The organism is Salinibacterium xinjiangense (genome assembly GCF_014645015.1).
Lineage (GTDB): Bacteria > Actinomycetota > Actinomycetes > Actinomycetales > Microbacteriaceae > Rhodoglobus > Rhodoglobus xinjiangensis.
On the sequence record NZ_BMLC01000004.1, the window covers coordinates 57,672 to 285,626 of the forward strand.

Annotated in this window: 219 protein-coding genes, 5 tRNA genes and 2 pseudogenes (1 of these 226 cut by a window edge); 127 read left to right on the plus strand and 99 right to left on the minus strand. The window is 63.6% G+C overall.

The window, feature by feature from the left end; all coding sequences use genetic code 11:
* Nucleotides 1-47: 47 nt before the first annotated feature.
* The 13 genes and pseudogenes from IEW81_RS12110 to rpsF all read right to left on the minus strand — a co-directional run.
* On the minus strand, nt 48-308 hold the full coding sequence (locus tag IEW81_RS12110; RefSeq protein WP_097061559.1) for a hypothetical protein: 261 nt from the start codon (nt 306-308) through the stop codon (nt 48-50).
* Nucleotides 305-925 (minus strand): DUF308 domain-containing protein, encoded by a 621-nt coding sequence (locus IEW81_RS12115; protein WP_097061560.1) that lies wholly within the window; start codon nt 923-925, stop codon nt 305-307. Before IEW81_RS12115 ends, IEW81_RS12110 begins: the two co-directional genes overlap by 4 nt.
* Nucleotides 926-1,056: 131 nt before the next feature.
* The gene (locus tag IEW81_RS12120; protein ID WP_229671393.1) at nt 1,057-1,878 is read right to left on the minus strand and encodes a DeoR/GlpR family DNA-binding transcription regulator; all 822 of its coding nucleotides are present in this window, start codon (nt 1,876-1,878) and stop codon (nt 1,057-1,059) included.
* A gap of 14 nt (nt 1,879-1,892) precedes the next feature.
* Nucleotides 1,893-2,684 carry a triose-phosphate isomerase family protein gene (locus tag IEW81_RS12125; RefSeq protein WP_097061561.1) on the minus strand — a complete coding sequence of 264 codons (792 nt, stop codon included), beginning with the start codon at nt 2,682-2,684 and terminating at the stop codon, nt 1,893-1,895.
* On the minus strand, nt 2,684-3,157 hold the full coding sequence (locus tag IEW81_RS12130; protein ID WP_097061562.1) for a ribose-5-phosphate isomerase: 474 nt from the start codon (nt 3,155-3,157) through the stop codon (nt 2,684-2,686). Before IEW81_RS12130 ends, IEW81_RS12125 begins: the two co-directional genes overlap by 1 nt.
* Nucleotides 3,154-4,902 carry a dihydroxyacetone kinase family protein gene (locus IEW81_RS12135; RefSeq protein WP_097061563.1) on the minus strand — a complete coding sequence of 583 codons (1,749 nt, stop codon included), beginning with the start codon at nt 4,900-4,902 and terminating at the stop codon, nt 3,154-3,156. Before IEW81_RS12135 ends, IEW81_RS12130 begins: the two co-directional genes overlap by 4 nt.
* Before the next feature lie 98 nt (nt 4,903-5,000).
* Complete coding sequence (locus IEW81_RS12140; RefSeq protein ID WP_097061564.1) at nt 5,001-5,282, minus strand: hypothetical protein; 282 nt, start codon at nt 5,280-5,282, stop codon at nt 5,001-5,003.
* 187 nt (nt 5,283-5,469) lie between these two features.
* Nucleotides 5,470-6,501 (minus strand): zinc-dependent alcohol dehydrogenase family protein, encoded by a 1,032-nt coding sequence (locus IEW81_RS12145; protein ID WP_097061769.1) that lies wholly within the window; start codon nt 6,499-6,501, stop codon nt 5,470-5,472.
* Between the two features lie 841 nt (nt 6,502-7,342).
* Nucleotides 7,343-8,761, minus strand: coding sequence for a replicative DNA helicase (gene dnaB, locus IEW81_RS12150; RefSeq protein ID WP_097061565.1), 1,419 nt, complete (start codon nt 8,759-8,761; stop codon nt 7,343-7,345).
* Between the two features lie 443 nt (nt 8,762-9,204).
* Nucleotides 9,205-9,657, minus strand: coding sequence for a 50S ribosomal protein L9 (rplI, locus tag IEW81_RS12155; RefSeq protein WP_097061566.1), 453 nt, complete (start codon nt 9,655-9,657; stop codon nt 9,205-9,207).
* Between the two features lie 11 nt (nt 9,658-9,668).
* Complete coding sequence (gene rpsR, locus IEW81_RS12160; protein WP_097061567.1) at nt 9,669-9,932, minus strand: 30S ribosomal protein S18; 264 nt, start codon at nt 9,930-9,932, stop codon at nt 9,669-9,671.
* 35 nt (nt 9,933-9,967) lie between these two features.
* Nucleotides 9,968-10,495: a single-stranded DNA-binding protein gene (locus IEW81_RS12165; RefSeq protein WP_097061568.1), complete on the minus strand. Its 528-nt coding sequence runs from the start codon at nt 10,493-10,495 to the stop codon at nt 9,968-9,970.
* Nucleotides 10,496-10,672: 177 nt separating this feature from the next.
* Nucleotides 10,673-11,017, minus strand: a pseudogene (gene rpsF, locus IEW81_RS12170) (30S ribosomal protein S6); the annotation flags it as partial.
* A 152-nt stretch (nt 11,018-11,169) separates the two neighbouring features.
* On the opposite strand from rpsF, the gene IEW81_RS12175 reads away from it, so the two are divergent.
* Nucleotides 11,170-12,240, plus strand: coding sequence for an inositol-3-phosphate synthase (locus IEW81_RS12175; protein WP_097061570.1), 1,071 nt, complete (start codon nt 11,170-11,172; stop codon nt 12,238-12,240).
* Nucleotides 12,241-12,253: 13 nt separating this feature from the next.
* On the opposite strand, the gene IEW81_RS12180 is transcribed toward IEW81_RS12175, so the two are convergent.
* The gene (locus IEW81_RS12180) at nt 12,254-13,681 is read right to left on the minus strand and encodes a CCA tRNA nucleotidyltransferase (protein WP_097061571.1); all 1,428 of its coding nucleotides are present in this window, start codon (nt 13,679-13,681) and stop codon (nt 12,254-12,256) included.
* Between the two features lie 111 nt (nt 13,682-13,792).
* Here IEW81_RS12180 and IEW81_RS12185 point away from each other — a divergent pair, with 111 nt between their 5' ends.
* The 6 genes from IEW81_RS12185 to IEW81_RS12210 all read left to right on the plus strand — a co-directional run bounded on the left by IEW81_RS12185 (nt 13,793) and on the right by IEW81_RS12210 (nt 20,957).
* Nucleotides 13,793-15,469 (plus strand): DUF6049 family protein, encoded by a 1,677-nt coding sequence (locus IEW81_RS12185; RefSeq protein WP_143544725.1) that lies wholly within the window; start codon nt 13,793-13,795, stop codon nt 15,467-15,469.
* Nucleotides 15,466-17,172 carry a murein biosynthesis integral membrane protein MurJ gene (gene murJ / locus IEW81_RS12190; protein WP_097061573.1) on the plus strand — a complete coding sequence of 569 codons (1,707 nt, stop codon included), beginning with the start codon at nt 15,466-15,468 and terminating at the stop codon, nt 17,170-17,172. Before IEW81_RS12185 ends, murJ begins: the two co-directional genes overlap by 4 nt.
* 55 nt (nt 17,173-17,227) lie before the next feature.
* On the plus strand, nt 17,228-18,193 hold the full coding sequence (trxB, locus tag IEW81_RS12195; RefSeq protein WP_097061770.1) for a thioredoxin-disulfide reductase: 966 nt from the start codon (nt 17,228-17,230) through the stop codon (nt 18,191-18,193).
* Between the two features lie 18 nt (nt 18,194-18,211).
* A complete protein-coding gene (trxA, locus tag IEW81_RS12200) occupies nt 18,212-18,538 on the plus strand; it encodes a thioredoxin (RefSeq protein WP_097061574.1) in 327 nt (108 codons plus the stop codon).
* Nucleotides 18,539-18,684: 146 nt separating this feature from the next.
* A complete protein-coding gene (locus IEW81_RS12205) occupies nt 18,685-20,004 on the plus strand; it encodes an aminotransferase-like domain-containing protein (protein WP_097061575.1) in 1,320 nt (439 codons plus the stop codon).
* The gene (locus tag IEW81_RS12210; RefSeq protein ID WP_097061576.1) at nt 20,004-20,957 is read left to right on the plus strand and encodes a D-alanine--D-alanine ligase family protein; all 954 of its coding nucleotides are present in this window, start codon (nt 20,004-20,006) and stop codon (nt 20,955-20,957) included. The genes IEW81_RS12205 and IEW81_RS12210 overlap by 1 nt, the downstream gene beginning before the upstream one ends.
* Nucleotides 20,958-20,966: 9 nt before the next feature.
* On the opposite strand, the gene IEW81_RS12215 is transcribed toward IEW81_RS12210, so the two are convergent.
* From IEW81_RS12215 to rpmH, 8 genes are all read right to left on the minus strand, one after another.
* Nucleotides 20,967-21,917 (minus strand): ParB/RepB/Spo0J family partition protein, encoded by a 951-nt coding sequence (locus IEW81_RS12215; protein ID WP_097061577.1) that lies wholly within the window; start codon nt 21,915-21,917, stop codon nt 20,967-20,969.
* Nucleotides 21,917-22,834, minus strand: a complete 918-nt coding sequence (locus IEW81_RS12220; RefSeq protein ID WP_097061578.1) for a ParA family protein — start codon at nt 22,832-22,834, stop codon at nt 21,917-21,919. Before IEW81_RS12220 ends, IEW81_RS12215 begins: the two co-directional genes overlap by 1 nt.
* A gap of 49 nt (nt 22,835-22,883) precedes the next feature.
* Nucleotides 22,884-23,471 carry a 16S rRNA (guanine(527)-N(7))-methyltransferase RsmG gene (gene rsmG / locus IEW81_RS12225; protein ID WP_097061771.1) on the minus strand — a complete coding sequence of 196 codons (588 nt, stop codon included), beginning with the start codon at nt 23,469-23,471 and terminating at the stop codon, nt 22,884-22,886.
* Between the two features lie 229 nt (nt 23,472-23,700).
* Nucleotides 23,701-24,237 (minus strand): Jag family protein, encoded by a 537-nt coding sequence (locus tag IEW81_RS12230; RefSeq protein ID WP_097061579.1) that lies wholly within the window; start codon nt 24,235-24,237, stop codon nt 23,701-23,703.
* Nucleotides 24,234-25,220, minus strand: a complete 987-nt coding sequence (yidC, locus tag IEW81_RS12235; protein WP_097061580.1) for a membrane protein insertase YidC — start codon at nt 25,218-25,220, stop codon at nt 24,234-24,236. The genes IEW81_RS12230 and yidC overlap by 4 nt, the downstream gene beginning before the upstream one ends.
* Nucleotides 25,221-25,228: 8 nt before the next feature.
* Nucleotides 25,229-25,573 (minus strand): membrane protein insertion efficiency factor YidD, encoded by a 345-nt coding sequence (gene yidD / locus IEW81_RS12240; protein ID WP_097061581.1) that lies wholly within the window; start codon nt 25,571-25,573, stop codon nt 25,229-25,231.
* Nucleotides 25,570-25,974: a ribonuclease P protein component gene (rnpA, locus tag IEW81_RS12245; RefSeq protein WP_308421918.1), complete on the minus strand. Its 405-nt coding sequence runs from the start codon at nt 25,972-25,974 to the stop codon at nt 25,570-25,572. The genes yidD and rnpA overlap by 4 nt, the downstream gene beginning before the upstream one ends.
* Nucleotides 25,934-26,071: a 50S ribosomal protein L34 gene (rpmH, locus tag IEW81_RS12250; RefSeq protein WP_010204566.1), complete on the minus strand. Its 138-nt coding sequence runs from the start codon at nt 26,069-26,071 to the stop codon at nt 25,934-25,936. Before rpmH ends, rnpA begins: the two co-directional genes overlap by 41 nt.
* 300 nt (nt 26,072-26,371) lie before the next feature.
* Between rpmH and dnaA the strand changes: the two genes are divergently transcribed.
* The 11 genes from dnaA to IEW81_RS12305 all read left to right on the plus strand — a co-directional run bounded on the left by dnaA (nt 26,372) and on the right by IEW81_RS12305 (nt 37,920).
* Nucleotides 26,372-27,778 (plus strand): chromosomal replication initiator protein DnaA, encoded by a 1,407-nt coding sequence (gene dnaA, locus IEW81_RS12255; protein WP_097061583.1) that lies wholly within the window; start codon nt 26,372-26,374, stop codon nt 27,776-27,778.
* A 350-nt stretch (nt 27,779-28,128) separates the two neighbouring features.
* Nucleotides 28,129-29,274 carry a DNA polymerase III subunit beta gene (dnaN, locus tag IEW81_RS12260; RefSeq protein ID WP_097061584.1) on the plus strand — a complete coding sequence of 382 codons (1,146 nt, stop codon included), beginning with the start codon at nt 28,129-28,131 and terminating at the stop codon, nt 29,272-29,274.
* Between the two features lie 27 nt (nt 29,275-29,301).
* Entirely contained in the window at nt 29,302-30,186 is an 885-nt protein-coding gene (gene gnd, locus IEW81_RS12265; protein WP_097061585.1) for a phosphogluconate dehydrogenase (NAD(+)-dependent, decarboxylating), read from the plus strand.
* Between the two features lie 13 nt (nt 30,187-30,199).
* Entirely contained in the window at nt 30,200-31,360 is a 1,161-nt protein-coding gene (gene recF, locus IEW81_RS12270; protein WP_097061586.1) for a DNA replication/repair protein RecF, read from the plus strand.
* A complete protein-coding gene (locus IEW81_RS12275) occupies nt 31,350-31,892 on the plus strand; it encodes a DciA family protein (protein WP_097061772.1) in 543 nt (180 codons plus the stop codon). The genes recF and IEW81_RS12275 overlap by 11 nt, the downstream gene beginning before the upstream one ends.
* Nucleotides 31,893-32,058: 166 nt before the next feature.
* Nucleotides 32,059-34,089, plus strand: a complete 2,031-nt coding sequence (gyrB, locus tag IEW81_RS12280; protein ID WP_229671394.1) for a DNA topoisomerase (ATP-hydrolyzing) subunit B — start codon at nt 32,059-32,061, stop codon at nt 34,087-34,089.
* Between the two features lie 42 nt (nt 34,090-34,131).
* Nucleotides 34,132-36,711: a DNA gyrase subunit A gene (gene gyrA / locus IEW81_RS12285; protein ID WP_097061587.1), complete on the plus strand. Its 2,580-nt coding sequence runs from the start codon at nt 34,132-34,134 to the stop codon at nt 36,709-36,711.
* Nucleotides 36,704-37,111 (plus strand): DUF3566 domain-containing protein, encoded by a 408-nt coding sequence (locus IEW81_RS12290; RefSeq protein WP_097061588.1) that lies wholly within the window; start codon nt 36,704-36,706, stop codon nt 37,109-37,111. The genes gyrA and IEW81_RS12290 overlap by 8 nt, the downstream gene beginning before the upstream one ends.
* 48 nt (nt 37,112-37,159) lie before the next feature.
* Nucleotides 37,160-37,233 (plus strand) — tRNA-Ile (locus IEW81_RS12295).
* Nucleotides 37,234-37,350: 117 nt separating this feature from the next.
* Nucleotides 37,351-37,423 (plus strand) — tRNA-Ala (locus tag IEW81_RS12300).
* A 74-nt stretch (nt 37,424-37,497) separates the two neighbouring features.
* The gene (locus tag IEW81_RS12305; RefSeq protein WP_097061589.1) at nt 37,498-37,920 is read left to right on the plus strand and encodes an NUDIX hydrolase; all 423 of its coding nucleotides are present in this window, start codon (nt 37,498-37,500) and stop codon (nt 37,918-37,920) included.
* 70 nt (nt 37,921-37,990) lie between these two features.
* Here the strand turns inward: IEW81_RS12305 and IEW81_RS12310 are convergent, their stop codons facing one another.
* Nucleotides 37,991-38,572 carry a hypothetical protein gene (locus IEW81_RS12310; protein WP_097061590.1) on the minus strand — a complete coding sequence of 194 codons (582 nt, stop codon included), beginning with the start codon at nt 38,570-38,572 and terminating at the stop codon, nt 37,991-37,993.
* Between the two features lie 156 nt (nt 38,573-38,728).
* Here IEW81_RS12310 and IEW81_RS12315 point away from each other — a divergent pair, with 156 nt between their 5' ends.
* Both IEW81_RS12315 and IEW81_RS12320 read left to right on the plus strand, forming a co-directional pair.
* Complete coding sequence (locus IEW81_RS12315; RefSeq protein WP_229671395.1) at nt 38,729-39,241, plus strand: peptidylprolyl isomerase; 513 nt, start codon at nt 38,729-38,731, stop codon at nt 39,239-39,241.
* A gap of 132 nt (nt 39,242-39,373) precedes the next feature.
* Nucleotides 39,374-40,087, plus strand: a complete 714-nt coding sequence (locus IEW81_RS12320) for a rhomboid family intramembrane serine protease (RefSeq protein ID WP_308421912.1) — start codon at nt 39,374-39,376, stop codon at nt 40,085-40,087.
* A gap of 162 nt (nt 40,088-40,249) precedes the next feature.
* Here the strand turns inward: IEW81_RS12320 and IEW81_RS12325 are convergent, their stop codons facing one another.
* Nucleotides 40,250-40,495: a cell division protein CrgA gene (locus IEW81_RS12325; RefSeq protein ID WP_097061593.1), complete on the minus strand. Its 246-nt coding sequence runs from the start codon at nt 40,493-40,495 to the stop codon at nt 40,250-40,252.
* A 93-nt stretch (nt 40,496-40,588) separates the two neighbouring features.
* Between IEW81_RS12325 and IEW81_RS12330 the strand changes: the two genes are divergently transcribed.
* Genes IEW81_RS12330 through IEW81_RS12340 form a run of 3 tightly spaced genes read left to right on the plus strand, consistent with a single transcriptional unit; the run spans nt 40,589 to nt 42,164 of the window.
* On the plus strand, nt 40,589-41,371 hold the full coding sequence (locus IEW81_RS12330) for a class E sortase (protein WP_097061594.1): 783 nt from the start codon (nt 40,589-40,591) through the stop codon (nt 41,369-41,371).
* Complete coding sequence (locus IEW81_RS12335; protein ID WP_179691901.1) at nt 41,371-41,532, plus strand: hypothetical protein; 162 nt, start codon at nt 41,371-41,373, stop codon at nt 41,530-41,532. Before IEW81_RS12330 ends, IEW81_RS12335 begins: the two co-directional genes overlap by 1 nt.
* Entirely contained in the window at nt 41,529-42,164 is a 636-nt protein-coding gene (locus IEW81_RS12340; RefSeq protein ID WP_097061595.1) for an anthranilate synthase component II, read from the plus strand. Before IEW81_RS12335 ends, IEW81_RS12340 begins: the two co-directional genes overlap by 4 nt.
* Nucleotides 42,165-42,182: 18 nt before the next feature.
* Here the strand turns inward: IEW81_RS12340 and pknB are convergent, their stop codons facing one another.
* The 7 genes from pknB to IEW81_RS12375 all read right to left on the minus strand — a co-directional run bounded on the left by pknB (nt 42,183) and on the right by IEW81_RS12375 (nt 51,038).
* Nucleotides 42,183-43,904 (minus strand): Stk1 family PASTA domain-containing Ser/Thr kinase, encoded by a 1,722-nt coding sequence (gene pknB / locus IEW81_RS12345; protein ID WP_179691902.1) that lies wholly within the window; start codon nt 43,902-43,904, stop codon nt 42,183-42,185.
* A gap of 97 nt (nt 43,905-44,001) precedes the next feature.
* Nucleotides 44,002-45,681, minus strand: coding sequence for a protein kinase domain-containing protein (locus IEW81_RS12350; RefSeq protein ID WP_097061596.1), 1,680 nt, complete (start codon nt 45,679-45,681; stop codon nt 44,002-44,004).
* Complete coding sequence (locus tag IEW81_RS12355) at nt 45,678-47,132, minus strand: peptidoglycan D,D-transpeptidase FtsI family protein (RefSeq protein WP_097061597.1); 1,455 nt, start codon at nt 47,130-47,132, stop codon at nt 45,678-45,680. Before IEW81_RS12355 ends, IEW81_RS12350 begins: the two co-directional genes overlap by 4 nt.
* Complete coding sequence (locus tag IEW81_RS12360) at nt 47,129-48,556, minus strand: FtsW/RodA/SpoVE family cell cycle protein (RefSeq protein ID WP_229671407.1); 1,428 nt, start codon at nt 48,554-48,556, stop codon at nt 47,129-47,131. Before IEW81_RS12360 ends, IEW81_RS12355 begins: the two co-directional genes overlap by 4 nt.
* Before the next feature lies 1 nt (nt 48,557).
* Nucleotides 48,558-49,802, minus strand: coding sequence for a PP2C family protein-serine/threonine phosphatase (locus IEW81_RS12365; RefSeq protein WP_097061599.1), 1,245 nt, complete (start codon nt 49,800-49,802; stop codon nt 48,558-48,560).
* A gap of 4 nt (nt 49,803-49,806) precedes the next feature.
* Nucleotides 49,807-50,331: an FHA domain-containing protein FhaB/FipA gene (locus IEW81_RS12370; protein WP_097061600.1), complete on the minus strand. Its 525-nt coding sequence runs from the start codon at nt 50,329-50,331 to the stop codon at nt 49,807-49,809.
* Nucleotides 50,331-51,038, minus strand: a complete 708-nt coding sequence (locus tag IEW81_RS12375) for an FHA domain-containing protein (protein ID WP_097061601.1) — start codon at nt 51,036-51,038, stop codon at nt 50,331-50,333. Before IEW81_RS12375 ends, IEW81_RS12370 begins: the two co-directional genes overlap by 1 nt.
* A 199-nt stretch (nt 51,039-51,237) precedes the next feature.
* Here IEW81_RS12375 and IEW81_RS12380 point away from each other — a divergent pair.
* The 5 genes from IEW81_RS12380 (at nt 51,238) to IEW81_RS12400 (ending at nt 54,856) form a co-directional block, all read left to right on the plus strand.
* Nucleotides 51,238-51,321: transfer RNA gene (locus IEW81_RS12380), tRNA-Leu, on the plus strand.
* Nucleotides 51,322-51,416: 95 nt separating this feature from the next.
* A complete protein-coding gene (locus tag IEW81_RS12385; RefSeq protein ID WP_097061602.1) occupies nt 51,417-52,232 on the plus strand; it encodes a DNA/RNA non-specific endonuclease in 816 nt (271 codons plus the stop codon).
* Nucleotides 52,233-52,272: 40 nt separating this feature from the next.
* Nucleotides 52,273-53,325 carry a type III polyketide synthase gene (locus IEW81_RS12390; protein ID WP_097061603.1) on the plus strand — a complete coding sequence of 351 codons (1,053 nt, stop codon included), beginning with the start codon at nt 52,273-52,275 and terminating at the stop codon, nt 53,323-53,325.
* A complete protein-coding gene (locus IEW81_RS12395) occupies nt 53,322-53,846 on the plus strand; it encodes an isoprenylcysteine carboxyl methyltransferase family protein (protein WP_097061604.1) in 525 nt (174 codons plus the stop codon). The genes IEW81_RS12390 and IEW81_RS12395 overlap by 4 nt, the downstream gene beginning before the upstream one ends.
* Complete coding sequence (locus IEW81_RS12400) at nt 53,843-54,856, plus strand: NAD(P)/FAD-dependent oxidoreductase (protein WP_097061605.1); 1,014 nt, start codon at nt 53,843-53,845, stop codon at nt 54,854-54,856. Before IEW81_RS12395 ends, IEW81_RS12400 begins: the two co-directional genes overlap by 4 nt.
* 316 nt (nt 54,857-55,172) lie before the next feature.
* Here IEW81_RS12400 and IEW81_RS12405 read toward each other — a convergent pair whose 3' ends face one another.
* The 5 genes from IEW81_RS12405 to IEW81_RS12425 form a co-directional block, all read right to left on the minus strand.
* Nucleotides 55,173-55,667 carry a MarR family winged helix-turn-helix transcriptional regulator gene (locus tag IEW81_RS12405; RefSeq protein WP_097061606.1) on the minus strand — a complete coding sequence of 165 codons (495 nt, stop codon included), beginning with the start codon at nt 55,665-55,667 and terminating at the stop codon, nt 55,173-55,175.
* A 244-nt stretch (nt 55,668-55,911) separates the two neighbouring features.
* Nucleotides 55,912-56,568 carry an HAD hydrolase-like protein gene (locus tag IEW81_RS12410; RefSeq protein WP_097061607.1) on the minus strand — a complete coding sequence of 219 codons (657 nt, stop codon included), beginning with the start codon at nt 56,566-56,568 and terminating at the stop codon, nt 55,912-55,914.
* Between the two features lie 19 nt (nt 56,569-56,587).
* Nucleotides 56,588-57,283: an endonuclease NucS gene (nucS, locus tag IEW81_RS12415; RefSeq protein ID WP_097061608.1), complete on the minus strand. Its 696-nt coding sequence runs from the start codon at nt 57,281-57,283 to the stop codon at nt 56,588-56,590.
* Nucleotides 57,284-57,286: 3 nt separating this feature from the next.
* On the minus strand, nt 57,287-58,078 hold the full coding sequence (locus IEW81_RS12420) for an SseB family protein (protein ID WP_097061609.1): 792 nt from the start codon (nt 58,076-58,078) through the stop codon (nt 57,287-57,289).
* 9 nt (nt 58,079-58,087) lie between these two features.
* Nucleotides 58,088-59,326, minus strand: coding sequence for an MFS transporter (locus IEW81_RS12425; RefSeq protein ID WP_097061610.1), 1,239 nt, complete (start codon nt 59,324-59,326; stop codon nt 58,088-58,090).
* Between the two features lie 86 nt (nt 59,327-59,412).
* On the opposite strand from IEW81_RS12425, the gene IEW81_RS12430 reads away from it, so the two are divergent.
* From IEW81_RS12430 to IEW81_RS12450, 5 genes are all read left to right on the plus strand, one after another.
* Nucleotides 59,413-60,477: a LacI family DNA-binding transcriptional regulator gene (locus IEW81_RS12430; protein ID WP_097061611.1), complete on the plus strand. Its 1,065-nt coding sequence runs from the start codon at nt 59,413-59,415 to the stop codon at nt 60,475-60,477.
* 28 nt (nt 60,478-60,505) lie between these two features.
* Nucleotides 60,506-62,488 (plus strand): M13 family metallopeptidase, encoded by a 1,983-nt coding sequence (locus IEW81_RS12435; protein ID WP_097061612.1) that lies wholly within the window; start codon nt 60,506-60,508, stop codon nt 62,486-62,488.
* Nucleotides 62,482-63,423: a serine hydrolase gene (locus IEW81_RS12440; RefSeq protein WP_097061613.1), complete on the plus strand. Its 942-nt coding sequence runs from the start codon at nt 62,482-62,484 to the stop codon at nt 63,421-63,423. Before IEW81_RS12435 ends, IEW81_RS12440 begins: the two co-directional genes overlap by 7 nt.
* Nucleotides 63,424-63,604: 181 nt before the next feature.
* Complete coding sequence (locus tag IEW81_RS12445) at nt 63,605-65,143, plus strand: hypothetical protein (protein ID WP_188732727.1); 1,539 nt, start codon at nt 63,605-63,607, stop codon at nt 65,141-65,143.
* Between the two features lie 242 nt (nt 65,144-65,385).
* On the plus strand, nt 65,386-65,592 hold the full coding sequence (locus tag IEW81_RS12450; protein WP_097061615.1) for a hypothetical protein: 207 nt from the start codon (nt 65,386-65,388) through the stop codon (nt 65,590-65,592).
* A 39-nt stretch (nt 65,593-65,631) separates the two neighbouring features.
* Here IEW81_RS12450 and IEW81_RS12455 read toward each other — a convergent pair whose 3' ends face one another.
* Nucleotides 65,632-66,870 carry a glutamyl-tRNA reductase gene (locus tag IEW81_RS12455; protein WP_097061616.1) on the minus strand — a complete coding sequence of 413 codons (1,239 nt, stop codon included), beginning with the start codon at nt 66,868-66,870 and terminating at the stop codon, nt 65,632-65,634.
* 17 nt (nt 66,871-66,887) lie between these two features.
* Between IEW81_RS12455 and hemE the strand changes: the two genes are divergently transcribed.
* The 11 genes from hemE (at nt 66,888) to IEW81_RS12510 (ending at nt 76,285) form a co-directional block, all read left to right on the plus strand.
* Entirely contained in the window at nt 66,888-67,943 is a 1,056-nt protein-coding gene (gene hemE, locus IEW81_RS12460; RefSeq protein WP_097061617.1) for a uroporphyrinogen decarboxylase, read from the plus strand.
* On the plus strand, nt 67,936-69,141 hold the full coding sequence (locus IEW81_RS12465; protein ID WP_229671396.1) for a protoporphyrinogen/coproporphyrinogen oxidase: 1,206 nt from the start codon (nt 67,936-67,938) through the stop codon (nt 69,139-69,141). Before hemE ends, IEW81_RS12465 begins: the two co-directional genes overlap by 8 nt.
* Nucleotides 69,142-69,219: 78 nt before the next feature.
* Complete coding sequence (gene hemQ / locus IEW81_RS12470; RefSeq protein ID WP_097061619.1) at nt 69,220-69,903, plus strand: hydrogen peroxide-dependent heme synthase; 684 nt, start codon at nt 69,220-69,222, stop codon at nt 69,901-69,903.
* Entirely contained in the window at nt 69,900-71,126 is a 1,227-nt protein-coding gene (locus IEW81_RS12475; RefSeq protein WP_097061620.1) for a ferrochelatase, read from the plus strand. Before hemQ ends, IEW81_RS12475 begins: the two co-directional genes overlap by 4 nt.
* 44 nt (nt 71,127-71,170) lie before the next feature.
* Nucleotides 71,171-72,040 carry a hydroxymethylbilane synthase gene (gene hemC / locus IEW81_RS12480; RefSeq protein ID WP_097061775.1) on the plus strand — a complete coding sequence of 290 codons (870 nt, stop codon included), beginning with the start codon at nt 71,171-71,173 and terminating at the stop codon, nt 72,038-72,040.
* Complete coding sequence (hemB, locus tag IEW81_RS12485) at nt 72,037-72,999, plus strand: porphobilinogen synthase (protein WP_097061621.1); 963 nt, start codon at nt 72,037-72,039, stop codon at nt 72,997-72,999. Before hemC ends, hemB begins: the two co-directional genes overlap by 4 nt.
* A gap of 21 nt (nt 73,000-73,020) precedes the next feature.
* Nucleotides 73,021-74,316 carry a glutamate-1-semialdehyde 2,1-aminomutase gene (gene hemL / locus IEW81_RS12490; protein ID WP_097061622.1) on the plus strand — a complete coding sequence of 432 codons (1,296 nt, stop codon included), beginning with the start codon at nt 73,021-73,023 and terminating at the stop codon, nt 74,314-74,316.
* Nucleotides 74,317-74,482: 166 nt separating this feature from the next.
* Nucleotides 74,483-74,761 carry a hypothetical protein gene (locus tag IEW81_RS12495; RefSeq protein ID WP_097061623.1) on the plus strand — a complete coding sequence of 93 codons (279 nt, stop codon included), beginning with the start codon at nt 74,483-74,485 and terminating at the stop codon, nt 74,759-74,761.
* 7 nt (nt 74,762-74,768) lie between these two features.
* Complete coding sequence (locus IEW81_RS12500; RefSeq protein WP_097061624.1) at nt 74,769-75,185, plus strand: phage holin family protein; 417 nt, start codon at nt 74,769-74,771, stop codon at nt 75,183-75,185.
* Nucleotides 75,182-75,406: a DUF3618 domain-containing protein gene (locus IEW81_RS12505; RefSeq protein ID WP_097061625.1), complete on the plus strand. Its 225-nt coding sequence runs from the start codon at nt 75,182-75,184 to the stop codon at nt 75,404-75,406. Before IEW81_RS12500 ends, IEW81_RS12505 begins: the two co-directional genes overlap by 4 nt.
* Before the next feature lie 90 nt (nt 75,407-75,496).
* On the plus strand, nt 75,497-76,285 hold the full coding sequence (locus IEW81_RS12510) for a uroporphyrinogen-III synthase (protein ID WP_097061626.1): 789 nt from the start codon (nt 75,497-75,499) through the stop codon (nt 76,283-76,285).
* A 50-nt stretch (nt 76,286-76,335) separates the two neighbouring features.
* Here the strand turns inward: IEW81_RS12510 and IEW81_RS12515 are convergent, their stop codons facing one another.
* A complete protein-coding gene (locus IEW81_RS12515; protein ID WP_097061776.1) occupies nt 76,336-77,361 on the minus strand; it encodes a 6-phosphofructokinase in 1,026 nt (341 codons plus the stop codon).
* A 134-nt stretch (nt 77,362-77,495) separates the two neighbouring features.
* Between IEW81_RS12515 and IEW81_RS12520 the strand changes: the two genes are divergently transcribed.
* The 3 genes from IEW81_RS12520 to IEW81_RS12530 all read left to right on the plus strand — a co-directional run bounded on the left by IEW81_RS12520 (nt 77,496) and on the right by IEW81_RS12530 (nt 79,724).
* The gene (locus IEW81_RS12520; RefSeq protein ID WP_097061627.1) at nt 77,496-77,852 is read left to right on the plus strand and encodes a DUF4190 domain-containing protein; all 357 of its coding nucleotides are present in this window, start codon (nt 77,496-77,498) and stop codon (nt 77,850-77,852) included.
* A 335-nt stretch (nt 77,853-78,187) separates the two neighbouring features.
* Complete coding sequence (locus IEW81_RS12525) at nt 78,188-79,123, plus strand: DNA-3-methyladenine glycosylase family protein (protein WP_097061777.1); 936 nt, start codon at nt 78,188-78,190, stop codon at nt 79,121-79,123.
* Nucleotides 79,124-79,181: 58 nt separating this feature from the next.
* Nucleotides 79,182-79,724: an acyl-CoA thioesterase gene (locus tag IEW81_RS12530; RefSeq protein WP_229671397.1), complete on the plus strand. Its 543-nt coding sequence runs from the start codon at nt 79,182-79,184 to the stop codon at nt 79,722-79,724.
* Nucleotides 79,725-79,731: 7 nt separating this feature from the next.
* On the opposite strand, the gene IEW81_RS12535 is transcribed toward IEW81_RS12530, so the two are convergent.
* Together IEW81_RS12535 and IEW81_RS12540 are read right to left on the minus strand one after the other, a co-directional pair.
* Nucleotides 79,732-81,270 carry a phytoene desaturase family protein gene (locus tag IEW81_RS12535; RefSeq protein WP_097061629.1) on the minus strand — a complete coding sequence of 513 codons (1,539 nt, stop codon included), beginning with the start codon at nt 81,268-81,270 and terminating at the stop codon, nt 79,732-79,734.
* A 7-nt stretch (nt 81,271-81,277) separates the two neighbouring features.
* Nucleotides 81,278-81,442, minus strand: a complete 165-nt coding sequence (locus tag IEW81_RS12540; protein ID WP_179691904.1) for a hypothetical protein — start codon at nt 81,440-81,442, stop codon at nt 81,278-81,280.
* A gap of 79 nt (nt 81,443-81,521) precedes the next feature.
* On the opposite strand from IEW81_RS12540, the gene IEW81_RS12545 reads away from it, so the two are divergent.
* Nucleotides 81,522-81,848, plus strand: coding sequence for an antibiotic biosynthesis monooxygenase family protein (locus tag IEW81_RS12545; protein ID WP_097061631.1), 327 nt, complete (start codon nt 81,522-81,524; stop codon nt 81,846-81,848).
* 32 nt (nt 81,849-81,880) lie between these two features.
* Here IEW81_RS12545 and IEW81_RS12550 read toward each other — a convergent pair whose 3' ends face one another.
* The gene (locus IEW81_RS12550) at nt 81,881-82,765 is read right to left on the minus strand and encodes a LysR substrate-binding domain-containing protein (RefSeq protein ID WP_097061632.1); all 885 of its coding nucleotides are present in this window, start codon (nt 82,763-82,765) and stop codon (nt 81,881-81,883) included.
* A 120-nt stretch (nt 82,766-82,885) separates the two neighbouring features.
* On the opposite strand from IEW81_RS12550, the gene IEW81_RS12555 reads away from it, so the two are divergent.
* The 3 genes from IEW81_RS12555 to IEW81_RS12565 all read left to right on the plus strand — a co-directional run bounded on the left by IEW81_RS12555 (nt 82,886) and on the right by IEW81_RS12565 (nt 88,504).
* Complete coding sequence (locus IEW81_RS12555) at nt 82,886-86,359, plus strand: proline dehydrogenase family protein (protein ID WP_097061633.1); 3,474 nt, start codon at nt 82,886-82,888, stop codon at nt 86,357-86,359.
* Nucleotides 86,360-86,505: 146 nt separating this feature from the next.
* Nucleotides 86,506-87,063 carry an isochorismatase family protein gene (locus tag IEW81_RS12560; RefSeq protein ID WP_097061778.1) on the plus strand — a complete coding sequence of 186 codons (558 nt, stop codon included), beginning with the start codon at nt 86,506-86,508 and terminating at the stop codon, nt 87,061-87,063.
* A gap of 10 nt (nt 87,064-87,073) precedes the next feature.
* The gene (locus tag IEW81_RS12565; protein WP_229671398.1) at nt 87,074-88,504 is read left to right on the plus strand and encodes a dihydrolipoyl dehydrogenase family protein; all 1,431 of its coding nucleotides are present in this window, start codon (nt 87,074-87,076) and stop codon (nt 88,502-88,504) included.
* 91 nt (nt 88,505-88,595) lie between these two features.
* Here IEW81_RS12565 and IEW81_RS12570 read toward each other — a convergent pair whose 3' ends face one another.
* Entirely contained in the window at nt 88,596-88,946 is a 351-nt protein-coding gene (locus tag IEW81_RS12570) for a GntR family transcriptional regulator (protein ID WP_179691905.1), read from the minus strand.
* 44 nt (nt 88,947-88,990) lie between these two features.
* Between IEW81_RS12570 and IEW81_RS12575 the strand changes: the two genes are divergently transcribed.
* Entirely contained in the window at nt 88,991-90,445 is a 1,455-nt protein-coding gene (locus IEW81_RS12575) for a phytoene desaturase family protein (RefSeq protein ID WP_097061635.1), read from the plus strand.
* 290 nt (nt 90,446-90,735) lie between these two features.
* Here the strand turns inward: IEW81_RS12575 and IEW81_RS12580 are convergent, their stop codons facing one another.
* A complete protein-coding gene (locus IEW81_RS12580) occupies nt 90,736-91,446 on the minus strand; it encodes a FadR/GntR family transcriptional regulator (protein WP_097061636.1) in 711 nt (236 codons plus the stop codon).
* 144 nt (nt 91,447-91,590) lie between these two features.
* Between IEW81_RS12580 and IEW81_RS12585 the strand changes: the two genes are divergently transcribed.
* The 3 genes from IEW81_RS12585 to IEW81_RS12595 are packed head-to-tail and all read left to right on the plus strand — an operon-like array spanning nt 91,591 to nt 95,648.
* Nucleotides 91,591-92,955, plus strand: coding sequence for an SLC13 family permease (locus IEW81_RS12585; RefSeq protein ID WP_097061637.1), 1,365 nt, complete (start codon nt 91,591-91,593; stop codon nt 92,953-92,955).
* Nucleotides 92,946-94,139, plus strand: coding sequence for a CaiB/BaiF CoA transferase family protein (locus tag IEW81_RS12590; protein WP_373285399.1), 1,194 nt, complete (start codon nt 92,946-92,948; stop codon nt 94,137-94,139). Before IEW81_RS12585 ends, IEW81_RS12590 begins: the two co-directional genes overlap by 10 nt.
* Before the next feature lie 9 nt (nt 94,140-94,148).
* The gene (locus IEW81_RS12595) at nt 94,149-95,648 is read left to right on the plus strand and encodes a carboxyl transferase domain-containing protein (RefSeq protein WP_097061639.1); all 1,500 of its coding nucleotides are present in this window, start codon (nt 94,149-94,151) and stop codon (nt 95,646-95,648) included.
* Between the two features lie 124 nt (nt 95,649-95,772).
* On the opposite strand, the gene IEW81_RS12600 is transcribed toward IEW81_RS12595, so the two are convergent.
* Together IEW81_RS12600 and IEW81_RS12605 are read right to left on the minus strand one after the other, a co-directional pair.
* A complete protein-coding gene (locus tag IEW81_RS12600; RefSeq protein WP_097061640.1) occupies nt 95,773-96,999 on the minus strand; it encodes an alpha/beta fold hydrolase in 1,227 nt (408 codons plus the stop codon).
* A gap of 184 nt (nt 97,000-97,183) precedes the next feature.
* On the minus strand, nt 97,184-97,738 hold the full coding sequence (locus IEW81_RS12605) for a hypothetical protein (protein ID WP_143544726.1): 555 nt from the start codon (nt 97,736-97,738) through the stop codon (nt 97,184-97,186).
* 426 nt (nt 97,739-98,164) lie between these two features.
* Between IEW81_RS12605 and IEW81_RS14790 the strand changes: the two genes are divergently transcribed.
* The 3 genes from IEW81_RS14790 (at nt 98,165) to IEW81_RS12620 (ending at nt 100,122) form a co-directional block, all read left to right on the plus strand.
* Nucleotides 98,165-98,278 carry a CatA-like O-acetyltransferase gene (locus tag IEW81_RS14790; RefSeq protein WP_143544727.1) on the plus strand — a complete coding sequence of 38 codons (114 nt, stop codon included), beginning with the start codon at nt 98,165-98,167 and terminating at the stop codon, nt 98,276-98,278.
* A 194-nt stretch (nt 98,279-98,472) separates the two neighbouring features.
* Entirely contained in the window at nt 98,473-98,874 is a 402-nt protein-coding gene (locus tag IEW81_RS12615; protein ID WP_179691906.1) for a GNAT family N-acetyltransferase, read from the plus strand.
* A 459-nt stretch (nt 98,875-99,333) separates the two neighbouring features.
* Nucleotides 99,334-100,122 (plus strand): GAF and ANTAR domain-containing protein, encoded by a 789-nt coding sequence (locus tag IEW81_RS12620; protein ID WP_097061780.1) that lies wholly within the window; start codon nt 99,334-99,336, stop codon nt 100,120-100,122.
* A gap of 568 nt (nt 100,123-100,690) precedes the next feature.
* Here IEW81_RS12620 and IEW81_RS12625 read toward each other — a convergent pair.
* From IEW81_RS12625 to IEW81_RS12635, 3 genes are all read right to left on the minus strand, one after another.
* Nucleotides 100,691-101,761: a TerC family protein gene (locus tag IEW81_RS12625; protein WP_097061645.1), complete on the minus strand. Its 1,071-nt coding sequence runs from the start codon at nt 101,759-101,761 to the stop codon at nt 100,691-100,693.
* A gap of 345 nt (nt 101,762-102,106) precedes the next feature.
* Nucleotides 102,107-102,589: a hypothetical protein gene (locus IEW81_RS12630; protein ID WP_097061646.1), complete on the minus strand. Its 483-nt coding sequence runs from the start codon at nt 102,587-102,589 to the stop codon at nt 102,107-102,109.
* A 79-nt stretch (nt 102,590-102,668) separates the two neighbouring features.
* Entirely contained in the window at nt 102,669-103,106 is a 438-nt protein-coding gene (locus IEW81_RS12635; RefSeq protein WP_097061647.1) for an Lrp/AsnC family transcriptional regulator, read from the minus strand.
* A 103-nt stretch (nt 103,107-103,209) separates the two neighbouring features.
* Between IEW81_RS12635 and ddaH the strand changes: the two genes are divergently transcribed.
* The gene (ddaH, locus tag IEW81_RS12640; RefSeq protein WP_097061648.1) at nt 103,210-104,058 is read left to right on the plus strand and encodes a dimethylargininase; all 849 of its coding nucleotides are present in this window, start codon (nt 103,210-103,212) and stop codon (nt 104,056-104,058) included.
* A 10-nt stretch (nt 104,059-104,068) separates the two neighbouring features.
* Here ddaH and IEW81_RS12645 read toward each other — a convergent pair whose 3' ends face one another.
* Nucleotides 104,069-106,621 (minus strand): glycoside hydrolase family 65 protein, encoded by a 2,553-nt coding sequence (locus IEW81_RS12645; protein ID WP_097061649.1) that lies wholly within the window; start codon nt 106,619-106,621, stop codon nt 104,069-104,071.
* Nucleotides 106,618-107,388: an HAD family hydrolase gene (locus IEW81_RS12650; protein WP_268236667.1), complete on the minus strand. Its 771-nt coding sequence runs from the start codon at nt 107,386-107,388 to the stop codon at nt 106,618-106,620. The genes IEW81_RS12645 and IEW81_RS12650 overlap by 4 nt, the downstream gene beginning before the upstream one ends.
* A 136-nt stretch (nt 107,389-107,524) precedes the next feature.
* On the opposite strand from IEW81_RS12650, the gene IEW81_RS12655 reads away from it, so the two are divergent.
* The gene (locus IEW81_RS12655; RefSeq protein ID WP_097061650.1) at nt 107,525-108,565 is read left to right on the plus strand and encodes a Gfo/Idh/MocA family protein; all 1,041 of its coding nucleotides are present in this window, start codon (nt 107,525-107,527) and stop codon (nt 108,563-108,565) included.
* Nucleotides 108,565-109,659 carry an acyl-CoA dehydrogenase family protein gene (locus tag IEW81_RS12660; RefSeq protein ID WP_097061651.1) on the plus strand — a complete coding sequence of 365 codons (1,095 nt, stop codon included), beginning with the start codon at nt 108,565-108,567 and terminating at the stop codon, nt 109,657-109,659. Before IEW81_RS12655 ends, IEW81_RS12660 begins: the two co-directional genes overlap by 1 nt.
* 80 nt (nt 109,660-109,739) lie before the next feature.
* Here the strand turns inward: IEW81_RS12660 and cydC are convergent, their stop codons facing one another.
* From cydC to IEW81_RS12675, 3 genes are read right to left on the minus strand one after another with little or no spacing between them, the layout of a single operon-like run.
* A complete protein-coding gene (cydC, locus tag IEW81_RS12665; protein WP_097061652.1) occupies nt 109,740-112,976 on the minus strand; it encodes a thiol reductant ABC exporter subunit CydC in 3,237 nt (1,078 codons plus the stop codon).
* Entirely contained in the window at nt 112,973-114,004 is a 1,032-nt protein-coding gene (gene cydB, locus IEW81_RS12670) for a cytochrome d ubiquinol oxidase subunit II (protein ID WP_097061653.1), read from the minus strand. The genes cydC and cydB overlap by 4 nt, the downstream gene beginning before the upstream one ends.
* Before the next feature lie 9 nt (nt 114,005-114,013).
* On the minus strand, nt 114,014-115,600 hold the full coding sequence (locus IEW81_RS12675; protein ID WP_097061654.1) for a cytochrome ubiquinol oxidase subunit I: 1,587 nt from the start codon (nt 115,598-115,600) through the stop codon (nt 114,014-114,016).
* Between the two features lie 179 nt (nt 115,601-115,779).
* Between IEW81_RS12675 and IEW81_RS12680 the strand changes: the two genes are divergently transcribed.
* Together IEW81_RS12680 and IEW81_RS12685 are read left to right on the plus strand one after the other, a co-directional pair.
* Complete coding sequence (locus IEW81_RS12680) at nt 115,780-116,142, plus strand: BlaI/MecI/CopY family transcriptional regulator (protein ID WP_097061655.1); 363 nt, start codon at nt 115,780-115,782, stop codon at nt 116,140-116,142.
* 5 nt (nt 116,143-116,147) lie between these two features.
* A complete protein-coding gene (locus IEW81_RS12685; protein WP_097061656.1) occupies nt 116,148-117,071 on the plus strand; it encodes a M56 family metallopeptidase in 924 nt (307 codons plus the stop codon).
* A 327-nt stretch (nt 117,072-117,398) separates the two neighbouring features.
* Here the strand turns inward: IEW81_RS12685 and IEW81_RS12690 are convergent, their stop codons facing one another.
* From IEW81_RS12690 to IEW81_RS12715, 6 genes are all read right to left on the minus strand, one after another.
* Nucleotides 117,399-118,727 carry an alpha-hydroxy acid oxidase gene (locus IEW81_RS12690; RefSeq protein WP_218840053.1) on the minus strand — a complete coding sequence of 443 codons (1,329 nt, stop codon included), beginning with the start codon at nt 118,725-118,727 and terminating at the stop codon, nt 117,399-117,401.
* Nucleotides 118,720-119,361: a GntR family transcriptional regulator gene (locus IEW81_RS12695; protein ID WP_097061657.1), complete on the minus strand. Its 642-nt coding sequence runs from the start codon at nt 119,359-119,361 to the stop codon at nt 118,720-118,722. Before IEW81_RS12695 ends, IEW81_RS12690 begins: the two co-directional genes overlap by 8 nt.
* A 66-nt stretch (nt 119,362-119,427) precedes the next feature.
* Nucleotides 119,428-120,816, minus strand: coding sequence for a rhamnulokinase (locus tag IEW81_RS12700; RefSeq protein WP_097061658.1), 1,389 nt, complete (start codon nt 120,814-120,816; stop codon nt 119,428-119,430).
* Nucleotides 120,816-122,870, minus strand: a complete 2,055-nt coding sequence (locus IEW81_RS12705; RefSeq protein WP_229671399.1) for a bifunctional aldolase/short-chain dehydrogenase — start codon at nt 122,868-122,870, stop codon at nt 120,816-120,818. Before IEW81_RS12705 ends, IEW81_RS12700 begins: the two co-directional genes overlap by 1 nt.
* Entirely contained in the window at nt 122,867-124,033 is a 1,167-nt protein-coding gene (gene rhaI, locus IEW81_RS12710) for an L-rhamnose isomerase (protein ID WP_097061660.1), read from the minus strand. The genes IEW81_RS12705 and rhaI overlap by 4 nt, the downstream gene beginning before the upstream one ends.
* A 94-nt stretch (nt 124,034-124,127) precedes the next feature.
* A complete protein-coding gene (locus IEW81_RS12715; protein WP_097061661.1) occupies nt 124,128-124,889 on the minus strand; it encodes a DeoR/GlpR family DNA-binding transcription regulator in 762 nt (253 codons plus the stop codon).
* 223 nt (nt 124,890-125,112) lie between these two features.
* On the opposite strand from IEW81_RS12715, the gene IEW81_RS12720 reads away from it, so the two are divergent.
* The gene (locus IEW81_RS12720) at nt 125,113-126,357 is read left to right on the plus strand and encodes a cupin domain-containing protein (protein WP_097061662.1); all 1,245 of its coding nucleotides are present in this window, start codon (nt 125,113-125,115) and stop codon (nt 126,355-126,357) included.
* 37 nt (nt 126,358-126,394) lie between these two features.
* On the opposite strand, the gene IEW81_RS12725 is transcribed toward IEW81_RS12720, so the two are convergent.
* Entirely contained in the window at nt 126,395-127,375 is a 981-nt protein-coding gene (locus IEW81_RS12725; protein WP_097061663.1) for an SDR family oxidoreductase, read from the minus strand.
* Between the two features lie 95 nt (nt 127,376-127,470).
* On the opposite strand from IEW81_RS12725, the gene IEW81_RS12730 reads away from it, so the two are divergent.
* From IEW81_RS12730 to IEW81_RS12745, 4 genes are all read left to right on the plus strand, one after another.
* Nucleotides 127,471-127,911, plus strand: a complete 441-nt coding sequence (locus IEW81_RS12730) for a nitroreductase family deazaflavin-dependent oxidoreductase (protein WP_097061664.1) — start codon at nt 127,471-127,473, stop codon at nt 127,909-127,911.
* A gap of 144 nt (nt 127,912-128,055) precedes the next feature.
* On the plus strand, nt 128,056-129,705 hold the full coding sequence (locus tag IEW81_RS12735; protein WP_097061665.1) for a circularly permuted type 2 ATP-grasp protein: 1,650 nt from the start codon (nt 128,056-128,058) through the stop codon (nt 129,703-129,705).
* Entirely contained in the window at nt 129,699-130,628 is a 930-nt protein-coding gene (locus tag IEW81_RS12740; protein WP_097061666.1) for an alpha-E domain-containing protein, read from the plus strand. The genes IEW81_RS12735 and IEW81_RS12740 overlap by 7 nt, the downstream gene beginning before the upstream one ends.
* Nucleotides 130,625-131,473, plus strand: coding sequence for a transglutaminase family protein (locus IEW81_RS12745; RefSeq protein WP_097061667.1), 849 nt, complete (start codon nt 130,625-130,627; stop codon nt 131,471-131,473). Before IEW81_RS12740 ends, IEW81_RS12745 begins: the two co-directional genes overlap by 4 nt.
* Nucleotides 131,474-131,487: 14 nt before the next feature.
* Here IEW81_RS12745 and IEW81_RS12750 read toward each other — a convergent pair whose 3' ends face one another.
* The 3 genes from IEW81_RS12750 to IEW81_RS12760 form a co-directional block, all read right to left on the minus strand.
* Nucleotides 131,488-132,813 carry an MFS transporter gene (locus IEW81_RS12750; protein WP_097061668.1) on the minus strand — a complete coding sequence of 442 codons (1,326 nt, stop codon included), beginning with the start codon at nt 132,811-132,813 and terminating at the stop codon, nt 131,488-131,490.
* Nucleotides 132,810-133,226, minus strand: a complete 417-nt coding sequence (locus IEW81_RS12755) for a MarR family winged helix-turn-helix transcriptional regulator (RefSeq protein ID WP_097061669.1) — start codon at nt 133,224-133,226, stop codon at nt 132,810-132,812. The genes IEW81_RS12750 and IEW81_RS12755 overlap by 4 nt, the downstream gene beginning before the upstream one ends.
* 71 nt (nt 133,227-133,297) lie before the next feature.
* Nucleotides 133,298-134,170, minus strand: coding sequence for a N5-glutamine methyltransferase family protein (locus IEW81_RS12760; protein WP_097061670.1), 873 nt, complete (start codon nt 134,168-134,170; stop codon nt 133,298-133,300).
* 119 nt (nt 134,171-134,289) lie between these two features.
* Here IEW81_RS12760 and IEW81_RS12765 point away from each other — a divergent pair, with 119 nt between their 5' ends.
* Both IEW81_RS12765 and lplAB read left to right on the plus strand, forming a co-directional pair.
* Nucleotides 134,290-135,159, plus strand: a complete 870-nt coding sequence (locus tag IEW81_RS12765) for an alpha/beta hydrolase (RefSeq protein WP_097061671.1) — start codon at nt 134,290-134,292, stop codon at nt 135,157-135,159.
* Nucleotides 135,160-135,387: 228 nt separating this feature from the next.
* Complete coding sequence (gene lplAB, locus IEW81_RS12770) at nt 135,388-136,437, plus strand: lipoate-protein ligase LplAB (RefSeq protein ID WP_097061672.1); 1,050 nt, start codon at nt 135,388-135,390, stop codon at nt 136,435-136,437.
* Nucleotides 136,438-136,493: 56 nt separating this feature from the next.
* Here lplAB and IEW81_RS12775 read toward each other — a convergent pair whose 3' ends face one another.
* Together IEW81_RS12775 and IEW81_RS12780 are read right to left on the minus strand one after the other, a co-directional pair.
* A complete protein-coding gene (locus IEW81_RS12775) occupies nt 136,494-137,501 on the minus strand; it encodes an NADP-dependent oxidoreductase (protein ID WP_097061673.1) in 1,008 nt (335 codons plus the stop codon).
* Nucleotides 137,502-137,526: 25 nt separating this feature from the next.
* Nucleotides 137,527-138,231, minus strand: coding sequence for a type 1 glutamine amidotransferase domain-containing protein (locus tag IEW81_RS12780; RefSeq protein ID WP_097061782.1), 705 nt, complete (start codon nt 138,229-138,231; stop codon nt 137,527-137,529).
* Nucleotides 138,232-138,320: 89 nt separating this feature from the next.
* Between IEW81_RS12780 and IEW81_RS12785 the strand changes: the two genes are divergently transcribed.
* From IEW81_RS12785 to IEW81_RS12795, 3 genes are all read left to right on the plus strand, one after another.
* Nucleotides 138,321-138,959: a TetR/AcrR family transcriptional regulator gene (locus tag IEW81_RS12785; RefSeq protein WP_097061674.1), complete on the plus strand. Its 639-nt coding sequence runs from the start codon at nt 138,321-138,323 to the stop codon at nt 138,957-138,959.
* Between the two features lie 92 nt (nt 138,960-139,051).
* Nucleotides 139,052-139,357 (plus strand): hypothetical protein, encoded by a 306-nt coding sequence (locus IEW81_RS12790; RefSeq protein ID WP_097061675.1) that lies wholly within the window; start codon nt 139,052-139,054, stop codon nt 139,355-139,357.
* A 72-nt stretch (nt 139,358-139,429) separates the two neighbouring features.
* Nucleotides 139,430-139,678, plus strand: a complete 249-nt coding sequence (locus IEW81_RS12795) for a DUF3072 domain-containing protein (RefSeq protein WP_097061783.1) — start codon at nt 139,430-139,432, stop codon at nt 139,676-139,678.
* Between the two features lie 33 nt (nt 139,679-139,711).
* On the opposite strand, the gene IEW81_RS12800 is transcribed toward IEW81_RS12795, so the two are convergent.
* From IEW81_RS12800 to IEW81_RS12830, 7 genes are all read right to left on the minus strand, one after another.
* Entirely contained in the window at nt 139,712-139,996 is a 285-nt protein-coding gene (locus IEW81_RS12800; protein WP_097061676.1) for a GNAT family N-acetyltransferase, read from the minus strand.
* A gap of 9 nt (nt 139,997-140,005) precedes the next feature.
* Nucleotides 140,006-141,031: a LacI family DNA-binding transcriptional regulator gene (locus tag IEW81_RS12805; protein WP_097061677.1), complete on the minus strand. Its 1,026-nt coding sequence runs from the start codon at nt 141,029-141,031 to the stop codon at nt 140,006-140,008.
* A gap of 14 nt (nt 141,032-141,045) precedes the next feature.
* Entirely contained in the window at nt 141,046-142,503 is a 1,458-nt protein-coding gene (locus IEW81_RS12810; RefSeq protein ID WP_097061678.1) for a GH1 family beta-glucosidase, read from the minus strand.
* Between the two features lie 7 nt (nt 142,504-142,510).
* Nucleotides 142,511-143,434 carry a carbohydrate ABC transporter permease gene (locus IEW81_RS12815; protein WP_097061679.1) on the minus strand — a complete coding sequence of 308 codons (924 nt, stop codon included), beginning with the start codon at nt 143,432-143,434 and terminating at the stop codon, nt 142,511-142,513.
* Nucleotides 143,431-144,435, minus strand: coding sequence for a carbohydrate ABC transporter permease (locus tag IEW81_RS12820; protein ID WP_097061680.1), 1,005 nt, complete (start codon nt 144,433-144,435; stop codon nt 143,431-143,433). The genes IEW81_RS12815 and IEW81_RS12820 overlap by 4 nt, the downstream gene beginning before the upstream one ends.
* An 87-nt stretch (nt 144,436-144,522) precedes the next feature.
* Complete coding sequence (locus IEW81_RS12825) at nt 144,523-145,806, minus strand: ABC transporter substrate-binding protein (RefSeq protein ID WP_373285400.1); 1,284 nt, start codon at nt 145,804-145,806, stop codon at nt 144,523-144,525.
* Nucleotides 145,807-146,131: 325 nt separating this feature from the next.
* The gene (locus IEW81_RS12830; protein WP_097061784.1) at nt 146,132-147,892 is read right to left on the minus strand and encodes an MDR family MFS transporter; all 1,761 of its coding nucleotides are present in this window, start codon (nt 147,890-147,892) and stop codon (nt 146,132-146,134) included.
* A 323-nt stretch (nt 147,893-148,215) separates the two neighbouring features.
* Between IEW81_RS12830 and IEW81_RS12835 the strand changes: the two genes are divergently transcribed.
* Nucleotides 148,216-149,070: a M15 family metallopeptidase gene (locus IEW81_RS12835; RefSeq protein ID WP_229671400.1), complete on the plus strand. Its 855-nt coding sequence runs from the start codon at nt 148,216-148,218 to the stop codon at nt 149,068-149,070.
* Here IEW81_RS12835 and IEW81_RS12840 read toward each other — a convergent pair.
* The gene (locus IEW81_RS12840; RefSeq protein ID WP_097061684.1) at nt 149,058-149,645 is read right to left on the minus strand and encodes a hypothetical protein; all 588 of its coding nucleotides are present in this window, start codon (nt 149,643-149,645) and stop codon (nt 149,058-149,060) included. The two genes, IEW81_RS12835 and IEW81_RS12840, sit on opposite strands and share 13 nt — an antisense overlap.
* Nucleotides 149,642-151,318, minus strand: coding sequence for a phosphoglucomutase (alpha-D-glucose-1,6-bisphosphate-dependent) (pgm, locus tag IEW81_RS12845; RefSeq protein WP_097061685.1), 1,677 nt, complete (start codon nt 151,316-151,318; stop codon nt 149,642-149,644). Before pgm ends, IEW81_RS12840 begins: the two co-directional genes overlap by 4 nt.
* Nucleotides 151,319-151,362: 44 nt before the next feature.
* Here pgm and pheA point away from each other — a divergent pair, with 44 nt between their 5' ends.
* Nucleotides 151,363-152,340 (plus strand): prephenate dehydratase, encoded by a 978-nt coding sequence (gene pheA / locus IEW81_RS12850; protein WP_097061686.1) that lies wholly within the window; start codon nt 151,363-151,365, stop codon nt 152,338-152,340.
* On the opposite strand, the gene IEW81_RS12855 is transcribed toward pheA, so the two are convergent.
* A complete protein-coding gene (locus IEW81_RS12855; RefSeq protein ID WP_097061687.1) occupies nt 152,337-153,323 on the minus strand; it encodes a diacylglycerol/lipid kinase family protein in 987 nt (328 codons plus the stop codon). The two genes, pheA and IEW81_RS12855, sit on opposite strands and share 4 nt — an antisense overlap.
* Before the next feature lie 39 nt (nt 153,324-153,362).
* Here IEW81_RS12855 and serS point away from each other — a divergent pair, with 39 nt between their 5' ends.
* From serS to IEW81_RS12870, 3 genes are all read left to right on the plus strand, one after another.
* Nucleotides 153,363-154,628, plus strand: a complete 1,266-nt coding sequence (gene serS, locus IEW81_RS12860) for a serine--tRNA ligase (RefSeq protein ID WP_097061688.1) — start codon at nt 153,363-153,365, stop codon at nt 154,626-154,628.
* A complete protein-coding gene (locus tag IEW81_RS12865; RefSeq protein WP_097061689.1) occupies nt 154,625-155,434 on the plus strand; it encodes an HAD family hydrolase in 810 nt (269 codons plus the stop codon). Before serS ends, IEW81_RS12865 begins: the two co-directional genes overlap by 4 nt.
* Nucleotides 155,435-155,498: 64 nt before the next feature.
* Nucleotides 155,499-155,583 (plus strand) — tRNA-Ser (locus IEW81_RS12870).
* Nucleotides 155,584-155,748: 165 nt separating this feature from the next.
* Here IEW81_RS12870 and IEW81_RS12875 read toward each other — a convergent pair.
* Nucleotides 155,749-156,396, minus strand: coding sequence for a peroxiredoxin-like family protein (locus IEW81_RS12875; RefSeq protein ID WP_097061785.1), 648 nt, complete (start codon nt 156,394-156,396; stop codon nt 155,749-155,751).
* A 332-nt stretch (nt 156,397-156,728) separates the two neighbouring features.
* Between IEW81_RS12875 and IEW81_RS12880 the strand changes: the two genes are divergently transcribed.
* The 5 genes from IEW81_RS12880 to IEW81_RS12900 all read left to right on the plus strand — a co-directional run bounded on the left by IEW81_RS12880 (nt 156,729) and on the right by IEW81_RS12900 (nt 163,126).
* Nucleotides 156,729-157,049, plus strand: coding sequence for a hypothetical protein (locus tag IEW81_RS12880; RefSeq protein ID WP_143544728.1), 321 nt, complete (start codon nt 156,729-156,731; stop codon nt 157,047-157,049).
* A 457-nt stretch (nt 157,050-157,506) separates the two neighbouring features.
* Nucleotides 157,507-158,775, plus strand: a complete 1,269-nt coding sequence (locus IEW81_RS12885; RefSeq protein WP_097061691.1) for an LCP family protein — start codon at nt 157,507-157,509, stop codon at nt 158,773-158,775.
* 49 nt (nt 158,776-158,824) lie between these two features.
* A tRNA-Ser gene (locus IEW81_RS12890) sits at nt 158,825-158,913 on the plus strand.
* A 1,084-nt stretch (nt 158,914-159,997) separates the two neighbouring features.
* Nucleotides 159,998-161,056 carry a BTAD domain-containing putative transcriptional regulator gene (locus tag IEW81_RS12895; RefSeq protein WP_097061693.1) on the plus strand — a complete coding sequence of 353 codons (1,059 nt, stop codon included), beginning with the start codon at nt 159,998-160,000 and terminating at the stop codon, nt 161,054-161,056.
* A 132-nt stretch (nt 161,057-161,188) separates the two neighbouring features.
* Nucleotides 161,189-163,126 carry a right-handed parallel beta-helix repeat-containing protein gene (locus tag IEW81_RS12900; protein WP_097061694.1) on the plus strand — a complete coding sequence of 646 codons (1,938 nt, stop codon included), beginning with the start codon at nt 161,189-161,191 and terminating at the stop codon, nt 163,124-163,126.
* Nucleotides 163,127-163,142: 16 nt separating this feature from the next.
* Here the strand turns inward: IEW81_RS12900 and IEW81_RS12905 are convergent, their stop codons facing one another.
* The 4 genes from IEW81_RS12905 to IEW81_RS12920 form a co-directional block, all read right to left on the minus strand.
* Nucleotides 163,143-164,513, minus strand: a complete 1,371-nt coding sequence (locus tag IEW81_RS12905) for a UDP-glucose dehydrogenase family protein (protein WP_097061695.1) — start codon at nt 164,511-164,513, stop codon at nt 163,143-163,145.
* 89 nt (nt 164,514-164,602) lie between these two features.
* Nucleotides 164,603-165,622, minus strand: a complete 1,020-nt coding sequence (locus tag IEW81_RS12910) for a right-handed parallel beta-helix repeat-containing protein (RefSeq protein ID WP_097061696.1) — start codon at nt 165,620-165,622, stop codon at nt 164,603-164,605.
* On the minus strand, nt 165,619-167,475 hold the full coding sequence (locus IEW81_RS12915) for a right-handed parallel beta-helix repeat-containing protein (protein ID WP_097061697.1): 1,857 nt from the start codon (nt 167,473-167,475) through the stop codon (nt 165,619-165,621). Before IEW81_RS12915 ends, IEW81_RS12910 begins: the two co-directional genes overlap by 4 nt.
* A complete protein-coding gene (locus IEW81_RS12920; protein WP_097061698.1) occupies nt 167,472-168,749 on the minus strand; it encodes a glycosyltransferase in 1,278 nt (425 codons plus the stop codon). Before IEW81_RS12920 ends, IEW81_RS12915 begins: the two co-directional genes overlap by 4 nt.
* Nucleotides 168,750-170,069: 1,320 nt before the next feature.
* Here IEW81_RS12920 and IEW81_RS12925 point away from each other — a divergent pair.
* On the plus strand, nt 170,070-170,327 hold the full coding sequence (locus IEW81_RS12925) for a hypothetical protein (RefSeq protein ID WP_143544729.1): 258 nt from the start codon (nt 170,070-170,072) through the stop codon (nt 170,325-170,327).
* 195 nt (nt 170,328-170,522) lie between these two features.
* On the opposite strand, the gene IEW81_RS12930 is transcribed toward IEW81_RS12925, so the two are convergent.
* Nucleotides 170,523-170,858: a DUF7882 family protein gene (locus IEW81_RS12930; RefSeq protein ID WP_097061700.1), complete on the minus strand. Its 336-nt coding sequence runs from the start codon at nt 170,856-170,858 to the stop codon at nt 170,523-170,525.
* Nucleotides 170,859-171,610: 752 nt separating this feature from the next.
* Here IEW81_RS12930 and IEW81_RS12935 point away from each other — a divergent pair.
* Nucleotides 171,611-172,330 (plus strand): ANTAR domain-containing protein, encoded by a 720-nt coding sequence (locus IEW81_RS12935; RefSeq protein ID WP_143544730.1) that lies wholly within the window; start codon nt 171,611-171,613, stop codon nt 172,328-172,330.
* Nucleotides 172,331-172,342: 12 nt separating this feature from the next.
* Entirely contained in the window at nt 172,343-173,074 is a 732-nt protein-coding gene (locus IEW81_RS12940; RefSeq protein WP_097061786.1) for a GAF and ANTAR domain-containing protein, read from the plus strand.
* 309 nt (nt 173,075-173,383) lie between these two features.
* On the opposite strand, the gene IEW81_RS12945 is transcribed toward IEW81_RS12940, so the two are convergent.
* Nucleotides 173,384-173,887, minus strand: coding sequence for a hypothetical protein (locus tag IEW81_RS12945; protein ID WP_097061703.1), 504 nt, complete (start codon nt 173,885-173,887; stop codon nt 173,384-173,386).
* A gap of 285 nt (nt 173,888-174,172) precedes the next feature.
* On the opposite strand from IEW81_RS12945, the gene IEW81_RS12950 reads away from it, so the two are divergent.
* Nucleotides 174,173-174,529 (plus strand): pseudouridine-5'-phosphate glycosidase, encoded by a 357-nt coding sequence (locus tag IEW81_RS12950; RefSeq protein WP_097061704.1) that lies wholly within the window; start codon nt 174,173-174,175, stop codon nt 174,527-174,529.
* On the plus strand, nt 174,522-175,403 hold the full coding sequence (locus IEW81_RS12955) for a carbohydrate kinase family protein (RefSeq protein ID WP_179691907.1): 882 nt from the start codon (nt 174,522-174,524) through the stop codon (nt 175,401-175,403). The genes IEW81_RS12950 and IEW81_RS12955 overlap by 8 nt, the downstream gene beginning before the upstream one ends.
* Here IEW81_RS12955 and IEW81_RS12960 read toward each other — a convergent pair.
* From IEW81_RS12960 to IEW81_RS12975, 4 genes are all read right to left on the minus strand, one after another.
* Entirely contained in the window at nt 175,400-176,743 is a 1,344-nt protein-coding gene (locus tag IEW81_RS12960; protein WP_097061706.1) for a cryptochrome/photolyase family protein, read from the minus strand. The two genes, IEW81_RS12955 and IEW81_RS12960, sit on opposite strands and share 4 nt — an antisense overlap.
* Entirely contained in the window at nt 176,740-177,183 is a 444-nt protein-coding gene (locus tag IEW81_RS12965) for a MarR family winged helix-turn-helix transcriptional regulator (RefSeq protein ID WP_097061707.1), read from the minus strand. Before IEW81_RS12965 ends, IEW81_RS12960 begins: the two co-directional genes overlap by 4 nt.
* Before the next feature lie 576 nt (nt 177,184-177,759).
* Nucleotides 177,760-178,647 (minus strand): alanyl-tRNA editing protein, encoded by an 888-nt coding sequence (locus IEW81_RS12970; RefSeq protein WP_097061708.1) that lies wholly within the window; start codon nt 178,645-178,647, stop codon nt 177,760-177,762.
* Complete coding sequence (locus tag IEW81_RS12975; protein WP_097061709.1) at nt 178,644-179,609, minus strand: DMT family transporter; 966 nt, start codon at nt 179,607-179,609, stop codon at nt 178,644-178,646. The genes IEW81_RS12970 and IEW81_RS12975 overlap by 4 nt, the downstream gene beginning before the upstream one ends.
* A gap of 31 nt (nt 179,610-179,640) precedes the next feature.
* Here IEW81_RS12975 and IEW81_RS12980 point away from each other — a divergent pair, with 31 nt between their 5' ends.
* Together IEW81_RS12980 and IEW81_RS12985 are read left to right on the plus strand one after the other, a co-directional pair.
* Nucleotides 179,641-180,192, plus strand: coding sequence for a helix-turn-helix domain-containing protein (locus IEW81_RS12980; RefSeq protein WP_097061710.1), 552 nt, complete (start codon nt 179,641-179,643; stop codon nt 180,190-180,192).
* Nucleotides 180,193-180,439: 247 nt separating this feature from the next.
* A complete protein-coding gene (locus IEW81_RS12985; protein ID WP_097061711.1) occupies nt 180,440-180,811 on the plus strand; it encodes a hypothetical protein in 372 nt (123 codons plus the stop codon).
* Nucleotides 180,812-181,734: 923 nt separating this feature from the next.
* Here IEW81_RS12985 and IEW81_RS12990 read toward each other — a convergent pair.
* Nucleotides 181,735-182,421 carry a winged helix-turn-helix domain-containing protein gene (locus tag IEW81_RS12990; RefSeq protein WP_097061712.1) on the minus strand — a complete coding sequence of 229 codons (687 nt, stop codon included), beginning with the start codon at nt 182,419-182,421 and terminating at the stop codon, nt 181,735-181,737.
* Between the two features lie 302 nt (nt 182,422-182,723).
* Nucleotides 182,724-183,356: a uracil phosphoribosyltransferase gene (gene upp, locus IEW81_RS12995; RefSeq protein WP_097061713.1), complete on the minus strand. Its 633-nt coding sequence runs from the start codon at nt 183,354-183,356 to the stop codon at nt 182,724-182,726.
* Nucleotides 183,357-183,391: 35 nt separating this feature from the next.
* Here upp and tadA point away from each other — a divergent pair, with 35 nt between their 5' ends.
* Nucleotides 183,392-183,841 carry a tRNA adenosine(34) deaminase TadA gene (tadA, locus tag IEW81_RS13000; protein ID WP_097061714.1) on the plus strand — a complete coding sequence of 150 codons (450 nt, stop codon included), beginning with the start codon at nt 183,392-183,394 and terminating at the stop codon, nt 183,839-183,841.
* Here the strand turns inward: tadA and IEW81_RS13005 are convergent.
* Nucleotides 183,838-184,800 carry a cation diffusion facilitator family transporter gene (locus tag IEW81_RS13005; protein WP_097061715.1) on the minus strand — a complete coding sequence of 321 codons (963 nt, stop codon included), beginning with the start codon at nt 184,798-184,800 and terminating at the stop codon, nt 183,838-183,840. The two genes, tadA and IEW81_RS13005, sit on opposite strands and share 4 nt — an antisense overlap.
* 23 nt (nt 184,801-184,823) lie before the next feature.
* On the opposite strand from IEW81_RS13005, the gene proC reads away from it, so the two are divergent.
* Entirely contained in the window at nt 184,824-185,651 is an 828-nt protein-coding gene (gene proC / locus IEW81_RS13010; RefSeq protein WP_097061716.1) for a pyrroline-5-carboxylate reductase, read from the plus strand.
* Nucleotides 185,652-185,687: 36 nt separating this feature from the next.
* Here the strand turns inward: proC and IEW81_RS13015 are convergent, their stop codons facing one another.
* Complete coding sequence (locus tag IEW81_RS13015; protein ID WP_097061787.1) at nt 185,688-186,359, minus strand: potassium channel family protein; 672 nt, start codon at nt 186,357-186,359, stop codon at nt 185,688-185,690.
* 100 nt (nt 186,360-186,459) lie between these two features.
* On the opposite strand from IEW81_RS13015, the gene IEW81_RS13020 reads away from it, so the two are divergent.
* The 3 genes from IEW81_RS13020 (at nt 186,460) to IEW81_RS13030 (ending at nt 187,462) form a co-directional block, all read left to right on the plus strand.
* Complete coding sequence (locus IEW81_RS13020) at nt 186,460-186,957, plus strand: ArsR/SmtB family transcription factor (RefSeq protein ID WP_097061717.1); 498 nt, start codon at nt 186,460-186,462, stop codon at nt 186,955-186,957.
* A gap of 117 nt (nt 186,958-187,074) precedes the next feature.
* Nucleotides 187,075-187,269, plus strand: coding sequence for a helix-turn-helix domain-containing protein (locus IEW81_RS13025; RefSeq protein WP_097061718.1), 195 nt, complete (start codon nt 187,075-187,077; stop codon nt 187,267-187,269).
* Nucleotides 187,270-187,363: 94 nt separating this feature from the next.
* Entirely contained in the window at nt 187,364-187,462 is a 99-nt protein-coding gene (locus tag IEW81_RS13030; protein ID WP_003792170.1) for a 30S ribosomal protein bS22, read from the plus strand.
* 30 nt (nt 187,463-187,492) lie between these two features.
* Here IEW81_RS13030 and IEW81_RS13035 read toward each other — a convergent pair whose 3' ends face one another.
* Complete coding sequence (locus tag IEW81_RS13035) at nt 187,493-188,257, minus strand: HAD family hydrolase (protein WP_097061719.1); 765 nt, start codon at nt 188,255-188,257, stop codon at nt 187,493-187,495.
* A gap of 39 nt (nt 188,258-188,296) precedes the next feature.
* Here IEW81_RS13035 and IEW81_RS13040 point away from each other — a divergent pair, with 39 nt between their 5' ends.
* Nucleotides 188,297-188,560, plus strand: coding sequence for a glutaredoxin family protein (locus tag IEW81_RS13040; protein ID WP_097061720.1), 264 nt, complete (start codon nt 188,297-188,299; stop codon nt 188,558-188,560).
* Nucleotides 188,557-188,856, plus strand: coding sequence for a Dabb family protein (locus IEW81_RS13045; protein WP_097061721.1), 300 nt, complete (start codon nt 188,557-188,559; stop codon nt 188,854-188,856). The genes IEW81_RS13040 and IEW81_RS13045 overlap by 4 nt, the downstream gene beginning before the upstream one ends.
* Before the next feature lie 12 nt (nt 188,857-188,868).
* Here the strand turns inward: IEW81_RS13045 and IEW81_RS13050 are convergent, their stop codons facing one another.
* Both IEW81_RS13050 and IEW81_RS13055 read right to left on the minus strand, forming a co-directional pair.
* Nucleotides 188,869-189,162: a hypothetical protein gene (locus tag IEW81_RS13050; protein ID WP_097061788.1), complete on the minus strand. Its 294-nt coding sequence runs from the start codon at nt 189,160-189,162 to the stop codon at nt 188,869-188,871.
* A 179-nt stretch (nt 189,163-189,341) separates the two neighbouring features.
* On the minus strand, nt 189,342-190,187 hold the full coding sequence (locus IEW81_RS13055; RefSeq protein ID WP_097061722.1) for an NAD-dependent epimerase/dehydratase family protein: 846 nt from the start codon (nt 190,185-190,187) through the stop codon (nt 189,342-189,344).
* A gap of 140 nt (nt 190,188-190,327) precedes the next feature.
* Between IEW81_RS13055 and IEW81_RS13060 the strand changes: the two genes are divergently transcribed.
* Together IEW81_RS13060 and IEW81_RS13065 are read left to right on the plus strand one after the other, a co-directional pair.
* Nucleotides 190,328-192,268 carry a rhamnan synthesis F family protein gene (locus IEW81_RS13060; RefSeq protein ID WP_097061723.1) on the plus strand — a complete coding sequence of 647 codons (1,941 nt, stop codon included), beginning with the start codon at nt 190,328-190,330 and terminating at the stop codon, nt 192,266-192,268.
* Nucleotides 192,265-194,397, plus strand: a complete 2,133-nt coding sequence (locus IEW81_RS13065; RefSeq protein ID WP_179691908.1) for an acyltransferase family protein — start codon at nt 192,265-192,267, stop codon at nt 194,395-194,397. The genes IEW81_RS13060 and IEW81_RS13065 overlap by 4 nt, the downstream gene beginning before the upstream one ends.
* Before the next feature lie 9 nt (nt 194,398-194,406).
* Here the strand turns inward: IEW81_RS13065 and aspS are convergent, their stop codons facing one another.
* Nucleotides 194,407-195,735, minus strand: coding sequence for an aspartate--tRNA(Asn) ligase (gene aspS / locus IEW81_RS13070; RefSeq protein ID WP_097061725.1), 1,329 nt, complete (start codon nt 195,733-195,735; stop codon nt 194,407-194,409).
* 69 nt (nt 195,736-195,804) lie between these two features.
* Here aspS and IEW81_RS13075 point away from each other — a divergent pair, with 69 nt between their 5' ends.
* The 5 genes from IEW81_RS13075 to ccsB are packed head-to-tail and all read left to right on the plus strand — an operon-like array spanning nt 195,805 to nt 200,332.
* Nucleotides 195,805-196,440 (plus strand): histidine phosphatase family protein, encoded by a 636-nt coding sequence (locus IEW81_RS13075; protein ID WP_097061726.1) that lies wholly within the window; start codon nt 195,805-195,807, stop codon nt 196,438-196,440.
* The gene (locus IEW81_RS13080) at nt 196,437-197,027 is read left to right on the plus strand and encodes a TlpA family protein disulfide reductase (protein WP_097061727.1); all 591 of its coding nucleotides are present in this window, start codon (nt 196,437-196,439) and stop codon (nt 197,025-197,027) included. Before IEW81_RS13075 ends, IEW81_RS13080 begins: the two co-directional genes overlap by 4 nt.
* A gap of 2 nt (nt 197,028-197,029) precedes the next feature.
* Nucleotides 197,030-197,767, plus strand: a complete 738-nt coding sequence (locus IEW81_RS13085) for a cytochrome c biogenesis CcdA family protein (RefSeq protein ID WP_097061728.1) — start codon at nt 197,030-197,032, stop codon at nt 197,765-197,767.
* The gene (resB, locus tag IEW81_RS13090; protein WP_097061729.1) at nt 197,742-199,364 is read left to right on the plus strand and encodes a cytochrome c biogenesis protein ResB; all 1,623 of its coding nucleotides are present in this window, start codon (nt 197,742-197,744) and stop codon (nt 199,362-199,364) included. Before IEW81_RS13085 ends, resB begins: the two co-directional genes overlap by 26 nt.
* Nucleotides 199,361-200,332, plus strand: coding sequence for a c-type cytochrome biogenesis protein CcsB (ccsB, locus tag IEW81_RS13095; protein WP_229671401.1), 972 nt, complete (start codon nt 199,361-199,363; stop codon nt 200,330-200,332). Before resB ends, ccsB begins: the two co-directional genes overlap by 4 nt.
* An 8-nt stretch (nt 200,333-200,340) precedes the next feature.
* On the opposite strand, the pseudogene IEW81_RS14560 reads toward ccsB, so the two are convergent.
* Nucleotides 200,341-200,544, minus strand: a pseudogene (locus tag IEW81_RS14560) (IS481 family transposase); the annotation flags it as partial.
* 777 nt (nt 200,545-201,321) lie between these two features.
* Here IEW81_RS14560 and IEW81_RS13100 point away from each other — a divergent pair.
* The 4 genes from IEW81_RS13100 (at nt 201,322) to IEW81_RS13115 (ending at nt 205,886) form a co-directional block, all read left to right on the plus strand.
* Entirely contained in the window at nt 201,322-202,629 is a 1,308-nt protein-coding gene (locus IEW81_RS13100) for an ABC transporter substrate-binding protein (protein ID WP_143544731.1), read from the plus strand.
* Nucleotides 202,629-203,570: a carbohydrate ABC transporter permease gene (locus IEW81_RS13105; protein WP_097061731.1), complete on the plus strand. Its 942-nt coding sequence runs from the start codon at nt 202,629-202,631 to the stop codon at nt 203,568-203,570. The genes IEW81_RS13100 and IEW81_RS13105 overlap by 1 nt, the downstream gene beginning before the upstream one ends.
* Before the next feature lie 36 nt (nt 203,571-203,606).
* A complete protein-coding gene (locus tag IEW81_RS13110; protein WP_229671402.1) occupies nt 203,607-204,518 on the plus strand; it encodes a carbohydrate ABC transporter permease in 912 nt (303 codons plus the stop codon).
* Nucleotides 204,519-204,818: 300 nt separating this feature from the next.
* Nucleotides 204,819-205,886 (plus strand): aminoglycoside phosphotransferase family protein, encoded by a 1,068-nt coding sequence (locus IEW81_RS13115; RefSeq protein WP_097061733.1) that lies wholly within the window; start codon nt 204,819-204,821, stop codon nt 205,884-205,886.
* A gap of 282 nt (nt 205,887-206,168) precedes the next feature.
* Here IEW81_RS13115 and IEW81_RS13120 read toward each other — a convergent pair whose 3' ends face one another.
* On the minus strand, nt 206,169-207,146 hold the full coding sequence (locus IEW81_RS13120; RefSeq protein WP_179691917.1) for an o-succinylbenzoate synthase: 978 nt from the start codon (nt 207,144-207,146) through the stop codon (nt 206,169-206,171).
* A 76-nt stretch (nt 207,147-207,222) separates the two neighbouring features.
* Between IEW81_RS13120 and IEW81_RS13125 the strand changes: the two genes are divergently transcribed.
* From IEW81_RS13125 to IEW81_RS13135, 3 genes are read left to right on the plus strand one after another with little or no spacing between them, the layout of a single operon-like run.
* A complete protein-coding gene (locus IEW81_RS13125; RefSeq protein ID WP_143544732.1) occupies nt 207,223-207,636 on the plus strand; it encodes a hypothetical protein in 414 nt (137 codons plus the stop codon).
* A 1-nt stretch (nt 207,637) separates the two neighbouring features.
* Nucleotides 207,638-208,738, plus strand: coding sequence for an AMP-binding protein (locus IEW81_RS13130; RefSeq protein ID WP_097061735.1), 1,101 nt, complete (start codon nt 207,638-207,640; stop codon nt 208,736-208,738).
* Nucleotides 208,739-208,789: 51 nt separating this feature from the next.
* A complete protein-coding gene (locus tag IEW81_RS13135) occupies nt 208,790-209,791 on the plus strand; it encodes a 1,4-dihydroxy-2-naphthoate polyprenyltransferase (RefSeq protein ID WP_097061736.1) in 1,002 nt (333 codons plus the stop codon).
* A 306-nt stretch (nt 209,792-210,097) separates the two neighbouring features.
* Here IEW81_RS13135 and IEW81_RS13140 read toward each other — a convergent pair whose 3' ends face one another.
* Nucleotides 210,098-210,331, minus strand: a complete 234-nt coding sequence (locus IEW81_RS13140) for a DUF4229 domain-containing protein (protein WP_097061791.1) — start codon at nt 210,329-210,331, stop codon at nt 210,098-210,100.
* A 54-nt stretch (nt 210,332-210,385) separates the two neighbouring features.
* On the opposite strand from IEW81_RS13140, the gene IEW81_RS13145 reads away from it, so the two are divergent.
* From IEW81_RS13145 to IEW81_RS13155, 3 genes are read left to right on the plus strand one after another with little or no spacing between them, the layout of a single operon-like run.
* A complete protein-coding gene (locus IEW81_RS13145) occupies nt 210,386-210,721 on the plus strand; it encodes a PLD nuclease N-terminal domain-containing protein (protein ID WP_097061737.1) in 336 nt (111 codons plus the stop codon).
* Complete coding sequence (gene menD / locus IEW81_RS13150) at nt 210,702-212,360, plus strand: 2-succinyl-5-enolpyruvyl-6-hydroxy-3-cyclohexene-1-carboxylic-acid synthase (protein WP_097061738.1); 1,659 nt, start codon at nt 210,702-210,704, stop codon at nt 212,358-212,360. The genes IEW81_RS13145 and menD overlap by 20 nt, the downstream gene beginning before the upstream one ends.
* A 24-nt stretch (nt 212,361-212,384) precedes the next feature.
* Nucleotides 212,385-213,209 carry a PPK2 family polyphosphate kinase gene (locus IEW81_RS13155; protein ID WP_097061739.1) on the plus strand — a complete coding sequence of 275 codons (825 nt, stop codon included), beginning with the start codon at nt 212,385-212,387 and terminating at the stop codon, nt 213,207-213,209.
* A 12-nt stretch (nt 213,210-213,221) separates the two neighbouring features.
* Here IEW81_RS13155 and IEW81_RS13160 read toward each other — a convergent pair whose 3' ends face one another.
* Nucleotides 213,222-214,466, minus strand: coding sequence for an isochorismate synthase (locus IEW81_RS13160; RefSeq protein WP_229671403.1), 1,245 nt, complete (start codon nt 214,464-214,466; stop codon nt 213,222-213,224).
* A gap of 76 nt (nt 214,467-214,542) precedes the next feature.
* Between IEW81_RS13160 and ubiE the strand changes: the two genes are divergently transcribed.
* Genes ubiE through IEW81_RS13175 form a run of 3 tightly spaced genes read left to right on the plus strand, consistent with a single transcriptional unit; the run spans nt 214,543 to nt 217,808 of the window.
* Nucleotides 214,543-215,319: a bifunctional demethylmenaquinone methyltransferase/2-methoxy-6-polyprenyl-1,4-benzoquinol methylase UbiE gene (gene ubiE / locus IEW81_RS13165; protein ID WP_097061740.1), complete on the plus strand. Its 777-nt coding sequence runs from the start codon at nt 214,543-214,545 to the stop codon at nt 215,317-215,319.
* A 28-nt stretch (nt 215,320-215,347) separates the two neighbouring features.
* Nucleotides 215,348-216,424, plus strand: a complete 1,077-nt coding sequence (locus IEW81_RS13170) for a polyprenyl synthetase family protein (RefSeq protein ID WP_097061741.1) — start codon at nt 215,348-215,350, stop codon at nt 216,422-216,424.
* Nucleotides 216,425-216,470: 46 nt separating this feature from the next.
* Nucleotides 216,471-217,808, plus strand: coding sequence for an FAD-dependent oxidoreductase (locus IEW81_RS13175; RefSeq protein ID WP_097061742.1), 1,338 nt, complete (start codon nt 216,471-216,473; stop codon nt 217,806-217,808).
* On the opposite strand, the gene IEW81_RS13180 is transcribed toward IEW81_RS13175, so the two are convergent.
* Nucleotides 217,805-218,725, minus strand: coding sequence for an IclR family transcriptional regulator (locus IEW81_RS13180; RefSeq protein ID WP_097061743.1), 921 nt, complete (start codon nt 218,723-218,725; stop codon nt 217,805-217,807). The genes IEW81_RS13175 and IEW81_RS13180 overlap by 4 nt on opposite strands.
* Before the next feature lie 122 nt (nt 218,726-218,847).
* Here IEW81_RS13180 and IEW81_RS13185 point away from each other — a divergent pair, with 122 nt between their 5' ends.
* The 10 genes from IEW81_RS13185 to IEW81_RS13230 form a co-directional block, all read left to right on the plus strand.
* Nucleotides 218,848-219,513: an ABC transporter permease gene (locus tag IEW81_RS13185; protein WP_097061744.1), complete on the plus strand. Its 666-nt coding sequence runs from the start codon at nt 218,848-218,850 to the stop codon at nt 219,511-219,513.
* A 19-nt stretch (nt 219,514-219,532) separates the two neighbouring features.
* Entirely contained in the window at nt 219,533-220,549 is a 1,017-nt protein-coding gene (locus IEW81_RS13190) for an ABC transporter ATP-binding protein (protein WP_097061793.1), read from the plus strand.
* 1 nt (nt 220,550) lies between these two features.
* The gene (locus IEW81_RS13195; RefSeq protein ID WP_097061745.1) at nt 220,551-221,348 is read left to right on the plus strand and encodes an ABC transporter permease; all 798 of its coding nucleotides are present in this window, start codon (nt 220,551-220,553) and stop codon (nt 221,346-221,348) included.
* A gap of 62 nt (nt 221,349-221,410) precedes the next feature.
* On the plus strand, nt 221,411-222,355 hold the full coding sequence (locus IEW81_RS13200; protein WP_097061746.1) for a glycine betaine ABC transporter substrate-binding protein: 945 nt from the start codon (nt 221,411-221,413) through the stop codon (nt 222,353-222,355).
* Nucleotides 222,355-222,909: a formaldehyde-activating enzyme gene (fae, locus tag IEW81_RS13205; RefSeq protein WP_097061747.1), complete on the plus strand. Its 555-nt coding sequence runs from the start codon at nt 222,355-222,357 to the stop codon at nt 222,907-222,909. Before IEW81_RS13200 ends, fae begins: the two co-directional genes overlap by 1 nt.
* Nucleotides 222,910-222,914: 5 nt before the next feature.
* Nucleotides 222,915-223,826: an NAD(P)-dependent oxidoreductase gene (locus tag IEW81_RS13210; RefSeq protein ID WP_097061748.1), complete on the plus strand. Its 912-nt coding sequence runs from the start codon at nt 222,915-222,917 to the stop codon at nt 223,824-223,826.
* Between the two features lie 48 nt (nt 223,827-223,874).
* Complete coding sequence (locus tag IEW81_RS13215) at nt 223,875-225,365, plus strand: NAD-dependent succinate-semialdehyde dehydrogenase (RefSeq protein ID WP_179691912.1); 1,491 nt, start codon at nt 223,875-223,877, stop codon at nt 225,363-225,365.
* Between the two features lie 18 nt (nt 225,366-225,383).
* Entirely contained in the window at nt 225,384-226,160 is a 777-nt protein-coding gene (locus tag IEW81_RS13220; protein WP_097061750.1) for an SDR family oxidoreductase, read from the plus strand.
* Between the two features lie 68 nt (nt 226,161-226,228).
* Nucleotides 226,229-227,692: an FAD-binding oxidoreductase gene (locus tag IEW81_RS13225; RefSeq protein WP_097061751.1), complete on the plus strand. Its 1,464-nt coding sequence runs from the start codon at nt 226,229-226,231 to the stop codon at nt 227,690-227,692.
* Nucleotides 227,689-227,955 carry the 5' end (the start) of an FGGY-family carbohydrate kinase gene (locus tag IEW81_RS13230; protein WP_179691913.1) on the plus strand. 1,179 nt of this gene lie beyond the right edge of the window, so 267 of the gene's 1,446 nt are visible here — the first part of the coding sequence; its start codon is at nt 227,689-227,691; its stop codon lies beyond the right edge, outside the window. The genes IEW81_RS13225 and IEW81_RS13230 overlap by 4 nt, the downstream gene beginning before the upstream one ends.

A 227,955-nucleotide genomic window follows, 5' to 3' on the forward strand; every position in this document is an offset into this window, starting at 1 on the left:
GGCCCGGACCTTCGACCGGTTGCCAACCGAGTACCTGACGCCCGGTTTCAGTGGCCCAGTGGCCGATTGCCCTGTTCGTCATCCTGTTCGGCGAGATCGATCTTCTCGTCGCCCGTGGGCTGCACCGCGAGCGAGAGCATCGCCAGCACGACCAGCGACACAATAAAGGCGATGCCCGTGAATATCAGCGCCACTACCAACTCGCGCGTCGACATCAGTACGACAAGACCGGCGAACACGCCCAGGATGCCTGACAGCACAAGCAGCTCGAGCGGGCGTGTGCGGTCGTTGCGGCGCGGCTTCCTCATCGTGACCCCGCCTCGGTCATCACAGCAGAACCGGCGCCCTCGGAAGGCGCCCATTTGAGGGAGAGCCCGGCAATCGACAGGTAGACCCCGAAGATTGCCCAGTATGCGCCAAGCGTGCCGACGATGATGATGGATGCCGTCAGCTCGCGTACGACCCCATCCGGGCCGGTGAACGCCTGCTGGAAGCCCGGCGGTACCAGCAGCACGGCCAATGCGAGCAGTGCAGTGAGAGCTCCGACGAATATCCGATCCCGAGCGCAGCGGTCTCGTCCTCGACTGCGCAGGCCCAGATAGAGCTCAAGGAGTCCGGTGATTGCGGCGAACGCGGTGAGGAGGAATACGAAAAACGGCAGCCCGCCACCGGGAAGCGCCAGCGCCAGTACTCCGGCAAGCACAGTGATGAGCCCCTGGGACAGCGTGACGGTTCGCGTGATGCCGCGCACCCCGAGCCGCAGGGCCGATGCCACCAGGATTGCACCAGCGCTCACGGAAAATATACCGAACGTCAGGTAGCCAAGCGGGGCCGAGTGATCGGCCGTGAAGGTGATGACCAATGCAAGCGCCAGCGCAGGTACAGCTCGCCCCACGGGCACGTACCAGGGCGTTGAAAGTTCCACATTTCCAGTGTAGACCGCGTCGGATGTGCATCGGCCCCACCGGGTCGCCGCACGTTTGACGCCGGATTCGAAGCCGTCAGCGACGCACGCAACCCTGGTGTCTCAGTCGATAGCAGCGCTAGATTCCGGTGTCATCTGGTGGACGGTGGGCGACGCGCAACCACGACCGTGACCCCTTTGGCGCGCAATCGTGCAATGTGGGTCGGGTCGGTCTCTCCGTCGACCACGACAGCGTCGAAATCAGTCAACGGCATGAGAGCGTGCAGAGCCCGCTTGCCAAATTTCGTGTGATCCGCAAGGAGGATGCGGCGTGTGGATGATTCGAACATCGCCTGTTTGACGTCGACGGTATCCAGCGTCTGGTGAAACACCATGTCATCGGTGATGGCCGCGGTGGACATAATCAGAAGGTCAGCACGCATGGCCTTGATCGCGGTGGTGGTGATGTGACCCATGAAGGCACTGCACCAGTTGTGGTACTGGCCACCAAGCCCGAGGAGGGTGACACCGTTGGTTCCGCGAAGTTGCTCCATGACGGTGAGGGTGTTGGTGATCACGGTAAGGGGCCGCTTCGTCCGAAGGTGCGGCACAAGGTGCGCGGTTGTGGTGGAGTCGTCCAGCATGATGGCCTGGCCGGGCTCGATGAATTCCAGCGCGGCGTGGGCGATGGATTCTTTCTCGCCTAGCTGACGACTCGAACGATATAGGTCGCTGGATTCGACAAGCGCCGTAGACATCGCCGTAGCCATACCCCGGCTCTTTCGGATGACCCCGCGCCCATCCAGCTCGTCGAGGTCGCGATGTACCGTCATGATGCTGATGTCAAAGCGTGCGGCGAGTTGTTCAATGCGGATGGAGCCTTCGGCCATGACCGCTACCGTGATGGCGCGCTGGCGCTCGGACCGGCGGTTCTGGGGCACGTTGCCGGCATTCTCAAGGTCAGTTGTGACCAAAAATCCACCTGTGCTCACCGGAGTCCGGCCGCCTCGTCGAGAATGTGCTCGAGTTCACCAGGCTGGTGTGCGAAGCGACCAAGGAAGAGGCCGTCGATATTGTTACCGAGCGACGTCAGGGTGCCGCGCTGCGCGCTGCCGCCATAGATTACCGTCGACGATCCCAACCAGGACTCGCCACTGAGCCGGTCACGCAAAGCCTGCGCGACAACGCCCACAGAGTCAGGCGATGCTGGCATCTCTGCGCCGATCGCCCACTCCGGCTCGTAAGCGACAACAATCTCCGGGCTCGAATCTGTCCGCACCACCGTCGCAAGCGCGGAATCCAACTGGGCAATACAGGCACTGGCCGCGTCCGCGGCTGACATCTTTTCTCTCTCGCCGACGCAGAGCACCGGCGTGAGCCCGTTGCGGAAGGCTGCCTCAAGCTTCAGCTTCACCACGTCATCGCCCTCCCCGAACACGTTGCGTCGCTCCGCATGACCGACCTCGACGAAGCTGCACCCTATCTCGCGCAGGTCAGCACCACTTGTTGCGCCTGTGAAGGCGCCACGATCCTCCCAATGGAGGTCCTGCGCACCCCAACGAATGTGCGTTCCTTCGAGAGCGTCACTGACAGCGGGGACCGCAGGCAGCGACGGGAGTACAAAAAGCTTTACCGTCCCGCTTTTTATCGCGGGGTGGCCGTTGGCAATGGTCGCGACATCACGTGCCCACTGCGCACTCTGAGCGATGTTCATATAGAGCTTGAGGCTGACTCCGAGCACCACCGGGCGTGTGGCGGCGTTGTCAGGCACGCGGATCATCACCCACAGCTACCTGTCTGCTCGTATTCGTCAAGAGTGGCAACTTTTTCGGCGGACGGCGACGAGTCGTCGAATTCGTACCCAAGCCATTCCCTTGCGAGGCGCCGAGCCAACTCGAGACCGACGACGCGCTGACCGAAAGTCAGAACCTGTGCGTTATTGCTGAGCACACTGCGCTCCACGCTGTAGCTGTCATGCGCGGTGACGGCCCTGATTCCTGGCACCTTATTGGCGGCTATCGCAACGCCCAGCCCCGTGCCACACACTAAAAGGGCTCGATCGGCCGATCCGTCTCGAATAATCTCGGCGGCAGCAATCGCTACGCGGGGGTAGGAGGTGTGCCCGTCAGCATCAACGCCGACATCGATGACCGATGACACACGAGGGTCTTTCTCGAGGTCTGCTTTTAGTGCCTCCTTATAGTCGAACCCCGCATCGTCGGATCCGATTACTACTCGCCAGGTGCGGCTCATGACTCTTCCTTTCGTAATGAAGCCTCCGTGAAGACTGCGGCTGCAGCCGTCATCGCAAGTGCGAGGGAGATTGCTCCCGGGTCCGGACTTCCGAGGCTCTTCTCCATATGTGGCCGCGCTCTGCCGACGCGGGGGAGCAGGTCGGCGGTCGCGACGGCTGCTGCTGTGGCATCTTCTGCCGCTCTGCTCCAGGCAACGGCCAGGGTCTCGCCGTTGTCGATACGCGCGGTGAGGCCCAGCGTGAACGGCACCAGGGCGTCGACAAGCGTCTTGTCTCCGACCGATGCTCCGCCCATGCTCTGCACGATATCCCTCGCCGCGTCGACCGCCGCCGCGACGACATCCGCTCCGGGGCGTAACTGGTCACCGATTCGTTCACCTGCGGCGCGCAATCCGGCGCCCCACAGGGCACCCGACGTTCCGCCCGCTTTATTGGCCCAGGCGTCCCCTGCCCGACACAGGACCGTTCCGGCACCCGCACCCGCGGAGACAGCTGCCGATGCTTCATCGGCGGCCGCACGAGATCCTCGCTGCATACCGATGCCATGATCACCGTCACCCGCGACCGAATCGAGCCGACCCAATTCGAGTACCTGGCCATGGATGACGACTCGGATCGCTTCAATCACATCGCGCGCAGTACTCCCGGCCGCGGCGGAAGCCTCAGAACCAGCCACCTCGACGGAGTAGGTCTGATCGATGACCTGATCTGCCACCGCCGGTGTGTTGCTTTCTGCAACCGCTCCTTTACGGTACGCGGCAGAATACGCCGGCGACGTCCACGCAGCCTCCAGATCATCATCGAGCCAGATTAGGGTCAACGAAACCCCTGCCATCTCGAAGCTCGTAGCGAACTCCCCGACCTCGGGATCCACAACCGTGACCCCCGCCAGGTCGAGCTCGGCCACAATCGTTGCGAAGATGACGAAGAGTTCTTCGGACTTGACCGAGCCGAGCCCGTTGAGAATGACGCCCACGCGAGCTCCTCTGGCGTTCATCACGCCATCGAAGAGTTCGTTCAAAAGCCCCTCGACGAACAGTCCGCCAAGCTCGCGTGCCGAGGGCATCGGTCGCATGGCGATGCCGGGCTCTCCATGTATGCCCATTCCTACGGCCATCTGCCCCACGGGCACTGTGAACAGCGGTTCGGTCGCACCCGGAAGCGTGCAACCCGAGAAGGCAACGCCGAACGAGCGGGTGCGCTGGTTCGCCCGACGGGCCAGGTCAACGACGGCGTCGAGATCCATACCCTGCTCGGAGGCCCACGCGGCGACACGGAATACCGCGAGGTCTCCGGCAATCCCACGACGCTTATCCCGTTCTTCAGGGGGTGCACTGAAAATATCGTCCGTGACTCTCACGGTCCGGCACGGGATACCCTCTGCCCGTAATCGCTGCTCCGCCAGGTCGAAATTGAGGACATCGCCTGCGTAATTGCCATAGCTGAGGAGCACCCCAGCGTCAGTCGCGACCGATTTAGCAACTGTGTAGATTTGCTGCGCGCTCGGCGAGGCGAAGACATTACCCAGGGCCGCCGCGTGCGCGAGCCCAGCGCCAACGAGGCCCGCGAACGCCGGATAGTGCCCGGATCCGCCGCCGATGACGACCGCGACCTGGTTTTCAGGCGTTGCGCTGGCTCGTGCCACCCCTCCGGGCACGCGCCTAACCAGGCGGCGATGGGCCGCGAGAAACCCGTCGACAGACTCCTCGGCAAAAGTGGCGGGATCGTTCAGAAGATAGCTCATGGTGTCTCTCGTCGATGGGATGGTTCAGGGGACAGATTCGTGACGCCGTCCATCCCTGCGCGGTCGCGCGTGATGGCGTCGTCAGATATTTCTCCGGATCAGCCAGAGCCAATGAACGGCGCCGTCATCCTGGCAGCGTCGCCCTTTCTCATCGGGAGGCGGTTGAACCACTGCATCTCAGTCTTCGCCACCTTTCCGCTGTGCTTGAAAATATCCGCGAGCGTGGCGGCCACCGTCGAGACCACCACCATGGGCTGGCGCGCCGTGTAGGCAAGCGCCCCCAGGGACAAGAGCATGATGGATCCACCAATCCCGACGCTGATTACGTCGACGAGGGCTCTCGTGTCGACCGCACGATCTGTGACGGTTTTGCTCGCCATGGGAAAACTTCCAGCACCTGCTGCGGCTGGCCCGGATGCGCCCCGCGTGGAGGGGTCATCCGTTGGCCTCGCCCTCATGCCGACAGTGATCCCGGGCACGTTGAACGGCGGAGCCCGCCCGAATGCGGAGTCGTACACGCATGGAGGATTCCCTGCCGCCGCCTTCCCAGCCTCATGGAGAGGCTGGTCACCGCAAGACCCGCGATTCGCTGTCGTGAGGCCGGATCTGGAGTTTGCGCCCCTCACCGCGGCGAAACATCTCGAGGGCGACTGCGTAGTCGTCGAGCGTGAATGAGTGACTGATCATCGCGGTTGCGTTTATTGCCCCAGCCTCGAAAAGTTCGACCGCGCGACCGAACGAGTTCAAAACGGCCATGGTGCCGACGATCGAGATCTCATCGCGGTAGACACGAAATGGGGAGAACTGGGCTGTGCGATCGGCTGGAGCTACGCCGAAGTCCTGGAAGAATCCGGCCGGCTTGACACGGGTGAGCCCATCTTCGATAGCACCGATGTTGCCAGTGCAGTCGATCACGACATCCCATTTATCGCGTTCGGCGTCGTCCGGTGTCGTATAGCGAAACTCGACCCCGCACTCTTTAGCGGTCTCCAGCCGCAGTTCGTTTACATCCACGATGGTCACCGTCGAAGCGCCCGCCTTTCTGGCCAGCTGCGCCATCAGGAGGCCCATCGTCCCCGCGCCGTACACGAGTACGTGATCTCCCAATCGACGGGGCAATACATCCCACCCACGTATGGCGCAGGCCAACGGCTCGATGAGGGCAGCCTCGTACAAATCGGTGTCAGGCTTGAGCTTGTAGACGTTACCCGCCGGCGCGACGAAGTACTCCTGCGAAGCACCGTCTGATGCGACCACGCCCAGCCCATTCCAGAATCGGCAGAGGTTTTGGTGCCCGTTGAGGCAAAATTCGCACTCGCCGCATGTCGTGCTCGGATTGATGGCGACGTGTTCACCGACCTTGAAGTCAAAAACCCGACCATTGACGCCCTCACCCAGGGCGACGATGACTCCCGTGGCCTCGTGACCCGGCACGAGGGGGAAAACGGTCCCCTCGAACTCACCATCGAAGACATGCGCGTCTGTTCCACAGATTCCCACCGCGGCTGTTTTGATGAGGATCTCCTTGTAGCCCGGAGTCGGAGTTTCCCGCTCTTCCAGTGCCAGTGTGCCCTCTGAGGTGAAAACGACTGCGCGCATCTTTGCTCCCGTCATTGCATTTAGCGCCGTTCGCCGACGCTGGCGTGATTCCATCGGGAATCGGCATGTGCCGACTTCCGGATAATGCTGAACCGTGCGACCGAAATATCCCGTGACAATTCCTGTGATCTTGCCGGCAAAATTTCGTTATATCTACCATAGAAAGTTCACATCGTCGTGTCAACGTGTCCGGCCTTCGCTAACGTGCCGAGCTTTCGTTGGGAGGACGACGCAGGTGCACAATCTTCGGGCCAGCACCCATCCAACCGCCGTGCTGTCCATGAAATGGGCCATGAAATGGGCTGGAGATCTCTCGCCCATCCAGCCAGTATCAGGTGGCGTGTCGATCGTGTCGGAGGCCAGGGCCAAAGAGCGTCCCGACTGTTGCTTCATCCGGACGGGGAGCCTGCGCGGGCCACGGCCCCAAGGTCGCGCGGACCATGGCGGTGAGGCCTGTGGGTAGGGCCTACGGCCTCAGGGGAGGGCCATCTGAGGCCTGGGTGGTCGCCGTCTGCCGCGCGCGGCGCAAATCAGAAGGATCACGCTCACGATTGGGATAAACAGTTGGGGTAACGGTCAGTCGATCTGCATGGCTGCACGAACGTACCCGGATTCGATTCTGCCAGACCACTACGCCGCACCAGCGCGCCCGACCACCACGCCGGGACTACATTTTCCGCTCCCACCCTCCCCGGCACTGCAACTACCGAGGACCCGACGGAACCCATTCGCCCGGATTCCTCATAGCTCCCCCACTGGCCGTCATCTCAACCGCCATCGCCTGGAGGAACCTCGTCATCAGGCTGGCCGAAACTCCGCGGCGCGACCGTGCCGCGCCCTCCTATGATCCGGGCGGAAGGTCGACAAACCGCGAGAAATGCCCATGGAAGCCGACCGTCACCGTACGTGTTGGCCCATTTCGATGCTTGGCTACGATCAGGTCGGCCTCGCCAGCGCGGGTGTTCTCAGCCTCGTACGCGCTTTCGCGGTGAAGCAGGATCACCATGTCCGCATCCTGCTCGATCGATCCGGACTCTCGCAGGTCTGACAAGGCCGGTTTCTTGTCTGCTCGCTGCTCGGGCCCGCGGTTGAGCTGGGAGATCGCGATGACGGGCACGCGGAGTTCTTTGGCCAGCAGCTTCAGCGCTCGGGAGAACTCGCTGACCTCCTGCTGCCGCGATTCGACCTTTTTGCCGCTTGTCATGAGCTGCAGGTAGTCGATGATGACCATTTTGAGCCCGACCTTTTGCTTGAGCCTGCGGCACTTGGCGCGAATCTCAACCAGCGTCATGTTGGGGCTGTCGTCAATGTAGAGGGGAGCGTCGTTGATGCGACCGCGGGTCTGGGCAATGGTCGTCCAGTCGTTGGCGTGCACGGTTCCCTTGCGCATGTGCTGCAGAGGAACGGATGACTCGGCCGACAGCAGCCTCATCGCAATCTCGCTGCGACCCATCTCGAGAGAGAATACGATCGTGGCGAGGTCGTGCTTGATCGCGGCCGCTCTCGCGATGTCGAGGCCCAGCGTGGACTTACCGATCGCGGGTCGCGCGGCGATGATGATGAGCTGGCCGGGGTGCAGCCCATTCGTGAGCTCGTCCAGTTCCGCGAATCCCGTAGGGACACCGACCATCTGGCCATCACGCCCTCGTGCAGCCTCAATCTCGTCGATGGCCGTCGTGACCGCCTCGGTGAGCGGGACATAGTCTTCACTCTCGACGCCACCGGTCACGCCGTAGATCTCGGCCTGCGCATTGTTGACGAGGTCGACGACTTCGCCCTCGCTGGCGTAGCCCATCTGCACGATGCGTGTACCTGCTTCGACCAGGCGACGCAACACCGCCTTCTCGGCGACGATCGTGGAGTAGAAACCGGCGTTGGCCGCGGTCGGCACAAGTGCGGTGAGTGTGTGGAGATACTCGGCACCGCCCGCCCGGCTCAGCTCCCCGGTTTTTGTCAGCTCGTCGGTCACCGCGATGACATCGGTCGGCTCACCGTGCGAGTAGAGCGACATGACCGCGTTGAAGATCGTTTCGTGCTTCGGAATATAGAAGTCGAGTCCGCGTACAGTCTCGATGACGTCAGCCACCGCGTCCTTGCTGAGCAGCATGCCGCCGATGGAGCTCTGCTCCGCAAGCAGATCGTGAGGAGGAACCCTGTCTCCGCGTGAATCTGGCCTTGAGTCTCCGCCCCGACCCCGCTCCCCCTGGCTTCGGTCGCCGCTTCGCTGTTCGCCAGCAAGCCCTAGGTGCGCGATTGACATTCGACCCTCCGATTGATGACGCTATGCCTCAGTTGTAGCCGCGTCTGCCGACAATCGCGGTTCTCACGAAATCGACTGGCTTTCGCCCGAGCCCAACCACATCGGGAGGGCTGCCCCACAGTAGGGACGCGCAGGATGCCACGACAACCGACCCTGTGGATGACGCTGTGTACAACCAGGCAGAAACGCCGGAACTGGTGTGGGGAACCTGTGCAATCAACTGTGGATAGATTGACTTTTTTTGGGAGAAAACTGTTTCTCACCAGCTTTTTTTATTTCCTACATGCGTGTGTACAAACATGCCTACACTGCAGCTTGAGGGTTGGTGAGATGTATCTACTCCTGTGTACAACCATGTCGAAACTCTCCGGATGATTGTGCTTAAAGTAAAGACGGCGGCGAAAATAATTTTCGCCGCCGTCTACCCCCATTGGGGGGCAGTACTACTTCGCTGCGACAACCTGCAGCGTGATCGTGGCAACAAGATCATCGCGGAGACGAACTGAAGCCTCGTGCTCACCTGTGGCCTTGATGGGCGAGGTGATCTCGATCTTGCGCTTGTCGACGGTGCCCAGTCCGGCTGCAGCCACGGCGTCTGCGACATCCGACGTCTTGACCGAACCGAAGAGGCGACCACCCTCGCCCGCCTTGACGGTGAGCTTGACGATGGTGGCCTGCAGGCGAGCCTTCAGGTCCTGTGCCTCTTCGAGAGTGGCGTGCTCGCGCGCGGCGCGACCAGCCTTGATGGACTCGATCTGCTTTTCGCCACCGCGAGTCCACGCCACGGCAAAGCCCTGGGGGATGAGGTAGTTACGAGCGAAACCGTTTTTGACGTCTACGACGTCGCCGGGGGCACCGAGACCGGTGACCTCATGCGTGAGGATCAACTTCGACATATGGGTGCTCCCTAACGGCCCGAGCCTGCATACGGCAGCAGTGCCATCTCACGGGCGTTCTTGACGGCCGTGGCGATGAGGCGCTGCTCCTGTACGGAGACACCGGTGATACGGCGAGCGCGGATCTTTCCACGCTCTGAGATGAACTTGCGAAGCGTCGCGACATCTTTGTAGTCGATGACGCCCACGCGGATCGCTTTGGCGGGGGCGGCGTTCTTGCCGTCCTTGCCCTTGCGGATGGGCTTGCGGCGATCGCCGCTGCTCTTTCCAGCCATGAGTTTCTGTTTCCTTTAAGTGATCTGGTCGGCGCCTAGAAGGGCGTCTCGTCCGAGTAATTGCCTGGCGTGTTCCATACATCGCCGCCTGAGGCGCTAGGGGCACTTGCTGCCCACGGCTCCTCCTGCGGCTGGCCTCCGCCAACCTGATTGCCGCCGCCGGCGCGCGGAGCGGAATTATTTCCACCCTCACGTGATGATGCGGCGCGGGTGACCTGCGCAGTCGCGTAACGAAGGCTGGGGCCGATTTCGTCGACCTCGAGCTCGAGGCTTGTGCGCTTCTCGCCTTCCTTCGTCTGATAATCGCGCTGTCTCAGGCGACCGGTCGCGATGACGCGGCTGCCCTTTGTCATCGAGCCAGCAACATGTTCGGCGAACTCGCGCCATACGCTCGCGCGCAGGAAGAGAGTGTCGCCGTCTTTGAACTCGTTGCTCGCACGATCGAAAGTGCGCGGTGTCGAGGCGATGGTGAAGTTGGCAACCGCGAGCCCGTTCTGCGTGTACCGCAGCTCGGGGTCACCCGTGAGATTTCCCACGACTGTAATGACGGTTTCGCCGGCCATGCGCTACTCCGAGACCTTCGTGTCAGCATCCTTCGTGTCGGCATCCTTCGTGTCGGCCGGAGCCTCGACTCCGGCCTTGGCTGCGGGCTTTGCTGCCGCAGGCCTGGATGTGACTGGCTTGGACGCTGCGGCTGCGGGAGCTGCGGCAGCAGGAGCTGCAGCTTCTGCCGGAGCTGCCGCCTTCGGCGCGGCAGCAGCCTTGCGGGCAGCCTTTGCGTCTGACAGGACCTTCGCAGCTGCGACCTGGGCGATGCCCTCCTCGGCGCGCAGCACCTTGGTGCGCATGACCGCTTCGCTGAGCTTGAGCTGGCGGTCGAGCTCAACAGTCGCTGACGAATTAGCCGTCAGCTGCACGACGGCGTAGATGCCCTCGGTCTTTTTGTTGATCTCGTAGGCCAGGCGACGCCGTCCCCAGATGTCGACATTGTCGATGGTTCCACCATCGGCGCGAATGACATTGAGGAATTTGTCTAGGCTAGGTGCCACGGTGCGCTCATCGATCTCTGGATCGAGGATCACCATGAGTTCGTACTGGTGCGTCACAAACCCACCTCCTTCGGACTTGAACGGTTGCAGACGATCTGCAACAGGAGGGTGTTGACGGTTGTCGCAGCTCCATTTGGAACCAGACAACCTGCCCAGTGTAGTCATTTCTCGCAAGGAGCACCATTTTCATGACCGTCAAGGTCGCTATCGCGGGCGTAGGAAACTGCGCCAATTCACTCATTCAGGGCGTCACCTTCTACGCGGATGCCACGCCAGGCGACGTCATCCCCGGTCTCATGCACAATCGATTCGGCCCTTATGCGGTGTCTGACATCGAGTTCGTTGCAGCATTCGACGTCGATGCTCTCAAGGTTGGTATCGATCTCGCGGATGCGATGTGGGCCAGCGAAAACGGCACCTACCGGTTTGCCGAGGTCGCTGCGACCGGTGTGACCGTGCAGCGCGGGCCCACTCTCGACGGGCTCGGCAGCTACTACCGCGAGATGATCGACGAGTCGGATGCTGCGGCGGTCGATGTGGCCCAGGCGCTCCGGGACAGCGGCGCGAACGTGCTCGTGTGCTACCTCCCCGTTGGCTCCGAGCAGGCCGCGAAGCACTACGCCCAGGCCGCACTCGACGCCGGAGTCGCGTTCGTCAACGCTCTGCCCGTTTTCATCGCCAGCGACCCCGTGTGGGCCGCGAAATTCACTGATGCGGGCATCCCGATCGTCGGCGATGACATCAAGAGCCAGCTCGGCGCCACTATCACCCACAGAGTGTTGGCGCGCCTTTTCGAGGAACGCGGGCTCGTGCTCGACCGCACCTACCAGCTCAACGTCGGTGGAAATATGGACTTCAAGAACATGCTGGAGCGCACGAGGCTCGAATCCAAGAAGGTCTCCAAGACCCAGTCTGTGACGAGCAACGTCGAGGCCCAGTTGAACTCCCGTGACGTGCACATCGGCCCAAGCGACCATGTGCCGTGGCTTGAAGACCGCAAGATGGCCTTCGTCAGGCTCGAAGGCCACGGTTTCGGCAACGCGCCGACCAGCCTCGAGTACAAGCTCGAGGTATGGGATTCGCCCAACTCGGCTGGTGTGGTCATCGATGCGGTTCGTGCGGCGAAAATGGCGCTGGATGCGGGGCTAGGCGGCCCGATCGAGGCGGTGTCTGCCTACCTGATGAAGTCGCCGCCCGTGCAGCTGCCTGATCCCGTCGCCCGCCAGCAGCTCGACGAATGGATCGCAGACCTGACCTGACCCGCAGAACTGCCTAGCGCGCCGCGTGCCACTCGCGAAGGCGCTCTTCGGCGGCCTCGGGATCGAGCGGTCCTTCGTCGAGGCGCAGTTCGAGCAGGAATCGGTAGGCCTCCCCCACCTCTCGGCCTGGCCGGATTCCCAGGATCTCCATGATCTGCTCGCCGTCGAGGTCGGGGCGCACTGCGGCGATCCCCTCGGCCTCGGCGATGGCGGCTACGCGCTCCTCGAGATCGTCGTAGGCGAATGACAGCCTGTCGGCCTTGCGCACGTTTCGCGTGGTCACATCCGCCCTCGTCAGGATGTGCAGTCGCTCCAACTGGTCCCCGGCATCGCGCACGTAGCGACGAACAGCGGAGTCGGTCCAGGCGGCATCGGTATATCCGAAGAATCGCAGGTGCAGTTCGATCAGCCGCGAGGCAGCGGCAATGGTGTCATTGTCGAAGTGCAGTGTCTTCAGTCGCCGGCCAGCGAGTTTTGCTCCGACCACATCATGGTGGTGGAATGTCACGACCCCACCGCCCTCTATACGACGCGTCGAAGGCTTTCCGATGTCGTGCAACAGGGCAGCGATCCGCAGCACCAGGTCGGGCGCGGCACCATCGGCCGCGCGCGATTTCTCCAGGGAGATCGCCTGCTGCAGCACGGTGAGGCTGTGCTCGTAGACGTCTTTATGGTGAGCGTGTTCGTCGACCTCGAGTCGCAGGGCTGGCACCTCGGGAAGCACGAGTTGCGCGATCCCCGTCTCCACCAGCAACCGGATGCCCGGCACGGGGTCGTCTGTCTTCAAGAGTTTCGACAGCTCGTCGGCCACGCGCTCGACGCTGATCTTCCCGATGCGAGACGCCATCGCGGCCATGGCGGCCACCGTGGCCGGCGCGACGGTGAAGTCGAGCTGGGACGTGAAACGGGCGGCGCGCATCATCCGGAGCGGATCATCGCCGAACGACACCTCCGGTGCGCCCGGAGTGGCGATACGCCGGGCCACGAGATCTTCGACGCCACCCCATGGGTCGACAAGTACCCGTTCCGGCAGGCGGAGCGCCATCGCATTGATGGTGAAATCGCGACGCTGGAGGTCGTCTTCGAGGCTGTCACCGAACGCCACGACCGGTTTACGCGATTCACCATCGTAGGAGTCGGCGCGATAGGTCGTGATCTCGACGGTCTGTCCGGCGATACGCGCGGCGATGGTACCGAATTCGCGCCCGATGTCCCATTGGGCGCTCGAGATCGGCGTGACAAGCGCGATGATCTCCTCCGGCCGGGCGTTCGTCGTGAAATCCAGGTCGGTGACGGCGCGACCCAGGAATGCGTCCCGCACCGGGCCACCCACGAGCGCCAGTTCCCGCCCCGCCTGGGAGAACGCGGCTGCGAGGGCCGCAACGGGCCTGGATTCGGCGAGCGCGCCGAGACTGACGATGGCCCTGGCGACACTCTCCATGATCGAACCAGCATGACACAGCGGCGCCGCACCGGTTGAGGTCGGCAACTCTCAGCCTCGGGTGAATAGACTCATCCTCATGCTGGCCATGCCTTTTTTCGGGGCCAGCCCATGTCTTTGAGAGTGCTCAGCGTCGCGCTGGCCTTCGGGATCGGGCTGGTCGGCATTGGCGTCGGTGCTCCCCGCGCGGCCGCCGTCGACCCGGCCGCTCCGGTGCAGGTGGCGATTGCGGTCCCCATCATCGTGCCCGAGAGCGCAGGCGGGCTGATCTCCGCGGATGCCCTCACGCAGTACACCTCACCGCTGGGCACACTCACCCGCCAGCTGGATTCCATCGAGGGTCGACCTGTCGTGCTCGGGATCGATCCGAGAATCATCGTGTCGATTCGAATCCTGGGCACTGCCGCGCCAGCGAGCGCGAGCGCGTGGCTGGCCCGGCTGGAGGCGGCCCCTAACGAGTCGTTCCCGCTGACCTATGCGGATTCCGACATCACGCTGGCCAGTCAGGCTGGCAGCACCGTTGTCCTTCAGCCCACAGGATTCGACTTCGCCATCGATCCCGCGCTGTTCACGGCTCCCCTGACAACCATCCCTCCGACACCGACCGGCACGCCGACACCGACGGCCGCAGCCACACCGACAGCTCCCGTCGTTCCACCGCTGCCCAGCAGCCAGGACCTCGAGTCGTGGCAATACTCGTTGACCGGAATCGCGTGGCCCGTGGAGTCGACAGTCACCGCCTCGGATCTGCCCATCATCTCCAGCAGCGGCTTCTCGACGATGATCCTCTCGTCGGCCAACCTCGATCGAACCCCCGGATCCGGCGCCGTGGCTGACGTAACCGGAACCCGGTCGCTTGTCGCTGACGCCACGGCATCGGCGTCGTTTCGATCGGCGGTCCAATCATTCACCGTCGCAGACTGGCAGGCGAATACCGCAGCGATGTCGTCAGCGATCAGCACTGCCGGACAAGACCAGTCCGGTTCGACGGCGACAGTGGTCATCACCCTCGACCGCAACGCTCTGGATAGCGGCAACCGGCTGGCCGACACCATCACGGCGGTGCAGGGAAACCCGCGAGTTCGAATCGTCGGATTTACCGAGCTGCTGGGAGTCGATGCCTCTCCTGCCACCGTGATCGACCAGCCCCATTCGCCCGATCAGCTGGCGCTGATGCGCCAGCTGCTGGAGGCCCAGACTGCAGAGGCCCAATTCGCGGCGATCGCGGAAGATCCCCTCGCCATCACCTCGGCACGCCGTCTCGACCTCCTGGCACTGCAATCCAGCGGATGGAGGAGCAACCCCGCCGGCTGGCCTGTCATCGTGACAAGCGACCTCGTCGTATCCACAGAGTTGCGGTCAGCGGTGCAGGTCGCATCCACTGGCGACTTCAACTTCCTCGCCGCCGCCGCCCCGCTGCCGATCGCGGTGGCGAACAACCTCGACCAGCCTGTGACCGTCTATGTCACTGTCCGTCCAGACACCGGGCTCCTGACGGTTGGCGACACCAGAATCGAACTCGAGATCGAACCGAACTCGCAGGCAAGCGCGATGATTCCAGCCCAGGCTGTATCGAACGGCGTGGTGGGAGTGACGGTATCGCTCTCGAGCGCATCCGGCGTTCCCATAGGCGAATCCTCCAGGGCGCGAATCAACGTACAGGCCGGCTGGGAGACCCCCATCGTGATCGTCATTGCGAGCCTGGTCGTCGCTGTGTTCGGTGGCGGCCTCGTGCGTAATATCCTCAGACTGCGCAAGGCGGCAGCGGCGAAAGGTTCCGGCGCATGACCGAACCAGTCAGCGAAGGCTCCGACGCGGCATCCATCATCGATGTACCTGAACCAGCACGACCAGCGTCGTCCATCGGACGTTCGAGTGCGCTCCTGGCCTCGGGCACCCTCGTGTCCAGGGTGCTCGGGCTCGTCAGCATCATCGTGTTGTCCGTGGCCATCGGGGTCAACAGTTCCGCGGGAGACACGTTCGCGCTGGCCAACCAGTTGCCGAACAATATCTACTCCCTGGTGGCCGGTGGCCTGCTGAGTGCCGTGATCGTGCCGCAGATCGTAAAGTCGAGCCTCAACGATGACGGTGGTGCTGGCTTCATCAACAAACTTCTCACGATCGGCTTCGTGGCGGTCTTCATTGTCACTGTGATCGCGACCGCGTGCGCCCCGCTGCTCGTCTCGCTGTACGGGGGCGGATTCCGCGATACGAATATCGGCCTCGCGACGGCTCTCGCATACTGGTGTCTGCCACAGATTATGTTCTACGGCCTTTACAGCCTGCTGGGCGAGACGTTGAACGCCCGCGGAGTATTCGGTCCGTTCTCCTGGGCCCCCGTGCTGAACAATGTCGTTGCGATCGGAGGCCTCCTGACCTTCATCGCAGTCTTCGGTGGCGCGATGGAGTACAAGGATCCCTCGCAGTGGACTATCGCTGAAATCGCGCTGCTGGCCGGTAGTGCGACTTTGGGAATAGCCGCCCAGGCTTTCTCGCTCTTCTTCTTCCTCGGCCGAGCGGGAATCAAGTTCCGGCCGGACTTCGGCTGGCGGGGAGTCGGGCTCGGTAACACCGGCCGGGCCGCGTCCTGGGTGTTCGGGATCTTTCTGGTGAGTCAGATCTCCGGAGTAGTAGAACTCAACGTATCGTCCAGCGCCAGCGGCGGCGGGAACGCTTCGGTCAATGCCATGAAGATCGGCTGGCTGATGTACATGCTGCCGCACTCGATCGTGACCGTGTCGATCGTCACCGCCTATTTCACGAGGATGAGCACCCACGTCCGGGACGGGCGTTTCGACGAGCTGCGCAACGATATCTCGTCGGCGATCCGCTCCATCCTGCTCATCATGATCTTCGCCGCCGTCGGCCTCGGCGTGCTCTCCCTCCCTTTCAGCGCGGTCTTCGGAAACGACTACGGCGAGGTTCTCTCTCTGGCTGGCGTATACCTCGGATTCCTGACGGGACTGGTGCCATTCACGGTCTTCTTCGTGCTGCTGCGCGTCTACTACGCACTGGGCAAGACACGCTGGGCCTTTTTCATCCAGGTGATCCAGACCAGCGTCTATGTCGTGCTCGCCCTGCTCGTAGGGGCTCTCGCGCCCCATGAGTGGACGGCCGTGGGCCTCACCCTCGCGCTGACCACGGCGGTCACAGTACAGGCAGTGCTCTCGGCCCTCGTGCTGCGCCGGCATCTCGGCCAACTGGATGTGGGCGGCGTGGTCATGCAGGCCCTGTGGTTCCTCGCCGCAGCGATCCCTGCCGGCGCCGTCGGCTGGGGCATCCTGCAACTTCTCGGTGGGGTCGGCCCTGACGGCTTCCCCGTCTCCAACCGGCTCGATGCCATCCTGTCGATGGCCGCCGCTGGTACTGCGATGGCCGTTGTTTACTTCGGGGTGCTGTGGTTAACGCGCAATCCCGAGCTCCGAGCCTTCGGGGAGCCCCTTATCGATAAGCTGCGGCGAAAAAACCGCACGGTCGACTCCCGGGAATAGCACGTATCGTGACACTGTTGTGCCGGATAGTAAAACCCTGAAGGAGGCACTCATCGTGCGCGAGATCATCATCATAGGTTCCGGCCCAGCCGGCTACACCGCAGCGATTTATGCTGCGCGCGCCAACCTGAGGCCTCTGCTCATCGCCAGCTCAGTTGAGGCGGGTGGAGAGCTTATGAAAACCACCGAGGTCGAGAACTACCCAGGATTCGCCGACGGTATCCAGGGCCCTGATCTCATGATGGCCATGCAGGCCCAGGCCGAACGTTTCGGCACCGAGATCGTGCTTGACGATGTGACGAAACTTGAACTGGATGGCGAAGTCAAACGCGTCACTCTCGGCAATGGGGACGTTTACGAGGCCCTGGCCGTGATTTTTGCCACCGGATCCGCCTATCGCAAGCTCGGTATCGACGATGAGGATCGCATGAGCGGTCACGGGGTGTCGTGGTGCGCCACCTGCGATGGCTTCTTCTTCCGACAGAAGACGATCGCTGTTGTCGGCGGTGGAGATTCCGCGATGGAGGAGGCCACCTTCCTGACCCGATTTGCGGAGAAGGTCTACGTCATCCACCGCAAAGACTCGCTGCGGGCATCCAAGACCATGCAGGATCGCGCGTTCAATGATCCGAAGATCGAGTTCCTGTGGAACAAGGAAGTTGTGCACATTTATGGCGATGAGTTGGTGACCGGTATCGGTGTCATGGACACGGTGGATGGCACGGAGTCGACGATCGACCTGTCCGGCCTGTTCATCGCCATCGGCGCAGACCCGCGCACGCACCTCGTGCACGGACAACTGGACCTCAACCCCGACGGCACGATCGCTGTCGCCGGACGATCCTCGCGCACCAACATCACTGGCGTCTTCGCTGCCGGTGATGTCATCGACCCGACCTACCGTCAGGCCGTCACCGCGGCCGGATCCGGCACCGTGGCTGCCCTCGACGCCGAGCATTATCTTGCAGGTCTCCCGAAAGAACTCCTGGCCAAGGCTGAATCCCAGTCGGTCACCGTCTGAAAAAGTTAGGAAAACACAATGTCAACAGCACAAGATGTTACTGACGCCACATTCGCCGACATGGTCCTCAACTCGAGTGACACCATCATGGTCGACTTCTGGGCCGAATGGTGCGGCCCCTGTCGCGCCGTCTCGCCGATCCTCGATGCGATCGCCGCAGAGCACGCCGACAAGATCAAGATCGTCAAGCTCAACGTGGACGACAACCCCCAGATGGCCATGAAGTACCAGATCACGTCGATCCCGGCGATGAAGGTTTTCCGTGGCGGAGAGGTCGTCAAGACTGTCATCGGCGCCAAGCCGAAGCCCGCAATCGAAGCGGACCTGGCCGAGTTCCTCGTCTAACCTGATCCCCGTCTAGTCAGGTCCCGCGGCATTCACAGCTGACTAGTGGCCAATTGCGCATGAGTGGTCCCGTCCCCGTCCTGGGACGGGGCTTTTCTCATAGCCACAGTTATCCTTGAGACTTCGCGACTGAAATGGGCCAGCGCATGACCACAGCACACATCCCGGGTTCGGGCAATAATCTCGACCAGTGGTACGGCCATTACGCCGCCCGCACGGCTGGCCTTGCGGCCTCAGAGGTGCGCGCCTTGTTTGCGGTCGCATCCCGTCCCGAAGTCGTCTCTCTCGCGGGCGGAATGCCGTTCGTCTCCGCCCTGCCAAAAGAGCTGATCAGCGGGGCAATCGAGAGGGTGATGGCGACCAGGGGCGCTGTCGCGCTGCAGTACGGCTCAGGGCAGGGAATGCCCGCTCTGCGTGAACAGATCCTGGAGGTCATGGCCCTCGAGGGCATCCGCGCCGGCGTGGACGATCTGGTCGTGACCACGGGATCCCAGCACGCGCTCGAACTCGTTACCAAGCTGTTTATCAACCCCGGGGACGTGGTGCTCGCAGAAGGGCCGAGCTACGTGACCGCCATCACTGTCTTCAAGTCGTTCCAGGCCGACATCAAGCACGTTGCCATGGATGAGTTCGGCCTGATCCCCGAGGCCCTCCGCGAGAGCATCACGCAGATCAAGGCTGCCGGCAAAACGATCAAATTCCTGTATACGGTACCGACATTCAGCAATCCCACGGGCATCACCCTCACCTGGGAGCGCAGGCTCGAAGTGCTCGAGATTTGCCGCAGCAACGGCATCCTGGTGCTCGAAGACAACCCGTACGGGCTGCTCTACTTCGAGGGCCAGCCCCCACATGCAATGCGCTCGGTCGAGGAAGATGGGGTCGTCTATCTCGGTACATTCTCCAAGACCCTCGCGCCCGGTTTCCGCGTGGGATGGGCCCTGGCGCCACACGCCATCCGCGAGAAACTCATCCTCGCCAACGAGGCTGCTGTACTCTCCCCCAGCTCCTTCACCCAGCATGTCATCAGTGAATACCTGGATTCGGCAGACTGGAAGGGCCAGATCGAGACATTCCGCGGCGTCTACCGTGAAAGGCGTGACGCAATGCTGGCCGCCCTCGGCGACTACCTGCCCGACCTGAGCTGGACCACGCCGGCAGGCGGGTTCTACGTCTGGGTCACCCTGCCCGACAACATCGACGCCAAGTCGATGCTGCCGAGGGCTGTGAAGGAGCTCGTGGCCTACACTCCCGGCACCGCGTTCTACGCCGACGGCAGTGGTCGGAACAAGCTCAGGCTTGCGTTCTGCTATCCGACTCCTGACTTCATCCGAGAGGGCATCAGACGCCTCTCCACCGTGATCAATGGCGAACGTGAGCTACTGAACACCTTCTCCCAGACAACCGCATTACCTGTCATGCGCCCTGAAACGTCGATGAGCAACCCTCCTGCGAACCTCGGCTGATGGCATCCACCAGGGTCCTCGTCCTTGCCGGGGGAATCTCGCACGAACGCGATGTCTCGTTGCGATCGGGCCGGAGGGTCGCCGACAGCCTTGCCGCGCACGGTCTCCAGGTTGAATTGCGCGATCCGGATGCTACATTGCTCGCCTATCTGCGTGAAAACCGACCTGACGTGGTCTGGCCTGCCCTCCACGGCGCCAGCGGAGAGGACGGCGCCCTCCGCGGGCTGCTCGATTTCATGGGCGTGCCTTACGTTGGCTCCAGGGCCGACGCATCCCGGCTCGCGTGGGATAAACCGACCGCCAAGACCATCGTCGGGCGCGCCGGAGTCGCGACACCGACCTCGATCGCTCTCCCCCGCGATGCATTTCGGGAGCTTGGCGCCAACAGCATCCTCGACGAGATCGCCGACGAGTTCTCCGGGCCTCTCGTGGTCAAGCCAGCGCAGGGTGGATCAGCACAGGGTGTCACGATTGTCGATGACCGTTCACTGCTCCCCCGGGCCATGGTCGATGCCTATACCTACTGGGACGTCGCGCTCATCGAACAGAAGATCGCCGGCACCGAGATCTCGATCGGCATCATCGACAGCGGTGACGGCGCTGTTGCGTTACCCGCTGTCGAGATCGAACCCCTCTCTGGCGTCTACAGTTTCGAAGCCCGGTATAACGCCGGCGAAACACGTTTTTACATTCCGGCACGCATCAACGAGGATATTGCGGCCCGCGCAGCGGAAACCGCTCTGACTGCCCACCGCGCGCTCGGCTTGCGTCACCTATCCCGCGTCGACGTCATTATCGACGGCGCAGGAACTCCGTGGTTCCTGGAGGCCAATGTTCTTCCCGGGCTCACTGAGACATCGGTGCTGCCACAGGCTCTGGAAGCCGAGGGCCACGACCTCGGATGGGTGTACGCGGCGCTAGCCGAGGCGGCTATCGCAGAATCCCGCGTCTGACCAGCTCTATTATCGGCTGAATCCCGGCTCGCCCAGCTCCCCGAGGATGCGGTTGAGATCGCCCACGGTCGCAAAGTCGATGACAATCTGGCCCTTGCTCGCACCAAGACTCACCTTCACCCTAGTGTTCAGCCTGTCACCCAGTCGCTCCGCGATCTCGTCGAGCTGCCCCTGGCGCCGACCTGCTGACGGCTTCGACCTTGCGGGCTTCGGAGACAGTTGACCGGCAGCGGCTTCCGCCGCTCGCACGGAGAGGTCTTCATTGACGATCTTGTCGGCAAGCCGCTCCATCGACGCGTCATCCCCCGCAGCAAGGATGGCCCTGGCGTGTCCGGCGCTCAGCACACCCGACGCCACTCGGTTCTGCACTGCCGTCGGAAGACGAAGCAACCGGAGCGTATTCGTGATCTGGGGCCGGGAACGCCCGATACGGTTCGCGAGCTGCTCCTGCGTAATCCCGAAATCAGCAAGCAACTGCTGGTAGGCGGATGCCTCCTCCAGCGCGTTGAGGTTCGCCCGATGGAGGTTCTCGAGCAGGGCATCCCGAAGCATGTCTTCATCGGCGGTGCTCTTGATGACCGCTGGAATTGTCGCCAGACCGAGCTGCTTCGTTGCGCGTAGACGACGCTCCCCCATGATCAGCTCGTACTGCGGCTCCCCCGCGGCGGCACCCGTCCGAGGGCGCACGACGATGGGCTGCAGAACTCCGATCTCCCTGATCGACACCACGAGTTCGTTGAGTTCATCTTCCTTGAACTCAGTCCGGGGTTGCTTAGCATTGGGAACAATGTCATCGGGTGAAAGATTCGCGAGCCGTGCCCCGGGTACGGCCAGAAGACCCTGGGGCGCTGCTCCTCCCGTGGGAAAGAACACGTCGACCGGGCGCTGTGTCGATTCGTCATTCGCCGGTATGAGCGAGCCGATCCCACGACCAAGCCCCGTACGCTTCGGTGCGGCCATTATTCGGGGGCCCCACGGTGCGCGATCTCGCCCGCAGCCTCGAGATACGAGAGTGACCCCGGTGAATTTGCGTCGTAGCTGATCACTGTCTGTCCATAACTTGGTGCCTCTGAGATTCGAACTGAACGGGGAATAAGAGTCCGGAGAACCTGTTCAGGAAAGTGGTCGCGCACGTCCTTCACAACCTGATTCGCCAGGTTTGTACGGGCGTCGTACATCGTCAGCAGGATCGTCGACACTGCAAGGTCTGGATTCAGGTGGCGCTCGATGAGCTGGATGTTGCTCAGCAACTGGCTGAGGCCCTCAAGAGCGTAGTACTCACACTGGATCGGTATCAGCACCTCCTTCGCCGCAACGAACGCATTGATCGTCAGTAACCCCAGGGAAGGAGGGCAGTCGATAAATACATAGTGGAACTGGTCTGGGAACGTATCGAGGAAGGTGTCGAGTGCCGTTCGCAGGCGCTGTTCCCTCGCGACCAGCGAGACCAGCTCGATCTCGGCGCCCGCGAGGTGGATGGTGGCGGGCAGGCAGTACAGCTGCTCAGACTCAGGACTCTTCTGCACCACCTCGATCATGGGAACGTCATTAATGATCACGTCATAGACACTGGGGGTATCTGCCCTGTGCTCCACTCCCAACGCGGTTGAGGCGTTTCCCTGCGGATCCAGGTCAATAACGAGAACGCGCGCGCCTTCCCGCGCCAGAGCTGCTGCGAGATTCACCGTAGTCGTGGTTTTCCCAACGCCGCCTTTTTGATTCGCCACCGTGAAGATGCGGGGCTCTGGAGGCAACGGAAGCGACTGCGCTGCGATCGCACGGCGGCGGCGCGTGTTCTCCGCTATTTCCCGGGCCAGCGGCGTCGTGCCATCGAAGCTCCTCGTCGAATCGGCGAGATTTCCTTCGGGATGTTTCACGTGAAACCTTCTGCTGGCTTGAGCTGTGAGCTCGCTTGGTCGTTCGTGGTCAGTCCACTGTAGCCCGAAAAACCCGCGTCAACTCCGTCGTCAGGCCCTCGCCGAGCACGAGCACCTCCACATTCGTGAGATGGTGTTTCCGGATGGTGTTCTTCGCCACAAGCACCTCATCTGAGATCCTTGCGCCCTTCATGAACACCATCTCGCCGCCGTGCCTCAGTAGCCGAACAGTAGCGGGAATCAGCTTCGTGAGCGCGGTCACTGCGCGGGCTGTGACCTGGTCCAGCGGTGCATCCAGCCTGGCGTCCTCCGCCCTCGCACGCACCACCACCACATTAGTCAGACCCAATTCCCGCGCCTCGCTTTCGAGCCAGGCAACCCTGCGCTCCATTGGCTCGATGAGAACGAAATCGCAATCCGGACGCGCCATGGCAAGCACCAACCCAGGAAGCCCTGCGCCACTACCGACATCGCCCACCCTGCCCGGCCGCAGAAGTGGAGCAATAAGCCCGCAGTTGATAATGTGACGCGTCCACAGCCTGGGCGACTCGAGTGGTCCGATCAGACCCAGTTCCTCGCCGCGCCGGCCCAGATCGTCCGTGTACTGCCGCACGAGACCAACGCGGTCACCGAACATCTCCTGCGCAAAGGCCGGTTCGAGCTCTAGGGCATCTCGATAAGAGACTTTGGGACCTGGGGCCTCCGCCCCTTCCGTGCCTGTCGTTTCGGCATCCGTAGGACCGACCCTTGCTGGTCCGACATCCGCTAGGTCACCCAGAGGTACACCACCGAAGGGAACGTCACTCATGCGCCAGTGGCCTTTCATGGGAGCTCGCCGGGACGAGCTCGCGATGTTTCACGTGAAACTATGAGCGGGTGATCACCGTGTGGCGATCGCGCCCCTCGCCCTCGGACTGTGACGTGAACCCACGCTCTGCGACGACGTCATGAATAAGTTTGCGCTCGTACGAGGTCATAGCCGGGAGGGCCGCCGACTCAGCGCCCGCCTCGATGCGCTCCACTGCCTTGTCGACCAGTAGTGCCAGTTCAGCCTCGCGTGTCTGGCGTGAACCCCCGACGTCGAGAATGAGGCGCGAGAAAGCCCCGGTCTTCGTCTGGACAGCAATCCTCGTCAGTTCCTGCAATGCGTTTACCGTATCCGGGCGGGAAAGAAGACGCAGGTTGGTCTGCTCGCTCGATGTCACCGAAAGGTATGCCCGACCGCCACGCGCATCGATCTCGATATCGCCATCGAGGTCCGTGATGTCCAGGAGCTCCTCGATGTAATCCGCGGCGATGTCGCCCTCCTCCTCAAGCTGATCCGGGGTCGATACCGTAACCGGCTCGATTGCGTGGTCCGCCGCGGCGATCTCGGGCTCATTGGTCTCGGTGACGTCGCTCATCGCTTGTTGCTTCCACTCTTCTTCTTGGCACGGTTCTTGCTGACAGGCTGCTGGCGCTGCACGTTCTTGATCTCTTCTACCTCTGTGACACCCGCTTCGTCCTCGATGATGACGATGCCCCTGCGCTGCTGACGCTTCGCCAGTCTCGTTTCACGAGCCAGCGCCGCTTCGCTACCGGGGGTGGGCAGATTGCGGATCACCAGGAACTGCTGCCCCATTGTCCAGAAGTTCGAGACGAGCCAATAGAACATCACGCCGAGTGGGAAGGTAAAACCAGAGAAAGCGAACACGAGAGGGAGTAAATACAGCAGGATGCGCTGCTGCTTGTACATCGGGCTGGCCTTCATCTCAGCGGACTGGTTCTTCGACATGATCTGCAGTTGCGTGATGAACTGTGACCCTGTCATCAGGATGACCATCACGACCGCAATGATGATCACCGCGGTGTTGCCATTCGCTGTGCTGATCGCCAGGTGCAGCGGCGCGATGCCGAACAGCGACGAGGTTCCGAAAGACTCAGAGAGAGCTGGGTTGAGGAGGCCGACACCCGGAGTCCGGGAACCGTCGGCGTTAACATGCTGCGCATTGTTCAGCACCGAGAACAGTGCAAAAAATATCGGCATCTGTAGAAGGAGCGGCAGGCATGAACTCAGGGGGTTCGTCCCGGTCTTCTTGTACATCGCCATGGTTTCGCGAGACATGGCCTCGCGGGAGAACTGGTCTTTCTTGCCCTTGTACTTGTCCTGGATCTTCTTGATCTGAGGGGCAACCTCGAGCATGCGCCGCTGGCTCTTGATCTGCTTCACAAAAACGGGGATCAGGGCCGCACGAATTACCAGGACGAGCCCAACGATGGACAACACCCAGGTGAGCCCGGCATTCCCATCGAGCCCGGCCCCCTCCAGCATCGTGTGGAACAGTACGAGGATCGCCTCGACGACCCATTTGATGGGCCAAAGTATGGTGTTGATGATGTCAGGCATGCTTAAGGTCAGACCTTTCCGTCGCTCGAAGCAAAGCTGGTGGCGGATACCGCACAGGAATTCGGAACGGCGAAGCCGAACCTGTTGATTGCCACGCGCCCGTGTAAAGGAGAAGGGATGTCGTCGACACCGCCCTCTGCCCACGGGTGGCAACGAGTGAGCCGTCGTGAACCGAGCCACACACCCCGAACCACGCCGTGATGCTGTATCGCCTGCATCGCGTAGTGAGAGCATGACGGGTAGTAGCGACACACGTCGCCGTATAACGGCGATATCACTGCGCGATACACCTTGAGGGTTGCAACCAGGATGTTACGTGGAGCGAGAAGAACCCATGCCACTGCGAGCCTCATCGCGTCATCACACCCTTCCTGATCGATCCGACGATCTCCGCATGAAGGGTAACCCAGTCAACCTCATGAGCGCCTGGCAAGGCTCTAATGACGATGTCATTGCCGGACCCGAGCTCCCCCAGAAGATCACGGCCCACAGCTCTCAAGCGCCGGCGGATCCTGTTTCGGACCACGGCATTGCCCACAGCCTTGCTGACAATAAAGCCAAACCTCGTGGGGCCGGCGATGCCGTGATCGATGACGTGTACGACCGCAACTCGGGATGCAACCCGACGACCGCGACGAACCGCCGTACGAAAATCGGCCGGCTGTACTACTCGGTTCGCTCGGGCAAGCACCGTCTGAGGCTGAACTGCCGCTTTACGCGGAAAGTTCAGTGCGGCCCTTGCGACGGCGGGCACCAAGGATGGCGCGTCCGGCGCGGGTGCGCATGCGAAGACGGAACCCGTGCACCTTGGCGCGACGGCGGTTGTTCGGCTGGAATGTTCTCTTGCTCATAGTGATATCTCCAAAGCCCAGCTCTGAAGGCCGGAAAGATGTAAGCAGCCATCACTGGTTGTAGCAGACGGCTGGAAGTCAACTGATTAAAAGTACGTTGTTAATCAGCGCGGGTCAAACTTTACAGGTCGATCCTGCATTATCCACATGCGGGTAACTGGGGTTGGTACCGACATGCTGTGGACAACTAAGGTGAAGGCCTGCCGAAATATGGGCGGTTTAGGGCTTTCCGACCGCGGACGGGTCGACCGGGGCAGTGGATAACCCTGTTAGTAGAACACTAAAGAGGATGTGGCATCAATGTCGGAATCACCCGACCCGACCCGAAATATCTGGCAATCGGTTCTATCGCGGCTGACGGCTGATGACCGCATCACACCGCAACTCGTCGGGTTCATCAACCTCATCGAGCCCAAGGGCGTGATGGCTGGAACGCTATACCTCGAGGTACCAAACGAACTAACCCGCAGCATGCTCGAACAACGCATCCGCCTGCCGCTACTGAATGCCATCGCCGGTTTGAGTGATGACGAGGACGTGTCGAACTTCGCGATCGTCGTGAATCCGGATATCCAGCAGGATATTCTCGAGCAATCAGCAGACCCGACAGAACAGCTCTATATAGAGCCAATCGTGGTGACCCCGATCGACCAACCTCGCCGCTCGGACTCTCGCCTCAATCCCAAATACAGTTTCGATAATTTCGTTATCGGTGGGTCGAACCGCTTCGCCCACGCTGCGGCCGTAGCCGTGGCCGAAGCACCCGCCAAGGCCTACAACCCTCTCTTCATCTATGGCGGATCAGGGCTGGGAAAAACCCACCTACTGCACGCCATCGGCCACTACGCGGAAAGTCTGTATCCGGGCATCCGAGTTCGGTATGTCAGCTCCGAAGAGTTCACCAACGACTTCATCAACTCCATCGCCAATAACAGGGCCTCAGTCTTCCAATCCCGTTATCGCGAGATCGACATCCTCCTGATCGACGACATCCAGTTCCTCCAGGGTAAAGACTCGACCCAGGAGGCCTTCTTCCACACCTTCAATACGCTGCACGACCACAACAAGCAGCTCGTAATCACCAGCGACCTACCCCCGAAGCATCTCACCGGGTTCGAGGACAGGATGCGGTCCCGATTCGAATGGGGCCTCATCACCGACGTGCAGGCTCCAGACCTCGAGACACGCATCGCCATCCTTCGTAAGAAGGCCCAGAGCGAGAAGCTCCAGATCGGGAATGACATCCTGGAATACATGGCGACGAAGGTGTCGTCGAATATCCGCGAGCTCGAGGGCACTCTCATCAGGGTCACGGCCTTCGCGAGCCTAAACAAACAGTCCGTCGACCTTGCTCTCGTCCAGACAGTCCTCAAAGACCTCATCACCCTCGACGAAGACAATGTCATCGCGCCGGTAGACATCATCAATCACACTGCCGAGTACTTCAAATTGACCATCGATGATCTCTACGGATCCTCGCGCTCCCAGGCCGTCGCCACCGCCAGACAGATTGCCATGTATCTCTGCCGAGAGATGACCAACCTCTCGCTCCCCAAAATCGGCCAGCTGTTCGGCAACCGTGACCACACCACTGTCATGTACGCGAACAAGAAGATCACCGAACTGATGAAGGAGCGCCGCTCTATCTACAACCAGGTCACTGAACTCACGAGCCGCATCAAGCAGAACCATCGCTTCAAGCCCTAGCCCCGTCCCGCTGGCTAGTTTCCACACCGTGTGAAACCCCTGTGGATAACTAGCCCGACTCGCCGTCCATCCTGTTGATACAAAAAAAGACCCTGTGGACTCCGCGCTGGCATGAGCGCTTCACGGCCTGCGACTTCCGTAGTTAATCCGAGCCGTACTACACAACTCACACGCATGTAGTTTCCAGTGGATGCATCGAAGTGAGAGGGTTATCCACAGTCTCCACAACGGTTAAGAATGTTGTTCTTTATAAAGAAGATTTTGCTCGAGAATCAACCCATGGTCCGGGCGCGGGCCGCCTGTGCCAGTATTAACCGGCCAGTCCACACAACGCGTTAGGGGTGAACTAAGTGAAGTTCCAGGTAAATCGCGATGTGTTCAGTGAAGCCGTCTCATTCGCCGTCAAGCTGCTTCCACAGCGCACGACGCTGCCGATCCTGAGTGGCATCCTGATTGAAACAACCAAAGACGGACTCATACTCTCGTCATTTGACTATGAAGTGTCGGCTCGTACCGAGATCAGCGCAACCGTTGAAGAGCCCGGCCGCGTGCTGGTCTCTGGTCGCCTCCTCGCCGATATCGCGAGCCGGCTCCCCAACGCGCCGGTTACTTTCTCCACTGATGAGGGGCGAATCACCGTCGCATGTGGAGCTGGCCACTTCACGCTTCTCAGCATGCCGGTCGAAGAGTATCCAACCCTCCCCCAGGTGTCGGAAAAAGCAGGCATACTTCGCGCTGAGGACTTCGCTGCAGCAATCGCGCAAGTCGCGGTCGCCGCGTCCCGGGATGACGTGACGCCGGTCATCACGGGCGTCCAGCTCGAAGTTTCTGAGAACAGCGTCTCCCTCGTAGCGACAGATCGCTATCGTGTCGCAATCCGTCAGATCGAATGGGACGCGGGTAACTCGGGAGTCGAAACAGCAACAGCGCTCGTTCCAGCGAGGACACTTGTCGAGATCGGCAAGACCTTTGGGCACAGCGGCAATATATCGGTGGCAATCACAAGCACCGATGATCGCGAGTTAATTGCCTTCCGGGCCGACAAGAAGACGGTCACCTCGCTGCTGATCAAGGGCAACTTCCCCCCGGTACGACGTCTGTTTCCAGACACCGTCGACAACTATGCAGTCATCAACACCGCTGAACTCATCGAAGCCGTACGGCGGGTGTCCCTCGTGCTGGAGCGAGAGGCGGCTCTTCGATTCACCTTCACCATCGAGGGAGTAACCCTTGAGGCCATCGGCTCGGAGCAAGCCCAGGCATCCGAATCAATCGACGCGTTCCTCACTGGCGTTGACACCGTCGTTTCACTCAAACCCCAGTTCCTGCTCGATGGCCTCAGTTCCGTCCATTCCGAGTTTGTCCGCATCTCTTTCACGAAGACCGACAATCCCAATAAGCCGGGACCGGTGCTGATCACGAGCCAGTCTTCGAAAGATCAGCCCGGGGCGGACAATTACAAATATCTACTCCAGCCCAACCTGCTGTTGCGCTAACCACCCCTACTCCTGAGGAGTTTTTCGATGCACATCGGCATCATCGGCCTGGGAAAAATGGGCAATAACATGCGTGCGCGTTTGCGCACACAGGGGCTCACCGTCACGGGGTACGACCCGGATCCGGCAGTGACCGATGTTGCGAGTCTCGAAGACCTTGCGCTGGCGCTCCCCGCCCCCAGGATCGTTTGGGTCATGGTCCCCTCGGGCAAGATCACCGATGACGTCATTCACAGCGTGGCGAATGTACTGAGTGCCGGTGATCTTGTGATTGATGGTGGAAACTCGCGGTACACCGACGATGCAGTGCACGGGGATTTCCTCGCAACGAAAGAGATCAGATTCCTGGATGTCGGCGTTTCCGGCGGAGTTTGGGGGCTGGAGAACGGTTACGGGCTTATGGCCGGCGGGGACGCAGCCGATATAGAGCGCGCCATGCCGATTTTTGATGCGCTGCGACCCGCGGGTCCGCGGAATGAGGGGTTCGTGCATGCCGGCCCGATCGGTGCGGGGCACTACGTCAAGATGGTGCACAACGGCATCGAGTACGCGCTGATGCAGGCGTGGGCTGAGGGTTATGAGTTGCTGGATAGTCGTAAAGATCTGGTCACCGACGTGACGGGTTCTTTTAAGGCATGGCAGCGCGGGACTGTTGTTAGGTCATGGCTGCTCGAGCTTCTCGTTAAGGCGCTCGAGGAAGATCCAGAATTTACAGAAATCAGTGGTTATGTCGAAGATTCGGGCGAGGGTCGGTGGACCGTCCACGAGGCATTGGATCGCGCGGTACCCGTGCCCACCATCAGTGCCGCGATCTTTGCGAGATTCGTCTCACGCCAGAAGGATTCGCCATCGATGAAGGCCGTCGCGGCTCTCCGTAACCAGTTTGGTGGCCACGCCGCTCGTAAGAGTTGAACGACGTGACCCAGTGATCGTCTCTCATCTCACCCTCACCGACTTCAGGAATTACGAGACCCTCGACGTCGCGCTGAATCCCGGAGCCAACCTCTTCGTCGGTAGCAATGGCCAGGGGAAGACGAACCTCGTGGAGTCGCTCGGTTACCTGAGCACCCTCGGTTCCCACCGCGTCTCCACTGACCATGCCATGATCCGCCAGGGGCAGGATTCGGCAATCGTCAGGGCCCGCCTCGTGCACGGCGAACGCGAGATCCTGGCTGAGGTGCAACTCAATCGTGCGGGTGCCAATCGGGCGCAGATCAACCGTTCCGCAATCAAGACCCGGGAACTTCCGCGTTACTTCTCCAGCGTCCTGTTCGCACCAGAAGACCTCGCACTCGTGCGCGGTGATCCATCCGGGCGGCGCCGCTTCCTGGATGAGCTCCTGGTGCTGCGCACTCCGCGCATGAGCGGGGTGATCGCCGACTACGAGAGGGTTCTTCGTCAGCGCAATACCCTGTTGAAGACGGCCCGAAATGCGCGGAGCGACCTGTCTACCCTCGATATCTGGGACGAGCGGCTCGTATCGTTCGGCTCAGAGATCATCGTCGCGAGGAGTTCACTACTCGCTGAACTCAGCCCCGAGGTCGCACGGGCATACCGGAGCATCGCGGGAGCTGACCATGCGGCAAAGGTGTCCAGCTACCTCAGCATTTTTGCGAGCAGCGCTGATGATGACACAGTGGATTCCTCGGCGACAAGGTCGGGTCCGCTTGAGAATGTCATGGTCACCGAGGGTTTCCGCGCGTCTCTCTCGCGTCTCAGGCGCTCGGAGATGGAGCGGGGAATCACGCTGGGTGGGCCTCACCGGGATGACGTGATCCTCGAGCTGAATGGGATGCCCGCCCGCGGGTACGCCAGCCACGGGGAGTCCTGGTCATTCGCCCTGGCATTGAAACTCGCCTCGGCTGAAGTGCTTCGGCGCGAGTCGTCATCCGGCGACCCGGTCGTGATCCTCGATGACGTCTTCGCAGAACTCGATGAGTCACGACGCGGTCGACTCGCGACGGCTGTCGGCGACTTCGAGCAGGTCCTGATCACGGCGGCAGTGTTCGGTGATGTGCCTGAGCAGCTTGCGGGAACCGTCGTGCGCATCAAAGGTGGGAAGGTGGTGTCCGATGATGAGCGATGACAGCGAACAGGACGAAAGCGATGATGACGACCTCGCCATCGACAGCGGTCGCGATGAGCATGTCGCTGTCTACCTGAGGTTCCGAAAGGTCTTCGGAGACGCGAGCACGAGGTCGGCGACAGCCAGGAAGCGGAAAAAAAATAAGAAGGAGGGTGCGAGCGTCCCGTTTGCGGAGGGCCGGGACCCGCATGGGCTCGCTGACGTCATCGACGGGCTCACCTCGAAGATGGGCTGGACCTCTCCGTTAGCCCGCTCTGCCCTGCTCACCTCCTGGCCCGCGATCGTCGGTGTCGACACTGCTGAACACTCGTCGCCTCAGGGAATCGAGGATGGTGTGTTGACGATTTCGTGCGACTCCACCGCATGGGCGACTCAGCTCCGGTTGATGCGTTCCCAGATCACCACCACGATCGCCCAGCGCTTCCCGGATGCGGGAATCGAGTCCGTTCGCTTTGAGGGCCCGAACGCCCCCTCCTGGAAACGAGGGCTTAGATCAATTCCAGGCCGCGGCCCACGCGATACGTACGGCTAGCAGGGCAAATCTGGTCACCCGTTACGGGAACAGTCCCCAGATGGCCGAATCAGCCCCTTGCTGAGGTGCTTTTTGGTAGACTTGTCGAGGCCGTCGGGCGCCCCTCCCTGTGTGGAGATTTCTGCCCCGGATGGCGAGTACCGAATCGGCAGGAGCCTAATTCAAAATGACAGACAGCGCGCGCGGCGATAGCGAAGCACAAGCCCTCCCCCGTATCCCCGACGACTCGAGCGCCCACGGAACCCTCTCCAACGGACACGTTGCTGCTGACAGCTACGGCGCCGACCAGATCCAGATCCTCGAAGGATTGGAAGCTGTTCGAAAGCGGCCGGGAATGTACATCGGCTCAACCGGTCCGCGGGGTCTTCATCACCTCGTCTACGAAGTCGTCGACAACTCGGTGGATGAAGCTCTCGCCGGATACTGCGACACGATCGACGTGTGGATCCGGGCCAACGGTTCGGTGCGCGTGCGCGACAACGGTCGCGGCATCCCTGTCGACCTGAATCAGCAGGAGCAGAAGTCGACGGTCGAGGTCGTCATGACGATCCTGCACGCTGGTGGAAAGTTCGGCGGCGGCGGTTACGCGGTGTCGGGTGGACTGCACGGCGTCGGTATCTCGGTGGTCAATGCGCTGTCGAGCGAGGTCGACACCGAGGTTCGGCGACAGGGCGCCGTCTGGCGTATGAGCTTCAAGGATGGCGTGCCCACCGGGCCCCTCCAGAAGGGCGAATCGTCAGACGAAACAGGCACCCAGCAGACCTTCTGGCCGAGCAGGGAGACGTTCGAGACCGTCGAGTTCGACTACGAGACCCTCCGTGCCAGGTTCCAGCAGATGGCATTCCTGAACAAGGGACTGCGCATCACCATCACGGATGAGCGCGGCGACGAAGAAGTCTCCGAGAGCTACATGTACGAGCGCGGACTGGTCGACTACGTCGAGTACCTGAACAAGGCGAAAAAGAACGACCTCATCCACCCCGATGTGATCGCGTTCGAGTGGGAGGACTTCGATAAGAAGATCTCGCTCGAAGTAGCGATGCAGTGGACTAATGGATACACCGAGAGCGTGCACACCTATGCCAACACGATCAACACCCACGAGGGTGGCACCCATGAAGAAGGCTTCAGGGCCGCGCTGACGACTCTCGTCAACCGCTATGCGCGTGAGAAGAACATCATCAAGGAAAAGGACGAGAATCTCTCCGGTGACGACGTCCGCGAAGGTCTCACCGCTGTAATCTCCGTCAAGCTAGCCGAACCGCAGTTCGAAGGCCAGACCAAAACCAAGCTGGGCAACACCGAAGCGAAAGCATTCGTGCAGAAGCTGGCCGGCCAGCAGCTTGGCGACTGGTTCGACCGTAACCCCACCCAGGCGCGCGACGTGATCCGCAAAGCCATCCAGGCCTCCCAGGCGCGAATCGCTGCGAGGAAGGCGCGTGAGCAGACCCGCCGTAAGGGGCTTCTGGAATCCAGCGGGATGCCCGGAAAGCTGCGCGACTGCTCGAGCAAAGACCCTGCGCTGTCCGAGATCTTCATGGTCGAGGGTGACTCGGCCGGGGGCTCGGCCGTGCAGGGCAGGAACCCTGAGTTCCAGGCGATCCTCCCTCTGCGCGGCAAGATCCTGAACGTTGAGAAGGCGCGACTCGATCGCGCTCTCGGAAACGCCGAAGTGCAGGCGATGATCACCGCGTTCGGCGCCGGTGTCGGGGAGGACTTCGACCCCACCAAGGCCAGGTACCACAAGATCGTACTGATGGCAGATGCCGACGTCGACGGCCAGCACATCACGACACTGCTGCTCACACTGCTCTTTCGCTACATGCGACCGCTCATCGACCTGGGCTACGTGTACCTCGCGCAGCCACCGCTGTACAGGTTGAAGTGGAGCAACGCCCAGCACGAGTATGTCTACAGCGACCGGGAGCGGGATGCGCTGATGGAGCTCGGGCTCGCCTCGGGGAAGCGTGTACCGCGAGACAACGGCATCCAGCGCTATAAGGGGCTCGGCGAGATGGACTACAAGGAGCTGTGGGAGACCACGATGGATCCAGCGACTCGCACCCTCTTGCAGGTCACCCTGGATGATGCGGCCGCCGCTGACGAGATCTTCTCCACGCTCATGGGCGAAGACGTCGAATCACGACGCAACTTCATCCAGCGCAACGCCAAAGATGTCCGCTTCCTGGATATCTAGAACTCACCACTTTCGCGGCGTAACGACTTTTAGGGCACACCAATGGCTGACGTAACAGAACCAGAAGAATCGATATTCAGCGACAAGATCGTTGATCATACGCACGACAAGATCACGCAGGTCGACCTCCAGCTCGAAATGCAGCGGTCGTACCTCGACTACGCCATGAGTGTCATCGTCGGTCGCGCGCTACCCGAGGTGCGCGACGGATTGAAGCCCGTGCACCGCCGTGTGATCTATGCGATGTACGACGGTGGCTACCGCCCGGACAAGGGGTTTTCGAAGTGCACCCGCGTCATCGGCGACGTGATGGGCCAGTTCCACCCGCACGGTGACTCCTCGGTCTACGACGCCCTCGTTCGGCTGGTGCAGCCGTGGAGCCTAAGGTATCCCCTTGCTCTCGGGCAGGGCAACTTCGGATCCCCCGGAAACGATGGCGCAGCGGCCCACCGTTACACCGAGACCAAGATGGCTCCTCTGGCCATGGAGATGGTCCGCGACATGGAAGAAGACACCGTCGACTTCCAGGACAACTACGACGGTCGTACGCAGGAGCCGACGGTACTACCGAGTCGCTTCCCCAACCTTCTCGTCAACGGTTCCGTCGGAATCGCGGTCGGCATGGCCACGAATATTCCGCCGCACAACCTTCGCGAAGTGGGTGAGGGCGCCCTCTGGCACCTGGCCAACCCCGACGCGACCAGGGAAGAGTTGATCGAGGCGCTGATCCAGCGTGTCAAGGGACCTGACTTCCCGACCGGAGCCCAAATTCTGGGAATCAAGGGGATCCAGGACGCGTACCGCACGGGGCGTGGCTCCATCACCATGCGCGCAGTCGTCACTGTCGAAGAGCTTCAGGGTCGCACCTGCCTCGTCGTGACCGAATTGCCCTACCAGGTCAACCCAGACAACCTGGCACTGAAGATCGCCGACCTCGTGAAGGACGGAAAACTCGCCGGCATCGCCGACATCAGGGACGAGACATCCGGTCGCACGGGCCAGCGACTCATCGTCGTGCTCAAGCGCGATGCTGTCGCCAAGGTCGTGCTGAACAACCTCTATAAGCACACACAGCTGCAGGAGAACTTCGGCGCGAATATGCTCGCGATCGTCGACGGGATCCCGCGCACGCTCTCGATCGACGGGTTCATCACGGCGTGGGCCACCCATCAGATCGACGTCATCGTCAGGCGCACGGCCTACCGGCTCCGCAAGGCTGAGGAACGCGCACACATCCTCCGGGGATACGTGAAAGCGCTGGATGCTCTCGATGAGGTCATCGCCCTGATCCGCCGTTCGCCCACAGTGGAAGAGGCGCGCGAGGGTCTCATCACCCTGCTGGCGGTCGACGAGCTTCAGGCCAGGGCGATTCTCGATCTCCAGTTGCGCCGTCTTGCGGCACTCGAACGCCAGAAGATCATGGAAGATCTCGCGGCGATCGAAGTCGAGATCGCTGGGTTCAAAGTGATCCTCGCCAGCCCCCAGCTTCAGCGCGACATTGTGAGTGAAGAACTCACCGAGCTCGTAGCGAAGTATGGCGATGAGCGTCGCACCGAGATCATGTTCGGCTTCGACGGCGATATGAGCATAGAAGACCTCATCCCCGAAGAAGAGATGGTGGTGACCGTCACTCGAGGTGGCTACATCAAGCGCACGCGGAGCGACAACTACCGCAGCCAGCACCGCGGTGGTCGTGGCGTCAAGGGCGCGCAGCTGAGGGCGGATGACGTGGTTGACCACTTCTTCGTCACAACCACCCACCACTGGCTGTTGTTCTTCACGAACACTGGCCGGGTCTACCGTGCCAAAACCTACGAGTTGCAGGAAGCGGGGCGTGACGCCAAAGGCCAGCACGTCGCCAACCTGCTCGCCATGCAGGCAGGGGAAGAGATCGCACAGATCCTCGATATCCCGGATTACGCTGCCGCCAAATATCTCGTACTCACCACCCGTGGGGGCCTGGTCAAGAAGACGGCGCTTACCGAATACGACACAAACCGCACCGGCGGCATCATCGCGATCAACCTGCGGGAGGGCGATGAGGTCGTCTCGGCGATGCTCGTCGAAGAGGATTCAGACGTGCTGCTGGTCTCGCGCAAGGGGATGTCGATTCGATTCACTGCGTCCGATGCAGCAATGCGGCCCATGGGTCGGTCAACATCCGGTGTCATCGGCATGCACTTCCGCAATGAAGACCAGTTGCTGTCGGCAAGCGTTGTCACCGACAGTGGGTATGTCTTCGTTGTCACCGAGGGTGGATATGCCAAGCGCACCTCCGTCGACCAGTATCGAGTGCAGAACAGGGGTGGCCTCGGCATCAAGGTTGCGAAACTCGCCGAAGCAAGGGGTGACCTCGCCGGCGCGCTCATCGTCGACGACGAAGACGAAGTGCTCGTGGTTCTTGCCAGCGGCAAGGTGGTACGCTCGTCTGTCGCCGAGGTTCCAGCGAAGGGTCGTGACACCATGGGAGTGGTCTTCGCCAGATTTGCGGAGGACGACCGGATCATCGCCATCGCTCGCAACAGCGAACGAAATCTAGAAAACCAGGAACCCGACGTTCCGGTCGAGCCCGGCCATAATGTTGTGGAATCCTCTGGGAAGGACGAGTCGATAGATGAGTAGTGTCGCCGAGAAGCTGCAGCGAAAGTCTCAACGCCAGGTAGCCACCAAGCAGGTTCGTCTCAAGCTGGTTTACATCGACTTCTGGTCTGCTGTGAAGTTCTCGTTCCTGATTACCGTGTCGCTCGGAATCGTGCTCGTGGTCGCAGTGGTGCTGATCTGGGTAGTGCTGAACTCGACGGGCATCTTTGGAGACCTGGACGCGATCCTGAAAGACGTCCTCGGTGAGCCTACCTTCAGCGTGACGACGAGTGTCTCGCTTAGTCAGGTCGCGTTGTTCGCCATCGTCATCGCCGTGCTCAATGTGGTCGTGGGTACTGCCCTCGGCGCGATCGCCAGCATGCTGTACAACTTCAGCGTGAGGATTACCGGCGGGCTGCTGGTCGGGTTCACCAACAACTGACCGATTACGTGAATCTGGTCTGGATAAGGTAAGTTCTTATCTGGTCTGGGGGATATAGCTCAGGCGGTTAGAGCGCTTCGCTGATAACGAAGAGGTCCGAGGTTCAAGTCCTCGTATCCCCACCGAAAGACCCAGAATCACCGGCTACATCAGGGTGGTTTTCACAGGAGACCAGTCTCTGTGAGATCACTCAAACAGCACAACCGAGAGTTACGGATCCGCAGGGAGTCGTGGTGCACGGGGCCTTAGCTCAATTGGTAGAGCGCCTGCTTTGCAAGCAGGAGGTCAGGGGTTCGATTCCCCTAGGCTCCACAGGTTGGATAAGCGCCGCCCGGCCAGGGTGGCGCTTTTTCGTTGCATCAGACTTCCGGCCCTAAGCTTTCGTCATGGATATCCGCGTCGGCGCATACGGTGTGATCGTCGTCGATGGGGCCATCCTCCTCACCTACTGGCACGAGGGCGGAAAATGGTCACTGCCTGGTGGAGGGATCGAGGAGGGCGAACAGCCGATGGATGCCGCGATCCGCGAGATCCGCGAGGAAACCGGGTTCACTGCCTCGCTGGAACGCCTACTCAACGCAGACTCCATCGTGATCCCAGGGCACGCGCGGCTCGGCTTGGCCGGTGTGTCGCTGCACTCGTTTCGGATCGTCTACGAGGCGCGAATCATCGCTGGTGAACTCACCCACGAGGTTGACGGCTCGAGCAACGAGGCGCGCTGGTTCGCGTTGGCCGAAGTGCAGGATCTTCCGCGGGTGAGCCTGGTCGATGTCGGCCTGAAAGCCTTCCGGGAAGGCCAGCCCTCGTAGCCGACCGGCAACCGCGGTTAACAGAGAAACGGCCAGCACCGCGATGCTGGCCGTTTCGATGGAGGCTGGATCAGCTCTCGTTTGCGAGCGGAGTCTCGATGGCGGTCTCCTCGACCCACAGGTCGTCGTCGGCGCGAAGCGTCTGCCACGCTGCATAGGCCACGACGGCGAAAGCGACAACGCCGAAGCCGATAAGGATGTACTTGCCCGGTCCTACCGACGGCTTCGGCTTGACGATGCCGACCCGTGTTCCAACGTCGTTGCCGAACTTCGCGGCACGATTCATCGCATCCTGCACCTGGTGATTCTTCGCTACCTCGATCGCGGCGAGTGCGGCGCCGAGTGCTGATGTAACTCCGGGGATGACGTCGTCGGAGATACGGTGGCGAGTGTGGCTTGCCGCTGAACGGGCAGTGGAGAGGCCAGTTTCGGCAGCTGCCCGCGCGGTGTCGACCACGGGACGCAGGGTGTCGTCGTACTTGTCGCGGATGCGAGGAGAGACTTCTTCGCGTGCGTAGTGGGAAGCCTGGCGGCGAGCTTCGCGAGCGACACGGTTCGCGTGCTCAAGCAGTTCCCTCTGGTCGTCCCACAGGTCTCCGGCCTGGCCCTTCAACTTTTTGAGCTCTTTACGGCGCTTGCGTGATAGTGCCATGAGGGAAAACCTCCAGTGGGGATCGAAACGTCTCACCATACTGTCATGTCGCATGGATGAGAGGTAATACGTTGCCTGTGAGGCGACTGGGTGATGCGGGGTACGCGCACAGGGTGCCTATGCAAGACTTAGCCCATGCATACAGCGGTCGCAACCATGAATACTTCACTCGGAACCATCAAGCTCAACCTCTTCGGCAACCACGCCGTGAAGACTGTGGCGAACTTCTCAGGCCTTGCTTCTGGCACCATCGAGTGGAAGCACCCCGCGACCGGCAAGGTGTCGACAGACAAGTTGTACGACGGCATCGTCTTCCACCGCATCATCAAGCAGTTCATGCTTCAGGGTGGTGACCCGTTGGGCCAGGGCACAGGTGGCCCCGGATTCGAGTTCGACGACGAGATCCACCCCGACCTCAACTTCTCGCAGCCCTACGTGCTGGCAATGGCCAACGCGGGAACCCGCGGAGGCAAGGGCACCAACGGGTCGCAGTTCTTCATCACAACGGTGCCCACCCCCTGGTTGCAGGGCAAGCACACCATCTTCGGTGTCGTTGCTGACGAGGATTCAAAGCGCGTCGTCGATGCGATCGAAGCCGTCGACACCGATGGCCGCGACAAGCCGCTCACCGATGTCGTCATCGAGAGCGTCACCATCGACGAGGTCTGAACCTCGGTGTCAAGCGCGCCGAGCAACTCGGCTAGTCATTGCTACCGGCACCCCGACCGCCAGAGCTACATCCTGTGCCAGCGCTGCGGACGAACCATCTGCCCGCAGTGCCAGACACAGGCGGCCGTCGGTGTGCACTGCCCCGAATGCATCAGGGAGGCGCAGGCCACCGCGCCCAAGCGCAAGCCCGCGATTCTCAGCTCACTGCGGCGCACCAGGGATGCTCCGGTCGTCACGTTCAGCATTATCGGTGTCACCGCGCTGGTCTATGTGCTCCAGGTACTTCCAGGGAGCCCCGTCACCAGTGCGCTGGCATTTTATGGTCCACTCACGGCAACGGAACCGTGGAGGTTGCTGACGGCCCTGTTCGTGCACTCGCAGGGTTCATTGCTGCACATCCTCTTCAACATGTTCTCCCTGTTCATCTTCGGGCCGCTGCTCGAGGGAATGGTGGGACGGCTGAGATTCCTGGCCCTGTACCTGATCGCCGGGCTGGGCGGATCGGTGGCCGTGCTGCTGCTAGCGCCGTACACGCCGGTGGTGGGGGCATCCGGTGCGATCTTCGGCCTGCTCGGGGCCTACTTCGTCATCCAGCGGAAGCTGGGCGGCAATAACGTGCAGCTGTTGCTCGTGATCGGGTTGAACCTGGTCATCGGCTTCCTGCCCGGCACGAACATCGCCTGGCAGGCGCACCTCGGTGGCCTCATCGTGGGAAGCGCGGTCGCGCTTGTCTACCTGCGGACCCGTCGCCGCGATCAACGCTCGACCCAGGTCGCCCTCGTGGCGGGCATCGTGGCTACGGTTCTCGGACTGACTGTCGTGGGGATCCAGCTTTACAGCTTTTGATCGGCACAGCCCCTCATTGCCGTGAGCTGGGACCGGTTGGGCGGAATCAACCCGGCCGGAAAGTTATCCACAGGCTTTCCACAATGGGTATAACTACACCCGTGTAGTTATCGGGCCTCCAGCCGCGAAGTGCTGGTCAGGCCGCCACAGCGTCGAGTGGGCCTAGCGCCAGCGAGTGGTCATCAGGAAGCCGACGAACATGATTCCGAAACCGATCAGGATGTTGCCTGCACCGATGTCAGGAATCGGAAGGGTGTTGTTGCTCACGTAGAACACGATGATCCAGATGAGCCCGAGAAGCATGAAGCCGAACATGACGGGCTTGAACCACACGGCGTTCGGCGCTTGCTCACCAGTGCGGTTTTCGGCGGGACGGTCGGTCTTCGAGCGTGATGTCGTACGAGCCATGGAGAAGATCCTAGCCTGATAGCTGCTGGACCATACTGGGCACCCAGCAATCACGGGGGTTCGACACGGTCTCGGCGGTTTAGAATCGACACTATGGCCACAGTGGAGGGGCGCCGCCTGAACCGTGGCCACGAGAAGCAGGCTTTGAGGTTGCGCCGTCGCCTGAGCGTGGTGGGCGTGCTGGGTGAACTACTCATCACTGCTGGAGTGGTGGTGCTGCTTTTTCTGGGCTGGCAGGTCTGGTTGGGAAACCTTCTCAGCAGCAACGCCCAATCAGTTCAAGCGCAGGCCCTCAGTCAGTCCTGGAGCAAGGGTGACCCGCCGACGCCAGAGGAACCCGCCGGGCGCCCCGATCCCGGACCCCCCGTCATTGTGGCCGCCCCCAAAAACGCGGTGCAATTTGCCAACCTCATCGTGCCGCGACTGGGTGCGGACTATACAAAGCCTGTCGCAGAGGGAATTGATGCCGATGTTCTCCGAAACGGGATAGGGCACTACCCGGGGACGCAGATACCCGGGGACGTGGGCAACGCTGCATTTGCTGCGCATCGCACGGGCAATGGTTCACCCTTCTTCGATATCGAGAAGCTTCAGGTCGGTGACTCCATCTACTTCGAGATGGAGGCGGGCTGGTATCGCTACGTCGTCCGCAGCCTCGAGTATGTGCCGGCAACAGGTGTCGGTGTGCTCGAGCCGGTTCCGCAATCACCCGACATTGCGGCTACCGATCGAATACTCACGCTGACGAGTTGCAACCCGGTCTTCACTGCCGACGAACGCATCATCGTGTACTCGTTATTCGACACCTGGTTCCCCCGATCTGGCGGGGCACCCGCCGAGATCGCCGAGCTGAGCCAAGCCAACGGAGGCGGCTGATGTACGGCATGCTCTGGCGCATACTGCCCGGCCCATGGTGGACGAGGTTGTTGTTGCTTATCCTTCTTATAGCGGCCGTGCTCGCCGCCCTCGTGCTCTGGGTGTTCCCCTGGGCCGATCACTTCGTCACACCACAGGAGGTCACGGTGGAGCAACCATGACGCGCGTACTCGTCATCGACAATTACGACAGTTTCGTCTACACGCTGAACGGGTACCTGATCCAGCTCGGCGCCGAAACGGAGGTGCTTCGAAATGACGCCTTCTCGGTGGATGCGGTGGCAGAGGTCATCAGCAGGTACGACGCCGTGCTGCTATCGCCCGGCCCCGGAACTCCGGCGGACGCCGGTGTGAGCATCCCCATCGTTCATGCCGCACTCGCCGCTGGCCAGCCGCTTCTGGGAGTGTGTCTCGGGCACCAGGCGATCGCTGAGGCGATGGGTGCGACAGTGACCCATGCGGACGAGCTCATGCACGGCAAGACGTCGATGATCGATCACGACGGCAGCGGGTTCTACGACGGTGTGCCTCATCCCTTCCGTGCCACGAGGTACCACTCACTCGCAGTCGTCGATTCCACGGTTCCTGATGGCCTCGTGGTGACGTCGCGAACGGAGGGGGGAGTGATCATGGGTGTTAGGCATGAGAGCCAGCCCATTTTCGGTGTGCAGTTTCACCCGGAGTCTGTGCTCACCGAGGGTGGATACCGGATGCTCGGTAACTGGCTCGCGGTAGCCGGCCTCCCCGCCGCAGCTGAGACGGCTCGCGGGCTCAACCCGCTCGTGAAGCTGTAACGGGCTGGTGGCCGAACCTCAGGCGCTGCAGACTCGCAGTGTCACTGCGGTCTTCTGGGCCTGTTCGCCGACCACGGACTGACCGGACACGGTTCCGCCGGAACAACCCCGATCCGCCGTCACACTCACGGGCAGTTGCAGGGCACTGAGAGCATCATTCGCGTTCTTCAGTGAGCTTCCTGCAAGATCCGGCACATTCACGAGGCCATTGGAGACGATGAGATCGACCGTGTCACCCTCCCGGATGTTCTCCCCGCTCACGACAGTCGCGCCGGCAGCAGGATCGGACCGGATGACAGCTCCGTTCGGCAGGTCGGGAGAATAGTCCCTGGCCGTGGTTCCGTACACGAGCTTCCGAGCTTCCAGTCCGGCTATCGCATCGGCCTCGGTCAACCGGGAGACATCGGGAACGGCAACGGTCACCTCGCCGGACGAAACGAAAACCTTGATAGCTGTGCCCGGCGACACCGGGATCCCGGAGACCGGATCCGTACGGATGATGACGTTCTCAGGTATGTCGGCGCTGGACTCCGTGAGTTTTCGGGGGACGAGGTCGCTGCCTTCGAGGGTGGCCGCCCCCGCTTCGTAGCTCTGTCCCACGACGCTCGGCACATCTCTCGACAGGTTTGGCGCGAGGTTGGCGGGGGTGAGGTTGAAAGTCCAGAAGATCACGGCCACGATCACGGCCACCATAGTGACGATTCCCGCCCAGATCCAGGCCACGGGCGGGCGGTTCTGGGTGCGCGCGACGCGGTCATCACGATCGACCGTCAGTTGCCGGATGGCGGCCTCGGATCCGGCGGTGGACGTCGGATTCACTCCGAAAAGGGTGCTGTTGAAGTCGTTCGTCGCTACCTGTTTGCGCACGGGCACAGAACCGGCCGCGGCCGTCTCGACATCCGCCCGGAAATCGCTCGCGCTCTGATACCGGCCGAAGCGGTCTTTCGCCAGCGAGCGGAGCACCACGGCGTCCAGTGCCGGAGACACTCTCGGGTTCAACGAACTCGGTGCTGCAGCATCGGAGTTGACGTGCTGGTATGCGACCGCGACTGGGTTCTCGCCCCTGAACGGTGTGCGCCCGGTAAGGAGTTCGAACAACATGATGCCGGTCGAGTAAAGGTCTGTCCGGGCATCGACGGTCTCGCCGCGAGCCTGCTCAGGCGAGAAGTAGGCAGCGGTTCCGACGATCGCGCTGGTTTCCGCGATCGTCGCCGACGAATCGGAGATGGCCCTCGCTATACCGAAGTCCATCACCTTGACCTGGCCGCCCGTGGTGATCATGATGTTGCCCGGCTTGATGTCGCGGTGCACGACTCCGGCGCGGTGCGAGTATTCGAGAGCGGTCAGCACCTGGCCAGTGATGCGGCAGGCTTCTGCGGGTTCGAGAGGCCCGCGGGCAACGATATCTTTGAGCAACTGGCCATCCACGTATTCCATGACGATGTACGGCACGAGAACTTCAGCGCCGCGGTCGTCCCTGACCGACTCCTCGCCTGCGTCGAAGATCCTGACGATGGTGGGATGGGCCATCTTGGCCGCATCCTGTGCCTCGCGACGGAAGCGGGTGCGAAAGGCTGGATCCTGGGCCAGGGACGGCTTCAACAGTTTGATCGCGACACGTCGGCCGAGTCGGTTGTCTGTACCCACGTGTACATCGGCCATGCCGCCGTGCCCGAGGAGATCGCCGACCTGGTAGCGCCCGGCGAGTTCACGCACACCCTGTGCCACGCCTTCGATCACGGTCTATCTCCTGGTCGTCACGGGTACACCTGCGGAATCAATGCTCTCGACAGTGTAACCGCTGGGCCGACACGAACTCTGGCGCCCACTGCGACCGTTAGGGTCCCGTTACGACCGTGACGGAGGTGGCGTCAGACAGTGGTGACTCGAAATCGGTACATACCGCGGTGTAGGTCACCGAGGTCGTGGTTCCCACCGTGCTCGAGATCGTAATGTCGACGGATGTCGCGCTAGCGGGCTGGCTGGAATTCTGCGGGGTTCCGTTCATCGCCTGTACGTTGAAGCCGCTCAGCACGTGCTCCGCCGGGCAGCCCGAGTAGGCAGGCCACGTGAATGTGACGACCGCGCCGGGGAGGTACGGACCGGCCGAAGCCACCGACGGTGCGGGTTTCGTAGCGGTGGGCGGCTGCTCCGGAATGGCCGAATAGAACGAAACGGTGATGGTCTCGCCTACACGCACGTTGCCAGAGGGCGTGGCGCTGTAGGCCAGCCCCTCCTGCTCAGGGGTAGGGGCGACGGTGCCATCCCTGCCGTTGAGCAGGAGGCGGAGCTCGGTCAGTCGGGCCTCAACGACATCCCTGGTTCGACCCACGAGTTCCGTCGGGTCGAGAGCCACTCTGTCGCTCGTGGGCGGCGGAGGGGACGCGGGCGGTGCCGAACTCGTCTCTGCACGGGTGGGGGGTGCTGACGTCGGTGCCTCCTGGTTTTCGATCGGGTTGACGATGAGGGCAATGATCGTGCCAACCAGCACCAGGGCCAGTAGTGAGATCAGGATAACCAGCGGCCACGTCCACGGGTTGCGCGTCCGGGTCTCGATCGGCGCCGTCGAGGTAGGGACCGGCCCCTGGGTGCTCATGACCCTGGTGGCTTGGGTGTTTTGCCCATAGTTGGGCCCGACGGTGGCTGCGAGAGTGCCGTCGCCGAGAACGCCGGGCACCGCAGCGGCGGCGGCTGCGACATCTCCACGTCTCAGGGCCTGCGCTGCACGGGCGAGGTGGGACGTGGAGGCCGGCCGGTCTGCAGGGTTCTTGGCCAGACAGGCGTAGACAAGATTGCGCACCGGGTCGGCAACCGTGGCCGGCAGTTCGGGCGGTGTCTCGTTGATCTGGGCCATGGCGATGGCGACCTGCGATTCGCCCGTGAAGGGGCGTCGGCCAGCCAATGATTCGTACGCGACGATGCCGAGCGAATAGATGTCTGTGCTCGGTGAGGCCGAATGACCGCTCGCCTGTTCAGGTGACAGGTACTGCACGGTGCCCATGACCTGGCCCGTCGCGGTGAGCGGGACCTGGTCGGCGATGCGAGCGATGCCGAAGTCGGTGATCTTCACGCGGCCGTCGGGCGTGATCAACAGGTTTCCCGGCTTGATATCGCGATGTACCAGCCCGGCGGCGTGGGCGGCCTGCAGTGCTGCAGCGGTCTGGGCGACGATATCGAGGACGCGGTCGGTCGAGAGCACACGCTCGCGCTCGAGGATCGCACTCAGCGCCTCCCCGGGCACGAGCTCCATGACGAGGTAGGCGCTACCGTCTTCTTCTCCGTAGTCGAAGACGTTGGCGATGCCCTCGTGATTGACAAGAGCCGCGTGGCGCGCCTCGGCACGGAAACGCTCGAGGAACCCGGGGTCACCGAGGTACTCGTCCTTCAGGATTTTGATGGCGACGGTGCGACCGATGACCAGGTCTGTTGCCTGCCACACTTCACCCATGCCACCGATGGCGATGCGACTGGAGAGCTGGTAGCGGCCACCGAAGGTGAGTCCACTCGATGGTCTCATCTGTTCAACACCGCCTCTAATACCTGCTTGCCAATGGGGGCTGAGATTCTGCTGGACAGGCCATCCTGGCCCAGCCCGCCACCATCCTGTACGACGACGGCGACAACAACCTCGGGGTCCTGTGCCGGCGCGAAACCGGTGAACCACAGGGTGTAGGGATCACCCGCGCCGTTCTCTGCCGTACCGGTCTTTCCCGCCACATCGACCCCATCTATTGTGGCAGTATTCGCAGCACCGTTGGCGACAGATGCGACCATGAGCCCCTTCATCGTCGCGGCAGTCTGTTCGCTCATCGCCCGCCTGAATTCCGTGGGGGTGAACTGCTCGATCGAGTTCAGGTTCGATGACAGGATGCTCTCCACCAGGTTCGGTTTCATGATCGTTCCTCCATTGGCTATTGCCATCGACACCATCGCCATCTGGAGTGGGGATGCCCGGACCTCGCTCTGACCGAACGCCGAGAGCATCGTGCTCGGCTCGTCCAGCACTCGCGGGTACACGCTCGCGGTTGAGGTGAGTGGAACGTCGATGCTCTCGTTGAATCCGAACTTATTGGCCTGCTCGAGGATGGCGCGGTATCCGAGCTGCTGGCCTAGCTCGGCCATCGGGATGTTGCACGACAGCCTGACCGCGGTGGCGATGGTCGCGGTGTCCCCCGGTCCGCAGGGTGCTTCGTCCGAGTTGCTGATCTGGAAGCTCGACTGCGGCAGCGTCAGGGTAGCGGGGTTGGGGAAGGCGCTGTCTGCCGTGAAGCTCCCACTGTCAATGGCGGCTGACGCTACGACGAGCTTGAAAGTGGAACCGGGCGGGTCGAGGGCACCGGCGAGCGTGCGGTTGAACAGCGGCCCGGATGGGTCATTGAGTAACTGGTCGTAGGTCGCGATGACCTGCGCGGAATCGTGGACGGCGAACAGGTTCGGGTCGAAGGTCGGCTTTGACACCATGGCGATGATCTCGCCGGTCTTGGGCCGGATCGCGATGACGGCACCTTTGTAGTCGCCGAGCGCATCCCAGGCAGCCTGTTGAACGATCGGATCGATCGTGAGTTCCACCGAGGCGCCCTTCGGCTTCTGGCCGGTGACGATCGCGTTGACCTGGTCGAAGAACTGGTTGTTCGACGTGCCGCTGAGGTAGTCGTTGAGCGAATCCTCGAGCCCGGTGTTGCCCTGGTTCAGGGTGAGGTATCCGGTCACGGGCGCGTACAGCGGCCCGTTCGTGTACACCCGCTGGAACTTGAACTCGTCGTCACTCGGCTGGGACAGCGCGATGGGCTGACCGTCGACGAGGATCGGTCCGCGCTCGGCCGAGTAACTGGCGTAGAGGGTGCGTGAGTTGCGGCCGTCTGCCTTCAGGTTGTCGACGGCGACCACCTGGATGATCGACGTGGAGATGAAGAGCGCAACGAACATCAGCAGCACGACCGTGCTGACGCGTTTCAGTTCCTTATTCACTTGTTCACCACCAGACGGCTGTCAGGGATGGGGTCGACGACGAGTAGCGGCTGGTTCCTGACGCTATCCGACAACCTCAGCAGCAGTGCGGCGATGATCCAGTTGGCCACGAGGGACGAACCTCCCGCCGCGAGAAACGGGGTCGTGAGACCGGTCAGCGGGATGACCCTTGTCACGCCGCCGATGACCACGAAGACCTGCAACGCGATGACGAAAGAGAGCCCGACGCCGAGGAGGCGACCGAAGTCATCCTGTCCAGCGAATCCGATGCGGAAACCGCGGGAGACGAAGAGCAGATAAAGCCCCAGGATGGCGAAGACGCCGATCAGCCCGAGCTCTTCACCGAGCGCGGAGATGATGTAGTCGCTTTCGGCCAGTGGCGTGATCTCGGGACTCCCCTGCCCCAGGCCGGTGCCGATCAGGCCGCCATCGGCGAGACCGAACATCCCCTGCACGAGCTGGTAGCTGCCGCCGGTAGCGTCATAGATCTCAGGGTTGAACGCGTCGAGCCAGGCATCCACTCGACCGCCCACGTAACCGAGAGTCTGGCTCGCCACAAACGCGCCGAGGAGGAACAGCCCGAGACCCAGCACGATCCAGCTCGAGCGACCGGTCGCGACATAGAGCATGACCAGGAACAGCCCGAAATACAGCAGGGCGGTTCCGAGGTCACGTTGCACCACCAGCACGAGCATGGATGCCGCGAACACGACGAGCACCGGACCGAGATCGCGGGCCCGCGGGAATTGCATCCCGAGGATCTTCCGCCCGACCATCGAGAGCGAATCCCGGGCGGTTACGAGGTAACCCGCGAAAAATATTGCCAGGGCGACCTTGCCCAGCTCGCCGGGCTGGAACGAGAAGGGCCCGATCTTAATCCACAACTGTGCGCTGGTTCCCAGGTCACTGCCGATCAGCGGCAGCATCGGCAGGATGAGCAGCAGGATGCCACTGGCCATCGCGATATAGGTATAGCGCTGCAGCACGCGATGGTTGCGCACGACGAGGAGCACGGCGATCGCTATGACTATCGAGAGCACCGTCCAGGCGACCTGGCGCACTCCCCCGTTATCCCAGCCCGCCATCCCGTAGGCCAGGTCGACGCGGTAGATCATGGCGATGCCGAGGCCGTTGAGAACCGTGGCGATGGGCAGGATCAGCGGATCGGCGTCGCGGGCGACGACCCGCAGCACGACATGCAGCACGAGAACCAGCACCCCGAGCATCCCGACCTGAACCAGCATGCTCGATTCGAGCTGGCCGAGCGCACCGAGCTGCACGAGTGCGATGGCGCCCACATCGATGCCGATCGCGACGATGAGCAGCGCGAGCTCGAGGTTACGCAGCCTTGCGGGGACTTTCAGGCGCAATCGGATCGTCGACGTGAGCGTCGACAGGGTTCCGGTGTCAGTTGAGGCGGCGATGTCAGGGCGTCCCGACACTCTTGAGCTGTTCGATGATGCGTTCGGCATCCTCGATGCTGTCTGCATTGATGGTCGCCTCGACAGTGTCGCGCTGGTAGAGCGGCAGGTCGTCGAGTTGCAGGGTGGTGCTGCGGTAGACGTGTGACAGCGAGATGGGGCCGAGATCCTGTTGCACACCCTGGAAGATGGTGACCCGACCGTTCTCGGCGCCGACGAAGTAGTGGCGCTGTGTGAACTCGTACCCGATCGCGCAGGCGGCCACGATGAGTCCGGCGACGATCACGATGAACGCCAGCCAGCCGATCTGACGACGGACCTCGCGGCGCCGATCCTCCTGGATCAGCGCCGTCAGGTAGTCGTCTGATTCCGGTTCGAAGTGGCTGTCTTCGGGTGGGGAGGCCTTCAGCGGATGCAGAAGAAGGCTCGGCAACCGCAGGGGCCGTCGCACGACATCGTTCTCGAAGACGAGCGGCACGGCGGCGGAACCGACGGTGACCGGCGGCAGGTGGGAGGAATCCGCCGAATCATCGATATCGACGATGATCACGGTCACGTTGTCGGGCGCACCCTGATCGAGGCTGTCTCTCACCAGCCGCTCGGCGGCCGACTGGGCGGCCGGAATCGTCGACAGGGCGAGGTGCATCTTGTCGTCGGTGACATAGCTGCTGAGGCCATCGGAGCACAGTAGCCAGCGATCACCCGACCTGGTGTCGAGCACGGCGGTGTCGATCTCCGGAGACGCGTCGACGTCGCCGAGCACGCGCATGAGCACGGAGCGGCGCGGGTGCACTGCAGCCTCTTCGGCCGTGATGCGACCGCTGTCGACGAGGCGTTGCACGAAGGTGTGGTCAGCGGTGACCTGCGTCAGGACGTTGCCACGCAGGAGGTAGATGCGGGAGTCGCCGATGTGCGCGAGTGCGATCTGGTTGTTGACACGCAGGATGCCGCTCACCGTCGTACCCATCCCGGTGAGTTCGGCGTGCTCGAACACGGTCTCAGCGAGCAGGGAGTTCGCGGCGAGCAGGGCGGTGCGGAGCGCGAACTCGGCGTCGTGTGGAGAGGAGTATGCCCGATCGGTCTCGGTGATCCGCTTGACGGCGATAGCCGAGGCGACGTCGCCACCGGCGTGGCCACCCATACCGTCTGCGACGACGAACAGGTACTGGCCGGCGTATCCGCTGTCCTGGTTATTGCTGCGGACTTTGCCCACGTGCGAAACTGCCGCACTCTTCCCCGTGGTGGTCATCCAGTTACCGCCGCAGTTCAAAGCTCGTCGTGCCGATTTTGACCGGCGTGTTCAACGGCACCTGCGTCGGAACCAGCACGCGGGTTCCATTCAGGAAGGTGCCGTTGGTCGAATCCAGGTCCTGGATAACCCAGCCATCGGCCCACAGCAGCAGTCGAGCATGATGGGTCGATGTGTAGTCGTCGCGGATCACCAGCGCGGATTCGTTGGAACGCCCGATGGTCATCGCTTCGGCGGGAAGGTCCATCTCGAGCCCCGATTTCGCTCCACCGGTGATGACCAGGCGGCGGGCATCCAACGAGGTTGGTGGTGAAGATGCAGCCTGGCGCGGTGCGGACAACTGCTCAGTCATGGGTTCAGGCGCCCTGTACTGGGGCTGTGCTGTCGGTTGCGCCGCCGCTGCGGCGGGAAGCCGGCGTACCTTCTGGCCGAACAGGTCAGACCTGAGGGCATAGACGATCGCGAAGACGAAGCCCCAGAGCACCACGAGGAAGGCGATCCTCAGGATGAGGAGGGTCAGTTCACTCATCAGCTAATGCCATCCCGCCGGCCGGAGAGCTCCGAAGAACCGGCAGACTGCGCCAGCACCCTGAACACGATCCTGGTCCTGCCGATGTCGATGACGGAGTCTGGCGGAAGGGGCGCGCGGTTGACCTTATTGCCGTTCAGGAGGGAGCCGTTCGTTGAACCGAGGTCGTTGACCTCCGCTTTCGTCCCGTCCCACAGGATCTCGACGTGCTTGCGGGAGATGCCGGTGTCGTCGACGGTGATGGTCGCATCGCTTCCGCGACCGACGATGGTGCGGGAATGGGTGATCGGGTGTCGCGTGCCATTGATCTCGAGCACGGGAGTCCACGCAACAGTGCCCTTCACATTCACGGACTGGATCTCGATCATGCCCTGGCTGAGCGTGGAATCCTCGGCCAGCGTGATAGAGATGCCGCCGGCGAACGAGTAGTGCTGTGCCGCGGCATGCTGTTGCACGAGCCCGGTCAACTCGTCGATGAGGGTTTGGCCGAAGCCGGTCATCCTGTCGTAATCGACGCGGTTGAGGTGCACGGTGAATTTATTGGGAACGAGGATGCGGTCGCGCGAGACGACCGCCGCCCTCGTGTCGAGCTCACGGCGAAGGGCACTGGTGATCTCCACCGGCTGGAGTCCACTTTTGAAGGTCTTGGCGAACGCACCGTTGACGGCGCGCTCGAGACCTTTCTCAAAGCTGTCCAGAAGACCCAAAACACTCCTTGTTATTGCCCTTACTGGATACCGATGTTAGCTGCTGGCTGCTGCGACGGCCGCCTCGCCACCACAAAAGCAGCCTATTCACACGTGAGCGACCGCGTTGGAGGCAGTGATTCATGGGGATCGGGCGCATCCGCAACCCCCTCGTACTGTGATAATCTCGCTCAGTCGGTGGCGTGCTGCCGGCAGGTGAGCGCGAGTGGCGAAATTGGCAGACGCGCACGGTTCAGGTCCGTGTGCCCGAAAGGGCATGGGGGTTCAAGTCCCCCCTCGCGCACCGCACCGCATGAAAGCGTCCCTCATTTCGGGGGGCGCTTTCGTGCGTTTAACCTGCGGTCGCTACGCTCGTGTCATGAGTCAAAACGAGGCCATATGAGCGGATACGAGTCGGGCTTCCTGGACGTGCTGCTGGAGTTGCCGGGTGCGCAGCAGCCCGTCATCCAACTCGACTACACCCACTTCACGGTGTTGCTCGACCCGGAGCGCAGGCTTGCCGCTGCGACAGCGGTGAATATCGCCGGCGCCGAACTCGTCGATGTGAAGCGCGGCAATACCTGGCGGCTCGACAAACGAGTCTCGGAAGACGAGCAGGCCGGCCCGGCGCTGTACGCGAAGAACGATCTCGATCGCGGGCACCTCGTGCGCCGAAGGGATCCGGTGTGGGGCGATGAAGCGAAACAGGCCAACGTCGACACCTTCAACTATACGAATGCCGCACCGCAGGCCGCGGCCTTCAACCAGGGCAAGGAGCTGTGGGTCGGGCTCGAAGACCACGTGCTTGAGTACGCCGGAGCCAACCAGCTGCGGCTGAGCGTGTTCACCGGTCCGGTCTTCAGGGCGGACGACGGCCTGTACCGGGGCGTGCGAATCCCGGGAATGTTCTGGAAGATCGCCGCCTGGGCTGCACTGGCAGATGGCACCGCATCGCTGAGGGCCGCCGGTTTCGTGCTCGACCAGTCGCCCCTGCTTGCCGACATCGACCTGCGCGAACTGACCAGCGGCAACCCGCCGCCGCTCGGCCCGTTCCGCACGTTCCAGCTGCCCGTTGGGCGCATCGCCGAGCTCACCGGGCTCGCCATCGAACAGTTGGTGGATGCCGACCGCTACCAGCCGACACCGGCAGCACAACCCATGGGAACCCGCGGAGACTGGCGCGAACTGGCCTCGGGCGACGAGATCGAGCTCTGACACTGACAACGGTTTCACCACGGCGTGTTAGGTTCGGAAAATGACCCGCATAGCAGCGGTCGCCCCCGTGCTTCCTCTCCACGAATACACCCAGTCCGAGATCACCTCCGAGCTGGCTCCACTCATCACCTCAGCCCCTGGTCGGCGCGCCGTGCTCGAAAGAATGCACGCGGCATCCGGCATCGGAACGCGCTTCACGGCCCTGCCGATCGAGCGTTACCGCAGCCTCGGATCATTCAGGGAGACCAACGACATCTTCATCGAGGTCGCGACAGACCTGGCCGAGAGGGCCCTGCGTACGGCGCTCGCCGCCTGCGGTCTCGAGGCTCCCGATGTCGACTTCGTCATGTTCACCTCGGTGACCGGCATCTCCGCACCATCCATCGACGCGCTCCTCATGCAGAGGTTGGGGTTGCGCCCTGACGTGAAACGGCTTCCGTCGTTCGGCCTCGGGTGCGTGGCAGGAGCCGCCGGGCTTGCCCGCGTCAACGACTACCTGGTCGGGCATCCGGGTGATGTCGGTGTGCTGTTGAGCGTGGAACTTTGTTCGCTCACCCTGCAGCGCGAGGATGAATCGATGGGTAATTTCGTGGCGACCGGGCTGTTCGGCGACGGGGCGACCGCGGTCGTGCTCGTCGGGGATGACCGGCCCGAGCCGGGCCCACGCATCATCGACACCCGCAGCTCGTTCTACCCCGACACGACGGATGTGATCGGCTGGAATGTCGGTGGGAGCGGATTCGAGATCGTGCTCACCGCAGGCGTCGCCGACGTGATCACCCGTCACTTCCCCGTGGAGGCTTCAGCATTCCTGGCCGACAACGGGCTCGGCATCGCGGATGTCACGACCTGGGTCGCGCATCCGGGTGGGCCGCGCGTGCTCGAAGCTTTCGCCGAGGCGCTCCAGGTACCCGCGTCGGCATTCGAGCTCTCGTGGGCCTCGCTGGACCGGGTGGGGAACCTGTCATCGTCCGCCGTACTCCACGTGCTCGCCGACACGATCGACGCCGGAGTCGCGCCCGGCTCGAAAGGCCTGCTGTTCGCGCTCGGCCCTGGGGTGAGCGCCGAGTTCGTATTGCTGGAGTGGCCGTGAGTGTCATTCTCTATGTCGTGCTAATCCTCGCGACCGGTAGCGAGCGCTTATTCGAGCTCGCGGTCTCCAGACGTAATGCCGCTGCTGCATTCGCGCGGGGTGGCACGGAATATGGCCAGCGCCACTTTCCGTGGATGGTAGCGCTGCACACAGGCCTGTTACTGGCGTGCATCACCGAGGTCCTGCTCGCGCAACGCCCATTCCTCCCGGCTCTCGGCTGGCCGATGCTCGTGATCGCGCTGCTGTGCCAGGCCGGTCGGTACTGGATCATCAGCTCCCTGGGAGCCCAGTGGAACACCCGTGTGATCGTCGTGCCTGGGGCCGGGCGCGTTGCCAGGGGGCCGTATCGCTGGGAGTGGCTGCCGCATCCGAACTACCTGCTCGTGGTCGTGGAGGGCATCGCACTGCCGCTCGTGCACACAGCGTGGGTGACGGCGATCGCCTTCACCGTTCTGAACGCTGCGCTATTGCTCGGGTTCCGGATCCCGACCGAAGACAGGGCGCTGAGGCAGCTGGCATGAGCGTCGACGTCGTGGTGGTTGGTGGCGGACCCGTCGGGCTGGCATCTGCGATCGAGGCGCGGTTGGCGGGGCTGACGGTCACGCTGATCGAGCCTCGCGAGAGTTCCATCGACAAGGCGTGCGGCGAGGGACTGATGCCCGGAGCATTGCCGTTGCTGGAACGGCTCGGCATCGATCCCCCCGGAATGCCATTGCGAGGCGTGAGCTACCTGGCGCCCGGTCGACGGGCCGAGTATCGCTTCGCGCGCGGGACAGGGCGCGGGGTTCGCCGTGTGGCACTCCACGATGCGCTCTCGGCACGGGCGGATCAGCTCGGCGTGGAGCGAGTCGTCGGTCGCGTCGACGGGTTTACGCAGGATTCCACAGGGGTCACGGTCAACGGCATCCGAGCGGGGTGGATGTTCGCTGCCGATGGCCTGCACTCCACGGTACGTGTCGCGGCGGGGCTCGACAGGCCGCGCGGCGGCGCTCGTCGCTATGGACTGCGTCAGCACTTCTTCGTGGCGCCGTGGAGCGAACTGATTGAGGTGCACTGGGCCGCGCACGCGGAGGTCTACGTGACGCCCGTCGCCGAAGACACGGTCGGGGTCGCCATCCTGGGGCCGCAGCGCACGGATTTCGCCGAGACCGTGCGTGGAATCCCGGAGCTCTCGTCGAAACTCGAGGGGGCGGCTCCTGCCAGCTCCCTGCGCGGGGCCGGGCCGTTTCGGCAGCGCTCGCGCCGGCCGTCGGCTGGCCGACTGCTGCTTGTCGGCGACGCCTCGGGTTACGTGGATGCGATCACTGGCGAAGGTCTGCGTCTCGGCCTCGACCAGGCGCGGCTGGCCGTGCAGCATGTCACTGATGGCCTCGACTACGACAGGGCCTGGGCGCGGTCGACCCGGGACTTCCGCCGGTTGACTTCGGGGCTGGTGTGGGCGGCGACGGGGCCATTGCGGAGCGCGATCGTGCCTGCCGCTGCTGCCCTGCCTCGCGTCTACGGCGCCGTCGTGGAGCGGCTCGCGCGCTAGGTTGCCGCGACACAGGTGTTCATGCCGGCCGAGCGCCGCGGGTCGGCGCCCCTGCTCACGGAGAGGCGCGTGGCATCCACGCCGCTGTTCGTATCCACCGCTCCCTTCAACCGCGCCCCCCAACCGCGCCCTGCTCCACTGCCTTCCACTGCCAAATGAAGGAGATATCGCGTCTTTTGATGGGTTTGCCTGGCGAACGCGGGCTTGAGGGTGAAATCTCCTTCATTTGGTAGGGGCAGCAGGTGCAGGTGCAGGTGCAGCGGGTGCAGGGGCAGGAGGAGGAGGGGCAGCTTCGGTGGCGGTGGTTGCCGCGAGCTTAGGCGCGCTGGCTTGCGGTGAGCAGCATCGTGAGCCCGTCGCGGATCCGTTCGAGTTCGGCCACGTTCATCCCGAGCCTGTCGAAGATCTGCCCGGGAACCTGCTCGGCCTGCTGCCTGAGTGCACGGCCGGCCGCGGTCAGTTCGACATTGAGGGCGCGCTCATCGTCGGGGTTGCGCTTGCGGGTCAACAGCCCTGCGCTTTCGAGGCGCCTGAGCAGTGGCGATAGGGTAGCGGGCTCGAGTCGCAGCGCCTGGCCGATGTCGCGCACGGTACGGGGGCTCCTCTCCCACAGGGCGAGCATCACCAGGTACTGCGGATGCGTGAGCCCGAGCGGTTCGAGCACGGGCCGATACAGGCCGATGACGCTTCTGGATGCCGCGGCCAGCGCGAAACAGACCTGGCGGTCGAGCGCCAGTGGATCCTGCGGCTGTGGGTCGGGCAGCCGTAGGTCGAGCGCGACTGGATCCTGCGGCTGTGGCTTCTCGCTCATTTAGTTAGTATACTAATTATTTGTGGGCAAAGAAAAGAAGGAACCATGGTGGGACCGGCTGAATCGACGACTGTTCCCCTACATCGGGCCGCCACCGCTCGGCCCGTATAACGAGGCACCGTTGCCTCCGACCGCTCAGGAAGCCTGCCCATTGTGCGGACAAGAGATGAGCATTCACACCTTCGTTCGCACGCAGGATCACTCGTCGACGCGCATGAGTTGCCCGCGCCCGGTTGTTCGCGAGTCAGGAGAGCAGTAGCGGAAGCAGCTGCTCCGCCGAGTCGACGACGGCGATCGAGCCGACTTCTTCGGCCGGCGAACCGTAGCCCCAGCGGACGAAGATCGTCGGTACGTCGTGCGCCGCCGCACCGTGCACATCGTGGGATCGATCCCCCACCATGACGGTGCGCGTTACATCCGCGCCGATCGACACCAGTCGGCGCAGGGCTTCCTCCACGACATCGGCTTTTGCGCTGCGCACCTCGTCGTCTGATGCGCCGGTGATCACGTCGAAGTATTTCACCAGGTCATAGTGCTCCAGGATCAGCTTCGCGGGAGTCTCCGGTTTCGACGTGGCGAGCCCCAACGGCACGTCGCTGGCGTGAATCGCCTTCAGCACATCCTCCACCCCCGGATACACGGTCGCGTTGAACGCGCCATGCCGTAGGTACTCGGGGCGGTAGATCTCAAGCGCTTGTTGCGACTGCTCGGGGGTGAATCCCGCAAGGTCCCGGAACGAATCGAGGATGGGTGGCCCCACGTAGGCGACCAGCTCGGCCGGCGAGGGGATGGGGAGGCCAAGTTGTTCGAACGTGAAGGCCAGGGTGGCCGTGATACCCGGGGCTGAGTCGACGATTGTGCCGTCGAGGTCGAACAGGATGCAGCTGAACTCGGGTCTCATAATTCCAAATCCTAGGCGGCTAGAAGAGACGGTGATCGCTGTCGTCCATGCCGCGCATCGCGTCATAGTCGAGCAGCAGGCACCGGATGCCGCGATCCTGGGCCAGCGTGCGCGCCTGCGGCTTGATTTCCTGGGCGGCGAAGACTCCCGTGACAGGCGCCAGGTGCGGATCGCGATTCATCAGCTCGAGGTAGCGCGTCAGCTGTTCGACGCCGTCGATGTCGCCGCGCCGCTTGATCTCGACCGCGACACTGCCGCCCGCGGCATCCGTCGCCAGCAGGTCGACAGGGCCGATCGCCGTCATGTATTCCCGCCGAACCAGCCTGTACCCGTCGCCCAATAGCTCGATCTGTTCAGCGAGCAGCTTCTGGAGGTGGTGCTCTGCGCCATCTTTTTGCAATCCCGGATCGTGGCCGAGCTCATGGGCGCTCTCGTGCAGGATTTCGTGGATCGAGATGACCAGCAGGTCTGCGGTTTTCGCTTGGGCGACCCGCCAGATCTGGATGACCCCGGCGTCAGCCTGGTCGGCATCCGGCTCCATCGCCGCGAGAGTGCATGGTGGGCTCATCCAGTTCAGTGGTTTATACGACAGCGAATCGGAGTGCACGAGAACACTGCCGTCAGACTTGACAAGCAGCAGTCGTGTCGCCAGTGGAAGGTGCGCGCTGAGGCGACCGGCGTAGTCCACCGAACATCGGGCGATAACGAGTCGCACGGGCTATGTGCTCGGCAACTCGAGTCGAGACTGTACCCGCAGCAGGTCGTCGCGGCCGAGTTCGACCCAGGGACCGGATGGGTTGATCACGAGCCCGGAGAAGTTCTCGCCGAGGGCGTCTGAGACGATGCGACCGACGTCGATGGCGGTCCAGGAATCCGTCGTGCTCCGGACCACGACCTCCGCGGCAGAGGTGAAGGCGAGCGCGACACCCTGACCTGCGGGGTTCGTAGAGGTGCGCACCTGCACGCCCTCTGGTGACTCGCTCACGGCGTACAGCAACTGTCCACCGAGCGAGAGGGCGTCGATGACGGCGTTCTTCATCCAGGTCGATCCGGCGGTGTCGATGGCCGCCTTGACGGTGTCGTTCCTGACGGACGTGAGTAAAAACTCCACATCGGCCAGTCGCACACCGCAGGTCGGTCCGGCGGGATCGAGGTAGAGCCAGCCGTAACCGTGCTCCTTCGCGAATTCGAGGCTGGACGCCGCGGGCCGCGCGAGGGTCTGCACGGTCGCCGGGGCATCCTCATGCATGCGCAGCACCTCTTCCTGGCGCGTGAACGCGAAGAGGGCGCGCTCGCCGTCAGGCGCCGTGCCCTCCCTGAAGGCGAAGGTCGAACCCTTGGCGACGGATGACCCGTCTTCCGTCATCGAGATCTCAGAGCCAGTCGTGTCAAAGAGCAGGCTGCCGTGCATGAGGTTGCGCACGACCTCGAGGAAGTTGGATTGCTCGCTCTTCTCCGCGAAGTCGGCGATTGCGCGCCGGAGGGGGACGTTGTCTACGAGATCAGCCATACGAACAGCCTACGAGAGTGGTGTGCCTGTCTTTGGCTCGCGAGCGGCGCTCGAGACGAACGAGCCGACCGCAGCGAGCACCAGGACGATGAGGAGTGCCTGCAGCACTCCGATCTGTTCTCCGAGCAGGCCGATGACGGGAGGGCCCACGAGGAACGCGAAGTAGCCGATGGTGGCCACGGCACTGACCCTGGCCGCTGCGGTCTTCGGGTCATCTGCCGCTGCCGACATGCCGATGGGGAATCCGAGGGCGGATCCGAGCCCCCACAATACGACACCGATCACGGCGATCGGAATGACGGGCACGAAGATGAAGATGAGCAGGCCGATGACGGCGAGCAGGAAGGATCCTCGCAGCACGGCGACGCGTCCGAACCGATCGAGCAGGAACACTCCGGCCAGTCGCCCGACCGTCATCGCTGTGACGAAGACGCCGAAGATCAGGGCACCGGTCTCGTTGTTCACCGAGTGGCCGTCGACGGAGGCGATGGCGAGCCAGTCATTAGCCGATCCCTCAGCGAAGGCGGCCGCAAGCACGACCAGGCCGATCAGCAGCGTGCGCGGATCCTGCCAGATGCTGAGCCTGCCGCGCCAACTCTTCGAGTGGTCGTTATCGGAGACCGGCTGGCCGTCCTCCTCGATGACATGCTCGGACTGGATGAACCGCCTCACCAGCATGATGGCCACGACAATCACGGCCCCGGTCAGGCCGAAATGCAGCGCGATAGGTACTCCGGTGAGCTCGGCGAGGGCTCCGAGCCCGGCCCCGATCATCGTGCCGAAGCTGAAGAACGCATGGAAGATCGGCATGATGGAGCGCCCGAGCGCCCGCTCGTTTGCGGCCCCCGAGACGTTCATCGCGACATCCGTGATGCCGGTCGAGGCGCCGAAGACCATGAGCCCCACGAAGGCCATCCCGAAGCTGGGGCCGAGAGTCACGGCGAGACCGGCGATGAGGATTCCGGTTGCGTTGCCGATGAGCCCCCAGGTGATGGTTGTGACCGCGCCGAACCTCGCGACGATGTGGCTGGATGCGAGCAGTCCGACGATCGATCCGATCGAGATTCCGGTGATCAGCAGCCCTACTTGAGCCGGGCTGGCGTCGAGCAGGTCGCGCGCCGCCGGCAGTCGCGACACCCAGCTGGCTATCGCAAGCCCGGGGAGCGCGAACACCACGAAGATCGCGTTGCGCCAGGCCACGATCTGGCGGCGGTCGAGGCCGGTGGCGACGGCTGGAATGTCTGTCATGGGATCCCTGTGATGGCGGTGGCTGCGGGCTAAATCAGAACGGATCGAATCGATTCGATCGAGCGATTCGACTAAGCTACCAACCCATGGACGGTGAGGCAAGCGCGGTAACGCAGAGGCCGACCCTCGCGGCCGTCGCGGCACTCGCGGGGGTGTCTGGTTCGACAGCATCCCTCGCCTTCAGCGGCGCCGGCCCGGTGTCGGAGGCAACCCGCATGAAGGTGCTCGCCGCTGCAGAAGCCCTCGGGTATGCCGGTCCCGATCCGCGGGCCCAGTCCCTGCGTCGCGGACGATCCGGCATCATCGGCATTGTCGTCGAAGACGCGTTGCAGGATGCGTTCCGCGACCCGATGTCCCTCGCCATGCTCGACGGTGTCGCCGCGGAGACGGGAAACGCCGGAGCCGGGCTGCTACTGCTCTCCGACGCCGGTGGCCCGCAGATCGACATCCGCTCAGCCCCGATGGATGCCGTGATCCTCGTCGGCTGCTCCACTCGGCTCGACGAATCTGTTGCAGTTCTCCGCAAGCGGGGTATGCCGGTCGTCGCCATCGAAGCAGACGACATGCCGGGTGTGCTGTCGATCAGCCTCGATAATCGGGATGCCACGGCCCGGCTCGCACGGCACCTGCTGCACCTCGGACACGAGAACGTGTCTGTCGTGTCCCTGCCGATCGACGGCTCGAAGATCCAGTCCCCGTTGCCGGCGGACTGGGATGCGCTGGCGACATCGCACACCACCCGTGATCGCCTGCGGGGCCTGCGCGACGTGTATCCAGAGTTCGGTGGCATCGTTGCCGTTCGCAGCTCGATCGAAGCGGGCCGGGCTGCCGGGCTTGCGTTGCTCGAGGGTGCGATGCGTCCGACGGCCGTGGTCGCCCAGAGTGACCTGCTCGCGATAGGGGTGATCCGGGCCGCGGAAAGCCTTGGCATCCGGGTTCCGCAAGAGTTGAGCGTGGTGGGCTTCGACGGGGTGCAGATCGACGAACTCGGGGAGCGCGACCTCACCACGGTCATCCAGCCCGCACAGGACAAGGGCAGGGCAGCGGGCCGGGCAGCCGTCGAACTCATTGCGGGCGGCACGCCACAATCGACGGCGTTCACGAGCGTGTTGCACATCGGCTCGACGACCGCCGCCAAGAGTCAGCCGTAGCGCTGGCACCCTCGTTAGGCTTGCCCTTATGAGTTCAGAGACTTCCCCTACAACTGGAATCGGCGCATCTGGAATCGACATCGGGGAGCTTGACTCCTCGGTGCGTCCCCAGGATGACCTGTTCCGCCACGTCAACGGCAAGTGGATCGCCAGCACCGAGATCCCCAGCGATAAGGCCCGCTACGGTTCGTTCTACGTTCTCGCGGAAGAAGCTGAACGAGCTGTCCGCGACATCATCATCGAGTCGCAGGGTGCCGAAACCGGCACGGAAGCCCGAAAGGTCGGCGACCTGTATGCAAGCTTCCTCGACGAAGCGCGCGTGCAGGAACTGGGTGCCTCGCCCATCGCGGAGCTGCTCGCCGAAGCCGCCGCCGTCACATCCATCGACAGCCTGCTCTCGACCCTCGGAAAGCTCGAACGCGGCGGATCGTCAGGATTCGCGCAGGTCTTCGTCGACAACGACCCCGGGCAGCCGGAGCGCTATCTCGTCTTCATCGAGCAGGGTGGGCTCGGCCTCCCCGACGAGTCGTACTATCGCGAGGAGAAGTCGGCGGCGATTCGCACCAAGTACGTCGAATATCTCGAGCACATGATCTCGCTCGCCGGCCTCGACGATGCCGCGACCAGGGCTGCGCGCGTCTTCGAGCTTGAAACCGAGCTCGCCACCCACCACTGGGACAATGTCGCCACCCGCGACAGCGAGAAGTCGTACAACCTCATGTCGTGGGAGAGTGCCAACGGGCTGCTCGGCCCGGTCGACCTGAACCTGTGGCTCGATGCCATGGGCGTGCCTGAGCATTCCTTCGATGAGGTCGTCGTTCGCCAGCCGAGCTTTCTGGAGGGCCTGTCGACGGCGCTCGTCATCGACAACCTCGGCAAATGGCGCGACTGGCTGTCGTGGCAGGTCATCCGCTCGAATGCCGCATACCTCTCCGATGATTTCGTCGCCGCCAATTTCGACTTCTACGGCAGGACGCTGACCGGTACCCCGGAGATGCGCGCCCGCTGGAAGCGCGCGGTCTCTCTCGTCGAGGGCGCCCTGGGTGAAGCGGTTGGCCGCATCTATGTCGAGCGGCACTTCCCCGAGTCCGCGAAGACCGCCATGGATGTGCTGGTCACCAACCTCGTCGAGGCGTACCGCCAGAGCATCACCTCGCTGGAGTGGATGGGTGAAGACACCAGAGCCCGCGCCATCGACAAGCTGGAGAAGTTCACCCCCAAGATCGGTTATCCCGTGAAGTGGCGGGACTATTCGAGCCTGCAGATGGATGCCGCGGACCTCATCGGCAACATCCGCGCCACCAGCGAGTTCGAGTTCCAGCGTGAGCTCGGCAAGATCGGGCAGCCGCTCGACCGTGACGAATGGTTCATGACGCCGCAGACGATCAACGCGTACTACAACCCGGGATTCAACGAGATCGTGTTCCCCGCGGCCATCCTGCAGGCACCATTCTTCGATGAATCATGGGATGCCGCGGCCAACTATGGTGCTATCGGCGCCGTCATCGGCCACGAGATCGGCCACGGATTCGACGACCAGGGCTCGAAGTACGACGGCGACGGGCGGCTGACCGACTGGTGGACGCCAGCCGACCGTGCCGCATTCGAGGAGCGCACAGGCGCACTCATCGCACAGTACGACGCACTCGCTCCGGCCCAGGTACCAGACCATCACGTCAGTGGGGCCTTGACCGTCGGCGAGAACATTGGTGACCTCGGAGGTCTCGCGATCGCGTGGCGTGCGTACCTGATCTCCCTCGGCGGCGAGCGGTCCCCTGTGATCGACGGGCTGACCGGCGCCGAACGTTTCTTCCTGTCGTGGGCGCAGGCGTGGCAACTGAAGGCTCGTGATGAAGAGGTCATCAGGCTGCTGTCGATCGATCCGCACTCGCCCAACGAATTCAGGTGCAACCAGATCGTCCGCAATATCGACGAGTTCTATGAGACATTTGGCGTAACCGACATCGACTCACTATGGCTCGACCCGAAAGACCGTGTGACTATTTGGTAGAAACTGCGCGCGCCCGGGAGCGCTGGGAGCGCATCCGCGCTCCTCGCGTTCCCAGGCATTCTGCATCCGAGGGAGCCGAGAACTTCAGCGGCTCCTTCAGGGCGCTCGGAAAGATCGCCTACTCGGGCTCGCGCGTATCGGCCAGTGTGGTCGATCTCAACTCGGGTAAGACGCTCGTGGCAATCGACGACCGCATCGTGCTTCCGACGGCGAGCATCGGCAAAGTCCTCCTGCTCATCGAGGTCTCTGCCCGGATGACAGCGAGGGATGTCTCGGGTTTCGGCATCCTCGATAAGACGGCCGAGGATGTCGTCGTCGGTGCCGGCCTGTGGCAGCAGTTGCAGGTGCCGACCCTGCCTGTCGCCGATCTTGCCGCGCTCGTGGGTGCTACGAGTGACAATCTCGCCACCAACATCCTGCTCAGGCATGTAGGCCTCCACGCCGTTCGGGCGAGGACCGAATCCCTGGGCCTCGTGCGTACGGCGCTTCTCGATCTCGTCCGCGACCGCCGGGGCCCGGATGAGGCACCCCAGCTCTCCGTCGGCTCTACGGCCGAGCTCAGCTGGTTGTTCGGAGCCCTCGCCCGAAACGAGATCGTCGACCCGGTCACCAGCCAGCGAGTCCTGGGCTGGCTATCGCAGAATAGCGACCTCTCTCTGGTGGCGAGCGCCTTCGGTCTCGATCCGCTCTCCCACCGTGGGTTCGACCATGAGACGCTGCTCATCAACAAGACCGGCATCGATTCGGGTGTGCGTTCGGAGGCTGGGGCGCTTCGCGGCAGCGGCCGGGCCGTCGCCTATGCGGTTTCCGTCCAGTTCAATGATGAGAACCTGGGCTCAAGGATGCGCGTGCTGGAGGCACTGCGCATGGTCGGAGTGGACCTGCTCGAATACGTGCACCAGCCGCGTCGGGAAAGCGTTCCGCGACACCCCTGAATTTGTACCCTTGCCCCCTCAAGGGGGGTCGGGTAGTCTTCAAGAGCGCTGCACTGCATCGGACCCGAAACCCGATGCAGTACCCCGACACAGTGCATTCGAGTCTTACCCGCTCTCAGCCCGCATCCCCCGTGCGCGCCCTAACGTGCTGGGCTCGAACTCCCCCCCCAGGAGCTCGAACGTGTTCAAGAAAATTGTGGCGAGTCTGGCCGTCGTGCTACTCACGGTCGGAATGTCTGTCGTTGGTATAGCAGCCCCCGCAGGTGCAGCCCCTCCCGGCGGTGGCACATATCCGCCGACTGACGCTGCGGCGAATGACCCAGGCAACTGGGAGGTGCTGCCCGGCGAGGCGTGTTACAAAATCGAGCCCGTCAACCCGGTGCCGTACCTGTTGCCCTCCCCCGGTGCCGGTCAGCAATTCTCCAAAGTCATCGTCAAGGCGGGTTCAGGAGATGGTTCGAACCTCGTCCTCACCGACGGCCTTGCTGAGGGCACGCCGGTGCAGCACAACCTGAAAGACAGCATCAGCCACCTGATCCTGTGCACCGTTCCCACGCCGGTCGACCCGATTCTCACGGACGCCAGCGTCACGGTCACTACCACCCCCGCAACGTGCGAGGCAGCCGAGGGTGATCTCATGGTGGCGGCCGTCAATGCGACCTTCGTCACCAGCTACCCCACCGAAACGACCTACAGGGTCGTGGCGACCGCCGACGACAACCATCTCTTCTCTAATGGAGAGCCGACGTTGGTGATTGAGGATGAGTTCGCGCCGAAGCTGGCTGAGGGTTGCGAGCTTCCGCCGCTGGCTTTGGTGACGCCGACGTACTCGAGCACGCAGCCCACGTGCACCACAGCGGGTTCTTACACGCTCGGTTCGGACGGCGGCGACGTCGTGTGGACTGTCGACGGAGAGACGGGCGTTGCCAGTGGAACCTACTCGGCGCCGTCCGACTACTCGGACGTGACCATCTCGGCGACTCCTGCGGTGGCTGGCGACGGTCTGGATCCGGACTGGGTCAACCCGAAGGTCTTGACGTTCACGGCACCGACCGGTTGCGGCGAGACGCCTCCAACTTCTGGTGCTGCCTCTGCCTCTGTCACCACGACCCCCGCAACGTGCGAGGCAGCCGAGGGTGATGTCGTTGTAACGGTCACCAACGCGACCTTCGCGTTGACTTACCCGACCGAAACGACCTACAGGGTCGTGGCGACCGCCGACGACAACCATCTCTTCTCGAATGGAGAGCCGACGTTGGTGATTGAGGATGAGTTCGCGCCGAAGCTGGTTGAGGGTTGCGAGCTTCCGTCGTTCGCTTTGGTGACGCCAACGTACTCGAGCACCCAGCCCACCTGCACCGCGGGAGGCTCGTACACCCTCGGATCGATCGTGGGTGAGCTCGTCTGGACCGTCAACGGAGAGACGGGCGTTGCCAGTGGAACCTACTCGGCGCCGTCCGACTACTCAGACGTGACCATCACAGCAGCACCCGCCGTCGCGGGCGATGGACTCGACCCTGACTGGGTGAACCCCATCGTGCTGAGGTTCGCCGCTCCTGCCGGTGTTTGCTCGTTCAATCCGCCGACGCTGGCGTTCAATCCGCCGACCCTGGCCTTTACGGGTCTCACGATCGGCGCAGGCATGAGCCTCGCAGGCGGACTTCTCTTCGTCGGCCTCGCCGGACTCTTCGTAGCCCGCCACCGCAGGCTGCACGGCTAGAACGACCGCACATTACAGCCCGGAAACGGGGGGTGCCTTCGCACCCCCCGTTTTGGGGTGGAGTTCGACCCTTGTCCTCCTAAGTGAGGACACAATATCCTGAAGCCATGCCAGTCTGAATCACATCCCTGAAATGTGATCCAGTTCCCGAATGGCGCTCGACCACCCGGCTTCTCGCACACCTATCCCGATATGTGAGCGAGAAGCCGTGGTCGTAACCTCCCACCCCGGGGGTACTTCTTGTGCACCAGAAATTGCTCGTCACCATCAGCACCCGCGCGCTTGCCGGAAGCCTGTCAGCGGTAGCTGTCGCGGGATCAGCGTTCGTCGGACACCTCGCGTTCGCCTGTGTTGCCGCGACGAGTGCCTTCAACCTCGCGGGGGCCTTCATGTTCCTCGGGACCACCGGGCCGCTGTATGGGGCACGGCGAGGCACCGCGCGGTCCTGAGCACGCGCCAAGGCCGCAGCCGGGTCTGGCGGCTAAGCCCTAAGCCGATTGTGCATCGTCGGCCTGTCCCGCAGCATCCTGCGCCGACGGCGCTGGTGTGATGCCATAGACAGCGTCGAGACCGGCCCTGAACTCATTGGCGCGACCGTCGAGAGCGAACTCGCGGGCGCGGGCCGACGGGCCATGCAACAGCACACCGGCCAGGTGACGGAGCGCCGATTCGGTTTCGTCACCGGCACCACGGGCCCTGGCTCTGGCGATCTCAGCGTCGAGCAGGTCGAAAACGTGGGTTCGGAGCGCGACGACAGCCGGCTCGATGTCGCGCTCGGCGATGAACTCGGCTGCGGCAGAGCGGACGATCGCCGTGGCATCGTCGTGGGCAGAGAGGGCGTCCAAGGGAGCGTGCAGTCGCACTGTCTCCAGATCGAGCAGCTCGACGCCCTGGATTGCGGCGACAGCGGGCTCGATGTTGCGGGGGAGGCCCAGGTCGATCACCAGTCGTCGCGACGTGCCGGGGAACGAGTCGGGGCCGAGCACCGTGTTCGCCGTGCACGCGATGACGACGTCCACCTCGAAATCCGTGCTGTTGGTGATGCGGTGCTTAGCTGCGAAGGCTGGCCCGCGACCCGTGCGGCTGAAAACACGGATGTCTTCGGCCCCCTTGTCTCGGAGAGCCGCCACCGTTGTTGCGGCGTACTGGCCGGTTCCGACGATCAACACGGAGGCCGCTGACCAGTCGGCTATGCGACTGGAGGCGAGTTCCAGCGCAAGCCTGACCAGTGATCGATCCCGGCCGCCGATCGAGGTGAGGTTCTTCACCCCGCGGCTCGTGCGCGTGGCGCGCTGGAACAGCTGCTCGAGCTCACGTGTCGTCGTCTTACCGATGCGAGCCCGATCCAGTGCGCGACCGACCTGACCGGCGATCTCGTCTTCTCCGACCACGACAGACTCAAGCCCGGAGGTGACGGAGAAGAGATGCGCGGCGACATCCGCGTCCTCATGCACGGTGATCGACGCGCGCAGGGTCTCGGCGCTGAGCCCACTGGCTTCGCTCAGCGCTGCGAGAGTGGATGCCACGGCGATTCCCGCGGGTGCACCCGCGGCTTCATCGATGTCGAGGTATGCCTCGAAGCGGTTGCAGGTCGCCAGCACAACAGCTCCGGTGACGACGGCGCTCGAACTCAACAGTGCGTCGGTGGCTCCGGGAGCGGCGAGGGAGAGGCTTTCGAGTAGCTCGAAGCTCGCGTTGCGATGATTTGAGCTGAGGCACAGGAGCACGTCCTAATGTTAACCCCGTGCCACTGTCAAGCGATCATCCACTTCTCGACGGCCGAACTGGCCAGTCAGCGCTCGTTCGGGCGTATCGCGGCGAACGACCGGAAGTGACCCCGGTCTGGTTCATGCGCCAGGCGGGTCGATCTTTGCCGGAATACCGGGAGATCCGGGTCGGAAACGCGATGCTCGACGCCTGCCTCACACCAGAACTCGCGAGCGAGATCACGCTCCAGCCTGTGCGACGCCACAGGGTCGACGCCGCGATCTTCTTCAGCGACATCGTGATTCCCGTGAAACTCGCAGGAATCGATGTCGAAATAGTGCCCGGTCGCGGGCCCGTGATCGCAAATCCGATCCGGAGCGCCTCTGATGTGGCGGCACTCCGGCCGATCGACCCTGCTGCCCTCGACCCAATCCGTAAGGCCGTGGCGCTGACCGTGGCACAGCTTGGCACCACCCCGCTGATCGGCTTCGCCGGAGCCCCATTTACGCTCGCCTCGTACCTCGTCGAGGGCGGACCGTCGAAAGACCAGCAGCGTGCCCGCACGATGATGTACTCGGACCCGCAGAGCTGGGCAATGCTGCTCAACTGGTGCGCAGACGTGTCAGGCGAGTTCCTGAAAGCCCAGGTCGAGGCCGGCGCCTCCGCAGCGCAACTCTTCGACTCGTGGGTCGGTTCACTCAGCGAACAACAGTACGTGCGCCGGGTGGCCCCGCACTCCAAGCGTGCCCTGTCACACCTTCGCGGTCTCGACGTGCCGAAGGTGCACTTCGGGGTCGGAAGCGGGGAGGTGCTCAAGGCCATGCACGACATCGGCGCCGACGTCATGGGGGTGGATTGGCGCATCCCGCTCGATGAGGCCTCTCGGCGGCTCGGGGGGGACGTCCCCCTGCAGGGGAACATCGACCCTGCCCTGCTCGGCGCGCCCCGGCACATTCTCGAAGCCCACGTTCGGGACGTCATGGATCGTGGCCTCTCCGCCCCCTCCCATGTCGTCAACCTCGGCCACGGCGTGCCCCCGGACACCGATCCCGATGTGCTCAGCCACATCGTCGGTCTCGTGCACGGTGACTGACGTCACGGTCGTCGGCGGAGGCGTCGCCGGCATGGTGGTGGCGCGACGCCTGGCGATGGCCGGCCGATCGGTGACCCTGATTGAGGCTTCGGACCACCTCGGTGGCACTGTGAGCAGGCACACCGTCGGAGATATCGACCTCGACGCCGGTGCCGAGAGTTTCGCGAACCGCGGTGGGACAGTCGCGGCGCTCGCAGCAGAGATCGGGCTCGGGGATGAGGTGGTGAGCCCCTCGGCCGCTGGCGCCTGGCTCCAGCCGGTCTCCGGACCGGCCGTGCCCATGCCGGCCACCAACCTGCTCGGAATTCCCGGCACACCCCTCGCCGCCGATGTGATCGCCGTGATCGGCCAGCGAGCCGCCATCCGCGCGGAGCTCGACGCGATCATCCCCTCCCTCTGGGCGAGTAAATCGCTTACCCTCGGAACTTTGGTCAGGCGCAGAATGGGCTCTGGCGTGCTCGAAAAACTCGTCGCGCCTATCGTGCACGGGGTGCACTCGCTGCATCCGGACGACATTCAGCTCGACCGCGCCGCCCCTGGCCTGCGCGCCGCATTCGCGCGCGAAGGCTCATTGGCCGCTGCCGTGAGGTTCATGCGCGATGCCGCTCCCGCCGGATCCAGCATCGCGGGAATCCGGGGAGGGATGCACCGCCTGGCCACCGAGCTCGCCGCCGACCTTCAGACATACGGCGTGGATGTGCAGCTCGGGCGCACCGCACAGCCGGGCTCGATCGGCGGCACCGTCGTCATGGCAGCTCCGACCGACCCCACCGCCGGCCGCAGGATCGTGCTCGCCACCCTGGTCGTGAATGCGCCAGAACTCGACTCGGCCCCCAGGGGCACGGGGTTGCTCGTTGCGGCAGGAGCCGCCGGGATCAGCGCGCGGGCCCTGACCCACTCCACTGCCAAGTGGGAGTGGCTTCGTGAGCGTGCCGGCGGACGGCACGTGCTGCGGTTGTCCTATGACGTGGAACCGGAGCAATTGCAGGCCACAGCGCTGCAGGATGCCTCGACGCTGCTGGGGGTGCGCCTCGGTGACTCGAGCGTGGTCGACTTTGCGCGAGTCGAATGGCTTCGGCCGGCGGCATCCAGCGCAGGAGACAAAATCATCCAGGTCGGCGAGAGCGTCGCAGGGTCGGGGCTCGCCGGGGTTATCCGCCAGGCCGAGGCCGCGGCGGCAGAGCTGCTCGCCGGGTAGTTCTCCCGCGCGCGAATTCACAGCGCCCTATGAGCGTGAGGATTCGCTAACCGGCTGGGCAAAAGGGAGGATAGAGGTATGACTGAGAGTGCTGCCCCGCCTGTCGCAAAATCCGATTCCGAACCCCTCGGCTACACGCTGTGGGCGGTGCTGCGCCGCGATCCGTCGCGCGAGACCGGAGTCGTCGATCTGGCCCCGGCCGTCGCATCAGTCGAGAGCGCCGGGGTGACCGTGCGTGGCTTCTACGACGTCTCGTCGATGAGGGCGGATGCCGACCTGATGATCTGGCTGCACGGAGCCGAGCCCGAGAAACTGCAGTGGGCGCTGCGAGAGTTGCGCCGCGCCCTGCCGACCCTGCTGCCCACCTGGAACGCGATGGGCGTGCATCGCGATGCCGAGTTCTCATCGAGCCACCTCCCGGCGTTCATGCTCGGCAAGGAGCCGGAGTCGTGGCTGACTGTGTACCCCTTCGTGCGCAGCTACGAGTGGTACCTGCTGCCGGATGACGAGCGCAGGGCCATGCTCGGAGACCACGGCCGCAAGGGCAGTGAGTACCGGCAGGTGCTCGCGAACACGGTCGCCAGTTTCGCCCTCGGAGACTACGAGTGGATTCTCGCCCTCGAGGCACCGGAACTCGTTGACCTCGTTGACCTCATGCGCCGCTTGCGGCAGACCGATGCGCGCATGCATGTGCGCGAGGAGGTTCCGTTCTACACGGGCCGTCGCATCACCCTTTCAGAAGTTTCGGAGATCCTGTCATGACGATTACCAACGGCCAGCCCAGTGCCGACCCGCAGTCCGGTGCCGACGCACAGTCCGGTGCCACCACGGCCGCACCGCTGGTGCGAAACGCCACCCCCGCAGCCCAGAGCGGTCTGGCGCATGTCGAAGAGGCTGTCGCGTACGACGCCATCCTGCTGGCCAGCTTCGGTGGGCCCGAGGGGCAGGATGACGTCATCCCGTTCCTCAGGAACGTGACCCGCGGGCGCGGAATCCCCGAGGAGCGGCTGGAGGAGGTCGCGCACCACTACCGTGCGTTCGGCGGAGTGAGCCCGATCAACGACCAGAACCGCGAACTGAAGGCGGCCCTCGAGGCAGAGCTCGCGAGCCGCGGGATCGATCTTCCCGTGCTGTGGGGCAACCGCAACTGGGACCCGTACCTGCGCGACGCCCTCACCGAGGCGAACGAGCGCGGGTTCACCAAGCTGATCGCGATCGGCACGAGTGCCTACAGTTCCTACTCCAGCTGCCGCCAGTACCGGGAGGACTACGCGATAGCGCTCGAGCAGACCGGTCTCGGCGATGTGCTGCAGATCGATAAGATCCGCCAGTTCTTCGACCACCCCGGCTTCGTCGAACCCTTCATCCAGGGCGTGAGGCAGGGGCTCGCGGATGTCGCGGCACAGGGCATCGCGCCCGAGCAGACCCACATCCTCTTCTCCACCCACTCCATCCCCTCCAGTGACGCCGACCGCTCGGGCCCCCCCGAGCGCGGATTCGGACCGGATGGCGCATACGCGGCCCAGCACCTCGCCGTGGCCGAGGTCGTCATCGCGGCGCAGGACCACGCCGTCAACTGGGATCTCGTCTACCAGTCCCGCTCGGGCCCGCCCACCCAGCCGTGGTTGGAGCCCGATGTGAATGACAGGATCGCGCAGCTCGGTGCCCAGGGCATCACGGGCGTCGTCATCGTGCCGCTCGGGTTCATCTCCGACCACATGGAGGTCAAATGGGATCTCGATACTGAGGCCATGGAGAGCGCACAAGAGAACGGGATCTTCGCCGTTCGCGTGCCCACTCCCGGCGTCCACGCCGCCTTCGTGACCGGGCTCGTCGATCTCGTGCTGGAGCGCCGCGACGGCATCCCGACCGCTGACCGTCCCGCACTCACCGAACTCGGCCCGTGGTATGACGTCTGCCGCACGGGTTGCTGCGAGAACGTGCGCCTGGGCTTCAAGCCGGCGGTCGCCGGTCTGGCTCCCTAGTGGCGACGACCCTGCGCGTCGGCACCAGGGGCAGCGCGCTCGCGATGGCACAGTCGACTTCGATGGCGAGCGCGATCTCGGCGAAGACGGGTGTCGAGTGCGAACTCGTGCCGATCAGCACCGAGGGTGACACCTCCACCGAGTCCCTGTCGAGCCTCGGCGGCACCGGCGTCTTCGCCAGTGCTCTTCGTGAGGCCCTCCGCGACGGCCGCTGCGACGTCGTGGTGCACTCGCTGAAAGACCTTCCGACTGCGCCGGAGCCCGGGCTCGTCATCGCTGCGGTGCCCAAGCGGGTGGATGCCCGCGACGCCCTCTGCGCGCGTGACGAGTTGACCCTCGACACCCTCCCCGAGGGTGCCCGGGTCGGCACGGGTTCGCCCCGCCGTGTCGCCCAGTTGCGCGCTCGCAGGCCGGACCTCACGGTCGTCGATATCCGGGGCAACGTCGACACACGGCTGCGCAGGGTCGCCGACGGCGACCTCGACGCCGTGGTGCTCGCCGCGGCGGGGCTCCAGAGGCTCGGCCGGCTCGACGCGATCACCGAGTACCTCGGCATCGACGGCTGGCCGACAGCGCCCGGCCAGGGTGCGCTCGCCCTCGAGGTGCGTGCCGGCGACGAGAAGCTCGTGAAATCGCTCGAGCACGCGACATCCAGAATCATCGTCGATGCCGAGCGGCAGGTGCTCTCGATCCTCGAGGCGGGATGTTCCGCTCCGCTCGGTGCGCACGGTGACGTCGATGACGGCATGCTCTTCCTGTCGGCTCGCGTCTACTCGGCTGACGGCTCCGAGCGCCTCACGAGTTCGCACGCGCTCTACGTCTCAGACTCGAAGGATCCAGCTGGGGACCTGGCGGCCAGGGTGGCGAAGGAGCTGTTCGACCAGGGTGCCGCGGCACTGATGGGTGCATCATGATCATCCGTCCGCGGCGCCTGCGGGTGACTCCGGCGATGCGCCGGCTGGTCGCCGAGACCAGGGTGCATCCGTCACAGCTGATCCTGCCGATGTTCGTGCGTGAGGGCCTGACGGAGCCGATCCCGATCTCGTCGATGCCAGGGGTCGTGCAGCATTCGCTCGACTCGATGCGCCGCGCGATCTCCGAGGCGGCCGAGCTGGGCGTCGGGGGAGTGATGCTGTTCGGCGTCCCAGAGCATAAGGATGCGGTGGGCAGCGGAGCCACCGACCCGAACGGCATTCTGAATGTGGCGACGCGCGCAGCCGTTGCCGAGGCTGGCGATGCGCTCGTCGTGCAGACCGATCTCTGCCTCGATGAGTTCACCGATCACGGCCATTGTGGCGTGCTGGATGCCCGCGGCAGGGTCGACAACGACGCCTCTCTTGTGCGCTACAGGGACATGGGAGTTGCGCAGGCTGAGGCCGGATCGCAGCTCCTGGGCCTGAGCGGGATGATGGATGGCCAAGTTGCGGCGGTTCGAGATGCCCTTGATTCCGCGGATTTTGCCCAAACCCCCATACTCGGTTACGCGGCCAAGTACGCGTCAGCCTTCTACGGCCCCTTCCGCGAAGCCGTGCAGTCGACCCTGCAGGGAGACCGCCGCTCGTACCAACTCGACGCGGGCAACCGACGCGAGGGCGCACGCGAAGTGCTGCTCGATGTTGAGGAGGGAGCAGACGTCGTGATGGTCAAGCCCGCCATGAGCTACCTCGACGTGCTCGCCGATGCCGCAGCGATCAGCCCCGTGCCCGTCTGGGCGTACCAGGTGTCTGGTGAATACGCGATGATCGAGGCTGCTGCGGCCAATGGATGGATCGACCGCGAGCGAGCCGTCGCCGAATCGGTGACCAGCATCGTGCGCGCGGGAGCCGACGCCGTTCTCACCTACTACGCGAGCGAACTCGCGCGAAACTTATAGCCGGTCCGGGAGGGACAACAGATGACTACCAACGAAGAAGCCTTCGCCCGCGCCAAGGCCGTGCTGCCCGGCGGGGTGAACTCCCCGGTTCGCGCCTATGGTTCGGTCGGTGGCGTACCGCGCTCGGTGGTCTCGGCTCGCGGAGCGTACGTGACAGACATCGAGGGTCGCGAATACGTCGATCTCATCACCTCGTGGGGCCCGGCGATCCTCGGCCACGCGCATCCTTCGGTGATCGAGGCCGTGCAGGCGGCGGCCGCCCGCGGGCTGAGCTTCGGGGCATCCACGTCGGGTGAAGCAGAACTCGCGGAACTCGTCATCGGCAGGGTCGGGTCGCTGGTGGAGCGCCTTCGTCTTGTGTCGACGGGGACCGAGGCCACCATGACGGCGATCCGCCTCGCGCGCGGGGCGACCGGTCGTGACCTGCTCGTGAAGTTCGCTGGCCACTACCACGGCCACTCTGACGGACTGCTCGCCGAGGCGGGATCGGGGCTGGCGACGCTGTCGATCCCGGGGTCGGCCGGAGTGCCGGCCGCGATCGCCGCGCAGACGATCGTGATCCCCTATAACGACATCGCGGCAGTAGAGGCGCTGTTCGCCGAGCGAGGCAGCGAGATCGCGGCCGTGATCACCGAAGCGGCGGCGGCGAATATGGGTGTCGTCGCACCTCAGCCCGGATTCAACCAGGAGCTGACCCGCATCGCCCACGAGCACGGCGCCCTCGTCATCATCGATGAGGTGCTCACCGGATTCCGGGTCGGCCCCGGCGGATGGTGGGGACTCGACAGGTCGTACCAGCCCGACCTGGTCGCCTATGGAAAGGTGATCGGCGGAGGACTGCCACTTGCCGCACTCGGCGGTCGAGCCGACGTGATGAACCTGCTCGCACCGCTCGGCCCGGTCTACCAGGCAGGCACACTCAGCGGCAACCCGGTGGCCGTCGCCGCGGGCATCGCGACGCTCAGGGCTGCGGATGCCGCGGTCTACAGCCACATCGACGCGACGGCATCCATCATCTCGACGGCAGTCTCGGCAGCCCTGGCGGCGGAGGGCGTCGCCCACAGCATCCAGCACGCCGGAAACCTGTTCTCGGTGGCCTTCCGCGACAGCGCTCCAGTGAACTACGCCGACGTGAAGGCGCAGGATTCGTTCCGCTTCCCGCCGTTCTTCCACGCGATGCTGGCAGCGGGCGTCTCACTACCGCCGAGCGTATTCGAGGCGTGGTTCGTCTCGGCCGCGCACGACGACACGGCCGTGTCGCGCATCCTTGATGGCCTGCCAGCGGCGGCGAAGGCCGCAGCCGCAGCTACCGCATAGGACGGGCGCATACCGCCACGGGCATGCGAACCTTAGCGCCAGAGCACCAATGAGGGAACCCCGGCGCCTCCCACAGGCGGGCTCCCGGCTCCGGGGCTATGTTTGGAATAGACACCGATAGTGGGCGTTCCAGGTTTCGTACCGCCAACAGGAATGGAGAGTACGCATGAAAGGCAAGATTTTGCTTCTCACAGGGATAGGTATCGGATACGTGTTGGGAGCCCGCGCTGGGCGCGAGAGCTACGACAGGATCGCCAAGGCCGCAGACAAGTTCTGGAGCAGCCCGCGCGTACAGAAGCAGGTCGACACCGCCGAAGACTTCGTCAAAGACAGGGCTCCGGATGTCGCGGACTTCTTCGCCGACGGTGCGAAGCGTGTAGTGCGCCAGGTTGCAGGCAACAAGACCACCACGAAGTCGACTCGCTCGTCGACGTCGTCGAAGTAGGAGCGCTATGACTGGCGAACGCGGCGACACTTCCAGGCGCTCGCTCTTCACCCTCATCGGGTCGATTCCGACGCTGTTGATCGATCTCGTGCGCAGTGAGATCGAATCCCTCAAGGACGAGATCGCTGGCAAGCTCAAGAGTGCTGGAATCGGAATCGGCCTGCTGGCAGGTGCTGTCTTCTTCGCGCTCTTCGCGGTCATGGTGCTGATCGCCACCGCGATTCTCGGCCTCGCGACGGTCCTGCCCGCTTGGCTGGCTGCCCTTATCGTCGGTGTGGTGATTCTTCTGGTCGCGGCGATCCTCGCGATCGTGGGCATCCGCTCCCTCAAAAAGGGCGTCCCGCCAGCGCCCACCCACACCATCGAGAGCATCAAGAAAGATGTCCGCACCATCAAGGGCACCGAAAGGGTAGTGAGCTCATGAGCGACGTCGACAGCCGCATCGCAGCATCCAGGGCCGAACTGGAGGCAACCCTCGATGCCATCGAAGACAAACTGAACGTTCCCAAGCGCATGGGCGAACTGTCGAAAAACGCCCGAACGTCATATGAGTCGAACCCGATGCCATGGATTATCGGTGGATTGTCCGCCGCTGCCGTCGTGATCGGTGTCGTCGCCTGGGCGATCCTCAGCAACGACGACTGACCAGACGCGACTGACCAGAAGCGACGACTGGCCTGCAGCGGCCAGTCGCCTCGATTAGCATGTGCCTTCGAGGTCGTGGAAGATAGTGTCATGACAGCCAAGCCGCTCGGCGGTTGGCGTGTGCTCGTTCCCCGAGGCGGAAAATGGGGCGATGGAGTCGCGGCGACACTACGAACCCTCGGTGCGATCCCGGTCGTTGCCCCCATGATCAATTTCGCGTGCGCCGACGACGGGCCAGCGCTCGCTAACGCCATGCACGAACTGTCTGACGGACAGTTCGACTGGGTCGTCATCACCAGTGCAACGACGGTGGATGTTCTCGTCGGCCAGGGAGCGAAAATCCCGGTCAACACGCGGATTGCCGCAGTGGGGGAGACCACGGCGGCGGCTCTCGCGCTTGCCGGCTACCAGGCAGATTTCGTACCTGCGGTCGACAATTCGGCTCGCGGTCTTGTCAAGGAGTGGCCGAAGGCCGCGGTGAGCGGCCGCGTGCTCGTGCCGCAGTCCGACATCGCCGAGCCCAACCTCGTGAGCGGGCTCGGCGCGCTCGGCCTCGACGTGAAGTTCGTGGCGGCGTACCGCACAGTCGGGGTTCCCGTGTCCGACGCGGTACGTGCCGACGTGGCATCCGGTCGGATCAGGGCACTGCTGGTCAGCTCCGGATCTGTGGCGCGACAGATCGCCAGCCAGCTGACACCGCTGCCCGAAGGTACCGTGGTCGCCTGCATCGGCCCACGCACGGCGTTCGATGCGCGTGCGGCCGGGCTTGTGGTCGATGTGATCGCCGACTACCGGTCTGCGGAATCGCTCATTGCCGCGCTCGCCGAGTACGCGGATCCGGAAAGTGCGGATATCAGCGTGGACATCAGCGTGGATTAGCAGGATCGACGAGCAGCGCCGGCCAGCGGTACCGCTCAGCCGTCGTACCGCTAACCGAAGAGGATCGCGGCCTCGTCGTAGCGTGACTGGGGCACCGTGTTGAGTTTGCCTAGCGCGTCCTCGAAGGCGACGTGCGTGATGGTCGTGCCGCTGAGCGAAACCATGCGACCCCACCGACCGTGGATGACCGAGTCGACAGCGGCCATGCCATAGCGGGTGGCGAGAACCCTGTCATAGGCGGTGGGGGTTCCACCGCGTTGGATGTGTCCGAGCGTGGTCGAGCGGGTCTCGATGTTCAGTCTCGTCTCGATCTCCTGCGCCAGGATGTCCCCGATCCCACCGAGTCGCGGCCGCCCGAACGCATCGAGGCCGCGCTCGGAGTGCGCGTCATCCATCGTGTCCAGTTTGAAGCCCTCCGCGACGACGATGAGCGGAGCGCGCTTGCGATCCATGACGGACTTCACCCACACGCAGATCTGCTCGATGCTGGTCTTCTGCTCCGGAATCAGGATTGCATGGGCGCCCGCGGCCATCCCGGAGTGCAGGGCGATCCAGCCGACGTGACGGCCCATCACCTCGGCGACCATGCAGCGGCCGTGCGAATCGCCGGTGGTGCGAAGGCGATCCATCGCGTCGGTGGCGATCTGGGTGGCTGTGTCGAAACCGAAGGTGTAATCGGTGGCCGAAAGGTCGTTGTCGACGGTCTTGGGGACGCCCACGATCTTGATGCCGGCATCCGTCAGCCGCTTGGCGGCCGCCAGTGTGCCCTCTCCGCCGATGGCGATGAGCGAGTCGATGCCGAGGCGCTCCATGTTCGCGCGCACGACTTCGGCGCCACCGCTGCCTTCAAAGGGATTCGTGCGGGAGGTGCCGAGGATCGTGCCACCCTGCTTGCCGATGCCCTGAATGTCTTTGCGCTCCAACGGGATCACGTCGCCGTCGACGACACCGCGCCATCCGTCGCGGAAACCGACGAACTCACGGCCGTAGATCTGCGTGCCCTTGAGTACGGCACCGCGGATGACAGCATTCAGGCCGGGGCAGTCGCCCCCGCTGGTGAGGATTCCGATCTTCATGGACTCAATCATGGCGTATCGGCAAGGTTACGCCGCGACGGGCAGCGCTACCCATCGAGTTCGGGGCTTTCCCAGCGATAGAGTCGGGCCATTGAATTTTCTGCAGAGGAATTACTTATCACCAGGAGCTAATAGTGACTGATCCCACCATCCCACCGGCGCAGCCGACACCCCCCGCCTACGCAGCGACAGGCACTCCGGCAACCTTCCCCGGCAAGACGCTCGGCATCGTCGCGATCCCGGTCGCGATCTTCTTCTCTGTCGTCGGGATCATTCTCGGGTTCGTTGCCAGGAGCCAGTCGAAAGGTGCTGGCATCAAGAACACCCCGGCCACCATCGCCATCATCGTCGGTTTCATCGTGTTGGTTCTCACGATCATCGGCCTCGTCGTGGGCATCGTGCTGGCCGCTGCGCTGCTGTCGTCGACGTGTGCTGGCCTCGAGCCTGGCGTCTATACGACCGACACCGGCGTGACCGTCGCCTGCCCGTAGTTCTTGCGGACGTATCGCCTTGGGCAGTGCGGGCGATACGTCGTGAGACAGCGACTGTCGTGCTGAAGCACCGGAGGCTGTGCACCTGCCGATGAGGGCGGCATCTGCGCTGGAGTCTGCGGCCATCCGGCTGTGGAACACGCAGGGCGAGCTGTCCTGCAGCTCCCTATCGCCGAACGCCTGCCCGTCTCGCCGAACGCGTGTCCTCTCCCCTGACGCCTGCCCGTCGGGGTTGGCGAGGGCGTGAAAACGGAGAAGAGCAGGATTTTCAGAACGGCCACGTTCGAGGTTGCGCGGCGAGTATCGGTGGGCCGACGTAAAGTCGACCCGTGACTATCGCCTTCGATCGTGCCGCGGATGCCCCGCTCACGACCACGTATGCGCCGATCCAGCCCGTGGACCTGTCACAGACCCTTCGGCCGCTGATTCGCGGGCGGTTCGACCCCACCCTGCGGGTAGAGCCGACCGGCCACTGGCGCACCCTGCGCACACCCCAGGGTGCCGCGACCATGCACCTGCAGCGGCAGCAGCACGGCATCAGGGTCATAGCGTGGGGGCCAGGAGCCGAGTGGGCGATCGACGGTGTGCCGGAGCTTCTCGGCAGTGGTGACGACTGGAGCGAGCTGGATGTCGCGGGCATCCCTCTTCTCGCTGACTCGCTGCGGCGCAATCCGGGGTTGCGCCTGCTGCGCACCCGCCAGGTGTTCGAGATGCTGCTCGCGGCCATCCTCGAGCAGAAGGTTACGGGCAAGGAGGCCAGGCACGCGTGGCGGGTGCTGATCACGAAGTATGGCGAACCCGCTCCCGGCCCCGCGCCGGAGGGGATGATGGTCTTTCCTGCCGCTGAGACGTGGCGACGGGTGCCGTCGTGGGATTGGCATCGCGCGGCTGTCGGCCCGGAGCGCTCGGCCACCATTATGCGGGCGGCGGTAGTCGCGGCATCCCTCGAGCGCACCCTCGATCATGGTCGGGATGGAGCTGCGGTTGCCACGAAGTTGCGGAGCATCCCCGGCATCGGCGTGTGGACGGCGGCCGAGACCACCCAACGGGCGCACGGTGACGCGGATTCGCCGAGTGTCGGCGACTATCACCTTCCTGCGGTTGTCGGCTGGGCGCTCATCGGTAAACCTGTAGACGACGACGGGATGCTCGAGCTGCTGGCCCCCTGGGCCGGTCACCGCCAGCGTGTGATGCGGCTGATCGAAGCCAGCGGATTTGAGAAACCGCGCTTCGGGCCCCGGATGACCGTTCAGGATCATCGCGGGCACTGAGCGGTGAGGTCGGGCGGGGAAAGCGGGGCCAGTCGTCAGTTAGCGTGATGGGGTGCACATGATCTTCAGGACGCTCACCCACATGCTCCGCAGCCGCGGTCGATCCGCGCTCGGGCTGCATGATGTGGGCCGGGTGGCGATGCGGGTGCTTCCGACCGACCTCGACGTGCTCCAGCACATGAACAACGGTGTCTACTTCTCGATCATGGACCTCGGGCGGATGGACCTGATGATCCGGTCCGGCCTGTGGCCGAAGATGCGGGCGAGAGGCTACTACTCCGTCATGGCCAACGAGACCGCAACGTTCCGCAAATCGCTGCACCCCTGGCAGAAGTTCGACCTCGAGACGAAGATCGTCGGTTACGACGCGAAAGCCGCCTACCTCGAGCAGCGTTTCGTGGTCGACGGCGAGATCTTCACGAGTGCCATGACGAGGTTACGGTTCCTGAAGAAGGGCGGAGGCGCCGTCAGCATGCAGGAGCTCGCTGAGCTCGCGGGCGTCGACGTCTCGACGATGTCGCCACCGGAATGGACAGCGCACTGGAACGACAACATCACCCTGCCGCCAACCCGTGGCCCCGCCCCGAGCGACTGGAACTGACGCCGGATCAGGATGCCTCGAGCACGGCCATAGCCGCATTGTGGCCGCCGATCGCGCTCACGCCGCCGCCACGCTGGGCGCCGGCTCCGCACAGCAGGATCCGCGGATGAGCGGTCGCGACACCCCAGCGCTGCGCGGGCGTCTGCAGTTCCGCGTCATCCTCGGCGAATGGCCACGCGAGCGGCCCGTGGAAGATGTTGCCACCGGGCAGGTTCAGCGCATGCTGCAGGTCGAGAGTGGTCTTCGTCTCGATGGTCGGGTTGCCCGCGGCATCCACCAGCAAAAGCTCTTCGATCGGTTCGGCGAGAACCGAGTTCAGAGAATCGATCGCTGCGCGCTGCAACGTCTCCCGCATCGCATCGTTGGTGCGCTCGGTGAGCAGGCGATCCGGGGTGTGCAACCCGAAGATGGTCAGGGTCTGGGCGCCCGAGGCCTGCAGCTCCGGGGACAGGATGCTCGGATCGGTCAGCGAGTGGCAGTAGATCTCGCTCGGCAACGGGCTCGGCACAAAGCCGGCGCTCGCCGCATCGAACGCGGTATCGAGCTGTGACCACGACTCGTTGATGTGGAACGTTCCACCGAAGGCTGCCGCTGGATCCACTCGAGAATCGCGCAGGCGGGGGAGTCGAGACACCAACAGGTTGACCTTCACCTGCGAGCCCTCCGGTCGCGGCTCCGGTGTCTCGCCCAGAAGTTTCTGTAATTCGAACGGCGCAACGTTGGCCAGCACCCACGTCGCGTTGACGGTGCTCTCGACGTCGTGCTGGAGGTAGGTAACCTCCCCGTCCGGGGTGATCGAGGTGACCGTCGCGTCGGTGATGATCTCGGCCCCGGCATTCAGGGCGGCCCGAGCCAGTTCCCCGGTGACGGCGCCCATGCCTCCGACCGGCACATCCCAGTCGCCGGTGCCGCCGCCGATGACGTGGTACGCAAAGCACCGGTTGGCCGCCATCGACTCGTCGACGTTCGGGGCGAACGTGCCGATCAACGCGTCGGTGAGCACAACCCCGCGTACGAGGTCGCCGGTGAAGGCCTCCGCGATCGTGGAGCCGATCGGCTCGTCAACGAAACTCGACCAGAGGGCCGCGTTCCCCACGGCGGCGCGCGCTTCGGTGCGGGTCAGCAGTGGATGGGTGACCGTCGGGAAGAGTGCCCTCGCGAATGTGGACGCTCCCGAGTAGAAGGATTCCCAGGCCGCAGAATCGGCGCCGAGCGCTGCCGCGGTGGCGGCGGCATCCGCGGTGTCGATGAGGAGCCCGTCGGTTCCTCCGGGGGCGGGGGTGTACGACGAGTAGCGGCGGCGTGCGAGGGTGATCGAAAGACCGAGATCCCGGATGACGCGCTCCGGCAGTAGCGAGACGAGGTACGAGTATCGCGACAGGCGGGCATCCACCCCCTCGAAGGCCGACGCCGACACCGCCGCGCCACCGATGTGGGGCAACCGTTCGAGCAGGGTGACCTTCTTGCCGGCGAGGGCGAGGTAGGCCGCCGCGGCGAGACCGTTGTGGCCGCCGCCGACGATGATGACGTCGCAGTGATCAGGCATGCTGCCTCTATTCCTGGCTGGTTGGCGAATTGAGCGCATCGACGATCTCGAAGTCGGCCGACGGGGCACCGGCGGCGTCCGGTCGCCGCTCGAGGGTGAGTTCAGGTTGGCGGCGCATGACGAAGAAGCGTCGCCACAGCTCACGCTCCTGCCCGGAAGTAGTGCGCTGCATGTGACCATCATGCCCGGCTCGCTGCCAGCGGGCACTGGCAGGATGGGTCCAGCCGACATCCGCAGCCAGAAAGAAGCCCATGACCGTCATCAAGATAAACGCCATCACCGTCGCCGCCGACAGTGGGAACGAGCTCGCCAAACGATTCGCAGCCCGCGCCGGAGCTGTCGATGGCCAGGCCGGTTTCGAAGGTTTCGAGCTGCTGCAGCCCACCGATGACCGCACCACCTGGCTCGTCATTACACGCTGGGCCGATGAAGACTCGTTCCAGTCGTGGGTGAATTCGCCGGCGTTCAGCCACGGCCACCGCAGTGAGGCCGAGCGCTCTGATGCCCCTGCCCCTGCACATGTCGGTATGAGCAGCGAGTTGTGGTCGTACGAGATTGCCGGGGGCACAGCCTCCTGACCTGACGTAGCCGGTCGAGGTTGACCGGCAGGTCAGACGAACTCGACGGCACGCGCGAGTACGTCGCGACATGCCTTGACCGCGGGACGGCTGGCGCTGGCTTCCCTCGCCGCTGTGAAGATCGTTCGGCGGGGCGATCCATGAAGATCCAGCAATCGGATGCCCGGCTCGCGTCCAGCCCAGACGAGGTCCGGCAGCACGGCGACCGCGTGGCCGCTCTCAATCAACCTGATCTGGGCCTGCAGGTCAGCGGTCTCGAATCTCACGTCGGGCTCGAATCCGGCCTGGCGACACAGTTGCTCAGCCCAGTGCCGGGACGCCGTGCCCCTCGGTTCCATCACCCAGGCGCTGCTGCGCGCGGCGGCGAGGCTCGACCCATCGAACGTCGCGGGCACGCCGAGCCTCAGCTGGTCCCGGAACAGGCTGACCCTGTCGAGATCGACCTGGCGCGGAGCAGCGTGCCCCGGATACTGCTCGGCGATCACCAGGTCGAACTCTCGGGTCCACGTCTCGAAGAGGGCGCTCTCGGGTTCGCGCTGGGTTACCTCGACGCGCAACTGCGGATACTCCTCGCCGAAGATCGTGAGCGCTTGCGGAATGATGCCGAGTGCGGCGGACTGGAACACCGCGAGTCTGACGGTGCCCGTCACCTCGGTGAGCGACTGGTCGAGTTCGGATTCCATCAGTTCGAGCCGATCGAGCAGCACCGCGGTGTGCCGCACGAGCAACTCGGCCTGGGGCGTGAGCTGCACCCGGCGTCCCGATTTTTCGAGCAGGGATACGCCAGCCTCGGTCTCCAGCAGGGCGAGCTGCTGCGACACGGAGGATGGGGTGTACGACAGTGCCGCTGCGACGGCGGCGATGGTGCCGCGCAGCTTGAGTTCGCGCAGCAGGCGCAATCGTCGCACGTCGAGCACGGGGCATCCATTCATTCGGTTTTGCTAATGGATATTCTGCACTAACCATCGCTTTTGCTATTCATACTCTGAAGAGCACACTGAAGGCTCCAGCTGTACTCATCCGCAAGGAATATCCTCATGAGCATGTCACTCGAGCATTCGAACGCGAGCACCCGCCATACAGACCTCGCGGATGAGACGATCGCCACGGTGCGCCGCTGGCTCGCCGAGAGCGCCGAGGTGAAGCCAGACGCCAGCGCAGAGCGGCTGGCGGGAGTGCTCAAAGACCCAAAGGGCCTCGCGTTCACGATCGGATTCGTCGACAGGGTCGTGCGCCCGCACGACCTCAGGGTCGCCGGCCGCAACCTCGAGAAGCTCAGCCACAGCATCCCCGCTTTCCTGCCCTGGTACCTTCGCGCCGCCATCGTGGCGGGCGGCGGATTCGCACTGCTCGCGCCGTGGCCTATCGTCCCGATCTCGCGCTGGGTGCTTCGGGGGATGGTGTCGCACCTTGTCGTGGATGCCACGCCGCAAAAGCTCACCAAGACTCTCCACTCCCTGCGCGGCAAGGGCACCAGGCTCAACCTGAACCTGCTCGGAGAAGCCGTGCTCGGTGATGACGAGGCGAATCGCCGACTTCAGGGAACCCACGAGTTGCTCGCGCGCGACGACGTGGACTACGTCTCGATCAAGGTCTCGTCCGTGGCGAGCCAGCTCTCGATGTGGGCTTTCGACGAGATGGTGACGGAGATTGTGGAGCGGCTGACTCCGCTGTACGAGCTGGCCGCGGCATCCCCCACCTCGAAATTCATCAACCTCGACATGGAGGAGTTCAAAGACCTCGACCTCACCATCGCCGTCTTCGAGAAGCTGCTCGACCAGCCGAAGCTGCACGGCCTCGACGCCGGCATCGTGCTGCAGGCGTACCTGCCCGATGCGCTCTCGGCGCTGCAGGGACTCACCCGGTGGGCGACAGCGCGGCGGAGCAACGGCGGAGCGGGCATCAAGGTGCGCGTCGTCAAGGGCGCCAACCTCGCGATGGAGCAGGTCGACGCGGCCATGCACGACTGGCCGCTCGCGACCTGGGGGTCGAAACAGCAGAGCGACACGAACTACAAGCGCGTGCTCGACTGGGCATTCACCCCGGAGCGCACGGATGCCGTGCGCATCGGAGTCGCGGGTCACAACCTGTTCGACGTGGCATACGCCTGGTTGCTCGCGAAGCAGCGCCGCGTCACCCACCGGGTCGAATTCGAGATGCTGCTCGGCATGGCAACAGGCCAGGCCGATGCCGTCAGGCGTGACGTCGGCGGGCTGTTGCTCTACACCCCCGTCGTGCATCCCCATGAGTTCGATTCCGCCATCAGCTACCTGATCCGCAGGCTCGAGGAGAACGCGAGCACCGAGAACTTCATGTCGGGTGTGTTCGAGCTCGCCGACAATCCCGACGTCTTTGCTCGCGAGGAGCGGCGCTTTCTCAATTCGCTCGAGGCGCTGGATGACTCGGTGCCATCGTCCCACCGCGTCCAGGATCGCGCACACGGCATCGACGTGCCGACCGGTGCCGGGTTCGCAAACGAGCCCGACACCGATCCCTCCATCGCCGCCAACCGTGAGTGGGCTCGCGGGGTACTGGCCCGGAGCGCGAACTCCATCCTCGGTCTCGCCACCATCGATGCGGCGAGGATCACCGACCTCGACGCTCTCAACAAGTGCATCGCCGACACCGTCAGGGCCGGAGACCGCTGGGGTGCCCTGAGCGCAGCCGAGCGGGCGATCGTGCTCAGGGACGCTGGCGACGTGCTTTCCGCCTACCGCGGCCGACTGGTCGAGGTCATGGCGAGCGAGACGGGCAAGACCATCGCGGAGGGTGATGTCGAGGTCAGCGAGGCAATCGACTTCGCCCGCTATTACGCCGAGCGCGCCCTCGAGCTCGACCAGATCCCGGATGCCACGTACACCCCGCCACGACTGACCGTCGTGACGCCCCCATGGAACTTCCCCGTCGCCATCCCCGCCGGGTCGGTGCTCGCTGCCCTCGCGGCGGGCAGTGGAGTCATTATCAAACCGGCCGGGCTCGCACGCCGCACCGGTGCAGTCATGGTCGAGGCACTGTGGGAGGCCGGCGTGCCGCGCGACGTTCTCTCGCTCGTCGACGTGAGCGAGCATGCGCTCGGCCAGCAGCTCGTGTCGCACCCCGCAGTGGATCGGGTCATCCTCACCGGCGGATATGAGACGGCTGAGCTGTTCCGTTCCTGGCGCGCCGACCTGCCCCTGGTCGCCGAGACCAGCGGCAAGAACGCCATCATCGTGACCCCCAGCGCCGACCTCGATCTCGCTGTGGCTGACGTCGTGCGGAGCGCGTTCGGCCATGCCGGCCAGAAGTGCTCTGCCGCGTCTCTCGTGATCCTGGTCGGTTCCGTCGGGTCGAGCGAGCGGTTCCGCCGCCAGCTCGTCGACGCCGTGACCACCCTGCGGGTCGGGTATCCGCAGGATCCGGCCACCCAGATGGGCCCGATCGTCGAGCCAGCCCACGGCAAGCTGTTGCATGCCCTGACCACACTGTCGGAGGGCGAGCACTGGCTCGTCCAGCCGAAGAAGCTCGACGAGACGGGCGCGCTCTGGTCTCCAGGGGTGCGTGGCGGCGTCGCCGCTGCAAGCGAATTCCACCTGACCGAGTACTTCGGCCCCGTCCTGGGCATCATGACCGCCGCCACCCTCGACGACGCGATCGCTCTGCAGAACGCCGTGGATTACGGGCTGACGGCGGGCATCCACTCCCTGAATCCTGCCGAGGTAGAACTCTGGCTCGCCACGGTCGAGGCCGGCAACCTCTACGTCAACCGCGGCACGACCGGTGCGATCGTGCGTCGGCAGCCTTTCGGTGGCTGGAAGCGCTCCACTGTGGGTGCGTCCGCAAAGGCGGGTGGGCCGAACTACCTGCTCACGCTCGGAACGTGGGGCGCTGTCGAGGCCGAACCACGCAACGACATCCTGCTTCCGGGGATCTCTGAGCGCGTGGCATCCGTCATCAAGAAGGCTCAGCCGGGGCTCGACTTCCCCGAATTCGATCGCGTGCGCCGGGCGGCCCAGAGCGACGAGAGGGCGTGGGCTGCAGAATACGGTGTGGCGCGGGATGTCTCGGCTCTCGGTGTCGAACGCAACATCTTCCGCTACCGCCCGATGCCCGTCACCCTGCGTCTCAGCGAAGGCGAATCGCTCGGCCACCTCGTGCGGCTGCTCGCTGCCGCAAGTCGCGCCGGAGCCACCGTCGACATCAGCTCGGCGGTTCCCCTCCCGACGCCACTCGTGCAGACTTTCGCCGATCCGTCGGCACCCGTGATGGTGCGCGAACTCCTCGTGGAGTCGGATGAGGCGTGGCTGGGCCGGGTGCGCACCCTTGACAGCCCACGCGTGCGGCTCATCGGAGGCGACCCGCTCGCCCTCGCCGAGGCGCTTCGTGGAAGCGTGGATGTGGCGATCTGGAGCGGGCCCGTGACGACGTCGGGTCGCGTCGAGCTGTTGCCGTTCCTGCACGAACAGGCGATCAGCATCACGGCGCACCGGTTCGGCAATCCCGACCCGGAGATGGCCGCACTCAGGGTCGAATAGCCCCGGGTTTCGCTGGGTGCCGCGAAAAGGACGGAAAATGCGCTCTCGATCGCGCCAACAGCCGGTATCGGCTGGCGACGGGGTGTGAGAAATCCCATACCGCGATCCCGATTGTGGTTGTCGGTGCACCGTCCTACCCTGAATTCATGACTACCCTGTATGACCGGTTCGCTACCGCCCTGATCGTCGTCGACGTGCAGGTGGGGGTGGTCGCAGGGGCATTCAATCGCGATGTCGTCATCGGCAATATCTCCACCCTGGTCGCCAAGGCCAGGGAGGCGGGCGTGCCCGTGGTGTGGGTGCAGCATTCCGACGAGGAGATGGTGAAAGACGGCGATGCCTGGCAGCTTGCTCCGGGGCTGGAACGCCGCGAATCCGAACCGCTCGTGCATAAGCAATACGGCGACTCCTTCGAGGGCACGGACCTCGAACAGGTGCTCGCCGGGGCTGGAGTGGGTGCACTGGTCGTCGCCGGAGCTGAGACTGATGCGTGCATCCGGTCGACAATCCATGGCGCATTCACGAGGGGATACGACGTGACCCTCGTGGGCGATGCTCACACCATGAACGACAGGTCGGCCTGGGGCGCCCCCACTGCCGATCTGTCCATCGCGAACGTGAACCTGTACTGGCAGTTCCAGTCGGCCCCGGGCCGCACGGCGGCGGTCTCCACCGTCGAGGATGTCTTCAGCAAGAACAGCTAGCGTGAACAGTGTGACCGATACCCCTGACCTCGTAAAGAACTATGATCTCGTCGTGATCGGGGCCGGCCCTGCTGGTACGTCCGCGGCCCTCAGGGCGGCGGAGCTCGGAGCCCGGGTGGCGGTGGTCGAGGCATCTCGCACCGGGGGAACCTGTGTCAACACCGGCTGCGTTCCGACCCGCGTGCTGGCGAAAGCGGCCAGGCTCGTGCGCGAGGTGCGGGTCGCCCACAAGTACGGCATCGTGATCGGTGCGCCGGAGGTGCAGTGGGGTGCGACGGTCGCGCGCGTGCGTGCCACCGTCGACCAGGTTCGCTCACTCAAAGACGAAGCCGGTCGTTTCGCCGCATCGGGAGTCGAGCTCATCCTCGAAGGCAAAGCCAGGTTCGTGGATGCCACCACCCTCGAGCTCGACAGCGGACGGCGCATCACCGCAGAGTCCGTGATCATCGCCGTGGGCGGCCACTCACGGCGCCTGCCGATCCCCGGTGCCGAGCTCGCGACGGTGCCCGAACACGTGCTCGAACTACCGACACTTCCGCGCAGGGTCGGCATCATCGGGGCGGGAAACACCGGCGCACAGCTCGTGACGGTCTTCAGCGCGTTCGGCTCTGAAGTGACCCTGCTGGATCTCGCCCCGAGAGTGCTGGCGGCATCGGACGCGGATATCTCCGCCGCCGTGTCCACCGCTTTTGTTGCGCAGGGTGTCTCGGTTCATACGGGCCTGGATGGCGTCGAGAGCCTGACCTCGGCCGCCGATGGCTCGATCACCCTCCAGTGGCGTTCGGGCGGGAATCCGGTATCCGGCGATTTCGACGCCGTCATCATGGCCACCGGCTGGCCCGCCGATGTCGACGATCTCGGGCTGGCCAATGCCGGCATCACGACGGAACGGTCTTCCATCCCGGTGGACCAGTACTTCCGCAGCGTCGTGCCGCACATCTACGCGGTGGGGGATGCGAACGGACGGGACATGCTCGTCCAGGCTGCGCATTTCGAAGGCGAGGCGGCGGCAGAGAATGCCGTGCTCGACGCGAACCGCCGCACGCCCCACCACCTCCTTCCCGCGGGCGGGTTCACCGACCCCGACTATGCCGGGGTGGGCCTGACCGAGGAGCAGGCGCGGCAACGAGACCCGCACTGCGTGGTTGCGACCGTGCCGTATACCCAGCTCGACCGGGCGGTGATCGATGATCGCTCGCTCGGTTTCCTGAAACTGATCGCCGATCGCCGTCGCGAGCTGATCCTGGGCGCGCACGCGGTCGGGGAAAACGCGATCGAGGTCGTGCAGTCCGTCACGACAGCGATGGCAGCGGGTGTCGACCTCTCCACCCTCGCGGGAGTGAAGTTTGCGTACCCGACCTACAGCGCGGTCATCGGGCTCGCTGCCCGCGCGCTACTCACAGAGCGAGCAACCCCCGTGGAGGCGGAGCTCCAGGGCTGAGATTCCGGGCCACTTCGCAGTCGGCGCGATCGACACCGAAAAGTGGCGGGTCGGCGCGGTCATCCGAGCGCGCGTTATGACGGATGCGACCTCAGAGCCCCAGGGCCGATCGCGCGAACTGCAGTGCTTCGGCGGGCGGGACGCCGAGTTCCGTCGCTCGTGTCGCGTACGCGCTGGCCATGGCCTGGAGTGATTCGCCGGCCGTGCCCTTCGTGCCGCTAATGACCGTGCCGTTTCGGCCCCGGGTCTCGACAAAGCCGTCGTTCTCGAGGATTCGGTAGACGCGCGCCACGGTGTACGGCGCTACCCCGAGTTCGGTCGCGAGCTGGCGCACCGGGGGGAGTTTGGTACCGACGATCAACTCGCCGTTGTCGATCTGCCCGATGATCTGCGTGCGCAACTGTTCGTAGAGGGTCACGGGGGATTCGGGATCGATCTTCACCGCACCACGCTACCGCGGCGCTGGAACCGCCGTACGATCGAAAGATGGTTGACGTGGATGCGGTGGTCGTCGGGTCGGGACCGAACGGGCTTGCGGCGGCGGTCACTCTCGCGCGCGCCGGGCTTTCGGTGCAGGTGGTCGAGCGTGCAGACACGATCGGCGGCGGGGCGAGGACGGCCGAGCTGACGCTGCCCGGCTTCCACCACGACGTCTGCTCGGCGGTGCATCCGATGGCCCTCGCGAGCGGTTTCTTCCGTCGGTTCGAGCTGGAGCGGCGCGTAGAGCTCGTCGTTCCTGAACTCTCTTACGGACATCCGCTCGACGGGGGGCGCGCCGGACTAGCGTGGCATGACCTCGAGCGCACGGTCGACGGGCTCGGTCGTGACGGCGACGCTTATCGGCGGATCATGGGGCCTCTTGTCGACAGGGCCGACCGGATGGCGCAATTCACCCTTTCTCCCCTGCTGCAGCTTCCGCGGCATCCACTGACTGCCATTCTCTTCGGCCTGGCCGCTCTCGAACAGGGCTCACCGGCGTGGAACGCGCGCTTCTCTGAGGAGGCGGCGCCGGCGATGCTGACCGGTGTCGCGGCACACGCCATCCAGCGCATGCCGAGTCTCGGCACCGCGGCCGTCGCGCTCTCTCTTGGAGCGCATGCCCACGCTCGCGGCTGGCCGGTTCCGATCGGCGGCAGCCAGAGCATCGTGGATGCCATGGTCGACGACCTGCGGGCCCACGGGGCAACCATCACCACCGGGGTCGACGTCGCGTCGCTGAGCGAGCTTCCGCGCTCGACGGCCGTGCTGCTCGATGTGAACGCGCATGCCATGCTCGACATCGCCGGGGATCGTCTTCCCGATGCATACCGCCGGCGGGTGCGGCGGTTCCGGTTCGGCAACGCGGCCGCGAAAGTCGACTTCGCGCTCTCGGGGCCCGTGCCGTGGACCAACACCGCGCTCGCCGGGGCGGGAACCCTTCACGTGGGCGGAACCCGAAGCGAGATCGCCCACACCGAGGCTGAGGTGGCCGCGGGCAGGCACAGCGCGAACCCGTACGTGCTCGTATCGCAGCCGTCAGCCGCCGACCCCGGCCGTGCTCCCGCTGGCCAGCACGTCCTGTGGGCGTACACGCATGTTCCGAGTGGATCGGATGTCGACCAGACCGAAGCCGTCACCGCCCAGATCGAGCGGTTCGCGCCGGGGTTCCGTGACCTCATCCTCGCCACCGCGAGCAGGACCGCTGTGCAGATGCAGCAGGACAACCCGAACTACGTCGGTGGGGATATTGCGGCCGGTGCGGCCACCTTCGCCCAGCTCATCGCCCGACCGGTGCTCTCGACAGATCCGTGGCGGACTCCCGCAGAGGGGCTCTACCTCTGCTCGTCATCCACGCCCCCGGGCCCGGGGGTGCACGGACTTCCCGGCTATTACGCTGCTCGCAGCGCCCTGAGGCACGAATTCGGTATCGACAGCGGGCCATCGCTGGCCCTCGGAAGGTAACCGTCGCATCCAAAATCCGCGCCATGAACCGCTCGGGTGCCAGCCTTGTCGCGATGGTCGCCGGCGGCTGGCTGTTTCCCAACCTGGTGGCCGGCGCGTAACGAATGCGGGGCGTCATGAATGCGGCGCGTCATGACTCCTGGCCAGCAGTCGGTTCGCGGCTCAACCATTCGTTCGAGGTATGGCCAGCGCTGATCAACGACACGGCGCCGGTAGGCTCCACGGCGGATCATACCCACCAGCACGCCACGAACCTTGCCTGCCGCGAACCGTGCCCGCGATGAGGGCAGTTATCTCTCGTCTTCTGCGGCGAGGAGTGCGACCTCAGAGACGAGGATGATGTGATCCCTCATGGCTTTGGCTGCGGCCTCTGCGTTGCCCTGTCGGATGGCGTCGGCGATGGCCCGGTGCGATTTCAGGGACTGCTCTGGTCGGCCGGGCTGCCCCAGCGACTCGATCCGGGTCTCGAGAATCATTTCGTGGATCAGCGCCATCATCCTTGCCAGCACAGACGACTGCGCCGCGGCGGTGACTGCCGCGTGGAACCGTTCATCTCCGGCAACGCCGCGCCCTCCATCGGCGATCTCGGCTGCCATCGCGTCGAGTGCGTCGTCAATGTTCGCCAGGTCCTCCTCGGTGCGCCGGGCGGCTGCGAGTTCAGCGAGTTTCACCTCCAGTGTGCTGCGGGCCTCGATGATGTCGGGCAGTCGACTGCGGTGCTCGCGGAAGCCCTGGATCACCGATGCGAGCGTCGGGCGCGCGATGATGGTCGCGCCGGTACCGTGCTGCACGTCGATGACACCGAGGACCTCGAGCGCGACGAGCGCCTGGGAGAGGGTGGCCCGGGACACCCCGAGCTTCTCAGCCAGCTCCCGTTCCGGTGGAAGCCTGTCTCCCGGAACGAGTTCGTCGGCTTCCATGAACTGCACGAGTTGCTCGACGAGTTGCTCGTAGAGGCGCGGTCGGGCGATGCGTTGGAGTCGGGCAGGTGCAACGGACATCGTGGACTTCCTCACTGGACTTGTCACCATTATGCCGCGTCGAATTGACAGGGTGGCTGATTCTCCCAGATACTAGGCCACTGAACCAATTGCTGATCGTCGCACTTGCGCCTAAATGCGAGTCACAACTCAAAGGAGAGTTGCATGTCACCGGAAGTCATCTCGATCATTGCCTTGGCGGCAATGTTTATTCTTGCCACGATCTTCCCGATCAACATGGGTGCGCTTGCCTTCGTCGGCGCATTTCTCGTCGGGACGCTTGCGGTCGGGATGACGACGACCGAGATTCTCGACGGATTTCCCGGGGACCTGTTCCTCACGATCGTCGGTGTCACCTACCTCTTCGCCATCGCGCAGAACAATGGCACGATCGACGTCCTGGTCAGTGGCGCCGTTCGACTGGTGCGAGGTCATATCGCCCTGATCCCGTGGGTGATGTTCTTTGTCACAGCCGCGATAACCGCCCTGGGTGCGCTTTCGCCCGCTGCGGTCGCAATCATCGCGCCCATCGCTCTGGGCTTCGCCGCTCGCTACAAGATCAACCCCATGATGATGGGGATGATGGTTATCCACGGGGCGCAGGCCGGCGGATTCTCACCGATCGCGGTCTACGGCGTGACAGTCAACAGCATCATGGCGAGCACGCCGCTCGAACAGAGTCCGCTAGCGGTATTCCTGGCGAGCCTGATCTTCAACCTCGGCATCGCCACCGTGCTGTTCGTGGTCTTCGGCGGCCGCAAACTGATCGGGCTCAAGGCTCGCGACTTCGAGTCAGTCGATGGATCACCATCGATGGCTGGCGGTGCCGATGTGGCGTACAAGGGATTCGGTTCCGGCATGTATGGGCCCCGCGACCCTGCAGGGGGCGCGATTGTCGCTACGGAGCTCAAGTCGCTGACCGAGACACGGCGACTCGTCTTGCCCCAACTCCTCACCATCATCGGACTGCTTGTGCTTGCGGTCGTCGCTCTCGGCTTCCAGATCAATGTCGGATTCGTGTCCATCGTCATCGCTGTCCTGCTCGCTATCGCGTCACCGAAGGGCCAGAAGGGTGCGGTCAACCAGATCAGCTGGTCGACGGTTCTCCTTGTCTGCGGCATGCTGACATTCGTCGGAGTGCTGCAGGCGGCAGGTACGATCCAGTTCGTCTCGGAGGCAGTGGCCTCCATCGGCTTCCCCCTTCTCGTCGCCCTGCTGATCTGCTACATCGGCGCCGTAGTCTCTGCATTCGCCTCGTCGACCGCGATTATCGCGGTGCTGATCCCACTGGCAGTGCCGTTCCTCCTCGACGGGAACATCGGTGCGATCGGCGTGATCTGTGCGCTCGCCGTCTCGGCCACCATCGTCGATGTCTCGCCGTTCTCAACCAACGGCGCTCTCGTCCTGGCCAACTCGCCAGAGGTAGGCCGGGACGTGTTCTACAAGAAAATCCTCAGTTACAGCGGAGTGGTGGTGGTCTTCGGGCCGCTCCTCGCCTGGTTGGTCTTCGTCGTACCCGGATGGCTGTGATGCGCGGGCCGCTCGTCGGCGTCGTGGTCGTAGATCTCAGCCGAGCACTTGCGGGGCCGCACGCCGCCATGATGCTCGGGGACCTCGGCGCTCGAGTCGTGAAGGTCGAGAGCCCAGCCGGAGGTGACGACGCTAGGTCATGGGGGCCACCGTTCGTCGGCCCCGAGGACGACGAACAGTCGACCTACTTCCTCTCCTGCAACAGGAACAAGGAGTCGATCGCACTCGACCTTAAGTCGGAAGACGGAAAAGACGTGCTGCGCGCACTGCTCCGGAAAGCGGATGTCGTCATCGAGAACTTCCGCGCCGGCGTGATGACACGCCTGGGGTTCTCGACCTCCGAGCTGCACGAGATTAATCCGGGCCTGGTCATACTGTCGATCACGGGCTTCGGGCACGATGGCCCCGAAGCGCTTCGAGCGGGGTACGACCAGATCGTGCAGGGCGAAGCCGGGTTGATGTCGGTCACCGGGTCCGGCCCCGACGACGTGCAGCGCGTCGGGGTTCCGGTCGCCGATTTGCTGTCGGGAATCTACGGCGCTTTCGGGGTCGTCTCTGCGCTGTTCGAACGGGCCGGCTCGGGCCGCGGGCAGGTTGTCCGCACCTCGCTCCTGTCGTCGATCGTGGGAATCCACGCGTTCCAGGGCACCATGGCGACGGTCGCTCACGCGGTGCCGCTGGCCCAGGGCAATCACCACCCCTCGATAGCTCCCTATGGTCTCTTTCGCTGCCGTGACGGGTCTGTTCAGATCAGTGTCGGCAACAACAGCCTGTGGCAGCGACTCTGCGAGAATTTCGGCATCGATCCTGCCACCCCGGGTCTCGAGACGAACGCGATGCGGGTGACGAACCGGGCTCGCACGATCGCGACCGTCGAAGAGGCGTTCAGCGAGTTCGACGCTGAGGAGCTGCTACTGATGCTCGATGCCGCCGGCATTCCTGCCGGCAAGGTGAGAACGCTCGACGAGGTCTACAAGTGGCCGCAGCTTCTTTCCCAGGGGCTCAAGATCAGCGTCGACCACAGCACTCTCGGCCCCATCGACCTCCCGGGCCCGCCCATCCGCTTCTTCGATGCCGCCGACGGCGCCGAGGTCGAGACAACCCGCACCGAACACACCGCGCCACCCACGCTGGGCGAGCACGCCGCGACGATCAAGGCCTGGCTCGACGAGTCAGCCGAGTGAGCAGGAACAATGCCTGACCGCAGGAAAAGCCCGAGCGCCTCCGAGCTCATATCGCTGCTGACCGATCCAGGCACCTTCGTTTCCTGGGATTCGACGCCGATCGATGTCCACCCGACACCCGCCTATGCCATCGCGCTCGCCGCTGCGCGGGAGAAGGCCGGCACCGATGAGGCCGTGATAACCGGCGAGGGCCGCATCCGGGGCCGCCGAGTGGCGATCATCGCCTGCGAGTTCAGGTTCCTTGCCGGATCCATCGGTGTCGCGTCAGCGCAGCGACTCGTCGAAGCGATCGAACGCGCGACCCTAGAGGGCCTGCCCCTCCTCGCGGGACCGGCCTCCGGGGGAACCCGCATGCAGGAGGGGACCCTTGCGTTCCTGTCGATGGTCAAGATCTCCGCGGCGATCTCGAAGCACAAGGCTGCGCGACTCCCGTACCTTGTCTACCTGCGGCATCCGACGACGGGCGGCGTGATGGCATCCTGGGCCTCTCTCGGACACGTGACCGTCGCCGAGCCCGGAGCGCTCGTCGGATTCCTCGGCCCGCGCGTGTACGAGGCCATCTATGGCGAGAAGTTTCCGGACGGAGTCCAGACATCCGAGAATCTCTTCCGGATGGGAATCATCGACGGCATCGTCAGCGCTGAGAATCTCCCCGATGTCGTCGAGCGCGTCCTTTCCGTGCTGGAACCTCCTCGGTCCAGGCCCGCTGTGCCACGCCCCGATGTCTGGGCCGGCAAGCGAAGCACGACCTGGGAGTCCATCGAGTTGTCCCGTCGCCCCGACAGGCCGGGCATCCGTGCACTGCTGCACCATGGCGCGCGATCTGTGCTGCCCCTCAACGGCACGGGTCAGGGTGAAAAGGAGCCGGGTCTCGTGCTCGCCCTGGCGCAATTCGGTAACACCTCCTGCGTCGTCATGGGACAGGATCGCAACTCGCAGCGAAACAGGGCCCCTTTGGGCCCTGCGGCACTGCGCGAGGCTCGACGTGGGATGCGACTCTCGCACGAACTCGGACTTCCGCTCGTCACCATCATCGACACTCCGGGCGTCGCGATGTCGCGAGAGGCCGAAGAGGGTGGCCTGTCCGGCGAGATCGCCCGCTGCCTCGCCGAGCTGGTGATGCTACCGAGTCTCACCGTCTCGCTCATCCTCGGGGAAGGCACCGGGGGAGGGGCGCTCGCGCTTCTGCCAGCGGACCGGACGCTTGCCTCCGAACACGCCTGGCTTTCCCCACTCCCACCGGAAGGCGCGAGCGCGATCATGCATCGCGACACGCTCCACGCCTCCGAAATGGCCGAGGAGCAGGGCGTCGGGGCCGCCGCCCTGCTTGCCAACAAGATCATCGACTGGGTCATCCCCGAGGAGACGGACGCCTCACAGGAGGTCTCGGCGTTCTGCGCCCGCGTAAGCCAATCGCTCGAATACTTCCTCTCCGAACTCGCAGGCCAGAACCCCCGGGCGCGCCTCGATGCGCGGCTCGAACGCTACCGTTCGCTCGGCCTCCGCTGACCGTCCGCCTACTGTGAAGTGAGCCGGATCAACCGCTCAAGGCTGGGATGCAGGGTGCCTGGGCCTTCGACCGGCCGAGGAAGCGCGAACACGGTCCAGCACCGCGGCGACGGCGGTAATCGGTTCAGTTGGCTGGGGAGAATTTACGCTCCAGCCAATTGGCGAGCGGCACCACATCGCTTATCAGGATCCCGAAGTGATCGCCAAGACTGGCCGACGCCGCTGGCGCGACCTTGCGGTATTCGATCCATTCGACGGTGACGGCGGGGTTTCTGCGCTTGAGCTGCTTCCACAGTCTTCTGGTCGCAGCCGCTGACACTCGACGGTCGTTGAGAGCCTGGGATATCCGGATGGGCACCTGGATGTCCAAATCTGGGTGCATCCGGGTCAGTGCGGCTCTCAGCCTCGGTTTGCGGGAGAGAACGCGGAAGTATTTGCGCCCAGGTAATGCACCCCAGGAATCGGGCCCACTCAATTCGACTCTGGTTTGCACGTCGATCGTGTCTCTGAAGAGCTGGAGCCCGAGCGGTGTGAAGACCTTTTGTTCCAGCTCAGGGGCCAGGCCAGGGTCGCTGGCGAGGGCACCGGCGATGGCCAGCGGTAAGAACGCCAGGTCGGGCGCGGCCGGCAACAGGGACAGCATGAGAAGGCGCTCCTGCGCAGACGCTGGCGCGATCGCGGCGACAGCGAGAAGTGTGAGCTCAGCGGTCCAGGTTGGGGCGAGGTGCGCGGCGAATAACGCAGCCTGCCCGCCTTGCGAGTGACCGACGATCACGAAACGTCGAGAGATTGTTTCCTGTCCGGTCGCAGTGTCGCGATTATGAAGGGCACGAGCTGCTCGGACGATGTCCAGCACTCCACGCGCTTCCGACGTCCCGAAGAGGTAAGGATGCTGGCCGCGAGTGCCGAGCCCCTCGTAATCGGTCATAACGACGGCCCAGCCGCGGTTGAGGAATTCGTTCAACAGCCCATGAGGGGCCGCGTTGATCTTGCGGTGAACGGTCATGGGCGGGTCGGTCGGGTCACCGATGTCAGCCAGCTCTTCCGAGTCCAGCGAGGGAGCACCGCGATCTGCGACACCGACGGTTCCGTGCGACCAACTCACGACTGGCCAGCCACCCGTCGGCGGGTTTCCCTGGGGGATTGCAACGATTCCCGAGACAGCTATCGGCGCTCCATCAGACACGCGCATGGACTGATAGATCACGAGTTCGCACGCTGCGGCGGATTCCAACGCGGCAGGTCCCGACATCGTGCGCACACGGATCACGTCACCATGTGCGCCCATCAGGTCGGTGGCGACGACGCGATAGAACGGGTCCACAGGCTCCGTGTCTGGCAGGAGACTCATCGGGGTCGAGAGCAGGCGTCGATAGCAAGACGGCTGCGTGAAGGCGAACAAGAACTCATCTGGCAACTATGGTGGGCGACCACCACGAGCGTCAATACGGCCGATAGCGGACTTAGCGGGTCCTTGCACGCGGCCAAGACCGGGTGCTAAACGAGTTTGTTCAGCTGGGACCGACGCCAACGAGTCAGTGCGTGAGGAAGATCTTCGCGCCGACAATGATCGAGCTCAATCCGGCGAGCGCAACACCAGACCAGAGTATGCCGAACGTTGATTTGCGAGCTGTCAATTTCTCAACCAGGATCCCTAGAAACGCCAGCCGCCCCACGATGATCAAGGCCGCGATCAGTTGAGCCCAGAGCGGCGGGACGATCGCCATTGCGCCAAGCGACATCATCAGCGCCGGAATGCTTCCTGAGCTTGCAATCGGCAATGAGTCACGAATCTCATCCCTGATATGCAGCTGCGCCTCCTTGCCGGTACGACCGAGATGTTGACCGATTGAGTTGGCGAGAATATGGGCCAGAAAGGTTGTGATCGTTGTTCCGCCGACCACGAAGAACGCGGTCCAATCCAGGATGTCTGCCGCATTCACCCCCGCAACGGCGGTAAGTACGAGAATGTTGCCGTAAACGTAAGCGGATATGCGGCTCCGGGCACGGTCGAGGGTCACATCAGGGCCGACACGGCGTCGGATTCGGTCACGGAGGTGGTCCAGTCGGGATTGAGACTCGGAAGACATGGCCCGAGCGTAGCGACAGACACGGCGGAGCACCGGATCGAATGACCCCAAACCAGCTTTCACCCTCCGTGTGTGTCGATGGCGGTTCCCTTTCGAGCCGCGTATGTATTCCGCGATTTGTGGCTGGCAGCGAGCTGTGGTGGCTATTGGGCGGCATCGCTTGCCAAAGCACCATCGGCAGAATGACCTGGCAGTAATCCGAGGGCCCGCGCCCGGCGGTAGAAGGTCGCTCTGGGCATTCCGAGATCGAGCACGACCTGCGTGACCGTCTCTCCATCCGCGAGGACCTGACGATGGTGTTGCTGTCGACACATCGAACGGCGACCAGAATATTTTTTCAAGGTCACGGGCCAGACAACATTTTCGACACGACCATCACCTGCCTGTCGTCACTCCCTGTGAGGACGTCGAGCAGGCGGGACAGGTTTGCTCCCGTTCGCCGTGCAGATCCATCACGCTTCCGCGGACAAGTGTCATACCGACCGCCTCATCAACGAGCTTCACGAGTTCTCCGACGCCTCCGCACGCTGGCTCGCATAGGTCCAGACACCATTTCTTGCATGGCATCCTCGTGCGGGTGGGACCGCATCGGGATGTCTCGGTTTTCGCCGGACCGCTCTGCTCCAGAGAAGTATGGTGAAGCGCATGCTCCCTGCACTGCCGGTCCGTATCTCGGCCCATCGCCCACCTCCATCGAAGCCAGGAACGTGTCGAATCGGTATTACGAAGACATTGTGGCTCGGTATCATCGGCGTCCCGCCACTCGTGAGGAAGTTCTGGATGCTGAAGCCGGATACCCCTACAGTGACCTCATCGCCCCCACGGGCCTCCTCTTGCTCGCCCGCAAGGGGCTCGCGGTGCTCGGCTGCGCAGGGATGCGGGTACGTCCGGACGCCATCGGAGAGGTGACCCGGGTCTTCGTGGAATCGGCGGCACGAGGTAAGGGTTTGGGGCGTCTGCTGATGGAAGAACTGGAACGCACATCCCGCGAAATGGGAATTCGTACCCTGCGGCTGGACACCCGCACCGACCTCATCGAGGCGCGCGGCCTCTACGCGTCCCTCGGCTTCGTCGAGGGAGACGCGCACAACTCGGACCCATACGCGAATCACTGGTTCCGAAAGGATCTGGCGTAAATCATGCCAGGCAGGAATGGCCTGCAGCGGCCGGACCTGATGCAGTAGCCGCGGTGTCGACGGCAGTTGAGCATCTACCCAAGATGCTGCTACTGGCCCGTAAGAGGAACCCTCGACGGGACGCCGCACTAGTCACGTTGGACGACCAACAGCTGGCCACGGCATTGGTGATCGCATCCGCAATAGCGGCAGGAACGGTTCAGCACGCAATGGTCTCCGCGATCGAGGACGTGACCGTGAAGTCGGCGGCGGCGCCCGCGTTTCGCCGAGAGGTTCACCAGGCCACCGAAATAATTCTGGTGTAGTCGAAGACGACCGCAACTATCGCATATGCGCGATTGCAGGCCTACGCTTTCGCCAACGGAATAACCGTTCACACCGTCGCCGCGATGTGCGGTCCAGCTCGCTGACCTTCGAAATCTCGCCCCCGTGACAATAAACCAGGAAAGGAAGGCGATCATGACGACCGGGACACGGGAGAGCAGGCTTAGTTCGGCGTTCGTCAAACTCGCCGACACCCTCGTCACTGAATTCGATGTCGTTGACCTGCTGCACTGGCTTGTCGAGCGATGCACCGAGATTCTCGATACCCAAGCGGGTGGGCTGATGCTGACCGACCTTACGGGTCAGCTCCGGGTGGTGGCCTCCACGAGCGAAGAGGCTGAGCTGCTGGAAATCTTTCAACTCGCCGTAGGGGAGGGACCATGCCTTGACTGTTTCCGCACCGGCATCCCGGTGACCGTGGGTAATATCGAGATCGACGGGGGGTCCTGGCCGACGTTCTCAAGAGAGGCGTTGAAACAAGGCTTCAAATCCGTTCATGCGACCCCGTTGCGACTTCGCGGGCAAGTCATAGGCACGATGAACCTGTTCAGCCATCATGTCGGGGCGCTCGTTCCGGAGGACATTGCCGTTGCGCAGGCGTTGGCCGATGTTGCGACGATCGGCATCCTGCAGGAACGCCACATTCGCAGCGCCAACCTTGTGACTGTGCAGCTGCAACGCGCGCTCGGTTCCAGGGTTCTGATCGAGCAGGCCAAGGGCGTCCTTGCCGCCACGTTGAACACCACCATGAACGACGCCTTCGCCATCATGCGCACCTACGCCCGCGACCGGAACCTCCGCTTGCGCGAGGTGGCCGGTGATGTCGTTTCCGGCCGGATCGACGTACAAAACCCGCCTAGATTGATGGGTCAAAGTCCCCCAGCGCAGGGCCGCAGCGCAGGATTCCCTGCGCAGATTCCCTGAACACGTCCGAGACTGCCCCGGTCTGACTGACGTGATGCAGCGCCCCTGTCGGCGCGCACACAGCATGGCCCGGGGCAAACGCTGACGATTCGCTGGGCGCCCTCAGGCAAGGTCGTGATGACGAGAGAGTCGCTGGCCTCGGGCGGCCAGAGCGCGATCGAAGTGTTTGCCGGACGAATTCGATCATCGAGCCCCCTGAGAGGGATGGGGGCATGGTTTCCCCAAGGGCATCGCGGCCCCAAACCTGTTCAGGGCGACATCAACGCGTTCTTGGCGGAGGGCTGGATGGCGTGACCACCGATACGGGAGTTCGGCCATGGTGTAAGTGCGTCCCGTCGTGCGGGATAGTGACGCGGCGAGCGTGGTCAGCTCGTTGAACGCCGCCTGGCGGCGGAGGTCCCATCGTCGAACGATGGTCGCGTCGGTCGTGAATCCCATTCGCGGCCACGGAAGCGCGATAACAACGTGACCGTCTCCGCGCGAGATATCGGCGGAGTGTAGGTTCATCGTTCTCTTCGCGTCAGCAATGTCGTCGACAAGGAGCAAATTCAACTGGGGAAGACCGTTCCTACTTTCGTCGGTCATGATCAACATCGTTTTCGGTGCCGGTGCCGGTGCCGGTGCTGGTGCTGGTGCGCGGTTTGCGCCAAACGGACTCGACGCGGGCCAGTTCGTCGTCGGTGGCCATTCGGAACGGTCCGGCGCTTGTTGTCTCGACCGATCGACGGGTTTGACCGCGGGTAGCCATGAGGCTGGCGACGATCGACACGGTCAGGATGGTCGCGATGACGAGCAGCGACATCGTGGTCGGGATGTAGAACACCTCGAGAAGCAGCATCTTCACGCCAACCCAGACCAGGAGTACGGCGAGACCGATCTTCAGGTAAATGAATCGGTGCATCAGGTCAGCGAGCAAAAAGTACATCGCGCGAAGCCCGAGGATCGCGAACGCGTTGGCGGTGAAGACGAGGAACGGTTCGGAGGTGACGGCGAATATCGCGGGAATGGAGTCGACGGCGAAGACGATGTCGGTAACCTCGACGAGCACCAATACCGCGAGCAACGGCGTTGCCAGCAGCAGCCCACCCTTCCTGATGAGCAGGCGCTGCCCGTAGAAGGCGTCCGTCATAGGCACGTGCCCGCGGAACCAGGTGTAGGTACGGGACTTCTCAGGGTCGAACTGCTGGTTCCGGTGGCGGAGCATCTGGATGCCGGTGAGCACGAGGAATGCACCGAAAATGTAGAGCACCCAGCTGAAGTTCTCGATCAGGGCAGCGCCTGCTGCAATGAAGATGCCGCGGAACACCAATGCTCCGAGCACGCCGAGAAACAAGACGCGGTGCTGAAACTGTGGTGGTACGGCGAACGCGGTGAAGATGATCGCCCAGACGAACACGTTGTCGACGGCGAGCGATTTTTCGATGACGAAGCCGGCGAAGTACTGCTGGCCGAACTCCGCTCCGAACAGCCGCCAGATGATTATGCCGAAGGTGATGCCGGATGCGACCCAGAAAATCGACCATCCCGCGGCCTCCTTCACACCGATGACGTGCGCCGTTCGGTGGGCGATGAGGTCGATGGCGAGCATGAGGATGATGACACCGAGTACGGTCAGCCAGGCCCAGAGAGGAACGTTCATGGTGGATACTGCCTTCCGAGGTAGATTCACTCGGAGGTCTGGTCCAGCCTGGTGGGGCCAACTTCGCCGGATACCGATGGCGGGATCGAATTGACGACGAAGTTTTTGGGGATTACTCCCCTCCTTTCATCAGTAAACCAGACTTCATCAGGGAAGTCGATATGTTCACCAGGGCCTCACTGACTGTGGCCGCGCTCCCGGTGTGGCCTGATTGGAGGGAAGGCCATGTCGCCATCTGCGGTCACGTCCTGACAGGAATCTTCGGCCTTCGTCGAAGTGGCCTCCGTTTTCGGTTCGCCCAGGAAGGACGGCCCTGGCCGTGAACCCCAGCTCCCGCAGGGATTTTCAGTCGGTCCTGGCGTCGGCGGCGGTAGCGGCGGCGGCGGCGTCGTCGTTCGGGCGGGATTCGTGGTGGCGGGCGCCGGCGGTGCGCCGCTGCTCTTTCATCTCAGCTTCGAACAGGTGTCGCTTCCCGTCGACCAGCGCCACCCTCGCGTCGCGCTCTGCGTCGACGAAGGGTTGGTAATAGTTCGCGTCGTAGTCCTCGACCACCTGGAACGTCCAGCGGCCCTCGATCACGTTGCGACCGACGATGTCATGGTCCAGTTGGTCGGCGAGTTCGGTGTGTCCCGCATCGCGCAGCATGTCGACCGCTTCACCGAGGGCCAGGTCGGCCCTGCCGGTGAGTCGGTGGAAGGCGTACAGCAGGCCCCGGGCATTCTCGACTACCTCGAGGGCCTCGCTCAGTTTGCCGAGGGCCGCGACCGTGTCGTTGCTCACGCCAGCGGGGCGGATGTGAGCGTCATCCGGAACGTCATTCGTTGGCACAGGCAGGGCCCCTTTCGTTGCCTCTCACCATTCGTAGTTGGTGCCCGATCCTGCGTCAAGCAGTTGCCGGGGTGCAGGGTCAGTCGTGCTGGCGGTGGATGAGCCTCGACAGCACTATCGCACTGCGCGTGTGGTCGACGTTGGGGGCGAGTCTCAACTTCTCGAGCGCGACCTCGAGCGACGCGATATCTCTCGAGCGCATGTGCACTATCGCGTCGGCCGACCCGGTCACGGTGCCGGCATCCACTACCTCCGGAACGTCGAGGAGAATGCGCTTCAGTTCGTCGGGAGCCACGGTTCCCCGGCAGAACAGCTCGACGTACGCCTCTGTCGCGAGCCCATCTACGGCCGGATCCACCTGGATCGTGAAGCCGCGAATCACCCCGTCGCCCACCAGCCGATCGACGCGGCGTTTAACTGCGGACGCCGAAAGGCCGATCACGTCGCCGATATCCCCGTATCCGGCGCGTGCATTGAGCCTCAGCAGATCGATAATGCCGTGATCGAGGTTGTCCATGGCGCCAGACTAGGGCGAAAATCTGCGGAATGGCACCCAAAGACGCGAGTTCTGTGCGCATCAAGCCATGAAAGTGCGGATAGGTGCGTGGAACACTGGATGGATGACCGCTACAGACCAGCACCCCGCCCAGGACTCCACTACACCGACGCGCACCGCCACGAAGCGCACGGTGCTGATGTGCCGCCCGAGCTTCTTCACCGTCGTGTACCGGATCAACCCATGGATGGATCCGGAACTGCCCACAGACACCGCGCTCGCTGTGCGCCAATGGGAGACCCTGTACCAGGCGTACCTCGATCTCGGCTTCGACGTCGAACTCGTCGATCCGATCGATGGCCTGCCCGACATGGTCTACGCCGCAAACGGTGGCTTCGTGATCGACAACATCGCCTATGGCGCCAGGTTCACCCACACCCAGCGCCAGCCCGAAGGCCCCGCATACATGGACTGGTTCGGCGCGAACGGCTTCGACGTGCGGGTGCCGGTCGAGGTCAACGAGGGCGAGGGCGACTTCCTGCTGGTGGGTGGAGTGATTCTCGCGGGCACGGGTTTCCGCAGTGCATCCGACAGCCACCGTGAGCTCGCCGAGATCTCGGGCCGCGAGGTGGTCTCCCTGCACCTGGTCAACCCGAGTTTCTACCACCTCGACACCGCGATCGCGATCCTCGACGATTCGAACATCGCCTACCTGCCGTCGGCTTTCGACGAGCCATCGCTCGACATTCTGCGTGCGCGCTTTCCCAACGCGATCATCGTGACCGAAGAGGACGCGGCCGTGCTGGGGCTCAACTCGTTCAGCGATGGATACAACGTGGTCATCGCCGCGCGCGCGAAAGACTTCGAGCGCCAGCTGCGCGAGCGCGGCTACAACCCGATCGGTGTCGACCTGTCTGAACTGCTGCTCGGTGGGGGCGGCGTGAAGTGCTGCACGCTGGAGCTGCGCCGCTGATCCACGAGCGCTAGTCGTTCAACTCCGCCGTCTCGAACTCGGGCGCCCAGCTGATGGGGACGGATGCGGTGATCAGGCTTCCGTCAGCGCGCCGGGCGTCTCCGACGGTGATGGTCTTCGGGGCGCCCGGGGTGCGTGGCCCGTGGTGGTCCAGCGAGACCGTCACGGGTGCAGCCCCGGTGACGACGACCTCGAGACCACGGACGGTGAACGACACGATCGCACCGGCCGCGGTCGTGACGACCTCGGAGGTGAAAGTGACGTCGTGCTCCGTGACATCGACGCGCACCCGGGTGCCGTTGATCATGATCCTGTAGCTGAGCCTGTCCCAGCCCTCGGGCAGCCGAGGGTCGATGGTGAAGCGACCTTCGTGGTCGCGCAGGCCACCGAATCCGAAGACCAGGGCACTCCACATGCCGCCGGTGGAGGCGATGTGCACCCCGTCTGCTGAGTTCTTGTGCAGGTCGGCGAGGTCGACGAACAGGCCGTCCATGAAGTACTTCAGGGCCAGCTCGCTGTAGCCGACCTCGGCAGCGATGATCGACTGCACCACGGCAGACAGGGTGGAGTCTCCCGTGGTGATCGGGTCGTAGTAGTCGAAGTCCGACTTCTTCTCTTCAGCCGAGAACTTGTCGCCCTGCAGGAACAGCGCGAGCACGACATCGGCCTGCTTGATCACCTGGAAGCGGTAGATGACGAGCGGGTGGTAGTGCAGCAGCAGCGGTCGCTGGTCGGCGCCGGTCTTGGAGAGATCCCACATTTCCTTCTCCAGGAACTGCGCATCCTGCGGGTGGATGCCCAGCACCGGGTCGAACGGAATGAACATGGCCGCGGCGGCGGCCGTCCACTCCTCCACCTCCGCCTCCCCGAGGGAGAGCCGCGCCACCATGTGTGCGTAGCTGGCCGGATCGAGTTCACGCAGTGACTGCACCGCAAGCGCTGCGCACCGCAGGTTCGCACCGGCCATCACGTTCGTGTACAGGTTGTCGTTGACGACGGTCGTGTACTCATCCGGGCCGGTCACGCCGTGGATGTGGAACTTCGGGGTGCCGTTCGAACGCCAGAACCCGAGATCCGCCCACATGCGTGCGGTCTCGACGAGGATGTCGATCGCGCCCCTCACCAGGAAGTCGGTGTCGCCGGTGGCCGCGACGTACTGCGTGAGCGCGAAGGCGATGTCGGCATCGATGTGGTACTGCGCGGTGCCAGCGGCGTAGTACGCAGATGACTCCTCGCCGCTGATCGTCCGCCACGGGAACAGGGCGCCATGCTGGTTGAGTTCGCCCGCGCGCATCCGCGCATCCTCGAGGATGGAATATCGGAAGCGGAGGGCATTCCTGGCAGCGATCGGCGAGGTGTAGGTCAATACGGGAAGCACGTAGATCTCGGTGTCCCAGAAGTAGTGCCCGCCGTATCCGGTGCCGCTGACACCCTTGGCTGCGACACCCTGCCCGTCGGCGCGCGCCGACGCCTGTGCGAGCTGGAACAGATTCCAGCGCACGGCCTGCTGCACGACGGGCTGGCCGTGTATTTCGACGTCTGTGCGATCCCAGAAGTCAGCCAGCCACTCGCGCTGCTGTTGCGCGGCGAACTCGTGGCCTTCCGCTGCCGCACGGTCGAGGGTTCGGTCACTGCGGTCCGCAAGCTCGCGCGTGGGCACGCCCCGCGAGCTGTGGTAGCTGATGTTCTTCACGATCCTGATGCGCTGGCCGGCTTTCGCCTTCACGCGATATACGTGCTTCGCGAGGTCGTCGCTGAGGGAGGTCGACTCCTCCCACTCGTTCTCGGTGTCGATGGTGTGATCGATGCCGGCCACGACAGTCATGCCGGAGTTGGTGCAGCGGAAGCCGAGCGTGTATCGGGCGCCGATCACCCGCTTGAGCCTCGGTCGCAGCACGCGCTCGGTGAGAGCCTCGGCCTTTCTCGGGTCGAAATCGGCCTTGGTGGCGCGACCCTTCTCGAACTCCGCCGGGGGCTGGTCGAACTCGTCGATGCCATCCTGCCGGTTGAAGAGCTGGCTGGAAATGGCGACCGATGCGTCAGCGTCGAGCACGGTTACGTCGTAGACGATGACCCCGAGGTGGCGGTCGACGAACGAGACCATACGCCGGGAATCCACCTGCACCTGCTTACCGGATGCCGTGCGCCACAGTAGCGAACGGGTCAGCGCGCCCTCCTCGAAGTCGAGGCGGCGGCGGAAGTCGAGCAGGTCTGCTTCGGGCAGGATGAACGGCTCATCGTCGACGTAGAGCCTGATGATCTTGGCGTCGGGCACGTTGACGATGGTCTGGCCGACACGTGCGAAGCCGAAGGCCTCCTCGGCGTGCCGGATGGGCCACGTCTCATGGAGGCCGTTGATGAAGGTGCCGTGGACGTGGCCGGCACGGCCCTCATCCATGTTGCCGCGCATGCCGACGTAGCCGTTGCCGACCGCGAACAGTGTCTCGGTGTTGCCCATGTCGTCGGAACTCGGGGTGATCTCGACGAGCGCCCACTCGTCGACGGGGAATCGGGTTCGATCGAGCGGATCGCTCCAGTCACTTTCACTCGCTGTTTCACTCATGAGCGGGCTCCTGATGGGTAGGCGGTGATGGGCAGCATGTCTTCGAGGTCGGAGACCACGATGTCAGCTCCGGAGTCGAGCAGTTGCCGGGCTCCGGCGCCGCGATCGACGCCCAGCACGAGACCGAAGTCTCCAGCGCGGCCCGCCTGCACGCCGGAGTGTGCGTCCTCGATGACGACGCACTCGGCGGCCGTCAGGCCGAGCAACCCGGCCGCGCGCAGATAGGTGTCGGGGGCGGGCTTGCCGGCGATGTTCTGATCGGCGGCGACTATCCCATCGACGACGACCTCGAACCGGGAGGCGATTCCCGCGGCCTCCAGTACGGCCGGTGCGTTGCGTGAGCTCGAGACGACCGCGACCTTCAGGCCAGCCTCGGTGACGGCATCCAGGAACAAAATCGAGCCGGGGTATGGCGAGACGCCATCCTCCGCCAGCATGCGGCTGACGGTGTCGTTCTTCCGGTTGCCGAGCCCACAGATGGTGCCAGCCGTGGCAGGATCTGTTCGCTCACCCTCGGGCAATTCAATACCGCGCGCCGCCAGCATCGAACGGACCCCGTCGTAGCGGGGTTTGCCGTCGATGAAGTCGAAGTAGTCCTGTTCGGTATATGGATCGACTCCCCGCTCATCGAGGTAGGGAGTGAACAGCCGAGCCCACGCTGCCATGTGCACGTCAGTGGTCGGGGTGAGCACGCCGTCGAGATCGAAGAGCACCCCGCGGATTCCGTCGAGCGGAGGCGCTGGCGAATGAGGCTGGATGTCGGCCAAGGGCACGCTTTCCGTGAGTGGTGAAGAGTCGCGGTGACAGGTGGAGCGGCGACGCCGTCGGACCGTAGCTGCAATTGAACAGCATTCGCGGCCACAGTCCAACACGAAGAATCGTCGGCGCGATTAGATTCGAACTATGAGCTCCTTTCCTTCTGCGCTGCCCGAATCTTCAGCGATCCCTGTGAGGGGCGGCCCCACCCTCAACTGGGGCGTGCTGGGGCCTGGCGGAATCGCCGATGCATTCGTCAGTACCCTGCACGCCAATAGCGACCAGAGGGTGCTCGGGGTCGGTTCCCGATCGCCGGAACGCGCTGCAGCGTTTGCGGCGAAACACGGCATCCCGAACTCCTACGGATCCTATGAGGCGCTTGTCGGCAGCCCCGACATCGATGTCGTTTACATCGCAGCCCCGCACAGTGAGCACCGCGACCTCGCACTGCTGGCGCTCGCCGCGGGCAAGCATGTGCTCGTCGAGAAGCCGATCGCGCTGAGCGCTGCCGAAGCGCGGGAGATCGCGGCCGCGGCTGCCGCGGCTGGCCTGTTCGCCATGGAGGCACTGTGGACGCGGTTCCAGCCGAAGTCGACAGTGATCAGGCAACTGCTCGACGACGGTGTGCTCGGAGAGCTACGCCTCAGCACGGCCGACCTGGGCTTCAGGTTCGAGTTCGACCCGAATCACCGCCTCTACAACATGGAGCTTGGTGGTGGTGCGTTGCTCGACCTCGGCGTCTACCCGGTGTGGTTCAACCACTTCGTCATGGGTGTTCCGGATGCCGTTCGCGCCTCGGGATCCCTCGGATCGACGGGCGTCGACGACCAGGCGGCCCTCACGCTCGAATACGCAAACGGGGCGCGGGGCATCGCCGTCGCCACCATGCTGGCCCAGACCCGTTCCGGTGCGGAGATCGCCGGAACTGCCGCACGCATCGAGGTCGAGCCGAACTTCATAGCGGCGGGAGGATTCACCCTCCACGGAGCAGACGGTGCGCGCCTCGACTGGCGTGACAACCACGAGTTTTCGCAGTTCAGTGGCGGGCTGGTGTGGCAGGCCGCCGCGGTCGCGAAGCACATCTCGGATGGGCGCATCGAAGCGCCGGAGCATCCGCTTTCCACCACCATCGCCATGCTCGAGACGATCGACGACGCGCGAACACAGCTCGGGTATCCGCCCCGCTGATGACAGTTCTCACCCAGGATCTGCTCGAGCGCATTCGTTCGAGGGCGGCCGGCTACGACCGTGACAATTCGTTCTTCACCGAAGACCTCGACGAGCTGCGGGCGGCCGGATACCTCGCCCCGCGCTCGCTTCTCGACACCGCGCGCGACCAGCGCCTGCTCGCTGCGTACGCCCCGGCGACCGCCCTCGGCATCAACATGCACCTGGTCTGGGTGGGCGTGGCCCGGGCGCTCGCCGAACGGGGCGATCGCAGCCTCGACTGGCTGCTCGACGAGGCAGCGGCGGGAGAGCTGTTCGCGTTCGGGATAAGCGAGCCGGGCAACGACTCCGTGCTCTGGGATTCGAACACCATCGCCGAGCCCATCGACGGCGGATACACGTTCACCGGCACGAAGGTCTTCACCTCGCTCACGCCGGCGTGGACGAGGCTCGGCGTGTTCGGCCGCCACGGCGACACCCTCGTGCACGGGTTCATCACCCGCGACACCCCGGGATGGCGGTCTCTCGGTGACTGGGACATGCTCGGCATGCGCGCGACCCAGAGCCACACGACGGTGCTGGATGCCGTGTTTGTACCGACGTCGCGCATCGTGAGGACCCTGCCCATCGGGCCGAACGCCGACCCCTTCGTGTTCGGCATCTTTGCGAACTTCCTGCTTCTCATCGGCTCGGTCTACGCCGGCGTCGCCGACCGCGGGCTCGAGCTCGCCGTCGAAGCGGTGAAGCGCCGCACAGCTATGCACACCGGCTCGTCATACGCCCAGAATCCGGACTTCCGTTGGCGGATCGCGGATGCTGCCATCGCCCTCGACTCACTCGCCCCGCAGCTGGAAGGCCTCGCAGCGGACGTCGACGGGCTCGTCGACCACGGTGCATCCTGGTTCAGGAAGCTCACGGGCGCGCGGTACAGGTCGACCGAGACGGCACGGTACGTACTCGACCAGGCGATGCGCTCGGCAGGCGGCGGCGGATTCCGCGCCACGGGCGAGCTGGCGCGGCTGCAGCGCGATGTGCTCGCGGGCCTCTACCACCCGAGCAACTCGGAGGCGGTGCACTCGACGGTCGCGGCGAACCTGCTTGGCGCGCTGGAGTAGAGACGCCCCAGCGTTTCGATAGGTAGGGCGAAGCCTGCGACCGAGTGATGCGCTGGCCTTGCTTGATAGTGGGTGCAGCGCTACGCCAGGGCTCGCTCGAGCGCTGGCCGCCCGAGCTTCGCGGGGATGTCGCCGGGCAGCTTCTCGTCTGGATGGTGGCTGACGAGCACGACGATGCGGTCGGCGAGGGCGGCCCGAAGGTTCAGCATGAGCCGCTCGGCGTTGGCTGCATCGAGGTGGGCGGTGGGTTCATCCAGCAACACCAGGTCAGAGCGGGTGAGCAGCATCCTCGCCACAGCGAGCCTCTGGCGCTCGCCGCCGGAGAGCCTGTCGCCCAGCGAACCCGTGCGCGTGTCGAGCCCGAGGGGGAGCGAATCGACGAGAGCGCCGAGCCCGGCGGTCTGCAGGGCCTCGAACATCTGGGCGTCGGTGGGACGATCCGTGTGCTCGCGGGCGAGCATGAGATTTCCGCGGATGGTCGAATCGAACAGGTGCGCTTCCTGCGGGCACCACGAGATGCGCGACCGTAGTGATGCCGGGTCGATGGTGGCGGCATCCACTCCGTTGATGGATAAGGTGCCGGATGCCGGCGCGAGGAACCCCATGAGCGTGGCGAGCAGGGTCGACTTGCCGGAGCCCGACGGGCCCTCTGCGACGATCCAGTCGCCGCGGGTCGCTGTCGCCGTGATCGGTCCGAAGTTCGCGGAGTCGCCCCAGCCCACGGCCAGCGCGTCGAGCTGCAGTGTGTCGATCTGGCTGATGGAGACCGTGCCTGCCGTCTCGTTGCGAGCCTTCGTGATCAGACGCACCTTCGCGAGTGCGCCGGCCAGGGCCGGCCACTGCTGCACGGCCTCGACCATGCCGGTGAGTGGTTCGATGAGAGCGATCGGCAGCAGCACGAGAACGGCGACGATGCCCGGCTCGAGGGTTCCGGCGGCCGCGGCGGGTGCGGTGGCTGCCAGCATCGCGATGGATGCCGCACCGCAGGCCAGTACGACGACGCCGTTACCGAGCCCCAGCGCTGCCGCACCCCGGCGAGCGTGCCCGCCAGCAGCGGTGTCGAGTGCCGAAAGCCTCGCGAGCATCCTGTCACCGATGCCGTTCGCCCGCAGGTCGCTCGCCGCGCCGACCATCGAGCTGAACTGGCGCACGACGGCGGTCTGGGTGTCGGCGAGACCGCGAGCGGCTGAGCGGTCTGCCGTCGCCGCGAGCAGCGGGGCGACGATGAGGCTGAGGAAGATCGCCCCGAGCACGACGGGCACGGCGGGCTGATGGAGGGAGGCCGTGGCGATGATGGCGGCGGCGGCGGTGGTGACGGCGACGCTGGCCGGCATGATCACCCTGGGTACGAGATCGCGCACGCGATCGGCCGCTGCGACCAGGTGGTCGAGTGCGTTGGCGCCGGTCGCGACCGAGCGTGAGCCGACCCCTGCAGCGGCGAGTCCGCTCCAGAGTCGCCCTCTGAGACCTGTCACGGAGCCGAGCACGGCGTCGTGCGTGACCAATCGTTCGCAATACCGCAGGGCCGCGCGGCCGAGGCCGAAGAAACGCACTCCGACGATCGCCACAGTGAGGTACATGATGGGCGGCTGTTCGCTGGCCCGCACGATCAGCCAACCGGAGAGTGCCGTCAGGCTGACGGCGAAGATGGATGCTCCCGTTCCGAGGGCTACAGCGGCAAGCATCCGGCCGGCAGTAGGTCGCAGGAATGCGAGGAGCTCGGCAAGTATGCCGCTGGAGGCATACGTGGTTTCGTGCATCGCTGGCACCTCCACGGTGGGCAGCTCGGCCTCGACGACCGCGCGGAATCCGCCCTGCTCGCCGAGCAACACGCGGCGGTCGGCGAGGCGCCTCATGCCCTCCTCGTGTGACGCGAAAATGATGGTCACGGTGCCACGGATCTCGGCGATCGCGCGCTCGACCTGCATCGCGTGTGCGGGGTCGAGGTGAGCGGTCGGCTCATCCAACAGCAGCACGGCAGCGCCACCAGCGACCCGCGCGAGTGCCCGCGCCACACCGACCCTGCGCAGTTCGCCAGGGCTCAGTCGATCAGGGTCATCCTCCGCCACAGCCGACAGCCCGAGCTGTTCGATGATGCGGGAGACGGCGGATGGATCATCCGAATACAGCGCGATCTCATCGCGAACCGTCGCGGCAATGGTGTGCGGATGCTGTGGGGCCCACGCGACAGATTCGGGATCGAATCCCGTGACGATGCCATCGCTGGCGGGAACGATACCCGCCAGCACACCGAGCACCGTCGACTTGCCCGCCCCACTGGGACCCTCGATCGAGGTCACCGAGCCGCGGTCGAAGATGATGTCGAGACCGTGGACGGCGGCATCGACTCGGTCGGGATAGAGCACTGAGATGCCGACCATGCGCAGCGTGGTCCCGGCCAACCGCACGTCGGTGGGCACCGGCTCGTCGATGATCGCGCGGGCGCGGCGCCGTGCAGACAGGCCGTCCTGTGAGGCGTGGAAGGCGGAGCCGAGCTCGCGGAATGGTGCGTAGCATTCGGGGGCGAGGATGAGCGCGACGAGCCCGACCGCGAGCGGCATGTCCCCGTTGACGAGCCGCAGTCCCACGAAGACGGCCACCACGGCGACCGAGATCGTGGAGATGATCTCGAGCACGAGAGACGACAGGAACGCGGTGCGCAGCGTCAGCATCGTGGTGGCGCGATGTTCGTCCGAAACCCTGCGCAACGCCTCCGACTGCTCATCGACACGACCGAGACCCACGAGCACCGGGAGCCCGCGAGCGAGCTCGACGAGGTGATCCGAGAGTCGCTGCAGAGTGGCGGATGCGGCATCAGCCCGATCCCGGGTGTGCATGCCGACCAACGCCATGAAGAGCGGCACGAGCGGCACAGTGATGATGACGACCAGTGCGCTGACCCAGTCGGCAAACAGGATGCGCGCACCGATGAGCAGCGGAATGGTCGCCGCCGTGACTACCGCGGGCAGGGCCGTGCGGTAGTAGTTGTCGAGCTGGTCGAGCCCCACTGTGGCGACGGCGGTCGCCGATCCCGTTCCGACGTCGGTGCCCGCGAGCATCCTGCCAGCGAGCTCTCGGCGCAGCGCCTCCTTGGCTCCGATGGCCGCCCGGGTGGCATAGGACTGCGCGGCCCAGGTCACGAGTGCGCGCACCAGTGCCGCCACGAGACCGAGGGTGACGGCATCCTGCCACCGGTCGTCGCCGTCGATGACCGAGACGATGCCGCGAGACAGCGCTTCGGCCATGCCGACCAGCGCCGTCGCCTTGAGCGCGGCAAGCACGCCGAAGACGAAGGTGCGGCGCCGATCGATGGTCATCGTGAAGCTATCGCGGGCTCGACGATGTGAGCTTCCGGCAGGTGGGTTTCAGACAGCCGACGGCGGAACACCCAGTAGGTGTAGCCCTGATAGACGAACACCAGTGGCAGGCCGACCGCGGTCACGACGCTCATCACGCCGAGCGTGTACGCGCCGCTGGAGGCGTTGGCGACGGTCAGGTCGAATGCGCTGTCGATCGTCGATGGGATCAGCACGGGGAAGGCCGCAGCGAAGATGGATGCGGCGCCCAGCACGAGGAATGCCGCAATTCCCGCGAAGGCCCTGCCTTCCCGGCCGGCGCGGGCGGCGGTCCAGCCGTAGACGACGGCGACGACGGCCAGCACGACGAGACCCCACGTAATGACGGTACCGGTGGTGAATTGCACGGCGAGCACCCAGCCCACGATCGGCAGCAGCGCCACCGGGGCCCAGCGCACCACGAAGGCGCGCGAGCGCTCCCGCACAGGCCCGAGCGTCTTCAGTGAGAGGAACACGGCTCCGTGCACGAGGCAGAACCCGACCACTGCGAGCCCACCGAGCACGGCGTATCCGTTCAACCACGCGAACGGTCCGCCGACCCTGTCGCCATTGGCGTTGATGGGAAGGCCGGTCGTGGTGAGGGTCAGCATGGCGCCGACACCGAAGGCTGCGACGAACGAGCCGATGCCGAGCGCGCGGTCCCACCAGGCGCGCCAGCGGTCGGTGGCGCCCTTGCCGCGGTATTCGATGGCGACCGCTCGGAAGATCAAGCCAAGCAGCGTGAGGGTCAGCGGGATGTAGAGCGTCGAGAAAAGCGATGCATACCAGAGCGGGAATGCCGCAAAGGTGGCGGCTCCCACGGTGATGAGCCAGACCTCGTTACCATCCCAGACCGGACCGATGCTGTTCAGCATGAGTCGGCGCTGGTTCTCGGTGCGCGCAGACACGAGCATGTGCATCCCGACGCCGAGATCGAAGCCCTCGAGCAGCAGATAGCCGATCCAGAGTGCCGCAATCGCGACGAACCAGATGGTGGGAAGAAGTTCCATGTCAGCCTCCTAGTAGGCGAACGCGAGAACGTCGCGCTTGCCCGGGTCGTCGGAATCGTCGGGGTGGTCGCTGTCATCGGCAGGATGCGCGAGCTCGGGCATCGCTGACGCGACTCCGCCGCGCACGTACTTCACCAGCAGCTTCAGCTCGAACACGAGGATCACGGCGTAGACCAGGGCGAAGGCGATCAGGGAGAAGACGATCTCTTCACCGGTGACGCCCGGCGAGACGGCGGCGGCGGTGAACATGAACACCCCGTCGACACCACCTGGCGTCGGGTTGGGGGCGACCACGAACGGCTGCCTGCCCATCTCGGTGAAGACCCAGCCGGAGATGTTGGCAGCGAAGGGGGCCGCGATGCTGAGTAGCGCTGTCACCATCATGATCTTCGACTTGGGCACTGTGCCCTTGCGGGTGAGCCAGAGGGTCAGCACGGCGAATCCTGCCGCCAGGATCCCGAACCCGATCATCAGCCTGAAGCCCCAGTATGTGACCTCCATGAGCGGGAGGTAGTTGATGGCCTGGCCTGCGCGCTCACCGTAAAGCGGGTTATCTGGAAGGTTGGTTCCGTACTTCGCCTGGTATTCGGGAATCAGGGTGTTGACGCCTTTGATCTCGGTCGTGAAATCACCGTGGGCGAGGAATGACAGGATGCCCGGAATCTCGATGATCCCCACCACCTCGTCACAGTTCTGCGAGCCGAGGTTGCCGATGGACAGCACGGAGAAGCTCGTGCCGTCCTGGCAGGCGGCCTCGGCGGCGGCCATCTTCAGTGGCTGCTGCTCGAACATGAGCTTGGCCTGCAGGTCGCCGGTCAGTGCTACTCCACCGAATCCGATGATCGCTACCACGCCTCCGATGCGCAGGCTCTTGATCCAGACCGAGTGGTCGGCGCGGTCGCGGCCCCGGATGTCCTGTCGTTCGCCGACGACGACCCGGCCGCGGGCATCCACGGTGTCGATTCCGTCACGACGGCGCTGCCAGAGCTGGTACCAGGAGATGCCTACCAGGAAGCCGGCACCGACCGCGAGCGCACCCATGATGGTGTGGCTGTAGGCGGTGAGTGCGGTGTTATTGGTCAGCACGGCCCAGATGTCGTTGAGCACGGGTCGACCGTCGACGAGTTCGACGCCGACCGGGTGCTGCATCCACGAGTTCGCGACGATGATGAAGAAGGCGGAGGCGATGGAACCGGCCACGGCGATCCACAGCGTGGCGAGGTGGATTTTCTTGGGAAGTCGATCCCATCCGAAGATCCACAGGCCGAGGAAGGTGGATTCGAAGAAGAACGCGAGCAGGCCCTCCATCGCGAGGGGTGCGCCGAACACATCGCCGACGAACCTGGAGTATTCGCTCCAGGCCATTCCGAACTGGAATTCCTGCACGAGGCCCGTTGCGACACCGATGATGAAGTTGATCAGGTAGAGCTTTCCCCAGAACTTCGTCATGCGGAGGTACTTCTCGTTACCGGAGCGCACCCACATGGTCTGCATGATCGCCACCAGTGGGCCGAGGCCCAGCGTCAGGGGCACCATGACGAAGTGATACACGGTGGTGATGCCGAACTGCCAGCGTGCGATTTCAAGCGGGTCCATCCGTGGTGCCTTCCTGCTGTTGGTCGGCGTTCTAGCCGGCCGCGTCCCCATGCCTCGGGTGGGCCGTCTACACCGGCAGGGCCTTGCTCCCGCCCGGTATCCCAAGGCGATTTCTACAGTCCGTAGAACTATTTCTACACCCTTGTAGAAAACATTTCTACTCGGGGTAGAATTCACACATGCAATCCCTAGGTGAACTCGAACGAAGTGTCATGGATCTGCTCTGGGCGAAAGGGGAGACCCTCTCCGCTTACGACCTCCAGGCGAGACTCGCGGAGCCCGCCACCACCGGCAGGGAACTCGCAGCCACCACTATCCTCACCGTGTTGTCACGACTCGAGAAGAAGAATTTCGTCGTGCGCGAGCGCGATTCGCGGCCGCACCGCTATCGCGCAGCCGCTGGTCGCGAAGCGCACATGGCAGATCTCATGCATGAGGTGTTGGGGGGGGCATCGAACCGTACGGCAGTACTCGAGCGGTTCGTCGGCCAGGTCAGCGCCGAGGAGGCGGAGACCCTCCGCCGGATACTCAACGGTCGCTGACCGCGATGATCGCGCCTCTGGCGCTCGCCGCACTTGCCATAGCCCTCGCGTGGCCGATCCCCCTGCTGCTCGCGCGCGCGACGTGGCCCGCCCGTGCTCCCGCCGCCGCGCTACTGCTCTGGCAGTCGATAGCGATCGCTGGCGGGCTGTCGATGATCGGCGCGCTACTCACCTTCGGGCTGGCCCCGTTCGGTGACAATCTCGTGTCGGGCGCAATCGGTTTGGCGACCCGAGGGGTGCTCGAAGTGTCATTGCCCCACGCCCTCGCGCTCGCCGGGGCGGCCCTCTTCGCTTTCCACCTGCTGCTCAACTTCACGCTCACCATCGTCAGGTCTGAGCGTCAACGGCGGCGGCATGCCCAGCTTCTCTTCCTGCTCAGTTCGCCGCTGCCCTCCGGCTCGCGCATGCTCGATAGTCCTGCACCGGTCGCGTATTGCCTTCCCGGAGCCGTGACATCGGTCACGGTGGTCTCCGCCGGACTCGTGGAGTTGCTCGATGACGACGAGATGACCGCAGTTATCGAACACGAGAAGGCGCACGTCACCCAGCGGCACGACGTCGTGCTCATTGCCTTCCGCGCCTGGTACGCCTCGCTCCCGTGGTTTCCGATCGCCTTCCGGGCCCAGCGTGAGGTCGGCCTGCTGATCGAGATGCTGGCGGATGACCGTGCCCGCCGAGTCGTGCCAGACTCCGTGCTGGCACGAGCGATCGTGCTTGTCGGTGCGGAGCGAGGGAGCGAGCCAGTGACGGCGTCGCTTCCGGACTGGGGAGATGCGGCATCCATCGACCAGTTGCGCAACCGGCTAGCGCGGCTCGACACGCGCCCGCTCTCAGATGCCGCGGAAGCCGCCGTCGTCGTCGCGGCGGTCGCCCTCCTTACCGTGCCCACTGTGCTGCTGTTCGCACCGGGAGCGGCTGCGCTGCTCTAGCCGCCCGGCGCCCGCCGCCGTTGCCCTCCGCCCGCCGCCCGCCGTTGCCCCCGTTGCCCGCAGCTGCTTCGCCCGTCCGCCGTTGCCCACCCTTCCGAAATGACGGAAGTCAGGATGCCCCGGCACGGGATTGCGGGGGCGCACAGCCTGTCACAGCCAAGTTCTCCGTCATTTCGGAAGGGCCGGGAGGGGGGTCACGATGGGCGACGTATGGCGGAATGCCGTACATCCGGGGATTGCAAGCCGCCAGCCCGGCTGCTTACCGCGCGACACGCCGTGCCGATAACATCAGCCGCGTTGCCCACCACGACCAGCGCGGCTGAGGCGTCAGGCCTGGGAGCGCGTCTTACGGACCGCAGGCCTGCGCGGGGCCGGGGACGTGCGCGAGACCTTCGCGGGCACAGCGGCAGCTGCGGCGGGCGACACCGCACGCGGGGCGAGTCGCTGCAACTGGGTGACGTGCTTCGGCTCCAGCTCGCCGATGCTTGTGACCTCGAGCAGCTTCATGGTGCGCAGCAGCTGGTCGGACAGGATCTGGATTGTGCGGTCCACGCCCTCGCGGCCCCCGGCCATGAGCCCGTAAAGGTAGGCGCGACCAATGAGTGTGAACTTCGCGCCCAGGGCCATGGATGCCACGATGTCCGCGCCGTTCATGATGCCGGTATCGACCATCACCTCGACATCGTTTCCGACCTCGCGCACCACCTCGGGCAGCAGGTGGAACGGGATGGGTGCGCGATCGAGCTGGCGACCGCCGTGATTGGAGAGCAGGATGCCGTCGACGCCGAGGGCCGCGAGTCGTTTTGAGTCCTCCAGATTCTGCACACCCTTGACGACGATCCGGCCGGGCCACATATTGCGGATGATCTGCAGGTCGTCGTAGTTGATCGACGGGTCCATGGCGGAGTCGAGCAGTTCACCGACCGTGCCTCCCGTCGAGGCGAGGGAAGCGAACTCCAGCGGCGGGGTGGTGAGGAAGTCGAACCACCACCACGGCCGGGGAATAGCGTTGATGATCGTGCCGGCCGTCAGTTGGGGTGGAATGGAGAACCCGTTGCGCTTATCGCGCAGGCGCGCGCCAGCCACCGGGGTGTCGACGGTGAACATGAGGGTGTCGAATCCAGCCGCAGCTGCACGCTCGATGAGCCCGTACGAGATCTCGCGCTGGCGCATCACATAGAGCTGGAACCAGTTCCGACCGTGAGGGTTGGCTGCCTTCACATCCTCGATGGATGTCGTCCCCAGGGTCGACAGCGTGAACGGGATGCCCGCCGCCGCCGCCGCGCCCGCACCCGCTATCTCGCCCTCGGTGTGCATGAGCCGGGTGAATCCGGTCGGCGCAATTCCGAAGGGCAGCGCCGACGTTCCACCGAGAACCGTGGTGGTCGTGTCGACGGTGGACGCGTCCCGCAGGATCGACGGATGAAACTCGATGTCTTCGAACGCCTGGCGGGCACGGGCCAGGGACAGCTCGCCCTCAGCCGCGCCATCCGTGTAATCGAAGGCAGCCTTCGGGGTGCGGCGCTTCGCTATCGCCTTGAGGTCGTAGATGGTGAGAGCACCCTCGAGGCGGCGCTTCTTCCCGTTGAGTTCGGGCGCCTTGAACTTCATGAGCTTTGCGAGCTCGACGGGGTTGGGAAACTGGCGCTTAACCATGCTGTGTCCTGTCCAGGTTGTGAAGGAGGCGGTCTCGAGCCCCGGCAATATGAGCTCTGGTCAGTCGCGCCGCGAGGGTGGAGTCTCCGGTGAGGATGGCATCGAGGATGCCCTGGTGCTGCCCTGCGATGTCCTGTGCACTGAGCAATTGGGCAACCTGCACCTGCCCGATGCAGAGCTCGATCTCGCCCATGAGCAGTGAGTGCATGCGGGTGAGTCGTGGACTTGGCTGGGCATCGACGAGAGCGCGGTGGAAGTCGATGTCGTGCCGGGCGAAGTCGGTCGCGGTGGTGATGGCGTCGTTGGCGGTGACAGCCGAGAGGGGCACGGTCGACAGGGCGGCCAGCGCGGTCACGGCCTCAGCTTCGATGATGGCCCGGTTGTAATACAGGTCGGCGATGTCGTCGTGGCCCAGCACCGGCACGCGCGCGGCATGGTGCGGCTCACGTCGCAGCAGTCCGTCGACAACGAGTCTCTCGATGGCGAGACGGGCGGTAGGGCGGGCGACACCGAAGCGCAGGGCGACCACCGATTCCGTGATGGCGGAGCCCGGCGCATCAAGCTGGCAGAGGATGCTGGCGCGAAGCTGATCGTAGATCGCGTCCGGAAGCACCGTGGTGGTGTCGATCGACATCGCGCTCCCGCTTTATTGTGGTTGTGCCGTACAGATTGTCTGACAATCTAGCAGGTTGTCAGACGATCAGTGCGGTGAATATCGCTTCGGTGAGAACGCGGTCGCGACGAGGGCGCGCAGCGACTCGAGCGAACCCGTCACGAGACCCTGCGCGCGCGCCTGGACGAGCACATTGCCGATGGCCGTGGCCTCGACGGGACCGGCAAGCACCGGCATACCGCTGCGATCGGCGAGGAGCTGGCACAGCAGCTCGTTCTGCGAGCCACCACCGACGATATGGATGACGCTGATCGGCTTGCCCGAGAGCTCCGAGGCCGCACGCACCGCCGTCACGAACGCGACGCTGAGGCTCTCGATGATGCTACGCACGAACTCCACGCGGGATTGGGGCGGCTGCAGGCCTCGAGAAACGCACCAGTGCGCAATCCGCTCGGGCATGTCGCCGGGAGCCAGGAAGCCGGGGTCGTCCGCGTCGAACATCGCGACGGGGGTGGTGAGCGCCGCCGCCGCACCCAGCAGGGCCTGAAGCCGCAGGGTCGGATCGTGCTCCTGCCATTCACGCACACACTCGCTCAGCAGCCAGAGCCCCATGACGTTGTGCAGGTAGCGCACGCGAGAATCGACGCCACTCTCGTTGGTGAAGTTGGCCGACCGCGACGCCGCCGTGAGCACGGGAGCATCGAGTTCGACGCCCACGAGTCCCCAGGTTCCGCAGGAGATGTAGGCGAAATCCTCTTGAGTCGCCGGCACGGCCACGACCGCCGACGCGGTGTCGTGCGAGCCGACCGCAGTCACCGTGCCGGGCAGCCTGAGTTCGGGCCGCGGCACGCCGATCGTCGTGCCGGGCGCGACGAGGTCGGGGAAGATGCGTCTCGGCAGGCCCAGACGTTCGATGAGCGAGTCATCCCAGCCACCGGTGGTGATATTCAGCAGCCCTGTCGTCGAGGCGTTGGTCTGTTCGACCGCCTGGCGGCCGGTGAGCCAGAAGTTGATGAGGTCGGGCACGAGAAGGAACGAGTCAGCTTCTTTCAGGTCAATCTCTGCGGCGAGCTGGTAAAGCGTGTTGAACGGGAGGAACTGCAGCCCGTTCGCAGCGTAGAGCTCTTCGGGCGGTACGAGAGCGTGCACTCGCTCAATAGCCGGTAAGGTTCGGTCGTCGCGGTAGTGGAACGGGGCTGCGAGCATGCGGCCGCCCCTGATGAGGGCATAGTCGACGGCCCACGAGTCGACGCCGATGCTGCAGATCTCCGGATCTTCGTGTGCGGCGGCGGCCAGGCCGTCGAGCACGTGACCGTAGAGCCCATCGATGTTCCAGTGCAGGCCGTCATCGAGCTGCACCGGACCGTTCGGGAACCGAGCAACGGGCCGCACGCTGAGTTCGTTGGGGCCGACATGGCCGAGCATGACTCGACCGCTCGTGGCACCGAGATCGACGGCGGCTACCGCCCTGGTCATCAGCGCAGGAAGGCCGCAGCAACACCCGCGTCGACGGGGATGTGCAGGCCGGTCGTGTGGCTGAGGTCTGACGTGCAGAGCACGAAGACGGCGTTGGCGACGTTCTCAGGGAGCACCTCGCGCTTGAGCAGGGTGCGCTGCGCGTAGTACTTTCCGAGGTCATCTTCGGCCACGCCGTAGACGGCCGCCCGCTTGGCTCCCCATCCGCCGGCGAAGATGCCGGAGCCACGAACGACGCCATCCGGATTGATCCCGTTGACCTTCACGCCATATTCACCGAGCTCGGCCGCCAGCAATCGCACCTGGTGGGCCTGGTCGGCCTTCGTCGCCGAGTACGCGATGTTGTTGGGCCCGGCGAACACCGAGTTCTTCGAAGAGATGTAGATGATGTCGCCACCGAGCTTCTGGTCGATCAGCACCGTCGCGGCCGCGCGCGAGACGAGGAACGAGCCCCTGGCCATCACGTTGTGTTGGAGATCCCAGTCTGCGACCGTGGTCTCGAGCAGGCTTTTCGACAGCGACAGCCCCGCATTGTTGACGACCAGGTCGAGGCCCCCGAAGGCGAGCAGCGTCTGGTCGATGGCAGACTGCACCGCGACTTCGTCGGTCACGTTTGCGACTATGCCGATGGCGACATCCTCGGGCCGGGCAAGCCCAGCGCCGAGTTCGGCGGCGGCCTCCTGTGCCTTCGGGAGGTCGAGGTCGGCGATGACGACGCAGGCCCCCTCGGCGGCGAGGCGCGTCGCGATGGCCTTGCCGATTCCAGATGCTGCCCCGGTGACGAGCGCGATCCTGCCGGCGAGCGGCTTCGGCTGGGGCATCCGCCTCAGCTTCGCGTCCTCGAGCAGCCAGTATTCGATCGCGAACTTCTCGGCGTCGGAGATCGGGGAGTATGTCGAGATGCCCTCGGCTCCGCGCATCACGTTGATGGCGTTGATATAGAACTCGCCAGCGACGCGTGCGGTCTGCTTATTTGCACCGTAACTGAACATGCCGACGCCCGGGATGAGCACGATCGCCGGATCTGCGCCGCGCATTGCCGGGCTGCTGTCGATCCTGTGTTTCTCGTAATAGGCCGTGTAGTCCTCGCGGTAGGCGGCATGAAGCTCGTCGAGCCTGGCGATGGATGCCTCGATCGTGGCGTCGGCCGGAAGATCGAGTACGAGCGGCTTCACCTTGGTGCGCAGGAAGTGGTCAGGGCAGCTCGTGCCGAGCGCGCCCAGTCGCTGGTGCTCGGCGGCGGCGAGGAAGTCGGTGACCACCGCGGCATCGGTGAAGTGGCCGACCTGCGCACGGTCGGTCGATGCGATGCCCCGGATGTGGGCCGCCAACGCCGCCGCCTTCTCGAGTCGTTGTTCCGCGGGAAGTGCGGCATAGCCGTCGAGGGCCGGCCCGAACGGCTCCGGTGTGCTGTTGGCGGCGATGAACTCTTCTGCGGTCGCGATGATCCATAGGCTGTTGGTCTCGACCTCATCACTCGTGTCGCCCCAGGCGGTGATGCCGTGTCCACCGAGAATGCAGCCGATCGCCTTCGGGTTCGCTGCCCTGATCGCGGCGATGTCGAGCCCGAGCTGGAAGCCGGGGCGACGCCACGGCACCCAGACAACGCGGTCGCCGTAGGCCTTCGCGGTGAGAGCTTCGCCGTCGGCGGAGGTGGCGAAAGCGATGCCCGAGTCTGGATGCAGGTGGTCGACGTGGGCCGCATCCACCAGTCCATGCATGGCCGTGTCGATGGATGGAGCCGCACCACCCTTGCCGTGCAGCGTGTAGTCGAGGGCTCCAACCATCTCGTCTTCGCGGTCGAGCCCTGGGTAGACGTCGACGAGCGCCCGCATCCGGTCGAGGCGCAGCACCGCGAGACCGGATGCGGCCAGGGTGCCGAGGTCGCCTCCCGAGCCCTTCACCCAGAGCAACTCGACGGGTTTGCCCGTGACGGGGTCGATCTCGCTTCCCTTGGCCGAGGTGTTGCCACCGGCGTAGTTCGTGATGCGCGGATCTGAGCCAAGCCGGTTGGAGCGGGCGACGAGTTGTTCGGCGGTGGTTGTCACGCTCACGCACCCCATCCGGCCTGCACGCCGCCGACGCGGTCTTCGGCGATCTTCTCCTGGTAGCCGGATGCCGCATAGGCCGCCATCGGGTCGCTTGCGATCCCGCGCGACACACGCCACGACGCGAGGTCTGCCCGGACGTCGGTATAGAAGGCATCCATGAGGATGCCGTTGGCGCCGAGCACGTCACCGGCGTCCTGTGCGGCCGACAGCGCCGCGGAGTCGACCAGCAGGGCACGAGCCGTCATCTCCTGCACGTTCAGCACGGAACGGATCTGCCCGGGGATTTTATCTTCGACGTTGTGGCACTGGTCGAGCATGAAGGCAACGTCGCTGTTCGCGCCGTAGCCTCCACCGCGGACAACCTCGAACAGGATGCGGAACAGCTGGAACGGGTCGGCGGCACCCACGATGAGGTCGTCGTCCGCGTAGAAGCGCGAGTTGAAGTCGAACGAACCGAGCTTCCCGAGACGAAGCAGCTGCATCACGATGAATTCGATGTTCGTGCCGGGCGCGTGGTGGCCCGTGTCCAGGCAGACGAGCGCGCGATCGCCGAGGGCCGATACCTGGGCATACGACGTGCCCCAGTCCGGGATGTCGGTGTGATAAAAAGCGGGCTCGAAGAATTTGTACTCCAGAACCAGCCGCTGCTCATCACCGATGCGCGCATAGATCTTCGCGAGCGAGTCGGCCAGGCGATCCTGGCGGCCTCGGATATCGCCCTGGCCGGGGTAATTCGTGCCGTCGGCGAGCCAGATCTTCAGGTCGCGAGACCCGGTCGCATCCATCACATCGATGCACGAGAAGTGGTGATCGATGGCTTTCTGGCGAACCGCGGCGTCGGTGTGGGTGAGCGATCCGTACTTATATTCGTCATCCTGGAAGGTGTTCGAGTTGACGGTTCCGAGCTCGACTCCGAGGTCCTGGGAGTATGAACGCAGCGCTGAGTAGTCGTCGACCCTGTCCCAGGGAATGTGGATCGCCACACTCGGGGAGAGCGCCGTGTATTTATTGACCTGGGCCGCATCCGCGATCTTCTCCTGCGGGGTGCGAGGCGTTCCGGGGGTGCCGAACACTTTGAAGCGTGTACCGGAGTTGCCGAAGGCCCACGACGGAAGTTCGATCGCCTGTTCCGCGAGCCGCGGGGCGATTTCTTTGAAAGTGGGCATGAGACCTCTCTGTCCTCAAGGGATGCCGATCCGACGGCATTGTTCTAACGCGTGAAACGTAACAACAAAAGTTTCACGATGCAACATTCTCGATTCAGAGCAGCGTGACACGATCGCGGAACTCGTCGAGCCGCGAGTCAGACGGAGAGAGCTCCGTGACGAGAACGGTCACGTCGGTCAGCTGCAGGCAGGCCGCCGTCGATTGCTGGTGGAGCTTCGATGAATCGATGCACAGCACCAGCTCTTTGGCCATCCTGAAGAACGTGCGCTTCATCTCCGCCTCGCGCAGCGATACCTCCGATGTGCCGTAGTCGGTGTCGATGGCCGACGCCGACGCGAACAGCCGGGTGTATCGCAGTGACTCGGCCGCGTGCACGGCTATCGGCCCGACGAAGCTGTCGGTGATCTCCTCCGTCTCGCCCCCGATGAGAATCGCGTTCACCCCGTGTGATGAGCGCATCGCACCGTAGGTCTGGTAAGAGTTCGTCGCCACCGTCAGGCCCGATCGCACGCCGAAGCGCGCCGCAAGCGTGGCGACAGTCGTGGAGGCATCGAGAGCGATGGATCCGGTGTGGGGCACGAGCGACAGGGCCTTCTCGGCGATGGCCTCTTTGGCGTGCAGGCGAACCGCGCGCCGATCGCTGAACGGGCGGGGTCCGATGACGGAGATGGCACCGCCGCGCACCCGCCGCAACAGCCCCTCGCCCTCCAGTGACTCCAGGTCTCGTCGGATCGTCATCGTCGACACACCGAACTCGTCGGCAGCGACAGAGAGGCTGATGACGTTCTCGCTGGTGACCGTCGCCAGGAGGCGAGCCCGTCGATCCTCGGAGTCCGCCGTGCTGCTGGTCGCCATTTTTTCGCCTTTGAACGATGATGCTTCATGTGATGTTTTTTGAAAACATAACACACTGGTGTTCAGTGAGCCCGAAGTATCGGCATTGACAAATGTCGCAGCCACATCGTTTGACACACGTGAGAGCCGGTGCTACTTTCCTCACATAACCGGTTCAATGAACCAGTTGGAGAACAGACAGCGACGCCCACGATGGCAGCGCCTCAGCAGGGGAGCACAGCCGATGGCATCCGAGGCTTACCGCAACATCGCATCGACCGCATCCGGCATGGATCGTTCCCTCGAGGCAGGAGCCGGTATCGTGCGCCTCGCCCCCGCCTGGGTTCCACGAGCGTTCTGCACTCCCGGCCGTCGCATCCGACTCCACCCCGACGACTATTTTCCGTTCGCGCAGACCCGCGGCGGGATCGATGAACGCTGGCTCTCCTCAGCGGTGCGCGCTGATAACGGGCCTCTGACGGGTGCGAACGAGGGTCTCAGCCTCGTGGTCGACCCTGATGGCAAGAACCTGCTTCCTTTCGACGATTTCATCAGCCACCACAGAGGCGACGTCATCGGAGACCGGCTCTGGGAGCGCCACAACAAGTGGCCCATGTACTCGAAGTTCTTCGATAACCAGCAGGCGCTCCCTTTCCACGTTCACCACACTGATGAGAAGGCCGCGCTCGTCGACAAGCTGGGCAAGCCTGAGGCCTATTACTACTCGCCCCACATGAACAACCACATGGGCGACCAGCCGATCTCATTCCTCGGGTTCCAGCCGAACGTGAGCAGGGAGCAGGTGCGAGAGCGACTGGCGCGATTCTCCCAGGGTGGAGACAACCACATCACTGACCTGGCGTTCGGCTACCGCACCCAGCTCGGCACCGGATGGGACATCCCGTCGGGTGTGTTGCACGCCCCCGCGAGCGTCGCTACGTACGAACCGCAGGCAGCATCCGACGTCCTCTGCATGTGTGAGTCGTGGAGCAACAATCGGGAGGTACCGGAGGAGCTGCTCTGGAAGGATGTGCCGGCCGACAAGCACGGAGACCTCGACTTCATCATCGGCCTGCTGGAGTGGGAGCTTAATGTCGATCCGCATTTCGTCGCCAATCGCTTCATGGTGCCGTATTCCACCGAACAGTCGAAGGCCGACGGCGAGACCGCGTACGTCGAGAAATGGGTCGTGTTCCGCTCCCCGCATTTCAGCGCAAAGGAGCTGGCGGTGAAGCCGGGCCAGACGGTGACGATCACCGATCAGGATGCCTACGGCATCATCGCCGTGCAGGGGCACGGATCGTTCGGTGCGCATGAGGTCGCTGCGGCAACGCTGATCCGATTCGGCCAGCTGAGCCAGGATGAATTCTTCGTCTCGGAGTCTGCAGCACGCTTTGGTGTCAGGATTACCAATTCCAGCCCCACCGATGACCTCGTGATTCTCAAGCACTTCGGTCCGGAGAACTCGGAACTGGGGCTGCATGTCTGACGTTCGGATCGGCGGCGTGAGCCCGTCACGATGAAGCTCAGAGCGCGGCCAGTGTGTCCCAGGCCGCGTCGATGGTGGGGTCGACGACCTGGCGGGATGGCTTCGACAGGTACCAGTCCACGATGTCGCGCGCACCTGTGGAGAAGGGGGTCGTCGCCGTCCAGCCGGGTACGAGGGTCTTGATCCGTGTGTTGTCGAAGATCACGGAGTGTGACGAGTCCCCGAGCAGCCACGAACCCAGGTCGGGAAGCTCGCGTGCGATGCGTTCGCTCGCGACATGTGCGAGCACCGGCTCGACACCGATCGCCGTTCCGAGCTGCCGGGCGATGTCATCCCAGGTCAGGTGCTCGTCTGATGTGATGTGCACCGCCGACCCGAGGGCGTGCGAATTGCCGAACAGGCCGACGAATGCGCGGGCGAAATCGCGGGAGTGGGTCAGCGACCACCAGCTCGTACCATCCCCATGCACGACGATCGGCTTGCCATCGAGCATCCGCTGAAATGCAGTCCAGCCGCCCGGGAGAGGCATGTTGCCGCCGTCGTACGTGTGCGAGGGCCGCACGATCGTCATGGGGAAGCCGCTCTGTCGATAGGCATCGACAAGCACGTCTTCGCAGGCGATCTTGTCGCGGGAGTATTCCCAAAACGGGTTGTGAAGCGGGGTCGACTCCACGATCGGGAGCATGGCGATCGGCGTCTGGTACGCGGATGCGGATGAGACGAACAGGTACTGCCTCGTCCGACCGGCGAACAGCTCGATGTCTGCTTGAACCTGTTCGGGCTTGAATGCGCGGAAGTTCGCGACGACGTCGAAATCAGTGTCGCCGATGGCGGCACGAATCGAGGCCGGATCGTCGGCATCCCCCCGTAATGTTGTCACACCGTCAATCGGCGCGCGGTCGGAGGTGAGGCCTCGTGTGACCTGCGTCACGTCGTATCCGAGTTCGACGGCCAACCTGCTGACCCACCACGAGATGATGCCGTTTCCGCCAATGATGAGCACCCGCTGAGCTGTCATGTGCCAACACTACGTCTACCGACTGTCCGATTAGGGCAAAGCTGTCGTGCTGGTTCACTCGCCCGGAGGCCGCCGGGGCGATGCACAATGGATTCATGCCACTCACAGGAGAATACGAACCGAGCACGTCTGACTGGGCGCGCAAGCAGGCCGAACTATATGAAGCGACGGGCGGGGCCGAGGGGGGCGAGCTGCGCGGCATGCCCGTCATCGTGCTGACGACGGTGGGCGCAAAGTCGGGCAAACTGCGCAAAACTGCGCTCATGCGGGTCGAGCACGACGGCGAGTATGCCGTCGTCGCTTCGCTGGGCGGCGCCCCGAAGCATCCGGTGTGGTACTTCAATATGGTGGCGCACCCGCACGTGGAGCTGCAGGACGGACCGGAGAAGCTCGACTACCTCGCACGCGAGGTGACCGGGGACGAGAAGGCTGCCTGGTGGGAGCGTGCCGTTGCTGCATTTCCCGACTACGCCGACTACCAGGAGAAGACCGACCGGGAGATCCCGGTCTTCGTGCTCGAGGCAATCAGCGGCTGACGACATCGGTCATTCGCGGGCCAACCGTATCGGCCTTCTCGAGGGAAAGCCCGATCATGGACGATCCTGAGCGCTGAAGACCTGGGACGTTCGCCGTCGCATCGCTGAAACACCGCTGCAACACTGTGGGCCTAGAGTCAGCGTATGGCTGACCTGTTCGATGGTTACGGCACAACGTCCATCAAGCGCACTGGTGCGCCCGCGTGGGATGAGATGTTCTCCACGCCGGGAACGGCGCGCGACTCGTATCGTGAGATCCATGCGGCGCTCGCCGAGATGACGCAGGATGAGCTCCGCGGTCGCACCGAAGCCCTCGGGGCGAGCTACCTCGCCCAGGGCGTCACGTTCGACTTCGCCGGTGAGGAACGACCGTTTCCCCTCGATGCCGTGCCCCGCGTCATCGACCAGGCCGAGTGGCTGACCGTCGAGGCCGGGATCAAGCAGCGGGTGCGAGCGCTCGAAGCCTTCCTGGCCGACATCTACGGTGAGCAGAACGCGGTGAAGGATGGCGTGATCCCCGCCAGGCTCATCACGTCGTCGAGCCACTTCCACCGCCAGGCCGCCGGCATCGACCCCGCGAACGGCGTGCGCATCCAGGTCAGCGGCATCGACCTGATCCGCGACGAACAGGGCACGTGGCGCGTGCTCGAAGACAACGTGCGGGTGCCGTCAGGCGTCAGCTACGTGATCTCCAACCGCAGGGTCATGGCCCAGACCCTGCCCGAACTGTTCGTCAGCATGAGGGTGCGCCCCGTGGGCGATTATCCGCACAAGCTGCTCGGTGCGCTCAGGGCGTCCGCCCCGGCTGGCGTCGAAGACCCGACCGTCGTGGTGCTCACACCGGGTGTCTACAACTCGGCGTACTTCGAGCACACGCTGCTCGCGCGACTCATGGGCGTCGAGCTCGTCGAGGGCCGCGATCTGTTCTGCTCCGGTGGCAGGGTGTGGATGCGCACCACGGCCGGTCCCACCCGGGTGGACGTGATCTATCGCCGGGTCGACGACGAGTTCCTCGATCCGCTGCAGTTCAGGGCGGACTCGATGCTCGGCAGCCCCGGCCTGATGCTCGCTGCCCGCCTCGGAAACGTGACGATCGCCAACGCTGTAGGAAACGGGGTCGCCGACGACAAGCTTGTCTACACCTACCTGCCCGAGCTGACGAAATACTATCTGGGCGAGGAAGCGCTGCTGCAGAACGTGCAGACGTGGCGCCTCGAAGAGCCCGGTCAGCTCGAGGAGGTGCTCGACCGGCTCGATGAACTCGTGGTGAAACCGGTGGACGGTTCCGGCGGCAAGGGGCTCGTCATCGGCCCCGCGGCATCCGCCGACGAATTGGCGAAGCTGAAAGCGAGCCTGCTGAAAGACCCCAGGGGCTGGATCGCGCAGCCCGTGGTGCAGCTGTCGACCATCCCGACGCTCGTCGACGATGGCATGCGACCCCGCCACGCCGACCTCAGGCCGTTCGCGGTCAACGACGGCAAAGACATCTGGGTGCTGCCCGGTGGCCTGACCCGGGTCGCGTTACCCGAGGGCGAACTCGTCGTCAACAGCTCGCAGGGTGGCGGCTCGAAAGACACCTGGGTGGTCGGACAGGATCCGCTGCTGGTGTCGCGCCACAGCATCCAGGGTCTCGTCGCAGGGCAGGCCGCCGCAACGGAAGCGATCTCGATCATCACACCGGAGATGCTGAAGGCGGCCCAGCAGGATCATGCGCCCCATGAGCGACCGCTCGGCCACGGCCAGCAGGAGCAACAGCAGCAAACTTCCACAGAAGCGGAGGTTTCCGAATGCTGAGCCGCATCGCAGAATCACTGTTCTGGATCGGGCGTTACATCGAGCGCTCCGACGGCACCGCGCGCATCCTCGATGTGCATCTCCAACTGCTGCTCGAAGACCCGTGGATCGAGGAAGACCTCGCCTGCCGTTCGCTGCTGAGCGTCATGGGCAGCGAGGTTCCGAAAGATCGCATGCTCAACCGGCAGAGCGTGCTCGAGATCCTGGCCGTCGACCGTTCGGAGCCGGCATCCATCGCCTACTCACTCGGAGCGGCCCGCGAGAACGCCAGGCGAGCCCGGGAGATCGTCTCCACCGAGCTGTGGGAATGCCTCAATACCACCAGGGCCAGGATGCCGCGGCGCGTGTCGAGCGACAAGGTGCACGAGTTCTTCGGCTGGGTGCGTGAGCGATCGGCGCTCGCGGTCGGCATCATCGAGTCCGGCACGAGCCGCGACGAGGCGTGGCAGTTCTTCACGCTCGGCCGCTCCATCGAGCGTGCCGACATGACGGCGAGGCTGCTGGCCACCCGGTCGCTGACCGAGGCGAGCGGGCCATCCTGGACGACGATCCTGCGCTCCTGTGGCGCGTACGAGGCATACCTCCGCACCTACCGCGGCGTGCCGAGCGCAAAGAATGCCGCCGAGTTCCTGCTGCTCGATCGACTGTTTCCCCGCAGCATCCTGTATTCGGTCACTCGCGCGCAGGAGTGTATGCGCGAGCTCGAGCCTCGCAGCGATCGCGTCGGAATCTCCGACCCCTCGCAGCGACTGCTCGGCCAGATCCGGAGCGAACTCGAATACCGGCCCATAGTCGAGATTCTCGAAGACCTGACCATGCACATGGATAACGTGCAGGCGGCGACGAGCGCGGCATCCGAGGCGATCCGGCAGCGCTACTTCCCGACGAACGCCGCACCGACCTGGGTGGGAAAGACCTCATGAACCGCCTTCGCATCAAGCACATGACCGGCTTCCACTACGGCGGGGATGTCACGGCCTCCTACAACGAGGCGAGGATGCTGCCGGTCAGTTCAGATGGCCAGCTCGTGCTCTACTCGAACCTCGAGATCCTGCCGATGTCGAGCAACCACGGCTACGTCGACTACTGGGGTTCGAGGGTGTCGTCGTTCGAGATCCTGACGCCGCATAAAGAGTTGTCGCTGACGGCCACGAGCCTCGTCGAGGTGCGCCCAAGGCCTCACGAGCTCGACGGGCTGGGCTGGGATGATCTGGCCCTCGCCTCCAGCCGGGTGACCGAGACTGTGGAGCAGTTGAAGCAGACCCGTCGCACCGAGCCGCCGGCTGAGGTCGTCGCGATGGCCACGGAGATCGCCGGGCGTCACACCGACTCGTGCGCCGCCGCGCTCGAGATCAGCATGGCGATCGGCGACGCAGTGGAGTACATGCAGGGCGTCACTGCTGTCACTTCGACCGCGGCCGAGGCCTGGGCTGTGCGCAAAGGTGTCTGCCAGGACATCGCGCACCTCGCCCTCGGGGCGCTGCGTGCGGTCGGCATTCCGGCACGCTACGTATCCGGATACCTCCACCCGAAGTCATCCGCCGCAATCGGTGAGACCATCGCGGGTGAATCGCACGCGTGGGTCGAGTGGTTCTGCGGCAGGCAGTGGAGGGGATTCGACCCCACCAACCTGATCGACATCGGCGACCGTCACGTGCTGGTGGGTCGCGGTCGCGACTACAACGACGTGCCCCCGCTGCGCGGCGTGTACGCGGGCCCGTTCGGCTCGTCGCTCTTCGTGAAGGTCGAGATCACGCGCGAGGCCTAGTGTCGCCGACAGGCTCAGCTCGTGCGGCGGGCGGTCGCTGCGACGATCGCGATCTCCTGGGTCGCGAGTTCCCGATGTTGCGCAGGGTCGACGCCCGCGCGGGCCGACAGTTCTGCGGCGATCTCGTCGGCGATGCGGTGACGGCGGGATCGCAGCATCCACACTCCGGCAATCGCTCCCGCCAGGATGCCGGATGCCGCCCCGATACCGATCGACCAGCGGGGGCCGAACTCGTTCGCGACCCAGCCAACCACCGGTGCGCCGATGGGGGTGCCGCCAGCGAAGATCGCCATGTACAGCGCCATGACCCTGCCACGCATCATGGGCGCCGTGGTGGTCTGCACGTAGGCGTTCGCCGTGCTCATCATGGTGAGCGATGTCGCACCGACGATGACCAGCGCGGCTGCGAACAGCCAGTAGGTCGGCGCCAGGGCGGCGAGCACGCAGATGGCCCCGAAGGCCGCAGCGGCGATGACGATGAGCCCGAGACGCACCCGTTCGCGCCTCGCCGCGAGTAGGGACCCGACGATCGCACCGACCGCCATGATCGACGAGAGCACACCGAATTCGGTGGCGCCAAGACCGAACTCCACGGTCGACATCGTGGAGATGAAGATGGGGAAGTTGAAGCCGAACGTGCCCACGAGGAACACCATGACGAGCACCACGAGAATGTCGTTGCGTCCGACGACATAGCGAAGACCATCCCGGATCTGGCCCCTGGCCTTCTCCAGCCTCGGAGTGGCGACCAGCTGGTGCTTCCGGATGAAGGCCAGCGAGAGCAGCACTCCTGCAAACGAGAGCCCGTTGACAATGAACACGGGGCCGGACCCAATCCACGCGATGAGCACACCAGCGGCGGCCGGCCCGATCAGGCGTGCGCTCTGGAACGAGGTCGAGTTGAGGGCAACGGCATTGGAGAGGTCGGCGTCCGTGACGAGCTCAGACACGAAAGCCTGGCGCACCGGGGCATCGATGGCGGTCGCGATACCGAGCAGCAGCGCAAACGCGTAGACGTGCCAGAGCTGCGCCTGCCCCGAGATGACGAGCACACCCATACCGAGGGCGAGGGCGCACTGGGTGGCCTGCGTCCACATGAGCACGCGGCGGCGGTCGAAGCGGTCGGCGATGAGCCCGGAAACCGGCATCAGCAGCAGGATGGGGCCGAACTGTAGGGCCATCGTGATGCCGAGGGCCGCGGCGTCGCGGTCGGTGAGCTCGGTCAGCACGATCCAGTCCTGGGCTGTGCGCTGCATCCATGCGCCGGTGTTGGAGACGAGTGCTCCCGCAAACCACAGCCGATAGTTGAAGATCTTCAGGCTTCGAAACATCGCGCTCATGAGTCGGCGAGCTTTCGCAGGATGGGGGCGGCGGCGGCGAGGGCGTCCCGTTCGTCCGGGGGCAGAGCCTCGAGTTGCCTGGCAAACCAGGCTGCCCGGCGCCGTTTGGTCTCCCGTGCGATCTCGAGCCCGGCATCCGTCGCCTCGATCAGCACTTTGCGGCCGTCATCCGGGGAGGTAGTGCGGGTGACCAGTCCGGACTCGACGAGGGCGTTGACCGTGCGATTCATGGATGGCGGGGTCACCCGCTCGTGCTCGCTGAGGGAGCCGAGTGTCTGCGCGCCCTCTTTCCACAGCACGAACAGTGCCGAGAGGTGGCCGTCGCTGATGTCGTCGTCCGCGCGCTCGAAACGCATGCGCCGCACGATCCGCATAAGGGCTATGCGGAGATCGTCGTTCAGCGCTTCATTCATATTTAGTTAGCATAGCAAATTAGTAATGCTAACTAAAATTGCTGTCTTCGTCACGAGCAGCTGATGCCGCCTCAGCGTCGCGCGGTCGTCACACGGTACTCGCCGCGAGGGTCCTGATGATTCGTGATCGACAGCCAGCCATCGTTCTCGAGCAGTTCACCGACCCGCCGCCCCTGCGAGATGCCGTGCTCGAAAGCAAGGTGGCCACCGGGTTTCAAGGGCCGCCGTGCGGTCTTCGACAGCACGCGGATGATCAGCAGCCCGTCGCCGCCAGCCGCCCATGACACCCCCGGGTCGAACAGGCGCACCTCCGGGGTCACCGGTTCGACGCCTTCGGCGAGGAACGGCGGATTTCCTGCGACGACATCCACCTTTCCGTCGAGATGCGAGAGGGCATCGGTCATGTCGCCCAGCACCGGATGCCCGTTATGAGGTGCGTGCTCCGCAAAGTTTTGCGTGGTCCACGTGAACGCCTCGGGAGAGATCTCGACACCGAAAACCGTCGCGGCCGGCACCTCCACAGCCATAGAGAGAGCAATTGCTCCCGCGCCGGTGCCGAGGTCGACCGCGATGGGGTGCTCCAGTTTGCTCGTGAGCAGCGCATCTATCGCCAATTGGGTCACAAACTCGGTTTCACGCCGGGGAACGAATACGCCGGGTCCGACGGAGAGTTCGAGCTGCCGGAAGAAGGCGCGTCCGGTGAGGTGCTGGAGAGGTTCACGGTCGACGCGCCGATTGGTGAAGTCGAGAACCCGGTCGCGCTGTTCCACTGTGAGTGTCGCGTCGTTCAAGGCTCCCGACTGCACGTCGGAACGCCGCATCCCCAGGGCATGGGCGAGGATGATTTCGGCGTCCCCTACCGACGTCGGGATTCCGGCCGCACTGAGCCTGGCAACCACCGCATCGAACACCTCAACGGCGATACGGTCGAGTCCGATCGTCATCGGTTCCCTTCGATTCGAATCCCAGTGAACCGCGGTGGCCACCTTTGCGCGTGAATTCGGCGGACGTGTCGCGACTTCGGAAAACTTGCCCGTACAGTGAAGCTGAGCAAGGAGGCCCCGTGCCGAAATTCACCGTCATACGCAGTGAGGCGACCTTCGTCGACCCCCAGGGCGTCACCATTCACTACTACGAGTGGAAAGCGGCCAAGCCCAGGGCGATCGTGCAACTCGCGCACGGCATCGGCGAGCACGCGCTGCGGTACGAAGACCTGGCGCAGGCCCTCGTCACCGCCGGGTACTCGGTGTACGCAGACGACCACCGAGGCCACGGCGCGACGGGCATGCAGCAGTACGGCGACGACGTTTCCCGGCTGGGGCGACTCGGCATCGGCGGGCTTCGCGCCACGATCGAGGCCGTGCGCCAGCTCTCCGGGATCGCACGCACCGAGAACCCGGGCGTCCCCCTTGTGCTGCTCGGTCATTCGTGGGGCTCGCTGATGGTGCAGATCATCGTCAACGACCACTCGGCCGACTACGACGCGGTCGTGCTCACGGGCACCGCGTACCGCACACCCCAGTTCATGAACGGTGGCGACCTCGCGGCCAAACACCGTCACCTCGGCCCGACCGGCTACGACTGGCTGTCCCGAGATCCAGCAATCCTCCAGGCCTTCGTGGATGACCCGCTCACGTTCGACGCCGAGGTGCTCAAGTTATTCGGGGTTGCCGACGGCCTGCGCCTCTTCGGTCGCCCGGCGAAGAACCTCGAGCGCGACGTTCCTCTCCTCATCATGATCGGAAGCGACGACTCGCTCGGTGGGGAGAAGAGTGTCGAGAAGCTCGCAGACTCCTATATCCGCCGGTCGAAGCTGTCTGACGTCATGGTCGTCGTCTATCCGGATGCCCGGCACGAGATCTTCAACGAGACGAACCGTGACGAGGTCTTCGCCGACCTGGTGGCGTGGCTCGACACCCGGGCGCCCGTCTAGACATTTCCCCTGCAGCCCCTGCTCGCCGGCCCCTGGCTCGCCGACTACCTTCCGAAATGACGGAGGCTGCGGCATCCACACCCGCAGCCACGGGAGGCGATGCCGAGACAAGGGCACGAACTCCGTCATTTCGGAAGCGTGCGGCAGCTGCGGAAGGGCCGGGTTGCGGCACAAATGAAACGGGCGCCGCCCGCGAGTTAGGCTTTCTTCAGAGAGAGGCGGCCACACATGCACGGTGAGTTCAAGGTCCCCGGGGGCAAGCTGGTCGTGGTCGACCTCGAGGTCGATGATGGCGTGATTTCCGGATTCCGGCTCGCCGGTGACTTCTTCCTGGAGCCCGATGGTGCACTCGACAGCATTGACGAAGCCATCAACGGCATGCCCGCCGGCTCAGACGCTGCCGCGTTTGCGAAGGCGATCAACGTAGCCCTTCCCGCGGGCGCGCTGCTGCTGGGCTTCTCGCCCGAAGCGGTGGCCACCGCGATCCGCCGCGCCCTGCAGAAAGCCACGGGGTGGCGCGACTACGAATGGCAGGTCATCCAGGGGCCAGCGGTCGACCCCGTGCTGCAGATGGCGCTCGACCAGGTACTCTCCGAGGAAGTCGGGGCGGGCATCCGCAAGCCGACGCTGCGCATCTGGGAGTGGGAGAAGCCGGCCGTCGTGCTCGGCAGTTTCCAATCCGTGAAGAACGAAGTGGATGAGGCGAACGCCACCAAACACGGATTCGATATCGTCCGCCGCATCTCCGGCGGCGGTGCGATGTTTATGGAGGCGGGTTCGGTCATCACGTATTCGATCCACGCCCCCGCCGACCTGGTGCAGGGCATGAGCTTCGCCGACTCCTACGCGTTCCTGGACGAGTGGGTCATCATCGCCCTCAAGTCGCTCGGCATCGACGCGTCGTATGTGCCACTCAACGACATCACGAGCCCCACGGGAAAGATCGGTGGGGCCGCACAGAAGAGGCTCGGCGACGGCGCCGTGCTCCACCATGTCACCATGAGCTACGACATGGACGGCGACAAGATGGTCGAAGTGCTGCGCATCGGGCGCGAGAAGATGAGCGACAAGGGCACGAAGAGCGCTAACAAGCGCGTCGATCCCCTACGCAGCCAGACCGGACTGAGCCGTGCCGAGATCATCGACAGGATGAAAGCCACGTTCTCGAGCCTGTATGGCGCGACGCCCGATGAGATCACTTCTCAAGAGATGGCGAAGGCGGAGCAGCTGGTCGTCGAGAAGTTCGGCACCGAGGAGTGGCTGCGTCGCGTCCCGTAAGCCATGCCATGCCGCGCACCTGGGGCAACCAAGCGAGCCTGATCGCCCCGGGATAGCTACAGTCGAATGATCGCCTTGCCGACGTTCGCGCCGTTCATCATGCCGGTGAAGGCGTCGAACGCGCTGTCGATCCCGACGGAGATGGTCTCGTCGAACACGATCTTCCCGTCTTCGAGCCATCCGCGCATGGCTTCGCCAAACTCGGGTGCGAACTGGAAGTAGCTGCCCATAGTGAATCCCTTGAGGGTGAGTCCGCGGGTCACAATGTTCGACATGTTGCGCACTCCGATGTCGCTGTCAGCGTTGTACAGGGAGATGGCGCCACAGATTGCGGCGCGGCCGCCGTCGTTGAAGGCACCCAGGGCGGCCGTGAGGTGCTCCCCGCCGACGTTGTCGAAATAGACGTCGATGCCGCCGGGTGCGGCCTTTGCCAGCTGGCCCCGGAGATCGCCGTCGCGATAATTGAAGGCGGCGTCATAGCCGTACTTGTTGGTGAGCAAATCGACCTTCTCGGCCGTGCCGGCGCTGCCCACGACGCGGGATGCGCCGAGCAGGCGAGCGATCTGACCGACCATCGTGCCGACTCCACCGGCGGCGCCGGAGACGAAGACGATGTCGCCCTCTGTGACGTGCGCGATCTGCGTGAGTCCGACCCACGCGGTGATCCCCGTGATGCCGAGCACACTGAGGAACAGCGAAGGCGACACGCCCGGGACGTTCGGGAGGGGCTGGAACTGGGCCGCCGAGCCCTGGGCGAGGTCACGCCAGCCGAGTTGGTGCTGTACGAGCGAGCCGACGGGCAACGCAGCATCCTGCGATTCGATGACCTCGCCGATCGCGGCGCCCTGCATGGTTTCATCGAGGTTGAAGGGCGCAATGTACGAACGGCCCCCGTTCATGCGACCGCGCATGTACGGGTCGACCGAGAAGAACGTGTTGCGCACGCGAACCTCGCCGACACCGAGTTCGGGAAGGGTGATCTCGATCCTGGCGACGTTGTCGACCGTCGGCTCGCCCGTGGGGCGCGAGACGAGTTGCCACTGGATGCTGGTGGTCGTGCTCATGGGGATGTCCTCTCCTGGGGGCCGGTCAGTTCTTGTCGGCGACGATGCGCTCGGCGACGGCGACGGATGACGCGGGGTTCTGCCCGGTGTAGAGCTGGCCGTCGACCACGATGTGGGAGGCAAACGGCTCCGGAGCTTTCGAATATTCCGCGCCAAGCTCCACGAGCCGGGTCTCGACGAGCCACTTGGCCCTGTCGGCGAGGTGGTTCAGCTCTTCCTCGCTGTTCGCGAAGCCGGTCATCCTGCGACCCTTGAGCACCCAGTCGCCAGTGGACGTGTCGTTCGCGGCGAGCAATGCGGCCGGGGCGTGGCACAGCACTCCGAGTGTGGTGTTGGACTTCACAGCGTCCACGATCAGCTGGCCGGAGTCCGCGTCGACGGCGAGATCTTCCATCGGGCCGTGCCCGCCGGGATAAAACAGCACGTCGTAGTCGCCGATGGTAACGGCATCCACTTTCTTCGGGTTCTTGAGCACGGCATCCAGTGCGGTGATCCTCGAACTGAAGTCGGTAGCGCGCTCGGCCGAGCCCGCTCCGCTCTCGCTGAGGCTGACGGTGTCGAAGGTGGGCGCAACGCCCGCGGGGGTCGCGATGTCGACCTTCCAGCCCGCCTCGGTGAAAATCCGGTACGGCTCGAGGAATTCCTCAGCCCAGACGCCGGTGGGGTGCCGGGTGCCGTCGGCGAGTGTCCAGTAGGTCGCTGCTGAGAGCACCATAAGTACGTTGGTCATCATTCTCCTTTATCAAACCGATTGGTTCGATCGTAGGCTTCGCTGTATTCTCAGTCAAACCAATCGGTACGGTAAGGAGATGCGCTGGGATGGATCCGATAGCGCCCCGCGACCAGCTGCGCGGACGAGAAACCCGGCAGCGGGTCATCGATGCTGCGACCGACGAGTTCGCCGAATACGGCGTCGCCGGTGCCCGCATCAACCGCATCGCAGGAACGGCCAAGGCCAGCAAGGAACGCATCTATGCGTGGTTCGGAGACAAGGACTCCCTGTTCGGCCACGTGATGCAGAACGGACTGGACACTCTTGCTGACGCCGTCCCCATCGATGTGGATCTCGTCGAATACACGTTAAGGCTCTACGACTACTTTGCCCGCGACGAGAGCGCGCAGCGGATCGCCGTATGGGCATGGCTCCACGACTCGGCGACCGCCGGTGCATTCTCGAGCAGTCGCACACGGGGGTACAGCCACAAGCTCGACGTCATCCGGCAGGCACAGGGCGAGGGTCTGGCCGACCGGGCCTGGCGACCGGAAGAACTGCTCGCCCTGCTACTCGCGGTTGCCGTCAACTGGCATCGATCGCCCGCCGAACTGCGGGCGATCGACCCATCCGGATTCCATGCAGACGCCGTCGCACAGCGGGATTCGGTGCGGCAGGCCGCACGCAGGCTCGTGGTGCCTCCCGAGACCGACGTGACTGTTCCCCGCCCGATCGGATTCGGCTGAAACCCTGTAGGTAGGGCCTGTGCCTAGGACCGCGCGCCTGGGACCCCGGGCTTGACATCTTCCTGGTCGGTGGTGCCGCATACACTGTGACAGTGGAGCCCTGGATTGTCGTACTCGTCATCGTGGGCATCGGCGTCGCATTCTATCTCGCTCAGCACTTCGGGCTCATCGATCTCTCCGACAAGAGCAAGTCGTCGGGTCGCGGCGGCGGAGGCATCGCCGGGATCGGCGATGAGGTCTTCCACCCGGCCAGGCACGAGGCGCAGGTCGAGATGGATCGCCAGTCGATCCTTCCGGCTCCCGCTCCGCTTCCGGGGGATGGGGACTTCGGCATCTATGACGGCAAGCTGAAGATCGATCTCACTGAGCGTGGAAAGCACTACAAATCAACTGAGTAGCACACCCGATGACTCCATTCAAGGGTCGCGGCCATGCTCGCACGGCCTGTCTCCGCCACGTACCGTGGACGCATGAGTGATTCAGGGAAAGAGATGCTCGGCGATGCGTCGGGTGATCCAACAAACTCGGCAGTAAAAGATCCAGCCGACTGGGTGACCGGCGATGAGCCGGCCACTGCGCCACAGAAGAGCTACCTCGACACCCTGGCGCGTGAGGCTGGGGAAGAGATTCCGGCAAGCGTCAGTAAGGCCGAGGCGTCCGAGCACATCGATCGCCTCCAGCACAAGACGGGCCGCGGGGTCATCGATAGCGAGGCCTAGCGCCTGCTGGAGCGGCGGTAGTGCAGAACCGGTTTAGCGCGAGAGCAGGTCGTCGTACTCGGGGTGCTCCGAAATCCATTCCGCGGCGAAAGGACAGCTCGGTACGACTCGGTAGTCGGTGTCGGCCCGGATGAGGTTCAGTGCTCCGCGAACGAGCTCACCGCCGAGTCCCGTCTCACGCCGCGCAGGATCGATCTCCGTATGGGTGAGCACGATCGTATTGTCGTGCACCCGGTAGTCGATCTCGCCGACGCTGGCGCTGTCGACCAACAATTCGAAACGGTTCATCTTCGTGTCCTGCTGCACCTCGGTGGTCATGCCGCAAGCCTACGCGCTGTCGCGAATGACCATCCTGGTGGGCATGATGCGCTCCCGTTCGACGTGCTCGCCCCGCAGCAGCGCGAGCAGCATACTGGCCATCTCCACGCCCATCTGCCGTGAGGGCTGGTGCACGGTGGTGATGCCGATCTCGCCGCTCGTCGCGGCGGAACTGTCGTCGAACCCGACGATGGCGACGTCACCGGGCACGCTCCTGCCGCGTTCGCGCAGCACCGAGATCGCTCCGGACGCCATCAGGTCACTTGCCACGAAGACAGCATCGAGATCTGGAGCCATCTCGAGCAGGGATCGCATCGCGCTCGCCCCGCTGGCCATGGTGAAGTCACCCTGTGCACGAAGATCGTCGGCCATCCCGGCCGCGCGTACGGCGCGCCCCCACCCCTTAGACCGATCGAGCGCCGCCTGCATGTTGGCAGGTCCGTCGATCGTTGCTATCCGCTTGCGGCCTTTCTCGATCAGGTAGCGCGCGCCCATCTCGGCACCCGCGGCATTGTCGACGTCGACGAAGTTGTTGATGTGCTGTTCGGGCAGATACGGACGGCCGCCGAAAACGACCGGAATCGTGGCATCCAGCGTCGTGAAGAAGTCGTCGCCCGAGTGGTGGGAGACCACGATCGCGCCGTCGACGTTGCCGCCGAGGAGGTAGCGGATCGTCTTGGCCGATGGGCTGGATGGGCTCGCGAGCTGGAGATTGAGCACATAGTCGCTGTCTTCGAGCCCCTGGGTGATGCCCTGCACGATCTGGGCGAAGAATGGATCGCCGAAGAACCTGGTCGTATCTTCCGGCACCACGAGCGCGATGGCCATGGTCTGGCTGTTCGCGAGCGACCTGGCGGCGCGGTTCGGGATGTAGTTGAGGCGGTCGATGGCCGCGGTCACCGCGGTCACCACATCCGGCCGCACCTGGGTCGATCCGTTGACGACGCGCGACACGGTCGAGCGCGACACTCCGGCCTCTGCGGCTACTGCTTCGAGCGTCGGCGCCGTGCGTTTGCCGTGCAGATCGAGCGTCATGGGGGAAGTCTAGGTCAGAGAGCGTGGGCGGTGATGACGCGAGCCTGGATGATTCGGGCATAGGCGATTGCGCTGTCTTTGGGCGTGCGCGCCTGCGTGTCGTAGTCGACCCTGACGATTCCGAACCTCTTGTCGTAGCCCCAGGCCCATTCGAAGTTGTCCATGAGCGACCAGTAGAAGTAGCCGCTCACGGGCACCCCCTCGTCGATCGCGTCGAGGATCGCGCCAAGGTGTGCCTCCAGGAAGTCGACGCGCTCGGCGTCGTGAACCGCGCCGTCGACCAGTTCGTCGTCGTAGGCGGCGCCGTTTTCGGTCACGGCGAGGGCTATGCCGGTCGGGCCCGTGTACTCCTCGTGCACGCGCCTGAGCAAGCGGGTCAGCCCCTCGGGCTGCACTTCCCAGCCCATGCCGGTCGTGGGAAGGTCGCGCAGGTGCCAGTGCACGTCATCTGCCGCGGGGAAGGGGGAACGCTTGGGCCTGACCGACGGTGCCGCTGTCGACATCGCGGTCTCACTGGGCCGGGAGCTGACCGCTTCACCGTGGTAGTAGTTGACACCGAGTGAGTGGATGGGCGAGCTGATGATCTCAAGATCGCCGGGCTGCACGTGCTGCTCGAAACCGAGGTGCGCGACATCCTGCATCACATCATCAGGATACGAGCCACGGAAGATCGGATCGAGGAAGAACCTGTTGAACTGGCCGTCGATGCGTCTCGCAGCGTCGAGGTCGCCGGCGTCTGTGGGGTCGACGGGGTCGGCTACGGTCAGGTTGAGTGTGATGCCGAGCCGCAGGTTCTCGTCGCGGGCCGCCAGGTCCCTGACGGTCAGCCCGTGCGCGAGCAGCAGGTGGTGGCCGGCAGCGAGGCCCGTGGCCGGATCCTGGAGCCCTGGCGCATGCTCGCCGCCGATGTACCCGAGGAACGACGCGCACCATGGCTCGTTGAGCGTCGTCCAGTTGGTGACACGGTCGCCGAGCGCGTCATGCACACCGAGCGCATAGTCGCGGAACCGTGATGCGGTGTCGCGATTCGCCCAGCCGCCGAGGTCTTCGAGTGCCTGCGGAAGATCCCAGTGGTACAGGGTCAGCCACGGGGTGATGCCGTGGCCGAGCAACTCGTCGATGAGCCGGGAGTAGAAGTCGAGCCCCTTCGGGTTGAACGCGCCTCCGTCCGGCTGCACTCGCGACCACGATGTCGAGAACCTGTACGCCTGCAGGCCCAGGTCTTTCATCATGGAGACGTCGTCGCGGTAGCGGTGGTAGTGATCGCATGCGACCTCGCCATCATCTGCGTTCACGACTGCTCCGGGAACGCGGCAGAACACATCCCAGATCGAATCGGTTCTGCCGTCTTCGTGGGCAGCCCCCTCGATCTGGTACGCGGCCGTGGCAGCACCGAACAGGAAGGTGGGTGGGAAAGAGCGGGAGGCAGGTCGGCTGCCTGCCGTGGTCTGGGCTTCGAACACGATCGTCATTATTCCATCAGCCTTTGACGGCGCCCTGCATGATGCCAGACACGAGCTGTCTGCCGGCAACGATGAACAGGATCAGCAGCGGCACGGTCGACAGGATCACGCCGGCGAGTACCACCGAATAGTCCACGAAGTAATTGCTCTGCAGCAGCGCGAGCGCCACCGGGAGCGTGGGGTTCTGCCGGTCGAGCACGATGAACGGCCAGAAGAAGTTTGTCCACGTGGAGATGAAGATGAAGAGTCCGAGCATCGCGGCGGCCGGTCGGGCGGCGGGGAGCGCCACATGCCAGAAGGTGCGGATCATGGATGCGCCGTCTACTCGGGCCGCCTCGATCAGCTCGAACGGCAGCGCCTGGCCGAAGTACTGTGTCATCCAGAACACTCCGAAGGCCGACACGATGGCGGGCAGGATGACCGCAGCCAGGGTGCCCGCGAGCTGCAGCTTCGACATCGCGATGAACAGCGGCACGATGCCGAGTTGGGTCGGAACAGCCATCGTGGCGATGACGAAGATGAGCAGCCCGGTCTTTCCTCGGAAGCGCAGCTTGGCGAATGCATAGCCGGACAGGGTCGAGAAGAACACGACGCTGACGGCGACCACCGTCGAAACGATGATGCTGTTGCCGATGGCCCGCCAGAAGTTGACACTCTCGTTCTCGAGAACCGAGGCGGCGTTCACAAGGAAGTTGCCGCCGGGCCACCAGACGATGTCCTGCCTGGTAATCGTGGACGCGTCGCCGCTGCCGATCAGGAACGACCAGTAGAGCGGAAACACCGAGCCGAGAATCACGGCGGCGAGAAAACCGTAGGTCAGGAACCCGGGCCGCTGCCTGTTCGCGAGTCGGTTTGGCCGCTGCCGAATCGCGCGTCGCTGTTCGGATGGCGCCGAGCCGACGTGGGGTTCTACGCGTTCGGGAGTGAGCTGGGTGGTCATGCCGTCACCTTCTGCCTGCGAGGTTGGACTGTTTTCGACTTTCGTGGTGTTGCGGTGATGTCGTTCGATGCCGCGATGGTGCGGGTGATAGCGAGGTTCACCAGGCCGATCAGCACGATGATCAGGAATAGCAGCCAGGCGACCGCTGCGGCACGACCGAAGTTCAACTGGCCCCAGCCGAGGTTATAGAGGTAGATCGTGATGGTCATCCACTGGCTGTTGGCACCACCCTGGCCGTATTGGTCGTACAGCCGTGGTTCGTCGAAGATCTGAAGGCCGCCGATCGTCGAGGTGACGATGACGAAGATCAGGGTGGGTCGAAGCTGGGGGATGGTGATCGAGAAGAACTGGCGCGGCTTGCTGGCGCCGTCGATTGATGCCGCTTCGTACAGGTCCCGAGGGATGGCCTGCATGCCGGCCAATAAAATCAGCGCGGTATAGCCCGTCCAGCGGAAGTTGACCATGGTGGCAATCGCGACGTGGCTCGGAAGCTCCTGGGAGTGCCACTGGACGGGGGCGATCCCCGCCTGCCCGAGCAGGTTGTTCACGAGACCGTACTGGTCACCGAACATGTTGCTGAAGATGAGGGTGACCGCGACCGGGGCGACGATGTATGGCAACAGCACGCCCATGCGCCAGAACGTCTTCGCGCGAAGGTTCTCGTTGAGCACGGCCGCAATGACCAGGGCGAATGTCACCTGGGGAATCATCGAGAGCAGGAAGATGCTGAACGTGTTGCGCAGCGCGATCCAGAACTGAGGCTGCTGCAGAACGAAGGAGAAATTGTCCAGGCCGACGAAGTCGCCCTCGCCGCCGATGAGGTGCCACTCGTGCACCGAAACATACGCCGTGTACAGCAGCGGGAAGAGCCCGGTGACGGTGAAGAGGATGAAGAATGGCGAGATGTACAGGTATGGCGAGATCTTCACGTCCCAGTGCGAGAGCTTCTGGGAGAACGCGATCCGCCGGATGCGGCGCTCATCGTCGAGTGCGGTGGTCATGATGTCGATTCCGTGTGACTTGGTGGTGCGGGTCAGGATGGGGCCGCGCGGTCGTGGTGGAGACCGCGCGACCCAAAACTGCTGTGGTTAGCCGAGCGCCTTCACGTCAGCAACGAACTGGGTCCAGGATTCGGAGATCGACTGGGACTTGTCTACGTCGACCCGGGTGAGGGCCTTCTGCAGCGCGTCGTTGATGGGGAAGTAGTGCACGCTCTTGAACGGTGTGACGGTGATCGCCTTCGAACGGTCGGTCAGGATCTGGCCGACCGGGGCGTTGTTGAAATACTCGTTGGTGGCATCGAGCAGGGTCGAGTCCGTGTAGGTCGCGACCTGGCTGGGGAAGGTTCCAGCGTTGGTGAAGGCCTGCAGCTGCTGCTCCGGAGCGGTCAGCCATGCTGCAAACTCCTTCGCCGCCTCGGTGTGCTTGCCCTGTGCCGGAACCGTCAGGTACGAGCCACCCCAGTTTCCGCCGCCGCCAGGGAAGACGTTCGCAACGTTCCAGTCGGAGATGTCGGGAGCGTTACCGGAGATGACTCCGAGCATCCAGCCGGGGCAGAGCATCGTGGCGAAAGAACCGTTGGCAAGCCCTGCGGTCCAGTCGTCGCTCCATTGGCCGAGGTGGGCCGAGAGAGTGCTGCTCGCCTCGAGCACCGAGGTGAAGGCCTCTTCGACCTCGGGGTTCTCGGTCGCGATGACGGTTCCGTCATTCTTCTCGTATGCGTTCTCTACCTGGTTGATGACACCCTGGTAGGTGGCCCCTGCAGAGTCGAACCACGGCTTACCTGTGGCATCCACGTACTGCTGTCCGACCGAGTAGTACTTGTCCCAACCGCCGTCCAGTAGCGCGGCGACGCCGTCCGGGTCGCTGGGGAGGCCGGCGGCCTTGAGCAGGTCGCCGCGGTAGCAGACAGCCTCAGGGCCGATGTCTGTCCCGTAGCCGACGAGGCGGCCGTCGGGGTCGGTCGCCGATGCTGACTTCCAGTCGACCCAGCGGCCGTCGACCTCTGGACCGGAGAGGTCGGTGAGCTTGTCTGAGTACTGCATCATCTCGGCGAGCCAGTCGACCTCGATGGCTTCAACGTCAGCAAGCCCCGATCCGGCACCGAGCTTGGTGAAGAAGTTGTCACGGGCGTCGTTGGAGGTCGCCGCCTTGTTCTGTACGATTTTCACGTTCGGGTGCGACTCGGTGTACTGGGCGAGTAATTCGTCCGTGTAGCCGAAGTCATTGAAGGTCGCCAGCGTGAGGGTGATCTTCTCGTTGGGATCTGCGGCTTCGCCGCCCCCGGGTGCGCAGCCTGTGGCTACGAGCGTGATGGCTGCCGCGCCGGCAACGATTGCGGCGATTGTGCGTCGTGAGGTTCTCACGGTCACTCCTTTGTGTGCGTGGATGGGTGCTGCGAGGGGTACTGAGAGGGGGCGATAAAGTTTGGGAGCGCTCCCAACATCAGCGATGGGAGCGCTTCCACGGTAGCGAGCCCCACACTAGGCAGCGATACGAGATGATGTCAAGGACTTTTTGGGAGCGCTCTCACGCAATGATTACGTGCAAACGCTTGCTTCGGGCTATTTCCCGGCAATGTGGCGGATCGATGCTGCTGGCCAGAGATCCAAATAAATCCGGCGCGGCGGCACCGGCGCATCGAAAAACGGACCAGGCACACCCGAGAGGTGCAGCTGGTCCGTTTGGGAAGGAGGGTCAGGACTTCGGCTTCCCCGAACGGGAATCGGTTGCCGAGCCTGCGATGCCCGAGTCGTTCGAGTCGCCCGAGATGCCCGAGTCGGCGGCGGCGCCCGGCACCACGGGTGCACCTGTCGCATCCGCGGCATTCTGGGCGAGCAGTGCTGCCTCGTTGTCCGCGTTCTCCTGGAGCGCCGACTTCTCACGAAGGGGCGCCGCCTTCAGGAAGAAGCTCAGGACGAAGGCCACGAACACGACAGCGAGCCCGACCCAGTAGATGCTCACTGTTGCGTTGCTGAAGCCCTCGAGGAACGGAGCCGCGAGTCGAGGATCCGAACCGTTCAGGAACGACGTATTCCCATCGAGTGCCGTGCCGATACTGGAAGGGTTCTGCAGCAGCCCGAGGATCTGCTTGTTCGCCGGGTCAGCGAGCACGGCGGGATCCGCGATGGCGACGGCGAGCCCATCCTGCACCGACTTGCTCGCGAAAGCCGTGGCGATGGTGTCGGGAATGCGCGAGAAAAGCACCGAGAACAGCACGGCGACACCGAGCGTTCCACCGATCTGGCGGAAGAAGGTCGACGAACTCGTCGCCACACCGATATCGCGAGGGCCGACGGCATTCTGCGAGGCGATCGTGAGCGTCTGCATCAGCTGGCCGAGCCCGAGTCCGATGAAGAACATACCGATCATGACCCAGATCACGGGCTTGTCTGCGGTCAAGAAGGTGAGCCAGAAGAACCCGACGACCATGAGCGCCGTGCCGGTCTTCGGGAAGATGCCGTATTTACCCGTGCGCGCGATCAGCTGGCCGCTGACGATCGAGGCGATCATGAGGCCGAAGATCATCGGCAGCATCAGGAAACCGCTCTCGGTCGGTGTCGCGCCCTGCACGAGCTGCAGGTACAGCGGAATGGTCATCATGGCGCCGAACATGCCGAAACCGACCAGGACACCGATGATGGTGGCCATGCGGAACGTGGAGTTCCTGAACAGCTTGAGCGGAATCAATGCGTCATCGCCCATGAGCTTTTCGCTCAGGATGAAGGCGGCGATACCGAGTGTTCCGATGACATAGCAGGCGATGGCGTATCCGGAATCCCAGCCCCACTCGCGGCCTTTCTCCGCGACGAGTAGTAGCGGAACGAGGCCGATGACGACGGTCGCAGCACCCCACCAGTCGATGCGCACCTTATGGCGGGTGTGCGGGATGTGCAGGAAGCGCAGCACGATCGCGAGAGCGACCAGGCCGATGGGGAGGTTGATCAGGAAGACCCAGCGCCATCCGGTGATGAACAGGATCTCGGATGTTCCCGAGAGCAGTCCGCCGATCAGTGGGCCGATGACGCTCGAGACGCCGAATACAGCGAGGAAGTAGCCCTGGTATTTGGCGCGCTCACGCGGAGCGAGGATGTCGCCCATGATGGCCAACGGAAGCGCCATGAGCCCACCGGCGCCCAGCCCCTGCAGCGCCCGGAAGATCGCGAGCTGGTACATGGAGTCCGCGAAGCCAGCGGCGACGGAACCGATCAGGAAGATCACGATGGCGGCTATGAAGAGCGGTCGACGACCGAAGATGTCGCTGAGCTTCCCGTAGATCGGTGTCGTGATGGTCGACGTGATCAGGTAGGCGGTGGTCACCCAGGCCTGGAGGGCGAGCCCGTCGAGGTCGTCAGCGATCGTCCGCATGGACGTGCCCACGATGGTCTGGTCGAGTGACGAGAGGAACATCCCCGCCATGAGTCCGAAGATGACGAACAGGATCTGGCGATGCGTCATGACGCCGCCAGCATCCGCAATGGCCTGGGCCTGCTGCTTGCCCTTTGATTCGACGCGTGTCATCGTTCCTCGTTCGTTCTGGATCGTCATCAGATGTGGAACGCAGAGAAGATGACTATCCCGGCATCAGGGATGTCATAAATCTTTGCGCAGACTGCAAAGTTATACCGGATGCACTCTTTTCGCAAGTCAACGGCCCGGAGTTCCCAGCCGGATGCGGCGGCAGCAGTGAGGTGCGGCAAACGCAGGTCCGCAGCCGCGGGGAGCATGTCATCGCCGCACCTCACCGTATCCGGCGAGAGGCAGCGTCGTAGGATCGTCGGGTGACAGAACTTCGCCACCGCGCAGGGCCCCGGGGGGCGGTGAAACGTCGCCGCATGATCGTGATCGCCGGTGCCGTGACTGCCGTCGTGATGACTGTCGCCGTGGTGGCGATCATCGCCGCAATCCCGGTGCTCGCGCCGAACGCAGCCCCCACCGCGCTCGCGACGAGAACGCCCACTCCGACCCCTGCGGTGACGCCCTCATCCACCCCCGCCCCCGTTCCTATCCCCACGCCGACGTTCGATGCCGGAGCCCAGTCCATCGATGACCCGAACAGCTACTGGGTGATCGCAGACAAACTGCGCCCCCTCAATCCCGCCGACTGGGAGCCACCTGACCTCGTCGAGGTGCCCGTGGCGTACGCCAACCAGCCATTCCTGCGCCAGGTGGCGTCGGATGCTGCGGTGGCGATGTTTGCCGCCTTCGCTTCCGAGAGTGGCGGGCTGCAGATGCAATCGCAGAGTGCGTACCGCAGCTATTCGACCCAGGAGAGCGTCTACGCAGGATGGGTTTCGAGCCTCGGCCAGGCCGGCGCCGACCTGACGAGTGCTCGGCCGGGGTATTCCGAACACCAGACCGGGCTCTCGATCGATGTCAGTGCGTCACCCGCGAACTGCACACTCGAGCAGTGCTTCGCCAACACTCCGCAAGGGCAGTGGCTGGCCAGTGAGGCCTGGCGCTTCGGTTTCGTGCTGCGGTACCCCAATGGCAAGTCCGATGTGACGGGTTACGAATTCGAGCCGTGGCATATGCGCTACGTCGGGGCGGAGCTGGCCACAGAGTTGCACACCACCGGCGTGCAGACGCTCGAGGAGTTCTTCGGCCTGCCGGCAGCTCCCGACTACGCGGGCTGAGCCGCGGGAATCCGATCCACTGATCGAGTGACGGTGATGGCCATGATCACGAATCCCGCTGCGAACAGCACCAATGCCACGGTGCCGAGCCCGAGGTAGATGTGGCCCGGCTGCACCAGGATCGCCCCGACCGTCGCGAGCACGGCTCCCGGTAGGGCCACGACCCCGGCGACACGGAAGGCTGCGATACCGGCCACGATGCAACCCGCGACGAGGCTGACCACGCCGATGGCGGCGAGGGTGCGCGCGACCGCGAAGATCGGGCCGGTGGCGTCGCCGCTGCCCGCCATCACGAGTGCGCCGCCGGCAACACCGGCAAGGATGTCGAGAGAGGTGTAGAACGTCGCAAATCCGTATCCGAACAGGGCGGCGACTCCGCCGAACCACCGTCCGGCCCTGCGGGCGATCAGCCAGGGTGCCAGGCCGATGAGCGGGAAGACCGGGATCAGCACGAGATGCAGGTTGCGCCACAGCTCAGCGCTACCGGCGGTCAGGTGCGCCGGATGCGCCAGCCCCACTGCAGCGCAGGCGACGGCGGGCAGCGAGACGAGCAGGACGAGAGTGAGGCGGCTCATCCTGCGAGCGCCGCATCCACGATGGCCCTGGCCTCGGCCTGCACCTGGAGCAGGTGCTCGGCACCCTTGAACGATTCCGCGTAGATTTTATAGACGTCTTCGGTGCCGCTCGGTCGGGCGGCGAACCAGGCGAACTCGGTGGTCACCTTCACTCCACCGATGGATGCCCCGTTCCCCGGTGCCTCCGAGAGCCTGGACGTGATGGGATCTCCTGCCAGCTCCGTGGCCGTGATCGCGGCGCCGCTCAGCTTGCCGAGTCTCGCCTTCTGCTCCTTGGATGCCGCGGCATCCACCCGCTCGTAGGCCGGACCGCCGAACTCCTCGACCAGCTCGGCGTACAGCACCGAGGGAGACTTGCCGGTGACCGCGAGGATCTCGCTCGCGAGCAGCGCCAGCAGGATGCCGTCTTTGTCTGTCGTCCACACGGTGCCGTCTTTGCGCAGGAAACTCGCGCCAGCGCTTTCCTCTCCGCCGAAACCGACCGAGCCGTCGACGAGTCCGGGAACGAACCATTTGAATCCCACGGGCACCTCCCACAGTTCGCGGCCGAGCGCGGTCGAGACCCTGTCGATCATCGAGCTCGAGACGAGCGTCTTTCCGATGGCGGCGTCCCGGCTCCAGCCGTCACGATGGGTGTAGAGGTAACGGATGGCGACAGCCAGGTAGTGGTTGGGGTTCATGAGGCCGCCATCGGGGGTGACTATCCCGTGGCGGTCCGCGTCGGCGTCGTTACCGGTGAGGATGTCGAACTCATCACGCCGTGCGACGACGGATGCCATGGCGAAGCGTGACGACGGATCCATGCGGATCTTGCCGTCCCAGTCGAGAGTCATGAACGACCACGCGGGGTCGACCGACGGGTTGACGACGGTGAGGTCGAGGTCGTACCGCTCGGCGATGAGTTTCCAATAGTTCACGCTCGCGCCCCCGAGCGGATCGGCGCCGATGTGAAGCCCGGCCGCGCGGATCGCCTCGATGTCGATGATGCTCTCGAGGTCGTTGACGTAGTTGCCGCGGAAATCGTATGTCCCCGCCCGCACGGCCGTCCCGTCGCTTCGTGACGCGTCGGAACCGGCGGGTGTGGTCCCCGCTTCGGAAGGCACTGCCCGCCTCACGTCACGGCTGCCGTCGGCGATGATCGCGTTGGCGCGGTCGGCGATCCAGCCCGTCGCGTCGCTGTCGGCCGGCCCGCCGTGCGGAGGGTTGTACTTGAATCCGCCGTCGCGCGGGGGGTTGTGGCTCGGCGTGATGATGATGCCGTCAGCCTGGTCATCATGACCTTCGGCGTTGTACCTGATGATCGCGTGGCTCAGGGCCGGGGTGGGCACGAAATCGTCGAACTCGTCGACCAGAGCCCGCACACCGTTAGCCTCGAGCACCTCGAGCGCGGTCGTTTCGGCCGGTCTCGACAGGCCGTGGGTGTCCCGTCCGATGAATAACGGCCCGGTGATTCCCTGCGACGCGCGATACTCCACGATCGCCTGGGTGATGGCGGCGATGTGCACCTCATTGAACGCGGTGTCGAGCGACGAGCCGCGGTGGCCGCTGGTGCCGAAGACTACGCGCTGCTCGGGGATCGAGACATCCGGAACCAGTGCATAGTAGGCACGAACCAGCTCGTGCACATCGATGAGGTCAGAGGGCTGGGCTGCGGTGCCTGCGCGATCATTCATGCCGCCCAGTCTTGCACTCGCGCCCCGCCGATACACTCGTCACCATGCCAGACAGCGCCAATCTCACCCCTGCCGCAGCGGAGACGTACAGCTACCTTGGCCCGGCCGGAACCTTCACCGAGGCGGCCCTGAAGCAGGTACCCGCTGCCGCCGGGAAGTCATGGCGCTCCGTCAACAACGTGGGTGAGGCGCTGGACGACGTGGTCACCGGCCGTTCCGTGGCCGCCATGATCGCGATCGAGAACTCGGTGGAGGGCGGCGTGAGTGCCACCCAGGACGCCCTGGCGAGCATCCCGAACCTGCGGATCGTCGGCGAATACCTCGTGCCGGTCAATTTCGTTCTGGTGGCCAGGCCGGGCACGACCCTGGCCGACGTGAAGGTCGTCAACGCCCACCCGGTCGCCTACGGGCAGACGCACCTCTGGCTGGATGCGAATCTGCCCAGCCACGGCCACCTTCCGGCCACCTCGAATGTCGCGGCCGCCGCCTCCCTCCTCGCGAGCGACCTGGCGGATGCTGCCGTCGCCCCCCCGGGCATCACCGACCATCACGACCTGGTCGTGCTCGCCGAGGCCATCGGCGATAACCCCAACGCCGTCACCAGGTTCGTGCTGGTATCGCGTGCCGCGGCACTCCCGGCGCCCACCGGCAGTGACAAGACCTCGATCATCGCCGAGCTTCCGGATGACACGTCAGGCCGCCTCCTCGAGATGCTCGAGCAGTTCGCCACCCGCGGTGTGAACATGAGCCTGATCGAGTCGAGGCCCATCGGCGACGCCCTCGGCCGATACAGGTTCGTCATCGACCTCGATGGGCACATTCTGGACGAGAGGGTCGCAGACGCCCTTCTCGGCCTCAAGCGGTTCAGCCCACGTGTAACCTTCCTTGGCAGTTACCCTCGCGCTGACAAGCTCGCCATCAGCGTGATTCCACGCTACGACAACGATGCGTTCGTGGATGCGCGGGCCTGGCTGCGGGGGCTGCTCACCGGCGAGCCGCTGCCGCCGCCGGCGCGGCCCTAGACCGCCGCGGGCACCCGCACCGTGAGCGCGCCCGGATCCACCCAGGCATGCACGCTCTTGGCTTCACCGAATTCGTCGCCATCGAGCTGGAACTCCTGCGGGCTCTCCACGGTCATCCGAAGAGATGCGGCCGTGACATAGGTCACATCGCGCACGTCCGCCGACAGGTCGATGATCTTGCGGCCGATGGCAGACTTGCGCAGCACACCGTTCTCCCACGCGATCTTGCGCCAGATATTCGCCCAGCCAAACGGCCCCTGCGGCCGGAGGGCGGCGATGTCGAGCAGGCCGTCATCAGGTTTCGCGTCAGGCATGAGCAGGAGTCCGCCGGGAAGGAGTCCGCAGTTGCCGACCAGGATCGTGTGCACTTTGATCGACTTCGCCGGTTCGTTGTTGAGACGGTAGGTGAGCCTGATGGGTTTGAGCTCCGGAAGAGATCGCGCAATCCCGTCGACGTACGCCAGCCAGCCGACAGCCTTTTTCAGCGTACTGCTCGTGTTCTTGATCATCTTCGCGTCAAGACCAAGGCCGGCCATCACCAGGAAGCCGCGTTCCTCCGATGCTCCATCGTCGCGCACGATCTCGACCATTCCGAGGTCGATCACCCGGTCATCGCCCCCGAAAGCGATCTGCACCCCGGCGTTGAGATCCGACAGGGGCAGTTCGAGGTTTCTCGCGAGCAGGTTGCCCGTGCCCGAAGGGATCAGGGCAAGGGCTACCCCGCTGCCGCGAAGACCTTCGGCGACCGCACGGACGGTTCCGTCGCCACCGGCGGCGAGTACGACGCTGGCGCCCCGCCGGATGGCGCTGGCCGTGACCTCCTGGCCGGCATCCTCCAGGGATGTCTCGAACCATGCGGTCGTTGCCCATCCGTGCGCGGCCTCGGCCGCCTCGACGGAAGCTCGTAGCTTCTTGATGTCGACCTTGATGGGGTTGTAGACCACCGCAGCGCGCTTCGGCCTGGAGGCGGGGGTATTCTTCACGCCGCTTACGGTACGGCATGGGCTGGGTAGGCTGTGTGAGTGATCGACCCCCAGCTTCTCCGCGAAAACCCGGAATCCATTCGTCGCTCGCAGCAGTCTCGAGGTTCATCCGTCGCCCTCGTCGACGATGCGATCACGGCCGACTCCAACCGGCGTACCGCAATCCAGCAGTTTGAGAAGCTGCGTGCGGAGCAGAACGCATTCGGGCGCACAGTTGCCACCGCGCCCAAGGAGGCGAAGCGCGCGCTTGTACTCCAGGCCCAGGCCCTCGCGGCCCAGGTAAAAGCGGCACAGCAGAAATCGATGGATGCCGAGGCCGAGTTCACGAAGTTCGTCGGGGCGATCGGAAACGTCACGATCGACGGCGTTCCTGCCGGCGGCGAGGACGACTGGAACCTCATTCGCGAGGTCGGCACCCCCGCCACCTTCGACTTCGAGCCGCGAGATCACGCCGAGCTGGGTGAGCTACTCGGTGCTATCGACATCGCCCGCGGGGTGAAAGTCTCGGGCAGCCGTTTCTACTTCCTCAAGGGTGTCGGCGCAAGACTCGAACTCGCGCTCATGAACATGGCCCTCGACAGGGCGCTCGCCGAGGGTTTCATCCCGCTCATCACGCCGACCCTGGTGCGGCCCGAGATCATGGCGGGTACCGGATTCCTCGGCGAGCACGCCGATGAGGTCTACTACCTCCCCGCCGACGATCTCTATCTCACAGGCACGAGCGAGGTCGCGCTCGCCGGATACCACTCCGACGAGATCCTCGAACTCTCCAAGGGGCCGCTGCGGTACGTGGGTTGGTCGACCTGCTATCGCCGGGAGGCCGGTTCTGCCGGGCGTGACAACCGTGGCATCCTGCGCGTGCACCAGTTCAACAAGCTCGAGATGTTCACCTATGTGCTTCCGGATGAGGCCGAGGCTGAGCACGAGAAGCTTCTCGCCTACCAGGAGTCGATGCTGCAGGCGTGCGGGCTCAGCTATCGGGTGATCGATGTCGCAGCGGGCGATCTCGGCTCCAGCGCGGCGCGCAAGTTCGACGTCGAAGCGTGGGTTCCTACCCAGAACGCCTACCGTGAACTCACCAGCACCAGCAACTGCACGACCTTCCAGGCCCGACGGCTCGATATCCGCCACCGCACGGAGTCGGGCAAGACCGCGCCGGTCGCGACCCTTAACGGCACGCTCGCAACGACCAGGTGGCTGGTCGCCATACTCGAGACCCACCAGCAGGCTGATGGGTCCGTTGTGGTTCCGGATGCCCTGCGCGGGTACCTCGGCGGCCTCGAGATCTTCGAGCCGATCGTATGAGCGCCGCATCTGAACGGTGGCTCATCGCTCTGGATATCGACGGAACTGTGCTGCGCGAAGACGGCGTGATGAACGATCCGGTGATCGCCGCCGTGGCGAAAGTGCGGGATGCAGGGCACGAGGTCATGCTCGCGACGGGTCGCTCCGTCGCCCTGACACTGCCGATCCTCGAAAGGCTGTCGATCACGCCCGAGTACGTGGTCTGCTCCAACGGCGCGATTACGCTTCGACGCGATCCGGATGCGCCTACCGGGTATGCGCGCGACTATGTCGAGACCTTCAACCCGAGCGAAGTGCTGACGACGATCCGCTCGAACCTCGAATCTGCCAACTATGCGGTGGAGGACGAAGATGGTTTCTATAAATTCACCGGGCATTTTCCCGAGGGAACCCTCGGCGCTGCGAGCAAGAAGGTGGAGTTCGACGAACTGCTTCTGGCACATGCGACCCGTGTCGTCGTGATCTCACCCGGGCACAAGATCGAGGATTTTCTTTCAGTCGTCGAGCGGATGGGCCTCCACAAGGTGAGCTACAACGTCGGCTGGACGGCCTGGCTCGACATCGCGCCTGACGGCGTGAACAAGGCGACAGCTCTCGAGCGGGTGCGACAGCTGCTCGACATCCCTCGATCACGCGTCATGGCGGTCGGTGACGGCCGCAACGATATCGACATGCTCGAGTGGGCGTCGGTCGATGGTCGCGGGGTGTCGATGGGCCAGGCTCCGGATGAGGTGATCGCGGCCTCCAATGAGCGCACCGCGAGCGATATCGATGACGGCGTCGCGGCGCTTCTCGAGGCCTTCTGACCCGGAGTCGCACACGAGTTCGCGAGCGCCGGCATTCTGTCGGCTAAACTCTCGAGTTGTACCAGGAGGGCTGTCCGAGCGGCCGATGGAGCCAGTCTTGAAAACTGGTGGGCAGAAATGTCTCGCGAGTTCGAATCTCGCGCCCTCCGCAACAGGGGTTTCCGTCAATCTCATAAGAATTTTCAGGAAATCGCGAGTAGGCAGCTGGGTTCGGGTCAAAGCCTGTGGTCAGCTGCTTTTTTCTTCCCGCGGGGGCGGCTGAAGGTGGGTATAGGCATCCGACGACTATCGCTGCCTGAACGCAGGCCTCAGGCCTATATGCCGCCGAAGCGGATCGCGGCGGTGATCACCCGAGGGTCCGGCCAGTCCTCACAGTACTGATATCGATAGGCGAGCTGAACCTTGCCGTCAGAACTGATGACGAACTCGCCTGGGAGTTGCCACGGGCTGTCGACCGACGCGATCTCCGTACCGTGACGCGCCGCGGCGAGCTGTTCGCCCGCAGCCGCGTCGCGGCGGAGAAAGCTATCCGGGGCATCAAAAAGGATTTGTGAGGGAGTCCCATCGAGGAGGTCGAATGCGCGGTAAGCGATTCTTTCAGGGTCTGAGAGGATGGGGCAGACGATGCGATTGCGCTCCCGGTATTCGGCGGAACGGTCCGGATCTGCCTGGCCGATGACCACAACGGAAGCGCCAGCATCGATGTACTTCGAATACTCGGCCTCAAGACGAGCGGCACGGTCGAGACCGCAGCTGCACCCAAAGTGCCTCCAGAACAGGAGGACCGCCGGCCCATCCGTCCAGAATGTCGACAGTCGGACCAGCTGCCCCGTGTGATCCGCGAGTTCGAGGTCTGGTGCGGAGTCGCCGATCTGGAGCGGGATCCGGTCCCATCGCAGCCGTAGCGGGCCTTGGTGCCAGGCGTCCAGCCATTTCTGCTCCGCCTGCTGCAGTGTGCTCATCATGCACCATCCAGACCCATGAATTCTTGGCCACGACCCTAGCGTTGGGGTGTTGATCACCGCTAGACCCCGTATCGAATTGCATCCATTCAGGAACAGAGGTCAGAAGCCTGTCTCTCTCAGTTGAAGTGACTTCTGAGTACCCCCCCCCATCATGTGCCTCGAGGGTCAAGCCTCGAGGCCTCGCCTAAGGGGAATTGAAATCTCAGGTCGACAAGGTCCGGAGCGTCTTCGGCAGCGGCGGTATCGCCAACCCGGGTGTTCGAGTAGAGGTGACCACCCGCACGTGGAGGTGGGAAATTGACCACAGTGCGCTAGGTCAGGTGGGCAGCGTGAAATTTCCTTCTCCCGCGTTCGCGGCATTCCACGCGGGGCGGAGCGTTTGCGGATCGGCCGACCTGCTCGACGCCAACGGCTATGGGGCCACAGTATTTCACCGGGTGCCCGGCGCAGGCTTCGGGTCCGCATATCTGTACGTGCGTAACGATCTTCTGGACTCGTCCATGTCCGCGCGGTCTCTTCGTCTCGTCACAGTCATCGGCGGCGAGCGAACGCCTCACCACGATCATCTCGCCGGGCCGTTGCCGGCCGATGTGCGGGAGGTCTACCAATCACAGGTCAGTGACTTCGTAGCGGTGCTCGGACTGAAATAGCCATAAGACTGCCCGACGCGGCGTCGTATCGCGGACGCGTGCGCGGAGCGCGCGGGCAAGCCGTTTCGGATCTAGATGGGCCTGTCGTCCTCAGCGGCGCAAGCCAGAACATGATGAATTGGTGGCGTTCGACGGTGAGGACAGGGGCACGCCCGCCCTCCATGCACTGGAACCCGTGATGGCGGTGGAAAAGTTCGGCGCTTAGGCTGAAATCAAGATTGCACCCGTCAAAAAGTGCCCAATGGCTACGAGGTCTCGGGGATTTCCTGAAAGGCCCGCACATTCCCTTGTTTTCCCAGCCTTGCTTGGTAACCTAGAGTCAGTCGAGCGCTTCTCATCGCGCCGCGAAGCTGGGGGGCATCGTTTCGACTGCACCCAAAGGCGCCGTGCTCTAGTGTTCCACTACCCGTCTGATCACGCGTGACCGGACTCTAGGGGCTGACGAAAGGGTTCTGTCTTGAGTGAATTGACTCCACGATCTGAGTTGCGTTCGCGCTCGGAGCTGCGTACCCGCAGCGGCGCCAGTACCCTCACCGGCATCGCTCGCCATGGGAGACTCCGCAGGTCGAGCCCCATCACCACCATCGTCAAGTTCATCGCCGTGGCCCTTGCCGTTGTGCTGGTAAGCGGTGCCTCAGTGGGCGCCCTGGCGGTGACCAGCCTGACCTCTAAAGCGACGGTCGTAGACATCCCCAGCACACAGGGTGACGCGGCACCGATTCCCGAGGTCGGCGCGATTGAGGGTGGATTCAACATCCTCATCGCTGGCAGCGACACCCGACAGGACCAGGGCGGGATCGGCGGCACAACGGAAGATGACAGCGGCGAGCTGAACGATGTCACGATGCTGCTGCACGTCTCCCAGGATCAGACAAATGCCGTAGCTATTAGTTTCCCGCGCGACATGGTGGTGGGCATCCCCGAGTGTGAGGGTTCCGATGGCTACACCAAGGGATACTCCACAGAACCGATCAACACGGCGCTCTCCTATGGGGGGCTTTCCTGTGTCGCGCAGACGGTCACCGAGCTGACCGGGCTGCCGATCCAATACGCCGGGCTCATCAAGTTCTACGGCGTGATCAACATGGCTGACGCAATCGGCGGCGTCGACGTGTGCGTCGATGGTCCCATGGTTGACGACAACACGGGGATCAACATCGCCGAGGCGGGCACGTACAACCTCAAGGGAATTGATGCCCTGGCGTTCCTTCGCTCTCGCGCGGCGGTCGGCGACGGAAGCGACCTGACCCGAATCAGCTCACAGCAGGTCTACCTCTCGGCTCTCGTCAGGAAGCTGAAGAGTTCGGAAACTCTCGGCGACTTCAAGAAGGTCTACTCGCTCGCCGACGCTGCCCTCAGCAACATGGTCGTGTCGTCCAGCCTCAACAGCATCCCCACCATGGTCTCGATCGCACAGGCGCTCAAGAACATTCCGCTCGAGAACGTCACGTTCGTGCAGTACCCGGGCACAACGGGTGGCGACGGTGTTTACACGGGGAAGGTGCAGCCAAACCAGTATGCGGCTGACACCCTCCTGGAATACATCAAGGCCGACCAGCCATTCGTGCTGGAAGCGGCTGGAGACGAACGTGGTTCGACGCTCGACCCGAATGCTCCCGTGGTGCCGACCACTCCAGCGACAGATGCACCGGAAGTTCCTGTCGCTTCGGGCGTAAGCGGACAGACTGCGGCCCAATACACCTGCACCATAACCAATAGCTATTGATCCGATTCGGGCATGCGCCCGCGATTGGCTATGATTACTGACGAACACTGGAGACGTCGCATAGTTCGGCCTAGTGCACCACCCTGCTAAGGTGGAGTACCCGTAAGGGTACCGAGGGTTCAAATCCCTCCGTCTCCGCTCTTGGCTTCTCGTGTCGTCGCTTACAAGTGAATCGGCGCCTCATTCACATTTCGCTCTCCTTCGGGAGGGCTTTTTGTGGTTTGCGGGGCGGGGAGTCTCGGCTGGGGTCGAAGGCGACCTGGCTCAGCAGTTCGCCGGCGGTCACGAAAACTCACGAGCCACCCGTGCCCCATTAATGGCCTGGTGGTCACGTAGTCGCGCCGACTGGCGCCGACCAGATCGAGTGGAACGCTATCGTTCGTGTCACCGGGGTCCCACGGTGATGAGCTCCGTGGAGCGTACCGACGGGAGCGAGGGTCAGCCGGCGTCCGCCCTAGTATCTGTTCGAATCGTCACCCATCGGGAGGAGGCGGTCTCCGGTCTTCTTGCTCACGTCCGAGCGGGAGTAACAGCGGGGACAATAGCGATGCTCGGCGGCCTCTGGCGGAGCCTGGGACTTCTCGAGGATGGTGAGCCGTTGTCGCGCCCATACTGGTAGGGGTAACGACAAGGCGGGCGCACGAACATCAGGTCCCTCGATCTTGATATCTTCCACGAGGCCGCAAACGACTCGACAGCGAGCGCACTCCGACGAGCGCATATCGGCAGCCTGGGCGCCCTCATGGATGTCGGTTATAGACCCTGCGAAAGCTGCCAGCGCCGGAGATGCCGGGCACCCGGGTGAAATATTCCGACTCAGGCATGTGGGCGTGCCAATTGCTCAGCTCACTGCTCGAGATCGTCGGAAGCGAGGTTCGCCTGCTGGCTACAGGCCTCACCAGCTTCGAGTCGGTGGGCGAATCACGTTGCGCGATAGGACAGGCCGCCGCAACGTTGCGGCGAGCCGAACGCCCGGTAATCCTCTGCAACTCAGGGCAGTCCCTGATGCGATCGCGCACGGCGCTCCACTGGCGCCAACACTCACTGGTTGCTCGCGATGGTGAAACTGGATGGTGAAACTGATCGATGGGACCTGGGTCGAAGCCGGGCTGCTGCCGCGGCGAGGCCTCATGCGGCCTCAAAGTCAAGCCCTTCTCGGGCTGCGACGCCCCCCGTAAGCTGAAAACACTCTCCATGGAAGGGTGATGACCGGGGGATTCAGATGATGCACTTCGAGCGCTGGAGCCTCTTGATCCTCGGCGAAGCGCTCACCAGCCAGGTGACTCGCTCAAGCGTATTCGAGAGAAATCTCCTGATCGATCGTCGCACCCTCAAATCGAGACTGGCGTCGCTTGTCAGCTCCGGCCTAATGGACCGACGAGCATCACCCGGACTTGACTCCGACCCCGAATTTACGCTGACCGACAAGGGCCGGGATCTTGAAAAGGTCATTCGCGAGCTCAACGAGTGGAGCGAGCGTTGGTCACTGCCCGTCCTCGCCGAGGCAGACCTCAGCATTGCGACATCGTCAGATCGGCGCGGCGACCAGCACTCATCTATGCCCGAAGTCGTGCCTATCGAAGTCAGCGTATTGGGATCGTTCAGTCTGAGAGTGGGCGGCCAGGCAATAGCTGGGCTCCCACTGGGCTCCCAACGCTTACTTGTCTTTCTGGCCCTGCACGACAGGCCTATGAGCCGCGTGGCGGTGGCAGGGAAAATGTGGCCAGACTCGTCGCACGAGCGGGCAGGCGTGAGCCTTCGGAGTGCGTTGGCCCGACTCGATCCGCCAACGCGGGACGCCATCAATGTTGCCTGTGCAGGGCTGGCACTCGCCGATTCCGCGACGGTGGATCTGCACTTCGCTCAGGATCTCGCGCACCGGCTACTGCTCGGCGTTGAAGCGGTAGTCGCGAGGGACCTGACGACGGCGGCGCTGCGTTCGCTCTCCACGGAGCTTCTTACCGACTGGCAGGACGAGTGGATTCTCGAGGACCGCGAGGACTGGCGACAATTGCGCACGACCGGCCTCGAAGCGATGTCAGGGATTCTCACCGGGCATGGGCAGCCGCTCAAAGCTGCGCAGGCCGCGCGTGCGGCGATCAAAGTCGAGCCTCTTCGTGAAAGCGCGCACATTGCACTTGTTCGCGCACACCTCGCTCACGGCAACCGTTCCGAAGCTGTTGGAGCCTACGAGCGGTATCGAGCCCTGCTCCACGACGCGCTCGGTATTGCACCTTCTCCGCTGCTGACCGAACTGGTGTCTAACTTACGATCCGCGTAGCGCCACGCCGCCGTCACGCCTCAGACGCGTCATCGTCACTTGGCATCCCGTAGCTTTGTCTTCGCACTCTCGCTCTGAGCGTGTGGGAACGGGCCCCGGGGGACCATCATCGCTAACACTCGTCGTACAACCATGGCCAAAGCTGCCGTGGCAATTGCACTCGGAATATCACTCTGCGCGACTGGAGGTGCGGCCTTCGCCGCCCCGATCGCCGTCACAGTCTCCAACTCAGCTCAACTCAAAGTCGCACTTGCTGCCGCTCAGCCGGGTGACACCATCGCGCTGGCGGACGGCACCTACAGTGGCAGTTTCGCAGCCACCGCGAAGGGTACTTCGAGCGCCCCGATCACCCTCACGGGCAGTCGGCGAGCCGTGCTGACCACCGGGTCGACCGGTGCGGGATCAGGGCTCACGGTAAGTGGCGACTTCTGGCACCTGAACGGATTCGCCGTGAAATCCGTGCTTCGCGGCATCGTTCTCATCGACGCAGACAGCACCGCCATCGACGGTGTCGAAGTCGCCAGCGTAGGCCGCGAGGCGATTTCCGTCATGAGTGGAAGTCGCGATGTCAGCATTCGCAACTCGTCCATCCACGACACCGGACTCACCGAAGCGAACTGGGGCGACGGAATCATCGTCGGTTCACCCTTCGCCCAGTGGGGCGCCGTCACCGGCTCCGCCTCGGTGCCCGACCAGTCCGATCGGGTGATCATCGAGGGGAACACCATCAGCAACACCGCAGGGGAAGGTGTCGATATCAGAGAAGGTACGAGGAACGCGCAGATTCGAGGGAACATCTTTGCGAACTCGGGCTACAGCGGCCAGAACTATGCCGACTCCTGGGTCGACGTCAAAGGAGACTCAACCGTGGTGCAGGGCAACAGCGGCACCGGGGCACTGCTCGATGCGTTCCAGGTTCATTCCCCGGTAGCCGGATGGGGCGGGGACAACGTGTTCGCGGGTAATTCCGTTGCAGGGATGCCCGGCTACGAAGTGCGAGTCGAGTCGACGGAACGAGGCAACACCGTCGCCTGCGGAGTCACGGGGGCGGGGCTCGGCACAGCAAATATTCCGTGCCTGGGATCCCCGAGCGCACCGGCTCCGACGCCAGCGCCGACCCCCACACCGGCTCCGACGCCAGAGCCGGCCCCCAGCGCGACCCAAACTCCAGTAGCGATATCCGCGCCGTCCGATCGCATTTTGGTTTCCACTTCAGCGCAACTGACGGCAGCGCTCAGGGCGGCCACGCCCGGCCAAACCATCGAACTCGCGCGCGCAACTTACACCGGCCAATTCGTGGCGGCAACAGACGCATCCTCACTGAAGCCCATAACAATTACCGGGCCAGCGGGGGCAGTGCTGACAACGGGTTCCGACAGGTCGGGCTATGGGCTGCACGTCACCGGCAACTACTGGCGCCTCACCGGGTTCAGCGTTTCAACTGCGCAGAAAGGTGTGGTGCTCGATGGTTCCAACGGAACCGTCATCGATCATCTCACGGTCGGAAAAACGGGACAGGAGGCCGTGCACGTGAGAGCAAACAGCGCGGGGGTCACGATTCGCGACTCCACGGTTCACGACACCGGGCTCTCGACACCGGAATATGGCGAGGGCATCTATGTCGGCAGCGCAAAGAGCAACTGGGCTTCGATCATGGGATCGGCATCGACCCCAGACAAATCGGATCGCGTGCTCATCGAGAACAACATCATCACCAACACGTCTGCAGAGGGTATCGACGTGAAGGAAGGCACATCCGGGGGGATCATTCGAGGCAACGTGTTCACCAACGCGGGGTACTCGGGGGCGAACTACGCAGACTCGTGGGTCGATGTGAAGGGCAATGGCTATCTGCTGGAATCCAATTCGGGCAGCGGGACGCTGCTTGACGCGTTCCAGGTGCATTCCGTCATGACCGGATGGGGCCGCGACAACGTCTTCCGCACGAATACGGTATCGAGCGGGGTGCCCGGCTATGAGGTGAGGGTCGATTCGAGCGAGACTGGGAACAAGATCTACTGCAAATCGTCGGGCGCTCGATTGGGTCTCACTAATGTGAAATGCATTTGACCCTCACCTCGGTGACTTACCGACCCGGCGTGGCTGCGGAGTCCTTGTGGTGTTCGGCGAGTGCGACCGTCGGGGATGACAGGGGCCGGCCCAATGCCCTGTACTCCCAGCCGGCGGCCCGGTAGCGATCTGCGTCGAGGGCGTGGCGCCCGTCTACGATCCGCCGGTTGGCCACGAGCTGGCCGAGAACCTCGGGATCTGCATTTCTGAATTCGTCCCACTCCGTCAGAAGAGCAACTACCTGTGCGTCATTGATCGCGTCGGCCATCGAGTCTGCAAAGTCGAGGTCGGGATAGACCCGGTGGGCATTCTCGTTGGCCTCGGGATCGTAGACCGTCACGATGGCACCCTCGAGGTAGAGCATCCGGGCAACATCGAGTGCCGGGGCATCCCGAATATCGTCCGAATTTGGTTTGAAGGCAGCGCCGAGGGCGGCAACTTTCACGCCCATGAGGTCGCCCCCGACCAGCTCCCTGATCAGGTCAACCGTGCGTACTCGGCGGCGAATGTTGATGGCGTCAACCTCACCGAGGAACGCAACCGCCTGGCCCACGCCCAGCTCTTCGGCCCGAAACTTGAAGGCGCGAATATCTTTCGGAAGGCACCCGCCGCCGAACCCGAGCCCGGGCTTGAGAAACCTGGAGCCGATCCGTTCGTCGTACCCCAGAGCGGTCGCGAGAATATTCACGTCGCCGCCTGTGACCTCGCACACCTCAGCCATGGCGTTGATATACGAGATTTTTGTTGCGAGGAACGAGTTGGCCGCCACTTTCACCAATTCGGATGTGGCCAGATCGGCGATCACAACCGGTGTCTGCTCTTCGAGGATCGGGCGGAACGCGGCCCGCAATTGCTGTTCCGCCCACAAGGAAGATACTCCGAAGACGAGTCGGTCGGGGTGAAGCGTGTCTTCTACGGCGTGGCCTTCGCGCAGGAATTCGGGGTTCCAGGCGAGCTCGAGTTCAGACCCGACCGGGGACATTTCGTGAACCATCTCAGTCAATCGAGCAGCCGTTCCGATGGGCACCGTCGACTTTCCGACCAGCAAAACCTTTCGAGTGATTCGGGTGGCAAGGCTCGAGAATGCAGCGATAACGTAGCGCATGTCAGCGGCGGGCGAATCCGCCGCCTGGGGTGTGCCAACGCAGACGAAGTGCACGTCGCCGAAATCTGCGGCAAGCGCAAAATCGGTCGTGAATCGCAGGCGACCGGATGCGAGCGCCTCCTTCAGCTTCTCGGGCAACCCGGGCTCGAAGAAGGGAACGCGCCCTGCACTGAGTTCGGCGACCTTTCGAGCATCGACGTCGACGCCAAGAACGTCATAGCCGAGATTCGCCATGCAGATGGCGTGGGTCGCGCCAAGATATCCGGTGCCGATAACGGTCATCCTGGGATGTTCGACGATGGGGTGGGTAGTAGGCGTGATGGGCACGTGTTTCTCCTCAAAGTGGGTTAGTGGGTTACGGGGTTAGTGGGTTACGGATTGGTGGAACCTGGGGCGCAATCGACGTTGCTGACCCCTTCTTGCGCATTTGTTGCGGTGTTGCTGCATTCGACGACATTGCCAAGCTCAGGGGTGAGTGAGAATCCAAAACCACCCGCCATGACGTCCGCCGTATTTGACCGGAACACGTTGCCGGTCCCCCAGCCATCGAGAATCTCGTGGGTTTGAAATCCGTCGAGGGGCGACGAGCTACCCTTGTTATCAACGATCAGCCAGTCGTTTCCTTTGACATCGACCCAGGAATCGCCTCCTGATATGGATGCACCGTCGAATCGGTTATCGCTGAGAATGCCGTCGCTCGTGCCTTCCTTGATGTCGACCGATTCGGCCGTTGTCTCCGAGATGGTGTTGTGGGAGATCGTGTTGCGATCCGACTTGTCCGGCTCACAATTGGTGATGGAACACCAGTTGCTCTCAGCCGTTCCGATGTAGATGCCTTCGCCGAACTTCGGTTTTCGTAGTCCCGTGGCATTGATCGTGTTGCCCGTCACGACGTTGTCGGTGCTGAATGCCCTCAGGTGAATTGCTTCATCACCGATTCCGGTCACGGTTAGGCCGCGAATGATCGTGTCGGTGACGCCATCGGCCATGACACCCTTTTGACCACCGCGAACGGTGAATCCGTCGAGGATCCAGTTGCTCACCCCGTCGAGATGAAACACGTAACCCTTGTCGGTGCCCCCCCCGTCAAGAATCGCATCGGCTGGCCCGCACAACGAGATTGGTTGTGCCTTCGTGCCTGGAACGCTCGCAATGAAGCGCCCCGCATAGATGCCGGGTGCCAGCAGGATCGACGCCCCGGGTTTCGCCGCAGTGAGGGCATCCGCCAGCTGCGATGACGTAGCTACCTTTTCGGTCGGCGATGCGCACGATTCCGGAGTGGATTGCTGTTTCGAATCGCCCGAAGGCTTGGGAGTCGGGGCACCGCATGCCGTCAGGCCTATGAGCAGCGTGGCGACGGCGATCAGGCGGATACCCTGGCCCGCCATCATTCGGACACCCGACTGACAGAATGCCGCGCGATGACACCTTTGCTGAGGGTCTGCAATGGGGCACGGTTGGCATAGGGATGGCGGTAGGCACCAAATCTGAGCGATCGGGGGCCAACCATCGTTGCGAGCAGCAAGAGCGCCAGCACCAGCCAGATGATCGTCAACGGTCGAAAAATGGATTTGAGAACAGCGGCCGGCGTCGTGGCCGGATGCCATCCGTCAAGATCGTTGATGCCCGGGGTGAACCCAACGGCCTCACGATCGTAGATGGGCAGCGTGCCGTAGCCCGAGATCGAGTTGCCAACGACGCTGACGGCGCCCGCATCCCCCATGACCGTGACGCCATGGTTCGACAGTGATGTCAGCGTGTTGTCCGTTATCGCTACTCCGGCATTCCTGACATATATTGCCGTATCGCCGCCGGCGAAGGTGTTGTTGCTGACCGCAGCCTGCATTACTCCATCCCGCACGGCGACAGACTGCAGGCCCTGCTCGCCGAAGTCGTTATTCTTTATGATTGCGCCAAAGGAGCCGTGATTGATGACGACGCCCACCTGGTTGGATGCGATGCGGTTGGCTGCGACCGTGACGTCGCGCCCCCCGCTGATCTCGACGCCGTACCGCCCGTTTTCGAGGAGGTCGCTGTCGGTGATGCGGTTGTCGCCGTAGCTCTCAACTTCGCTTCCGATCGCGCTCGGCCCGTCGGCGAGCGGCTGGCCGTCCAGGGAGATGCCGTTGCGACCGTTGGCGGATGCCGTGACGCGGTCGAAAATCACGCCGGTCGACGAGCGGGCGAGCGTGAACCCGTCGACAGCGTTATTGGACGATGTTGTGTCGATCACAGTGCTGTCCTTAACGAATCGGTGAAACACGAGGCCGTCGACGAGGCTGTTCGTAATGTCCGAGTGACTGACCCTGACGTTCACCGCGCTGGTCACAAACAGACCGAAGGCGTTGCCGTCGATGCTCACGTTGTCGACCTTTGCTGAAACAAGTGGGCTGACTGTGGGAGCCGACACGTCGCCTTTCAGGGCTCCGGCCGGAAGCAAAAACGCTCCCGCTACCTCTGGCGCGGCCTTATCGGTGAGAGCGCTCATATCGGCCACATTGAATGGCCCGGCCGCCTCGCTTCCGGTCAGCGCCAACCCTCCCGTGTTTCCGCTCCAGAACCCCAGATTGGCGAAGTCTGCGTCAGAGAGGGTCGCCTGCCCGCCAATCGCACGAATGTAGGCTCGGCCATCATCGGTGACGGTGTCGGGCGCGGCCAGCTGGCTGTCCCAGCTCAGCATGGACACGGGCGCGAGGTCGGAGCCGGCGATCGTCAGGGCGCCACCGAGAGTCACGATGGACACGAACTTTGAGGCGTCGCTCTCCATTCGAATCGTGACGCCCCGGTCAGCATTCAGCGCCAGGGTAGCCCCCTCCATCACCACTACGCTTTCGCTCAGCAGGTAGGTGTTGGCATCCTGGGCCACGAAGGTGTTCGGAGCCAGTGCGAGCAGGTCCTCGATCGTGTACGGCTCGGCGCGAGCCGTGAGCACCAGGGTGAACGCCGCGCCGGTGTCGAGTCGGAACGGGCCGTCCGTGCTGATATCTCCCCAACGCGCGACCGAAGCCGCAGTGCGCGCATAGACCAGCCGCTCGTCTTCGATTTGCACCAGCCGAGACTCGAGCTCAGGCGTACCGGAATAGAGGTCGCCCTGTATGGTTCCGTTCGCGGCGATTTCGTTTCGTCCGACCGCATCGGGCTTGACGTCCCCAAAATCTACGCCGTTGACGACGAGACCAACCAGTATTGCCCCGACGGCAACGCCGACACTCGCGCCGATCAGGCCAGCTCGAACGCGGCTCATGCGTCGACCGTTTCTGGGCGCAGGGTTTTGGCTGTCTGTCCGTCGCCACCGATGGTGTCATCGTGCCGGGTGAGCCACCCCTGCTTATTCATCGTGAAGAAGGCGAAAACCTTGATGGGCAGCGCGACAAAGATGACCGTGAGAGCGAGCACTGGCAATATCAGAATGTCCTTGGGATGCCGGCGCAGGTGCGAGATGCCCCGGATGCCACGGCCGAGCAGCAACCACGCGGCTGCCGCGATGATCCCCCAGGTGGACACATCCAGGCGGCTGAAAATCAGATAGAAGATCGTCAGTCCCATCGTGACCGGGGTCAGCAGGATCTGAAGCACAGTGATTTTTGTAATGAACGGAACCCGCCACAGCCAACCCTTCGCGATTGCGGTGAGGTAGGCGCGGTAAGAGTTGCGGCTCCACCGAACTCGCTGCTTCACGAATGCGCCAAAGCCCGCCGGGAACATGGAGAGCGCCTTGGCCGATGACTGATGAACGGTGCGGTAACCGGAGGCGAGAACAAGCCAGGTCAACCGACCATCGTCACCCGAGATGCATCGTCGGCCGAGGAAGAACTCATTTTCGAGGTTGTCGAGCACCGGCATCACGGCTGAGCGACGGTAGACAGCGGTTCGACCCGAGAGGCACGGCACCGCGCCAGCGCGACCCATTGCCGGCACGTAATCGAAGTAGCGCAGGTTCACCAGCCAGTCGGCGATGCGCCGCCACAGGCTGGAGTCGCGCTGGTAGACGCTCTGCTGGGTGCTTGTGCCGCCGACGGTCGGATCGATGAACGGTTTCTGAACGTTCTCGAGCAGTCCGGGCATCCACGAGGTGTCGGAGTCGGTGAGCACCAGCAGTTCGGAGCTGGCTTCACGAATTCCCACGCCGAGAGCCGATCTTTTCCCCGCGTGGTGGAAGAGAATCGGCCGAACCCGAGGGTCACCGAGCTGCACAATGCGCTCGTATGCGTCGAGGTCGGCGACGTCGAGAACGATGATGATTTCGGTCGGATTTTGGCTGCGCCATGAATCCAGGCAGCGCATCAGGATCTTCGGATCCTCATGAAACGACGGAACGACTATCGAGGTTGTCGTCCTGAAGTCGCTTTCGATGGGGCGCGCCAGCCGCGACAGGATGAACCGGTAGATCCACAGTCCCCAGACGATCGTGCCGGCGATCGCCAGTGGGAAGTACGGTGCGATGCTTTCGACGACGGACGTGATTGCAGCGAGTATCCCGGAAAGATCGAACTCAGAATTGCTCGGCGGAAACGTCATGGAAGTCCTTTGCTCGGATGGGAAAAACCGAACGCTGGACGCATGGGTGGCGCTAGCTCGGTCCCCGTTGGCCGTGTGCCTGAAGGTCGGATCCCGGGACCAGGGAACCCAACATGCGGCTTATCGGTTGATGACCCTCATTACAGACATAGGTCGAATAAGAACGCAACCCCCTTCGCGAAACTTTCTACGTGACATAAATTCGGCTACGTGATCGTCGCGAATCAGCGTGACGCCTCTACCCGATCGCGCAGGACGCGCGAGAAAACAACGGTGAGCATCCCGGCAACCGGCACCATATGTAGACCCATTCAACGGCTTGGGTTCTCTGCGATCGCTCCGACGATAGGCGGTGAAATTAGATAGCCGACCCGCACGACGGTCGAGATTCCGACGCTCGCGAGACCGACGCCGGTGATCATTCTGGGATCGTGAGAAACGGGCGCGCGAGCCGCATACCCAGGAAGAAGATCACGACGCCGGTGCGTGCGGCGGCACGCTGGCCCAAGCGATCCACGAGCTGGTCTCAAAACAGTCGGATCGTGAACTGTACGTCCTGCAGCGCGACGAACCCGTGCCGCCGACGACCGGAAATATCGCGTCCCCCAGCCCGAACACGGCGTCGGTCAGGTGCAGCCTGGGCAGAACCTGGGGATACTTCAGCAGGCAGGCGACCTCGCGGTCATTCGAAGCTTGGAATGGTGATGAGTCGCGCTGGGTTTTGTGCCCGGGTGGTTTCTTGCGAGCGGTCGCTTCCAGAAGTGGCTCGGCTTCAGCGTGGTGCGCGTGATTCGGCCTCGGTCATGGCGTTGTCGCAGGGTTCGCCGACGGTTCCTGTTGAGGGGACAGCGCCGAGCATCGAGCATCGAGCGCCGCAAACACGCTCGCTGACCGGAGGATATCGTTCGCGTTCTCCAGCCCAGCGATCTGTTTCTACAAGAGTCTCATCGCCAGCTGCCGCCTCGGAGGCCCTTCCCGGCTTACGACCGGCGTCCGATATCGGCACGCTTCTTCCACAACCGCAACGGCCGGAATTCACCCCGAGACCGCCGGCAACATGGCCCGCGGCAGAGTGATCAGACCGGGGATCGGCACGAGCTCGAGCCAGCATCCGCAGTGCATGCTCACGAGACTCGATCGGGTGAGGGTTCGACATAGTTCAGTCCTCCCAGGGGAAACACAGAATGAAAGCCAGGGCGAGTCAGGGCGTGCCTAGCCCCCGTGCTTGTCCTACGTCAAGAGTTAGTGGAAGAATCCCGCTAGACGTAACGTCATAGGCAACGGCGAATGGTTGCCGTTCCGGCAACCGGAAGCAGTCGAGTGACCTACCTGATCCATATCAACGCACAGGCATTTGCCGTGAGTGACGACGAGATCGACGATGTCGAGGCTCGGATACTCGAGGCAGTTCGTGCCACCGGCGCATTCATCGACTTCGTCGGAACTGGTGAGAGGCCACTGCGAATTTTGGTCACACCCGCGTCGTGGGTGTGGATCGAGAGTTTCGCGTACGTCGACGATCTCGATGAAGGCGACGAGGGCGACTCAGATCTCGTCATGCTGGACCTCGATCTCTAGGGGAAGCCGATCCAGGAATGACGGCGCCGGCTAGACCGCCGTCACGCCTGAATCGGCAGGAACATATGCAAGGGGGCTCACCGGCAGTCGGAGGAACCCGGCTGGTCACCATGCCTTGTAGTGGCAACAACTCCAGTTCTGTCCTGTCGATTCTGATCAGATGCCTCATGACCGATGCCGAGACACTGCTCTGCCTTACACAGACGTGAAAACTTTGGCATCAGCTGGCTCCTGCACAGGCTCGGTAACCAGCCGCAATCCAGAGGGGGTCTTGGCCGTGGCGATGATGGAGCGTGCCCAGGTTTCATTGATGCGGGGTGGTCGGCTGCCATGAAAACGGAACCGGATTTCGGTCGAGGGACTGATCCACAGTGTTTCGCGCCCGCCGCCCAGTTCGCCTGGGCGATCGAAGGAAAATGCAACGCACTGTCCGGCGCGTAGCAAACTGAGCACGGCAATTTTTAAATGTGCCAGTGGGCGGTCGTCAATTTCGATTGCATAGCTGTTGTTGCCGTAGTAAAGAAATCCCATGGTTCTCACCGTTCGGTTGTGACGGATTGTGATGCTGATTAGCCCAGCCCTGCACCTATTTCCCTCTCGACGTTGCGCCGCCCTGTCGTCGTCCAATGCGGATGTAGGGCGAGCTACGCGCCTCGGAGTGGTTCCGTTCCGGCTCGATTGGCCCGGAAAACCCGGAACGTTCTGCTTCGGCGACCAGCGCGATGTCGAAATTCGCGACATGGATCCATCGCGGAGGTGCGGCAGCCCCCGACATCCGGAACCGATCGGGGCGTAGACGTTCGATGTGGCCCGGCAGTCGAGTCTCGTTCGTCGATGTCGATGTCGATGGCGATGGCGATGGCGATGGCGATGTCGCCGTGCCGCCGCGCCGCCTCGTCTGAACGGACGACCGTGAGCGGCACAGACAGGATGTTGACCTGGGAGCTACCGGCCTGCCAGTTTTGTCTATGGTCCCGTCGCACCGTCAGCAAGGGACAAGGCACACCGCGGCTGATAACCCGGGCGAGAGCCTCGGGGAGGGTCGAGGGAAAATGTGTCACAGCACGGCCGATCCGTCAGGGAAGACTCACCGAAGGCTGGAGTGATGCTCAATAGACTTTCATTCTGCAAAACGAATGTCAACGACATATCTGCGATTGTCCGAATCATCGGAACTGAGCGCCAGATTGCGGGCGTGCGGTATCGTGAAAGCACTGTCCCAGACCCTGGCAGTCCAACTGCGAGGGTCGATGGGGGTTTTGCCTGATGCCGTGGTACTCAGCATGACATCCCCGCGAAACGAGCCCCCCGCCGTCTCCGACGAAAGCGAAACGGTCGGTGGCAGCGACCCACTGGACCTGTGCGACGCTTTTGTCGCGGCCCTCCCTATTACCGGCGCATCCGTTGCAGTACTTGCGGGTTCTGGGGCCCGATTGACCCTGTGCTCCAGCGACGCCACCGCAGCACGCGTGGATGAGCTGCAATTCGAACTCGGCGAGGGGCCGCAATTCTCCGTGTCGCGATTCGGGAACTTCATCGGCATTCCGGATGTTGCTCAGCACCTCCATCACGACTGGCCAGTGTTCGGGGCCGCACTTCACGAACTGTCGATTGGGGCATTATTCAGTGTGCCGATGAGAATGGGGGCAGTGACCCTCGGAGTCGCGACACTCTATTGCGCTGCTGCTCGTGTCCTGAGCCCGGAGCAAAAAACGACGGCACTGGCCATCGCATCCGCAGCAGTCGGCTCGCTGACGAGCCAGGCGCTGCGATCGGCCACAGACGAGATCGATGCTGGGTCACAGATGGCGCCGGCATCGCGCCGAGAAATTCATCAGGCAACCGGCATGGTTCTGGTACAACTGGATACAACGGCGACCATCGCCTACGCACGACTCCAGGCCCATGCGTTTGCCAACATGAAGACGCTCCAGCAGGTTGCCCATGAGGTGGTGTCGGGCGTGTTCACGTTCGACGCCACCCCATATGAAGCAGAAACTTAGGAAAGGACGATGATGAAGACGGGAACGCGCGAGAGCAGGCTCAACACGGCGTTTGTCAAGCTGGCCGACACCCTCGTCGCCGAGTTCGACGTGATAGACCTCATGCACTGGCTGGTCGAACAGTGCATCGAAATTCTTGACACCCAGGCTGGCGGGTTGATGATCGTCAACTCTGCAGGGGACCTGCAACTTGTTGCGTCGACAAGCGAAGATGCGACGATGGTCGAAGTCTTCCAACTCGCGGCGGGAGACGGACCGTGCATGGAATGTTTCCGGACCGGCAATGCTGTCACCGTCGCGAGCATCGAGGAGAACCTGGATCGCTGGCCGCGATTCGGACCGGAGGCGCTGAAGCTCGGATTTCGGTCGGTGCACGCCACGCCGCTTCGTCTGCGAGGTCAGGTCATCGGCACCATGAACCTGTTCAGCTACCATGTCGGCGCGCTGGTGTCGGAGGATGTCGCCATAGCTCAGGCTCTGGCCGACGTCGCTACGATCGGGATTTTGCAGGAACGCAGCATCCGGAGCGCTGAGCTGGTGGCCGAGCAGCTTCAGCGAGCGCTCGACTCCCGGGTCCTGATCGAGCAGGCAAAAGGCGTGCTTGCCGCGACGCTGGGCACGACCATGGACAACGCGTTTTCCATCATGCGCACCTACGCACGGGATCGCAACCTCGTACTTCGGCAGGTTGCCGAGGACATCACCGCCCGGCGGCTGCAGCTGGGAAAGGTCGGCAAAAAATAGCATCTGACCGCCTGGACCCTCGTCGGCCATCCATCGCCCCCGGGTTCATTCAATGGTGCAATGAGGCCGCCTTTGTGCGGCCCTGTCGGCCAGGGGCGTAGAGGCTCAATCCGACAGGGAGCGCTAGTGCGCCGAACAGCCGAACAGGGGTGGTGCTGGGATGCCTGAGTTCCCCGCGGGGCGATTATCGGAAGCCTCCAAGTCCCGATCCTGTCGAGACACACACCGCGCTTGCACAGAAGACCCCCACAGCCAGGGCTGAAGGGGTCTTCGCATTGCGGCAATGGGCCGCAGGGTGCTTACCGGGAACTAGCGTCCCAGGATGCCGCCCAGCATGCCGTCGAGGTTGATGCTGTCGGTGATGTCGCCAACGAGGTCAGATGCGTTGGAGGTTACGTCGGTGTTGTCAGACACATCCGCGACATCAGACACATCCGCGACATCAGATACACCGGTGACGTTGTCGACTACGTCGCTGACGTTGTTGCCGTTGGCTACGTCGCTGACGTTGCCGGTAGCGGTGTCGTTGCCCGACGCGATCGGCGCGGTGATGTCGTTGCCTGAAGCGACAGCGTTTCCGTTGCCGATTCCGCCGTTGAGGGCGTTAAGCAACTCGTTGAAGTTGTCACCGTTGAGTAGCTTGACGTCGGGTGCGATGACCACGGGGGTCTCGGTGTTCGAGTTGAACGAGTACGAACTCGTCGGGCTGTCGTTCGTGTCGTCCGACGCCATAGCCGGGCCGGCGATGCCGACGACAACGAGGGCTGCGGTTGCAGCGATTGCTCCGAATGCGGTCTTCTTCGTGATGTTCATGGTGAACTCCTCTTCAGATTGCGGGCCAGAACCTACTGGACCAGTCGGGCCCAGGTCTTCTGGGCCACGGTGGGTATCCGGAGTGATGGCGTCCCCGGTTTGGGGGCCAGGCTTCGAGACCGATGGCACAGGGTGATTTTCGACGACTGCTGCGTGCGCTCTTTCCCGCGATGCCGCGGGAACTGGCATCACCCTTTCCGAACCTGAAAGCTTCCCTCTTGTCGCGTTCCAAAAGCTGTGGTAACCATCGACCGCAGGGAGGCTGAAACCCCTAGATTGGTGTGGATGCCTCAACCATTCGTTCTCTCAGCCGAAGTCGCCGACGCCATCGCAGCCCCGCGGCCGGTCGTGGCGCTCGAGTCGACGATCATCGCCCACGGGCTCCCCCGCCCCCGCAACCACGAAGCTGCCGTCGAATTCGAGTCGATCCTGCGCGACTCCGATGTGACGCCGTCCACCATTGCGGTGCTTGACGGGGTCGCCTGCATCGGTCTCGACGCCGGCGGCATCCGGCGGATAGCCGAGGAGCCGCTAGCGAAAGCAAGCGTTCGCGGCTTCCACGAGGACAACCTCGACCTCGCCCACGGCAATGTGCGGGTCGCTGCTCGCATCGTCACCGCATGGGAGGCGCTCAGTGCCTGACCGCATCGTCTCGTTCGGGGACATCATCGACGATGTTGTGGCGATGCCGTACGACGCGATCCGCATAGACACCGACACTGCGGCATCCATCGGCTTCAGGGCGGGCGGATCGGCAGCCAATACCGCAGCCTGGCTCGGGTCGCTGGGAATGACTGTCGATTTCGTCGGTGTCGTCGGGAAGGCCGATCTCGAGAGACACACGATGCTGCTTAGACGGGCCGGTGTCACCACGCACCTGCGAGCGCACCCGACCCTGACCACGGGCACGATCGTGATCATCGTCGAGGGTGAGCACCGCACGATGCTCACCGAGCGTGGTGCGAACACGGAACTCGACCCGGTGGATGTCACCACCGAGCTGCTGGCGGATGCCGCAGTGCTGCACCTCACCGGATACTCGCTGCTGAACTCAGCCGGTGCTGCCGGGTTTGCCACGCTGGTTGCGCGTGCACACCGGGCCGGAGCGAAGGTCTCTGTCGACCCGGGCTCTGGCGGCGTCATCGCGGATTATGGTGTCGACAAATTTCTCGCGGCCATCAAAGGTGTCGAGTTGCTGTTCCCGAGCCTCGAGGGGGGCAGGGTGCTCACCGGGCTCTCCGACCCCGCCCACATCGTCGATAAACTCGCAAAAGACTTTCCGACCGTCGTTTTGACCATGGGTGCGGCCGGTGTTGTGATCTCCCACCATGGCACGACCCTGATGGTGCCGGCGGTCACTACCCCCGTGGTCGATCCGACGGGAGCCGGGGACGCATTTTGCGCGGGTTTCCTGAATGGATGGGTGCGCTCGGGCGACCTCGGGCGATCGGCGAGCGCTGGGGCGAAATTGGCGGCGAAGGCCGCTTCCATCATCGGCGGCCGGCCGGTGCTTTAGGCGCGCTGGCCAGCCTTCACGTGTTCGTACGCCGCGAGCGCTTCCCGACGCGACGCGGCGAGGTCGACGATCGACTCCGGATATTCGGCGGTGCCGAACTCGGGAACCCAGCGCTTGATGTACTTCTGCTGACCGTCGAATTTGTCAGCCTGCAGCATCGGGTTGAAGATGCGGAAATACGGGGCCGCGTCGGCTCCTGAGCCAGCCACCCACTGCCAGTTGCCTGGATTGCTGGCCTCATCGGCGTCGACCAGGCAATCCCAGAACCACTTCTCGCCGACCCGCCAGTCGATGAGCATGTTCTTGATGAGCAAACTGGCCACGATCATCCTGACCCTGTTGTGCATGTAGCCGGTGTGCCGGAGCTCGCGCATGCCGGCATCGACGATCGGAATGCCGGTGCGCCCCTGCTGCCAGGCCTTGAGGTCGCGGGGGTCTGGTTCGGCCCACGGGAAGGCATCGAACGCGGGGCGGTAGTTTTTCTCCGCGAGTTCCGGCGAGTGGAACAGGATGTTGGCGTTGAACTCACGCCAGCCCACCTCGCTCAGGAACTTTGCGACATTCTTCGTCGCGGCAGCAGGCAGGTCGCCGTGCATCCGCTCCCAGATCTGGAACGGGCTGATCTCACCGAAGCTCAGGTGGGGGCTCAGGCGGCTGGTCGCTTCGACGGCGGGTTCGTCGCGACGGTGGTAGTCGGCCAGCCTTTCGGTGACGAAGCTCTCGAGCTGGGCGTGGGCGCCCTCTTCTCCCGGATTCCACGACTCGTGTAATCCTGCAGTCCAGTCCAGGTGGGTCGGCAGCAGTGCCCACGACTCGAGGTCGTCGCCGTCTGCGATCGCCCAGTCCACGTGCGGCACGGGGAGCGGGGCGCGAACCGCTGCCTCGCGGGCGGCCCTCCAGAACGGCGTGAACACCCTGAACGGGTTGCCTTCGCCTGTCCTGACCGTCCACGGTTCGAAGAGCAGGTTCGCCTGGAAGCTCTGTGCTTCGAGCCCGCTCTCACGAAGGCTCGACTTGAGGCGTGCGTCGATCTCCCGTGCCGCGCCGTAGCGGCGGTTCCAGAACACGGCAGCCGCGCCCGTGTCTGCGACCAGTTGGGGGATCACCGTCTCCGCGGCTCCGCGGCGCAGCACGAGTTGGTCGCCGGTTGCTGTGGACAGCGATCGCAGCGAGCCGTGCAGCCACCATCGGCTGGCGGCTCCCATCGGCCGTACCTCGGGGCTGTCGTCGTCGAGCAGGTACACGAGCACGACCGGCCCGCGATCGGCCGCAGCTGTGAGCGCGGGGTTGTCGGTCAGCCTCAGGTCGTCGCGCAGCCAGACGATGGTGGGCGCGGTCATACGACTCCCACGTTGAGGCGCAGCTTGTCGGTGAGTGCGGTGAGGGTCTTGAGCTCGACATCGGTCAGCGCTCCACCGACCCTGCGGTGGATGGATGCCGCGTGTACGACCGCAATCCTGCGAAAGATCTCGAAACCGCTCTCCGTCAGCCGCACGATAGTTCCACGACCATCGGCCGAATCGTGCTCCTTGGAAACGAATCGCCGGGACGCGAGCCTATCGACCAGGCGGCTGACGCTGGGCTGGGTGATCAGCAGGTTCCGGTTCAGTTCGCGGATGCGCAACTGGCGGTCTGGCACGCGTGCGAGGTTGAACAGCACGTCGTACTCATTGAGCGACAGCTCACCGCTCGGAAATTCCGAGTTCAACTGGCGGAGCACGGATACCTGCGCGCGGAACAGGGCTTCCCAGGCATCCACCGACAACGACTTATCACTCATGGACCAACTCTATGCATGTGCACGGACTTCTATTGCAGATTAGAAGTCTCTATTGCAGATTAGAAGTCTCTATTGCAGATTGGAAGACAGTGCCGATTAGAAGACCATGGTCCTTTAAAAGGATTGAGGGTCGGTTTCAGAGGCTAGAAACCGACCCTCTCCCTTGCACCAAGAGTGTCCTGCAATCACATTCCGCTTCAGTTGCCACAGCAAACAACTTCTGCTCTATGAATGTATAACGGAAAGATAACGCTGTCTAGTTACGCAACCGTTATTTTTCAAAAACTTCACGGATCGAGGTGACATGTCCCGTTGTGCTGTGCCACCCAACTTGTCCGCGGTGACATATTCATGTCCGCTGTGCCATCCAACTTGTCCGCGACAGGCGAGCTTTTCAACAACAACGGTTTTCCCGTTGAGACACGCATTCTGGCATTTTCGTCGGGTGGAATTTACGGGCATCGAACCAAACGGCAGGAGTTGAACTGTCCGAGCGTCGATCTGTAAACCGTTGAAAGACCGTCTCACGGCCGCTGTCTGCGCTTTGCTAAGTAGCCAATCCCGGTGGGGTGCGTCCTACGGGCGGGCGGCTGTCGTCGGCGAGACGACTGTTTCCATGGTCAGTTCAAGCGCACCGTCGGCTTCGGTTGCAGTGAACGAGGTGATGACGGCGGACAGCTCGGCGAGATCGTGGGCGTGGGTGCCACCGCAGGGGATGTCGGTGCGTCCGCCAGGGAGTACGCAGACCCAGGTGCGGCGGGCTGACAGGGCGTTATCGCCTCGTTCGATCCGGACAGCACCGCCTGCGTTGACCCACTGAGCGAGTTGGGCGTTGATCTGATTCGCGACAGCATCGAGGTCGTCGAGTGAAGTAGGGATAAATCCTTTGCGGCGGAGGGATTTTCCAATCCGGTAGATGTCGACCGAGTGGTGGGGACTGATCCGGGAGGTCCGGATGGCGAGGGAGTCGAAGGCGGGATTGCCGAGCGCGTCGGCGGAAACGGGCTTGCTCCACGCGGCAGCCAAGGCTGCGTCGAGGGCGAGGGCCGCCAGGTGGCAGGCGGTGTGAGCGACCGATAGCGCGGCGCGGTAGGCCACGTCGACGTCGATTCGGGCGATGTCGCCGATCGCGGGAGCTGGGCCGTCGACGATGTGGGCGACGACGAAGACCCATCCTTCGGTTCCGGTGCGAACGGGCAAGTCGGCGCCGAGGAACAGTCGACCGTCGTGGATGCCACCGGTAACGGCGTCGACGATCGCCTGGGTGCCCTGGGCTTCCGTAGTGATGGTGCCGTGATCGGCGGGCTGGTCAGGCCAGGCTGTGTCGACCGGGTGGAACGCTGTCGTGTCGAGCAGGACCGCGGACAGCCCGTCGGACAAGAGTTCGACGTGGATCACGGTGCCTGTCGAGGTCGTCGCGCCGTCGGGGTAGGTGATCGTGGTGTCGGTGGTGAGGAGAGTCATGCGTCAGTCCGTTCGTTCGAGATGTGGGTGGATGCCGCCGGGTCGCCGGTGCCGCCTGACATCTCGTCTGGAGCGGTAGTGTCAGTGCGTTTGCGCAGGTTGAGTTCGCTCACTAAGGCGCCGGCGACGATGAATACGGCGCCGGCGATCGCGATCGGGGGGAGCCGTTCGCCGGCGATGCGGCCGATGATGGCGGCCCAGACGGGTTCGGCGGCGTAGATGATCGTGGCCCGGGTCGGTGAGACCGACTTCTGGGCCCAGTTCATCGTGAGCTGGATGAGGCAGCTCGCCGCACCGAGAGCGACAGCTGCAGCTACCCACACCCAGGAGAAAACGGGCGGCTGTTCGCCGACAACGGGCATAGTGAGGAAGCCAAGCACCCCGGCGACAAGGAGTTGGATGACGGTGATCCGGCCGAGGTTGACTTTGCCGGCGAACCAACCAATGAGGATGATCTCCGCCGCGATCGGGAGGGTGCTGACGACAGTCGCGATCTCCCCTCCTCCGAAGGAGAAACTGGCGCTGCCCGGGTCGGCGAGCAGCATGAGACCCGCGAAAGCGAGCACGACACCGATCCAGGTGAGCAGCCTGGGCGGCTTCTTGAACACGATCCACTGCAGGATAGGGACGAGCGGGACATAGAGGGCGGTTATGAACGCAGAGGTGCTGCTGTCTATCGTTTGCAGCCCGACGGTCTGCAGCCCGTAACCGAGGAAGATCATCACCCCGATGGCCGCCCCGGCGACGATCTCCTTCCTGGTGATGCCACGGAGGATGCGGGCGAAGATGATCGCGCTGATCAGGCCGGCGGTGATGAACCGCATACCGATGAAGAACCACGGCCCGCTGTACTGCACGGCGATGTGCACGACGAGGAACGTCGCACCCCAAACGGCGGTGACCAAGACGAGGGCCATCTCCTGACGGGAGAGCCAGCGCCCCCGAGATGGTGTGTGCAACATACTTCACACTCTATGGTGCAGAATAGTGCACATGCAAACGGGAGAAACGTCACAGGTCCTGGTTCACGTCGGGGCGAATGTGCATCGCTTCCGCAACGCTGCCAACCTCAGCCAAGTCGCCCTGGCGGATCGCGCCGGCATCAGCCGCCGAACGATCATCAAGCTCGAATCCGGTGAGGCAAACATCAGCCTGACGGGCCTGGACCATCTGGCTGACGCGCTGGGCGTCACCTTCGTCGACCTGGTTGCCGCCCCCGCCGCCGCCCACGCCGACATCCGCGAGCTCGCGTGGGAAGGTCGGCCCGGGAGCGCCGCGGTGCTGCTGGCCTCTGTGCCCGCCGCGAAGGATGCCCAGCTGTGGGCGTGGGTGCTGGAACCCGGGGACCGCTACGACGCCGAACCGGACCCCGAAGGCTGGTCCGAACTCCTCATGGTCTCCGAAGGGTCTATCCGAGTTGAACAAGAACGCGGCGACGTCATACTGGTTGCGGGCGAACACCTCGCCTTCGGGACGGCGCAGCAGTACTCCTACGTTAACGACGGCGATTATCGCGCGCGTTTCACGCGGATTGTCGTCAGCTGACGAACCACACACTCCCGCTTGCAGACGGCAGGCCGAGCAGGCGGTTGATCAATTCGATTTGGACAAGTTGAATGGCACAAATCACGCTTGCTCGCCGCAGCGTGAAGCCTGAATCTGCCTACAGAACGGCGACAAATCGAATGGCACGGGACGTTGTGCCACCTGATTTGTCCGCGCCTGGCCTGTCGCTTATCTCCGTGCCAATAGTAGGATCTGACTCCATTGTCGGTGAGGGGGCGAAGATCGTATGGTCGCGAAAATCCTATTTCAGCGATCACAGTACCGGCGGAACAGGCTCCATTTCCTGTGGGCGCTGCCCGTCGCATGGTTCCTCACCGTTCCGGCGCAATTCATCGCGGCTTTGAGCCTCTGCGGTATCAGCGGATGTAGCGGTGGTGGCTTCGGGCGGTCGACCCCTGACTTCCCTTCGGTCTTCGGCGGAGTCCTGGTCAGCGGGATAATCCTGGCTATTCCGGTACTGGCGATTCCATGGACACAACGGTGGACCCACCGCCTCACGCTGGCTATTTTCATCGCCTTTGGAGTTGCAGCCCTGCTCTTTCTCCTGATCGATCAGCGCCCCGGCGACCTCAAGTGGGATTTCAGCGGGCGCCACTAGGGTCTCGTGGCAAGGGACGGCAGACGCCATGTCCATTGCCAGCCGAGTTGGCCAATTGCCACTCTTCATGGCCGGGCCGCCATCTCGTTGACCAATTTGCCACGCACGTGGTCTGAGCGAATGTCTGAAACGCAGCATCTTGCCCGGGCATACGGGGACGGCGGGGCAACTTCCGTTGCAAGAAGTCGCTTCGGTTATCGGTTCAACGCGATGCATGGTGCGATCCGCCAGTTCTGAATGACGTCGGGTCGAACTTTTTTCGAGCTAACGGCACCTCACGTGGAGTCGTGGTTGACGTCGCTCAACATCGCGCGCAACGTATCGGCTCGTCATGGCCGTCTCCTCAACCCGGTTTTCGCGATGTCCCCGAAACTTTCAAAGTCCCGTAAGTGCCCCCCTCGACGCTGGCAGCCCGTTCACCCGAACGTTCCGACAACTCACCATGGTTCAGATGCATGCTGAAGATGCAGGCGATGGGGAACCAGCGATTGCTTCCGGCCGCCGTCCGGCCGTTCCCGAGCGTGCCCCCGTGCCGATCCGTCGTCTCGGCGCTTGGTTTACGGGCACTGTCAGCACCGACCGCGCTACGTCGGCCTACCCTCCGATTTGGACAAGCGGGAAGACACGCGCCCACTCAAACGCGTAGGTGTCGCCACCTGAGGCGGTGATCAACAAGGTCTGCCGGGGTGATTGGATGTCAAGGAGAAGTAGACACGATGACGCGACCAGAAACGGGCATGATGCTCGCCGGTATGAACGCCGACGTCGAGCAGGCCGATGACATCGGCCCCGGCTGCCACCCAAACAAGAAGGACTGGATTTCGGCCGACCTCCCGACAAAAGCCGCGCCTCGGGATAAGCGCAACCAAGCGTCGTACTACCCCGTGTTCGCAGGCCAGCGATGCCAAACCGCGGGGCAGCGCCTAGAAGAAGTCGGGGCTCGGGGTCGATGCCTGTCGGATCGAAACGTCAGCGTGGCGATCGAAACGATAGCCAACGCCGCGGACTGTGCGCACGATGTCTTCGAAGTCACCGAGCTTTGAACGGAGTCGACGCACGTGCACGTCGATGGTCCGCTCGTTCGGGATCTCATCGTCCCCAGCGGCCCACAGCGCCGTGATGATCTCGGCACGATCGATCGTGCGGCCCTCGCGCAGCACGAGGTATTGCAGCAGCTCGAATTCTTTGTAGGTGAGGGATGCGGTCGAGCCGTCGAGCAGCACGCGCTTGCGAGAGATGTCGACGACCACACCACCGCGAGGCTTCGGGGCAGGTTCCTCGACCTGGCGGTGCTTCGCGAGAGCCGCTGGATCCTGCAACGCCAGGCGCACTACGTCGACATCGCGGCCACCCGCACCGGCCGGAGCCAGGGCCACGGCGGCGTAGGTTTCAGACCCGGGGACGAGCTGTGCAAGAAGCTGTTTGAGCTGTTCGACCACCTGGCCGAGGTCAGTGCCGGCGTCGAGTGCTTTCGCCTGGTCGACACCCACGTAGAGGGCGAATCCACGGGCCTCTGTGCCGGTCGGCACGGCATGAAGTCTGCGAGGCGGGGAGGGTTGGATGGGCAGAGCCGGAGAAAGTGGTGCACGTTCGATGGCGGCAAGTGACATGGCGTCGAGAATCCCTGAGAATTGTGGTGAAGGGCCTCTGATGATGAGGGTGTGATCCTTCTGGGTGCTACGGGTGATTCATTCAGGTAATACGCCGCTATGAGGGCGAGAGCCTGGGAGCTGGATCTGGTGAAGAACCGTACTCGGCGGAATGGGCCGTTAGGCGCACATTCGACAACACATGACGACACGAACTCCGCCGACCTCGAGGGAGGTGCTTGCGAACGTGTGAGCAGTCATAGGTCAATTATGCCAGAGAGATCCGTGCTTGTCGACAGCAAACCTTCCGATGGGTTGGACGGTCAGACGGAGCCGTAGAGCCGGTCTCCCGCGTCGCCGAGCCCCGGCACGATGTATCCGACCTCGTTGAGCCGCTCATCGAGGGCGCCCAGCACGATGGTCACCTCGCGGCCGGTGGTGGCGGCGTCGACGGAGGCGAGGCCCTCGGGGGTTCCGAGAAGGCAGACGGCCGTGACATCCACGGCTCCCCGATCAAAGAGGTACTGGATGGCGGCGATAAGGGACCCGCCGGTCGCGAGCATCGGGTCGAGCACAAAGCACTGGCGGTTCGATAGGTCGTCGGGAAGGCGCTCGGCGTAGATATGCGGCTCCAGCGTTTCCTCGTTGCGCACCATGCCGAGGAAGCCGACTTCGGCGGTGGGGATGAGCTTGACCATTCCTTCGAGCATCCCGAGCCCGGCTCGCAGGATGGGGACGACGAGGGGCCGCGGGGAGCTGATGGCGAGCCCGGTCGTCACGGCCACGGGCGTCTCGATCTCGAGCGGTTCAGTACGCACGTTGCGGGTGGCTTCGTATGCGAGAAGCGTCACGAGCTCTTCGGTGAGTGCCCTGAACGTCGGCGAGGGTGTGTTCTTGTCTCGCAGGACGGTGAGCTTGTGCGTGATGAGCGGGTGATCGGCAACGTGTACTCGCATAGGCTCAATCTACTGTGGGTGGCTATGAAGAGTTGATGTCGGAGGCGATCACCGAGGCGAAGCTCGCCATCGAGACCGGTGACGTTCCTGTCGCGGCCATCATCGTGGATGCCGCGGGGGCGACGATCGCGATCGGTCGCAACGAACGCCAACTTACGCATGACCCCACAGCGCATGCTGAGATCGTGGCGATCCGTAAAGCTGCGGAACAGGCCGGAACGTGGCACCTCGAGAACACCACGCTCGTGGTCACGCTTGAACCGTGCACGATGTGCGCGGGCGCGATTCTGCAGGCGCGCATCCCGCGTGTGGTGTTCGGTGCGTGGGACGAGAAGGCGGGCGCTGTCGGCAGCGTGCACGATGTGCTGCGCGACCGCCGACTGCCGCACAGGGTTGAGGTCATCGCTGGAGTTCTTGAGACGGAATGCGCAGCACTGCTGACTGGCTTCTTCGAAGAACGCCGCCGCCCGCCGCTCGACAGCTAGTCTGCGCTCCTGATCACGACCGTCTCGGTCGCGGGGTTCGCGGGGTTCGGCGCGCTAAAGATGTCGGGTTCGAGATAGATCATTCGGGCGGTCGGAACGGCAGCCCGAATGCTCGCTTCGACGGAGTTGATCTCGGTCGCGACATCCGACAGCCGCATCTTGCTGGCGAAGGCGATCTTCGCGGCGACCAGCAGTTCGTCAGGCCCGAGGTAGAGGGTCTTCAGGTGGATGAGTGCCTCGACGCACTCATTCTCATTGATCGCATCGCGGATCTTCACCGTGTCATGAGGGTTCGCGCCCTCACCGACCAGCAGGCTCTTGGTTTCGATCCCGAGGATGACGGCCACGGCGACGAGCAGCACGCCGATGGCGAGAGTGCCGATGGCATCCCAGTTTGCGTCCCCGGTGGCGACGGTCAGGCTTATGCCGGTCAGGGCGAAGGCAAGACCGAGAAGTGCTGCGCAGTCTTCGAGAAGCACCACGGGAAGCTCCGGAGCTTTCGCACGGCGCACGAACTGCACCCAGCTTTGAGTGCCGCGCACGTGGTTCGACTCTTTGATGGCGGTGCGAAGCGAGAACGTCTCGAGGCCGATAGCGACGATGAGGATCACGATGGGCACGATCGGCATCTCCACCTCATGCGGGTTCTGGAGCTTGTCGATGCCCTCGTAGATCGAGAAGACACCTCCGACCGAGAACAGGATGATCGACACGACGAATGCGTAGACATAGCGCTCGCGGCCGTAGCCGAACGGATGGGAGTCGTCGGCTTTGCGTCGGGATTTGCGCCCGCCGAGCAGTAGCAGGCCCTGGTTGCCGGTGTCGGCCAGCGAGTGCACACTCTCGGCGAGCATGGAGCTGGAACCGGAGATGAGAAAACCGATGAACTTCGCGATAGCAATACCGAGGTTCGCCAGCAGTGCCGCGATGATTGCCTTACCTCCGCCAGATGCGCTCATGGGATCAATCCTAGGATGATCGCATGACCACGACGCTTCCCACGATTGCCATCATCGGAGCAGGTTCCATGGGTGGCGCCATCCTCGGTGGGCTACTCTCCCCCGCGGTGATCGTGGATGGCGGTATCCGGGTAACCAATCGCACCCGCGCCAAAGCAGACCTGATCGAAGCGCCCGGCGTCACCTCCTATGCGCTGGCAGAGACGGCGGATGCCAACCAGCGCGCGGTAAGAGGCGCGGAAATCGTGTTGCTCGGGGTCAAGCCCGCCATGATCCGTGACACGCTCGCCGAGATCGCTCCCGCGCTGGATGCTGGCACTCTCGTCATCAGCGTCGCGGCCGGTGTCACCATCTCGACCATGGAGGCCGCGGTACCGAACCCGGTGCTGCGGGCGATGCCGAATACGCCGGCACTCGTCGGCAGGGGAGTTACGGGGCTTGCTGCAGGAACCCGATCCACTCCCGCCCAGCTCGAACTGGGTCGGACGCTCTTCGAGACCGTCGGCACCGTGCTCGAGATCCCGGAATCCCAGATCGATGCGCTCAGCACGATCTCGGGGTCTGGTCCGGCGTACGTGTTCCTGCTGATCGATGAGCTCACCCATGCGGCCGTGCGCATGGGTTTCACCGCAGAGCAGGCGGCGATCATGGTCAACGGAACCTTCGGTGGCGCGGTCGCATTGCTCGAGGCCTCGGACAGGTCGCCAGAGCAGTTGCGCCTGCAGGTGACCAGCCCGAAAGGCACGACCGAACGGGCCGTGGCCGAACTGCAGGAGGCCGACCTCGGTGGATTGTTCGACCGGGCGACCGCTGCGGCACTGGCGCGCGCTCGCGAACTCGCCGCGAGCTAATTGTTCTTCCCAGGGAATACAGCCGGGTCACGGCGCTCAGGCGCCGATGCCCGCGAAACGCTCGATGTCGGCAGAGTTGCCGCTGACGATGATGAGGTCGTGGTTGGATACGACCGTATCCGGCGTCGCATAGGTGAAGTCCTGGCCCGGTGACTTCACGCCGACGACGGTAATGCCGAATTTTTTCCGCACCAGCGACTCGGAAAGCGGGATACCGCGAATCGGCTTGGGCGGATACATCTTTACTATCGCGAAATCATCGTCGAATTCGATGAAGTCGAGCATGCGGCCCGACACGAGATGGGCGACGCGCTCGCCGGCTTCGGCCTCGGGGTAGATGACATGATTCGCGCCGATGCGTGTCAGGATCTTGCCGTGCGACCGGCTGATGGCCTTCGCCCAGATCTGGGGGATCTTCAGGTCGACGAGATTTGCCGTGATCAGAACCGACGCCTCGATGGATGATCCGACGGCGACGACCGCGATCGAGAAGTCCTGCGCGCCGATCTGCCGCAACGCATCGATAGATCTGGCGTCGGACTGCACGGCGTGGGCGACGCGGGCAGACCACTTTTGCACGAGACTCGCGTCGGCATCGATCGCCAGTACCTCACGGTCGAGCCTCTGCAGCTGGCCGGCCGTTGCAGCGCCGAACCGGCCGAGCCCGATCACCAGCACCGGCGCGTTATGTGCAATTCTGTCAACCACGGTTGAGGCCCCATTTTCGGTCTGGAACGTGCCGGGAAGCAACACGTGCGACTTGCGGCTATGCGTCGAAAGCTTAGCTTCACCGCGCTACCCTGATCGGATGGCAGACATCTTCGACGTGATTGCAGACGCCACGAGGCGCGACCTCATGCAGGTCCTGCTCGACCGGCACGGGTCAGCCATAACCGGATCGGGCGACATCAGCGTCAACGAGATCGTCGAGAAGCTGGGTCTGAGCCAGCCGACAGTGTCGAAACACCTCAAGGTGCTGCGCGACCATGGTCTCGTCTCGGTTCGTGAAGACGGCCAGCACCGCTACTACAGCATGGATGCCGACCCCCTCGAGACTGTTGAAGACTGGCTCATCCCCTTCCTGAGTGCTGACGTCGACGACTCCGTGATCGATGGTGGCTCGGCCGCGGTCGCGGCGTGGTCGGGGGCCGACGTGGGTGGCACCCTCGGTCGCCGCATCGCCGACGGTTCGCGCCAGGCCCGCACGGCCATCCACGAGGCAACCGACAAACTGCACGACGCATCCGAGGCTGTCGCCGAGAAGCTGCCGGATGGTGTGCGACGCCGGTTGTTCCGCGACCGGTAGGCAGTCGTCCGTCCCCGGATTCCGGGGTGGACAGTGAGTCACACCAGCCCCTATTGTTACCGAATAGCACACCAGTAACATCCTCGGTGTGCCTACGGTTCGAGGGGCGCAGCCAATATGACGCGGGATCTGTCTGACGTGCGATTCCTCACGGTTGCCGAGGTCGCTGAGATGATGCGCGTGTCGAACATGACGGTCTACAGGATGGTGCACTCCGGTGACCTGCCTGCCGTGCGATTCGGTCGCTCCTTCCGAATCCCGGAGTCTGCAGTCGCTTCCGCCATCGAGACACCGATGTCGGACGTCGGTTAGCGCGCATATCCTGCTGCGGTAGACTCACGTAGTACATTTTTCCGCGGTTCTGATTCGGACCGAGCGGTTCGTTGAAGAAATCAGTGAGGTCCCTATGGGTTCAGTCATCAAAAAGCGTCGCAAGCGTATGGCCAAGAAGAAGCACCGCAAACTGCTTCGCAAGACGCGCCACCAGCGCCGCAACAAGAAGTAGGTCGGTAGCCGCGAATGCGGCAACCGACGATCAGCGGGCGCGTTTCTTCACGAAGCGCGCCTGCTTCTTCACCAGCTTTCGTGCCTCTCGGATGCTCGATCGCTTCAGCGGAAGCACGGTCCAGGACTTCTCCCGGGCGTGCGCCAGCAGCTTCGCGTCAGGGTTCACCACGACCCGGTTGCCCACCATGCTGAGCAGCGGGATGTCATTGCTCGAGTCCGAGTAGGCCCAGCAGTCCGCGAGATCCGCGTCTAGGTTCGCAGCGACCTCGCGTGCAGCCGCGGCCTTCTCGTCACCATGGATCACGTGCCCGTCCAGTGCCCCGGTAAACACGCCGTCGAGCGCCTGCACCTTCGTGCCAAGAGCTCCGGTCAATCCGAGCCGGTCGGCGATGACCTGTGCGACGAGCTGGGGCGTCGCCGTGACGAGCCACACCTCATGGCCCTTGGCGAGATGCTCCCGGGTCAGTTCGACGGTTTCGGGCCACAGTTTCGGAGCGAAGTCTCGTTCATAGATCTCTTCGGCGAGGGCGATCAGCGCCGCCTCGGTGTGGCCGCTGACCAGCCCGAGCGCGCGATCCTTCGCCGTAGCCAGGTGATTTTGGTTCTCACCCACGGCGAGGAATCGAAACTGGTGCCAGCCGAAGAGGGCGATGTCGCGCCACGAGATGATTCCCCGGCGGAATGCCTCGCGACCCACGTAGTAGACGCTCGCACCCTTCATCAGCGTGTTGTCGACGTCGAAGAAAGCCACGATCGGGCGATCACTGGGCGGAAGGGGCTGGGCGTCTGACATCGCGGCCCAGTCTACGGTCGCGTCATCTACTCTGGTGGGGTGACGATCGCGCGGCTGACACTCATCGGCAAACCGGAGTGCCACCTGTGCGACGACGCCAGGGCTACCGTGGCTTCCGTGATCGGCGCGCTGGATGATCCAACATCCGTCGCGCTCGAAGAGTTCTCGATTCTCGACGACGCGACCCTGGCTGAGAAGTACTGGGACGAGATCCCGGTTCTCATTCTCAATGGGGTCGTACACAACATCTGGCGCATCGACCCGGTGCGACTGCGGGCAGCACTCCTGGAGGCAACAGCATGATCCGTCACATCGTCACGTGGAAATTGAAGGCTCAGGATGACGCCGCAAAAGCGGCCGCTGTCGCCGCAATCGCGAAGGTGCTCGAACCTCTCGTCGACGTGGTGCCGGGCATCCGCTCCCTCGACGTGCGCCAGAACGTGGCGTATTTCGAGAAGAATTGGGACGTGCTGGTCATCGGAGACTACGAGTCGCTGGACGCTCTCGACGCCTACCAGTTGCACCCAGACCACAAGGCTGCGGCCGCGGTGGTGCGCGAGCACGTCACCGAGCGGTCATCCATCGACTTTGAAGTTTGACGCGGTTCGTGCTTACTTTTTCGGGATGTCGATCGGGCCGGTAAGCCGCTTGTGCAGCGAATCGCGCTCGGCCGAGAGCGAATCGAGCGTTGCACGCTCGAGGCCCGGGGGCGCCATGTCGTCGAACGGGTTGCCCATTCCACTCTTGGCGTGAACGGCCGCAGCGTACGCAGTGGCCGTCGCGGTGACCTTCGAGCTCGCTCGCTGTGCTTTCTTGAGCGATACAGCGCTGCCGCCGACGACCTCGGCATGGGCCTTCAGTGCCCTTTTGAGATCTTTGAGGGCGGCATCGATTTTTTTGGACATGACGTTCATCTTGCCGCATGGAGGTGTATGGCTGCCAGAGCGCGTCGCAGGGCACATCGACGATCACCGCGGGTCGACGACAACTCGATAGATCCGTCGGGTAACGCGATTCGAGCGTTCGCTCCAGTCAGTTTTCGAAGATCCGCGACAGCATTGTTGTCGTGAGCGACGAAGCCACCCTATGTGCCTGGATTCAGCAATTGCCGGATCCGGGTGGAGTCACCCCAAACGATGGGGGAATCGTATGGGCGGTCAGGAAACGCGCCGTATTCAAGCGAGATCGGCAATGCGTTGTCGACGATGAAGGATTCAACCTTGTCTCGAAGGCTCGTCGGAACCCCGCTCGAACAATTGATGATCCCGATCGCGCCCGCCAGCGACGAGACTCTGGCGATCTGGTCAGCCAGGTGGTCGACATGGATGAAGTCGTACTGGTTTATGCCGCTCGTGAACGGAAAAGTTGTCTTGCTGTCGTCGACGGCGTTAAGGATCCGAGTGAAGATCGAGTGGTTGTTGCGATCATCACCGTGGATGTAGTAGCAACGCAACCACTGGATCTCGGCACGCCCGGCGAGGTTCACGAATACGGAACGTCGAAGGGAATCCTTCGCGATGCCGTACAAGGTGAGGGGATTCGTCGGGGTGTTCTCATCGACGCCGCCCTCCCAGTACCCGATCTCATGCATGGTGCCGAGCACTGCGACCCTCGTGACGCCCCAGCTGACCAGGCGGTCGAGCAACGAGAAGTGGTTCGACAGCTGGAGCATATGAGACGGCGCGTTATGTGAGAAACCATCCTGCCAGGCAAGATGAATGACGCGGTCGAATGGCATCGTTGCCAGGGTCGTGACGTCCAGCTGGGGGTCGAGAATGTCGACGGTGAGAACCTTGGCTCGCGAATCGATCTCTGCCGAGGATCCCGGGCGGACGGTAGCAGTGACGACGTGCCCCAGGTCGAGGAGAGATCGGACGACATGGCGCCCGATGTATCCACCGCCACCGGTCACAAGAACGCGATCCTGCATTTTTACACTCTCCATGTCTATGAGCGATTCTAGATTGCAAGCTGCCAGCTTCTGTACCTCAGGCCGCGAGTGGCCCCGCCGTCTATAATTTGACAGTTCCTATCGGCTCCTCGAGGGCCTCAACCTGTCGCGAGAGAGTCATGCCCTACGAGATGAATGCAGCTGCTGGTGCAGATCCGAAGCGACTCATCATCTATCTCGTGTTCGATGCCCGGGGGGACATCGATCGCTATATCCCCCACAAGCTGGTGAAGCTGAGGCCCTTCGCCGAACGCATCGTCGTGGTGTCGAACGGTGCTCTCAGTGGCGCTGGACGCGCAGTCCTCGATTCAGTCGCCGATGATGTGTGGGAGCGGGAGAACTCGGGTTTCGACGTGGCTGGCTACCAGTGGGCTCTTCAGAAGCTGGGCCCGGAGGTCGTAGCGAGCTTCGATGAACTGATCCTCATGAACTACACCTGGTTCGGCCCGATCGGGTCTTTCGAGCCTGTATTCGCCGATATGGATTCGCGCACCGTCGATTTCTGGGGAATGACCGATCACGGGCCTGTCACCCCCAATCCCCACACAGGCCGCGGGACGATGCCGTCTCACATCCAGTCGCACTGGATTACCGTACGTAAACCGATACTGGAGTCTGATCACTGGAAGCGGTACTGGGCCGACATGCCGCCCATCACCTCCTATGCAGGTTCCATCACTCATCATGAATCGAGATTCACCGAATATTTCGCGTCGAGGGGTTTCACATACGCGGTTGCTTTTCCCTACCAGGACTTCCCCGGAACCGTGCACCCCGCGTTCGAACGGGCACAGGATCTGCTCGATGCCGGTTGCCCGGTGCTGAAGCGCCGAATTTTCTTCCACGATCCGCTCTACCTCGACCGTGAGGGGATCGTCGGTCGCTGGCTGCTCGATTCAGCCGACCGGGCGGGGTATCCGAGGGGCTTCATCCTCGAGAATCTCGCGAAGAATGTGAAGCCGAAGATCCTCAACACGAGCGCATCGATGCTCGAAATCCTCCCGGAGCAGACCGTGGGATACGAGGTGGACAGCCCACTTCGCATCGCGGCAACCGTCCACATCTTCTACGAGGAGATGACGGGCGAACTGCTGGACCGGCTCGACACGCTTCCTGGTCGGTTCGATCTCTTCGTCACGACGAGCGATGAGTCAAAAGCCGCTCACATCCGGGCCCGGATCAATGACCGAGTAGACACCAGGATCGGGAGCTGGGAAGTCAGGGTTGTAGCGTCCAACCGGGGTCGGGACATCAGCGCGTTCTATGTCGGATGCAGGGATGTGATCCTGGGCGGGAACTACGACCTGGTCGTCAAGGTTCACTCGAAGAAGACGATCCAGCAGGGTTCTGCGGTCGGTGACCTCTTCAAGCGCCAGCAGATCGACAACCTGCTGAACTCTCCGGGTTATACAGCCAACCTGGTGGGGCTGTTCCAAGCAGAGTCGGGGCTCGGCGCAGTGTTTCCTCCCACGGTCCACATCGGATTCCCGACGCTGGGAGGTGCCTGGTTCACCAACAAAGCGCGCGCCGCGACACTGTGCGCCAAACTCGGAATCACGGTTCCACTGGATGACCTGTCTCCTCTTGCCCCCTTCGGCTCAATGTTTATCGCCCGGCCTGAGGCACTGGCGCTGTTGGCGTCTGACGATGTCGACTACGACGACTATGCGCCAGAGGGTGTGTACGGAGACGGAAGTCTCGCACACGTGCAGGAGCGCCTGGTCGCCTACGCGGCGGGCGAGCTGGGTTACCACTGCAGGACTGTGGCGAACGCGGAGTATGCGGCCATCAGCCATACGTTCCTCGAGTACAAGCTGGACCAATTGAGCGAAACCGTGCAGGGGGATGCTGTGGATGAAGTTCACACCCTGCGTTCACGCCAATCGCTAGCCAGGCTCACTGAGGGCAAAAGCTGGCTGGGGTTCCAAAAGGCGTACCTCCTCGAGCGCTATCCGGGCTTCGTAGCGTGGGCCTTACCGAGATTCAGGAAACTGCGCCCGTCACGACGCCCCGTGTCGATCGTCGCCGGCGCCCCTTCATCGAATCCAGAGAAGCCGTGACGATTTCGGTTCGCGCTTCAAACGAGCGTCGCGAGGCACTGCCGGGAGCTCGGGCCCGCAACACCCTCCTCGAGGTACAGGCCCTGCGTGCGCTCGCCGTCGCGCTCGTCGTCGCTTATCACGTGTGGCCGCAGAAGCTCACCGGTGGTTTTATCGGTGTCGATGTGTTCTTCGTCATCTCCGGTTTCCTCATCACCGCGCACCTCATGCGTGAGTATGAAAACCATGGCCGCATCTCCCTGACACAGTTCTGGGCGCGACGGATTCGTCGCCTGCTACCAGCGGCATTGTCCGTGCTTGCAAGCTGCGTAGTGGCCGTGTTCGTGCTGCTCCCGGAAGTGGTGCGGGTGGAATCTCTCAGGCAGATCGCCGCGGCATCCGTCTATATCGTGAACTGGACGCTTGCATTCGATGCCGTCGACTACCTCGGGGCAGGGAATAACGCGACCCTCGTTCAGCACTACTGGACGCTCTCGGTGGAGGAGCAGTTTTACGTGGCATGGCCCCTGCTGCTCGTCGGTGTCGGGTGGCTGGTATCGAGAGCGAACAGGCGATCAGGGGGCGGCCGATCCGTGACATTCTTCGGCTGGACGGCACTTGCCGTCGTCGGGGTGTCATTCGCATATTCGCTTTACCTGACCTGGTTCAGTCCGTCGTTCTCCTACTTTTCCACCGCTACCAGGGCGTGGGAGTTTGCTGCCGGAGCCCTGTTGGCGGTCGTCGTCGCACTCAGGCCCGCACTCGTGTCCCGACTGCGGGATAGCGTCGTCGGGTCTCGTTCGGGTGTCGTCACGATCGTCGGTGTCGCCGTGATCGTGATGTCGGCGGTGCTGCTCAATGGCAGCCTGCCGTTCCCTGGTGTTCTCGCGAGCCTGCCCGTGATCGGCACCCTGCTCGTGATTGCTGGTGGGATGCCCGGCTGGCATCCGATGAGCACGCTCGTCAGCCTGCGCCCTGTGCAGTTCACGGGAGATGTCTCCTACTCCCTCTACCTGTGGCACTGGCCCGTCATCACGATCTTCGTGACCCTGCAGGGTAGGCCCCCGACGACGCCGGAGGGGCTCGCTATCGTGGCGCTGAGCGTCGGCCTCGCTGCGGCGACCAAGTATTTCGTCGAGGATCCTGCCCGCCGTAAATCGTTCTTCACCAGAAGCCGTCGTCCCGCGTATCTGCTGGCGCTCAGCGGAGCGGTCGTCTTCGTGGTGCTCTCGGTGAGCGTGGGGGGCGCCATCACGAGACAGGCTGACGCCGAGCGCGCAGCATTCGATGAGCAGGTCGTCGACGGCACTGGTTGCTTTGGTGCAAACGCCCTGCTCGGATCCGGCGAGTGTCCTGATGCGTTCCTCCTCGATTCGACCGTGAATCTGACCGCGGCGTCGACTGACCTCAACACCACGGACTGGTGCCTGACGTGGCGGGACGAGGACTGGAAGACATGCGAGCTAGGCGACCCCGCAGCAACGGAAGGAACCATCGCACTGGTTGGCGATTCGCACGCGGCAGCTATGACAGCTGCGTTCGATGAGTATTATCGCGATCGAGGAGTCAGGGTGATCACGTACACCCGGTTCGGGTGCTCTGGTCTCAACCAGGGCACAGCGGGTGCCGACGACTCGACCGAGCAGGGCGGCTACGAGTATGCCTGCCGGCAGTGGTCTGAGAGAGTGCGCTCAGAGATTGCCGGCCGGTCTGACATCGACGAGGTGGTCTACCTGAACTTCACTAGCGGTTACATCGCGTCCGGTGGCCGTGCACCGGGATACGCGCTGACGCCGTCAGAGATCGCAGACACCTGGAACCAGATGATCGCATCGGGCAAGTCTGTCACCGTGGTGAAGGATCTCCCCAAAACCAGCGGCGAGGATGTTCCGGCGTGCCTCTCGACGCGCGTCGGGCAAAACGCTCCGTGTTCGACGTCACGCGCACTCGATGCCTTCGACGACCCGCAGGTCGCCGCGATCAGTCTCACTGACGGGCCGGTGCGGCAGATCGACCTCACCGACGGATTCTGCGATGAGACGACCTGCTTCTCGGTCATTGGCGGTGTCGTTGTCTATGCGGACAACAATCACATCGGGGGAACGTACGCGCGAACGCTCATGCAGTACCTCGGGCCTCAGCTCCGATAGCTGGGCTGACTAGGGGAGCAGACGGGTCGGCCCGCGGAACAGGTAGGTGGCCTCGCGGATGTTCGACAGGTGCAGCATCAGCATCAGCACGCGGCTGAGTCCCATGCCGAAACCACCGTGGGGCGGCACTCCGTAGCGGAAGAAATCGAGGTAGAAGTCGAGCTCTTCCGGCTCGAGCCCCTTCGACTTCGCCTGCTCAACCAGCACCTCGACGCGGTGCTCACGCTGCGCTCCGGTCGAGATCTCGACACCGTTGAAGATTAGGTCGTAGCTGTTAGTGAGTGAATCATCGCCATCGTGTCGCATGTGGTAAAACGGCCGGATGCTCGACGCGTAGTCGGTCAGGAACACGAATTCGTGGTCGAAGGTCTCCTTCACGTATGCCGCGATCTGACGCTCGCCCTCGGGATCCATGTCGTCGTCCTGGCGTGGAACCTCGTAGCCGCGCTCGGCGACGATGCGCTTCGCTTCGGCGAGAGGGATGCGCGGGAACGGTGTCGTGGGCACAGTCACCTCGACGCCCCACAGGGCCTCGATCTCGGCGCCATGCTTCGCCTTGACGGCGGCGAATCCGGCCACGAGCAACTCTTCGTGCAGCTTCATCACGTCTTCGTGGCTGTCGATCCAGCTGATCTCGCTGTCGACACTGGTGAACTCTGTTGCATGGCGGCTTGTGAAGCTCGGGTCTGCCCGGAAGGCAGGCCCGACCTCGAAGATCTTGCCGAAGCCGGCGGGCTGCGCCATCTGCTTGAAGAACTGGGGGCTCTGCGCCAGGTAGGCCTTCGTGTCGAAGTATCCGACCTCGAACAACTCGGCCTTCGACTCGCTCGCGCTGGCCATGAGCTTCGGGGTATGCAGCTCAATGAAGTCGTTCTCGACCCAGTAGGTGCGCCACGCGTGTTCGAGCGTGGTCTGGATACGGAAGATCAGGTTGTTCTTCGGCTGGCGCAGGTCGAGGAAGCGCCAGTCCATGCGCTTGTCGCCGGCGCTGTCGTCTGCGATGGGGGTCTCGGGGATGGCGGCGGCGGCGATGTCGAGCGACTCCAGCTTGATCTCAACTCCACCAAGCTTGACGCGCTCGTCGTGCTTCAGCTCTCCCGACGCGGTGAGGAACGTGCCCTGGGCGAGAGCCGAGATGGCCTCGGCCAGCGGGTCGGCTTCTGGCGTGCCATCCTCGGCGAAAAGTCGCGGATGCACAAGCTGCACAGCGCCCGATTCGTCGCGGAGAACGACGAACTGCACCTTCTTCTGGTCGCGGACTGTTTCGACCCACCCCGATACGGACGCGGGTCCGTCTGTCGCGGCTGGCAGGTTCTTGATCAGGGTGCGTTGGGTCACGGAACCCGAGTTTACCCGGCACTGCCGTACCCAGCTTCTGCCCATATCTACAGAGCGTAGAATTACGGAGTGTCCGCTGACCTCATCCGCCTCGTCCGCCATGGCGAAGTGCACAATCCCGATGGCATCCTGTACGGCCGCATCCCGGGATACCACCTGAGCGAGCTGGGGCACGCGATGGCCGAGGCGGCGGCGGCAAGCCTCGCCGGACATCCGATCGCCGCTGTGTATGCAAGCCCGCTGCAGCGCGCTCAGGAGTCGGCAGGGCCCTGGGCGGAACGTTTCGGCCTCCCCATCAGCACCGAGGAACGCATCATCGAACCGCACAACTGGTTCGAGGGCCGCAAATTCGAGTTTCCCGGTGCGCTGAAGCACCCGAGTGCCTGGCCCAGGCTGGTCAATCCGCTGAAGCCGAGCTGGGGCGAACCCTATAAGAATGTCGAATCCCGGATGCTCGCCGCCATCGAGGCGGCCTGGGCGAAGCCCGAGGGCGGCGAGGTCGTCATGGTCAGCCACCAGATGCCGATCGTCATGGTCGCGCGCTCGGTGAAGGGGATGCGTCTCTTCCATGACCCCCGCAACCGACGCTGCACACTCTCGAGCATCACCACCCTCGCACGCCAGGGTGACCGTTTTATCGAGGTGGACTACCAGGAGCCTGCAGGCGACCTGCTCGCAAATTCGATAGATCTGGGAGCGGTGTGAAGCGCGCCATCGCCGTTGCCATCGTCGCTGTCTTCGCGCTCGCCGGGTGCACCCAGGCCGACGATTCCCTTGCCAGCCAGTACCAGAACGGTTCGGGCCAGGGCTACATCTCCGGCGACGGAGCGTTCACCGAGATTGCCGTGGTAGATCGCGGAGAGCCGATCGCGTTCAGCGGGCCATCGGCCGACGAGGAGACGATCTCGAGCAGTGACTTTGCTGGACAGGTGCACGTCGTGAACTTCTGGTACGCATCCTGCCCGCCCTGTCGCGCCGAGGCCCCTGACCTCGCGTCGCTCAGCACCGAGTACTCCGACGTGCCATTCCTGGGCATCAACATCTTCGACAATGTACAAACGGCACAGGTGTTCGAGTCGAAGTATGGCATCGAGTACCCCTCGATCTTCGACGCGAAGTCCAACTCCGTCCAACTCGCGTTCGCGACTGCGGGCGCCGTCGCGCCCAACGCCGTGCCGACCACGATCGTGATCGATCGTGATGGGCGGGTTGCGGCCCGCATCAGCGGACGCATCGCCGACACGGGTATCCTCGCCGCGATGATCGATACCGTCATCGCAGAACAGCAATAGGAATGGGCCCAGGAGAGATCGTCGTCGAGGGAAACCTGCTGCTTGCTCTGCCCATCGCGCTCGCCGCGGGCCTGCTCTCGTTCCTGTCGCCGTGTGTGCTGCCGCTCGTGCCCGGCTATCTCGGCTATGTCACCGGCGTGACGGATGCCCGGGACATGCGCCGCGGTCGCACTGTGCTCGGAGCTGCGCTGTTCGTGCTCGGCTTCAGTGTCGTGTTCCTCGGTTTCATCGTGCTGTCGAGCACCGTCGGGGTCTTCTTCCTGCAGTACGGCGATCTGGTCCTCCGGATCGCGGGGGTCGTCGTCATAGCCCTCGGACTGGTTTTCATCGGCCAGGTGACGTTCCTGCAGCGGGCCGTGAAACCGAGCTGGCGTCCCAAGGCCGGGCTTGCCGGGGCGCCGCTACTGGGTGCCGTCTTCGCGATCGGCTGGACCCCGTGCGTCGGGCCGACCCTCATTGCCGTGACCTCGCTCGCGACGTTCCAGGGCGATCCCGGTCGTGCCGCGATCATCGGGATCTTCTACTGCCTCGGCCTCGGCATCCCGTTCCTGCTCGTCGCTCTCGGCTTCGGTTGGGTCGGTGGATCGATCGGATGGGTCAAGCGCCACATGCGGCTCATCAATGTGATCGGCGGCTCGCTTCTCATCCTGATGGGACTTCTGATGGTGTCTGGTGTCTGGGGTTCGTTCCTCTCCTACTTCGGGGGGGTGCTTAATGACGGATTCGTCTCGCCCCTCTGATCACTTCGACTCATCGGCGGCGCGTAAGGGCGACGACAGGGTCGTTCAGCCCAAGCTCGGGCCCATCGGCTACCTGCGCTTCTTCTGGCGGCAGCTGACGAGCATGAAGACGGCGCTGTTCCTGCTGCTCCTGCTCGCGATCGCGGCGATCCCCGGGTCACTCGTGCCGCAGGTGAGCTCAGACCCGAACGGCGTCATCCAGTTCAAGGCGAATAATCCGACCCTGGCACCGATCCTCGAGACGTTCCAGGTCTTCACGACCTACTCGTCGGTCTGGTTCTCGGCCATCTACCTGCTGCTGTTTGTCTCACTCATCGGATGCGTCATCCCGAGGACCAGGCACCACTTCGACGCACTCCGCGCACGCCCGCCGAAGACGCCTGCCAACCTGCAGCGGCTCGAAGGTTTTACGACCCGGAGTTCGCCGGCAGCTGCCGAAGCGGCGATCGCCGTGGGACAGCAACTGCTGAAACGGCAGGGCTATCGCACAGAGCTGTATACGATCAACGGCTCCCCGACCGTCAGCGCTGAGCGTGGCTACCTGCGAGAGACCGGTAACCTCGTGTTCCATTCGGCGCTTATCGGTGTGCTCATCGCGGTCGGTCTCGGCGGCGGTTTCGGGTACACCGGGCAGCGCGTCGTCGTGGAGGGTTACGCGCTCTCGAACTCGCTGGCGAGCTACGACTCATTCAACCCCGGCCGTTTCTTCACGGATGCCGCGCTGGAGCCGTACTCGATAGGCCTGGACTCGTTCGTGCCCACGTACGACGACGACCTGACCAGCTCTTCGCTCGGCCAGGTGCTCGACTACACGGCGAACGTCACCTCGACCCTGGGCGGCGGCGAGCCCCAGAAGGCTACGATCAAGGTCAACGAGCCACTCGCGATCGCCGGAACATCGGTCTACCTGCTCGGCAATGGGTACGCGCCGGTGGTGACGGTGCGGGATTCCGACGGCAACACCGTCTTCTCCCAACCCACCGCGTTCCTTCCGCAGGACGCGAACCTGTTCAGCCTCGGGATCATCAAGATTCCGGATGGCCTGAAGCAGCAGATCGGAATCCGGGCGCTGTTCTATCCCACCGCCGTGCTCACCAACCTCGGGACCCTGGCCTCGAGCTACCCGGATCTCGTGAACCCGGAGCTCACGATGGAGGTCTACACGGGCGACCTCGGGCTCGATAATGGCCGGGGCACGAACGCCTATGCGCTCGACACCGATTCGTTGACTCAGATCGCCGGCCGAACCGCTGATTCACCGACGATCAAACTCGGTCTCGGTGACAGCATCGACCTCCCCAACGGGCTCGGCAGCATCGAATTGACGGCGATTCCGCGGTTCGTCTCGCTCGACGTTCACCACGATCCGGCTCAGGTATGGGTGCTGATTTTTGCGATCCTGGTGCTCGCCGGGCTAGTCACGAGTCTCTTCATTCCCCGTCGAAGGATGTGGATCACGGCGGTTACCGCCGCCGACGGCAGCGTGGGTCTCGAGTACGCAGGACTGGCGCGTGGCGACGACCCCGGACTCAACGCGGCGGTATCAGAAATTGCAGGCAAACATGTGGATCAACTCGGGCTTAAGGTGGAATCGTGACTGAGAATTTCGTGCTCTACTCCAACATCGCCGTGTACTCGGCCATGGCGATCTACACGATCGCGTTCATCATGTTCACGCTCGACCTCTCACGTCGATCGGCGAATGTCGGGGCTACTGCCGAGGTGGGTGCGACGATTCGCGTCGGCCAGCTGGCCTCGGCCGGCTCGACGGACCTGCTCGAGCGAGTGGATAGCTCGGCAACAGCCCCCGCAGCGAAGGGTCCGCGGTACCTGCGTGCGGCCTTCGCGCTGACCGCGTTCGGGTGGGCGCTGCATGTCGGCGCAGTATTCTTCCGTGGATTCGCGGCTGGCCGGGTGCCGTGGGCCAACATGTTCGAGTTCACCCTCACCGCGACCGCGATTATCGTCGGCGTGTTCCTGCTGGTGCAGGTGTGGCAGGATCTGCGTTTCCTGGGATCGTTCGTCGTGGGCTTCTCGCTGATCGCGCTCGGCGTCGGCACCACCAACTTCTACGTCGACGTCGTGCCGCTGCCGCCGGCACTGCAGTCGGCCTGGCTGGTCATCCACGTCTTCGTCGCCTCCCTCGGCACCGGATTCTTCGCGCTCGGTGCCGCACTGTCGGTCGTGCAGCTGCTGCAGGCTCGGCGCGCGGCAGGCAAGGCCGTCGGGTTGAAGTTCCTCGATACTCTGCCTGCGGCAGACAAGCTCGAGAACCTTGCGTACAGGCTCATCGTCGTCGGCTTCGTGTTCTGGACATTCACGCTCATCGCCGGCGCCGTCTGGGCCGAGCGTGCCTGGGGTCGATACTGGGGCTGGGACACGAAGGAGGTCTGGACCTTCATCATCTGGACGATCTTCGCCGGTTACATCCATGCCAGGGCGACTCGCGGATGGCGCGGTTCGCGCTCGGCGTGGCTCGCGATCATCGGATTCGGCGCGGTGGTGTTCAACTTCACTATCGTGAACCTGTTCTTCAAGGGGCTGCACGCGTACAGCGGGCTTTAGGTCTTCTTCCGGCTCTTCCGTCCGGCCGATCGCCCCGACGTCCGCCAGCCACCGCCGTTCGGACTGCGGCCGAGTTTCTTCACATCGATGCGGCCGAGTGATGGCATCCGATAACGGTTCAGCACCTTCGATACCGTCGACTTCGGCATCAGCAGGTGGTGGCCGATGCGATGTGGTCCCCACCGACGGGTGAACCGCAGGGCGAGAATACGTCCAGATCAGCGAACCGGGGCCAGCGCAGGAAATGGTCCCGTGCTGCAGTTCCCATAGGGAGTAGGCCTTCGTCCACGCCCCCAGCCGACTCGTGAAGCTTCACAGCAGCCTCGTGCGCCAACCCGACAGTTCATCTGTGACCAGGAAATACGATGTGCTTCAGCAAGAAGGGTCGATAGGGAGCTCGCCGACGGCGCCGACCGGGCACCGTCGACCAGCGTCGGATAAACGGAGCCGGGCGATGCGCGGCAAGCACGATGGTCGCGTACCGGGTCTGAATGATGGACGCTTCGTTCGCGAATCCGAGGTGCACGACCCTTGAGCAGAGGTTTCCGAGTGGGGTGCTATATCTGCCGAGATCGCCGCGATGCGACGAGAAGCGCCGTACTGGGTAACGATATCGACATCGTCAGACGCGGTAGCCGAGCGAGAGATGACATCGATGTGCTCGTCGTCAACCCAGAGCAGCCTGCTGAGGATAACTGCCCACATGGGACCGATTCCCACGTCGTTTCACTGTAACCAGGGGATCCCAGGATGTCAGGCTGGCCCACCAATTCAGCAGGGGTGATGCGCCTCGGCTCGTGTGTCTCGACTGTCGTCCGGTGTTGTCACGGTAAGCACTGACGACCGCGAAAAAGTGACCTCAGTTAAGCAGAACTCGGAAGGTAATGAAAGATCTTGACGGTTGAAGTTTCAATCCTGCATCGTTCATGAAGAGAAAGAGGCGCAATGGCGCTTATCTGCCCGGCCTCCAATGACGGAAGGATCACAACGTGAAACTCAACAGAAGACGTTTACTTGCAATGGGGGCAGGGATCGTGGCGGTCAGCACCGTTCTTTCCGGGTGTGCTGGTTTCGGGGGCGGTGGGGGCGGTGGAGGTGAAGCAGGCTCTAAGGAGCTGACCTTCACTACGTGGGCGGGAGACAGCGAAGCCGTCGCCTTCAAAGCCTTGATCAAGCAGTTCGAGACCGAGAACGACGGCGTGACCGTCAAGTTGAATGTCGTCCCCTATGCGCAGATGTTTTCGGGAATTGACGCCAAGCTTTCGTCCGGTAACGCTCCCGACATCTTTCGAGTCGACTATGGGAACTTGGGCGTTTATTCAAGCCAGGACCAGTTGCTTGACCTCAGCCCGTATCTCGCGAACGAGGAGGATAATTTCATCCCCGCGATGTGGCAGGCCGTGTCGTATGAGAACAAGCCTTACGGCGTTCCGCATCAGACCGACGTCTCTGCACTTCTCGTGAATACCGACATGTTGACGGAAGCCGGAGTCGACGTCGCCTCGTTGCCGCAGACTCAGGCCGACGCGTGGACGTGGGATGAGTTTGCAGATGTTGCGAAGCAACTTCGGACTGCATTGCCAGCAGATAAGTATCCTTTCGTCTATAACTGGCAACTAGGAGGAGCTCCGCGATGGTTGAGCTGGCTGTTCCAGGCCAATGGTGCCCTTCTGGAGAAGGACGGAACGACATCGGCGATCGATTCGCCCGCTGGTAAGAAGGCTCTTGACTACACGAAGAGCTTTTTTGACAACCAGTGGGTTCCTCCGACGAGTTCAACGAAATCGACCGTGTACGCGGACACCACCTTCCAGGAGGGCACTGCTGCGATGGTTTTCGCTGGTTCTTTCTTGGTGCCGGACATGGAAACTCTCGCCAAGTTCAACTGGACTGCAATTCCGATGCCGCGTGACGAGCGCGGAGCTACAGATCTTGGTGGTAACGCGCTGGTCGCGTCGAAGGATACGAAAAATCCGGATCTTGCCGCGAAGTTCCTTGCGTTCATGGTTCAGGCCGATAGCATGTCGGCGTTTTGCGCAGCGACCAATGAACTCCCGACCCGAACAGATCTGGCAGCGGATGCGATCACGTTCAATGTGCGACCCGACGTGATGCCCGTCTTCGTTGAACAGGCCAGCACCATCGAACCCAGCGACGTCACGCAGCTCACGTCGCCCGCCATGGCGGCGATCTCAACAGCCCTGCAGGATCAGCTCGATGCGGCATTCGTGGGTGGCCAGTCCACAGGGGATACGTTGGGCAACTTGACCCGTGCCATCGAGGAGGCCACCAAGTAATGACGGCGCTCACCGCACGTGGGCGGGGCAGCGCTGCGCTGTCGCCCCGCCCGCGCGCGGCGCGACGCGCCGCACGCCTCCGGGAGTCACTCGTCGGCTGGGGATTTCTGGCACCCAACCTCGCCCTCATGGCAATTTTTCTTTTTCTGCCCATCCTGTGGGCTTTGCAGTTGTCGTTTCAGGACAGTCAGGGATTCGGCTCCCCGGAATGGGTCGGTCTGAAGAATTATGCCAGGCTCATCGGCGACCCGGTCTTCTGGCAAAGCTTCGGGAACACAATCGTCTTCACCATTTTGACCGTGCCGATCACGATGGTCGGCGGCCTCGGCCTGGCCGTGCTGATGAACTCTGTGCTCCCTGCCCGTGGTGTTTTTCGCACCCTTATTGTGCTGCCGATGGTTATCTCCGGGGTCGCCTCGGGGATGATCGCGACCATCATTTTCTATCAATCCAACGGCATCATCAATAAGGTGCTTTCCGCGGTGGGCCTGAATCCGGTCGCGTGGCAGTCCGAGGGTTGGCCTGCATTGATTTCAGTTGTGATTGTGGCGATCTGGTTGCGGATCGGCTTCAACATGATCATCTATCTGGCCGGCCTGCAAGGAATCGAGCCTGAACTGTATGAGGCGGCACGCATCGACGGCGCTGGTCGCTGGCAACAGCTTCGTTCCATCACGGTACCCCTGGTCGGTCCGAGCACGTTCTTTCTGCTCATCATGAACGTGATCGCCTCATTCCAGGTTTTCGACCTCATCTTCGTGATGACTGGCGGCGGGCCGGGTAATTCCACCTCCGTGCTCGTGACGTACGCCTATCGCAATGGCTTCCAGATCAGGGAACAGGGCTACGGCGCCGCGATCGGTATCGTCATCCTCGTTATCACGCTCCTTTTTACCCTTGTGCAGTGGAGAACGAGTCGCATGCGCGATCAGGTCGGATAAGGACCCACAATGACACGATCCACAGTGACACGAACGATGACCTCAGCAAACAACTTGGCGCCGGCGCCGGCGGTGGCGACGAGCGGCGATCGCGCGCCTCGAAAGAAAAGCAGAAATAGTGCCGCGATGATCGGCGGCCGCAAGGGCATCGTCTGGAGAAGTGCCATCGCCGTCGTGGTCGCCGTCATCATGGCCTTTCCGCTGTATTGGATGGTGGTGGTGGCGTTCTCTCCACGCGGGGAGGTGTTCGAGCCCACGCTACGGTTCTGGCCGAGTGCCTGGACTACCGAAAACTTCCAGAGAGTGTTCGAGTTGTACCCGGTAGCCACCTGGTTTGGGAATTCGGTCGTTATCGGCCTTTTCGTCACCTTCTTCACCGTGATTGTCAATCTGCTCGCCGGCTACGCATTCGCACGCTTGAGATTCCGCGGGCGAAACGTGCTCTTCCTCCTGACTCTCGCGACGATGATGATCCCCATCCAAGCGATCATGGTCGCTCAATTCCGACTGGTTTCTGGCCTGGGTATTTATGGCAGCTACTGGGGTGTAATCCTGCCAGGGGCCGCAGCTGCATTCGGGATATTCCTCGCCAGGCAGTTCTTCATCGGGATTCCGGACGAGATAGTCGAGGCTGCGAAGATCGACGGCGCCGGGCAAATCCGCATTTTCCTGCAGGTGGTGCTGCCATTGAGTAAGCCACTGATTGCGGTGCTCATCCTGCTCACCCTGATGGGAAGCTGGAACGACTTCGCATGGCCTCTGATTGCGTTGAGTGACAATCAGCTATTCACTCTTCCGATTGGACTTCTCTATCTCCAGAACCAGACGGCGCCCAACTACAACGCCACTATGGCGCTGGCCCTGATCTCGGTCATTCCGGTGGTCGTGCTATTCCTGTCGTTTCAGCGGTACTTCGTGCAGGGTTTTGCCCGTAGTGGTATTCGCTAACAATGACCCATCCCTGCACCCTGCCCTTGCGGATGCGTGGTTCGGCGAGCTGCCGACGCGGTTGTCGATGATCGACATCCACCGACTGGCGCCTGGCCACAGAGCGGGTCCCGACATGCCCAACCAAGTTGATTCTCGCTGTAAGGGAGAGTGGTTTCCTGAGGCATCGGGGCGCCGAATCTGCGTTGCGTGCGGGAACACCCCGGGAGTGGATCTTGCAGGACAGACAAGCCGGTGAAACTTCGATGCGGCAATCTCAAGCCCTGGGGGCATCACCCGGTCCGGACAGCGAGAATTGACATGCTCCAAGGCTCGTGGCACAGCGCAGGAGAGCATAATACGACGGTGAATGACCCTTTTCGAACTCCTGCGACATTGCCCCTGGCTTTGGCAGCTACGCTACAGGCCGAGTTCGGCCTTCGCGCGGAAACGGTCGAGCTCGTCTCAGGGGGATTCGACCCCGCCGCCACCCTATGGCGAATCGTTGACGAGGGCGGTCGGGGTTGGGCGGTGAAAGCAACTCAACGCGACTGTCGCTACGGGCTCGCTCTCGCATCCGCCGTATCCCGTGACGGCTTTACCGGTGTCGTTGCGCCTCGACTGACACGGGCTCACATGCCGTGGAGCATGACTGGGAAGTCCCTTGTTTCGGTCAGCCCATGGATTGGAGGTGACGACGCGGTGACCACCGGTCTCAGTTCCGACCAATGGGGTGAACTGGGAAAGATTCTCAGAGTTCTACACGAACACTGCCCACCTCGATCAATCACCCCGGTCCGGCGCGGGATTAGGCGAACTGACCACGACGCCCGAACTCGACTCAGCAGGCTGGACCGTCACTTCACTTCGCTGTGGCTCCAGAAAAATTCAGATGGTTATTCCGAGGCCGATCGCCTCACGGACCTTTGGCACGAACATCGTTCTCGTTTCATGCGGCTTGACAGAACGGCCCGGGAGCTCAAGGCGTTGCGGACGCCCGCACCTCGCGTTCCCTGTCACGGTGACCCGCACCTCGGCAACGTGCTGCTCGATGAGCACGGGCATCCCTGGCTCATCGACCTCGACGAGGCGACAACTGCGCACCGGGAGATTGACATGGTGTTGATCGAGCTCGGCGTGCTTCCGAGTCGACCGATCCACCTCGCTGATCGTCACGCTTTTTGGGGCGGCTATGGAGCGTTCGACCTCGACGAGACGCGCCTCACCCGGTTCGGATGCGTTCGTGCGCTGGAAGATGTCACCAGCGTGTTTCGCTCGTTCACGAAGAGTTTGGACGTCGCTGACAGGGACGTGCTTCGCGCCACCCTTCACGATCTCCTCGGCCCGAGGGGTCTGATTGCGCTCGTCGAAGAGCGTCTCGGTAGCTAGCTGCGTCTCTTCTGGAGCAAGGGGTTTCGACGGCGTTCTGGAGTGGTGAGTTCGAAGTCGCTTTCTCGTTTCCGTGCTGGCTGGTTTTCTGTGTGCTGGCTGATGAGCAATGGGCTCGTCTGGAGTCATCGCTGCCGTCGAAGCCGGTCGGCGGACCCCCGGGCACTCAGCGTGCCGGCGAGTCTCGCCCGCGCCGCTCAGACCCGCGCCGCTCGGACCCGCATACGAGAGACCCGCCACGCACACAACCTCCGTGGGAAGAACAGCCAGGTCGCTCGCGGTTCAGGTGAGCAGTTCGTAGCAGCGCTGCAGCCTGGCCAGCCACCAGTTCGAGCGGTCGAGGCTCGCGGCGTTGCTGGCGAGCAGCCCCGCGCTCGGCACGACCCTGCGCACGGGCAACTGGCCGTTGACGGGCAGCAGCGGTTCGTCCGTGACATCCACCTGAAGAAGCGACGCCGTGGCGAGCCCACAATCGAATTCGAGCTCGGGGATGGATGCGGCGAGGTGCAGCCCCATCGAGATGCCGACCGAGGTCTCGAGTGCGCTGGAGACGACCACGGGAAGCCCGGACTCCGCGATGATCGACAGCGCTGCGCTGATGCCGCCCAGGGGCTGTGCCTTGATCACGAGGAGGTCTGCGGCTCCCGCTCGCGCGACGGCGAGCGGATCGGCGGCCTTGCGCACGCTCTCATCGGCCGCGATGGGGATGCCCATGTACTTCACCCGAGTGCGAACCTGCGCCAGTTCGTCGACAGTCGCGCACGGCTGCTCAACGTATTCGAGATCGAAGGCTGCGAGGGCGTGGATGGCCTTCTCCGCTTCATCCACAGTCCATCCTGCATTGGCGTCTATGCGGATGCGGCCCTCGGGTCCGAGGTAGTCGCGAGCAGCCGAGACCCTGGCCACGTCATCCGCGAGCACCTGGCCGGGGTCGGCAACCTTGATCTTGACGGTCCGACAGCCCGGGAACCTGTCGAGGATTCCCGCGACCTCATCGGCTGCAACAGCAGGCAGGGTCGCATTGACCCTGATTGCGTCGCGCAGTAGAGGGTGACCCTCGCTCCATCCGAAGTCGATCGCGGCTGCCAGCCAGCGTGATGCCTCGTCGTCGCCGTATTCGGTGAATGCAGAGAATTCCGTGAATCCGTTCGGACCCTCCAGCAGCATCGCCTCGCGCACCTCGATGCCGCGAAATCTCGTCACGAGCGGCAGCGCCACCACCCTGGCGGTGGCGAGCAGGTCGGGCAGGGGTGGGAGCATCACATCGTTGGGGAGCATGGCACCAGTCTGGCAAATTCGCCGTCCGTTGGCCCCCCATTCGATTAAGGTGAATTCCGTGAGTAACCCCGGGCCTATCGAGCGAGTTCCACTCAAGGTGGTGCCCATGTTCATCGAAGAGCAGGTCATCGAGTTGCCGGATGACGCCCCGCCGACCACTCCGGAACAGGCCGAATCCACGCCGCGGGGCCCGCGGCCCTGGGTCGGCGCGCTCGCCATCGCCCTCGGGCTGGCAGCAGCGATCGTGCAGGTCGTGGCGATCACGACGGCAAGCGGCGGAGAGTTCGAGGCCGGTATCGTGCTCGGATACCTCGCCATCATCATCGCTTTCGCGGCGGTGATCGCCGGAATCGCGGCGATCATCGTGAGGCGCGGTCGCCGTATCGGTGTCATCGGGATACTGATCGGACTCCTGGCGAATCCGCTCCTGCTGCTCATCATCCTGCGATTCTTCGCCGGGACGCAGGGCTGAGGTGTCCCGACCGCTGAAGGTCGTGAACTCGGCAGACACCGCGTCGGTCTTCCACGCGCTGCAGGCGGCACTGAGCGGGGACGGGCCAGCGATCCTGCCCCACCCGGGGCGGCCAGAGGGCCTTCCGGAGACCGTAGAGCAGCGCGTTGCGGTCGTCGTGGAGACGAGTGGATCGACGGGCCGACCGAAGCGCGTGGCGCTCGGAGCCGACGCCCTCCTGGCCAGTGCGGCCGCCTCTGACGTGCAGCTGGGTGGCCCCGGTCAGTGGCTCATCGCGCTGCCGGCGCACTACATCGCCGGGATCAACGTGCTGGTGCGGTCGCTGGCTGCGCAGACCGAGCCGATCACCGTCGCAGCCAACAGCACACGATTCGTCGAAGCTGCGAACGAACTCGATGCGGGCCTGCGATTCGTTTCACTGGTGCCGACCCAGCTGCAGAGACTGATCGAGCAGGATGACGCCCTCGACGCCCTGCGCCGCTTCAACCGCATCCTCGTCGGAGGGCAGGCCATCCCAGCGCCACTGCTCGCACGCGCGGCCCAGCTCGGGCTCAACGTCACGCGTACCTACGGTTCGAGCGAGACCGCCGGCGGTTGTGTCTGGGACGGTGAGCCGATCGGCGACACCGAGGTGCGCATCGTCGACGGTCGGGTCGAACTCGCCGGCAGCATGCTGGCTCACGGGTACCTCGGGGATCCTGCGCGCACGGATGCTGCGTTCCACGAGGTAGACGGCAGGCGCTGGTACCGCACCGACGATACGGGCACATTCGATAGCGGCATCCTGAGCGTCAGCGGCAGGGCCGACGATGTGATCATCTCGGGCGGGGTGAAAATCTCTTTGGGCGAGGTGGAGCAGGCCGTGCGCGCTCTGCCGGGGCTCGGCGATGCGATTGTCGTGGCGACGCCGCACGCGCTGTGGGGGCAGTCGAGCATCGTCGTGACCGCCACGCCCGTCGAACTGGAGTGGCTTCGGGATGCCGTAGCCGTGACCCTCGGGCGTGCGGCGGCACCGACCGGGGTCGTTCTGGTGGACGCGATACCGATGCTGAGTTCGGGAAAGCCTGATCGACGTGCCGCGGCGAGGCTCGCCGGCAGCTGAGTGCTCGATCGGCTGGGCTCGCTGGAGGCTGGGCCCCAGTACAATCCTTGCGTGGCAACTCCGAAACAGCAGCGCATCAATCCGAAGTCCGTCCCAGCTCGCCGACCGAACGCAGGCAAGAGCGGTCGACCGGGTGGGCGCCCGCCTGGCGTGGCGAAGGTCAGGAAGGCCACGGCCCGCGACTGGATCAGCGGAGCGAGGCTCCAGACCCTGCCGCTGGCGATCGCCCCCATTGCGCTCGGAACGGCGGCCGCGTACGTGCTTCCCCACGAGGATGCTGGCCCCGGCTGGCACTGGTTCCGCGCAATCCTCTGCCTGGTTGTGGCGCTGAGCCTGCAGATCGCGGTCAACTTCGCCAACGATTATTCAGACGGGATCCGGGGCACGGACAAGCACCGGGTCGGACCGCGCAGGCTGACGGCATCCGGGGCAGCGAAACCCAGAACGGTGTTCGCTGTCGCGCTCGTGTTCTTCGGGATCGCCGCGATCGCCGGACTCATCATCGTGATCCGTACGCAGCAGTGGTGGTTGCTCGCCATCGGTGCCGTGGCAATCGTGGCCGCGTACTTCTACACGGGTGGCAAGCGGCCGTATGGCTACTTCGGCCTGGGTGAACTCTTCGTCTTCGTCTTCTTCGGAATCGTAGCCACCGCCGGCACCACCTTCGTGCTCGCAGGTACCGTCACGCTCGAGAGCTGGCTCTCCGCGGTAGCGATCGGGCTGATCGCGTGTGCCGTGCTCATGGTGAACAACATCCGGGATATCGAACAGGACAAGCTGGCGGGCAAGCGCACGCTCGCCGTACTGATCGGGAACCGCGCGTCGCGAATCGTGTTCGGCGTGCTGCTGCTGGCGCCCTTCGGAATCCTGTCGTTCTTTACGCTGTTCTATGCCAACGCGTACCTGGTGTATTTCGCCCTGCTCGCCGCTATTCCCGCCGTCGGTATCACCATCAGCGCCAAGACCTCGGCCGAACTGATCGTCGCGCTGCGACTGAGTGCACTGGTAGCCCTCGTCTACGGCCTCGGGCTCGGCTGGGCGATCGCGTTCTAGACCCAGCGAGAACCGTCGTCCAGGCGCCCAGGTGCCTCCCGACCCCGGTTCCAACGGGTGCGCGGTGATTGTGCCGAAGAACTGCAGTCTCGACGACGACCAGCACCAGGCGTGACGGCACCGGTGAGAGCGTGTAGATCGCGACCGCCAACCTTCCGAAATGACGGATCCCAGGCGGAAATAGGGCATTGACCGCCGCAGGCATGGAGAGTGGATGCGCGAACCTCCGTCATTTCGGAAGGCAGGGCCGCGCGCACCGCTGATTGTCGCCGCGAAGCCGGGTCGCGGAACCCGCGGCCGCCAGGGCTAGAGGTCTTCGGCCTCGGTGTCTGCGTTGGTGGCGGGTTTGGCGCGCCGTACGACGATGTCGCGAGCAACCGCATCTCGCAGCTTCCCGAAGAACAGGTAGCTCGCGCAGAAACTGATCACGGCCGCGATGATCGCGCTCAGCCAGGGGTAGATGCCCGAGTAGAGCAGCGCGGCGAAGATCACGGCGAAAATACCGACGCGCGCGAGGCTGTAGGCGACCCAGGGTTTCACCTTCACAGTGTATGCACGCAGGCTGGGCGCAGCTTGCGAGCCTAGAATCATAGAATGTCCCGCTTGCTCGTGATTGTGCCCCTCATCGTCCTCGCCCTGGACGTGTTCGCGATTGTCGACGTCATCCTCATCGACCAGCGACGCGTCAGGGCCATGCCGAAGTTCGTATGGATCATTTTGATCGTGCTGGTCCCGATTGTCGGGGTCGCGCTGTGGTTCTTCACGGGCAGGGAGAGCTCCACCGGAAGCGGTGGCCAGTTGCGCACCGTTGCACCGGATGACGACCCGTCGTTCCTGAAGAACCTTCGTCGTGACGAGGAACAGGACGAGCGCATCCGCCGTCTCGAGCAGGAGCTCGCCGAGCTCGACGATGACCCGCCCAAAGACTAAGTCTCCGGCGACAGACTTCGCGGTCGCCCTACTCGATGAATTCGTGCGCCTCGGTGTTCGCGATGTCGTGCTCGGCCCAGGGTCGCGCTCCCAGGCCCTCGCCCTTGCCGCCGCGGAGTTCGAGCGCATCGGCCTGCTGCGCCTAAGGGTGCGCATCGACGAGCGCGTCGGTGGGTTCCTCGCGCTCGGCATTGCCGTCGAGACCCGCACCCCGGTGCTGCTGGTCACCACCTCGGGAACCGCCGTCGCCAACCTGCACCCCGCCGTGCTGGAGGCCCACCACTCCGGTGTGCCGCTGATCGTGCTGAGCGGCGACCGACCCGACGAATTGCGCGGCATCGGTTCCAATCAGACGACAGAGCAGCCCGGGATCTTTGGCGCCGCCGTCACGCGCACCTGGGACGTGGGTGCACCCGTTGGTGCGGCTGGCGAGCAGGATGCCGCGGCACAGCTCGCTCGCGATGCCGTAGCCGCGGCATCCGGCCCCGTACATCTCAACCTCTCGTTCGCGGAGCCCCTCTCGGCCCCGCTGCAGCTCGAGGCGCCAGAGGTGGAGCTCGCCCGGGCCGTGTCGACGCTCGACCTGCCACCGGAGCCGGGCGTCGTGCCGGCATTCGAACTCCGCAGCCTGCCCGGCACCATCGTCATTGCCGGAACGGGTGCAGGGGAGCGCGCCGAGGAAGTCGCCCGCGAGCTCGGGGTGCCTCTTATCGCTGAGGTGTCCAGCGGTGCGCATTTCGGTCCGAACCTCGTCGTCGCCTATCGCGAGCTCCTCGACACGGCCAACTTCGGCGACCGGGTCGCGCGGGTCATCGTTTTCGGGCATCCGACACTCAGCCGCGAGGTGCCCGCCCTGATCCAGCGGCGAGGGGTGGAGACGATCGTCGTGCGCAGCGCGTCGTCAGATGATTACAACCCCGGACACAGGGTCACCACCTTCGCCGACACCGTGACGATCGTGGGCGATCCGTCAGCCGATTCAGCGTGGGTCGGGCGCTGGGTGAGCGCATCCAGGGCCCTGATCCAGCCCGTCGATGTTGCTCCGGATGCCACAGCAGACCCATCGACTCACGCCAAAGCCGAGCTCGCCGCCGTGCGCGCTCCCGTCACTCGCCGCTCGCTCGTCGAAGCCGTGTGGCGGGCCACCTGGCCGCACGACAGGCTGGTGCTCGGAGCATCCAGGCTCATCCGTGAAGCCGATCGCGTTGTCACGGGCAAGAAGATCCCCGTTCATGCCAACCGCGGACTCGCCGGCATTGACGGCACCATTTCTACTGCGCTGGGCATCGCGCTGTCGAGCCAATCGTCCTCGGCAGGAACGACCCGGGTGCTGCTCGGGGATCTCGCGCTGCTGCACGACGCCGGAGCGTTGCTCTTCGGCATCGGGGAGGCGCGCCCACGCATCCAGGTGATCGTCGGAAATGACGACGGCGGAACGATTTTCGACGTGCTCGAGGTGGCATCCAGTGCTGGCGCGAACTTCGACAGGGTGTTGCTGACTCCGCAGCAGGTGTCGGTCGAACAGCTGGCCGCCGCGTACGGCTGGGCCTACCTGCGCGTCGACAATAGAGGCCAGCTCGACCAGGCGTTGACGGCATCCACCGGGCAGACCGTCATCGAGGTGCCGCTCGACCGTTGACGCGGGCGACGTTAGCGTAGGCACATGAGCCACCTTCTCCCCGTCGCGGCGGGCTTCGACCTCTCGGCGATCGACACTTCATCGACGCCAGGCTTCACGGGAGAAAAGAAGGATGCTGAGCGTGAGCTTGCGTCCAACGGCGCAGAGCTCGGTGGCCTGCAGGAGCGGCTTTTCGCCGAGAGCCGGGTCGGTGGAACGCGCAGCGTACTTCTCGTGCTGCAGGCTATGGATACCGCAGGCAAGGGCGGCATCGTGAGACATGTCATCGGCGACACCGACCCGCAGGGCATCCAGCTTCACGCGTTCAAGGCGCCGACGGATGAGGAGAAAGCTCACGATTTCCTCTGGCGCATCCGCAACGAACTGCCGGAAGCTGGAAAGATCGGCGTCTTCGACCGGTCGCACTACGAGGACGTGCTGATTCACAGGGTGCACGGGTTCTCGACGCCCGAGGTCATCGAGGAGCGCTACGGCATCATCAACGAGTTCGAGCGGGAGCTGTCGGAATCGGGCACCACCGTCATCAAAGTGATGCTGCACATCAGCTCGAACGAGCAGAAAGTGCGACTGCAGGAACGGCTCGACCGGCCGGACAAACACTGGAAGTACAACCCGGGCGATGTCGATGAGCGCCTGCAGTGGGATGCCTACCAGGAGGCATACCAGATCGCCCTGACCCGGACGTCGACGGTGGATGCCCCGTGGCACGTGATCCCGGCAGACCGCAAGTGGTACGCCCGCTGGGCTGTGCAGCAGCTGCTGCTCGATGCGCTCAGGCGCCTCGACCCGCAGTGGCCCCCCGTGGACTACGACGTGGAGATCGAGAAGGTGCGGCTCGCCGCGACCTGATCGAGCTGCCTGCTAGCGGAAGGCGTCGACGACCGGGCTGAGCTTCAGTTCCGTCTCGGCCAGTTCTCGGTTCGGGTCTGACTCCCCCACGATTCCAGCGCCGGCGTATGCCGTCACGGTGCGCGATCCGGCACGTGGCTCCGACACCTGCGCGCAGCGCAGGGCGATGGCCCACTCCCCGTCACCGTTTCCGTCGACCCAGCCGACAGGGCCTGCATAGCGGCCGCGGTCGAACGGTTCGAGTTCGGCGATCAGCGACAACGCGGCATCCGTCGGATCCCCGGCGACCGCCGCCGTCGGGTGCATGGCTGAGAGCAGGTCGAGCGCGCTCGAACCGTCGGTGAGCGCACCTGTGACGTCGCTCGCGAGATGCCAGATGTTGCGCAGCTGAAGAGGGAAGGGGCGCTGGTTCGCGACCAGGCCGGAGCTGCGCGGCCCGAGAGCGTCGAGCACGCTGCTGAGGGCGAAGGCATGCTCGGCAAGGTCTTTGGGGGAAGCGGCGAGAGCCGCTGCCGCCCTGGCATCGGCGGTCGGGTCGGATCCGCGTGCCGCACTTCCGGCCAGCACCCGTGCGCTCACGATGCCGTTCCTTGCCCTGACGAGGGTTTCGGGGCTCGAGCCGATCATGCCGTCCACTGCGAAGGTGAAGGTGTCGGGGTAGGCGGCGGCGAGGGCACCCAGCGGAAGGCGGAGGTCGGCGTCATCCGGAATCTGCGCGGTCAGGTCGCGGGCGACTACCACCTTGCGGGCCGCCCCGGAGGTGATCGACTGCACTGTAGCGGAGACGGCAGCCACATATCCCTCTGCGGTCATGAGCCCTGCCGAGAAGGTGACCGGGAACGGCTGGCCGAGCGGCACGGCCTCGGGCAGTTCGGCCCCCGCATCGCCGATGCGGGTCATCCAGCTGACATCGCCGTGGCGGCCGATGATCACCGATGGCACGATGAGCACGCTCGTGGAACCGGATCCCGCGGCGAACGTGAAGCTGCCGAACGCGATGAGGCCGGTACCGGCGCAGGCGACGGAATCGGTCACCGTGGCCGCCGCCACGACGGCGCGCCAGGCCTCGGCCGCATCCTGCAGCCGGGAGGCTCCTGAGAATTCGATCCTGAGTGCGACGCCGAGTCCGACGATGCCATCCCTGTTGCGGATGAACGCCAGCGGGTCAAACGCATCGAGAAGCCCGATAAGTGGCGGCGTCGCGGTCAGCGCAGTGGTGGTGGCCGTCAGCGGCGGGAAAGCTCGCAGGCCGGTCACGCTGTCGAGCTTACCCTCGGCTCCGAAGACTTACCGTGGACAACGACCGTAGACTTATCCCGTGAGTAAAGCGGACATGAGCAAGCAGCCAGGCGAGGTCGCGAGCATGTTCGACGACGTCGCCAAGCGCTACGACAGAACGAACAACGTACTTTCTGCCGGCAATGCCATCCTGTGGCGTTCAGCGACAGTGCGAGCAGTGGCTCCCGTCGCAGGCGAGCGCGTGCTCGACATCGCCGCGGGCACGGGAACCAGTTCTGCAGCCCTGCAGCGCAGGGGCGCCAGGGTCGTGGCCGTCGATTTCTCCCCGGGCATGGTCGCCGAGGGTCGTCGCCGCCACGACAAGATCGACTTCATCGTCGCCGACGCCGAAGCCCTGCCCTTCGGTGACGACGAATTCGATGCCGTCACCATCAGCTTCGGCCTGCGCAACATCTCAGACCCCAGGCTCGCACTCAGCGAGATGTACCGGGTGCTGAAGCCGGGCGGTCGGCTCGTCATCTGTGAGTTCTCCCGGCCTCCCGTCGCGATCGTCCGTGAGGGTTACTGGGCCTATCTCAGCCATGTCATGCCCCTCGTCGCACGGGGCACGAGTTCGAACCCTGCCGCGTACTCCTACTTGGCACAGTCGATCAAGGAGTGGCCAGACCAGTTCGCTCTCAGCCAGTGGATCCGTGCAGCGGGCTTCACCAGGGTCGCGTTCCGAAACCTGACCGCCGGCGTCGTCGCCCTCCATCGTGGACGTAAGCCCATGGATGCCACCATCCTGGCTTCGGTCGCGAAACGCAAAGACAACGCAACCCGTCCCATCAAGACGATCAAGCCCGCCGAACCTGAAACGCCGAAGCAATAGCTTCCCCAACCGAGAACCGGTCGAGAACGTGAAACCGAGCCTGCCGCTCGCTCGTCGCAGCAACACCCTGAGCTCATCGCTGGGTCTCGGCGAGAAGCTTTTCGCCTCCAGCGGCGAGAAGAAGTTTGCCGCTGCTATCGAGAAGGGACTCAAAGAGGTCGAAGCCGGCCTGCTCGGCGAGGTGCATTTTGCCGACGAGATCGCGGATGTCACTACTCGGTACCTGCTTGAAGCGGGCGGCAAGAGGGTTCGCCCCGTGCTCACGCTGCTCGCCGCCCAACTCGGCACCGGCAATAATGACAACGTCATCAAGGCGGCGCAGGCGATCGAGATCACCCACCTCGCCTCGCTGTACCACGACGACGTGATGGATGAGGCGCAGATGCGCCGCGGTGTGCCGAGTGCCCAGAACGTCTGGGGTAATTCGGTGGCGATCCTCACGGGTGACCTGCTCTTCGCTCGCGCCAGCAAGCTCGTCGCGACTCTCGGCGAGCGGGCCCTGGTGCTGCAGGCCAACACCTTCGAGCGGCTGTGCCTCGGTCAGCTGCACGAGACGCTCGGCCCGCGGCCGGACGAAGACCCAGTCGAACATTATCTCCAGGTGCTGTCGGACAAGACAGGCTCCCTCATTGCGACGGCCGGTGAGATCGGGGTGCTGTTCTCCGAGGCATCCGAAGACTACATTGTGCCGGTACGCATGTTCGGTGAGAAAGTCGGCGTTGCCTTCCAGCTCATCGACGACATCATCGACATGTCGGCTGAGACGGACGTGACGGGTAAGACTGCTGGTACCGACCTGCGCGCCGGCGTCTCCACCCTCCCGTTGCTGTACCTGCGTGAGCAGGCCAGGACCGACCAGGATGCCGCAGACCTCCTCACGCGCATCGAACGAGACGTCAACGCCGCGCTCTATGGCGAAACCGACGAGGCCGACCTCGCAGCGGCGGTCGCCGAGTTGCGGGCGCATCCGGTGACGGCTCGCACCCTCGATGAGGCCCGGCGCTGGGCGTCCGAAGCCGTCGCCGCGCTGGCTCCCCTGCCCGCAGGGCCGGTGAAGAAGGCCCTCACCAGGTTCGCCGACTCCATCGTCGAGCGCTCGAACTAGTCTTTCGGCGGTTCGACCTACCGCCCCAAGTGAACGGAACACACCCATGACCAAGCTTCGCCTGGCCATCGTCGGCGCCGGCCCCGCCGGAATCTATGCCGCAGACATCCTGCTCAAAGCGGACAAGAATTTTGACGTCTCCATCGACATGTTCGAGCAGTTGCCTGCTCCATACGGACTTGTGCGCTACGGCGTTGCACCTGACCACCCGCGCATCAAGGGGATCGTCACCGCGCTCAGGGATGTGCTCGACTCCGGCCAGATCCGCCTCTTCGGCAACGTCTTTTTCGGACGGGACATCACCCTCGACGACCTGAAGAAGCACTACAACGCCGTCATCTTCTCGACCGGTGCGATCCGGGATGCCTCGCTCGTCATCCCCGGAATCGACCTGCCGGGCAGCTATGGTGCTGCCGATTTCGTCAGCTGGTACGACGGCCATCCCGACTTCCCGCTCGAGTGGCCGCTGGAGGCGGCATCCGTAGCGGTGATCGGCAACGGCAACGTCGCGCTGGATGTGGCGCGCATGCTCGCCAAGCATGCCGACGACCTGCTGCCGACCGAGATCCCGGCGAACGTCTACGAGGCCCTGGCGGCCTCGCCCGTCACCGACGTTCACGTATTCGGTCGCCGGGGCCCTGCCCAGGTGAAGTTCTCGCCGCTGGAGCTCCGTGAGATGGGCGAGCTGAACGATGTCGACATGATCGTCTACGACGAAGACTTTGACTACGACGAAGCCTCGAAGGCGGCGATCGCCAGCAACAAGCAGGTGATGGTGATCGACAGGGTTCTGAGCCAGTGGCGCACACGCGAGACCGGCGCTGCGTCACGCCGGCTGCACCTGCACTTCTACGCCAACCCGGTCGAGTTCACGGGCGAGGCCTTCAGGTATGAGCGCACCCGGCCCGACGGCGAGGGCGGCGTCGTGGGAACCGGTGAGTTCCGTGAGGTTGCGGCACAGGCGCTCTACCGCGCTGTCGGATATTTCGGGTCGCCGCTCGACGGCATCCCTTTCGATGAGAAGCGCGGTGTCATCCCGAACCGTGAAGGCCAGGTACTCGACGACAACGACCAGCAGTTGCACGGCGTCTACGCGACGGGCTGGATCAAGCGTGGGCCGGTCGGCCTCATCGGCCACACCAAGAGTGACGCGATGGAGACGGTCAAGCACGTGATGAACGACCAGGCGAGCTGGTGGTCACCTGAGTCCCCCGAGGAAGGCGCGGTCATCGAGCTGCTCGAGAGCCGCGGTGTCGAGTTCACGAACCTCGACGGTTGGCACAACCTCGACGAGCACGAGCTCGCGCTCGGGGAGCCGCAGGGTCGCACGCGCATCAAGGTCGTCGATCGCGGCGAGATGATCGCCGTTTCCAACAGGCACTAGCGGGCTTGACCGCGAGCAGCTGGCGACTGAGAGCTGTTTTTGGATGCTCCCAGAATCTGGGAGAGTTCTGCCGCAGCAGTCCGCACGTAGTTTCCCAGGACGTCGAGACGATCGCCGATCCTGGATTTTGGGGCGCTGACATTGATCGCAGCTACGATGCGACCGGTGAAATCGGTGACCGGGGCTGAGGCGCCAACGACCCCGAGTTCCAGTTCTTCGTCCAGGGTCGCGAATCCCCGAGCCCGGATGTGTTCCACCTCCACCAGCAGCGAAGCGAAATCGTGGATCCTGGCCTTGTTTTCGGGAGGCTTGTCGAGCACGGCGAACCCGATCGCTGCCATCGTGGGGTTGAGCGGCCCTACGATCGGCTGGTCGTGCCCGTGCTCGGCGTACCATGCGCGGAGAGATTCGCGGTCCCAATCGCTGATGAGCACTCGACCCGAAGGTGTGCGCCACGCGGCGGTCGTGACGCCCTCCCACCCCGTGGAACGAAACTCGTGGGGGCTCAGCGCGCTCAGGACGGTGAGAACGTTGCCTCCGCGCAGTACGCACAGGTGAGTGGTTTCGCGCGTGGAATGAGCGATCCGGTGAATCAAAGGTCGAGCGCGCGATGCCAGGGCCGATTCGGCTGAGCGGGCGGCAAGGGCGAAGACACGGCTTCCCAGGCGGTAATTGAGGGATCGCGGGTCACGATCGACAAGGCCAGCGTCGGCAAGTGTGGCAAGCGATCGTGATACGACAGTCTTGTCGCGACCGGTCAGTTGGGCGACTCTAACCACGCCGAGCCCATCGGATGCTGCTGCCTCAGCTCCACCCAGAACCTCGATGATCTCGATGTCCCGGCTGAGGCCGGATGAGTTTCGCCGGCCCGCGATGACGCGTGGCGGCTCGTCAGGCGTGTTTGTGGGTGGCGGCATCATTCGATAGTGCACGAGACTTGCCATATACGCAACACCTATTGGCGCAATGACATCAAGACCCTATCTTGAGTCCTATCCGGATGTCGGACCCATCTCAACGAAGAGAGGAACGCAGCAGCATGACCGAATTCAGTTTCGACTCCCTCATCGTTTTTCTGAATCGGCGCTGGGATGACATCTTCGCTCTGGTCGCCGAACACATCGCGGTCGTAGCAATTTCCCTCGTCATCGCTCTGGTTGTCGGTGTCGGTATCGGCCTGCTGGTGTGGGATAAGCCCATCAGCCGATCTATCGCCATCACCTCCGCGGGCGTGGCCATAACCATCCCATCCCTTGCTCTTCTCGCGATCCTCAGCCCCGTCCTCGGTCTTGGGTGGGGGCCCACAGTCGTTGCCCTGGTGTTCTACTCCCTGCTCCCGATTGTGCGAAACACCGTTGTCGGGCTCCGTGAGGTGCCCTCGCACATCATTGAGTCCGCGTCGGGAATGGGCATGACGCCAGCGCGCGTACTGCTGCAGACGCAACTTCCGATCGCGTGGCCGATCATCCTGACGGGAGTGCGAGTCGCTGCACAGCTGACGATCGGTATAGCGGCGATCGCGGCCTACGTCGCCGGTCCGGGGCTCGGCTCATACATCTTCAAGGGACTGTCATCCCTGGGGTCCAAGAATGCACTCAACTTCGCGCTCACCGGCACCGTCGCCGTCGTGCTGCTGGCATTGCTCGTCGACGGGTTATTCGTCCTCATTACTCGCTATACGACATCAAGGGGTCTTCGTGCCTGAGCTCACCGGTACCGGATTCATGTCGGGCAACTCCCGAACCAAGGGTGGCGTTGCCATCGAGCTCGACAATGTGTCGAAGGTGTATCCCGGCCAGGAGGTCCCCGCCGTCGATGGCTTCTCGATGAGCATCGAGCCTGGTGAACTGATCATGTTCGTCGGGCCCAGTGGATGCGGCAAGACGACGACCATGAAGATGATCAACCGGATCATCGAGCCGAGCAGTGGCGCGATCCGGATCGACGGCCAGGACGTACTGTCCCTCGATCCGAATACTCTTCGCCGCCACATCGGCTATGTCATCCAGCAGATCGGCCTCTTCCCACACCTCACCATCGCCGAGAACATCGCCACCGTACCGAAGCTGCTCGGATGGTCGAAAAGCAAAATCGCCGAGCGCGTCGACGAACTTCTGAATACCGTGCAACTCGACCCGGGTCAGTTCGCCCGTCGGTACCCCAAGCAATTGTCCGGCGGCCAGCAACAGCGTGCCGGTGTCGCCAGGGCCCTGGCCGCAGATCCGCCGGTGATGCTCATGGATGAACCATTCGGCGCGACTGACCCGATCACCCGGGAACGCCTTCAGGCGGAATTCCTGCGACTGCAGGCATCGATCGGAAAGACGATCATCTTCGTCACGCACGACTTCGACGAGGCGATCAAGCTGGGAGATCGGATTGCCGTACTCAGCGATCGCAGTCGAATCGAGCAGTTCGATACGCCGGCGAACATCCTTGCGAAGCCCGCCAACGACTATGTCGCCTCGTTTATCGGGCATGGTGCGGCTCTCAAGAGGCTCGCCCTGCTCCCCGTCAGTGTGGCGACTCTCGCCCCCGCGGCACAGCCGACAATCGCTCCGAATGACCCTCGAATCCTGAGCACCGAATCCCTCCGTGATGCTCTCGACCTGTTGATGCTCTCCGGTGCCGTGTCGATTGCGGTGGTCGACGCGGTCGGAACGGTGAAGGGAAACCTCGACCACGCTGCAATCTCGGCCGCGCTCACAGTGCGGTCGGCGGATCTTGTGGGGAAGGCCTGACATGGCCGCCATCATCACGACGGAGACGGAGGCCATCGCTGTCCGATCGGTCATCCCCGCGGCGGGAAAGGGGCGTGCCACTCGATTGATCCGGCGTTTCACTGCGCCGATCGTGGTCGTGGTGATCTGTCTCGTGGTGTTCACCTGGATCAGCATCACGCCACTGGATTCGATTGAGCAGCGTACGCTCAACCCCGCGTACATCATCGCGCGGGTACGCGAGCATCTCGTGCTGAGCGTTACCGCGGCTGCGTTGGTGTCGGTACTGGCGATCCCCGCAGGAATCATCGTCTACCGGTCCAGCTCGCGGGTGTTCCACGCGATTATTTTCGGGCTGGCGAACATCGGGCAAGCGACCCCCGCGGTGGGTGTCGTCATCCTTCTCGCCATCGTGTGGCAGACCGGGTTCACGACAGCGCTCGTCGCGCTCGTCGCTTACTCATTCCTCCCTGTTTTGCGCAACACCCTCACCGGGCTGGAGCAGGTAGATGCCAGCGTGCGCGAGTCAGCGCGAGGGATGGGGATGACCCCGAACCAGGTTCTTCGCCGAATAGAGCTTCCCCTGGCATCACCCGTCATCCTCGCGGGTCTGCGCACATCGCTCGTATTCGCCGTGGGGGTGGCGACGATTGCGACGTTCATCAACGCTGGCGGACTCGGCGACATGATCATCAACGGGCTGAAACTGCAACGCTTCCCCGTCCTCCTGGTCGGTGCGGTGCTCGTCGCCTGCATAGCCGTCCTCATCGACTGGGTCGCCTCCCTCGTCGAGGATGCCGTCAAACCGCGGGGCCTCTGACAGGCCTCGACCTCTCTTTTACTTTCACCCTCACCCAGCACCCATCACACGAAGGAATAGCAATGAAAACACGCATCATCGCTGGCGGAGCCGCGGTGCTCCTCAGCATCACAGCCCTCGCCGGTTGCTCAGGATCTGGCGGCGGTAGCGGTAGCGCTGGCGGCAGCCAGAGCGGCGAACTCTCGGGCCTGACCGGTGAGATCGGCTCCAAAGACTTTTCCGAGCAGTATATTCTGGCCTACATCACGGCCGGGGTGCTCAACGCAAACGGTGCTGACGTCAAGGCCAATACGAAGCTCGTCGGCTCAGCAAATGTCCGCCAGGCGTTGGAGAGCAAGGACTTCATCGGCTACTGGGAGTACACGGGCACATCGTGGATCACCTACAACGGCAACACTGCTCCGATAAAGGGTGCAGAGGCACAGTTCGATGCGGTCAAGGAGGCCGACGCTGCCAAGGACGTCAGCTGGCTCGACCCCGCACCGCTGAACAACACCTATGCGTTCGCGATTCGCAGTTCTGAAGCGAAGAAGCTCAAGGTGACATCACTCAGCGATATCGCGAAGCTGCCCGTCGAAGACCAGACATTCTGTATCGAAAGTGAATTCTCGACCCGCGACGATGGATGGCCCGGGCTCAAGAAGGCCTACGGCATTGACGTCCCTGACTCGAACGTCACTCTTCTCGACACTGGTGTGATCTATACGGCGACGCAGAAGGGCGACGACTGCAACTTTGGCGAGGTCTTTCAGACAGATGGTCGAATCAAGGCCCTCGACCTGGTCGTGATGGCTGACGATCTCGAGTTCTTCCCGGTCTACCAGGGCGGTTTCACGATGCAGAGTTCGATCCTCAAGAAGTATCCAGCGATCGCTGATGTCATGGCCGAGGTGTCGCCGAAGCTGACCACAGAGGTTATGCAGAAGCTGAACGCGCAAGTGGATGTCGATGGCGAAGACCCCGAAGATGTTGCACAGCAGTGGCTGAAGGATGAGGGCCTGATCTAATGACAATCGTCCCCGCCGGCGTGGAGGTCCCCCAGATCGGTGAATGTTTCGTGGGCTCCGGAGTGAACGCTGCGCACATCAACACTGTTCTCGGTCACCGCTCCGGGCCGGCGGGGGTCGCATGGGCAACTGCACTTGCGACACCGAGCGAAGGCCACGTACCGTTCGTGGCGGTGCTCCGACCGTCACTGCCCGTCAAACCACTGACATTGTTCGTCACCAAGTCCGCCCCGGCCGACGACAGCCACGGACTCCTCATCTGGGGTCCGGCCCAGGCGGGTGTTGCGGCCGGGGTGGCCGATGCGGTTGCTGCCGGCACGATTCCGGTGGATGACGCAGACACCCATGCGCTCATTGCAGCGGTCTGGGTCAACCCCAAGGCGGACGACGCTGACGAGGTCTATCGCAACAATCGGGAAGCGATCCGCACTGCTATCGCTAATGGCGCCGCCAAAATGCCACATCTTGACGACGTGCTGTCAGCCCGCCATTCACCGAGTAACCCCTTCTACACGCCACCGGCCGACATCGCCGATCCTCGACAGGAGAACTAACAAGCATGGCCACCGCCACCACACCCACGATCGGATTCATCGGCCTGGGCAACATGGGATCAGGGATGACCCGTAACCTCCAGGCCGCGGGGTTCCCACTGGTCGTCACCGATATCCGTCGCGAATCCGCCGCCCAGATCCTGGCAGGTGGCGCGGTGTGGGCCGATACCGCGGCGGACGTCGCCGCATCCAGTGACATGGTCATCACGATGCTACCGACGCCCCGTCATGTCGACGATGTGGTCAATGGGGAGTCGGGCATTCTTGCGGGTATCGCCGACGGCGGAACCTGGATAGATATGTCGACCTCGGTACCCGACGTCGCAGCGAGGGTTCGCGAGCACCACTCCAATCGCGGCCTGCACATTCTCGACGCGCCAGTGAGCGGTATGAGCGTGGGCGCGGCGGCCGGGATGCTCCAGATTTTCGTGGGAGGGGACGCAGATGACGTCGAGCGCGTGCGGCCTGTGCTCGAAGCGATGGGTGACCCCGAGCGCATCCTCCATGTTGGGAGCCACGGAGCCGGTTATGCGGTGAAGCTCATGATCAACCAGCTCTGGTTTTCACACCTCGTCGCCACGGCAGAGGTTCTCGCGGTAGGAGCCAGGGCCGGCGTGGATCTGGCGGTGCTGCGGGACTCTCTCATCGCCAGCCCCGCAAACAGTACCTTCGTCGAGCGAGACGTGCTGTCGATCCTGCAGCACGGAGACTACGACGAAGGGTTTGCTGTGGCACTGGCATGCAAAGACCTGGGTCTCTCGGCTGACCTGGCCGTCTCGGTAGGAGTCGAAGTGCCACTCTCGGGTCTTGTGAAGGACCTGTATCAGCAGGCGAGGGAGCGCTACGGCGAGCAGGCCGGTGAGATGACACCCTTCGCACTCTACGAGGATGCGATCGGCCGACAACTCCGGCTTTGATCATCTGACTTTTATCCCGCAGTCGACCCCACCTCGGAAGCCATCACCATGACGACAACCCCCATCACGCCCGAAATCGAGCGATCATTACTCGCTCGGGTTCCCACCCAAATCCTGCTCGGCAGTGGCTGGGTCGATTCCGCCGATAGTTCCACGTTCGATGTCATCGATCCATCGACCGGCGAGGTGCTCGTCGCTGTAGCTGACGCGCGACCTGCCGACGGCGAACTCGCCCTCGCGACCGCTCATGCCAGCCAGGCGTCATGGGCTGCGACAGCTCCTCGGCACCGGGCGGAGATCCTCCGTCGTGCCTTCGAGCTCGTTACTGCCCGTACCGAGGATTTCGCATTGCTCATGACGCTGGAGATGGGAAAACCCCTCGCGGAGTCTCGAGGAGAGGTTGCCTACGGCGCCGAATTTCTCCGCTGGTTCAGCGAAGAGGCACCCAGGATCTCTGGCCGTTACTCCACCGCACCAGACGGCAAGAACCGCCTGCTCGTGCTGAAGCGTCCCGTCGGCCCGAGTCTTCTGATCACGCCCTGGAATTTCCCATTGGCCATGGCCACTCGTAAAATCGCACCCGCGATCGCGGCCGGGTGCACCATGATCCTCAAGCCGGCTGCCCTCACGCCACTGACCGCCCTTCTCCTCGCCGAGACCCTGCGCGAGGCTGGGCTTCCGGATGGCGTGCTCTGCGTCCTTCCCACAACCAGCGCGGGAGCAGTTACGGGGCCACTCATCACCGACCCCCGATTACGAAAGCTTTCTTTTACGGGTTCGACGGAGGTCGGCCGCCGACTCATCGCCGACTCCGCACACCAGGTGCTCAGGGTGTCGATGGAACTGGGCGGGAACGCACCATTTATCGTCTTCGATGACGCCGACCTCGACAGCGCGGTAGACGGGGCGATAGCCGCGAAGATGCGCAACGGGGGTGAGGCCTGCGTTGCAGCGAATCGCTTCCTGGTGCAGCGTGGAATCTCGAAGGCATTTGTCGACGCGTTCACTGCCCGGATGGCAGCCATCACGGTGGCGCGTGGAACTGAGCCCGAGTCGGCCATGGGCCCGCTCGTCGATGAAGCAACACGCCAGAAAGTCGCAGCGCTCGTCCAGGGTGCCGTGGAGGATGGCGCAGTGCTTTCGCTCGGAGGGCATCCCCTGGCTGGACCGGGATACTTCTACGAACCAACGGTGCTTACTGACGTCCCTGCCAACGCTCGCATCCTCACCGAGGAGATCTTCGGCCCGGTCGCGCCCATCGTCATCTTTGATTCGGAGGATGAGGCGGTGGAACTGGCCAATGCCACAGAGTTCGGACTTGTCGCGTTCATGTTCACCCGCGACCTCAACCGCGGGTTGCGCCTGTCCGAGCGAATCGACTCAGGGATGTTCGGCCTGAACGCTGGAGTTGTATCAAACCCTGCTGCACCTTTCGGCGGTGTCAAACAATCCGGACTGGGGCGCGAAGGTGGCCTCGAGGGCATCGATGAGTATCTTGAAACCCGCTATGTCGGCATCGCTGACCCATTTCGCGACTGATCGGGGCAATATCAGCCTATGAACATCGAAGATTTCAGCAATGACCTGTTCTCCCTCGCGGGCCGCGTCGCAATCGTCACCGGTGGCAATACCGGGCTGGGCCGGGCATTCACGGTTGCGCTGGCTGCTGCGGGTGCCGATATCTTCGTTGCTGCGTTGACGGATGACGACGGCACGACCCGCAGGCTCGTAGAGGAGCGTGGCGGCCGGTATGAATTCATGGGCGCAGATATCGCAGAGCGGGGCATCCCCGGCCGCGTGGTGTCGGAATGCGTCGCTCGGCTCGGTTCGATCGACATCCTGATCAACTCTGCCGGGATCTGCCTTCTTGCCGACGTAGACGACTTCGACCGTGAGCTTTGGGATCCTATGCTCGCCGTCAACCTGACGGCCGCTTTCGAACTGGCCCACGAGGCGGGGAAGCGTATGGCGCGCAATGGCGGAGGCAAGATCATCAATATCGCTTCGCTTTTCTCGTTCCTTGGCGGTCGGTCATCCCCTGCGTACGCGGCAACGAAGGCGGGCATCGTCGGGTTCACCAAGGCTTACTGTGATGAGCTGGCCGGCCGCGGCATCCAGGTCAACGCCATCGCGCCGGGATATTTCGCCACCGCTATCACCGAGGCGACGCGTTCCGACGACGATGCGTCGCGACGTGTTATCGAACACATTCCCGCAGGCCGTTGGGGCGATCCGGCTGATCTGATGGGCGCGGTTGTATTCCTGGCCAGTAGAGCGTCCGACTACGTCAATGGCCACGTCCTCGTCGTCGACGGGGGCTACCTTGTGCGCTGAACTATCCCGGGATAGCTCGGCATCTCACTGACTGACGAACCACCCCTCCCCGAAAGAGAAGGCACATCATGGCAGAATCACGCTCCACGCTCAACCGGGACGAGGTCGTCGCCGGTGTAATGGCGCTGCTTGGCGCCGCAGGAATCGACACCGACCTCCAGAACCTTCGCGAGGCCAGCGTCGACCGTTTTCGCAAGTACACCGCGGTGCACGACATCTTCGACGGCCCGATCCCCGCGGTCATTGCATACCCGGAAAATACTGAACAGGTTGCCGCCGTGCTCCGTTTCGCTGACGACAATCTCATCAACGTCGTTCCTCGCACGGGTCGCACTGCGACCGAGGGTGGGCTGGAGACGATTGTCGACGACACGATCGTGCTCGACGGTTCGAGGATGAACGCGATCCTGCATATCGATCCGGTTGACATGATGGCCACGGTGCAGTGCGGGGTACCGCTCCAGATGCTTGAGGACCGGCTGCGCGAACAGGGCCTCACCACGGGCCACTCGCCCCAGTCCAAACCGATCGCACAGTACGGCGGGCTTGTCGCGACCCGGTCGATCGGCCAGTTCTCGACGCTCTACGGTGGCATCGAGGATATGGTCATCGGTCTCGAGGCGGTTTTCCCGGGAGGGCACATCGCGCGAATCAAGAATGTTCCCCGGCGGGCTGCTGGCCCCGACATCCGTCATATCGTCATCGGCAACGAAGGCGCTCTCTGCTTCGTTACCGAGGTGACCGTCAAGGTCTTCCGGTATCAGCCAGAGAATAATCGATTCTTCGGATTCCTCGTCGACGACTTCGCGGACGGGGTAGACGCCTTGCGCCAGCTCGTGACCGATGGTTATCGACCGAGCGTATGTCGCGCATACTCCCCCGAAGATGCTCACCAGCACTTTGCTCACTTTGCGAATGGCAAAAGTGTCGTCATCCTTGTCGCGGAAGGGCCGAAGGGCATCGCGGATGCAACGGCAGACGCGATCGAGGAGCTGTTTGCCACGCGACCGCATGAGCGTGTAGACAACGCGCTCATCGAGAGTTGGTTCGACAACCTCAACTGGGGCCAGGACAAGATCGACGCCGAGAAGCTGACCATGTTGAACGATCATCACCTCGGATACACAACAGAGGTGTCTGTGGACTGGTCGAGGGTGCGAGAGCTTTACGATGCGATCATGTCGAGAATCCGAGGCGAATTCCCTCGCGCCGGAGACCTCACCATGCTGGGTGCGCACTCCTCGCACAGCTATCAGACGGGGACGAATCTCTACTTCGTCTATGACTACGCCATCTCCTGTGAACCGCGAGAGGAGATCGATGAATATCACATACCGCTCAATGCGATCATCGTCGAGGAGTCACTGCGCCTCGGCGGATCGATGGTGCACCATCACGGCATCGGTAAATATCGCACGAAATGGACAGCTCAGGAGCATGGCAGCGCCTACTCCATGGTCGAGACTCTGAAGCGGGCGTTCGATCCGAAGAGCATCATGAACGCTGGCACGATCATTCCGCTCAAACTATGACCGTTCCGGCCAGCGAGCGATTCGTCCTCGCGATAGATAATGGCTCGCAGAGCACGAAAGTCATGATTGTGGATGAGTGGGGCAATGTCCACGCTTCGGCTCAGCAGCGCCTTCGCCCGTACGACACTCACGTCAGGGGGCAGGTCGTGCATCCCGATGACGACCTCTGGGAGTCGATTGCAGCGACGTGCCGTGCTGCACTCGCGGCCTTCGAGGGCGATGCGTCCAAGATCGCCGGAGTCGGACTGTGCACGATCAGGTTC

Coding starts and splice junctions, on each gene's coding strand:
- IEW81_RS12110 (WP_097061559.1), bottom strand. CDS start 308: ATGAGGAAGCCGCGCCGCAACGACCGCACACGCCCGCTCGAGCTGCTT.
- IEW81_RS12125 (WP_097061561.1), bottom strand. CDS start 2,684: ATGATCCGCGTGCCTGACAACGCCGCCACACGCCCGGTGGTGCTCGGA.
- IEW81_RS12130 (WP_097061562.1), bottom strand. CDS start 3,157: ATGAGCCGCACCTGGCGAGTAGTAATCGGATCCGACGATGCGGGGTTC.
- IEW81_RS12135 (WP_097061563.1), bottom strand. CDS start 4,902: ATGAGCTATCTTCTGAACGATCCCGCCACTTTTGCCGAGGAGTCTGTC.
- IEW81_RS12140 (WP_097061564.1), bottom strand. CDS start 5,282: ATGGCGAGCAAAACCGTCACAGATCGTGCGGTCGACACGAGAGCCCTC.
- IEW81_RS12145 (WP_097061769.1), bottom strand. CDS start 6,501: ATGCGCGCAGTCGTTTTCACCTCAGAGGGCACACTGGCACTGGAAGAG.
- dnaB (WP_097061565.1), bottom strand. CDS start 8,761: ATGTCAATCGCGCACCTAGGGCTTGCTGGCGAACAGCGAAGCGGCGAC.
- rplI (WP_097061566.1), bottom strand. CDS start 9,657: ATGTCGAAGTTGATCCTCACGCATGAGGTCACCGGTCTCGGTGCCCCC.
- rpsR (WP_097061567.1), bottom strand. CDS start 9,932: ATGGCTGGAAAGAGCAGCGGCGATCGCCGCAAGCCCATCCGCAAGGGC.
- IEW81_RS12165 (WP_097061568.1), bottom strand. CDS start 10,495: ATGGCCGGCGAAACCGTCATTACAGTCGTGGGAAATCTCACGGGTGAC.
- IEW81_RS12175 (WP_097061570.1), top strand. CDS start 11,170: ATGACCGTCAAGGTCGCTATCGCGGGCGTAGGAAACTGCGCCAATTCA.
- IEW81_RS12180 (WP_097061571.1), bottom strand. CDS start 13,681: ATGGAGAGTGTCGCCAGGGCCATCGTCAGTCTCGGCGCGCTCGCCGAA.
- IEW81_RS12185 (WP_143544725.1), top strand. CDS start 13,793: ATGTCTTTGAGAGTGCTCAGCGTCGCGCTGGCCTTCGGGATCGGGCTG.
- murJ (WP_097061573.1), top strand. CDS start 15,466: ATGACCGAACCAGTCAGCGAAGGCTCCGACGCGGCATCCATCATCGAT.
- trxA (WP_097061574.1), top strand. CDS start 18,212: ATGTCAACAGCACAAGATGTTACTGACGCCACATTCGCCGACATGGTC.
- IEW81_RS12205 (WP_097061575.1), top strand. CDS start 18,685: ATGACCACAGCACACATCCCGGGTTCGGGCAATAATCTCGACCAGTGG.
- IEW81_RS12210 (WP_097061576.1), top strand. CDS start 20,004: ATGGCATCCACCAGGGTCCTCGTCCTTGCCGGGGGAATCTCGCACGAA.
- IEW81_RS12215 (WP_097061577.1), bottom strand. CDS start 21,917: ATGGCCGCACCGAAGCGTACGGGGCTTGGTCGTGGGATCGGCTCGCTC.
- rsmG (WP_097061771.1), bottom strand. CDS start 23,471: ATGTTCGGTGACCGCGTTGGTCTCGTGCGGCAGTACACGGACGATCTG.
- IEW81_RS12230 (WP_097061579.1), bottom strand. CDS start 24,237: ATGAGCGACGTCACCGAGACCAATGAGCCCGAGATCGCCGCGGCGGAC.
- yidC (WP_097061580.1), bottom strand. CDS start 25,220: ATGCCTGACATCATCAACACCATACTTTGGCCCATCAAATGGGTCGTC.
- yidD (WP_097061581.1), bottom strand. CDS start 25,573: ATGAGGCTCGCAGTGGCATGGGTTCTTCTCGCTCCACGTAACATCCTG.
- rpmH (WP_010204566.1), bottom strand. CDS start 26,071: ATGAGCAAGAGAACATTCCAGCCGAACAACCGCCGTCGCGCCAAGGTG.
- dnaA (WP_097061583.1), top strand. CDS start 26,372: ATGTCGGAATCACCCGACCCGACCCGAAATATCTGGCAATCGGTTCTA.
- gnd (WP_097061585.1), top strand. CDS start 29,302: ATGCACATCGGCATCATCGGCCTGGGAAAAATGGGCAATAACATGCGT.
- IEW81_RS12275 (WP_097061772.1), top strand. CDS start 31,350: ATGAGCGATGACAGCGAACAGGACGAAAGCGATGATGACGACCTCGCC.
- gyrB (WP_229671394.1), top strand. CDS start 32,059: ATGACAGACAGCGCGCGCGGCGATAGCGAAGCACAAGCCCTCCCCCGT.
- gyrA (WP_097061587.1), top strand. CDS start 34,132: ATGGCTGACGTAACAGAACCAGAAGAATCGATATTCAGCGACAAGATC.
- IEW81_RS12290 (WP_097061588.1), top strand. CDS start 36,704: ATGAGTAGTGTCGCCGAGAAGCTGCAGCGAAAGTCTCAACGCCAGGTA.
- IEW81_RS12305 (WP_097061589.1), top strand. CDS start 37,498: ATGGATATCCGCGTCGGCGCATACGGTGTGATCGTCGTCGATGGGGCC.
- IEW81_RS12310 (WP_097061590.1), bottom strand. CDS start 38,572: ATGGCACTATCACGCAAGCGCCGTAAAGAGCTCAAAAAGTTGAAGGGC.
- IEW81_RS12315 (WP_229671395.1), top strand. CDS start 38,729: ATGAATACTTCACTCGGAACCATCAAGCTCAACCTCTTCGGCAACCAC.
- IEW81_RS12325 (WP_097061593.1), bottom strand. CDS start 40,495: ATGGCTCGTACGACATCACGCTCGAAGACCGACCGTCCCGCCGAAAAC.
- IEW81_RS12330 (WP_097061594.1), top strand. CDS start 40,589: ATGGCCACAGTGGAGGGGCGCCGCCTGAACCGTGGCCACGAGAAGCAG.
- IEW81_RS12335 (WP_179691901.1), top strand. CDS start 41,371: ATGTACGGCATGCTCTGGCGCATACTGCCCGGCCCATGGTGGACGAGG.
- IEW81_RS12340 (WP_097061595.1), top strand. CDS start 41,529: ATGACGCGCGTACTCGTCATCGACAATTACGACAGTTTCGTCTACACG.
- IEW81_RS12350 (WP_097061596.1), bottom strand. CDS start 45,681: ATGAGACCATCGAGTGGACTCACCTTCGGTGGCCGCTACCAGCTCTCC.
- IEW81_RS12365 (WP_097061599.1), bottom strand. CDS start 49,802: ATGACCACCACGGGGAAGAGTGCGGCAGTTTCGCACGTGGGCAAAGTC.
- IEW81_RS12370 (WP_097061600.1), bottom strand. CDS start 50,331: ATGAGTGAACTGACCCTCCTCATCCTGAGGATCGCCTTCCTCGTGGTG.
- IEW81_RS12385 (WP_097061602.1), top strand. CDS start 51,417: ATGAGCGGATACGAGTCGGGCTTCCTGGACGTGCTGCTGGAGTTGCCG.
- IEW81_RS12390 (WP_097061603.1), top strand. CDS start 52,273: ATGACCCGCATAGCAGCGGTCGCCCCCGTGCTTCCTCTCCACGAATAC.
- IEW81_RS12400 (WP_097061605.1), top strand. CDS start 53,843: ATGAGCGTCGACGTCGTGGTGGTTGGTGGCGGACCCGTCGGGCTGGCA.
- IEW81_RS12405 (WP_097061606.1), bottom strand. CDS start 55,667: ATGAGCGAGAAGCCACAGCCGCAGGATCCAGTCGCGCTCGACCTACGG.
- IEW81_RS12410 (WP_097061607.1), bottom strand. CDS start 56,568: ATGAGACCCGAGTTCAGCTGCATCCTGTTCGACCTCGACGGCACAATC.
- IEW81_RS12420 (WP_097061609.1), bottom strand. CDS start 58,078: ATGGCTGATCTCGTAGACAACGTCCCCCTCCGGCGCGCAATCGCCGAC.
- IEW81_RS12425 (WP_097061610.1), bottom strand. CDS start 59,326: ATGACAGACATTCCAGCCGTCGCCACCGGCCTCGACCGCCGCCAGATC.
- IEW81_RS12430 (WP_097061611.1), top strand. CDS start 59,413: ATGGACGGTGAGGCAAGCGCGGTAACGCAGAGGCCGACCCTCGCGGCC.
- IEW81_RS12435 (WP_097061612.1), top strand. CDS start 60,506: ATGAGTTCAGAGACTTCCCCTACAACTGGAATCGGCGCATCTGGAATC.
- hemQ (WP_097061619.1), top strand. CDS start 69,220: ATGACTGAGAGTGCTGCCCCGCCTGTCGCAAAATCCGATTCCGAACCC.
- IEW81_RS12475 (WP_097061620.1), top strand. CDS start 69,900: ATGACGATTACCAACGGCCAGCCCAGTGCCGACCCGCAGTCCGGTGCC.
- hemC (WP_097061775.1), top strand. CDS start 71,171: ATGGCACAGTCGACTTCGATGGCGAGCGCGATCTCGGCGAAGACGGGT.
- hemB (WP_097061621.1), top strand. CDS start 72,037: ATGATCATCCGTCCGCGGCGCCTGCGGGTGACTCCGGCGATGCGCCGG.
- hemL (WP_097061622.1), top strand. CDS start 73,021: ATGACTACCAACGAAGAAGCCTTCGCCCGCGCCAAGGCCGTGCTGCCC.
- IEW81_RS12495 (WP_097061623.1), top strand. CDS start 74,483: ATGAAAGGCAAGATTTTGCTTCTCACAGGGATAGGTATCGGATACGTG.
- IEW81_RS12500 (WP_097061624.1), top strand. CDS start 74,769: ATGACTGGCGAACGCGGCGACACTTCCAGGCGCTCGCTCTTCACCCTC.
- IEW81_RS12505 (WP_097061625.1), top strand. CDS start 75,182: ATGAGCGACGTCGACAGCCGCATCGCAGCATCCAGGGCCGAACTGGAG.
- IEW81_RS12510 (WP_097061626.1), top strand. CDS start 75,497: ATGACAGCCAAGCCGCTCGGCGGTTGGCGTGTGCTCGTTCCCCGAGGC.
- IEW81_RS12515 (WP_097061776.1), bottom strand. CDS start 77,361: ATGAAGATCGGAATCCTCACCAGCGGGGGCGACTGCCCCGGCCTGAAT.
- IEW81_RS12530 (WP_229671397.1), top strand. CDS start 79,182: ATGATCTTCAGGACGCTCACCCACATGCTCCGCAGCCGCGGTCGATCC.
- IEW81_RS12535 (WP_097061629.1), bottom strand. CDS start 81,270: ATGCCTGATCACTGCGACGTCATCATCGTCGGCGGCGGCCACAACGGT.
- IEW81_RS12540 (WP_179691904.1), bottom strand. CDS start 81,442: ATGCAGCGCACTACTTCCGGGCAGGAGCGTGAGCTGTGGCGACGCTTC.
- IEW81_RS12545 (WP_097061631.1), top strand. CDS start 81,522: ATGACCGTCATCAAGATAAACGCCATCACCGTCGCCGCCGACAGTGGG.
- IEW81_RS12555 (WP_097061633.1), top strand. CDS start 82,886: ATGAGCATGTCACTCGAGCATTCGAACGCGAGCACCCGCCATACAGAC.
- IEW81_RS12560 (WP_097061778.1), top strand. CDS start 86,506: ATGACTACCCTGTATGACCGGTTCGCTACCGCCCTGATCGTCGTCGAC.
- IEW81_RS12575 (WP_097061635.1), top strand. CDS start 88,991: ATGGTTGACGTGGATGCGGTGGTCGTCGGGTCGGGACCGAACGGGCTT.
- IEW81_RS12580 (WP_097061636.1), bottom strand. CDS start 91,446: ATGTCCGTTGCACCTGCCCGACTCCAACGCATCGCCCGACCGCGCCTC.
- IEW81_RS12585 (WP_097061637.1), top strand. CDS start 91,591: ATGTCACCGGAAGTCATCTCGATCATTGCCTTGGCGGCAATGTTTATT.
- IEW81_RS12590 (WP_373285399.1), top strand. CDS start 92,946: ATGGCTGTGATGCGCGGGCCGCTCGTCGGCGTCGTGGTCGTAGATCTC.
- IEW81_RS12595 (WP_097061639.1), top strand. CDS start 94,149: ATGCCTGACCGCAGGAAAAGCCCGAGCGCCTCCGAGCTCATATCGCTG.
- IEW81_RS12600 (WP_097061640.1), bottom strand. CDS start 96,999: ATGAGTCTCCTGCCAGACACGGAGCCTGTGGACCCGTTCTATCGCGTC.
- IEW81_RS12605 (WP_143544726.1), bottom strand. CDS start 97,738: ATGTCTTCCGAGTCTCAATCCCGACTGGACCACCTCCGTGACCGAATC.
- IEW81_RS12620 (WP_097061780.1), top strand. CDS start 99,334: ATGACGACCGGGACACGGGAGAGCAGGCTTAGTTCGGCGTTCGTCAAA.
- IEW81_RS12625 (WP_097061645.1), bottom strand. CDS start 101,761: ATGAACGTTCCTCTCTGGGCCTGGCTGACCGTACTCGGTGTCATCATC.
- IEW81_RS12635 (WP_097061647.1), bottom strand. CDS start 103,106: ATGGACAACCTCGATCACGGCATTATCGATCTGCTGAGGCTCAATGCA.
- ddaH (WP_097061648.1), top strand. CDS start 103,210: ATGACCGCTACAGACCAGCACCCCGCCCAGGACTCCACTACACCGACG.
- IEW81_RS12645 (WP_097061649.1), bottom strand. CDS start 106,621: ATGAGTGAAACAGCGAGTGAAAGTGACTGGAGCGATCCGCTCGATCGA.
- IEW81_RS12655 (WP_097061650.1), top strand. CDS start 107,525: ATGAGCTCCTTTCCTTCTGCGCTGCCCGAATCTTCAGCGATCCCTGTG.
- IEW81_RS12660 (WP_097061651.1), top strand. CDS start 108,565: ATGACAGTTCTCACCCAGGATCTGCTCGAGCGCATTCGTTCGAGGGCG.
- cydC (WP_097061652.1), bottom strand. CDS start 112,976: ATGACCATCGATCGGCGCCGCACCTTCGTCTTCGGCGTGCTTGCCGCG.
- cydB (WP_097061653.1), bottom strand. CDS start 114,004: ATGGAACTTCTTCCCACCATCTGGTTCGTCGCGATTGCGGCACTCTGG.
- IEW81_RS12675 (WP_097061654.1), bottom strand. CDS start 115,600: ATGGACCCGCTTGAAATCGCACGCTGGCAGTTCGGCATCACCACCGTG.
- IEW81_RS12680 (WP_097061655.1), top strand. CDS start 115,780: ATGCAATCCCTAGGTGAACTCGAACGAAGTGTCATGGATCTGCTCTGG.
- IEW81_RS12685 (WP_097061656.1), top strand. CDS start 116,148: ATGATCGCGCCTCTGGCGCTCGCCGCACTTGCCATAGCCCTCGCGTGG.
- IEW81_RS12690 (WP_218840053.1), bottom strand. CDS start 118,727: ATGGTTAAGCGCCAGTTTCCCAACCCCGTCGAGCTCGCAAAGCTCATG.
- IEW81_RS12695 (WP_097061657.1), bottom strand. CDS start 119,361: ATGTCGATCGACACCACCACGGTGCTTCCGGACGCGATCTACGATCAG.
- IEW81_RS12700 (WP_097061658.1), bottom strand. CDS start 120,816: ATGACCAGGGCGGTAGCCGCCGTCGATCTCGGTGCCACGAGCGGTCGA.
- rhaI (WP_097061660.1), bottom strand. CDS start 124,033: ATGCCCACTTTCAAAGAAATCGCCCCGCGGCTCGCGGAACAGGCGATC.
- IEW81_RS12715 (WP_097061661.1), bottom strand. CDS start 124,889: ATGGCGACCAGCAGCACGGCGGACTCCGAGGATCGACGGGCTCGCCTC.
- IEW81_RS12720 (WP_097061662.1), top strand. CDS start 125,113: ATGGCATCCGAGGCTTACCGCAACATCGCATCGACCGCATCCGGCATG.
- IEW81_RS12725 (WP_097061663.1), bottom strand. CDS start 127,375: ATGACAGCTCAGCGGGTGCTCATCATTGGCGGAAACGGCATCATCTCG.
- IEW81_RS12730 (WP_097061664.1), top strand. CDS start 127,471: ATGCCACTCACAGGAGAATACGAACCGAGCACGTCTGACTGGGCGCGC.
- IEW81_RS12735 (WP_097061665.1), top strand. CDS start 128,056: ATGGCTGACCTGTTCGATGGTTACGGCACAACGTCCATCAAGCGCACT.
- IEW81_RS12740 (WP_097061666.1), top strand. CDS start 129,699: ATGCTGAGCCGCATCGCAGAATCACTGTTCTGGATCGGGCGTTACATC.
- IEW81_RS12745 (WP_097061667.1), top strand. CDS start 130,625: ATGAACCGCCTTCGCATCAAGCACATGACCGGCTTCCACTACGGCGGG.
- IEW81_RS12750 (WP_097061668.1), bottom strand. CDS start 132,813: ATGAGCGCGATGTTTCGAAGCCTGAAGATCTTCAACTATCGGCTGTGG.
- IEW81_RS12755 (WP_097061669.1), bottom strand. CDS start 133,226: ATGAATGAAGCGCTGAACGACGATCTCCGCATAGCCCTTATGCGGATC.
- IEW81_RS12760 (WP_097061670.1), bottom strand. CDS start 134,170: ATGACGATCGGACTCGACCGTATCGCCGTTGAGGTGTTCGATGCGGTG.
- lplAB (WP_097061672.1), top strand. CDS start 135,388: ATGCACGGTGAGTTCAAGGTCCCCGGGGGCAAGCTGGTCGTGGTCGAC.
- IEW81_RS12775 (WP_097061673.1), bottom strand. CDS start 137,501: ATGAGCACGACCACCAGCATCCAGTGGCAACTCGTCTCGCGCCCCACG.
- IEW81_RS12780 (WP_097061782.1), bottom strand. CDS start 138,231: ATGACCAACGTACTTATGGTGCTCTCAGCAGCGACCTACTGGACACTC.
- IEW81_RS12785 (WP_097061674.1), top strand. CDS start 138,321: ATGGATCCGATAGCGCCCCGCGACCAGCTGCGCGGACGAGAAACCCGG.
- IEW81_RS12795 (WP_097061783.1), top strand. CDS start 139,430: ATGAGTGATTCAGGGAAAGAGATGCTCGGCGATGCGTCGGGTGATCCA.
- IEW81_RS12800 (WP_097061676.1), bottom strand. CDS start 139,996: ATGACCACCGAGGTGCAGCAGGACACGAAGATGAACCGTTTCGAATTG.
- IEW81_RS12805 (WP_097061677.1), bottom strand. CDS start 141,031: ATGACGCTCGATCTGCACGGCAAACGCACGGCGCCGACGCTCGAAGCA.
- IEW81_RS12810 (WP_097061678.1), bottom strand. CDS start 142,503: ATGACGATCGTGTTCGAAGCCCAGACCACGGCAGGCAGCCGACCTGCC.
- IEW81_RS12815 (WP_097061679.1), bottom strand. CDS start 143,434: ATGACCACCCAGCTCACTCCCGAACGCGTAGAACCCCACGTCGGCTCG.
- IEW81_RS12820 (WP_097061680.1), bottom strand. CDS start 144,435: ATGACCACCGCACTCGACGATGAGCGCCGCATCCGGCGGATCGCGTTC.
- IEW81_RS12830 (WP_097061784.1), bottom strand. CDS start 147,892: ATGACGCATCGCCAGATCCTGTTCGTCATCTTCGGACTCATGGCGGGG.
- IEW81_RS12840 (WP_097061684.1), bottom strand. CDS start 149,645: ATGAGCCGCCTCACTCTCGTCCTGCTCGTCTCGCTGCCCGCCGTCGCC.
- pgm (WP_097061685.1), bottom strand. CDS start 151,318: ATGAATGATCGCGCAGGCACCGCAGCCCAGCCCTCTGACCTCATCGAT.
- pheA (WP_097061686.1), top strand. CDS start 151,363: ATGCCAGACAGCGCCAATCTCACCCCTGCCGCAGCGGAGACGTACAGC.
- IEW81_RS12865 (WP_097061689.1), top strand. CDS start 154,625: ATGAGCGCCGCATCTGAACGGTGGCTCATCGCTCTGGATATCGACGGA.
- IEW81_RS12875 (WP_097061785.1), bottom strand. CDS start 156,396: ATGAGCACACTGCAGCAGGCGGAGCAGAAATGGCTGGACGCCTGGCAC.
- IEW81_RS12895 (WP_097061693.1), top strand. CDS start 159,998: ATGATGCACTTCGAGCGCTGGAGCCTCTTGATCCTCGGCGAAGCGCTC.
- IEW81_RS12900 (WP_097061694.1), top strand. CDS start 161,189: ATGGCCAAAGCTGCCGTGGCAATTGCACTCGGAATATCACTCTGCGCG.
- IEW81_RS12905 (WP_097061695.1), bottom strand. CDS start 164,513: ATGACCGTTATCGGCACCGGATATCTTGGCGCGACCCACGCCATCTGC.
- IEW81_RS12910 (WP_097061696.1), bottom strand. CDS start 165,622: ATGATGGCGGGCCAGGGTATCCGCCTGATCGCCGTCGCCACGCTGCTC.
- IEW81_RS12915 (WP_097061697.1), bottom strand. CDS start 167,475: ATGAGCCGCGTTCGAGCTGGCCTGATCGGCGCGAGTGTCGGCGTTGCC.
- IEW81_RS12920 (WP_097061698.1), bottom strand. CDS start 168,749: ATGACGTTTCCGCCGAGCAATTCTGAGTTCGATCTTTCCGGGATACTC.
- IEW81_RS12930 (WP_097061700.1), bottom strand. CDS start 170,858: ATGGGATTTCTTTACTACGGCAACAACAGCTATGCAATCGAAATTGAC.
- IEW81_RS12935 (WP_143544730.1), top strand. CDS start 171,611: ATGACATCCCCGCGAAACGAGCCCCCCGCCGTCTCCGACGAAAGCGAA.
- IEW81_RS12940 (WP_097061786.1), top strand. CDS start 172,343: ATGAAGACGGGAACGCGCGAGAGCAGGCTCAACACGGCGTTTGTCAAG.
- IEW81_RS12945 (WP_097061703.1), bottom strand. CDS start 173,887: ATGAACATCACGAAGAAGACCGCATTCGGAGCAATCGCTGCAACCGCA.
- IEW81_RS12950 (WP_097061704.1), top strand. CDS start 174,173: ATGCCTCAACCATTCGTTCTCTCAGCCGAAGTCGCCGACGCCATCGCA.
- IEW81_RS12960 (WP_097061706.1), bottom strand. CDS start 176,743: ATGACCGCGCCCACCATCGTCTGGCTGCGCGACGACCTGAGGCTGACC.
- IEW81_RS12965 (WP_097061707.1), bottom strand. CDS start 177,183: ATGAGTGATAAGTCGTTGTCGGTGGATGCCTGGGAAGCCCTGTTCCGC.
- IEW81_RS12970 (WP_097061708.1), bottom strand. CDS start 178,647: ATGACTCTCCTCACCACCGACACCACGATCACCTACCCCGACGGCGCG.
- IEW81_RS12975 (WP_097061709.1), bottom strand. CDS start 179,609: ATGTTGCACACACCATCTCGGGGGCGCTGGCTCTCCCGTCAGGAGATG.
- IEW81_RS12980 (WP_097061710.1), top strand. CDS start 179,641: ATGCAAACGGGAGAAACGTCACAGGTCCTGGTTCACGTCGGGGCGAAT.
- IEW81_RS12985 (WP_097061711.1), top strand. CDS start 180,440: ATGGTCGCGAAAATCCTATTTCAGCGATCACAGTACCGGCGGAACAGG.
- IEW81_RS12990 (WP_097061712.1), bottom strand. CDS start 182,421: ATGTCACTTGCCGCCATCGAACGTGCACCACTTTCTCCGGCTCTGCCC.
- upp (WP_097061713.1), bottom strand. CDS start 183,356: ATGCGAGTACACGTTGCCGATCACCCGCTCATCACGCACAAGCTCACC.
- tadA (WP_097061714.1), top strand. CDS start 183,392: ATGTCGGAGGCGATCACCGAGGCGAAGCTCGCCATCGAGACCGGTGAC.
- IEW81_RS13005 (WP_097061715.1), bottom strand. CDS start 184,800: ATGAGCGCATCTGGCGGAGGTAAGGCAATCATCGCGGCACTGCTGGCG.
- proC (WP_097061716.1), top strand. CDS start 184,824: ATGACCACGACGCTTCCCACGATTGCCATCATCGGAGCAGGTTCCATG.
- IEW81_RS13020 (WP_097061717.1), top strand. CDS start 186,460: ATGGCAGACATCTTCGACGTGATTGCAGACGCCACGAGGCGCGACCTC.
- IEW81_RS13025 (WP_097061718.1), top strand. CDS start 187,075: ATGACGCGGGATCTGTCTGACGTGCGATTCCTCACGGTTGCCGAGGTC.
- IEW81_RS13030 (WP_003792170.1), top strand. CDS start 187,364: ATGGGTTCAGTCATCAAAAAGCGTCGCAAGCGTATGGCCAAGAAGAAG.
- IEW81_RS13035 (WP_097061719.1), bottom strand. CDS start 188,257: ATGTCAGACGCCCAGCCCCTTCCGCCCAGTGATCGCCCGATCGTGGCT.
- IEW81_RS13045 (WP_097061721.1), top strand. CDS start 188,557: ATGATCCGTCACATCGTCACGTGGAAATTGAAGGCTCAGGATGACGCC.
- IEW81_RS13050 (WP_097061788.1), bottom strand. CDS start 189,162: ATGTCCAAAAAAATCGATGCCGCCCTCAAAGATCTCAAAAGGGCACTG.
- IEW81_RS13055 (WP_097061722.1), bottom strand. CDS start 190,187: ATGCAGGATCGCGTTCTTGTGACCGGTGGCGGTGGATACATCGGGCGC.
- IEW81_RS13060 (WP_097061723.1), top strand. CDS start 190,328: ATGCCCTACGAGATGAATGCAGCTGCTGGTGCAGATCCGAAGCGACTC.
- IEW81_RS13085 (WP_097061728.1), top strand. CDS start 197,030: ATGGGCCCAGGAGAGATCGTCGTCGAGGGAAACCTGCTGCTTGCTCTG.
- resB (WP_097061729.1), top strand. CDS start 197,742: ATGACGGATTCGTCTCGCCCCTCTGATCACTTCGACTCATCGGCGGCG.
- IEW81_RS13105 (WP_097061731.1), top strand. CDS start 202,629: ATGACGGCGCTCACCGCACGTGGGCGGGGCAGCGCTGCGCTGTCGCCC.
- IEW81_RS13110 (WP_229671402.1), top strand. CDS start 203,607: ATGACCTCAGCAAACAACTTGGCGCCGGCGCCGGCGGTGGCGACGAGC.
- IEW81_RS13115 (WP_097061733.1), top strand. CDS start 204,819: ATGCTCCAAGGCTCGTGGCACAGCGCAGGAGAGCATAATACGACGGTG.
- IEW81_RS13120 (WP_179691917.1), bottom strand. CDS start 207,146: ATGCTCCCACCCCTGCCCGACCTGCTCGCCACCGCCAGGGTGGTGGCG.
- IEW81_RS13145 (WP_097061737.1), top strand. CDS start 210,386: ATGTCCCGCTTGCTCGTGATTGTGCCCCTCATCGTCCTCGCCCTGGAC.
- menD (WP_097061738.1), top strand. CDS start 210,702: ATGACCCGCCCAAAGACTAAGTCTCCGGCGACAGACTTCGCGGTCGCC.
- IEW81_RS13155 (WP_097061739.1), top strand. CDS start 212,385: ATGAGCCACCTTCTCCCCGTCGCGGCGGGCTTCGACCTCTCGGCGATC.
- ubiE (WP_097061740.1), top strand. CDS start 214,543: ATGAGCAAGCAGCCAGGCGAGGTCGCGAGCATGTTCGACGACGTCGCC.
- IEW81_RS13175 (WP_097061742.1), top strand. CDS start 216,471: ATGACCAAGCTTCGCCTGGCCATCGTCGGCGCCGGCCCCGCCGGAATC.
- IEW81_RS13180 (WP_097061743.1), bottom strand. CDS start 218,725: ATGCCGCCACCCACAAACACGCCTGACGAGCCGCCACGCGTCATCGCG.
- IEW81_RS13185 (WP_097061744.1), top strand. CDS start 218,848: ATGACCGAATTCAGTTTCGACTCCCTCATCGTTTTTCTGAATCGGCGC.
- IEW81_RS13190 (WP_097061793.1), top strand. CDS start 219,533: ATGTCGGGCAACTCCCGAACCAAGGGTGGCGTTGCCATCGAGCTCGAC.
- IEW81_RS13195 (WP_097061745.1), top strand. CDS start 220,551: ATGGCCGCCATCATCACGACGGAGACGGAGGCCATCGCTGTCCGATCG.
- IEW81_RS13200 (WP_097061746.1), top strand. CDS start 221,411: ATGAAAACACGCATCATCGCTGGCGGAGCCGCGGTGCTCCTCAGCATC.
- fae (WP_097061747.1), top strand. CDS start 222,355: ATGACAATCGTCCCCGCCGGCGTGGAGGTCCCCCAGATCGGTGAATGT.
- IEW81_RS13210 (WP_097061748.1), top strand. CDS start 222,915: ATGGCCACCGCCACCACACCCACGATCGGATTCATCGGCCTGGGCAAC.
- IEW81_RS13215 (WP_179691912.1), top strand. CDS start 223,875: ATGACGACAACCCCCATCACGCCCGAAATCGAGCGATCATTACTCGCT.
- IEW81_RS13220 (WP_097061750.1), top strand. CDS start 225,384: ATGAACATCGAAGATTTCAGCAATGACCTGTTCTCCCTCGCGGGCCGC.
- IEW81_RS13225 (WP_097061751.1), top strand. CDS start 226,229: ATGGCAGAATCACGCTCCACGCTCAACCGGGACGAGGTCGTCGCCGGT.